The sequence below is a fragment of the Phenylobacterium sp. genome, assembly GCF_046290725.1.
In the GTDB taxonomy this organism is placed as follows: Bacteria; Pseudomonadota; Alphaproteobacteria; order Caulobacterales; family Caulobacteraceae; genus Phenylobacterium.
Genome location: NZ_JBKBUH010000003.1, coordinates 1 through 230,686, shown reverse-complemented (window position 1 = coordinate 230,686; position 230,686 = coordinate 1). Strand labels below are relative to the sequence as shown.

Annotated in this window: 188 protein-coding genes (1 of these 188 cut by a window edge); 71 read left to right on the top strand and 117 right to left on the bottom strand. The window is 68.8% G+C overall.

Translation table 11 applies throughout. The features are described from left to right. Positions 1-514: the 3' portion of a DUF6134 family protein gene (locus ACK41C_RS18005; protein ID WP_409657159.1), read on the top strand. 98 nt of this gene lie to the left of the window's left edge; 514 of the gene's 612 nt are visible here — the last part of the coding sequence; its start codon lies off the left edge, out of view; it ends in the stop codon at positions 512-514. Here the strand turns inward: ACK41C_RS18005 and ACK41C_RS18000 are convergent. The 5 genes from ACK41C_RS18000 to ACK41C_RS17980 are packed head-to-tail and all read right to left on the bottom strand — an operon-like array spanning position 499 to position 4,837. Next, a complete protein-coding gene (locus ACK41C_RS18000; RefSeq protein WP_409657156.1) occupies positions 499-918 on the bottom strand; it encodes a DUF2177 family protein in 420 nt (139 codons plus the stop codon). The genes ACK41C_RS18005 and ACK41C_RS18000 overlap by 16 nt on opposite strands. Positions 919-925: 7 nt before the next feature. Then, positions 926-1,951: an SAM-dependent methyltransferase gene (locus ACK41C_RS17995; RefSeq protein WP_409657153.1), complete on the bottom strand. Its 1,026-nt coding sequence runs from the start codon at positions 1,949-1,951 to the stop codon at positions 926-928. After that, positions 1,948-2,760, bottom strand: coding sequence for a DUF1295 domain-containing protein (locus ACK41C_RS17990; RefSeq protein ID WP_409657150.1), 813 nt, complete (start codon positions 2,758-2,760; stop codon positions 1,948-1,950). The genes ACK41C_RS17995 and ACK41C_RS17990 overlap by 4 nt, the downstream gene beginning before the upstream one ends. Continuing rightward, complete coding sequence (locus ACK41C_RS17985) at positions 2,757-3,512, bottom strand: DUF1365 domain-containing protein (RefSeq protein WP_409657443.1); 756 nt, start codon at positions 3,510-3,512, stop codon at positions 2,757-2,759. Before ACK41C_RS17985 ends, ACK41C_RS17990 begins: the two co-directional genes overlap by 4 nt. Further along, a complete protein-coding gene (locus tag ACK41C_RS17980; protein ID WP_409657147.1) occupies positions 3,512-4,837 on the bottom strand; it encodes an NAD(P)/FAD-dependent oxidoreductase in 1,326 nt (441 codons plus the stop codon). Before ACK41C_RS17980 ends, ACK41C_RS17985 begins: the two co-directional genes overlap by 1 nt. A gap of 113 nt (positions 4,838-4,950) precedes the next feature. On the opposite strand from ACK41C_RS17980, the gene ACK41C_RS17975 reads away from it, so the two are divergent. Then, positions 4,951-5,886, top strand: coding sequence for a MerR family transcriptional regulator (locus ACK41C_RS17975; RefSeq protein ID WP_409657144.1), 936 nt, complete (start codon positions 4,951-4,953; stop codon positions 5,884-5,886). Between the two features lie 28 nt (positions 5,887-5,914). On the opposite strand, the gene ACK41C_RS17970 is transcribed toward ACK41C_RS17975, so the two are convergent. The 9 genes from ACK41C_RS17970 to ACK41C_RS17930 form a co-directional block, all read right to left on the bottom strand. Beyond that, complete coding sequence (locus ACK41C_RS17970; protein WP_409657141.1) at positions 5,915-6,109, bottom strand: hypothetical protein; 195 nt, start codon at positions 6,107-6,109, stop codon at positions 5,915-5,917. Positions 6,110-6,210: 101 nt separating this feature from the next. Beyond that, positions 6,211-7,239, bottom strand: a complete 1,029-nt coding sequence (locus ACK41C_RS17965; protein WP_409657138.1) for an ABC transporter ATP-binding protein — start codon at positions 7,237-7,239, stop codon at positions 6,211-6,213. Continuing rightward, positions 7,236-8,678 carry an ABC transporter permease gene (locus ACK41C_RS17960; RefSeq protein ID WP_409657135.1) on the bottom strand — a complete coding sequence of 481 codons (1,443 nt, stop codon included), beginning with the start codon at positions 8,676-8,678 and terminating at the stop codon, positions 7,236-7,238. Before ACK41C_RS17960 ends, ACK41C_RS17965 begins: the two co-directional genes overlap by 4 nt. Before the next feature lie 167 nt (positions 8,679-8,845). After that, on the bottom strand, positions 8,846-9,901 hold the full coding sequence (locus tag ACK41C_RS17955) for an extracellular solute-binding protein (RefSeq protein WP_409657132.1): 1,056 nt from the start codon (positions 9,899-9,901) through the stop codon (positions 8,846-8,848). A gap of 103 nt (positions 9,902-10,004) precedes the next feature. Next, positions 10,005-10,487 carry a CAP domain-containing protein gene (locus ACK41C_RS17950; RefSeq protein ID WP_409657129.1) on the bottom strand — a complete coding sequence of 161 codons (483 nt, stop codon included), beginning with the start codon at positions 10,485-10,487 and terminating at the stop codon, positions 10,005-10,007. A 207-nt stretch (positions 10,488-10,694) separates the two neighbouring features. Beyond that, a complete protein-coding gene (locus ACK41C_RS17945) occupies positions 10,695-11,327 on the bottom strand; it encodes a L,D-transpeptidase family protein (RefSeq protein ID WP_409657126.1) in 633 nt (210 codons plus the stop codon). 9 nt (positions 11,328-11,336) lie between these two features. Beyond that, positions 11,337-11,900 carry a hypothetical protein gene (locus ACK41C_RS17940; RefSeq protein ID WP_409657123.1) on the bottom strand — a complete coding sequence of 188 codons (564 nt, stop codon included), beginning with the start codon at positions 11,898-11,900 and terminating at the stop codon, positions 11,337-11,339. A gap of 227 nt (positions 11,901-12,127) precedes the next feature. Next, positions 12,128-13,273 (bottom strand): zinc-binding dehydrogenase, encoded by a 1,146-nt coding sequence (locus ACK41C_RS17935; protein WP_409657120.1) that lies wholly within the window; start codon positions 13,271-13,273, stop codon positions 12,128-12,130. Between the two features lie 102 nt (positions 13,274-13,375). Further along, entirely contained in the window at positions 13,376-14,443 is a 1,068-nt protein-coding gene (locus ACK41C_RS17930; protein WP_409657117.1) for an AI-2E family transporter, read from the bottom strand. Between the two features lie 113 nt (positions 14,444-14,556). Here ACK41C_RS17930 and ACK41C_RS17925 point away from each other — a divergent pair, with 113 nt between their 5' ends. The 3 genes from ACK41C_RS17925 (at position 14,557) to ACK41C_RS17915 (ending at position 18,365) form a co-directional block, all read left to right on the top strand. Further along, on the top strand, positions 14,557-16,578 hold the full coding sequence (locus ACK41C_RS17925) for a TonB-dependent receptor domain-containing protein (protein WP_409657114.1): 2,022 nt from the start codon (positions 14,557-14,559) through the stop codon (positions 16,576-16,578). 22 nt (positions 16,579-16,600) lie between these two features. Then, positions 16,601-16,981 (top strand): MerC domain-containing protein, encoded by a 381-nt coding sequence (locus ACK41C_RS17920; RefSeq protein ID WP_409657111.1) that lies wholly within the window; start codon positions 16,601-16,603, stop codon positions 16,979-16,981. A gap of 85 nt (positions 16,982-17,066) precedes the next feature. After that, positions 17,067-18,365, top strand: a complete 1,299-nt coding sequence (locus ACK41C_RS17915) for a mechanosensitive ion channel (RefSeq protein ID WP_409657108.1) — start codon at positions 17,067-17,069, stop codon at positions 18,363-18,365. Positions 18,366-18,402: 37 nt separating this feature from the next. Here the strand turns inward: ACK41C_RS17915 and ACK41C_RS17910 are convergent, their stop codons facing one another. Next, a complete protein-coding gene (locus tag ACK41C_RS17910) occupies positions 18,403-18,732 on the bottom strand; it encodes a serine hydrolase domain-containing protein (RefSeq protein WP_409657439.1) in 330 nt (109 codons plus the stop codon). 8 nt (positions 18,733-18,740) lie between these two features. On the opposite strand from ACK41C_RS17910, the gene ACK41C_RS17905 reads away from it, so the two are divergent. Next, positions 18,741-19,418, top strand: coding sequence for a TetR/AcrR family transcriptional regulator (locus ACK41C_RS17905; RefSeq protein ID WP_409657105.1), 678 nt, complete (start codon positions 18,741-18,743; stop codon positions 19,416-19,418). Positions 19,419-19,583: 165 nt separating this feature from the next. On the opposite strand, the gene ACK41C_RS17900 is transcribed toward ACK41C_RS17905, so the two are convergent. From ACK41C_RS17900 to ACK41C_RS17890, 3 genes are read right to left on the bottom strand one after another with little or no spacing between them, the layout of a single operon-like run. After that, on the bottom strand, positions 19,584-19,787 hold the full coding sequence (locus ACK41C_RS17900; protein WP_409657102.1) for a DUF2892 domain-containing protein: 204 nt from the start codon (positions 19,785-19,787) through the stop codon (positions 19,584-19,586). A gap of 28 nt (positions 19,788-19,815) precedes the next feature. Continuing rightward, positions 19,816-20,253 (bottom strand): thioredoxin domain-containing protein, encoded by a 438-nt coding sequence (locus ACK41C_RS17895; RefSeq protein ID WP_409657099.1) that lies wholly within the window; start codon positions 20,251-20,253, stop codon positions 19,816-19,818. 9 nt (positions 20,254-20,262) lie between these two features. Then, the gene (locus tag ACK41C_RS17890; RefSeq protein WP_409657096.1) at positions 20,263-21,543 is read right to left on the bottom strand and encodes an NAD(P)/FAD-dependent oxidoreductase; all 1,281 of its coding nucleotides are present in this window, start codon (positions 21,541-21,543) and stop codon (positions 20,263-20,265) included. A 174-nt stretch (positions 21,544-21,717) separates the two neighbouring features. Here ACK41C_RS17890 and ACK41C_RS17885 point away from each other — a divergent pair, with 174 nt between their 5' ends. The 5 genes from ACK41C_RS17885 to ACK41C_RS17865 are packed head-to-tail and all read left to right on the top strand — an operon-like array spanning position 21,718 to position 26,989. Next, entirely contained in the window at positions 21,718-22,020 is a 303-nt protein-coding gene (locus tag ACK41C_RS17885) for an ArsR/SmtB family transcription factor (protein ID WP_409657093.1), read from the top strand. Positions 22,021-22,022: 2 nt separating this feature from the next. Next, a complete protein-coding gene (locus ACK41C_RS17880; RefSeq protein WP_409657090.1) occupies positions 22,023-22,385 on the top strand; it encodes a rhodanese-like domain-containing protein in 363 nt (120 codons plus the stop codon). Positions 22,386-22,409: 24 nt separating this feature from the next. Further along, complete coding sequence (locus ACK41C_RS17875; RefSeq protein ID WP_409657087.1) at positions 22,410-23,435, top strand: efflux RND transporter periplasmic adaptor subunit; 1,026 nt, start codon at positions 22,410-22,412, stop codon at positions 23,433-23,435. Beyond that, positions 23,432-26,632, top strand: a complete 3,201-nt coding sequence (locus tag ACK41C_RS17870; protein ID WP_409657084.1) for an efflux RND transporter permease subunit — start codon at positions 23,432-23,434, stop codon at positions 26,630-26,632. Before ACK41C_RS17875 ends, ACK41C_RS17870 begins: the two co-directional genes overlap by 4 nt. 30 nt (positions 26,633-26,662) lie before the next feature. Beyond that, positions 26,663-26,989 (top strand): ArsR/SmtB family transcription factor, encoded by a 327-nt coding sequence (locus ACK41C_RS17865; protein ID WP_409657081.1) that lies wholly within the window; start codon positions 26,663-26,665, stop codon positions 26,987-26,989. Between the two features lie 6 nt (positions 26,990-26,995). Here the strand turns inward: ACK41C_RS17865 and ACK41C_RS17860 are convergent, their stop codons facing one another. After that, entirely contained in the window at positions 26,996-27,778 is a 783-nt protein-coding gene (locus ACK41C_RS17860) for a sulfite exporter TauE/SafE family protein (RefSeq protein ID WP_409657078.1), read from the bottom strand. 73 nt (positions 27,779-27,851) lie between these two features. Here ACK41C_RS17860 and ACK41C_RS17855 point away from each other — a divergent pair, with 73 nt between their 5' ends. From ACK41C_RS17855 to ACK41C_RS17845, 3 genes are all read left to right on the top strand, one after another. Next, on the top strand, positions 27,852-28,796 hold the full coding sequence (locus tag ACK41C_RS17855) for an MBL fold metallo-hydrolase (RefSeq protein WP_409657076.1): 945 nt from the start codon (positions 27,852-27,854) through the stop codon (positions 28,794-28,796). A gap of 89 nt (positions 28,797-28,885) precedes the next feature. Beyond that, a complete protein-coding gene (locus ACK41C_RS17850; protein WP_409657073.1) occupies positions 28,886-29,083 on the top strand; it encodes a hypothetical protein in 198 nt (65 codons plus the stop codon). 219 nt (positions 29,084-29,302) lie between these two features. Then, positions 29,303-30,178, top strand: coding sequence for a helix-turn-helix domain-containing protein (locus ACK41C_RS17845; protein WP_409657070.1), 876 nt, complete (start codon positions 29,303-29,305; stop codon positions 30,176-30,178). A gap of 37 nt (positions 30,179-30,215) precedes the next feature. On the opposite strand, the gene ACK41C_RS17840 is transcribed toward ACK41C_RS17845, so the two are convergent. Together ACK41C_RS17840 and ACK41C_RS17835 are read right to left on the bottom strand one after the other, a co-directional pair. Beyond that, positions 30,216-30,803, bottom strand: coding sequence for a hypothetical protein (locus tag ACK41C_RS17840; RefSeq protein WP_409657067.1), 588 nt, complete (start codon positions 30,801-30,803; stop codon positions 30,216-30,218). 76 nt (positions 30,804-30,879) lie between these two features. Then, positions 30,880-34,002, bottom strand: coding sequence for a TonB-dependent receptor domain-containing protein (locus ACK41C_RS17835; protein ID WP_409657064.1), 3,123 nt, complete (start codon positions 34,000-34,002; stop codon positions 30,880-30,882). Between the two features lie 352 nt (positions 34,003-34,354). Here ACK41C_RS17835 and ACK41C_RS17830 point away from each other — a divergent pair, with 352 nt between their 5' ends. Next, positions 34,355-34,873 (top strand): hypothetical protein, encoded by a 519-nt coding sequence (locus tag ACK41C_RS17830; RefSeq protein ID WP_409657061.1) that lies wholly within the window; start codon positions 34,355-34,357, stop codon positions 34,871-34,873. A 34-nt stretch (positions 34,874-34,907) separates the two neighbouring features. Here ACK41C_RS17830 and ACK41C_RS17825 read toward each other — a convergent pair whose 3' ends face one another. The 3 genes from ACK41C_RS17825 to ACK41C_RS17815 form a co-directional block, all read right to left on the bottom strand. Then, on the bottom strand, positions 34,908-35,585 hold the full coding sequence (locus tag ACK41C_RS17825; RefSeq protein ID WP_409657058.1) for a nitroreductase: 678 nt from the start codon (positions 35,583-35,585) through the stop codon (positions 34,908-34,910). A 110-nt stretch (positions 35,586-35,695) separates the two neighbouring features. Further along, positions 35,696-36,184 (bottom strand): hypothetical protein, encoded by a 489-nt coding sequence (locus ACK41C_RS17820; RefSeq protein ID WP_409657055.1) that lies wholly within the window; start codon positions 36,182-36,184, stop codon positions 35,696-35,698. A 233-nt stretch (positions 36,185-36,417) separates the two neighbouring features. Beyond that, complete coding sequence (locus ACK41C_RS17815) at positions 36,418-37,080, bottom strand: hypothetical protein (RefSeq protein WP_409657052.1); 663 nt, start codon at positions 37,078-37,080, stop codon at positions 36,418-36,420. 222 nt (positions 37,081-37,302) lie between these two features. On the opposite strand from ACK41C_RS17815, the gene ACK41C_RS17810 reads away from it, so the two are divergent. The 5 genes from ACK41C_RS17810 (at position 37,303) to ACK41C_RS17790 (ending at position 44,099) form a co-directional block, all read left to right on the top strand. Continuing rightward, positions 37,303-38,037 carry an IclR family transcriptional regulator gene (locus ACK41C_RS17810; RefSeq protein ID WP_409657048.1) on the top strand — a complete coding sequence of 245 codons (735 nt, stop codon included), beginning with the start codon at positions 37,303-37,305 and terminating at the stop codon, positions 38,035-38,037. Then, positions 38,034-39,425, top strand: a complete 1,392-nt coding sequence (locus tag ACK41C_RS17805) for an MmgE/PrpD family protein (protein WP_409657045.1) — start codon at positions 38,034-38,036, stop codon at positions 39,423-39,425. The genes ACK41C_RS17810 and ACK41C_RS17805 overlap by 4 nt, the downstream gene beginning before the upstream one ends. Positions 39,426-39,438: 13 nt before the next feature. Further along, positions 39,439-40,971 (top strand): carboxylesterase/lipase family protein, encoded by a 1,533-nt coding sequence (locus ACK41C_RS17800; RefSeq protein ID WP_409657043.1) that lies wholly within the window; start codon positions 39,439-39,441, stop codon positions 40,969-40,971. 13 nt (positions 40,972-40,984) lie between these two features. Next, entirely contained in the window at positions 40,985-42,592 is a 1,608-nt protein-coding gene (locus ACK41C_RS17795) for a carboxylesterase/lipase family protein (RefSeq protein WP_409657040.1), read from the top strand. A 241-nt stretch (positions 42,593-42,833) separates the two neighbouring features. After that, positions 42,834-44,099 carry a serine hydrolase domain-containing protein gene (locus ACK41C_RS17790; RefSeq protein ID WP_409657037.1) on the top strand — a complete coding sequence of 422 codons (1,266 nt, stop codon included), beginning with the start codon at positions 42,834-42,836 and terminating at the stop codon, positions 44,097-44,099. A gap of 138 nt (positions 44,100-44,237) precedes the next feature. Here ACK41C_RS17790 and ACK41C_RS17785 read toward each other — a convergent pair whose 3' ends face one another. Further along, positions 44,238-46,274, bottom strand: a complete 2,037-nt coding sequence (locus ACK41C_RS17785; protein ID WP_409657034.1) for a TonB-dependent receptor plug domain-containing protein — start codon at positions 46,272-46,274, stop codon at positions 44,238-44,240. A 304-nt stretch (positions 46,275-46,578) separates the two neighbouring features. On the opposite strand from ACK41C_RS17785, the gene ACK41C_RS17780 reads away from it, so the two are divergent. Next, positions 46,579-47,190 carry a PEPxxWA-CTERM sorting domain-containing protein gene (locus ACK41C_RS17780; protein ID WP_409657031.1) on the top strand — a complete coding sequence of 204 codons (612 nt, stop codon included), beginning with the start codon at positions 46,579-46,581 and terminating at the stop codon, positions 47,188-47,190. Positions 47,191-47,234: 44 nt separating this feature from the next. On the opposite strand, the gene ACK41C_RS17775 is transcribed toward ACK41C_RS17780, so the two are convergent. The 7 genes from ACK41C_RS17775 to ACK41C_RS17745 all read right to left on the bottom strand — a co-directional run bounded on the left by ACK41C_RS17775 (position 47,235) and on the right by ACK41C_RS17745 (position 53,021). Then, positions 47,235-48,314, bottom strand: a complete 1,080-nt coding sequence (locus ACK41C_RS17775; protein ID WP_409657028.1) for a right-handed parallel beta-helix repeat-containing protein — start codon at positions 48,312-48,314, stop codon at positions 47,235-47,237. A 62-nt stretch (positions 48,315-48,376) separates the two neighbouring features. Then, on the bottom strand, positions 48,377-49,069 hold the full coding sequence (locus ACK41C_RS17770) for an SDR family NAD(P)-dependent oxidoreductase (protein ID WP_409657025.1): 693 nt from the start codon (positions 49,067-49,069) through the stop codon (positions 48,377-48,379). Positions 49,070-49,086: 17 nt separating this feature from the next. After that, positions 49,087-50,259: an acetyl-CoA C-acetyltransferase gene (locus tag ACK41C_RS17765; RefSeq protein WP_409657022.1), complete on the bottom strand. Its 1,173-nt coding sequence runs from the start codon at positions 50,257-50,259 to the stop codon at positions 49,087-49,089. Between the two features lie 101 nt (positions 50,260-50,360). Continuing rightward, positions 50,361-51,299 carry a glycosyltransferase family 2 protein gene (locus tag ACK41C_RS17760; RefSeq protein ID WP_409657019.1) on the bottom strand — a complete coding sequence of 313 codons (939 nt, stop codon included), beginning with the start codon at positions 51,297-51,299 and terminating at the stop codon, positions 50,361-50,363. 24 nt (positions 51,300-51,323) lie between these two features. Then, positions 51,324-51,845 (bottom strand): GAF domain-containing protein, encoded by a 522-nt coding sequence (locus ACK41C_RS17755; protein ID WP_409657016.1) that lies wholly within the window; start codon positions 51,843-51,845, stop codon positions 51,324-51,326. Between the two features lie 23 nt (positions 51,846-51,868). After that, on the bottom strand, positions 51,869-52,798 hold the full coding sequence (locus ACK41C_RS17750; protein ID WP_409657013.1) for a response regulator: 930 nt from the start codon (positions 52,796-52,798) through the stop codon (positions 51,869-51,871). 58 nt (positions 52,799-52,856) lie between these two features. Further along, positions 52,857-53,021, bottom strand: coding sequence for a hypothetical protein (locus ACK41C_RS17745; protein WP_409657010.1), 165 nt, complete (start codon positions 53,019-53,021; stop codon positions 52,857-52,859). Between the two features lie 506 nt (positions 53,022-53,527). Between ACK41C_RS17745 and ACK41C_RS17740 the strand changes: the two genes are divergently transcribed. Further along, positions 53,528-54,172, top strand: coding sequence for a PEPxxWA-CTERM sorting domain-containing protein (locus ACK41C_RS17740; protein ID WP_409657007.1), 645 nt, complete (start codon positions 53,528-53,530; stop codon positions 54,170-54,172). A 74-nt stretch (positions 54,173-54,246) separates the two neighbouring features. On the opposite strand, the gene ACK41C_RS17735 is transcribed toward ACK41C_RS17740, so the two are convergent. Further along, entirely contained in the window at positions 54,247-54,558 is a 312-nt protein-coding gene (locus ACK41C_RS17735) for an acyltransferase (protein WP_409657004.1), read from the bottom strand. 192 nt (positions 54,559-54,750) lie between these two features. Here ACK41C_RS17735 and ACK41C_RS17730 point away from each other — a divergent pair, with 192 nt between their 5' ends. Beyond that, positions 54,751-55,161, top strand: coding sequence for an acyltransferase (locus ACK41C_RS17730; protein ID WP_409657001.1), 411 nt, complete (start codon positions 54,751-54,753; stop codon positions 55,159-55,161). A gap of 2 nt (positions 55,162-55,163) precedes the next feature. On the opposite strand, the gene epsI is transcribed toward ACK41C_RS17730, so the two are convergent. From epsI to ACK41C_RS17685, 9 genes are all read right to left on the bottom strand, one after another. Then, a complete protein-coding gene (gene epsI / locus ACK41C_RS17725) occupies positions 55,164-55,865 on the bottom strand; it encodes an exosortase-associated protein EpsI, V-type (protein WP_409656997.1) in 702 nt (233 codons plus the stop codon). Next, positions 55,862-56,749, bottom strand: a complete 888-nt coding sequence (gene xrtV / locus ACK41C_RS17720; RefSeq protein WP_409656994.1) for an exosortase V — start codon at positions 56,747-56,749, stop codon at positions 55,862-55,864. The genes epsI and xrtV overlap by 4 nt, the downstream gene beginning before the upstream one ends. Then, the gene (locus ACK41C_RS17715) at positions 56,746-57,462 is read right to left on the bottom strand and encodes a CpsD/CapB family tyrosine-protein kinase (protein ID WP_409656991.1); all 717 of its coding nucleotides are present in this window, start codon (positions 57,460-57,462) and stop codon (positions 56,746-56,748) included. The genes xrtV and ACK41C_RS17715 overlap by 4 nt, the downstream gene beginning before the upstream one ends. Further along, entirely contained in the window at positions 57,459-58,808 is a 1,350-nt protein-coding gene (locus tag ACK41C_RS17710; protein ID WP_409656988.1) for a Wzz/FepE/Etk N-terminal domain-containing protein, read from the bottom strand. Before ACK41C_RS17710 ends, ACK41C_RS17715 begins: the two co-directional genes overlap by 4 nt. Positions 58,809-58,828: 20 nt before the next feature. Further along, positions 58,829-59,755, bottom strand: coding sequence for an SLBB domain-containing protein (locus tag ACK41C_RS17705; RefSeq protein ID WP_409656985.1), 927 nt, complete (start codon positions 59,753-59,755; stop codon positions 58,829-58,831). Then, positions 59,694-60,890: an outer membrane beta-barrel protein gene (locus ACK41C_RS17700; protein ID WP_409656982.1), complete on the bottom strand. Its 1,197-nt coding sequence runs from the start codon at positions 60,888-60,890 to the stop codon at positions 59,694-59,696. Before ACK41C_RS17700 ends, ACK41C_RS17705 begins: the two co-directional genes overlap by 62 nt. Positions 60,891-60,988: 98 nt before the next feature. After that, positions 60,989-62,212: a Coenzyme F420 hydrogenase/dehydrogenase, beta subunit C-terminal domain gene (locus ACK41C_RS17695; RefSeq protein ID WP_409656979.1), complete on the bottom strand. Its 1,224-nt coding sequence runs from the start codon at positions 62,210-62,212 to the stop codon at positions 60,989-60,991. Continuing rightward, positions 62,209-63,399, bottom strand: coding sequence for a polysaccharide pyruvyl transferase family protein (locus ACK41C_RS17690; protein WP_409656976.1), 1,191 nt, complete (start codon positions 63,397-63,399; stop codon positions 62,209-62,211). Before ACK41C_RS17690 ends, ACK41C_RS17695 begins: the two co-directional genes overlap by 4 nt. A gap of 7 nt (positions 63,400-63,406) precedes the next feature. Then, entirely contained in the window at positions 63,407-64,315 is a 909-nt protein-coding gene (locus tag ACK41C_RS17685) for an EpsD family peptidyl-prolyl cis-trans isomerase (RefSeq protein ID WP_409656973.1), read from the bottom strand. 270 nt (positions 64,316-64,585) lie between these two features. On the opposite strand from ACK41C_RS17685, the gene welK reads away from it, so the two are divergent. Continuing rightward, a complete protein-coding gene (gene welK, locus ACK41C_RS17680) occupies positions 64,586-65,629 on the top strand; it encodes a beta-1,4-glucuronosyltransferase WelK (RefSeq protein ID WP_409656971.1) in 1,044 nt (347 codons plus the stop codon). Positions 65,630-65,655: 26 nt separating this feature from the next. Here welK and ACK41C_RS17675 read toward each other — a convergent pair whose 3' ends face one another. Together ACK41C_RS17675 and ACK41C_RS17670 are read right to left on the bottom strand one after the other, a co-directional pair. Next, positions 65,656-66,498: a hypothetical protein gene (locus ACK41C_RS17675; protein ID WP_409656968.1), complete on the bottom strand. Its 843-nt coding sequence runs from the start codon at positions 66,496-66,498 to the stop codon at positions 65,656-65,658. A gap of 81 nt (positions 66,499-66,579) precedes the next feature. Further along, positions 66,580-68,415, bottom strand: a complete 1,836-nt coding sequence (locus ACK41C_RS17670; RefSeq protein WP_409656965.1) for a right-handed parallel beta-helix repeat-containing protein — start codon at positions 68,413-68,415, stop codon at positions 66,580-66,582. A gap of 533 nt (positions 68,416-68,948) precedes the next feature. On the opposite strand from ACK41C_RS17670, the gene ACK41C_RS17665 reads away from it, so the two are divergent. The 3 genes from ACK41C_RS17665 (at position 68,949) to ACK41C_RS17655 (ending at position 73,303) form a co-directional block, all read left to right on the top strand. Continuing rightward, entirely contained in the window at positions 68,949-70,043 is a 1,095-nt protein-coding gene (locus ACK41C_RS17665) for a hypothetical protein (protein WP_409656962.1), read from the top strand. A 90-nt stretch (positions 70,044-70,133) separates the two neighbouring features. Continuing rightward, the gene (locus ACK41C_RS17660) at positions 70,134-71,600 is read left to right on the top strand and encodes an oligosaccharide flippase family protein (protein ID WP_409656959.1); all 1,467 of its coding nucleotides are present in this window, start codon (positions 70,134-70,136) and stop codon (positions 71,598-71,600) included. A gap of 2 nt (positions 71,601-71,602) precedes the next feature. Then, the gene (locus ACK41C_RS17655; protein ID WP_409656956.1) at positions 71,603-73,303 is read left to right on the top strand and encodes an O-antigen ligase family protein; all 1,701 of its coding nucleotides are present in this window, start codon (positions 71,603-71,605) and stop codon (positions 73,301-73,303) included. Between the two features lie 16 nt (positions 73,304-73,319). Here the strand turns inward: ACK41C_RS17655 and ACK41C_RS17650 are convergent, their stop codons facing one another. Both ACK41C_RS17650 and ACK41C_RS17645 read right to left on the bottom strand, forming a co-directional pair. Continuing rightward, the gene (locus tag ACK41C_RS17650) at positions 73,320-74,261 is read right to left on the bottom strand and encodes a glycosyltransferase family 2 protein (protein WP_409656953.1); all 942 of its coding nucleotides are present in this window, start codon (positions 74,259-74,261) and stop codon (positions 73,320-73,322) included. Between the two features lie 3 nt (positions 74,262-74,264). Then, complete coding sequence (locus tag ACK41C_RS17645; protein ID WP_409656950.1) at positions 74,265-75,140, bottom strand: glycosyltransferase; 876 nt, start codon at positions 75,138-75,140, stop codon at positions 74,265-74,267. Between the two features lie 218 nt (positions 75,141-75,358). Here ACK41C_RS17645 and ACK41C_RS17640 point away from each other — a divergent pair, with 218 nt between their 5' ends. The 4 genes from ACK41C_RS17640 to ACK41C_RS17625 all read left to right on the top strand — a co-directional run bounded on the left by ACK41C_RS17640 (position 75,359) and on the right by ACK41C_RS17625 (position 79,648). Next, positions 75,359-75,604 (top strand): XrtV sorting system accessory protein, encoded by a 246-nt coding sequence (locus ACK41C_RS17640; RefSeq protein ID WP_409656948.1) that lies wholly within the window; start codon positions 75,359-75,361, stop codon positions 75,602-75,604. 118 nt (positions 75,605-75,722) lie between these two features. Next, positions 75,723-77,066, top strand: a complete 1,344-nt coding sequence (locus ACK41C_RS17635) for a nucleotide sugar dehydrogenase (protein ID WP_409656945.1) — start codon at positions 75,723-75,725, stop codon at positions 77,064-77,066. 141 nt (positions 77,067-77,207) lie between these two features. Continuing rightward, the gene (locus ACK41C_RS17630) at positions 77,208-78,620 is read left to right on the top strand and encodes an ATP-binding protein (protein WP_409656942.1); all 1,413 of its coding nucleotides are present in this window, start codon (positions 77,208-77,210) and stop codon (positions 78,618-78,620) included. Further along, positions 78,617-79,648, top strand: coding sequence for an alpha/beta fold hydrolase (locus tag ACK41C_RS17625; RefSeq protein WP_409656939.1), 1,032 nt, complete (start codon positions 78,617-78,619; stop codon positions 79,646-79,648). Before ACK41C_RS17630 ends, ACK41C_RS17625 begins: the two co-directional genes overlap by 4 nt. A 38-nt stretch (positions 79,649-79,686) precedes the next feature. Here the strand turns inward: ACK41C_RS17625 and ACK41C_RS17620 are convergent, their stop codons facing one another. The 5 genes from ACK41C_RS17620 to ACK41C_RS17600 form a co-directional block, all read right to left on the bottom strand. Continuing rightward, a complete protein-coding gene (locus ACK41C_RS17620; protein WP_409656936.1) occupies positions 79,687-79,992 on the bottom strand; it encodes a DUF2149 domain-containing protein in 306 nt (101 codons plus the stop codon). After that, complete coding sequence (locus tag ACK41C_RS17615; RefSeq protein WP_409656933.1) at positions 79,992-80,468, bottom strand: MotA/TolQ/ExbB proton channel family protein; 477 nt, start codon at positions 80,466-80,468, stop codon at positions 79,992-79,994. Before ACK41C_RS17615 ends, ACK41C_RS17620 begins: the two co-directional genes overlap by 1 nt. Next, positions 80,465-84,379 carry a cobaltochelatase subunit CobN gene (gene cobN / locus ACK41C_RS17610; RefSeq protein ID WP_409656930.1) on the bottom strand — a complete coding sequence of 1,305 codons (3,915 nt, stop codon included), beginning with the start codon at positions 84,377-84,379 and terminating at the stop codon, positions 80,465-80,467. Before cobN ends, ACK41C_RS17615 begins: the two co-directional genes overlap by 4 nt. Next, positions 84,380-86,326, bottom strand: a complete 1,947-nt coding sequence (locus ACK41C_RS17605; RefSeq protein WP_409656927.1) for a TonB-dependent receptor domain-containing protein — start codon at positions 86,324-86,326, stop codon at positions 84,380-84,382. A gap of 156 nt (positions 86,327-86,482) precedes the next feature. Continuing rightward, a complete protein-coding gene (locus tag ACK41C_RS17600) occupies positions 86,483-88,765 on the bottom strand; it encodes an NADP-dependent malic enzyme (protein ID WP_409656924.1) in 2,283 nt (760 codons plus the stop codon). A 258-nt stretch (positions 88,766-89,023) separates the two neighbouring features. Between ACK41C_RS17600 and ACK41C_RS17595 the strand changes: the two genes are divergently transcribed. The 5 genes from ACK41C_RS17595 to ACK41C_RS17575 are packed head-to-tail and all read left to right on the top strand — an operon-like array spanning position 89,024 to position 91,515. Beyond that, entirely contained in the window at positions 89,024-89,773 is a 750-nt protein-coding gene (locus tag ACK41C_RS17595; RefSeq protein WP_409656921.1) for a DUF899 domain-containing protein, read from the top strand. Further along, positions 89,770-90,015, top strand: coding sequence for a hypothetical protein (locus ACK41C_RS17590; protein ID WP_409656918.1), 246 nt, complete (start codon positions 89,770-89,772; stop codon positions 90,013-90,015). The genes ACK41C_RS17595 and ACK41C_RS17590 overlap by 4 nt, the downstream gene beginning before the upstream one ends. Beyond that, positions 90,016-90,369, top strand: a complete 354-nt coding sequence (locus tag ACK41C_RS17585; protein WP_409656915.1) for an ArsR/SmtB family transcription factor — start codon at positions 90,016-90,018, stop codon at positions 90,367-90,369. Further along, a complete protein-coding gene (locus ACK41C_RS17580; protein WP_409656912.1) occupies positions 90,353-90,859 on the top strand; it encodes an SRPBCC family protein in 507 nt (168 codons plus the stop codon). The genes ACK41C_RS17585 and ACK41C_RS17580 overlap by 17 nt, the downstream gene beginning before the upstream one ends. Continuing rightward, a complete protein-coding gene (locus tag ACK41C_RS17575; RefSeq protein WP_409656909.1) occupies positions 90,856-91,515 on the top strand; it encodes a glutathione S-transferase family protein in 660 nt (219 codons plus the stop codon). The genes ACK41C_RS17580 and ACK41C_RS17575 overlap by 4 nt, the downstream gene beginning before the upstream one ends. A 70-nt stretch (positions 91,516-91,585) precedes the next feature. Here ACK41C_RS17575 and ACK41C_RS17570 read toward each other — a convergent pair whose 3' ends face one another. Together ACK41C_RS17570 and ACK41C_RS17565 are read right to left on the bottom strand one after the other, a co-directional pair. Continuing rightward, positions 91,586-92,242, bottom strand: a complete 657-nt coding sequence (locus ACK41C_RS17570; protein ID WP_409656906.1) for a glutathione S-transferase family protein — start codon at positions 92,240-92,242, stop codon at positions 91,586-91,588. A gap of 125 nt (positions 92,243-92,367) precedes the next feature. Next, positions 92,368-93,996, bottom strand: coding sequence for an ABC-F family ATP-binding cassette domain-containing protein (locus ACK41C_RS17565; RefSeq protein WP_409656904.1), 1,629 nt, complete (start codon positions 93,994-93,996; stop codon positions 92,368-92,370). A gap of 373 nt (positions 93,997-94,369) precedes the next feature. On the opposite strand from ACK41C_RS17565, the gene ACK41C_RS17560 reads away from it, so the two are divergent. Together ACK41C_RS17560 and ACK41C_RS17555 are read left to right on the top strand one after the other, a co-directional pair. Continuing rightward, positions 94,370-94,699, top strand: coding sequence for a hypothetical protein (locus tag ACK41C_RS17560; RefSeq protein WP_409656901.1), 330 nt, complete (start codon positions 94,370-94,372; stop codon positions 94,697-94,699). Beyond that, positions 94,620-96,302: a methyl-accepting chemotaxis protein gene (locus ACK41C_RS17555; RefSeq protein WP_409656898.1), complete on the top strand. Its 1,683-nt coding sequence runs from the start codon at positions 94,620-94,622 to the stop codon at positions 96,300-96,302. Before ACK41C_RS17560 ends, ACK41C_RS17555 begins: the two co-directional genes overlap by 80 nt. A gap of 151 nt (positions 96,303-96,453) precedes the next feature. On the opposite strand, the gene ACK41C_RS17550 is transcribed toward ACK41C_RS17555, so the two are convergent. The 7 genes from ACK41C_RS17550 to ACK41C_RS17520 all read right to left on the bottom strand — a co-directional run bounded on the left by ACK41C_RS17550 (position 96,454) and on the right by ACK41C_RS17520 (position 106,235). Continuing rightward, positions 96,454-97,086, bottom strand: coding sequence for a TetR/AcrR family transcriptional regulator (locus ACK41C_RS17550; RefSeq protein WP_409656895.1), 633 nt, complete (start codon positions 97,084-97,086; stop codon positions 96,454-96,456). A gap of 91 nt (positions 97,087-97,177) precedes the next feature. After that, positions 97,178-98,749, bottom strand: a complete 1,572-nt coding sequence (locus ACK41C_RS17545; protein ID WP_409656892.1) for an AMP-binding protein — start codon at positions 98,747-98,749, stop codon at positions 97,178-97,180. 11 nt (positions 98,750-98,760) lie between these two features. After that, entirely contained in the window at positions 98,761-100,377 is a 1,617-nt protein-coding gene (locus ACK41C_RS17540; RefSeq protein ID WP_409656889.1) for a carboxylesterase/lipase family protein, read from the bottom strand. Beyond that, positions 100,374-101,702 (bottom strand): spinster family MFS transporter, encoded by a 1,329-nt coding sequence (locus tag ACK41C_RS17535; RefSeq protein ID WP_409656886.1) that lies wholly within the window; start codon positions 101,700-101,702, stop codon positions 100,374-100,376. Before ACK41C_RS17535 ends, ACK41C_RS17540 begins: the two co-directional genes overlap by 4 nt. A 3-nt stretch (positions 101,703-101,705) precedes the next feature. Further along, positions 101,706-103,964 carry a TonB-dependent receptor gene (locus ACK41C_RS17530; protein WP_409656883.1) on the bottom strand — a complete coding sequence of 753 codons (2,259 nt, stop codon included), beginning with the start codon at positions 103,962-103,964 and terminating at the stop codon, positions 101,706-101,708. A 201-nt stretch (positions 103,965-104,165) separates the two neighbouring features. Then, positions 104,166-104,783 carry a DUF882 domain-containing protein gene (locus ACK41C_RS17525; RefSeq protein WP_409656881.1) on the bottom strand — a complete coding sequence of 206 codons (618 nt, stop codon included), beginning with the start codon at positions 104,781-104,783 and terminating at the stop codon, positions 104,166-104,168. Positions 104,784-104,852: 69 nt separating this feature from the next. Further along, entirely contained in the window at positions 104,853-106,235 is a 1,383-nt protein-coding gene (locus ACK41C_RS17520) for a murein L,D-transpeptidase (RefSeq protein WP_409656879.1), read from the bottom strand. A gap of 232 nt (positions 106,236-106,467) precedes the next feature. On the opposite strand from ACK41C_RS17520, the gene ACK41C_RS17515 reads away from it, so the two are divergent. After that, complete coding sequence (locus ACK41C_RS17515) at positions 106,468-107,016, top strand: PEPxxWA-CTERM sorting domain-containing protein (RefSeq protein WP_409656878.1); 549 nt, start codon at positions 106,468-106,470, stop codon at positions 107,014-107,016. Between the two features lie 64 nt (positions 107,017-107,080). Here the strand turns inward: ACK41C_RS17515 and ACK41C_RS17510 are convergent, their stop codons facing one another. From ACK41C_RS17510 to ACK41C_RS17495, 4 genes are all read right to left on the bottom strand, one after another. Next, positions 107,081-109,528, bottom strand: coding sequence for a TonB-dependent receptor plug domain-containing protein (locus ACK41C_RS17510; protein WP_409656876.1), 2,448 nt, complete (start codon positions 109,526-109,528; stop codon positions 107,081-107,083). Positions 109,529-109,746: 218 nt separating this feature from the next. Beyond that, a complete protein-coding gene (locus ACK41C_RS17505) occupies positions 109,747-111,168 on the bottom strand; it encodes an amidohydrolase family protein (RefSeq protein ID WP_409656874.1) in 1,422 nt (473 codons plus the stop codon). A 30-nt stretch (positions 111,169-111,198) separates the two neighbouring features. Further along, on the bottom strand, positions 111,199-112,686 hold the full coding sequence (locus ACK41C_RS17500) for a CRTAC1 family protein (RefSeq protein ID WP_409656872.1): 1,488 nt from the start codon (positions 112,684-112,686) through the stop codon (positions 111,199-111,201). A 114-nt stretch (positions 112,687-112,800) separates the two neighbouring features. After that, the gene (locus ACK41C_RS17495; protein WP_409656870.1) at positions 112,801-113,868 is read right to left on the bottom strand and encodes a PLP-dependent cysteine synthase family protein; all 1,068 of its coding nucleotides are present in this window, start codon (positions 113,866-113,868) and stop codon (positions 112,801-112,803) included. Between the two features lie 292 nt (positions 113,869-114,160). Between ACK41C_RS17495 and ACK41C_RS17490 the strand changes: the two genes are divergently transcribed. The 3 genes from ACK41C_RS17490 to metC all read left to right on the top strand — a co-directional run bounded on the left by ACK41C_RS17490 (position 114,161) and on the right by metC (position 116,704). Continuing rightward, on the top strand, positions 114,161-114,649 hold the full coding sequence (locus ACK41C_RS17490) for an Lrp/AsnC family transcriptional regulator (protein WP_409656868.1): 489 nt from the start codon (positions 114,161-114,163) through the stop codon (positions 114,647-114,649). 302 nt (positions 114,650-114,951) lie between these two features. Beyond that, a complete protein-coding gene (locus ACK41C_RS17485; RefSeq protein WP_409656866.1) occupies positions 114,952-115,500 on the top strand; it encodes an RNA polymerase sigma factor in 549 nt (182 codons plus the stop codon). Positions 115,501-115,519: 19 nt separating this feature from the next. Beyond that, positions 115,520-116,704 carry a cystathionine beta-lyase gene (gene metC, locus ACK41C_RS17480; protein ID WP_409656864.1) on the top strand — a complete coding sequence of 395 codons (1,185 nt, stop codon included), beginning with the start codon at positions 115,520-115,522 and terminating at the stop codon, positions 116,702-116,704. Between the two features lie 280 nt (positions 116,705-116,984). On the opposite strand, the gene ACK41C_RS17475 is transcribed toward metC, so the two are convergent. The 9 genes from ACK41C_RS17475 to ACK41C_RS17435 form a co-directional block, all read right to left on the bottom strand. Further along, complete coding sequence (locus ACK41C_RS17475; RefSeq protein WP_409656862.1) at positions 116,985-117,728, bottom strand: amino acid ABC transporter ATP-binding protein; 744 nt, start codon at positions 117,726-117,728, stop codon at positions 116,985-116,987. Further along, on the bottom strand, positions 117,725-118,810 hold the full coding sequence (locus ACK41C_RS17470) for an amino acid ABC transporter permease (RefSeq protein WP_409656860.1): 1,086 nt from the start codon (positions 118,808-118,810) through the stop codon (positions 117,725-117,727). The genes ACK41C_RS17475 and ACK41C_RS17470 overlap by 4 nt, the downstream gene beginning before the upstream one ends. Further along, on the bottom strand, positions 118,807-119,931 hold the full coding sequence (locus tag ACK41C_RS17465) for an amino acid ABC transporter permease (RefSeq protein WP_409656858.1): 1,125 nt from the start codon (positions 119,929-119,931) through the stop codon (positions 118,807-118,809). Before ACK41C_RS17465 ends, ACK41C_RS17470 begins: the two co-directional genes overlap by 4 nt. Positions 119,932-119,933: 2 nt before the next feature. Then, a complete protein-coding gene (locus tag ACK41C_RS17460) occupies positions 119,934-121,049 on the bottom strand; it encodes an amino acid ABC transporter substrate-binding protein (protein WP_409656856.1) in 1,116 nt (371 codons plus the stop codon). Then, the gene (locus tag ACK41C_RS17455) at positions 121,033-122,322 is read right to left on the bottom strand and encodes an amidohydrolase family protein (protein WP_409657436.1); all 1,290 of its coding nucleotides are present in this window, start codon (positions 122,320-122,322) and stop codon (positions 121,033-121,035) included. Before ACK41C_RS17455 ends, ACK41C_RS17460 begins: the two co-directional genes overlap by 17 nt. Beyond that, the gene (locus tag ACK41C_RS17450; RefSeq protein WP_409656854.1) at positions 122,322-123,785 is read right to left on the bottom strand and encodes an amidohydrolase; all 1,464 of its coding nucleotides are present in this window, start codon (positions 123,783-123,785) and stop codon (positions 122,322-122,324) included. The genes ACK41C_RS17455 and ACK41C_RS17450 overlap by 1 nt, the downstream gene beginning before the upstream one ends. An 83-nt stretch (positions 123,786-123,868) precedes the next feature. Further along, the gene (locus ACK41C_RS17445) at positions 123,869-126,934 is read right to left on the bottom strand and encodes a TonB-dependent receptor domain-containing protein (RefSeq protein ID WP_409656852.1); all 3,066 of its coding nucleotides are present in this window, start codon (positions 126,932-126,934) and stop codon (positions 123,869-123,871) included. A 280-nt stretch (positions 126,935-127,214) separates the two neighbouring features. Beyond that, positions 127,215-129,941 carry a M14 metallopeptidase family protein gene (locus tag ACK41C_RS17440; RefSeq protein ID WP_409656850.1) on the bottom strand — a complete coding sequence of 909 codons (2,727 nt, stop codon included), beginning with the start codon at positions 129,939-129,941 and terminating at the stop codon, positions 127,215-127,217. A 56-nt stretch (positions 129,942-129,997) separates the two neighbouring features. Further along, positions 129,998-131,773, bottom strand: coding sequence for a CIA30 family protein (locus tag ACK41C_RS17435; RefSeq protein WP_409657433.1), 1,776 nt, complete (start codon positions 131,771-131,773; stop codon positions 129,998-130,000). A gap of 216 nt (positions 131,774-131,989) precedes the next feature. Between ACK41C_RS17435 and ACK41C_RS17430 the strand changes: the two genes are divergently transcribed. From ACK41C_RS17430 to ACK41C_RS17415, 4 genes are all read left to right on the top strand, one after another. Continuing rightward, complete coding sequence (locus ACK41C_RS17430) at positions 131,990-133,246, top strand: dicarboxylate/amino acid:cation symporter (protein WP_409656848.1); 1,257 nt, start codon at positions 131,990-131,992, stop codon at positions 133,244-133,246. Between the two features lie 19 nt (positions 133,247-133,265). After that, entirely contained in the window at positions 133,266-133,739 is a 474-nt protein-coding gene (locus tag ACK41C_RS17425; protein ID WP_409656846.1) for a RidA family protein, read from the top strand. Positions 133,740-133,813: 74 nt separating this feature from the next. Beyond that, positions 133,814-134,251 (top strand): hypothetical protein, encoded by a 438-nt coding sequence (locus tag ACK41C_RS17420; RefSeq protein ID WP_409656844.1) that lies wholly within the window; start codon positions 133,814-133,816, stop codon positions 134,249-134,251. 143 nt (positions 134,252-134,394) lie between these two features. Then, a complete protein-coding gene (locus tag ACK41C_RS17415) occupies positions 134,395-136,869 on the top strand; it encodes a hypothetical protein (protein ID WP_409656842.1) in 2,475 nt (824 codons plus the stop codon). 60 nt (positions 136,870-136,929) lie between these two features. Here ACK41C_RS17415 and ACK41C_RS17410 read toward each other — a convergent pair whose 3' ends face one another. From ACK41C_RS17410 to ACK41C_RS17400, 3 genes are all read right to left on the bottom strand, one after another. After that, a complete protein-coding gene (locus ACK41C_RS17410; RefSeq protein WP_409656840.1) occupies positions 136,930-137,745 on the bottom strand; it encodes a DUF2189 domain-containing protein in 816 nt (271 codons plus the stop codon). Positions 137,746-137,900: 155 nt separating this feature from the next. Then, positions 137,901-139,199 carry an APC family permease gene (locus ACK41C_RS17405; RefSeq protein ID WP_409656838.1) on the bottom strand — a complete coding sequence of 433 codons (1,299 nt, stop codon included), beginning with the start codon at positions 139,197-139,199 and terminating at the stop codon, positions 137,901-137,903. A 33-nt stretch (positions 139,200-139,232) separates the two neighbouring features. Then, positions 139,233-141,254: an amidohydrolase family protein gene (locus tag ACK41C_RS17400; RefSeq protein ID WP_409656835.1), complete on the bottom strand. Its 2,022-nt coding sequence runs from the start codon at positions 141,252-141,254 to the stop codon at positions 139,233-139,235. 217 nt (positions 141,255-141,471) lie between these two features. Between ACK41C_RS17400 and ACK41C_RS17395 the strand changes: the two genes are divergently transcribed. Together ACK41C_RS17395 and ACK41C_RS17390 are read left to right on the top strand one after the other, a co-directional pair. Further along, positions 141,472-142,953 carry a S10 family peptidase gene (locus ACK41C_RS17395; protein ID WP_409656833.1) on the top strand — a complete coding sequence of 494 codons (1,482 nt, stop codon included), beginning with the start codon at positions 141,472-141,474 and terminating at the stop codon, positions 142,951-142,953. Further along, positions 142,950-144,404 carry a S10 family serine carboxypeptidase-like protein gene (locus tag ACK41C_RS17390; protein ID WP_409656831.1) on the top strand — a complete coding sequence of 485 codons (1,455 nt, stop codon included), beginning with the start codon at positions 142,950-142,952 and terminating at the stop codon, positions 144,402-144,404. Before ACK41C_RS17395 ends, ACK41C_RS17390 begins: the two co-directional genes overlap by 4 nt. A gap of 38 nt (positions 144,405-144,442) precedes the next feature. Here ACK41C_RS17390 and ACK41C_RS17385 read toward each other — a convergent pair whose 3' ends face one another. From ACK41C_RS17385 to ACK41C_RS17370, 4 genes are all read right to left on the bottom strand, one after another. Then, positions 144,443-146,155 carry a hypothetical protein gene (locus ACK41C_RS17385; protein ID WP_409656829.1) on the bottom strand — a complete coding sequence of 571 codons (1,713 nt, stop codon included), beginning with the start codon at positions 146,153-146,155 and terminating at the stop codon, positions 144,443-144,445. Next, positions 146,152-147,093: an ornithine cyclodeaminase family protein gene (locus ACK41C_RS17380; protein ID WP_409656827.1), complete on the bottom strand. Its 942-nt coding sequence runs from the start codon at positions 147,091-147,093 to the stop codon at positions 146,152-146,154. Before ACK41C_RS17380 ends, ACK41C_RS17385 begins: the two co-directional genes overlap by 4 nt. Beyond that, positions 147,090-148,031 carry an ornithine cyclodeaminase family protein gene (locus ACK41C_RS17375; RefSeq protein WP_409656825.1) on the bottom strand — a complete coding sequence of 314 codons (942 nt, stop codon included), beginning with the start codon at positions 148,029-148,031 and terminating at the stop codon, positions 147,090-147,092. Before ACK41C_RS17375 ends, ACK41C_RS17380 begins: the two co-directional genes overlap by 4 nt. A gap of 86 nt (positions 148,032-148,117) precedes the next feature. Then, complete coding sequence (locus tag ACK41C_RS17370; protein WP_409656823.1) at positions 148,118-151,084, bottom strand: TonB-dependent receptor domain-containing protein; 2,967 nt, start codon at positions 151,082-151,084, stop codon at positions 148,118-148,120. Positions 151,085-151,354: 270 nt separating this feature from the next. On the opposite strand from ACK41C_RS17370, the gene ACK41C_RS17365 reads away from it, so the two are divergent. The 3 genes from ACK41C_RS17365 to ACK41C_RS17355 all read left to right on the top strand — a co-directional run bounded on the left by ACK41C_RS17365 (position 151,355) and on the right by ACK41C_RS17355 (position 154,736). Beyond that, on the top strand, positions 151,355-151,837 hold the full coding sequence (locus tag ACK41C_RS17365) for an Lrp/AsnC family transcriptional regulator (RefSeq protein ID WP_409656821.1): 483 nt from the start codon (positions 151,355-151,357) through the stop codon (positions 151,835-151,837). Positions 151,838-151,938: 101 nt separating this feature from the next. Continuing rightward, positions 151,939-153,174 (top strand): aminotransferase class V-fold PLP-dependent enzyme, encoded by a 1,236-nt coding sequence (locus ACK41C_RS17360; RefSeq protein ID WP_409656819.1) that lies wholly within the window; start codon positions 151,939-151,941, stop codon positions 153,172-153,174. Further along, positions 153,171-154,736, top strand: a complete 1,566-nt coding sequence (locus ACK41C_RS17355; protein WP_409656817.1) for a S10 family peptidase — start codon at positions 153,171-153,173, stop codon at positions 154,734-154,736. Before ACK41C_RS17360 ends, ACK41C_RS17355 begins: the two co-directional genes overlap by 4 nt. 67 nt (positions 154,737-154,803) lie before the next feature. On the opposite strand, the gene ACK41C_RS17350 is transcribed toward ACK41C_RS17355, so the two are convergent. Next, on the bottom strand, positions 154,804-156,321 hold the full coding sequence (locus ACK41C_RS17350; protein WP_409656815.1) for a S10 family serine carboxypeptidase-like protein: 1,518 nt from the start codon (positions 156,319-156,321) through the stop codon (positions 154,804-154,806). A gap of 275 nt (positions 156,322-156,596) precedes the next feature. On the opposite strand from ACK41C_RS17350, the gene ACK41C_RS17345 reads away from it, so the two are divergent. Continuing rightward, on the top strand, positions 156,597-157,760 hold the full coding sequence (locus ACK41C_RS17345) for a pyridoxal phosphate-dependent aminotransferase (protein WP_409656813.1): 1,164 nt from the start codon (positions 156,597-156,599) through the stop codon (positions 157,758-157,760). Here ACK41C_RS17345 and ACK41C_RS17340 read toward each other — a convergent pair. The 9 genes from ACK41C_RS17340 to ACK41C_RS17300 all read right to left on the bottom strand — a co-directional run bounded on the left by ACK41C_RS17340 (position 157,757) and on the right by ACK41C_RS17300 (position 165,231). Then, the gene (locus ACK41C_RS17340) at positions 157,757-158,362 is read right to left on the bottom strand and encodes a retropepsin-like aspartic protease (RefSeq protein WP_409656811.1); all 606 of its coding nucleotides are present in this window, start codon (positions 158,360-158,362) and stop codon (positions 157,757-157,759) included. The two genes, ACK41C_RS17345 and ACK41C_RS17340, sit on opposite strands and share 4 nt — an antisense overlap. Positions 158,363-158,415: 53 nt before the next feature. Then, positions 158,416-158,808, bottom strand: coding sequence for a hypothetical protein (locus ACK41C_RS17335; protein ID WP_409656809.1), 393 nt, complete (start codon positions 158,806-158,808; stop codon positions 158,416-158,418). 61 nt (positions 158,809-158,869) lie between these two features. Beyond that, positions 158,870-159,139: a PepSY domain-containing protein gene (locus ACK41C_RS17330; RefSeq protein WP_409656807.1), complete on the bottom strand. Its 270-nt coding sequence runs from the start codon at positions 159,137-159,139 to the stop codon at positions 158,870-158,872. A 24-nt stretch (positions 159,140-159,163) separates the two neighbouring features. After that, the gene (locus ACK41C_RS17325; protein WP_409656805.1) at positions 159,164-159,610 is read right to left on the bottom strand and encodes an ExbD/TolR family protein; all 447 of its coding nucleotides are present in this window, start codon (positions 159,608-159,610) and stop codon (positions 159,164-159,166) included. A 2-nt stretch (positions 159,611-159,612) separates the two neighbouring features. Beyond that, a complete protein-coding gene (locus ACK41C_RS17320) occupies positions 159,613-160,350 on the bottom strand; it encodes a MotA/TolQ/ExbB proton channel family protein (protein ID WP_409656803.1) in 738 nt (245 codons plus the stop codon). Positions 160,351-160,358: 8 nt separating this feature from the next. Continuing rightward, positions 160,359-161,030 carry an energy transducer TonB gene (locus tag ACK41C_RS17315; protein WP_409656801.1) on the bottom strand — a complete coding sequence of 224 codons (672 nt, stop codon included), beginning with the start codon at positions 161,028-161,030 and terminating at the stop codon, positions 160,359-160,361. Positions 161,031-161,065: 35 nt separating this feature from the next. Continuing rightward, positions 161,066-161,749 carry a Fe2+-dependent dioxygenase gene (locus ACK41C_RS17310; protein ID WP_409656799.1) on the bottom strand — a complete coding sequence of 228 codons (684 nt, stop codon included), beginning with the start codon at positions 161,747-161,749 and terminating at the stop codon, positions 161,066-161,068. Next, positions 161,743-162,906 carry an alpha-hydroxy-acid oxidizing protein gene (locus ACK41C_RS17305; protein ID WP_409656797.1) on the bottom strand — a complete coding sequence of 388 codons (1,164 nt, stop codon included), beginning with the start codon at positions 162,904-162,906 and terminating at the stop codon, positions 161,743-161,745. The genes ACK41C_RS17310 and ACK41C_RS17305 overlap by 7 nt, the downstream gene beginning before the upstream one ends. A 15-nt stretch (positions 162,907-162,921) precedes the next feature. Continuing rightward, positions 162,922-165,231, bottom strand: coding sequence for a TonB-dependent receptor (locus ACK41C_RS17300; RefSeq protein ID WP_409656795.1), 2,310 nt, complete (start codon positions 165,229-165,231; stop codon positions 162,922-162,924). Between the two features lie 212 nt (positions 165,232-165,443). On the opposite strand from ACK41C_RS17300, the gene ACK41C_RS17295 reads away from it, so the two are divergent. Further along, positions 165,444-166,286 carry an SDR family oxidoreductase gene (locus ACK41C_RS17295; protein ID WP_409656794.1) on the top strand — a complete coding sequence of 281 codons (843 nt, stop codon included), beginning with the start codon at positions 165,444-165,446 and terminating at the stop codon, positions 166,284-166,286. 25 nt (positions 166,287-166,311) lie between these two features. Here ACK41C_RS17295 and treY read toward each other — a convergent pair whose 3' ends face one another. From treY to ACK41C_RS17260, 7 genes are all read right to left on the bottom strand, one after another. Beyond that, complete coding sequence (gene treY / locus ACK41C_RS17290; protein ID WP_409656792.1) at positions 166,312-168,900, bottom strand: malto-oligosyltrehalose synthase; 2,589 nt, start codon at positions 168,898-168,900, stop codon at positions 166,312-166,314. Beyond that, complete coding sequence (gene malQ, locus ACK41C_RS17285; RefSeq protein ID WP_409656790.1) at positions 168,897-170,900, bottom strand: 4-alpha-glucanotransferase; 2,004 nt, start codon at positions 170,898-170,900, stop codon at positions 168,897-168,899. Before malQ ends, treY begins: the two co-directional genes overlap by 4 nt. Then, on the bottom strand, positions 170,897-174,757 hold the full coding sequence (gene glgX, locus ACK41C_RS17280) for a glycogen debranching protein GlgX (protein WP_409656788.1): 3,861 nt from the start codon (positions 174,755-174,757) through the stop codon (positions 170,897-170,899). The genes malQ and glgX overlap by 4 nt, the downstream gene beginning before the upstream one ends. Then, entirely contained in the window at positions 174,754-176,946 is a 2,193-nt protein-coding gene (gene glgB / locus ACK41C_RS17275; RefSeq protein ID WP_409656786.1) for a 1,4-alpha-glucan branching protein GlgB, read from the bottom strand. Before glgB ends, glgX begins: the two co-directional genes overlap by 4 nt. Further along, complete coding sequence (gene treS, locus ACK41C_RS17270; RefSeq protein WP_409656784.1) at positions 176,943-180,170, bottom strand: maltose alpha-D-glucosyltransferase; 3,228 nt, start codon at positions 180,168-180,170, stop codon at positions 176,943-176,945. The genes glgB and treS overlap by 4 nt, the downstream gene beginning before the upstream one ends. Then, a complete protein-coding gene (locus tag ACK41C_RS17265; protein ID WP_409656782.1) occupies positions 180,170-183,469 on the bottom strand; it encodes a maltotransferase domain-containing protein in 3,300 nt (1,099 codons plus the stop codon). The genes treS and ACK41C_RS17265 overlap by 1 nt, the downstream gene beginning before the upstream one ends. A 411-nt stretch (positions 183,470-183,880) precedes the next feature. Next, positions 183,881-185,569: an ABC transporter ATP-binding protein gene (locus ACK41C_RS17260; RefSeq protein ID WP_409656780.1), complete on the bottom strand. Its 1,689-nt coding sequence runs from the start codon at positions 185,567-185,569 to the stop codon at positions 183,881-183,883. A 508-nt stretch (positions 185,570-186,077) separates the two neighbouring features. On the opposite strand from ACK41C_RS17260, the gene ACK41C_RS17255 reads away from it, so the two are divergent. Continuing rightward, entirely contained in the window at positions 186,078-186,794 is a 717-nt protein-coding gene (locus ACK41C_RS17255) for an HPF/RaiA family ribosome-associated protein (RefSeq protein WP_409656778.1), read from the top strand. A 19-nt stretch (positions 186,795-186,813) separates the two neighbouring features. Here ACK41C_RS17255 and ACK41C_RS17250 read toward each other — a convergent pair whose 3' ends face one another. Both ACK41C_RS17250 and ACK41C_RS17245 read right to left on the bottom strand, forming a co-directional pair. Next, the gene (locus ACK41C_RS17250; RefSeq protein ID WP_409656776.1) at positions 186,814-187,476 is read right to left on the bottom strand and encodes a sugar transferase; all 663 of its coding nucleotides are present in this window, start codon (positions 187,474-187,476) and stop codon (positions 186,814-186,816) included. A gap of 496 nt (positions 187,477-187,972) precedes the next feature. After that, a complete protein-coding gene (locus tag ACK41C_RS17245; RefSeq protein WP_409656774.1) occupies positions 187,973-190,384 on the bottom strand; it encodes a membrane-bound PQQ-dependent dehydrogenase, glucose/quinate/shikimate family in 2,412 nt (803 codons plus the stop codon). A gap of 164 nt (positions 190,385-190,548) precedes the next feature. On the opposite strand from ACK41C_RS17245, the gene ACK41C_RS17240 reads away from it, so the two are divergent. Next, complete coding sequence (locus ACK41C_RS17240; protein ID WP_409656772.1) at positions 190,549-191,499, top strand: amidohydrolase family protein; 951 nt, start codon at positions 190,549-190,551, stop codon at positions 191,497-191,499. A 12-nt stretch (positions 191,500-191,511) separates the two neighbouring features. Here the strand turns inward: ACK41C_RS17240 and ACK41C_RS17235 are convergent, their stop codons facing one another. The 4 genes from ACK41C_RS17235 to ACK41C_RS17220 form a co-directional block, all read right to left on the bottom strand. Further along, on the bottom strand, positions 191,512-191,955 hold the full coding sequence (locus ACK41C_RS17235; RefSeq protein ID WP_409656770.1) for a PIN domain-containing protein: 444 nt from the start codon (positions 191,953-191,955) through the stop codon (positions 191,512-191,514). Continuing rightward, positions 191,952-192,197, bottom strand: coding sequence for a type II toxin-antitoxin system Phd/YefM family antitoxin (locus tag ACK41C_RS17230; protein ID WP_409656768.1), 246 nt, complete (start codon positions 192,195-192,197; stop codon positions 191,952-191,954). The genes ACK41C_RS17235 and ACK41C_RS17230 overlap by 4 nt, the downstream gene beginning before the upstream one ends. 73 nt (positions 192,198-192,270) lie before the next feature. Beyond that, the gene (locus ACK41C_RS17225) at positions 192,271-192,744 is read right to left on the bottom strand and encodes a hypothetical protein (protein WP_409656766.1); all 474 of its coding nucleotides are present in this window, start codon (positions 192,742-192,744) and stop codon (positions 192,271-192,273) included. A gap of 8 nt (positions 192,745-192,752) precedes the next feature. After that, positions 192,753-193,550 carry a DUF4198 domain-containing protein gene (locus tag ACK41C_RS17220; protein WP_409656764.1) on the bottom strand — a complete coding sequence of 266 codons (798 nt, stop codon included), beginning with the start codon at positions 193,548-193,550 and terminating at the stop codon, positions 192,753-192,755. 165 nt (positions 193,551-193,715) lie between these two features. Here ACK41C_RS17220 and ACK41C_RS17215 point away from each other — a divergent pair, with 165 nt between their 5' ends. The 3 genes from ACK41C_RS17215 to ACK41C_RS17205 are packed head-to-tail and all read left to right on the top strand — an operon-like array spanning position 193,716 to position 197,104. Then, on the top strand, positions 193,716-195,773 hold the full coding sequence (locus tag ACK41C_RS17215) for a TonB-dependent receptor domain-containing protein (RefSeq protein WP_409656762.1): 2,058 nt from the start codon (positions 193,716-193,718) through the stop codon (positions 195,771-195,773). A 2-nt stretch (positions 195,774-195,775) separates the two neighbouring features. Further along, positions 195,776-196,456 (top strand): TonB family protein, encoded by a 681-nt coding sequence (locus ACK41C_RS17210; RefSeq protein WP_409656760.1) that lies wholly within the window; start codon positions 195,776-195,778, stop codon positions 196,454-196,456. Positions 196,457-196,510: 54 nt separating this feature from the next. Continuing rightward, positions 196,511-197,104: an exopolysaccharide biosynthesis protein gene (locus ACK41C_RS17205; protein WP_409656758.1), complete on the top strand. Its 594-nt coding sequence runs from the start codon at positions 196,511-196,513 to the stop codon at positions 197,102-197,104. Positions 197,105-197,169: 65 nt separating this feature from the next. Here the strand turns inward: ACK41C_RS17205 and ACK41C_RS17200 are convergent, their stop codons facing one another. Further along, positions 197,170-198,747, bottom strand: a complete 1,578-nt coding sequence (locus tag ACK41C_RS17200; protein WP_409656756.1) for a winged helix-turn-helix domain-containing protein — start codon at positions 198,745-198,747, stop codon at positions 197,170-197,172. Between the two features lie 130 nt (positions 198,748-198,877). Here ACK41C_RS17200 and ACK41C_RS17195 point away from each other — a divergent pair, with 130 nt between their 5' ends. Further along, the gene (locus ACK41C_RS17195; protein WP_409656754.1) at positions 198,878-199,519 is read left to right on the top strand and encodes a PEPxxWA-CTERM sorting domain-containing protein; all 642 of its coding nucleotides are present in this window, start codon (positions 198,878-198,880) and stop codon (positions 199,517-199,519) included. On the opposite strand, the gene ACK41C_RS17190 is transcribed toward ACK41C_RS17195, so the two are convergent. From ACK41C_RS17190 to ACK41C_RS17170, 5 genes are all read right to left on the bottom strand, one after another. Then, the gene (locus ACK41C_RS17190; protein ID WP_409656752.1) at positions 199,494-200,222 is read right to left on the bottom strand and encodes a hypothetical protein; all 729 of its coding nucleotides are present in this window, start codon (positions 200,220-200,222) and stop codon (positions 199,494-199,496) included. The two genes, ACK41C_RS17195 and ACK41C_RS17190, sit on opposite strands and share 26 nt — an antisense overlap. Before the next feature lie 75 nt (positions 200,223-200,297). Beyond that, the gene (locus tag ACK41C_RS17185; RefSeq protein ID WP_409656750.1) at positions 200,298-201,218 is read right to left on the bottom strand and encodes a LysR substrate-binding domain-containing protein; all 921 of its coding nucleotides are present in this window, start codon (positions 201,216-201,218) and stop codon (positions 200,298-200,300) included. Further along, a complete protein-coding gene (locus ACK41C_RS17180) occupies positions 201,219-203,096 on the bottom strand; it encodes a CocE/NonD family hydrolase (RefSeq protein WP_409656748.1) in 1,878 nt (625 codons plus the stop codon). A gap of 4 nt (positions 203,097-203,100) precedes the next feature. Next, positions 203,101-204,678 carry an AbgT family transporter gene (locus ACK41C_RS17175; RefSeq protein WP_409656746.1) on the bottom strand — a complete coding sequence of 526 codons (1,578 nt, stop codon included), beginning with the start codon at positions 204,676-204,678 and terminating at the stop codon, positions 203,101-203,103. A gap of 16 nt (positions 204,679-204,694) precedes the next feature. Continuing rightward, complete coding sequence (locus ACK41C_RS17170) at positions 204,695-207,562, bottom strand: TonB-dependent receptor (protein ID WP_409656744.1); 2,868 nt, start codon at positions 207,560-207,562, stop codon at positions 204,695-204,697. Between the two features lie 203 nt (positions 207,563-207,765). On the opposite strand from ACK41C_RS17170, the gene ACK41C_RS17165 reads away from it, so the two are divergent. The 3 genes from ACK41C_RS17165 (at position 207,766) to ACK41C_RS17155 (ending at position 210,974) form a co-directional block, all read left to right on the top strand. Then, positions 207,766-208,878 carry a CapA family protein gene (locus ACK41C_RS17165; protein WP_409656742.1) on the top strand — a complete coding sequence of 371 codons (1,113 nt, stop codon included), beginning with the start codon at positions 207,766-207,768 and terminating at the stop codon, positions 208,876-208,878. A gap of 66 nt (positions 208,879-208,944) precedes the next feature. Further along, a complete protein-coding gene (locus tag ACK41C_RS17160; protein ID WP_409656740.1) occupies positions 208,945-210,183 on the top strand; it encodes an acetyl-CoA C-acetyltransferase in 1,239 nt (412 codons plus the stop codon). A gap of 5 nt (positions 210,184-210,188) precedes the next feature. Next, on the top strand, positions 210,189-210,974 hold the full coding sequence (locus tag ACK41C_RS17155) for an SDR family NAD(P)-dependent oxidoreductase (protein WP_409656738.1): 786 nt from the start codon (positions 210,189-210,191) through the stop codon (positions 210,972-210,974). Between the two features lie 15 nt (positions 210,975-210,989). Here the strand turns inward: ACK41C_RS17155 and ACK41C_RS17150 are convergent, their stop codons facing one another. The 3 genes from ACK41C_RS17150 to ACK41C_RS17140 form a co-directional block, all read right to left on the bottom strand. Continuing rightward, entirely contained in the window at positions 210,990-211,982 is a 993-nt protein-coding gene (locus ACK41C_RS17150) for a fatty acid desaturase family protein (protein ID WP_409656736.1), read from the bottom strand. Beyond that, positions 211,982-212,560 carry a TetR/AcrR family transcriptional regulator C-terminal domain-containing protein gene (locus tag ACK41C_RS17145; protein WP_409656734.1) on the bottom strand — a complete coding sequence of 193 codons (579 nt, stop codon included), beginning with the start codon at positions 212,558-212,560 and terminating at the stop codon, positions 211,982-211,984. The genes ACK41C_RS17150 and ACK41C_RS17145 overlap by 1 nt, the downstream gene beginning before the upstream one ends. Before the next feature lie 147 nt (positions 212,561-212,707). Continuing rightward, positions 212,708-214,522, bottom strand: coding sequence for an SLC13 family permease (locus ACK41C_RS17140; RefSeq protein WP_409656732.1), 1,815 nt, complete (start codon positions 214,520-214,522; stop codon positions 212,708-212,710). Positions 214,523-214,712: 190 nt separating this feature from the next. Here ACK41C_RS17140 and ACK41C_RS17135 point away from each other — a divergent pair, with 190 nt between their 5' ends. The 6 genes from ACK41C_RS17135 (at position 214,713) to ACK41C_RS17110 (ending at position 220,634) form a co-directional block, all read left to right on the top strand. Further along, positions 214,713-216,554, top strand: a complete 1,842-nt coding sequence (locus ACK41C_RS17135; protein ID WP_409656730.1) for a monovalent cation:proton antiporter-2 (CPA2) family protein — start codon at positions 214,713-214,715, stop codon at positions 216,552-216,554. 77 nt (positions 216,555-216,631) lie between these two features. Continuing rightward, the gene (locus ACK41C_RS17130) at positions 216,632-217,255 is read left to right on the top strand and encodes a DUF6655 family protein (protein WP_409656728.1); all 624 of its coding nucleotides are present in this window, start codon (positions 216,632-216,634) and stop codon (positions 217,253-217,255) included. Positions 217,256-217,288: 33 nt separating this feature from the next. Next, complete coding sequence (locus tag ACK41C_RS17125) at positions 217,289-218,230, top strand: mechanosensitive ion channel family protein (protein WP_409656726.1); 942 nt, start codon at positions 217,289-217,291, stop codon at positions 218,228-218,230. A 56-nt stretch (positions 218,231-218,286) separates the two neighbouring features. Then, positions 218,287-219,675 (top strand): murein L,D-transpeptidase, encoded by a 1,389-nt coding sequence (locus ACK41C_RS17120; RefSeq protein WP_409656724.1) that lies wholly within the window; start codon positions 218,287-218,289, stop codon positions 219,673-219,675. Between the two features lie 50 nt (positions 219,676-219,725). Continuing rightward, complete coding sequence (locus ACK41C_RS17115; RefSeq protein WP_409656722.1) at positions 219,726-220,262, top strand: DUF882 domain-containing protein; 537 nt, start codon at positions 219,726-219,728, stop codon at positions 220,260-220,262. Positions 220,263-220,373: 111 nt separating this feature from the next. Continuing rightward, a complete protein-coding gene (locus ACK41C_RS17110; protein ID WP_409656720.1) occupies positions 220,374-220,634 on the top strand; it encodes a hypothetical protein in 261 nt (86 codons plus the stop codon). A 7-nt stretch (positions 220,635-220,641) separates the two neighbouring features. Here the strand turns inward: ACK41C_RS17110 and ACK41C_RS17105 are convergent, their stop codons facing one another. From ACK41C_RS17105 to ACK41C_RS17085, 5 genes are all read right to left on the bottom strand, one after another. Next, positions 220,642-221,748: a patatin-like phospholipase family protein gene (locus tag ACK41C_RS17105; protein ID WP_409656718.1), complete on the bottom strand. Its 1,107-nt coding sequence runs from the start codon at positions 221,746-221,748 to the stop codon at positions 220,642-220,644. A gap of 40 nt (positions 221,749-221,788) precedes the next feature. Then, positions 221,789-222,172, bottom strand: a complete 384-nt coding sequence (locus tag ACK41C_RS17100) for a type II toxin-antitoxin system VapC family toxin (protein WP_409656716.1) — start codon at positions 222,170-222,172, stop codon at positions 221,789-221,791. After that, a complete protein-coding gene (locus ACK41C_RS17095; protein ID WP_409656715.1) occupies positions 222,169-222,426 on the bottom strand; it encodes a type II toxin-antitoxin system Phd/YefM family antitoxin in 258 nt (85 codons plus the stop codon). The genes ACK41C_RS17100 and ACK41C_RS17095 overlap by 4 nt, the downstream gene beginning before the upstream one ends. Positions 222,427-222,536: 110 nt before the next feature. Next, positions 222,537-225,587, bottom strand: coding sequence for a TonB-dependent receptor domain-containing protein (locus tag ACK41C_RS17090; protein ID WP_409656713.1), 3,051 nt, complete (start codon positions 225,585-225,587; stop codon positions 222,537-222,539). Between the two features lie 69 nt (positions 225,588-225,656). Next, entirely contained in the window at positions 225,657-227,459 is a 1,803-nt protein-coding gene (locus tag ACK41C_RS17085) for an amidohydrolase family protein (protein WP_409656711.1), read from the bottom strand. Between the two features lie 562 nt (positions 227,460-228,021). Here ACK41C_RS17085 and ACK41C_RS17080 point away from each other — a divergent pair. From ACK41C_RS17080 to ACK41C_RS17070, 3 genes are all read left to right on the top strand, one after another. Further along, positions 228,022-228,654, top strand: a complete 633-nt coding sequence (locus ACK41C_RS17080) for a PEPxxWA-CTERM sorting domain-containing protein (RefSeq protein WP_409656709.1) — start codon at positions 228,022-228,024, stop codon at positions 228,652-228,654. A 425-nt stretch (positions 228,655-229,079) separates the two neighbouring features. Then, positions 229,080-229,703, top strand: coding sequence for a PEPxxWA-CTERM sorting domain-containing protein (locus tag ACK41C_RS17075; RefSeq protein ID WP_409656707.1), 624 nt, complete (start codon positions 229,080-229,082; stop codon positions 229,701-229,703). A gap of 342 nt (positions 229,704-230,045) precedes the next feature. After that, positions 230,046-230,555, top strand: coding sequence for a hypothetical protein (locus ACK41C_RS17070; protein WP_409656705.1), 510 nt, complete (start codon positions 230,046-230,048; stop codon positions 230,553-230,555). The last annotated feature ends 131 nt before the right edge of the window (positions 230,556-230,686 follow it).

Genomic DNA, 230,686 nt, shown 5'->3' with positions numbered 1-230,686 from the left:
CGTTTTCGACGTCACCCGCAACGAAGCCCGCATCGGCCGCCACGAACTCCGGATCGTGCGCTCCGGCGACGCCCTGACCGCAAGCTCCGAGGTCGAAATGACCATCCGGGTCGGCCCGGCGCCGATCCTCCGCTATCGGCACAGTGCGGTCGAGCGATGGGAAGGAGGCCGCTTTGCGAGCCTCGAGACGCGGACTGTCACGAACGGGCGAACCGAATGGGTCGCAGCCCAGTCCTCGACGGGCGGCGTACGGATCGAGGCCCACGCCGGCGCGCGCACGATCGCCGCCGCCGCCGCCCCCCTCACCCACTGGAACCAGCAGGTGCTCACCGGCCCGCTGTTCAATCCCCAGAACGGAAAGCCCCTGAAGATCCAGGCCCGGCGCGTCGCGCCCGACCGGTGGGAGCTCCGCGGCGAGACCGAGATCGACAACTGGTACGACGCGGCGGGCGACTGGGCGGCGCTGAGGGGCAAGCTACCCGACGGCTCCACCGTCCGTTACCGGCGGGCCTGAACCCGCTCCAGCTTCAGGACCGCCCAGCTGGCGACGAAGGCGGCCGCGCCGGTCAGAGCCGCGCCCCAGGCCATGTCGATGAGGGTTACGCGCCAGGACCAGACCGCCAGCACCGCATGGCTGGTGAGGTCGTATGTGCCATAGGCCAGCAGGCCAAGCCCGGCCCCACGGACAAGACCGCCACGAGCCGACCGGCGCTGGAGGGCCGGGGCGATCGCAAACGCGACAATCCCGCTGATGTAGAGAACATAGAACAGCACGGCCGGCCCCATGCGCGGTTCGGCGGCCAGCAAGGCGCCGATTTCCGGTTGGTACAGCCGCGGCGTCATCACCATCAGCCAAGGGGCGTCGAGGGCCAGGAATGCGGCGGCGGCGATAGGCCAGGCCAGGACGAGGCGCTTCATGGATGTCTCACAATGGACGGAGGCGATAGTGGCTTACGCCCCATTCCTGCCCGCCGGCGTGACCGAAGAGGCCTTCCGTGGCGAGGAAGAATAGCCGCCAGCGACGGCGCCAGAGTTCGGCGTTGGGGCCATAGACGTCTTCGAGGATCGGGCGAATGGCGGCCGCGTTCGCATCGAAGCGCGAAAGCCAGGCCCGCGCCGTCCGCGCATAGTGTTCGCCGCTCCAGCGCCAGTCCGCCTCCACCGCGAAGTCGTCGCTGAAGCGGCGCATGAGACCGTGGCTGGGCATGATCCCGCCGGAGAAGAAGTGTCGACCGATCCAGTCGGCGGGATCGTCGGCGTCGAAACGGTAGGGCGTGACGAGGTGGCTGAAGACGTGAACGAACATCCGGCCGTCGTCCTTGAGCCAGCCGCGCGCCCGCCGGAGCAGCTCGGCCCAGTTGGCCATGTGCTCGAACATCTCCACCGACACGATGCGGTCGAAGCGCACCTCGATGTCGAAGTCGTTCATGTCGGCCGTCAGCACCGCGATGTTCCGGAGCCCTCGGGCTGCGGCTCGCGCCTCGATGAACTGCTTCTGGGTCCTGGAGTTGGAGACGCTGACCACCCGGCTCGACGGAAACTGCTCGGCCAGCCAAAGGCCTAGCGACCCCCAGCCGCAGCCGAGTTCGAGGATCATCTGCCCGTCCGCGATCTCGGCATGGGCGGCGGTGGCGGCGAGCGCCGCCTCCTCTGCGCCGTCGAGGTCGGTGACGCCCGGCCCGTAAAGGCAGCAGGAATATTTGAGCCGCGCGCCCAGCACCTGCTCGAAGAACGCCGGCGGGAGCTCGTAATGCTGGGTGTTCGCCGCGTCGGTATGGGTGGCGACGGGATAGCGGCTCATCTCGTCGGCGAACCGCACCTCCACCAGGGGATCGGCCCGGGTAAGCTTCTCACGCGCGGACCTGACCAGAAGGTCGACGGCCGCCCGGCGGGCGAAGTCGGGCGCAGGAAGGCCTTCGAAGGCGTGAATCGCCAGGGCGAGCGCACTCATCGGGAATGTCTCTTCATTGGAATGGGGAAGAAGATCGGGGTGCGGGCCTGGTAGGTCCGGTAGGCCTCGCCGCGAGAGGCGAGCATCGACCGCTCCAGAGGCGGAACGCCGCTGACGTGGCGCAGCAGCAGGTACATGAGCGCAGGCGCCGTCAGGCTCGCCCAGAACCACGGCGAGGCCGGGCCGTGCCCCAGCGCTGCGACAGGAAACGCACACCAGCCCAGCCATTCGAACACATAGTTCGGGTGTCGCGACAGCCGCCACAGGCCGCGGTCGCACACCTTCCCGCGATTGCGCGGATCGGCCTTGAAGCCGGCGAGCTGGGCGTCGGCGACCCCTGCCCCGACGATGGCGGCGGCGAGCGTCAGGGCCGCTGCAAGATCCGTCCAGCCGAGCGGCCCGGGCGCGTGCGCTGCAAGGCCGACGGGGATGACGAGCAGCGCGCCTGCCGGAGCCTGGGCCATGGCGGCGCCGAAAAGCGCGCCCTGCGGCCGCGGCCCGGCGTTGCGGCGGATGGCGGCGTAGCGAGCATCCTCCGGCGCGCCGGCGGTCCGGCGGAAGAGGTAGGTGCCAAGCCGGAGCGACCAGAGGGCGATGAGCACCGCAAACGCCAGCCGACGCTCGAGAGGCGCCGGCAGCGCCTCCAGCGGGGCGAAGGCCAGCGCGGCGGCGACCGCGCCCACTCCGAACGTCCAGAAGACATCCAGCCAGCCGCCGTTCCGCGTCGCCGCCTGGACCGCCCAGGCCGCCGCCATGACGCAGGCGAGCATCGCAAGCACCATGAACGCGGCGAGGATCAGGCCGGTCATCGAACCGCCTCGGCGGCGCGCGGCTGAAGCCGCATGCCCTTCAGCCAGATCTTCAGGGCTTCCCAATGGATCGCCGTGAGGACGCCGAGCTTGGGCATGGGGGCCGCAAGCGCCATGGCGAGGAGCGCGCGGTCGGTCAGCGGCCGGGCGCGGCCGACGAAGCTGGCGGCGAGCACGACCCCTTCGGCGTCTCGTGCTTCGATGGCGACCACCAGGTCGTCCCCGGGCGCGGTCACGCGGATCCGATACTCCAGATCCATGGGCAGAAAGGGAGAAACGAAGAACCGCTTGGCGAACTTGAGCTCCAACGGCGCGCCTGCCGGCGCCTCGGCGGGCGTGCGCAGGACATAGGCGTGACGCTCCCCGAAGGTGTTATTGACCTCCAGCAGCAGGGCCTCCAGCCGCCCCGAGACGGCGTCCTGGCAGAAATAGACGCTCAAGGGATTGAAGGCCCCTCCGAGTACGGCGGGCGCACAAAGCAAGGCGATGCGCAGGTGCTTGGGATCCAAGCCTTCCGCGGCGAGGCGCTCGCGGACCTGTTGGGCGAGCGGTCGATCCGAACCTTCCAGGTGGTCGCACGCGCGAAGCCGCACCAACCCGGCGCCATCGGTCGAGAAGAGCCTCAGGCGCGCCTGGAGGCGCGGCAATTCGTCGAGGTCCACCAGGAGCTGGGCGAGACGATAGCGGAGCACGTGCCGACGCGGGCGCGTCCGGGCATGAACCACCACGCCCCGATAGACCGCTCCCCCCATCACGCCGTGCGCCTCATCGGAAACTCCGCAGGCTCCGGCGGCAAATGGATACGCCCGGACTCGTCGGCGACCGACCACGGCCGGCGGGGCGCTCCCATGGCCTCGGCCGCTGCGAGGCCCGCCTGCAGCCCATCCTCGTGAAAGCCCGATCCGAAGTGCGCACCGCTAAACCAGACGCCGCCGCGTCCCTGGAGACTCCAGAGCTCGCTCTGCGCCGCCAGGGCGCGGGCATCGAACAAAGGATGCTCGTAGGCCTCTTCGCGCAGCACCTTGGCCGGATCCGGCGGGGTGTGGGGATTGAGGGAGACGAAGAGCGGTTCGGCGGTCTTCAGCCCCTGCAGGCGGTTCATCCAGTAGGTGACGCAGCGTCCTTCCGCATCGCCGCGCCGGCCGATGTAGTTCCAGCTCGACCATGCGGCCCGGCGCTGGGGCATCAGGCTCGTATCGGTGTGCAGGACGGCGGTGTTGGCGCTGTAGCGGAACGCCCCCAGCAGCCGGACCTCTTCGGCTGAAGGCTCCGAGAGCATGGCGAGCGCGTGGTTGGCGTGTGTCGCCACCAGAACGCGGTCGAACCGCTCGAGCCGTCCCGTGGCGTCCTCCACTATGACCCCGGAGGGATTGCGCACGATCCTGCGCACGGCGCATCCCAGGCGGACATCGGCCTTTGTCGCCGCGGACAACGTCTCGACATAGCGGCGTGAGCCGCCCTCCACCGTGCGCCATTGCGGCCGGCCGGAAAGCTTCAAAAGGCCGTGGTTGTCGAAGAACCGCACGAGGGCCGCGGCCGGGTAATCGCGGATCTGGCCCACTGAGGCCGACCAAATCGCGGCGGCCTGCGGCAGAAGGTGATCCTCCATGAAGGCCGCGCAGTAGCCGCCGCCCTGCAGGTACTCGCCGATCGAGAGCTGAACCTCCCGGACCAGGGCCTGGTCGGCCGGCGCTTCCCGATAGAAGCGCACAAGATCGCGCAGCATCGCCCAGAAGCGCGGGCTGATCACGTTGCGGCGTTGGGCGAACAGGGCTGTGGGGCGGGCGCTGCCGTATTCGAGCTTGCCCCTGTCCAGCGAGACGGCGAAGTCCATCTCCGCCGGCTTCGTCGGGACTCCAAGGTGACGAAAGAGCGCCGTCAGGTTCGGGTAGTTCTCTTCATTGTAGACGATGAACCCGGTATCGACGGACGTCCGCCCGCCCTCCCGATCCTGAACCTCCACGGTGTTGGCGTGGCCGCCGAGGCGGTCCGCCGCCTCGTAGAGGGTCACGGCGTAACGCCGCGACAGAAGCCAAGCCGCCGAAAGCCCCGAGACGCCCGACCCGACGACCGCCACCTTTTGGGCGCCGAGTCCTGGAGGCGGCTTAAATGTTATGGACAAATCCGCGCTCCAAGGTGAGATGAGGAGGCGCAACGCCTCTTTGTCTAGGACAAATATGGGAAGTCGATGTGAGTAGTCAAGCCGCCGAAAGGGACAGCGAGCCGCCGCTGACGATCGCGGACGTCGAACGGGCGTGCGGCCTGCCGAAGGACACGCTGCGGGTCTGGGAGCGTCGATACGGCTTTCCCGCACCCCTGCGCGACGCCAACAACGAGCGGGTCTATCCTTCAGACCAGGTCGCGAAGCTGCGCTTGCTCAGCCGCCTGATCGACGCCGGACACCGGCCAGGGCGCATCGTCGCCCTGCCGGTCGAGCGGCTGACGGAACTTGCGCGAGAGACGGCCTCGGCCACATCGCGGCTCGCCTCGCCGGACCCGAGGCTCGCGCGGCTTCTGGAGATGTTGCGGGCGCACGATGTGGAGCGGCTGCGGGACGCCTTCGCCGCCGATCTCCTGGCGCTCGGGCTCGAGCGATTTGTCATGGACATCGTCGCGCCGCTCACCTCCGCGGTGGGCGACTCATGGGCGGCGGGCGACCTCCAGGTCTTCCACGAGCATCTCTACACCGAGCAGGTCAGCCGCACGCTCCGCAGCGCCATGAGCGCCGCCCCGCTCGGCCCGGGCGATCGACGACCCCGAGTGCTGCTCACCACCCTGCCAGGCGAATCCCACGGCCTGGGGCTCCTGATGGTCGAGGCGCTGCTCTCCGTCCGCGGCTGCGCCTGCGTGTCGCTGGGGGTGGAGACGCCGCTCGAGGAAGTGGCCCTCGCCGCACCCGCGCACGGCGTCGACATCGTGGCCCTCTCGTTCTCCGCCTTCGCGCCGGCCAGGCTTGTGCAAACCGGCCTGGAACAGTTGCGGCGGCGTCTCCCGGAACCGATCGAGCTCTGGGCGGGGGGCTCAGCGCCAAGTCTCAAACGCGCCGCACCGGCGGGCGTAGTGGTCGTGCGCGACCTCGGGGAACTCGACGACACCCTGGCGCACTGGCGTAGGCGGGCGGGATGATGGGCATTCGGCGGCATTGCGCCGAACGTCAGGAGGCGGACGCGGCGCCCGCTTCGAGGGTGAACAGCTTTCGCCCGAACTGGTGGACCTCGCAGGCGCGCGCGCCACTGCGATCGAGCACGCGCCGCACGCCCTCGACCAGCTGGTTAGGCAGGGTCGTCAAGGCTTCGAAACGCCGCTCGCCGTTGGAGTCCAGCAGGTAGAGTTCGTAGGTCTCGTGCATATCTTGCTCGCCCTCGGCGAAGCGCGAACACATATCCCCGCCGGCGCTTGGCGCACCTCCGGGATTCTACGTAGCCACGTTCCGTCGCGGCCTCGCCATCCTCAGGACGCCGACGGGAACACCTTCGCCAGACCGGGCTCAAGCTCGACTTCGACCTCGGACCCAGGCTCGGGGACAGGACCGGGTAGGTGCAGGCGAGCCAGCTCGCCTCCCGCCTCCAAGGTCACCTCATAGAACCCGCCGCCGAACCGCGCGTCGGCCACCCGTGCGGGCGCGCCGGCAAGCGCCAGGTGTATCCCCTCCGGCCGGATCATGGCGCGGGCTTCACCATCGGCGAGGCCGGGCGCGGGAAGCATGCCAAACGCGGTCCTGGCGACCCCGTCGCGCACCGAGGCCCTCACCAGGTTCATCTCGCCGAGCAGGCGCGCGGCGGCAGGCGAGGCCGGCGCGAGATAGCAGTCCTGCGGCGTTCCCGACTGCAGGATCTCGCCGCCCGTCATCAGCAACAGCTTGTCGGCCATCAGCAGCGCCTCGCGCGCATCGTGAGTCACGATCAGCACCGCCGCGTTCACCGCGCGCAGGGTCTCCAGGAGGGATAGTCGAACTTCAGCCTTCAGGTGGGCGTCGAGGCCGGAAAAGGGCTCGTCGAGGAGGAGGATCGCCGGGCGGGGCGCAAGGGCGCGGGCGATCGCAATCCGCTGCTGTTCTCCGCCCGAGAGCATGTGGGGCCAGGCCTCGGCGCGCGTCTCCAGATGGACGAGGCGCAGCATGGCCTCGGCCCGGGCGCGGCGCTCGGCGGCGGAAAAGCCCTTCAGCCCGAACTCAACGTTCCGGCGCACCGTCATGTGCGGGAACAGGGCGTAGTCTTGGAAGACCAGGCCCACGCCCCGGCGCTCCGGCGGAACCGACAGACCCGGCCCCAGCAGCATCCGTTCGCCGGACCAGATCTCGCCGGCGTCCGGCGTTTCCAGGCCGGCGACGAGCCGCAGAAGCGTGCTCTTGCCGCAGCCGGAGGGACCCAGCAGGCACGTGATCTCGCCCGACCTCAGCTCAAGGTTCACGCCCGCGACGGCGAGATGCCCCCCATGGGACTTTGCGAGATCGCGGACCCGAAGCGCAGGCGCAGTCACGCCGGGGCTCCGGGCCTGGAAGCGGCGACCTTATGCGTCAGCCAGGCGACGGCCGGGAGGGCGATCAGCACGATCAGCAGCGAGGGCCAGCCGGCGTTGGCCAGGCGTTCGTCTCGAGCATAGTTGTCGGCGATCACCGCCAGGGTGTCGAAATTGAACGGCCGCAGGATCAGCGTCGCCGGCAGTTCCTTCAGCACGTCGATGAACACCACGAGGCCCGCCGTGAACAGGGCGCCCCTGGCCATGGGCAGCTGGACGGCGCCGGCCGCGCCGAGCTCGCCCCGCCCGAGGCTGCGGGCGGCCTGGACCATCGAGGGCGTCACCTTCGACAGACCGGCGTCGATCGGCTCCAGCGCAGCCGCCATCAGACGGGCCGCATAGGCATAGATCAGCATCAGCAAACCCGCCCCAAAACCCTGCGCCGCGCCCGGGGCCATCCGCCAGACGAGTGCGGCGGGACCCAGCAGGCCGATCGCCATCACCGCCCCCGGCGTCGCATAGCCGAGGCTGGCCAGCCTGGCGAGCATCGGCCGGCGAGCCGCGCCCAAGGCGAGCGCCGAAGCCAGAGCGACGGTGACCACCGCGCCGGCGAGCCCCAGGGTCAGCGAGTTCCTGGCCGCGGTCAGCAACCTCGGCCAGTCCGGCGTCACCTTCAGGAAGGCAGCGGCGAGCCATCCCACGGGCAGCAGCAGGGCGACCAACAGGAGCGTCAGGCAGAAGCCGGTCGCGGCCCAAGCGCGCCAGCCGGTAAGGGCGGTCACCGGCAGCGGGCGCCAGCGGGCGTTCGGGCTTTCGAACCCCCGTTCGGCCCGCCCCCACCGTTCGATCCACAGCAACAGCGCCGCCGTGGCCATGAGCGGCAGGGCGAACTGGGCCGCCGAGGCCAGCGATCCGAAGACGAACCATGCGCGCACCACGCCGGTGGTCAGGGTCTGGACGGCCAGGAACTGAACCGCTCCGTAGTCGGCAAGCGTCTCCATGACCGCGAGGGCGACGCCGGCGGCCAAGGCGGGTCTGGCGAGCGGCAGGGCGATCCGGAAGAACGCCTCGGCCTGCGAGCAGCCCAGCAGGCGCGCAGCTTCGACGGCGTGGACCGGCTGGTTCACGAAGGCCGCGCGCATCGCCAGATAGACGTAAGGATAGAAGGCGCAGGTCAGAACGAAGGCCGCGCCCGGCAGGCTGCGCATCTGGAACGGAAGATCGAAACCTGCGACGGAGCGCATCCATATCCGCAAGCTTCCCGCGACGTCGAAGAGATCCGCATAAGCGTAGGCCAGTGCGAAGGCCGGCGCCGCCAACGGCAGGGCCAGGGCCCAGGCGAAGACGTCGCGACCCGGAAAGCGATGCATGACCACAAGCCAGGCCGCCAACGAGCCCACGGCGGCGGTCGCAGCGCCGACCAGAAGCGCCAGGAGCGCCGATGCGCCGGCGTAACGCACGATCTCGCTTGCCGGGATCGGCGCGCGCTCCCCGGCCCCCGCGGCGGCGAAGACGCCGATCAGCGGCGCGACGGCGACGACGGCGGCCAGGACGCCCAGCCAGCCGAGCGGCCCCGGCGTGCGAAAACCCAGCCAGGCGCCCGCCGGTCGGGATCGTGCCGGAGCGCCTATCGCCAGCCTGCCGCGGTCATGATCGCCTGGGCCTCGGCCTGGCGAGGGCCGTAGGCCGATACAGGCATGGGATGCGCCTGGAAGCTCGCATAGGCGCTGACCGGCGCGGGCGCGACGACGCCGGGGCTCGCCGGGAACTCGCCGTTCTCGCGGGAGACCAGGGTCTGCGCCTCGGCTGACGAGAGGAACTCCAGGAGCCGGACCGCACCGGCCCGGTTGGGGGCGTTGGCGGTCACGCCCGCGCCGGAGATGTTCACGTGCACGCCCTGGCCGTCCAGCGACGGGAACGCCAGCTTCACCCGCTCGGCGACCGCCCGGTCGGCCGCATCGTCGCCGCTGGCCATGCGGATGTAATAGTAGCTGTTGGTGAGGGCGATCTCGCAGAGCCCGGCGCCGACGGCGCGTATCTGGTCGCGGTCCCCGCCTTCCGGGGGGCGGGCCATGTTGGCGACGATCCCTTGCGCCCACGTGCGGGCCTTCTCCGGCCCCCAGGCCTCGATCAGGGCGCCCATGAGGGAGAGGTTGTAGATGTTGTCGGAGGCGCGGACGCAGAGCTTGCCGCGGAAGCGCGGCGAGGCCAGCTTCTCGTAGGTGTCGACCTCCTCCGGCTTCACCTTCTGGGCGTCGTAGGCGACCACCCGGGCCCGGCGCTGGAAGCCGTACCAGCGGCCTTGGGGATCGCGCAGGTTCGCCGGGATGGCCGCGTTCAGCGTCTCGGACGAGACGGGCTGCAGAAGCCCAGCCTGTTCGGCGCGCCACAGCGCGCCTGCGTCGGCCGCCACGAAGACGTCGGCGGGGCTCGCCTGCCCCTCGCTTTGCATTCGGGCGATGAGTTGAGGCGCGGCCCCCTCCACCGTGTTCACCCGGATCCCGGTGGCTTGCGTGAACATCTCGTAGAGCCGCTTGTCGGCGTCGTAGTGGCGGGCGCTGTAGACGTTGACCACGCCTCCCTCGCCGGAAGGCGCGGCCTTATCGGCCTCGGATGGACGCGGGCTGCAGGCGGCGACCGCCAGGGCCGCAAGCGAAAGACAGGCCAGAAGCGTGCGGCGCAAGATCGTGCTCCCTTCGGAAGGTGTCCGAAGGACCTATCGGGATTGCGATCTATTCGCAAGAACATCCGCCGGACGGCGATCCGCCACGGGACGGCCTATTCGGTCAGAAAGGCCGCTCGCCGCGGTAGTTGCCGGCTTCGGCGTAGCGGCAGACGAGGACGTCCTCGCGCCGGCCGCTGGCCATGGCGCATCCCACCTCCCGCGTGTCGCGCCAGACGACCTGAGTGTAGTGCCCCACATCCTCGACCCGGCCGGTCGTGCTGTTGTGGGGAAACGGTCCCGGCTGGAAGTGCTGCTTCTCGCGAATCCAGGCGGCGGTCATGGCTTCCGGGGAGAATCGCCCCTTCGTGCCGGCCCAGAGGTTCTCGCCTTCCGGCGCCTGGGGATCCTCCGGCGCATGCTCGAACTTGCCGGTGGCGGCGAGATATTCCGCCCATTCCGCCGCCGAGCCGGCGAGCGCGGGATTCCAGCGCAGCGGCGGAACGCCAACCCGGGCGCGTTCCTGGTTGTGCGTGGCGAGGACGCGCTGGTCGAAGTCGGTCGCAAGGTCGTGCGCGCCCATCAGCCATGGGGCGAGGCAGAGCACCAATAGGCTCGTGCGTCGTATGCTTGGACGACCGCGAGACATGCCGCAATCCTCTCCCGAAATTCGGGAAAGGTTGGACGCACCGCGGTAATATCGAAGTTTACAGGTTAGGTTATTGCGCGCTTAAGCCGCACCGATTCCGGATGAACAAACATCCTGAATCATATCTTACCAAGCTTCGCCGTTCGTTGACTGAAGCGACTGGCGTCAGGCCTCGATGAATACCGTATCGCCCAGCTTCATCTCCGCGAAGAGACGTTGTGCGAACGCCTCCGGCACCCCAATGCAGCCGTGCGTGGCCCAGCCTTTGCGCACGTTGCTGGCGTGGATGGCCACGCCGTCGTCAGTCAGCCGCAGCATGAAGGGCATGGGCGCATCGTAGGTGCGCGAGTGGTAATCCCTGGCCTTCTGGAGCACGGTGAAGGCTCCGGAGGGCGTCGGCTTGCTCTCCGCGCCGTAGAGGATGACGGCCGACCCAATCTCGTGGCCGTCACGGAAGACCGAAATCAGTTGCTTCGAGACGTCGACGCGAACCCAGACGCGCCCGGCCGGCACATCCCGGTCTTCCCACACATAGCTGCCGAACTGCATGGGATAGTCGATGTTGAGGACGCTGCGGATCGTCTCCTGCCGCCCTTCGGGCAGGCTCATGCGCGGTCGCCGGTCCTCCGGATAGAGGACGCGTAGGGCGTTCTCGGTCGCGCCCTCTGCAACCTCCACGGCCGGCGGCGGGGGGGCGCTCTGGGTGGAAAACCGATCCGTCGCCAAGGCGGCGAGCCCTGCGACCGCGCCGGTCATGGCGAGGACCACCACGGCGCGCCAGGCTGTCGTCGCCCCCATGGCCGCCGCTCAGGCTTGCGATCGCGCCCGGCGGGCGTTCGCGCGCCGCAGCAGGGCGCCGACCCCGAAGACGCCGAGGATCATCATGAGCCAGACGTCGGGCTCGGGCACAGGACTGGGCGGCGAGGGCGTGAGAACGCCGCCGCCGCCGCCCGAAGGGCCGGGACTCCACCAGGGCGACCGCCAGCCTGGCGAACCTTCGTCGTTCAACGCGTCGACCGGCACGAATTCGGCGCCGGGCGGCAGGATGTCGAATACCGCCGGCAGAGGTTCGATGACCGGGGCCGCCGCCTCCAGCGGCTCGATGGCCGCCGGCCGTTCGCGGACGGTGGAAAGCACGCGCTCGACAGGCGCGGGTTCGGCCTTGGCTCGCGGAGGCTTGCTGTTCAGCAGCGCGCCGGGGCCGCGCTCGCCGGGCGAACGCATGGCCAGAAGCGCCAGGGGGTCGCGTAGCATGGCCGTCAGCGGCGCCCCGCTCTCTTCGTCCTCGACGCTCCGTCCGACGGCGACCGCCGAGATCGAAGCGACGGCGAGAATTCCGGCGACGGCCGCCGCCCCCCACCTAGACTTCATGTTCCACCTTGACCACACAGTGGACGGACCCTGCAAGACCCTGGCCATAGCCTAGACCATCTCACGCGCCAAGGCCCGCACATCTTGTGAGCCAAGCCGGAGGAAGCCGCGCCGCTTCGTCGTAAAACCTGGCGGAATCGGCCGCTCGGCTTTGTAGCCAATGGTAAATCCTCACAGCCGGCCGCGGTTGCGGCGCTCGGGAGCATTTTCCGCGAAGGGTGCTCGCCTCAGCCGGAGGCGAGCCCCTTCTGCGGCGCGATCAGGTATTTCTCACCCGTGGCGCGGCGGTTGTAGGCGGCGAGGCTCTCCGGCCGGAGCGCCTCGACGAGAGAGAGCTCCCCCGTGTAGCGCGAGGCGAAGGTCGTCTTGATCTCGGCGGCCACCCGCGCCTGCAGTTGGGCCGCCCGCTCAGGCCCGGCCTTCTGGAGGAAAGGCGTCAGCAGCCACCCGCCGACGCCCCAGGCGAAGCCGTAGCCGCGGGTGAGCTCGGTCGGGCCGGTGTCGAGCCCGCCATAGATGTAGACCTGCTTGTGGGTGGTCGAGCCGTAGCGGCTGTATTCGCCGCCGGCCCGATTGGCGACCGCCTCCATGGCCGTGAGGATCTGGCTGGCCAGCTTGCCGCCGCCGATGGCGTCGAAGGCGATGGTGGCGCCGGTGGCCGCCAGGGCCTCCACGAGATCGCCCATGAAGCCTGGTTCGCTGGAGACGCAGACGTGCCGGGCGCCCTGGCTGCGCAGCAGCTCGGCCTGCTCGGGCTTGCGCACGATGTTGACCAGGGGCACGCCGTCGGCCTGACAGAGCCGGTTCAGCATCTGGCCCAGGTTGGAGGCGGCGGCGGTGTGGACAAGCGCCTTGTGCCCCTCCGATCGCATGGTCTCCACCATGCCCAGCGCCGTCAGCGGATTGACGAAGGCCGAGGCGCCCTCGGCCGCCGTCACGCCCTCGTCCAGGACCAGGCAGTCGGCGGACCGGGCGCAGAAGTACTGGGCGTACATCGCCCGCCCGAGCGTGGCGACCGTCTTGCCGAGCAGGGCTTCGGCGCCCGCCCCAGCCGCCACGACCACGCCGGCGCCCTCGTTTCCGACCGGCAGCGCCTGCCCCACCCGCGCTTGAAGCGCCGGCATGAAGCGCTCGGGGACCTTGAGGCGGACGACCGGCCGCTCCGCCGTTCCCGAGACCGCGGCGCTGGAGACGTCCGCCGGTCCCAGCAGCAGGCCGAGGTCGGAGGGATTGATCGGCGCGGCCTCCACCCGGATCAGCACCTCGCCGGGGCCGGGCGACGGAACCGGAACCTCCTGGAGGGAAAGCTCGATCTCGCCCGCCGCCGTGAGCTGCGTGCGCATCGCAAGCCCGGTCTTCGCCAATTCCGCCATTCCAGCCTCCCTGTCCTATTCGTCCACCGATATGGCGAAGCCGCCGCGTGGGGCCAAGAGGCGAACGGCCTTTTCAGTCTAGCGGCCTGGCCGACAGCGCTCTCACTCGCTTGTCCCGCGCGGCGCGCCGGGAAGGGTAACCGATTTCCCCAAGGTGTTGCGCACATAGAGCATCTTCGTGAGCACGAGCCCGACCACAAGCAGCGGGGTGGCGAACAGCACGCCCAAAGGTCCGAAGAGCAACCCGAAGGTCAGGACGGCGAAGAGCGTCAGGATCGGCGGCAGGTTCACCGCCTTCCTCTGGATGATGGGGTAGAACAGGATGCTCTCGATCTGCTGGACCAGGAAATAGACCCCGATCGTCCAGAGCACCATTTCGGGGCCCTGCTGCAGAGCCAGGATCACCGCCGGGACCGCCGAGACGATCGGCCCGACGATCGGCACGAAGGAGACGATGGCGGCGAAGAGGCCGAGCGCCACCGGCGAGGGCAGGCCCAGCAATGCGGTCCCCAAGCCGGTCAGGACGCCGACCACCGCCATGTCGGCGAATGTGCCGAGAAGCCAAAGACGGAGCGCAGCGCCGCTCGCATCCAGAGCTTCGCGGAGGGGCTGGGTCATGCCCTTCGGAAAGAGCAGCAGCAGGCCGTCGCGCGCGGCGCGCGGCCGCAGCGCCAGATAACCGCCGGCGACGAAGACGATCAGCAGGTTCGCGGCCGCGCCGATGAGGGTCATGGCCCAGCCCCCAAGCCGTCCGGCGAAACCCTCGATGCGGGAGGCGACAGCGTCGGCCCGGCCGATCTCGTCAGCGAGCGCCTGGCCGAACGGCAGCCGCGAGACGAGCGTCGCCAGCTCCTCGCGCGAGCGCGGCATGCGATCGGAGAGCTCGCCGACCTGATCGGCGATGGTCGATCCGAAGAGCCATCCGGCGCCCCCGAGGCATCCGAGGATGGCCAAGGTGGCGACGAACAGCGATGCGACGTCGTTCAGCGGCGTGCGGTCGCGGATCGGATCGGCGACGCTGCGCAGGACAACCGCGACGATGACCGCCCCGAAGGCGAGCAGGAAGACGTCCACGATCTGCCAGGCGACGAGCAGCGCGGCGGCCAGCGCGAAGACGAAGGCGACGCGCTTGACGAAATCCGGGCCAAAGGTCGCTGAACGGTCCGCCACGAGGGCAGAACACGCCAGGGCCTAACCCGTTCGCCGGCCCGCCGCCTTCACGCCCCTGTTGAAGTTTAAAATGTTATAATATAACACTCAAATCCTCCACGAAGAGGACTTTGATGATGCTGAGGCGCCTGCTGCTGACGACCGCCGGTTCGGCCGCGCTTTCGCTTCCGCACCCGGCCGCGGCCTTCGACGCGCCGCCGGCCGAACTGGACGAACTGGTTGTGACGGCTGATCCGCTCGGCCGCGACGCCGATCAGGTGGCCTCCAGTGTCGCCGTTATGGCCGGCGACGAACTGACCCAGCGTCGGCAGTCGACCCTGGGCGAGACCCTGAACGGCCTTCCGGGCGTCAGCTCCGACACCTTCGGCGGCGGCGCGAGCCGTCCCGTCATCCGCGGCCAGACCGCGCCGCGGGTGAAGGCGCTGAGCGACGGCGGCTCGCTGATGGATGCGTCGGAAGTCTCGCCAGACCACGCCATTTCCGCTGAGCCGCTGCTTTTGGAGGCGATCGAGATCCTCCGGGGCCCCAGCGCCCTGCTCTATGGCGGGGGCGCGATCGGGGGTGCGGTGAACCTCTTGGACCTGAAGGTCCCCAGACGCCTGCCCGCCGAGGGCTATGAGGGTGCGGTGGAGATCCGGGGCGGCACGGCCGACGACGAAGCCGCCGGGGTCGCCGGCCTCACGGCGGGCGCAGGCCCGCTGGCGTTCCGCATCGAGGGGGCGCGGCGGCGGACTTCCGACTATGCGGTTCCCGACTGGAGCGAGACGCGCCTGGACGGTTCCTACAACCGCAGCTGGACCGCGGCGGGCGGCGTCTCCTGGATCGGCGAGCGGGGCTATCTGGGCGCGGCCTATACCGAGCAGCGCAGCACCTACGGCCTGCCCGGCCACACCCATGAGTACGAAGACTGCCACCCGCACGGAACCCACCTTCACTGCGGCGGCCACGACGATCATGACCATGACGATCACGAAGGCCACGGTCCGCCGCTCATCGAGCTGAGGAGCCGCAGGTTCGATCTTAGAGGCGAGCTGGCCCAGCCCTTCACAGGCGTCGAGCGCCTGCGCTTCCGCGGCGGCTATACCGACTATGCTCACGACGAGGTGGACGACGGCGAGGTGGGCACCACCTTCTCGAACAGGGGCCACGAGCTGCGCCTCGAGGCCCAGCACGTGACCCTTGGAGCCTTGCGCGGCGTGGTCGGGGTTCAGACCTCCTTCACCGACTTCGCAGCCATCGGGGAAGAGTCCTTCATTCCCAAGAGCCGCACGCGCAACACGGCGATCTTCCTGCTGGAAGAGTATGTGGCGGGCCCCTGGCGCCTGGAAGGCGCCCTTCGCCAGGAGTGGCAGGAGGTGCGCGCCGAAAACCGCCCGGAGACCGACCACCGGCCCCTCTCCGCCTCGGCGGCGGCCACCCTGACCTTCGCCCCCGGCTTTTCGGCTTCGCTCTCGCTCTCGCGCTCGCAGCGTGCGCCGGCGGCCCAGGAGCTCCACGCCGACGGCGTCCACCTGGCGACCAACACCTACGAGATCGGCGACCCAGGCCTCGACGTGGAGACCGCCAGGGCGATCGAGCTGACGGTGCGCAAGACGGAGGGTGCGACGACCTTTTCGGTCAGCGCCTACCGCTACGCCTACGAGGGCTATGTCTATGCCCGTACGCTCGACCAGTTCGGCGACTTCCGGCTGATCCGCTACAGCCAGGACGACGCCGCCTTCACCGGCGTCGAGGGCGAGCTGGTCCACGCGCTGAGGCCCTGGCTGTCGGCGGCGGTGTTCGGCGACCATGTCCGGGGCAAGCTGGCCGACGGCGGCGGGAACCTGCCGCGCATCCCGGCGGGACGCCTCGGGGCGCGTCTGGACCTGTCCGGCGACAACTGGTCGGGCGACCTCGAATACGCCCGTGTCTTCGACCAGGAGAAGATCGCCGACTTCGAGACGGCGACGCCAGGACACCACATGCTGAACGCCAGCCTGGCCTACGACCTGCCGCTAGGGGGCGCAAAAGGGCAGGTGTTCGTTCGAGGAACCAATCTGCTCGATGAACTGGCCCTCAACCACGCCTCCCTCCTGAGCCGCCTGGCGCCGCTGCGGGGCCGGAACGTCGTGGTCGGGCTGCGGGCGAACTTCTGATGCGGCGCAGGAGCCAAGACGCATGAAGGGGCTTTCACCGTCCGCCCTCGATGGCTCGGCCGTGGGGCTCTCCGCCCTCTGCCTGGTCCATTGCCTGCTGCTTCCCGTCGGCGCGGCGTTCCTGCCCGTGCTCGGCGCCTGGGCGGAGGCCGAATGGGCGCACCTGCTCTTCGTCGGCCTGGCCGCCCCGATCGCCGGCCTCGCCATCTTCCGCAGGTCAGGCGCCCCGCCCCGCCCGGCCGTCCTGGGGGCCCTCGCCGGGCTGGGCCTGGTTCTCCTGCTGGCGGGCGCCGTGGGGCCTCACGAATGGGAGACGCCGGTGACCGTCGCCGGCGGCCTCTGCCTCGCCTGCGCCCATATCTGGAACTGGCGTCATCGCGCCGGCGCCTGCAGCGGGGTTTGAATGGCTCCAGCGCCTCCGCCCGCGGCGGCAACCATGCTCGGCCCTTGGGTGTTCTCAGCCCAAAGGCAAAGGCTGGGAGCGCCCGATGTACCCCTACGACCAGATCACCGCCCCGATCATCGAGTGGGCGCCGCGCGTGCTGGGCGCGGTCGTCGTCCTCATCGCCGCCCATTTCGTCGGCAAGGCCGTGCAATGGGGCCTGGCCAGGCTGATCAACAGCTTCCCGGGCGCCAAGACCCATAACCGCGACGCCCCGCCCAAGGAGACGGTGGGGTTCCAGCTCGGCCAGCTCGGCTACTGGCTGGTGATCCTGATCGGCCTCATCGCCGCCCTCACCATTCTGGGCCTCCAGGGGGTGGTCACGCCGCTCAATACCCTGACCATCGGCGTGCTCGCCTTCGTGCCAAACCTGGTGGGCGCGGCGGTCATCTTCTTCGTGGGCCTGGTGCTGGCCACCATCGCCCGGCGGGTGGTGGAGGCGGCCCTGGGCGCCGCCCATGTCGACGCCTGGCTGGAGAAGGCGGGGTTGTCGCGGGTCACCGGTTCGGCCGGGCTTTCCCGTACGCTCGGCCTGCTGGTCTTCGTGCTCATCGTCATCCCCGTGACCATCGCAGCCTTGGAGCAACTGCGGATCGCGGCGATCAGCGAGCCGGCCGTGGCGGTGCTGGATACGGTGTTGAGCGCCCTCCCCCGCCTGATTGCGGCGGCGATCATCCTGGCGCTCGCCTTCTTCATCGGCCGCTGGGTGGCGAGCGTCATCGAGCAGGTCCTGCCCTCATTCGGCTTCGACCGCGCCTTGCAGGGCATGATGGGCCAGGGCGCGGCCGCCCCGCCGCCCTCCGTCGCCGAGCCGGTCGCCCCTGCCGTCACCGAAGCCGAGCTCTCCGCCCCGCCCGCGCCCTCCGGCGTCACCCCGTCCAAGGTGGTGGCCCAGCTCGCCCTGGTGGCGATTATGCTGTTCTCCGCCGTCGAGGCCGCCCGCCTGCTGGAGTTCGCGGCCATGGCCCTGATGCTCGAGCAGATCCTGGAGCTCGCCGCCCAGGTGGTGTTCGGGGGCGTGATCATCACCGTCGGCGTGCTTCTGGCGAACTTCCTGGCCCGGCTGATCGACACCTCGACGAACGGCGCCGATGGATTCGCCTCCACCCTGGTGCGCTGGGCGACCATCGCGCTGGCCACCGCCATGGGGCTGCGGTTCATGGGCATCGCCGACGAGATCGTGATCCTGGCCTTCGGCCTGATCCTCGGCTCGGCCGCCGTGGCTGCGGCGCTCGCCTTCGGCATCGGCGGGCGGGAGACGGCCCACCGGCTGCTGGAACGCTGGACCCGCAAGGCCGAGGCGCAGCAGCGCGCCGGCGAGCCGCCGACCGGGCCGATCGCTTGAGGCGGACGTTGTGCGATAGGCCGAGCCCCGGCTCGCCCTATCGCGACAGCCCCTCATAGGCGGCGGCGATCAGGGCCACGTCGCGGGGATCTCCGACGAGATCGGTCCCCATGCGGTTCATCGCGTAGGCGAGCGCCAAGCGCCGGTCAGGATCGACCAGCACGAAGGAGCCGCCCCAGCCCGAATGGCCGAAGGCCTCCGGCGAGGGGCCGTAGAGCCCGTCGGTGTTGAGCAGGAAGCCCGCCGCCCAGCGGGCCGGGACGTCCAGCACCTCATCCACGCCCTCGATCCGCTGCGCCGTGGCGGCGGCGAGTGTTTCAGGCGCCACGAGGTCGCCGCGCGCATAGGCGCCGAACAGCCGCGCCAGGGAGGCTGATGCTGGACGGGTTTGCTAGCGGGCCGCGCAGCGTTCCGCTCTGCACGCTGGATATGGAGGCCCTGACCGCGCGATCCTACAATCCGTTCGACCGTCAGCAGACCAATGAGGTCAAGATCGCCCAGCTGATCGCGGCGGCCTCGCGCCTCTTCAATCAGCGCGGCATCAACGGCGCCTCGCTCGACGACATCGGGGCCGAAGTGGGAGCGACCAAGGGCGCAGTCTATCACTATTTCGACGACAAGGCGGATCTGGTGACCCGCTGCTACCGCCGGGCCTTCGAGCTGTTCGACCTGATCATGGACACGGCCGTGACCCAGGGGCGCGACGGGTTCGACAAGGCGCTGATCGTCCTGCACCTGAACGTCCAGGCCCAGGCCGGACCCGCCTCGCCGCTGATGCTGCAGCCCGGCCGGCTGGCGCTGGCGGAAGCCGACCGCGCGGCGTTCGAGCGCGCCGCCCAGCGCCTGCGCATAACCTCCAACCGCAACCTGCGCCAGGGGACCGCCGACGGTTCGGTGCGGCCGTGCGACACGGCGTTCGTGAGCCCCGTCGCGGCCGGGATCTTCCTGTGGCTGCCCAAATGGCTGCCACGCAACGGCGCCCTGTCGCCCCGCCAGATCGCCGAGGCGGTGTGCGACCTCATCGCCTACGGCCTGCGGCCGCGCCCGGCCTGATAGGTCGGACGGCCAGCGAGGCGATTGGCCTCGCCGCCATCATGATGGACGTTCCAGATTGCGAACCCTCCCGAGCCGCCCCTTACGCCTGTTCCTGCCCATGGCGACCATGAAGGCGTCCATCGACGAAGGCCCACAGGCCGGCTGACCGCCGGCTCCCGGCGGTCAGCGGAACGCGACGCCGGGCTTCACGCCGAGCTTCTTGAACAGCATGGCCGCCGGACAGAAGCCGGTGAAGGCCGCCTGGAGCATGTTGAGCCCGGCGAAGACCGCCAGCGCAATCCACCAGGGATGGACGAAATAGGCGAGCGCCACGCTCGCAAGCACGACGCATCCGGCGAACGCCAGAACCGCACGGTCTACGGTCATGTCTCAACCTCCCGAAGGGGCGCGGGCCTCAAGCCCGGGCCAGAGCCTGGCGCGTCCAGGCGACGATCTGGTCGGCGCTCATCAAGCCGGCCTTGCGGTCGATGAGAGCGCCGTCGCGGAACAGCAGCAGGGCCGGGATGCCGCTGACGCCGAGTTCGGCGGCGGCCTGCGGCTCCGCCTGAGAGTCGAGCTTCAGGAGCCGCACCTGGGGCTCGAGCTGGGCTGCGGCCGCCTGGAACTGCGGCGCCATGGCCCGGCAGGGTCCGCACCAGGGCGCCCAGACGTCGAGCAGCAGCGCTGTTCCGCGGGTCTTTGCGCGATGGGCGCCGAGCGCCGCCCCCGTCACATCCAGGGGGCCCGCGGGAAACGCGGCCTGAGCGCACCGCCCGCACCGGGCCGCACGCGCATCGCGGCCTGGTGGAATGCGGTTGGCCGCGCCGCATGAAGGGCAGACGATCTGGGCCATGGCGCGCCTTCAGGCCTTCAGCTTGCGCACGCCCATGACGTCGAGGGCGAGCTTTTCGTAGAATGGCTCGCTTTCGCCGCGACGAACCTTGCCGATGAAATATTTCTCGAAGCCGACCTTGGCGAGGTGGACCCACTTGCCGCTGGCGGACCAGTTGACGTTCCGCGGCGGGATCTGGGGCTGGGCGACGAAGGCCACGCCGCCGTCACCGAAGTCGGCGAGGCAGATGGCGTTCCAGGTGGCTTCGGCGCTCGCCGGCTTGCCGGCGATCAGGTCGCGCAGGTTGTGTGCAATGGCCGTGACCATGCTCTCGATCATGAAGCCGGTCTTGGGCACGCCCACCGGCACCGGCGTCTTGCCGGTGGGGGCGATGGCGACGCAGACGCCCAGAGCGAAGACATTGGGATAGGCCGGGTTGCGCTGGTTCTTGTCGACCACGACGAAGCCGCGGGGATTGGTGAGGCCCTCCAGCCCCCGAACCGCCTCCACCCCGCGGAATGCCGGCAGCATCATGGCGTAGGCGAACGGCAGGTCGTGGGCGGCCTTGGTCGCGCCGTCCTCCCCCACCTCTTCCACATGCATGAGACCGGCCTCCACCGAGGCGACCTTGGCGTTGACGATCCATTTGATGTGCCGGGCGCGCAGCTCGCTCTCCAGCAGGCCCTTGGTGTCGCCCACCCCGTCGAGGCCGAGGTGACCGACATAGGGTTCGGAGGTGACGAAGGTCATCGGCACCCGGTCGCGAACCTTCCGCCGCCGAAGCTCGGTGTCGAGGATCATGGCGAACTCGTAGGCCGGCCCGAAGCAGGAGGCGCCCTGCACCGCGCCCACAACGATAGGACCCGGATCGCGCACGAACCGCTCGAAGGCTTCGGCGGCCGCTTCGGCGTGATCCACGTGGCAGATCGATTGGGTGAAGCCGCCATGGGGACCGAGCCCAGCGATCTCGTCGAAGGCGAGCTCAGGGCCGGTGGCGACCACCAGATAGTCGTAGGCCAGGTCGGAGCCGTCGTTCAACTCCAGCCGGTTTTCCTGCGGATGGACGCGCCGGGCGCCGACGGGGGTGAATCCGACACCGCGGCGCTTGAAGACCGGCGCCAGCGGAACCTCGATGTCCCTGCGGGCGCGCCAACGCACCGCGACCCACGGGTTCGACGGCACGAAATGGAAGGTGTCGCCCTTCGACACCACCGTCACGTCCGCCGCCTCGCCAAGCGCCTGCTTGATCTCGAAGGCGGCGACGGCGCCGCCAAGGCCGGCGCCCAGAACAACAATATGCGGCTTCGTCATGGGTCATCTCCTCCTCGGGCCGCGTCCTTTGACGACTTTCCGTCGCGCCGCCTCACCCGACCTTGACCAAAATCACGGCCCGCAGCGTCGGGCGGCGGTAGCGATCCTGGTCGCGCCTTGACTAAATATCCTTTTCTGCGCATATACGCAATTATGAATTTTGATCTTCCAGCGATGAAGGCTTCCGCCGACGACGCCTGCGCCTTGCTGAAGGCGCTGGCCAATCCGCATCGGCTGATGATCGTCTGCGCCCTCGTCGACGGCGAGAAATCCGTGGGCGCCCTGGCCCAGTTGCTCGGCGTGCGCGAGACGCTCGCCTCCCAGCACCTGGCGCTGCTGCGGCGGGAAGGCGTGCTGTCGGCCCGCCGTCAGGGGCAGACCATCTTCTACGACCTGCAGAGCGGCCAGGCCCGCGCCCTGGTGGAAACCCTCTCCCGCCTCTTCTGCACCCTCCCCAATCGGCCTGAAGGAGCTTAGACATGTTCGGCGCCCCCAAGATCCGCGACCTGACCCCCGATGAGGTCAAGGCCTCTCTCGATGAGCACAAGATCCTGCTGGTCGACGTGCGCGAACCCGCAGAGTTCGCCGCCGAACGCATCCACGGCGCGCTCAACTTCCCGCTCTCGACCTTCGATCCGAACGCCCTGCCCGAGGCCGGCGACCGGCTGATCGTCTTCCAATGCGGGTCCGGTAAGCGCTCGGCCATGGCGGTGGAGCGGTGCCAGAAGGCCGGCCACGCCATCCGGTCCCACCTCAGCGGCGGCATCCAGGCCTGGAAGGGCGCGGGACTTCCCACCGTGACCCTCGACGTCGCCACCGGCGGCCTGCGCGACCCGCGCTGATCCCAAGACCTGCGGAGGCGAACCATGGCGGCGCGGATTTACCTGATCGGAGCCCTGGCGGCGGCCCTGGGCCTCGCCGGCTGCGGCGGGCGCGAGCCCGAGCTGCGCAAGGTCGAGACCGCGCCGGCCGCAGGAAGGCTGACGATCCAGCCGCAAGCCGTCGCCGAAATGAAGCCCGCCCCGGCGACCTTGACCACCCGCGACATGGCCGAGGCCCGGGCGCGAATCCCGGGAACCCTGGTTACCCTCGCGGTCAAGGAAGGCGACGTGGTGCGCCCAGGTCAGCCAATCGGGCGGGTCCGCGACGACCGCCTCGCCCTTCAGACCGGAGCGTTCGAGGCTCAGGCCGCCGCCGCGGCCGCGGAAGCCGCGCGAGCCGAGGCGGACCTGGCGCGCACGCGTACGCTTTACGCGCAAGGCGTCTACGCCAAGGCCCGGCTCGACCAGGTCGAGGCCCAGGCGAAGGCGGCGAACGCCCAACTGGCCGCAGCAAGAGCCCAACGGGGCGCCAGCGCCGAGCTGGACGCCCAGGGCGTCATCCTCGCCCCGGCCGCCGGCCGGGTCCTCCGAGCCGACACCCCGGTCGGTTCGGTGGTGATGGCGGGCCAGAGCATCGCCACCATCACAGCGGGGCCGGTGGTCGTGCGCCTCGAACTTCCCGAAGCCGGGGCCGGCGCCCTGAAGGTCGGCGATCCGGTGCGCCTCGACCCAAGGGACCTGCCGGGGGCGGGGGAAGGAACGATCGCTGAGATCTATCCAGCGGTCCGCGGCGGCCAGGTGATCGCCGACGTGACCGCGCCGGGCCTGCCCCGCGACCGCATCGGCCAGCGGGTGCGCGTGGCGGTGAAGGTCGGCGAACGCCAAGCCATCGTCGTTCCGCGCGCCTACGTCCAGACGAGATTCGGCGTCGACTATGTGCGGCTCGTGCGGACCGACGGCTCGACGGCCGAGGTCTCCGTCCAGACGGCGCCGGGACCGGATGAGAAGACGGTCGAAATCCTCTCCGGTCTGCGGGCCGGCGACGTGCTGGTCCCGGCGGTGCGGCGATGAACCTCGGCCTGTCCGGTCGCCTGACGAAGGCGACGATCGGCTCGCCGCTGACGCCGCTGTTCCTGCTGGCGGCCATTGCGGTCGGCCTGCTCGCCCTCTTCTCGATCCCGCGCGAGGAGGAGCCGCAGATCAGCGTGCCCATGGTCGACATCATGGTGGCCGCGCCGGGCCTGCGCGCGGCTGACGCGGTGGAACTGGTGGGCAAGCCGCTGGAGACCATCGTCAAGAGCGTGTCCCAGGTCGAGCACGTCTACACCTTCGCCGAGGACAACCAGGTGATGGTGACCGCCCGCTTCGAGGTCGGCGTCGACCCCGACGCCGCCGCCGTGCGGATCCATGAGAAGGTCCGCGCCAATTACGACCGGATTCCCGCCGGAATTCCCGAGCCGCTGATCCAGACGCGCGGCATCAACGACGTGCCGAGCCTGGTCCTGACCCTTTCGCCCAAGCCGGGCGCCGCCGGGGCCTGGAGCGATCAGGCGCTGTTCGAGCTCGCCGGCAAGCTGCGCACGGAGGTGGCCAAGGTCGAGAACGTCGGCCTCACCTTCATCGTCGGGGGCCGCCCGCAGGAGATCCGCATCGAGCCCGATCCGGCTCGGCTGGCCATGCACGGCGTCTCGCTGGGCGTATTGATGGACACCGTGCGCCAAGCCAACCGCGCCTTCCCGGCCGGCCAGATCCGCAGCGGCGGCCGCGCGGTGGACGTGATGTCGGGCCAGACCCTGGCGAGCGCCGACGAGATCGGCTTTCTCGCCCTGCCCTCCGCCTCCGGTCAGCCGGTCTATGTGCGCGACGTGGCCACCGTGAGCGTCGCCCCGCGCGAGGACCAGGCGCGTGTGTGGCGCGCCGTCCGCCAGGGCGAGCGGTGGACCGAGGCGCCGGCCGTCAGCCTGGCGATCGCCAAGCGCAAGGGCGCCAACGCCGTGGTGGTCTCTCACGCCGTGCTCGAGCGCGTCGAGAGCCTGAAGGGTCCCCTGCTGCCCGAAGGCGTCGATGTGGCGGTGACCCGCGACTATGGCGAGACGGCTAACGAGAAGGCCAACGAACTCCTGTTCCACCTGGGTCTCGCAACCGTCTCCATCGTTGTCCTGATCGGCTTCGCCATCGGCTGGCGCGAGGCGGCGGTGACCGCCGTCGTCATTCCCACGACCATCCTTCTGACCCTCTTCGCCTCGAACCTGATGGGCTACACCATCAACCGGGTCAGCCTCTTCGCCCTGATCTTCTCCATCGGCATCCTGGTCGACGACGCGATCGTCATGATCGAGAACATCGCCCGGCACTGGGCGAGGAACGACGGCCGCAGCCGCGTACAGGCCGCGGTCGAGGCAGTGGCGGAGGTGGGCAACCCCACCGTCGTAGCGACCCTCACCGTGGTGGCGGCCCTACTGCCCATGCTGTTCGTGAGCGGCTTGATGGGCCCCTACATGGCGCCGATCCCGATCAACGCCTCGGCGGCCATGGTGTTTTCGTTCTTCGTCGCCGTGGTGATCGCGCCCTGGCTGATGATCCGCTTCGCGCGCCGGACGCTGGCCGCCGGCGGCCACGGCGACCACGAGGAGGGCAAGATCGGCCGGCTCTATCGCCGGGTGGCCGGTCGGGTGATCGCCAGCCGCCGCTCGGCCTGGCGTTTCCTGATCGGCGTGGGCGTGGCCACCCTGGTCGCCTGCGCGATGTTCGCCACCAAGACGGTGACGGTGAAGCTGCTGCCGTTCGACAACAAATCCGAGTTGCAGGTGGTGCTCGACCTGCCGGAAGGGACCTCGCTGGAGGAGACGGAGCGCACGCTCGCCGAAGCCGCCGCCATCGCCCGCACCCTGCCCGAGGTCTCCGCCATCGACGCCTATGCGGGGACCGCCTCCCCCTTCAACTTCAACGGCCTGGTCCGCCACTACTACCTGCGCAATCGGCCCGAAATGGGCGATCTGGCCGTGGCCCTGGCGCCCAAGGGCGAGCGCAAGCGCAACAGCCACGAGATCGCGCTCGACCTGCGCCGGCGACTGGCGCGGCTGGAACTCCCTGCCGGCGGCGCCGTCAAGGTCGTGGAAGCCCCGCCCGGCCCGCCGGTCATGGCCACCTTGCTGGCGGAGGTCTACGGCCCGGACGCGGCGACACGGCGCGCGGTGGCCGAGCGGGTGAAGGCCATGTTCCGCGACGTCCCCTATATCGTCGATGTGGACGACAGCTACGGCCTGCCGCGGCCCAACCTGCAACTGACGCCCGACCGGGCGCGACTGGAGGCGCTCGGCGTCAGCGAAGGGGAAGTCCAGAACTCCATCGCCGCCGCGCTGGGCGGCCAGGTGGTGGGCTACGCCCATCGTGGCGCGGGGCGCGACCCGCTGGAGATCGCCGTGCGCCTGCCGCAGTCGGCCCGCACCTGGGGCGAAGGCCTGGCGACGCTTCCCGTGGCGCGCGCCAAGGACGGGCGGCTGGTCGAGCTCGGCGAGGTGGTCGAAGCTTCCGAAGAGCCCGGCTCCACTCAGGTCTTCCGGCGCGACGGCCGCGACGTGGACATGGTGATGGCCGAATTGGCCGGCGCGTACGAAGCCCCGATCTACGGCATGCTCGAGGTCAACAAGGCCATTAAGAACGCCGACTGGGGCGCATTGCAGGAACCGCAGGTGCGCCTGCATGGCCAACCGCCGACAGAACACGGCCCCACCGTGCTCTGGGACGGCGAATGGGAGATCACCTGGGTGACCTTCCGCGACATGGGTGCGGCCTTCGGCGTCGCCTTGCTCGGGATCTACGTCCTGGTGGTGGCCCAGTTCAAAAGCTTCCGGCTTCCGCTGGTCATCCTGACCCCCATTCCCCTAACCCTGGTGGGCATCGTGATCGGCCACATCCTGTTCCAGGCGCCGTTCACCGCCACCTCGATGATCGGCTTCATCGCCCTAGCCGGCATAATCGTGCGCAATTCGATCCTGCTGGTGGACTTCATCCGCCACGCCCAGGGCGCGGACCGGCCGTTGCGCGACGTACTGCTGGAGGCCGGGGCTATCCGGTTCAAGCCGATCCTGCTGACCGCCCTTGCGGCGATGATCGGGGCGGCCGTGATCCTGACCGACCCGATCTTCCAGGGCCTGGCGATCTCGCTGCTGTTCGGCCTGGCCTCCTCCACCCTGCTGACGGTGCTGGTGATCCCGGCCATCTACGTGGTGCTGCGCGACGATGGGCGGCCGGCGACGGCGGCTTGAACCTGCCTGCGAATATTCTACATCGAGCAGATGACTGACGCCGCCCACGACATCTCGGCGCTCCGCGACTGCGCAAATCAAGCCGCGCGGCTGCTTAAGCTGTTGGCGAGCGAGCAGCGCCTGGCGATTCTCTGCCGGCTGGTGGAGGGCGAGGCCTCCGTTGGCGTTCTGGCCGAGCATGCGGGCCTGGCCCAGTCGGCCACGTCGCAGCACTTGGCCAAGATGCGCGCCGAGGGGCTGGTGGAGACGCGTCGCGAAGCCCAGACCATCTATTACCGCCTGGAAGATCCGGCGGCGTCGAAGGTGCTTGCGACCCTGGCGGAAATCTATCGGGGCGAGGCCCCGATGACGGGCTAACCCCGATCAGCCGGCGACGGCGCGCCAGGCCACATAGGCCGCGACCAGCAGCACGAGGCCCGCGAACAGGCGCCGCGCCGCAAGGGCGTGGCTTGCGAGACGGCCGGCGGCGCGCACGCCGAGGATCCCACCGACCAGGCCGCCCAGGATGAACAGGCCGGCCACCGGCCAATCCACCAGACCCGACTGGGCGAAGTTCAGCGAGGTCGCCGAGCCGAACAGCGCCACCGAAACCAGCGACGAAGCCGAGGCGTTGGCGAGCGTCATGCCGGTGGCCGCCATCAGGCCCGGCACGATCAGGAAGCCGCCGCCAATGCCGAAGAAGCCGGCGGCGAGCCCCGTCAGCACGCCCATGGGCGCAAGCTTCAGGGTCAGGCGCCAGTTGATCCGAACGCCGGGATCGCCCTCCGACTTCGGGCGCCGGAGCATGGACAGCGCGATCGCCGCCATGGCGAGGGCGAAGAAGAACAGCAGGCGCTGGCCGTCGACCATCTTGGCCAGGCTGGAGCCCAGAATGGAACCGATGAGCCCGGCCCCGGCGAAGACGCTGGCGCAGGACCACTTCACCCGCCCGCCCCTGGCGTGGCCGACAAGGTTCAACGCCGCACTGACCGCCACCGCCGCGGCCGAGGTCCCGATCGCCACGTGGGGATCACGCACGCCCACCACATAGAGCAGGAGCGGCGTGGCGAGCACCGAACCGCCGCCGCCGAACAGGCCGAGCAGCAGCCCGACCAGGGCTCCGCTCGCCAGGGCCGCGGCGATGGTCGTGGTTGTGAGGGTGAGCATCGCGTCCATCTTGTATATTCGTATATGCGAATATATATTGTGTCCAGCGAACGCAAGACAAGGGATTTCCGCCATGCCAGCCCAGACGCCGGGCTCCGACCCGGCCCGCCTCGCCGCGACGCAGATCGTTCAGGCGGCGTTGCAGGATCCGGCCAAGCGGCCGGTGGTGAAGGCCTTCTTCGACGAAGCCACCTTCACAGTGAGCTATGTGGTGCGCGATCCGGGCTCGCAGGCCGCCGCGGTGATCGACAGCGTGCTCGATTACGATCCCGCCGCCGGACGCACCGGCCGCAGCTCGGCCGACGCCGTCGCCGCCTACATCCGCGAAGAAGGTCTCGAGGTCGTTTGGCAGCTGGAGACCCACGCCCACGCCGACCACTTTTCCGCCGCGCCCTATCTGCAGGCGGAGGTCGGGGGCCAGCTCGCCATCGGCGAGCGGATCGTCCAGGTGCAGGAGGTGTTCGGCAAGCTCTTCAACGCCGGCACCGAGTTCGCCCGCGACGGCCGCCAGTTCGACCGGCTGTTCCGGGACGGCGACCGTTTCGCCATTGGCGGGCTCCAGGCGATCGCGCTGCACACGCCCGGCCACACGCCCGCCTGCATGAGCTATGTGATCGGGGACGCGGCCTTTGTCGGCGACACGCTGTTCATGCCCGACTACGGCACCGCCCGCTGCGACTTTCCGGGCGGAGACGCAGCGACCCTCTACCATTCGGTCCGGCGCCTGCTGCAGCTGCCGGGCGAGACGCGCATGTTCCTGTGCCACGACTACAAGGCGCCGGGCCGGGAAACCTATGCCTGGGAAACGACGGTGGCCGATCAGCGCGAGGCGAACGTGCACGTGCGGGAAGGCGTGAGCGAAGCGGAGTTCGTGGCCCTGCGCGAGGCCCGCGACAAGACGCTCGACATGCCCCGCCTGATCCTCCCCTCGATCCAGGTCAACATGCGCGCAGGCCGCCTGCCCGAGCCGGAGGACAACGGCGTCCGCTACCTCAAGATCCCGTTGGACGTGCTGTAGGCCAGGCGCCTGGCCCAGGACTGAATGCGGGCTAGTTCTCGACTCCGCGCTCGGAACGGGTAATCTGCAACCTACGGGAGGCGTCAGCGATGGCCAGCGTCAGCGACCGCGACAAGCGCTACCAACTGGAGCAAAACATCGCGCGCTACCAGGCGCAATTGGCCCAGTCCCCCGATGCGCAGAAGCAGGCCATGCTGCTTCAGCTGCTCTCCGAGGCCGAGGCGGAACTACGCGGTCTGGAAGGCGGCGGACCCGGATCGGCGCCAGGCCATCCGACCTCGACCTGAACCACGGCTCAGGCAGCTCCCTGATAGTCCGTGCGCGCGACACGCTGTCAGGATTCTGCGCGCCAGGTTCCCGATGGCGCTGTTTGCACCTGTTTTGATGATTTGCGCCGAAATCGAGGATACGTGCGCCTCGGCCGCTCGCCCGAGCTTGTTTCCGGGGTAAGAATATCGCCGCCCGAGCCGCGATGAGCCGCCGGCCCCCGTTATGCGAGGCGAAGCATGAACCTGGCGATCTCCCGGCCGACCGCTCGCGGGCCGGCGCGCAAGCCGCCGCATCCCACCTTCACGAACGGGCCAAGCCGCGACTGGGGAAGTTTCGGCGCCCGCCGGCTCTCGGTGACGCCTGGTCGGTACGAGGCGCAGGCCGCGCCCGAACATCGCCTGATCTTCTATCTCGGCTCACCGGTGCCAACCCTTTGCGCCTGCGCGGACCTTTCGGGGCGCCGGTTGCAGACAGCTGGAGACTTCGATCTGCTGCCGGCGGGGGCCGAGGGGTTCTGGGAAGACGCCGCGCCAGCGGAGATGGTCTCCATCCGGCTCACGCCGCGCCTTCTTCTCGATGCGGCCGACGCCATGGGCGCGCCGGCGGGCGCGGCCGATCCGGCGCCGCTGCTCGGCGGCCGCGACGGCCGGATCGAGCACGTCGTGCGGGCGCTCCTGGCCGAGCTGGAGTGCGATACGCCCGGCGGCCGGCTGTTCGCCGACAGCCTCGCCAATGCGCTCGCCCTGCGCCTGGTCAAGGATTTCCATCGCCGCGGGCTCTCCGGCTCGCATGCGATGTCGCGCCCGCAGCTGCGGCGGGTGATCGAGCATATTGAGGCCCACCTCGCGGAAGACCTGCCGCTCGCCGACATCGCCAGGGCCGCGGGGCTCAGCGTGCCGCACCTGAGCGCCCTGTTCCGCCGCACCATGGGCCGGTCTGTTCACGCCTATGTCATGGAGCGCCGCGTCGCCCGGGCGCGGGACCTGCTTCTGGCGGGCCGGTCGGGACAGGCCGAGATCGCGCTGGCCTGCGGCTTCGCCCATCAGAGTCATATGGCGCGGTGGACGCGGCGGATCCTGGGCCTGACGCCGGCCCAGCTGCGGCGCGCCTGAGGAGGCCTGGACCGCCGCTATCGGCGGACGGGCGCCTCTAAGCCGTGGGCGTGACCTGGATCGACGTCGACGCCTCGCTCCGGACGTGGATCGGCCGCGATTTCGCGCGTGCAAGATGCGCTCTTGCGACGGCGGCCTCGATCTCCCGAAGCTCCGCATGAGCCACGGCGTCGCCCTGTTCGGATCGCGCCAGCAGTCTGCGGACCGCATCGAGGGCCTTTCTCCGCCCCGTCCTGGGCCGCCCGCCCTTTCGGCCGGCCAGGGCCTGAGCTCTCTGGCGCCTGGCCTCGGCGAGGCTGATGTCGGCCACGATTGTGGCGACGGCGGCCAGGTCCTGGCCCGTCGCTCCTGCGCAGCGGGCGTGGGCGAGGACGGCGCGGGCCTCCGAAAGGTGCTTCTTCAGGCTGGCGGCCGAATAGCCGTTGCCGAGCCGGTCGACGGCCGCCGCCGCGACCGGCGCAAGGGCCGCCGGCGCGACACCCAGTTCGGCCGCCCCCAGGCAGGCGACGGCGGCGATCCGGCGGGACGCAGCGAGTGGGGCCCCTGAAGACTCGGCCGTGCGCCAGTAGTCTTCGAGGGCCTGGGCGTGGCGGCGGGCTACGGCTGCAGCGAGGTCCAGGTCCATGCCTCCTCCTTTTCCGATGTCTCGAAAGATGCGGGCGGCCGCGTGGGGTGCGGCCGCCCGCGAGGCTGCGGGGGGATCAGAACCGCAGCCGGACCTGGCCGAAGAGGCGTCGGCCGACGACGTCGTAGGTGGAGGGCTCGGTGCCCGACTGCATGTTTGGCCCGTAGAGGCGGGGCTGCTGGTCGGTGAGATTGTTGACCCCGATGGTCAGTTCGACGTTGTCGGTAAGCCCCAGCTTGGCGTCGAGGTCGATGTACCAGGTGGCCGGCACGTTGGAGGCGACGCCGGCGGTGCCGAGGAAGGGCTCCCCCGGATACTGCCGGAACTGGCGGTTCTCCATGGCGTCGATGTAGCGGACACGGGTCCCGAGGCTGAAGGTCTGGGCCTCCCAGCCGAAGGCGCCCACGGCATCCAGCATCCAGCGGGCGCTGAGCGTGGCCTTCCAGTCGGGGAAGCTGGTGCCCAGCCCGGCCCCGAAATAGGTGATGGTGCCGGTGTAGTCGATCTCCGGCAGCCCCTGGCGGTCTGACTGCTTGTACTCCAGCACGTGGGTGAGCAGCAGGTTGACGTCCACACGCCCCATCCAGTCCGGCGCGCCAAACCAGGCCCAGTCGAAGCCGTAGGCGAACTGGAAGTCGAGGCCCGAGGTCTTGATGAGACCGCCGTTCTCCAGCGGCCACTCGCCGTTGGCGGGATTGTCGGGGTTGGAGATATTCGCGCCCGTCAGCGATCCGCCGGTGCGGCGCACCCCGCGGCAGTAGAAGTAGTCCGGCGAATAGGTCGGGTTGGTGCCGAGATAGTTGTAGCAGGCCGCAAGCGCGGTGTTGGTGTCAAACAGAAGGATCGGGTCCTTGATCTCGATGCTGTAGTAATCGATCGAGACCCGTGCGCGGTCGAGCCATTGGTTCCGCCAGGGCGAGCTCAGCACCAGGCCGGCGGTGAAGGTATCGCCCTTCTCGGGGCCGAGAGTCTCATTGCCCGAGAGGAATATGCTAGCCTGGGAGCCCGGCGCGGTGGGAGCGCCGTTCGGCCCCACCCCTTGGGCGATGCAGAGCGCCCGCAGCTGGGCGTTGGTCTGCCACCCCTGGGTGAAGGGCGAACAGGGGTCGAGGATCTGGGGCGCTGCGGCGGTGCCCACGAAGAGTTCGGCGAAACTCGGCTCGCGCACAGCCCGCTGGTAGGACGCCCGGAGCCTGGCCCAATCGGTGGCCGCCCAATTGAGTTCGGCCTTATAGGCGGCCGAGCCGCGGGCGTCGCTGCCGCCGCCCGTGAGGGTATTCTCGAACTGGGCCCAGGAGTAGCGGGCGCCGAGGCCGAGCTCGAGCTTGTCCACATAGGGCATGTCGGCCAGCAGCGGGACCAGCGCTTCGGCGAAGATGTCGTTGAAGTTCGACGAGCCCGCCTCGGGGCTGCCGACGTTGAAGCCGGAGAACGGCCCCGGATTGGAGGCGAAGCGCAGGGTGTAGTCGATCTCCCGGTGTTCGGCGCCCAGCACCACCGAGACCGGACCAGCCGGGATCTCGAATAGGTTTCCCCCGATGAAGGCCTGGGCGATGGTCTGCTCATAGCGCTCCACGCGGGTGACGAAGGTGGCGAGATAGTCGCGGCAGGAGGCGCTCATCGGCCGATCGCCGAAGAAGTTCTGGGTGCGGCAGGCGCCGTTGGAGCCGGCCGGGTTCTGGTCGGGGTGGCCGAGCACGTCGGTCAGGCGCTGGGTGTCGATGTTGCCGCCCTGGACGCGGGTGATGTCGGTCGTGCCGCGGCTGACATAGGCCTCGACTTTGAAAGTATCGCCGACTGGGAAGCTTACGCCCGCCAGATAGTTGACCACCCGGTTGTCGAAGGTCGCCGTCCGCGCCCCGAAACCGAGCGGCCGGAAGGCGAAAAGGAAGGGCTCGTTCGCGCCCGAGCCGACCAGCAGCGGGTCATCGCCGGTCCGAGCCGCCAGCAGGGTGCGCAGGTCCTGAGGGATGAACGGGTTAGTGACCGGGACCACCAGGTTGCTGCCGATGGATTGGCCCGGCGTGACGAGCGGCGAGGAAACCTGCAGCGAAGTCGCCCGCCCGGGCGCCGCGGTCTGTACGGTGGGGATGGGCGTCGGAGCCAGCGAGGTGACGGCGGTGTATTCGGTGTAGCCGACCTGGGCGAAGGCCCTCACCCGGTTCTCGAACTCGTAGTCGAGCTTGGAAAGGAACGAATAGCGCTCCAGCGGCAGGACCAGCGCGTTGGGAGCGTCGAAGTTGTAGGAATAGAAATCCGGGTAGAAGCGCGTATTGACGTTGACGTCGATGGGATACTTGAAGTTCTGGACGTTCAAGGCCGGATTGTTGGCGACCCCGGTGTAGTAGAGGCTTCCGTCGAGATTGAAGCCCAGGAGGCCCGAGCCGCTGGTGACAGCGCCGGGTCCCACGCCGTACCCGGCGAACAGGTTCTGCACCGCCACAAGGGGGATGGGATTGGAGCTGTTGAACCGAATCGCGCCGGCCGGCGGGGTGCCGGTTGTGGAGGTGGCGAGCGCCGCGAACGGCCGCTGACCCTTGGTGATCTCCTCGCGCACCGAACGGTCAAAACCGAGAATGGCGTTGCCCCTGCCGTCGGCGAAGTTGCCGCCGAGCACGAAGGACACCTGGTATTCCTTGGCGTCGTGGTACTCGGTGGAGTCGGAATAGGCCGCGCGGAAGTCGAGGCCTTCGAAGTTGCGCTTCAGCTTCAGGTTCACCACGCCCGAGACAGCGTCGGCGCCATAGGTGGCCCCCGCCCCGCCGGTGATGATCTCGACGTTTTCGATCATCGCCTGGGGAATGGTGTTGACGTCGACCGTCAGCGTATTGCCCGAGAACATCGGCCGGCGCCCGTCGACGAGCACGAGGTTGCGGATGGCGCCCAAGCCGCGCAGATCGATATTGGCCTGGCCGGCGTTCCCCGGATTGTTGGAGGTCGACGTGCCCGCGGGGTTCACCTGCGGCAGGGTGTTCAGATAGGTGTCGAGCGTCACGTCGGCGTTGGCGACCACCTGCTCGCCCGTGACCGTGGCGATCGGGCTTGCGGCCACGAAGTCCTGGCGCGCGATGCGCGAACCGGTGACCACCACCTCCTCGACCGCGGCCTCCTGGGCGAAGGCGGGAACGGCGCCGGCGAAGGCTGCGCTGCAAATGATGGACGACGCCAGGAGGCGCGCCCGAGAGACTTGGGTTTTCACTCTTCTTCTCCTGCGGCCGTGCCGGGCGGCGGCCGCGCCCCTCCAGATCCGGATCCCGGCGATCGACCCGCCGGGCGCTGCGATCCGCTGGCGGCCGCGGCGCGAAGCCTCGGGCCGCCGAGCCGGAGGGCGCCGGTCGGGTGTTGTGTCACGAAGCTGTCGCGGGAGAGGGAGAGTCGTCGCGCACGCTCCGATGACGCTGCGCCTGGATCGATGATGCGGCGTGAGCCCTGGAAGCGCCGGGCGAGCCGGCGATCGGAACCCGCCCATCGCCTGGAACGACGGCGGCGACCGCCCGTTGTCCCCCGACGAATGGGGACCAAGCCCTGCCCGACGACGACAAGGGAGAGCGATGAGCATCAACCGGAAACAGGAAGCCCGAGCCCTCGACGCCGACGAACGAGAACTGGTGGCTGGAACCCATCACCCGGAACTCCAGGACCTGCCCGACGCCGAGCTGGCGCGGCTTACCAAGCTGGTCCGCGAGCGCCGGGATCGCGCCGCCGACCAGGCCCGCCAGCGTCGCCGGGAGATGCGGGGCAAATCGGAGCCCCGGGGTGCGACCCCTTCCCGGGCCGACGAGGGTTCGAAGCTCAAGCTGGCGGTGCTTTCCGCCGCGGTGCGGCGACTCAACAGCGAAGGCGAGCGGCGGCGGCGGATGGCCGGCAGTATTGCGATGGTTGAGAACGCCCAGCGCGCACTGGCGCTAAAACAGGCGAGCAAGGGTTCGGCGCCGCCGAACACGCGCCACGCCCATCGCGGGATGAAGCTCGCCGCCAGCGAGCGGCGGGAGAACCTGATCCGCCCCATGGAACGCGGACGGCAGCGCAAGGCCGGGGCGGTCGCCCAAGCGGCCCGGGACGCCCGCTGAGCCAAGCACGCCCGACACCGGGGCGCCAGATTTCCTAGTCGTCGAAACCGACGAACACCGCCGCCTCGGCGACCGGCTTGCGTTCGGAGACCACCGCATTGGCTGGGAAGCTGTCGTCGGGCCAGCCAAGCGCAATGGCCTTCATGATCACCTGATCCTCGGCGATGCCGGCATGTTCGCGCACGACCGGCGACTGCATAATGCCTTGGCTGTTGATCACCGCGCCGAGTCCGCGGGACCATGCGGCGTTCACCAGCGCGTTGGTCACCGCGCCGCAATCGAAGGGCGTGTCGTCGCTGCCGTCCAGGACCCGGTCATAGGTCACGATGATGCAGACTGGCGCGTCGAACTGGCGGAAGCCGCGCAGCACCCAGTCCTGGCGCTTTTCCTTGTCGTCCCGCGCGATCCCCATGGCGCCGAACAGCTGCTTGGCGACGCCGATCTGCCGCTCGCGATGCAGGCCTTCGAAGGGTTGGCCGGTGCGGAACTCGCGCGATTGCGGCACGCCCGCCACCATCCGCTCGGTGTTGCCGGCGCGGATGCGGTCCAGAGCGTCCCCCGTGACGACGTAGAAATTCCAGGGCTGGGTGTTCATCGAGGACGGCGCGCGCATCGCCAGGGCAAGGATCTCCTCGATGAGCGCCCGCGGCACCGGATCGGGCTTGTAGCCGCGGATGCTGCGGCGACCGAGGATCACATCGTCGAACTGCATGAAGGGCTCCCGAAGCCAGCCGGCGCGATTCCGTTCGGGAGAGAACTGTCAGCTTTCCGAAGCGTAAGCCAACGGTTGTTCGACCTGTGGCCCGGAGGGACGCTGAACCCTCAGCGGCTGGACGAAACGCGCCGAAAGACGGCGGCCAGGATCAAGCCGACGCCGATGTGCGCCAGCAGCTCCAGCACCGACCAGAGGCCGTTCCAGCGGGGAAAGACCTCCGGCCAGCGCAGCGGCAGGACAAGGCCGTTCATCACGCCGAACAGCGCGACGCCGTAAAGGGCGCCGCCCAGCAGCCTGCGGCGGCGAAGGAAGCCCGACCACCGGAGGAGGACGGCGTAGGTCGCGGCCATCGCCGCCATGATCCCGAAGTGGGTCGCCACGCCGAGCCAGACCGCGGCCGCGCCGGCCGCATAGGCCTCGGCCCCCAGCCAACCGCTCGCCACCGACTGCCACACCTTGGCGAAGGACCGCCCGTGAACCAGGCCGAGGCTGGAGGCCCAGACGAGATCGAACGTCCCGGCCAGCCCGGTCGCCACGGCCGCGGCTATGATCGAGGTGCGCGATCCCTCACGGCGCGGCGCGGCCGAAATCGACATGGATCCGTCTCCCCTCCCCTATGGACCGGGAAGGTTGACCGCCCCCGGGAGGAAGATCGCGCCTCGCCTGCTCGCCTCGCGCCTGAATCCATGGCGATCATGCGGGCCTGGCTCAATAAGTCGAAACTACAGCACGCTTGGGACGCGATCGCCCGGCGGAAGTCACCTCCTGGCTTCGGCGCCCGCAATCGCACCTTGTCGTCCTGTCGCACCCGGGAAGGGGCGAGCGCGGCTCACGCCAGCTCGGCTGATGCGGCTTGCGGCTCAAGGTGACGGCGCCAGAAGGCCAGCCACGCGTCCCGCTCGTGGGCGGGTATTGCGAGGTGGCCGCCTGGATTGACGTGCATCGTCTTCTCAGGCGAGCCGAAGGCGTCGAACAGCGCCAGGCCCTGGTCGCGCGACATCAGCTCATCGTCCCACTGATAGACGAACATGACCGGGATCCGGATCTTCTCGGCAGCGGCCTTGTGGTCTTCGAGGCCCGGGAAGACGCCGAACAGGCCAAAGACCGCGCAGGCGATCCGCGGCTCTTCGGCCACGAAGGGCACGCCAAACCGGGTTCCCATGGAGACGCCCCAGTAGCCGACCGGTCCGCCTGCGCCGACCATGTCGAGCGCCTGCACCGCGTCCAGCACCGCCTTCCACTCCGCCACCGCCTTGGGCGCGTTGCCAGGGATGCGGGATGCTCGCGGGCGGTCGCCTTGGCGGGCGCGCTGGCCAGCGGCCAGCGCCGCCGCCCGCGCCTTCTCGGCCTCTTCGCGCGTCACGCGGTCGCCATGGCCCGGGGCGTCGATGGCCACGGTCGCATAGCCAAGTTCTCGGGCGTGGGACTGCGCCGCCGCCTCGATATTGGCGACCTTCTTATGCTGCGAGCCGCCATGCCCCATGAGGATCAAGGGACGCGGTCCTCGTGCGCCCTCCGGAGCCCAAATGCAGCCGGGCACAACATCGCCTTGGACTATGAGCCGAAATTCCCGCCGGGTGACGCCGTCTCGGGTTCGTTCCCCAATGAACTCCATCGCTCCCTCCCCTCACTTTTGTTCCGTCAGGCGGAATAGAATTCTACGTCTTGGAATGCCGCGTTAGCCTATGCCAGTATGGCGCCTCAAATCTAGGGGATGGTCCGAGCGATCATGGATCGGGCGGTGGCGCGCAGTTTTCAGCTTTTGGAGGCCATGGCCGGCGCGCCCGACGGCGCGCGGCTCTCGGACCTTGCTGCGGCGACCGGTCTGCAGAAGAGCACGGCGCATCGGATCATCGGCACGCTGTGCGCGCTGGGCTATGCCGAGCAAATCCCCTCCTCCCGCTACCGCGCGAGCCTGAAGGCTTGGGAGCTTGGCGCAGGGGTGGTGGCCGAGCTTCCGATCCGGCGAGCGGCCGCAGGCTTCCTGCATGGCCTGCAGCGCGCCACAGGCGAGACGGTCAGCCTGACGATCCTTTCGGGCGAGGACGTGGTCTATCTGGAGAAGCTGGTCGCCCCCCGGCCGGTAAAGTTCAGGACGCGCGTGGGCAGCCGCGTCCCAGCGCCTCTGACGGCGAGCGGCAAGGCCCTGCTCGCGGCGCGTACCGACGCCGCCGAGATCCTTGATCGGCTGAACGCCCGTCGCCCCATCGATATCCCCGCCATCCTGGCCGAGCTCGACGAGGCCAGGCGGCGGGGATACGCGCTCTCCGGTTACAGCCCTGGCGTCACGAGCATCGGCGCTGCGGTCGTAACCGGAGGCGCACCCCCAACCGCAGCCCTTTCCATCTCCGCGCCCAGCGATCGCCTGGCGGGCGGCAAGCGGGAAGCCGCCGCCGAAGCGCTGCTGGAGGCCTGCGCGCGCATGGCCGAAGCCCTCGACCGCCCATGAAGGCTCCAGACGCGGCGATGCTGGTCGAGCCTGCGCTTGGCGCCTATGTGGCCGGCGCGCTCGCCGCCGACCCGCCGCAAGACCACTGCGAGCTTGGCCGCCTCCACATCCTCGATACGCTCGCCTCGATCGTCGCCTGCCGCGACCTTGAGCCTGCGAGGCTCGCTCAAGACTACGCCGTCGCGCTTAGCGGCGATGCGTCCGCCGCGGCCGCCACCATCCTGGGCACAGGCTTGCGCGCCAGCCTGGTGGACGCAGCTTTTGCAAGCGCCATGACGGCCCACGGCGCGGAGATCAACGACTTCATTCCCTCGGCCTTCGTGCAGCCTGGGCCCGCTGTCGTCGGCGTCGCCTTCGCCGTGGCGGAGCGCCATGGCGCAAGCGGCGCGGACCTGCTGCGCGCTGTGATCGCCGGCTACGAGATCGCCGGCCGCATGCCCAAGGCGCTCGGGGTCGAGAACCTCCGCAAGGCGGGTCTCGCCAATCACGGGATCGGGCCGATCTTCGGGGCGGCGACGGCCGCGGCGATCCTCCTGCGGCTGCCGCAGGCGCGGATGGGCGATGTCTGGACCTATTGCGCCCAGCAGGCGGCCGGCTCCTGGCAGTGGCTGCTGGACGTCGAGCACATCGAAAAGTCCTTTGTCTTCGCAGGGCTCGGCGCGCGGGCCGGCCTTCATGCGGCGCTGATGGCGCACGCCGGCTTCCGCGGCGTGCGCGGGGCGCTGGACCATCCCTCAGGCTGGATGCGGGGGCAGCTCTTCTCCGGCGGCGACGCCGACAGGGCCTATCTGGTGGAAGGTCTTGGCGAGCGCTCGGAACTGCCGCTGACGGCTTTCAAGCGCTATCCGGTCGGCGGGCCGACCCAGCCGGCCGTCGAGGCCCTGCTCGGCCTCCTGCCTTCGATCGGCCAGACACCCGTCCAGTCGGTCCTCATCGAGATGCCCGGGCGCTGGCAGGCCTTCCGCGACGCCGCCATGCCGGCGCTGAACCTCCGCTATCTGACCGCGATCATCCTCATCGACGGACGCTTGGACTTCGTCTCCGCACAAAGCCTTGAGCGGATGGCCGATGACGAGGCTGCGCGCGCGCTGATGGCGCGTGTGGAGATCCGCCACGATCCGGCTCAGGAAGCGCCTCCGCCCGCGCCTCGCCCGGAATCGGCGCGCGTGACGGTGCGGCTGGCCGATGGCCGGCAGGAGAGCGCTTTTGTGCCCCACGTACTCGGCTACCCCACCCACCCCATGGGCAGGGCGGATGTCGAGGCCAAGGCGCTGGACCTGATGGGGCCAAGCCTTGGGCCCAAACGCGCCCAGACGGTGGTGGACGCGGTTGCGCACCTGGAAGCGGCTGAAAGCCCGCTCCCCCTCATTCAACTGATCGCCCGATAGGACGAGGTTCCTGATGAGCTCGACCGAAACGCTCGACGAAACCCAGGTCGTGGACACCGCGCAAGGCAAGATCCGCGGCCGGCGGACGGGCGGCGTGTTCGTGTTCAAGGGCATGCGCTATGGCGCCGACACCGGCGGCGCCAACCGCTTCCGTCCGCCGCAACCGGTCGAGCCCTGGGCCGGCGTCCAGGACGCCTTCGAATACGGTCATCAGTCCCCCCAGATGCGCAGCATGCTCGCCGACAAGGGGCCGATGAGCGAAGATTGCCTTCGGGTGAACGTCTGGACGCCCGGCCTCGACGCGCCCAGCCGACCCGTCATGCTCTGGTTCCACGGCGGCGGCTTCGAGGCGGGCTCCGCCTCGCAGAAGGTCTATGACGGAACAAGGCTCGCCCTGCGCGGCGATGTGGTGATGGTCTCGATCAATCACCGCCTAAACGTCTTTGGCCACTGTTTCCTGGGCGACCGCCTCGGCGAGGCCTACGCAGGTGCAGGCAATGTCGGATATCTCGATCTGGTCGCGGCCCTGAAGTGGGTGCGCGAAAACATCGGCGCTTTCGGCGGCGATCCCGACAATGTCACCATCTTCGGCCAATCCGGCGGCGGCCGGAAGGTCAGCCTCTGCTACGCAGGTCACGATGCGCAGGGTCTCTTCCAGCGCGGCATCGTCCAGAGCGGCTCGCATCTGCGGGTGCAGTCGCCCGAGCACGCCGCCCGCCTGACCGACGCCCTCTTGGCCAAGCTGGAGATCGCCCCAGGCGATCCGGCCAAGCTCCTCGAGGTCCCGACGGACGTCCTCACCTCGGCCCAGATCAAGGTGATGCGGGAAACCCGCTCCCGGTTCTCGCCGGTGCTGGACGGGCTCGCCTTCCAGGCCCACCCCTTCGTTCCCGACGCGCCGAAGATCTCGGCCCACCTGCCGATGATGGTGGGCACGACCCGCACCGAGCTTTCCAACCAGCTTGGCTATGAGGAAGGCGCGTTCGAGCTCGACATGACGGAGCTTCGCCGGCGCCTGGCGCGCTATGTGGGCGAGGAGGCGGTGGAAGAGGCGATCGCGGTTTTCCAAAGCGAGTCGCCCGGCGCCTCGCCCTCGGAGCTCTACTTCGTCATCGCCTCGGCGCGGGGCTACGTCCTTGACCAGACGATCATGGCCGAGAACCGGGTGCATGCGGGCTCCGCGCCCACCTGGTCCTACCAGCTTGTCTGGCGCTCGCCGGCCGAAGACGGTCGCCGCTTCAGCCAGCATACGCTCGACCTGCCCTTCGTCTTCGACAACGTCGCCAAGGCTCCGCACCTCACCGGGCCCGAGAGCGAGGAGACGCGGGCGCTGGCGCAAGCCATGTCCGAAACCTGGATCAGCTTTGCGCGCACCGGCGATCCGAATAATGCCGCCATCCCCGAATGGCGGCCCTACGACCTGACCGACCGGCCCGTCATGCTGTTCGATGCATCCTCGCGGCTGGCGCAAGACCCCTTCGCCGCCGAGCGGCGCTTCATGAGCCGGTTTCCGACCCAACAGATGGGCAAGACCCTGCACCGCTAGACTGGAGAGACCCATGACCCCTGATCGCCGCAAGGTGCTCGCTGCGGCGGGCGCCGCCCTGACCCTGGCCGCCGGCCCCGCCCGAGGCCAGGAATCTCGGCTCTTTCCGATCGTAGAGACGGCCGAGGGCAAGGTTCGGGGCCTGAGGTCTGGCCGCATCTGTGTCTTCAAGGGCCTGCGCTATGGCGCCGACACATCCGGCGCCAACCGCTTCCTGCCGCCACAGCCGGTCAAGCCGTGGGCCGGCGTCCGCGACGCGCTCGACTATGGGAACATCGCCCCGCAGATCCCCGGCGACCGGCGCCACGTCTATGCCGACCTGATCCTGAACGACGTGCAGCCTGGCGGCATGGGTGAAGACTGTCTGGTGCTGAACCTCTGGACGCCGGACCCCAACCCGTCGGCCAAGAAGCCGGTGATCGTGCGCTTCCACGGCGGCGGCTTCTACGGCGGATCGAGCAACAATCCCGGCGGCGACGGAGAGATGCTGGCGCGGTTTGGCGACTGCGTGGTCGTGACCGTCAATCATCGCCTGAGCGCGCTCGGCTACCTCTATCTGGGCGAAGACGGCCCCCTGGCCGATTCCGGCGCGGCTGGGATGGAGGACCTGCGCGCTTCCCTGCAGTGGGTGGCGCGCAACATCGAGGCCTTTGGCGGCGATCCGACCCGCGTGCTGATCGTCGGCCAATCCGGCGGTGGGGCCAAGGTCAGCCATCTGATGGCCATGCCGGAGGCCAAGGGCCTCTTCTCCAGCGCAGGCGTCATGAGCGGCTCGCAACTGGCCGCCATGAGCCGAGAACAGGCCGCCAAGGCGTCTGACGCGCTGCTGCGCCGGCTGGGTCTGCGCATGGATCAGATCAAGGAATTGCGCGCCGTCCCCTTCACCACCCTGCTGGCGGCCCAGGCCGAGGTCGAGGCCGAGGAGCGGGCGCGGGGCGAGGCGCCGCGATCCTTCGCTCCGGTGCTGGGCCGGGCGATCCCGCGCCATCCCTTCACGCCTGGCGCGCCGGCGGAGTCGCTCCACATCCCGCTGGTGGTCTCAACGACGCTCGATGAGCGGACCTATCGCGAGACCAGGTTCGACATGGGCTGGGAGGAGGTGCGCGAGCGCCTGACCACGCGCGTGGGCGCCGAGGCCGACAACTTGCTGACCGCCTACCGCGACGAGGATTCGGCCGCCACGCCCTTCATCATCAATGCCCGGATCAACTCCGACGCCACCTTCCGGCGAAGCGCCAACACCATGCTGGAGCGGAGATTGGCGGCGGGCGCCGCGCCCACCTGGTCCTATCTCTGGGCGAGCCCCAGCCCCGCTTTCGGCGGCCGCTATGGCGCAACCCACGGGATCGACGTCGCCTACGCCATGCACGACATCCGGTTTCCGCTGGCCGGTCCTACGGCGAACAACCTGCGGCTCGCCGACGAACTGGCCGCAGCCTGGGTTGCGATGGCCGCGAGCGGACGCCCCGACAACCCGAAGACCCCGGCCTGGGCGCCCTATGACCTCAAGGACCGCAACACCCTGGTGTTCGGCGATCCCACTCGATCAGTCAGCGATCCTCGCCGCTATTTCCGGGAGTTCTGGGAACGCGAGGCCGCCAGCCGGCGCGAGCGCGGCTAGCCGCCGGAGCAAAGGTCGCCTTCAGGAAGGCCTCCGCCGCCCGCAAGCGGCGTTCCCCCAGGAATCGCGGCGGCGAGGCTCGCCGCGCGCCACTCAAGGGTTGGAGGGCCGCGCGGCCGCGACAGGCCCCAAGTTTTCTTCGCCTCCGAGGCGCCGCTCATTGCGGGCGGCTGCTAGGGTTGGCTTGACTCGCCGCCTGACGCGGCGGGCCAAGTCTGTAGCGTAGAGGAGCCTGGGCGAGATGAAGATCGCTGTAAGAGCCGGTCTCGTCGCCGTTCTGGCGAGCATCGCCGTCTTTGGCGTGAGCCTGCTTCTCGGCCGTTCGGATGCGCGGCCCACAGCCTTGGCCTCCCCGCGCCTCGCCGTTCCGGCCGTGGCGGCTGAACCCGCCTGGCAGGGCTCCCTCGATTACGCGGCGCTCGATGAACGCCTGCAGGCGATGATGGGCGATCCCTCCATGACCGGTCTGGCCGTCGCGGTCGTGGAGGACGGCCGCATAGCCTTCGTGCGCGGCTATGGGGTGACGGCGGAGGCCGGCGGCGAGCCGATCGATGCGGCTACGTCGTTCCGCTGGGCCTCGGTTTCGAAGACGGTCGCCGGCGTTCTAAGCGCCCAGCTGGCCGCGGAAGGGGCGTTTTCCCTCTCCGAGCGCCTAAGCGCCTTTCCCACCAGTCTGCAATTGCCTGGCGGGGCCGAACGCCATCTCACCGTCGAGCAATTGCTTTCCCAGCAGACGGGTCTGCCGAAGAACGCCTATGACGGGCGGCTCGAAGGCGGCGAAGATCCCGTCGCGATCCGGACCTCCCTCGCGAGCGTCGCCACGGTTTGCCCGCCCGGCGCCTGCCACACTTATCAGAACATCGCCTTCGACGCCGTGTCCGAAGTCATCGCCGCCCGCACCGGCAAGGCTTACGAGCAGGTGGCGACCGAGCGCCTTTTCGCCCCTCTTGGCATGACGAGCGCGACGCTCGGGACGACGGGTCTGACCCAGGCTCGGCGCTGGGCCCAGCCACACCGGCACGGCCAGCGTCTTCCCTTCGGCGAAGCCTATTATCGGGTTCCCGCCGCCGCCGGCGTGAACTCCAACATCGTCGATCTGGCCAAATGGATGCAGGCGCTGATGGGGCTTCGCCCCGACGTCTTGTCGCCGGACGTCGTGAGCGCCGCCCAGCGCCCTCGCGTGGCGACGGGCCGGCCCTACGGCCGCATGGCCATGGCCCGCGAGATCACTGACGCCGGCTATGGCCTGGGCGTAAGAAGCTTCGCCTATCGGGGTCATCTTCTCGTGGGCCACAGCGGCGGCCTCTCCGGCTACCGCGCCACCTTGCTGTTCGATCCCGAACGGCGAACCGGGATCGCCATGCTGTGGAATAGCGACGCAGGCCTGCCGTTCAGGTTCCAGGGCGAGTTCTTCGACCACGTTTACGACCTGCCCTTCACCGATTTCCTGGAGCTGGAGGAGGGCGAAGCGTCCTCCATCGCCCTTGCAGGCTCGCCGAGAAGCTGACGACCCCAGCGGCAGGCGCCAAAGTGGCGACCTCCGCGGCGCGCCTTGCAGCCGACGGGATGCGCCAATCAGGCTGCACCGCCAAGGCGTTCCCACACCCGCAAACAAGCCGGCCAGGTTTCGCCGGCGGGGCGGCGGTCATCCAAAGATCCGCCGAAGTCTCAAGAAGAGCGCTTGGCCGTAGTCCAAGTCACGGACATCCACATAGGCGATCGGCGCGCTCGCCCGCGAACCGGCGTGCACCTCGCGGATGCGGGTGAAGCCGCGCTGAGTCAGGTTCTGCAGCTCGACGCGCAGCACCCACTCAGGTCTGGGCTTCATCTCGAGGAACGCCGTGACCCAGGGATCATACTTGCGGGTCTCCACCTCGGTGAGGCGGTAATAGCTCTCCCGGAACCCGCCGAAGAGGTCGAGCCCGACCGTCGCCTTCCACCGCGGCAGGTCCTGCGCATAGCGGACCTCCCATTCCAGTGGCCGAAGGCCGGAAATCTCACGGGTTTGGCCGGTGGTCGGATCGACCACTTCGGAATCGCGCATGGTCACGAGCGCCTTCACGGTCGCGCCCTTCACCTTGAGCCGCTCCAGCGGCAGGGCGAGGCTTAGGACGAGCTCGTCCTTGGTCCCCTCCCCGATGTTGGCGGGCCCATCGGCAAGCACCCCCGCCGCACCGATCGGAGCTCGGTCGATGACATCGGTCAGTTCGGCGTGGCGGAGCGTCAGGATCGCCGCGCCGTCGCCCCAGAAGCGGTGCTCGTAGGCGGTTTCGAAGATCCAGGCCTGTTGCGGCGAGAGATCGGGGTTGCCGGCCAGCACCACCCCTGTGCTGGCGACCGAGGAGGAGGCCACGAAGTCGTCGAAGTTGAGCTGGCTCACCTCGCGCTCAATCCGCGCCCGAAGCTGCTGATCGGCGGCCAGCGCCCAGGTGGCGGCCAGCCTCGGCTTGGTGAAGCTCAGTGATTTTTCGAGCACGACGTCGCCGCTCGAACTGATGGTCGAGGTCTCCTGGCGCAGACCGCCTTCCAGGGTGAGCGCCGCGGCCGGCCGCCAGGTGGCGAGGCCGAAGACCTCGGCGCGGGCCTCTTCGACGCGCACGTTAGCGGCCGGAACGGCGATGGCCGCGCCGTTCATGGTGAGCGCGGTCTTGGAGTCCAGCGTGTTGAACGCGCCCTCGACGCCCAGCTCAAGGGAGAGCGTCTCGCTCTGCCGACGCCGGAGATTGAGCCGGCCCACCGTTTCGGCGACCTGCTTGTCGGAAACGAAGAGCCGATTGACCGAGGCGGACTCAAACCGCGCAATGGTCTCGAGATTGTTCCATTGCTGGAAGGCCACCGCTTCCAGCGCGCCGATCGAGAAGCGACGGCTGAAGCGCGCGCCAGCTTCCGCCTGCAACCGGTCGGAGGTGATGTACTCATACTCGCCGCCCGCAGGCCGGATGAGGCGGTCGATGAGCTCGACGCTGGACCTTGTGTCCATATAGGCGCCGTTGACCCGCAGACGGCCGCGCGCGAGCGGCGTCTCGAAGGCGCCCAGCAGCCAGCGTCGCTCGCCTTGGGCGTCAGCGTCCACGTCGGAGGCGAGGATCTCCGCGCCCGTCGGTCCATAGCGACGACGGGGACCATCCCCCATGCTGTCGTCGGGACCCTTGCCATAGACGGTGGAGAGCTCGAGCAACCGCCCGTCCCAGCGCCACTGGCCTTCGGTGCGGAGCGCATTGAGGACGCGGCCGTCGCGCAAGGGATGGATGGAGTACCCGACGGCTCCGCGGGCGCCCGCCGCCTGCTTGCGCACGACATTGGCGATGACGGTTCGCCCCTGCATGTCGATGCCCGGCGCGCCCCCGCGGATCACCTCGATGCGGGCCACGGCGGCGAACGGGATCCGCTTGAGGATCTCTTCAAGCGTGTCGTTCTTCGAGACCGGCGGCTCGCCGTCGATCAGCACATTGCCGCCGGAGCCTGCGAGCCCACGCACCGCCGCGCCCTTGTCGAAGGAGAAGCCCGGCAGGCGCAGCACCATGTCGTGGGCGCTCGAAGGCGCCATCTCGGCGAAGAACTCCGGCGGATAGGCGATGAGACCGGACGAGTCGGCCTGAGCGGCCTGTGAAAGCGCGACGCCTGGAAGGCAACAAACGGCCGTCCAGGCCGCCGCAAAGGCGCTGACCATCCTCGTTTTCATGGAGCTCCCCATCCCCTGATGGAGAGCTTAGCGTCCCTGCCGTACTGGAATCCAGAACGAACGCCTCGGCGGATGCAAGAGCCGGGCAAGCGCGAGACGCGCCTCACGCGGAGTGGGGTCGACAATGTCGTGTCTGCAGCCGACTCGGGTTTCGCCGCCGAATTGTCGGGACGCGGCTGGTTAGGAGCTAGGCCTGCCGGTCGAAAAGGCGGACCGAGGCGAAGAGGTTGACGGCCATCAACCCTACCTTGACTTGCAACCTGAAAGTGCCACGCTTGCCATGCGGGGGTTGGAGGAGAGGATCGTGTTCAAGTTTCTTCGCGCGCTGTGCGCCGTCCCGTTGGCCGCCCTGCTCTGCGCAACGCCGGCCAACGCAGCTCAGATCGTTTCCCTCGACGTCTGGCCCCCCGACTCGAGCGGCGAGTTCCAGGTCTTCGGGGACTTCAACTGGCCTGGCGACGGTCAGAAGGCCTTGGCGAAGCTGGAGTTTGGAGGCCTCGAATTCCTCTACGGCGAGTATACCGGCTTGCTGGAGCAGCGCGTCACCTGGTGGGACGACGCGATGGGTGGGGTGACGGGCAACGAGTATCTGTACGCAGTCGACTGCTACCTCAGCGACGGCTGCATCAACATCGTGGCGCCCGGGCTAGCCTATGCGTGGCTGAAGACGCCGAGAGGCTTCAGCAAGCCATGCACGCCTGCCACGATCGGCGACTGCAGCGTCACCTATGAGCCGCAGTTCGGCAGCTTCTTCGGCGTCTTTCGCACGGCCAATGGCGACGACCCGATTCAGTTGAGCTTGACCATCGGCGACCCGATCGCCGTGCCGGAACCGGAGGCATGGGTCCTGCTCATCGCGGGCTTTGGCCTGATGGGTGCGGCGCTACGTCAGCGCCGTCGCGTGGGGCTCGCGTAGGATCTTGGCCGGCGAAGCCCCCCTTCGCCGGCCGCTCCTTCTGATCAGTCTGCGCCGCTGGCTTGTTTCCAGGCGGCATAGGCGGCGCGGCCGCCATCCCTTGCGGGCGGAATGATCCGGTTGCCGCGCTCGACGAGGCCGGCCACGCCGCCCTTCAAGTGCAGGAGCTGGACGGTATTGTCGGTGAGGACGGCGTTGCGGACGCTCTCCAGCCGAATCCATGACTTCTGATCTGGAAAGCCCACCACCAGGTTTCCCACGATCTCGATCTCGTCGCCGCCGTCGACCATGATCCCGTTGTAGAGCGTGCCCATAAGGGCGTTTCCGGCGATCCTCACCCGCTGATAGGGGAGCTTCTGCTGCTTTCCGTCCCGCAAGAAAACGCCCTGCATTGGCGCGCCTTGCCCGCGCGCGATCACATTGCCTTCGATGACGATGTCGCTTCCGGATCTGGTCGTATGGGTGGTCCATTGCTGGATGGCGTCCGGGTGATCGCCCGGCGCTGGGAAGAAGTCGCGGAAGTCGTTGCCGCGGATCACCAATCGCGCGTTTCCGCCGCCCCGCAGGCCATCGGTCTGGAGATTGTGGAAGCGGTTCTCGAGCACCTCCACGTCCGTGCAATCGAGGATCGTGAGCCCGTGCTGGGTCTGGTGGAAGGTCGAGCGCGACACGCCCACGCGCGTGCTCTCCCGGAGCATCAGGCCGCCCTTGCCTTTGAGGGGCGCTTCCGCCAGCGGGCCATGGACATTGAGACCGTGGAGCCGCACGTCCTGCGAGCGCATGACGACGAACTGGTTGGGCGTCCCTTCAGGCTGCACTTGGAAAGTGAGATCGCGGAAGGTCAGGCCGCGGGAGTTCCGGACGAGCAGATCGCGGAAGATCGCGCCCTGCCCCCGAATTTCGACGGGCCTGTCGAATTCGAACCCCTGAATCCTCACGCCCGTATAGACCCCCGGCGCCAGGACGATCACCTCGCCCGGCGAGGCGCGCTGCAGACGATCCAATAGCGCAGAGGTCGAGGCGACGCTGACCACGCCCGCCTGGGCGGCCTGCGGCCTGCCGCAACCCGGGGCGAGGCTGGCCGCCAAAATCGAAAGGACGATCACGAAGGCTCGGGCAGTCATGGGGCGAGGTTATCAGAGCCCCGGCGCCCAATCCAAATCCGATGCGGCCGCCGGGCGCCGCGTCAAGTCCGCCCCGTCACCGGCACGAGCGCCCCCGTCACGGCGCGCGCCTCTTCCGAGGCCAGGAACAGCATCACCTGCGCCAGGTCCTCCGGCGCCACCCAGGCGGAAAAGTCGGCCTTGGGCATGTCGGCCCGGTTGGCGGGCGTGTCGAGGATCGAGGGCAGGACGGCGTTGACGGTCACCCCGTCGGCCTTCAGCTCCTCGGCCAGGCTCTCGGTCAGCTTCTGCACGCCGGCCTTGGAGGCGGCATAGGGGCCCATGCCGAGCGAGGCCTTGAGCGCGCTGGCCGCGCCGACATTGACGATCCGGCCCGCGGCGCTGCGTTTCAGATGCGGGATTGCGGCGCGACAGGCGTTGGCCGCGGTCGCCACATTGATCCGGTACATGGCGTACCAGCTGTCGGCCGTGCTATCGGCGACGGTCTCCCATCGAAAGCCGCCGGCGATGTTCAGGAGAGCATCGAGTCCGCCGAAGCGGTCGACGACTGCATCGATCGCAGCGCCGGCGGCGACCGCGTCGGTCAGGTCGACCCCGCCCAACATGATCGCTTCGGGCCCGCAGTCGGCCAGGGCCTGGGCGTGCGGGGCGTGGTCGATCAGGGCGATGCGCGCGCCCTTGGCCGCCGCAGCCCGTGCGACGGCCGAGCCCAAGACGCCGGACGCGCCTGTGATGGCGAAGATGCGTCCGGCCATGGGTCTTCCCTAAGTCCTCAGAGTCGCTCGACGATGGTGACGTTGGCCATACCACCGCCTTCGCACATCGTCTGCAACCCGTAGCGGCCGCCGCGCGCCTCGAGCGCGTTGAGCAGGGTCGACATCAGCTTGGTGCCCGAGGCGCCCAGCGGGTGGCCGAGCGCGATGGCGCCGCCATTGACGTTGATCTTCTCCGGATCGACGCCCAGCGACTTGATGTAGGCCACGGGCACGGAAGCGAAGGCCTCGTTCACTTCGAAGAGGTCGATGTCGTCGACGCTCATGCCGGCCTTCTTCAAGGCCCGTTCGGTGGCCGGAAGCGGCGCCTCCAGCATGATCACCGGGTCGTGGCCCAGGATCGACAGGTGGTGGATCCGGGCGAGCGGCTTCAGGCCGTGCTCCTTCAGCGCCTTTTCGGACACGACCATGACGCCCGAGGCGCCGTCGCAGATCTGGCTGGAGGAAGCCGCGGTGATCTTGCCGCCTTCGCGCAGCAGCTTCACGCCCTTGATGCCTTCGAGGCTGGCGTCGAAGCGGATGCCCTCATCGACCGTGTGGAGGGTCTTGTTGCCCTCGGCGTCGGTGATCTCGACCCCGACGATCTCGTTCTTGAAGGCGCCGGCCTGGGTCGCGGCGATGGCGCGCTGATGGCTGCGGTAGCTGTACTCGTCCAGGTCGTCCTTGGTCAGGCCGTACTTCTCGGCGACCATTTCCGCGCCCATGAACTGCGAGAACTGGATTCCGGGATAGTGCTCCTCGGTCCAGGGGCTCTTGGGATGGCCGAAGCCGTTCTGGGCCGGCAGGGCGACCGACAGGCCCATCGGCACGCGGGTCATGCTCTCGACGCCGGCGGCGATCACCACGTCCATAGTCCCGCTCATCACGGCTTGAGCAGCGAACTGCAGGGCCTGCTGCGACGAACCGCACTGGCGGTCGACGCTGGTGCCGGGCACGCTTTCCGGAAGCTTGGAGGCCAGCACGGCGTTGCGGGCGATGTTGGTGGCGTGCTCGCCGACCTGCATGACGCAGCCCATCACCACGTCCTCGACCCCGGCCGGGTCGACGCCCGTGCGGTCGACGAGGTCGTTCAGCACCACCGCGCCCAGATCGACCGGGTGCCAGTCCTTCAGTTTGCCGCCCTTCCGACCGCCGGCCGTGCGGGTCGCCGCAACGATATAGGCTTCCGCCATGGTTCCGCTCCCTTTGCAGATGGCGCGAGATTTCGCGCGTCGGAACGGAGATTTAGGGACGCGACGCCACGTAAGCCAACGGGGTTTACGTGCGCGTGAAGTCAGGTGCGCGCCGGCAAGCCGTAGTACTTCAGCTTGAAGGGCCCGAACCAGAGCGTCTTGCCGAGCCCGCGCGCCGCCCGGTCGAGGGCGAAAGCGTAGTCGGGAGATCGCATCAGCCACTTCCCTCCGGCGACAAGGCCGAAGACCGCGGCCTGGACGACCCCCTGCCCCATCCAACCGACCATGCCAAGCCAGTCTCGAGGCTCGGCCGCGGCGCAGGCCGCCGACGGCCCCTGGCCATAGCCGAAGGCCCGGACGATGGCGTAGCGCAGCGACAGCCGCGAAGGGACCGGGTCCTCCCAGACCCAGGCCTCCGGCGCCCAGGCGAAACGGGCGCCGCGCGCCTGCATCTGGGCGAAGAGCAGATCGTCCTCCCCGCCGATGAAGTTGCGGTCGGCGGCGAACGGGCGGTCCGGATCGGGCAAGGCCGCCCGGCGCAGGAGGCTGTTGCCGCAGCCGTAATAGTGGTCGATCGGTCCCGCCGCTTCCGGCCCTTCGCGAGAGAAGAAGCGCTCCAGATAGGACCGGTGGCGCACGACCGATGCCGGCGCACGACCCCGCACCGGACCAAACACAACATCGGCCCCGCAATCGGCCTGAACCGCCAGCAGGGCGGCGAGCCATCCCTCCCCCGCCTCCTCGTCATCGTCCAGAAAGGCGATCAGCGGCGCTTGCGCCTTGGCGAGCGCGCTGTTGCGGGCGTTGGCGACGCCGGGCGAAGGCTCATGCACATATGCCACGGGGAACGGCGCTTCGGCCGCCAGTCCGGCGACGGTGTCGCGCGCGGACGCGGCCGGATCGTTGTCGACCACCACCAGTTCGAGCGCACCCGCCGAAACGCCGGTCTGCCGGAAGAGTGAGCGCACGGCGGTGACGAGCCCTTCCAGCCGGCGCTGGGTGGGCACGATGAGGCTCACATGAGGCGGGTTCCGGCTCATGCCGCAACCTTAAGCAGGCGCGGGTTAGGGAATGGTGGACCGGTCGCCGGTCCCGGCGAAGGCGTGGCGCAGGATCTCTTCCAGCCACCGGGCGTCGGTCTCGTCGAAGGCCTCGGGTTCCGTCGCATCCACGTCGAACACGGCGATCAGCGCGCCCTCGCCGTCGAACACCGGAACCACGATCTCGCTGGCCGAGCGGACGTCGCAGGCGATGTGGCCGGGGAAAGCGTGGACGTCCGGCACGAGCTGGGTCTGGCGGGTTTCCGCCGCCGCGCCACAGACCCCGCGGCCGAAGGCGATGCGCAGGCAGCCGAGCGTGCCCTGGTACGGGCCGACCACCAGTTCGCGATCGCGGTCCGGGTCGACCACGTAGAAGCCGGCCCAGAAATAGTGGTCGAACGCCGACGCCAGCATGGACGCGATGGTCGCCATCCGCGCCACGCGGTTCGGCTCGCCGTCGAGCACGGCGGCGATCTCCTGCGCCACCGCGGCGTAGCGCTCGGCCTTGGCGGCGGGCAAGCTCATGTCGTTGAAGGCTTCGGCCATGGGCGGCCGATATAGGGCGGTCTTCAGGCCGCCGCCACCCGCCGCAGCATGGTTTTCATCGCCACCATCCGCTCCAGGTCCTGGGCGAGCTTGGCCGCCGTGGCCTCGTCCAGCGCCTCGGTCTTCAGGAGGGCGCCAATGGTTTCGAAATGCGCCTCGATCACCTCAGGATCGCAGGCGTCGGGCCCGCCCATGGCGTCGACATAGGCGAGCATTGACAGCGAGGCGCGCTCCACCGCCCGGTCGCGCACCTGGCGAGCGCGGAACGTGGTGTGCTGCATCACGCGATAGATCATCTGCAGCGTGGCGCGGTCGACGCCGCCGCGGGCGGCCACCAGCCGGCGCATCGCCTCGAGCTCCACCCCGATGGTTTCGCGGGCCTGGTCGCGCTCGACCCCGTCGGCGACCTCGTCCGGATCGCTCGTGCGGCGAAGCGGACCGGAATAGTTGAGCTCCACCCGGCGGCGGCGGTCCGGACCCACATAGGCTTCGCTGATGATGAACGGCCGGGGCTTGGTCAGCACCAGCTGGATGCGCGAGAGCAGCGCCGCCGGCGTGAACGGCTTGATGACGAACTCGTTGACGCCGGCCAGCCTGGCGATGTGCACGTCGCGCACGCTGCGATCGGCGGTGACCATCACGATCGGCACCTGGGGATTGGGCACCCGCGGATCGGCATGGATCGCGGCCCGGCGGATCGAACGGGTGAACTCCAGCCCGTCCATGTGCGGCATCTTGGAGTCGGTGAAGATGATGTCCGGATGGATGGCGCTCAAGAGGTCGCGGGCGCGCAGCCCGTCGGAAGCGCCGTGGACGTGTTCGACGCCGGCCGCCCGCAGCACGTCGGTGACCAGGCGTACGGTCATGGCGTGGTCGTCCACCACCAGCACCTTCAGGCGCGAGACGTCGGCAGGCGTGAGATTGGAGCTGGGGAGTTGGCGGCGCGGGCTCATGCGCGAAACGTCCTTCGAGGCGTTCGCCGAACATGACTTCAGCGCATTGAAATAGGGTTTATGGGGGCCGCTGACGCCGGGGAGGCCGCGGATAGTCGTCGGGGAAATAGTCGGCGTAGAGCGCCCGACGCCGGCGGCGGCGCAGGCGGCGGGCGACCCGCCAGGCAGGCCCGGCCGCCAGCAGCGCCAGAAGCCCAGCCGCAAGCAAGAGGATGATTTCCAAGGCGACGACCTTAAAGACGGTGGCGTGACGACCCTACGACCCCTCGCCCAAACGGCGACGGCTGTTTCGGGTTCCAGGGGCAGCATAGGCGGGATTTGCGCCAGACTATGGCGCCGCGGGCGCCGGCGGCGCAGTGGGGCGACGAGGCCGAAGGCAAGGCCACGCTGGTGAATCTTCAGGGTTTACGAAGGCTTAATCGGACCGCCGAAGTAAGACCAGCGCCGCGACCGGCTGTCGCACTTCGAAGTGATAGAGCACTCGGGCCGGAAATGCTCACAATGCGCGAGCGTTCAACTTGGGGATCGACCGACGTCGATACCGTCGACAGATTCTTCTATTGGGCGAGTTTTTATCTTCCAGGACGCGAATTGCTTCTTGATTTAATCATGCCCAAAGCCGAGGCAAACCGGATTCCCGCCCCAATTTGCGCTTTTTTGCTTTGAGGTTCGGTGAACGCCGGTTAAGAATGCCGCCGTCTACGTCTTTCCACTTCAAGGGGCATCCGCATGAAGATGGTTACCAACAAGCTGGCGCTGACGGCGGCCGTCGCGGCGCTCGCCTTCTCGGCTGGCACGGCGGCGAACGCGGCCGTGACCTTCTCGTCCACCGCTTTCGACGCGCCCGTCGCACCGGGCGAAACGATCGTGATGGACTTCGACTTCCCGGCGGCGCCCGGCTACTCGATCTCGGGCGGCGCGGTCACCACCGGCAACATCCCGAACGTCGCCGCCGCTCCGGCCGGCGACGGCACGGCCTACTACTACGTCACGGCCGAGGCGAGCCCGGCGGAACTCAACTCCGCCAAGCTGCTGAAGTCGCTGAGCCTCTACATCGGCTCGATCGACGACTACAACACGATCGCCTTCTATAACGGCGCGAGCCTGGTCGGCAGCTTCTCCGGCATCGACTTCGGCCCGCCCGCCAATGGCGACCAAGGCGCCGCGGCCACCAACCGTCGCGTCTATTTCGACTTCGGCGGCGACTATGTGAACCGCGTGGTGTTCACCTCGACCCAGAACTCCTTCGAGTTCGACAACATCGCGGTGGCCGCCATCCCCGAGCCCGGCACCTGGGCTCTGATGATCTCCGGTTTCGGCCTGATGGGCGCCGCCCTTCGCCGCCGCCGGGCGACCGTGGGCGCCTTCGCCTAAGTCGCACCGACCATTGCTCTCTCTTTGAAGCCGGCGAGGCGACTCGCCGGCTTCCTTGTTTCGAGCGCCCGGGATTACCGCTTGGGTTTCCACATGCGACGGCTGTTGTCGTCCGCACCTTCCAAGCGCCCGTACTTGCCGACGACGATCCCGCTGCGGATCACCCGCGCCGGATTGCCGCCCACGATCGAACGCGGCGGAACGTCGTCCATCACCACCGCCCCTGCGGCTACGATGGACTCGTCGTGGATCGTGACCCCCGGCATGATCGTGCTGCCGCCGCCGATGAAACAATGACGGCCGATCCGGACCGGCTTGACCTCTCCCGTCACGTCGTCGCGCGTGTAGATGAAGGTCTTGAACGCGATCAGCGTCTCTTCGCCCACGGTGATGGATCCGCGGGCCGCCGGCGACATTCGAGCCGAGAGTGAGAGGGTCACACTGGGATGCAACTCGACACCCTGAATGGCGCCGAGAACACGCCGTCGGGCGCCGATGAGAAGCCTTCGAAACCTTCTTAGGCTATTCAATGAATTCAGTGGCATCTATGCCTGCGGGACGATGAACGAACCAAGCTGATGAGTAAGACTGCACCCCTTCATAACACCCTGCAGAAGAAAGCGCTCGCCTGGTTCCAGGGGCTTATCCGAAAGTATGTCTGGGGCATGGACATTCACCCCAGCACGCAGATCGCGACAACCGCGCTCATCGACAGGACGTGGCCACGAGGCATCCATATCGGCGCGGATTGCAGTATCGGGGAGCATGTCGTCGTCCTCACCCACGACATGACGCGCGGCGTCTATCTCGACACTCGCATCGGCGATCGCAGCGTTCTCGGCGCTCGAGCCATCATACTGCCGGGCCTGACTGTCGGCGCCGACAGCCTGGTCATGCCGGGCGCCGTCGTTACTCGGGACATGCCGCCGAACTCCATCGCGATCGGAAACCCGGCCACCGTGGAGCCGCGCCCGTCGGCGGCAGGCTGACGTCAAACCTGCTGGGCAAGCGCCCTGGCGCGCTTGCTGCCGATCAGGGCGTCGCGCCCCTCCGCCGGCGTTGAGAGCACCAGCGCCGGAACGAAGGCTTGCAACAGATCAAGTGTCGCGTCCGGGCTCGAACCGATGGCGGAAAAACGCGCCAGCAACCCGTCGGGCACATTTCCTTCCATGGCCGTACGCAGACGGTCGCGGCGCTGTTCGCCGGAGTTTATCGGCAAGTACTCGCCCAGGCGCGTCCAATAGACGATGCTTTCGCGCCGCCCAGGCGCATCCGCCACAAGCCTGCGCCCCGGAATCGAGACGTCCTGCGCAAGCGGGATGTCGGTCGGCTGATTGGACGAAAGCGTGAAGCCGAAAGCCGGATAGCAGCTCTCGGGGCGATGGAGCTGCAGGGCGTCGGTGTTCCGGTCCCCGTGGGCCATCAGAACCATGATCTGGGCGCCGGTTTCACCGTTCACGTAAACCCGCTCCACCATCTCGTTGTAGAGGCGGTCTGCGAGGCTGCCTTCGATTTTCGGCGCGACCAAGCCGCCGACGTCCTGGGATGTCCAATCGCCGAACGCCCGCGGAACGATCTCGTTGAGCGACCGATCACCCAACACCGAGATTTCATGGCGAGGCTTCAGGCCATATGCCGCCGCCGCAGCGACCAGGCAGCCGCCGCCAATCAGAAGCTCGCGGCGGCCGATCATGCTTCGCCCCTCCTTATTCGCCGCCATCCGGCGTGGATCGCCTTGTCCAGGGCGAAGACCAGGAGCAGCGCCGTCGCAAACAGGAACAGGCCCGCCAGCTCATGCGAAAAGCCCTGCGCGACGCCATCGCCAAAGAAATAGGTCAATAGGATCAGGACGATGATGCGGAGGATGTTGGCCAGAACCGCGATCGGCACCACCAGCAGCGCAAGCAGAGCGGCGTACGCAACCGACGTCCGGTGCATGAGGTAGATGTAGAGAAGGCTGATCGCCATGAGGCCGATGAGCGAATTGACCCCCGAGCACGCATCTTCGACGAGGAGCTGGTACTGCGCGACGAAGATCGTCACGCCCTCTCGCGCCAGCGGAATCCCCACCACTTCAAGCGGCCCCGTCGCCGCATAGGAGACGAAGTGCTTCAGCGGCGCCGTGATATCGTCGATCAGCCACTGCGGCGGGGGGATCGCAAAGGCCAGGTAGAAGAACGGAAACCAGTTCCGCAGCATCGACCGCAGGCCGACGAGGCTGTGCAGAATCGCCAGGCCGACGCCGTAGAGGCCGGCCGTCTCCAGGCTGATGAAGTCATAGGCGCGGCCGAAGACGTAGACGGCGATCGACGGCAGAAACAGCAGGGCCGTCACCGCCGGGTTGCCGCGGACGCCCTCCTTGCGGAACTCCTCGGTCTGGCGCCACAGCAGCCAGGCGCCCGTCGCCAGAACGATCGGACCATGGGCGCCGAACTCCCGGTTCCAAACTTCGTCGGCCAGAGCCAGAAAGGTCGGGACCGCAAGGACGGCGAAACCCAGCGCAAGGGGCCAGCCGCCTTTCAGAGTGAGATCGAACCGCCTCGTCCGTTCCGACACTGCCCCCGCCATCGGCGTCATGCTTCGTTCAGGACCGAGCCGACCACATGGACGTGGTCCCCCTCGAGCTCGCCGACCAAGGTCTTGACGTCATCGATCAGGCTGCGGTTCCGGCGGGCTACGACCAGGGCATAACCCGCGACATTGCCGATCCGCCGGGCGTCGGCGCAGAGATTGGCCGGCGGCGTATCGACGATGGTCATATCGTAGTCGCGCATGCAGACCTCCATGAGGTCTTCGAAACGCGAACTGGCCAGCAATTCCTGCGGATTGGAGGCCGGGCCGCCGGCGTGCAGCACTGAGAGATTGGGGGTCACCTCGGCCTCGATCGCCTCGCTTATGTCCATATCGGCGGACGCAAGGAACTGCTGCAGGCCGATCGAAGACCGCACGGGGCGTATGAGGCCATCCACCGCCGGCCGGCGCAAATCCCCGTCGATCAGCAGGGTCTTAAGGCCGATCTGCGAAAGCGCGACGGCGAGGTTGGCGGCCACGAAGGTGCAACCGACATCGATGCTCGCACCGCAGATGGCCAGGGCGCGCCGACCGCCCTGCACGTGCTGAGTCATGATGTAGGTGCGCAGAGCCCGTATCGCCTCGGCTCGCGCGCCGGCCGGCTCGGAGATCATGACGAGCTCGTTCGAGAGCGCCGGCGCGACGCTGGCCACGGCTACGAGGCTGCGGGCGGAGTCCGCCTGGCCTCGGCGTTTGATCGGTGCGACGGCGGCGGTCATGCGGCGCTCCTGGAGGCGTCGGGCGGGGCGAGACGTAGCCGTGAAGGCCCCGGAAGGCGGAAGAACGAGCGGCGCGAAGCCGGCGGCGCGATGACGGTGAGCACCGGGGCCCCGAGACCTTGAAGGTCCTCAACGCCGCGCACACGGCGTCCGAAGAGCTCCACCAGCAGCGCGACCAGCAAGCCCATGGCGCCGCCGAGGCCGACGGATCCGAAGATGATCAGCGGCTTGTTGGGGAAAACCGGGCTCTGTGGCATGACGGCGGCGCCCAGCGGCGTCAGGCCGGTCTCGGCGATGGCGGCTTCCTGCCGCAGGGCGGCGGCGCGGGCTGTCGTCTTGTTGAACTGGTCGCGAAGAATGTCGACCTCCGCCTGAAGCTGGCTCAGCCGCTCGACCTTGTCCCGCTGCGCGATCACGCGCGCCCGTTGCGCCGCCATAGCGCGGTCCATGGCCCCTGCGCTGGCCGCCGCCGCGCCCGCTTGAGCCCGTGCGGCCGCTTGTTCCTGAGCGGCCAGAGCCGCGACGGAGGCCCGTTGCGACCGCATTTGCTGCAGTTCCGGGTGGTTCGGCCCCAGCGTCTGGGACGCCTGGGCGATCATGGTGTCGAGCTGGGCCAGTTGCATCGAGGCGGCGGAGCTGGGCGGCGCCACCGTCACGATGGGCGGAATCGCCGATTGCCCAGCCAGCGCCGCCAGGCGCGCACTGTCGACATCGGTATTGTCGGCCTGAAGGACGATGCCGGTTTCCTTTTCGAAGGCGGTTTTTTCAGCTTCGGCCTTGGTGAGGGCTTCGCGCGCCTTGTCGGACTGTTCGTCGTACCACTCGGCGGTCCGGGCGGCGTCTTCGCGGCGGAAGGCGAGGCTCGCATCGATATAGGCCTTGCGAAGCGCGTCGGCGATGATCTGCGCATCCCGCGGCGAAGGCCCGCGGAAGGTGATCTCGAGGATATTGCTGCCTTCGACGACCTTCACGCTGGTGCCGTCGATGATCCGCTGCGCCACCCACCGACGGAAGTCGCGCGTATCGGTCGCGGGGCGGCTCTGATACTGAGCGATCAGGTTGGGATCGGACAGCCAGCCGAGCTCATCCACCACTTGCCCAGCGACGGAGTAGTCGCGGATCAGGCTTCGCTGGGTGGCGATATAGCCCCGGGCCGCCGCGTTGGCGATCACCTGTCCGGTCACCGGGTCTGGGCGGAGCAGGTTCAGCAGGATGCGGGAATTGGCTTCGTACCGCGGCGGCACCAGTTGGATGACGACGAGGGCGCCGAGGAAACAACTGATCGTCGCCGCGACGATGATCAGCCGTCGCGCCCAGAGGATCCGCAGGAATTGGATGATGCTCATGCTATGGATTCCAGGCGGCGCTAGAAGAGGCGTTCGCCGACGTTGATGATGTCGCCGGGCTGGACTTTACTGTCCAGGTCGACCCGTTTGAGCTTCTCTCCGCCGCGGGTGACCTGAACCCGGCGCTCCGAGCCCAGTTCTGTAATCCCGCCCGCCCGGGCGATCGCCATGCGGAAGGTCATGTCCGAGTTCATCGGAACGGCGCCCGGAGACCGGACCTGGCCGGAGAGGTAGATGATCTCGGCGGTCGGCGCGAAGATCTTGTCCCCGGCCGAGACATAGGGGTCATCCTCCGCGCCACCCATGGCCATCGTCTTCAGGTCGATCCGACGCTCGGCGCCGTTCTCAGGGCGGATGATCACGTGGTCCGCGCCGTCGGTCCGGACGCCGCCGACCCGGGCGATGATCTCCGAGATGCGATAGGCGCGATTGATCGGCACCAGGCCAGGATTGTTCACGGCCCCCAGCACGGTCACGTATCGGCTGGCGTAGCCGACGACCTCGACGCGCATCACTGGCCGATTGAAATAACCCCCGGCCTCGAGCGCGCGCGCGATCTGTTCACCGAGCTCCCGCGAGGTCCGGTTGGCGGCTTCGACATCGCCCAGGAACGGAAGCTGGATCTTGCCGTCTGCACCGATCCGGGCCCGCGTCCGGAAATCGGCGCGCCCGAGAACCTCCACCTCGACGACGTCGTCCGGCCCCAGGATATAGTTCTGTTCGGGGGCTGCCGCTTCGGTCTCCGCGGCCTGCGGCGCGATCGGGGGCGCAACTTGCCCGGCTGGCGTCTGCGCCCACGCCGAGCCGGCCGCCGCGATGGCGAGGCACAGCGGCATGACAACAGCTGCAATCGAGGATCGGAAACCCATTACCTTCTCCAGCACGTCAGAGCTTGGCGACCAATGAGAGCCCCACCCGGTTGGCCGTGTAGTCAAACCCAGGAACATTAGCATCGCGTTCCTCCTGGGTCGCATCCAGCTTCACGGCGAAACGCCGGCCGATATCGACGCCGACGGAACCGAAGACGCGCCTGATCTCCTCTTCGGTCACCGAAAAGGTCGGCGTGAGGGCCGCGCCTTCGTAATCCGCCTTGGAGTAAGACGCGCCGAGCCCGAGCTTGATGCGCGACCCCATCGCATACGTACCTTCAAGACGATAGCTATCCTCGACCGAATAAGCGGTTTCGATGCGGTTCGAAGGCGTCACTTCGCGGGCGAACGCCAGGGCCATCTGCAGGCGATCGGAGGATCGGAACGTGATATCGGCGCTGTAGTTCGCGCCCTGAAAGTCATCGACTGCGGGGCTTTCCGGTTCAACCGAGATATAGCTAGCCGAGACCGATCCCTGCAGCCGCGCGCCAAGCCTGCGCGTATAGCGAACGCCGGCGCCGTGGCGTTCGTACCCGTCACGGACGAATCCGGCGCCCGCCGGCACGAGGCGATTATCGTACTTGATCTTGCCGTAGCTGCCGAAAAGGTTGAGCTCACCGAAGGTCGGCCGCTGATAGACCACGCCCGCGACGGCCATGAAGTCGGTATAGTCGGCGGTGACGCGGGAGCTTGCGCTGTTGTCGGCCCACTTCTGGGTCGCTGAGGCCATGACGCCGAGGCCGGCCTGACGGCCGCACACCGCATCCACGCCTGCCGAAGTGATCGTTTCCATGTTCTCCACGGTGAGCAGGGTGAGATCGCGAAGGTCGCTCTGCTTGCGATCATAGCCGCCCACCAGACTTCCGCGGCAGGGGCCGAAGCCGGTCTGCAATCCGCCTTGAAGGCCGATCCGCTCGCGATTCAGCTGATCGTTCTTGTTGTAGAACTCGTATCCGACGGCGCCGTTCAGGAACACGGCCTGGCGACCAAACGGCTGCACGATGTTCGCCCGGACGCTGGGACTGAAGATCCAGTCCTCACGCTCCACCCCGCGCAGCGCCGCCACCGCGGCGTTGGATCGCGCGACATTGGTGTCGTAGACGCCACGCGCTTCGAGCTCGAGGTCGAACTGCCGCGTCGCCTGCGCATGGGCCGCGCCGGCGGCAAGCAGCATTGCGATGGTCGAGCAACCGAGAAGTCCGCCGTAACGCATCCTCATCCCCCAAGTTCGGCCCGTCGGCGGGCGATTTGCCAATCTGCGCGATATAACCATCTGCTTGCGGGCGAGAGAATGTCTCATCTTGGGCGACTTCACCGCCGCCCCTGCAAGATCCGTCGCACCGTACCCAGAAAGTCCTTCAAGGTCTCGCGGCCCTGCGCGCGTCGAGCCGCCTCGGCGACCGAGAGGTCCGCCATTTCCGGGCAGGGCTGCAGCATCGCCTTCACACCGGCGGTGCGCGCCTGGATCAGACGTTTGCGACGGGCCTGGGATGGCTGCATGGCGTCGATCTCGTCGACCGGCAGCGGCTCGACGGCCAGGGCGCCCGCCGAAACGGCCGCTTCCAGGTGGGCTTCCCCTCGCGCCGTGCGGGCGACGATGAGGCTGCGGCCGGCCTGCTCCTCGAAACTCGGATAGCCGGCTTCATCGCCGTACCAGGCGTCGGCGCAGGCGATGTCGGCGACGCCGCCGACCGCGTCGGGGCAGATCTTGCAGCGGAACTGCACCTCCTTGGAGAGGTGCCCGCCCCAGCTGTCGGCATAGCTCATCTGCGCCTGACGCCCGTCGCGCAGGGTGGCGGTCGCGAAACCGGGCCACCCCTCCCCCCGATACCGGAACGCGACAACCTCCTGCGGCGCGCAGCCCATGGCCGCCAGAACCCGGTCTGCGCCGTTGTGACTCGGCACCCCGGCGCAGAAGAAGGACAGCATCAGCGGCACGTGAGCTTCGACCCGGGGGTCGACGCGGCCGAGCCGGCGCAAGGCCGAAACGTCGCAAGGCTTGCCGATGAAGGCGAACCGGCCCCCGTCGGACAGGATTCCATTAATCTCGGCCAGCGGCGAGGAGGCGGCGTAGCGCGATCCGGCGCCGGCGATCACTTCGGCCTCGGACGTCGAGCAGACGACGATATTGCGGGTCGGGCGCTGCGGATCGGCCGCCACGTGAACCACGCGGTCCACAAGCCCGCTGCGCAGGGCGTGAAGAGCCAGGGCCGTGACCGCCCCGCCCGAGGACGCCCGGTGACGCAGCGCCTCGTCGGTCGAATGGCCGGTGGCGACGCGCCTCCAGGGACCCCAGTAGGGATGCAGGTTCGGAGCCTTGCCGGTCCAGGGTTCGACCCTGGATCCCGGGCAGGCCTCGGCCACCATCCGTTCGGCCGCCGGCGAGAGCGGACCGGGTCGGCTGGGGCGCGCATAGCCCGGGGCGACGGTGGTCATCTCGATCTCACCGCCCGAGAGCGAAGCGCAGAGGCCGCAGCCGGTGCAGAGCTGGCCGCGCAGGACCCGCGCGACAGTCGGGGACTCAGGCCCATTCACGGCGCGGCCTCCGCGAAGAGCGTGCGAAGTTCCCGGCGATAGGCCTCGAGCAGGCCGTCCACGCGGCTCATTCCCTGGGTCGCGGCGACGGCGAGCTCGGCCCGGCGCTCCAGGGCCTCGTTCAGGAACGCCAGGGCCCGGTCTGTGGACATACCGGTCACCGGCACCATCCAGGCATAGTCGAGCATGCCGAAGAGGCCTGCGAACTTCCGGCTGTAAGCCACAGGAACCACTGGCGTTCCCGCCGAATAGGCGGCGATGCAGGCGTGCATCCGCCCGGCCGTCAGGAAGTCGAGGCTCGAGATGTACGACTTGGCCGCCTGAGGGCTTTCGAAGTCCGGCACCCGGATCGCACGAGGGAATTCCCGCGCCAGCTCATCGGCCGCCCAGCCGTCGTCGTCGGCGCCGCTGGCTTTGCCGTTGGCGTGGGTCAGAAGGTGGATCTCGATGTCGGAGCGCCCGGATAGTCCGCCGATGAAGCGCCGCATCAGCTCGCCGTAGTCGGCCTCCAGGCCGAAACGGTTGCGGCCGGAGTGGGCCTCGCCCAACAGCAGGCCGGAGACATTGACGCCGACCCTGAGCTTGCCCGCCGCTCCTCGCTCGGAGCTACGGTCCTCGTAGGGCATGGCGAAGGCGACATCGACGGAGAGCACGCCCCGGGCCCGCGGCGCCAGCTTCCGGAGAAACTTGAGCGAGGTCTCGTCGCGCGCCACCACCGCGCGCGCGCGCTCCAGGGCCATGCGAGCGAGCTGAACGTATGGGGTCTTCGTGAACGGGCCGATCGTCTGGGGCGAGAGCGCCAGCGGCACGCCGCGGGCATAGGCGATCATCTTGGTCAGCCACAGAAAGCCAAAACGCTTGGGCCCATAGATGTCGGCGAAGCTGTCGCCGGCTCCGATGTCGAGGATGCAATCCTGGGCGCCCAGCACCCGCCAGCAGCCGGACGGCGAAAGCAGGGAGCGACCGTTCACGGAAAAGAGGCCCGCCTCGCCCTCTGTTACGTAGCGGGCGTCGGCGTCCTGCATCCCGACGATGGTGAACTGCGGCTCGAGGCCGAGTTCCGCCGCGACCTGGCGCGCCAGGGCCAGATTGGCGACCGTCAAGGCGCCGACGCCGAGGTTCCCGGAGTTCGGCGAATGCCAAAGCAGCCCGACCCGGATCGGCCGGGCTGTACGCAACTCGGTCACGCGATCCTCAGGCCTTCGGCGCCGGCGGCTGTTCGCCCTTGGACGGGGCCGCCTTCGGATCGGCGGCCTTGGGCGCCGGCCCCTTGGCGGGCGGAGCATAGGCCTTGTTGTAGCGGACCTCGCCCTCGGCCTGTTTCACCAGAGCGGCCATCTGCTTCATGACCGCCTCCTGGGTGCGCTGGTTCTTCAGGAGGTTGATGGCGTGCTGGACCGCCGCCTCGCCGGTGTACGGCTCGACCCGGGTCTCGCGCACGCGGTTGATCAGCACCACCTGACCGGTCGGCAGCACGAACACCTCGCCCGGCGGCAGGGCGACGATCGCCTGGACCAGCTGCGACGGGATCGTCGTGGCGTCTAGGGTGTCGACGCCCTTCTGATAGTTGATCCCCTTGGCGCGCAGCATGGCCTCGACCTCGTCGAGGGTCTTGAGCGGCTCGAAGTCCTTCAACTCAGCGGCGCTGCGCGGGCGGAGAATACGAATCTGGTCGATCTGGAAGATCTTCCGCTCGGCGTACATGTGCGGGTTTTCCGCCATGAAGCGCCGCGCCTCGTCGGGCGTCGGGGCCGGCACGGAGTCGGCGATCTTCTTCTGCAGCGCGTTGGCGCGCAGCGCCTCCATCGCCCGCTGCTCCTGCAGGGCGAAGTCGGGCGTCTTGTCCAGCTTCTGCTCCTTGGCGGCCGCGGCGATGATCTTGCGGTTGACGATCGCCTGCAGGGCCTGTTGCTCGGCGGCCTTGCGCGCCTCCGGCGTCGGCAGGTTCGCGCCCTGCAGCTCGGCCTGCAGCTCGCGCAGGGTGATCTCCTGGCCCTCGACCGTGGCCACCACCTGGCCGGTCGGCTCTTTGCCCTTGGAATTGCACGCGCCGAGCGCCAGGCAGGCCGCCAGCACCAGACCGTACCGATAGTCGAATTTCATCGTTCCCCCGCCTCGGATTGAAACGCGCCTTCGCGCCCGACACAGACATGAGCAGAAACGGCGCCAAGCGACCACCGGTCACGAAGCTGCGCTTTATTAATCGTCACCGCTTAGTCGAGTCGCACGCGCTCTAACCTAGAGCGCGAGTATAGAGGCCTGCGATGTCGCCGCCAAACAGTTGTGAAAGAGGCGGAAATCGGGCTAGGCGGGAGCCGGCTCGCCGCCCCCCGACCAGGGCCGCCGATTGCGCATGAACTCTCGGAGCGAACATTGAGCAGTCACGACGAGGCGAGCCTGGGGTCGACTTCGAGGTTGCGCATCTGCCTCGCCGGCTCGGGAGGCGGCCACGTGCGCCAGCTCCTGGACCTGGAACCGGCCTGGGCGCCGCACGACCACTTCTTCATCACCGAAGACACCGCTCTTGGCCGCAGCATTGGCGAAAAGCATCGGGCCCACTTCGTCGCCCATCTGGCGCTCGGCCAGGCCCGCCTGGGCTCGCCCCTGAAAATGCTGGGCGCCGCCGTCCGCAATTTTGTCCAGACCGGCAGGGTGATGCTGTCGGAACGGCCGGACATCGTGATCACGACCGGCGCCGGCGCCGTCTTCTTCTCCGTGGTTTGGGCGCGCCTGACGGGCGCGCGGGTGGTGACCATCGAATCCTTCGCGAGGTTCCACCGCCCATCCGTCTTCGGGCGCATGGCCGCGCCCCTCGCCCATCACAAGGTCGTCCAGTCGGCCGCGCTGGCAGGGGTCTGGCCCGACGCCTCGGTCTTCGACCCGCTGCGGCTGCTCGATACGCCGCGCCCCCCGAAACAGTCGCTTCTCTTCGCCACCGTCGGAGCGATCCTGCCGTTCGATCGCCTGGTGGAGATGGTGGCCGAACTGAAGGCGGCGGGCGAAATTCCCGAGCGGGTGGTGATCCAGACCGGCGCCGGAGGCGCCGCGCCCGAGGGGATCGAGACCCACGAAACCCTCGGCTTCGAGGAAATCCAGGCCCTGCTCCGCGACGCCGACATCGTGGTGTGCCACGGCGGGACGGGTTCGCTGATCACCGCACTCCGTCAGGGATGCCGCATCGTTGCGGTCCCTCGCCTCTTCGCCCACGGCGAGGTCTATGACGACCATCAGGCCGAGATCACCAAGGCGTTCGCCGAACGCGGCCTGATCGGGGTGGCCAACACGAAGGATGAGCTCTCCGCCGCACTGAAGACGGCGCGGGCGCGCGAGCCGGTATCGGCCACGAGCGATCCGAAGGAGCTGATCGCCTACCTGGAGGCGCTGATCTCGAGACAGACGCCGAGACGGCGCCGGTAGGGCCGGGTCGCAGCGTCCCGGCGCGATCAGGCGGGCGCCAGGTCCCCCAGCTTCACGAAGTCCTGCGCGCCCAAGCCGGCCATGCGGTCGGCGATCTTGGTCAGCGCGCCGCGCTCCTTGTCGTAGCAGGCGTGATGGAGCATGAAGCCGACGGCGTCGTTCTTGCGCCGGGCGCGTCGCACCTTGGCCTCGAGATCGTCCGGCTTGATCGAGATGGATCTGCCGTTGTCGACGGCGATCGAGATCGACCTCTCGAAAATCTCGGCCTCCGGCCGGACCGCGCCATTGTAGGAAATGCCCCGCCCCTGGATGCTGCTGAGCCCCACGCTTCGCCCCATCGAATAGACGAACTGATGGATGCCGGTGGCATAGTCGGCGGCGGAAAAGACGCGGTGACCGGCCTTCGCGGCGGCGGCGACCGTGTCGCGGTTGTACTTATGCTGCGGCGGCGTGAACACCTTCACCGGCGCGCCCTTCAGACGCTCGTCCAGAAGACGCTTCCCCTCCAGGATGTCCTCGAACTGCTGCTGCGCGCTCCGCTCCGGCCCGAACTCCCGCTTGACCATCCGGCCGCCGGGCAGCTCGAGACAGTGGCGCAGCCCATGCTGACCGAATTCGATCAGGTCCGGATGCGCCCGCTGCACGCCGAGAAGATACTCGGCGCATTCCTCCGTGAGGCGGGCCGGTATGATCTGGTAGCTGACCGGTATTCTTCGGGAGACGAACAGCTCGACGAAAAATACCAGCGCGTCGGTCAAGTCTCCGATGTCGTCGTCGCGAACGAAGTACACGCCGGAGTTCATCGATGTGCTCGCGGAAAGAGGGCGTTCGCCATGGCTCCAGGGACTTAGCGGCGCGGAAGGCGCCACCCCATATACCCGGAGCCCGGATCCGGACAACGTCCGAAGCCGAATGGCGAGCGCCTCAAGGGCGCGAGGCCGCGCCCCGCCTCAGCCGGCGACGATCCAGCCGGCCTTCAGGGCGGACATGTCCACACCCACCAGGACCATCTGGTCGCCGCCGCCCAGGTTGACCACCGTGTCGGCGCCGACCTGGCTGACGGTGTAGGACTTCACGCCGGTCAGGAGGATCTTGTCGCCCTCCTTCTGGGAGAAATCCATCACCCGGTTCACGCCGAAGCCGTTCTGCATGTTGAAGGTGTCGGCCCCGGCGCCGCCCCAGAGCACGTCATTGCCCAGGTCGCCGCTCAGGTAGTCGGCGCCGTCGCCGCCGTACAGCACGTCGTCGCCCTGGCCGCCCATGAGGATGTCCTTGCCGGCGCCGCCATGGATGGTGTCATTGCCGATATTGCCGGCGATGCGATCGTCGCCCTCGTCGCCGTAGAGCAGGTCATCGCCATCCTCGCCGAAGATGTTGTCGTGACCCTTGCCGCCCAGCGCGGTGTCGGCGCCGGCGCCGGCGTAGACGGTGTCGTTCCCGGCGTTGCCCTGCAGCATGTCGTCGCCCGCATCGCCGCGGACGAAGTCGTGGCCGTCGCCGCCGGCGATGGTGTCGTTCCCGTCGCCGCCGGAGAGCTGGTTGGCGGCCGAATTGCCCGTCAGGACATTGTCCAGGGCGTTGCCGAAGCCGTTGATCGGCTTGCTGCCGGTCAACTCCAGGTTCGCCTCATTGGTGCTCAGGGTGTAGGTGGCGCCGGAATAGATCGTGGCCGTCACCGGCGGCGGAGCCGGCGCGGGGGCCGGTTCGGGCGCGGGGGCCGGTTCGGGCGCGGGGACTGGTTCAGGCGCCGGCGCCGGCGCGGGAACGGGTTCGGGTTCGGGCGCGGGCGCAGGCGCAGTCGCGGGTTCCGAGGCGATCGGCTGCGTCACGACCGTGCCGGGCGCGACGGCCAGGTTCAGGACGTTCGAGCTCTCAATGAGGTTCGTCACGTCCTTATAGAGGTAGGTCAGGGCGGCGTTCGACTGAACGACGGCGCCGTCGACTTCTTCCAGACGGATCCAGGTCTTCATGTCCGTAAAGGACGTGAGGCTGTTGTTCACGATCGAGACGTTCTGGCCGCCCTGGATCATGATGCCGTTGTACATCGTCCCGACCAGGACGTTGTTCTCGATGGTCACATTGCGGAACGGCAGAGCCCCGGTCGCGTCGCGCAGGAAGATGCCCTGCATGTACGCGCCGTTCCCTCGCTCGATCACATTGCCGGACACCACGATGTTGGTGACCGAAACGGTCACGTTCGTCGTCCAGAACTGGATCGCGTCCGGGTGGTCTCCCGCCGCGGGATAGAAGTCGGTGAACTTGTTGTTCAGGATATAGACATTGGACGACCCGCCGCCGCGGATGCCGTCAGTCTGCAGATCGTGGAAGTAGTTCCCCTCGAAGACCAGGTTGTTGCTGTCGAGGTGATTGATCCCGTGCTGTTGCTCGTAGAACTCGCTGTTCTTGATCGTGATCCCGTCGCTTTCCCGGATCAGGAAGCCCAGCTTGTCGTCCGCCGGATTGCCATTCTTGGACCCGTGGACGTCGAGCTTGTTGAAACTGATGTCCGACGTGCGCGTCAGACGAAAGGGATAGAGGTCCGTACCCGCCTCGCTCGAGAACTCCAGCGTATCGAAGCGCAACCCGCTCACGTTGGTGAGATTGAGCCCGCTGATCGTGGCCGGGGTCGAGGGATCCATCGAGGTGATGGTCACGCCGCCGAAGGCGCCGGTCTTCAGCACCAGGGCGCCATAGTCGCCAGGCGCCAGGGCGATGACATCGCCCGGCTTGGCGAGTTTCAGCGCAGACGCCAGACCGGCCGCGCTGTCGGCAAAGATCGTGGACACGTTAGATACCTCCGACGCCCATGGGAGAGAAGACGAACGCCTCCTCGAACCCACCCCTTCACATGTTGGAGTTTTTACCCCAGCCGAACTAAGTCGCACTTAAGGGGTGTGGTTAATTGTTTAATACTACCACTGATTAATCGTAGATTTACTTGGCGACAATCGCGCAATACGTCGCACTTCCAAATTATTACCAAGCTTAACCATAATCGGTTGCCACTTGTAGTGGATGTCGCGCCGCCGCAATTCGCCGTTACGCTCCGCGGGGCTTCGCGCTCCTACGCGTCGTCGAAGAGAAAAAGGCGCGCGCGATTTCCGGGATCGCCCGGCGTCCACCGAGCCGCTCTATTCCGAGCCTTGCGCACCGAAAGCGCCGCAGGGATGATCCCGCACGAAGGCTGGATCGGCGTCAGGAAATGTGGGAGCGGCTTGCGGAGCCCTTGGGCTTCCGGTGCCGATCATGCATGGGATCGACGCCGTTCATCGGAGCGTCCCATCCGCTCCCTCCCCGAGGCTCGACGCACAGGTTGGACATGGCGTTCAAGATCGTACCCACCACCGAGGACGTTCTCCCAGCGATACGTGAGCTCAATCTGCGGATAGAGAGGGGGGGCGGGCGATGGCGGTTCTACGACACCGGCGTTCCGCTGTGGCTCCCCCCCGAGCCGGGCGCTTCGGTATGGCGCGAGTACTTCGCCCTTCTCGAAGAGGAAACCGGCGTCGTCCGCGGCGGGTTCGCCTTGAAACACGAGCAGTTCCTGCTCAACGGGCGCCAGATACAGCTGGGATGGCTGCAGGGTCCCGTCGCTGAGAGCGCGGTCCGGAAGGATCTGCGGGGCCTCGGCAAGATCATGGTGAGTGACGCCACGGCGCGTTATCCGATGCAGATCAGCTGGGGAGCGAATTCGATCGCAGCGCCGTCGGTCGGCGACTCCCCGATGCTTCTCCGCATCGTGCGTAAGGGGCGGTTTCTCCGGCGCGCACCCGTGGCTCATCAACGACGCGCACTGCGACCTTTCGTAAGTATCGCCACGGCCCTGGGCGTTGGGCAGGCAGCCATTGCTTTAGCTCAGGCTGGCGCAGCCCTGAGGCCAGCCAAGGTTCACCCGTTCACGGCGGCGGAGCATCGCGAGTTCGGCCCGTGGGCCGACGAGGTGTGGGAGAAGGCGCGCTCCGCCTACGCCTTGATCGCGGTTCGGGACGCCCACACCCTGAACCGCGTGATGCCGCCCGGCCAGTGGCCCGACGCAATTCCCCTGGAGGTTCGTGTGGACGGCCGCGTGGTCGGATGGGCGGCGCTGCGCGACCGCACGCTCGAGGGAGATCCGCTCTTCGGCGACCTCAGAGCCGGTTCGGTGATAGATGCCCTGGCGATTCCCGGCTTTGAAGCGACCGTCGCCGCCGCCGCGGTCCGTCGCCTCCAAGCGCGTGGCGTCGATCTCATCGGAGCTTGCTTCCTTCATCCTCGATGGATCTCAGCATTCCAGCGTGCGGGCTGCCTTGCGATCCCCAAGCGGCGCAACATCGGCTTCTCCAAAGAAATGATCGAAGCCGCGGGCGGCCTGGATGTCCTTATGAGCGGAACCCACCTGGCGCTGATCGATAGCGATGGACCCCGGCTGTTCTGAACGCTTGGAAGGCGCTTGCGCCACCCAGACGCCCCAGATACACGCCGCCATCTTCAGTATCCGCGGCGCCCGAGAAGGACTGCGAAGACCTTGACCGCCACCCCGCCCGATCCTCCACCCACGGGGAGACAGAAGGGCGCCAAGCTTTTCCTTCTCGGTTCGGCCCTGGCTCAAATCTGCGCCTTGGCGCGCTACGTGCTGCTGGCCCGAATCCTGGGGCCGGAACAACTGGGCTTTGCGGCGATCCTTATCCTGACCGCCCAACTGTTCGCCGCGAGCAGCGACGCCGGCGCCGACCGCTTCGTGATCCAGGATTCCCAGGGTGACGAACCGGAGGTGCAGCGCCTCGCCCAGCTGGTCGCCGTAGGACGGGGCTCGATCACCGCGTTAGGGCTCGCGGCGGTGGCCTATCCGATCTCACTGCACTACTCGAATCCGACCCTTGGCTGGGCGACGCTCTGCCTCGCCCTGTCGCCCTTCCTTCTCGGATTTCTGCACCTCGACATGCGGCGCCAGCAGCGGCGCCGCGACTTCCGCGCCGAAGGTCTTGGGATCATCACATCGGAACTGGCGGCGTTCGTCGTGATGGGGGTCGCCGCCTGGTTCTTGAAGAGCTTCATCGCCGTCGCGTTCGGTCTCATAGCGCGGTCGCTGGTGATGACGATCACGTCGCACCTGACCCGCGAACGCCGCTACGAGATCGGGTTTTCCAAGGCCCACTGGCCGCGCCTCGCACGCTTCTCGGCCCCGCTGATCGCGAACGGCATGCTCCTGTTCCTGGCGGGCCAGGGGGATCGCCTGGTGATGGCCACCACGCTGGGACCGGCCGACCTGGGCCGCTACGCGGCGGTCATGTTGCTGGCGCTCTATCCGACGAGCCTGGTGATGAGATATCTCAGCGCCACCCAGCTCCCGAAACTGGCGGGCGCAAAGGCCGACAGCGCGCGCCTTGGGGCGGAAGAAGGCTTGCTGGGCGGAGCCTGCCTAGCGTTTGCCGCGGCCATCATGACCGGATACACCTTAGTAGGGCCCTATGCCGTCGAACTCCTCTACGGGGCGGACTTTCGACTGCCGACTGCAGTCTTCGCTTTGATCGCCGCACTGCAAGCAGGTCGCATGCTCCGCCAATGGCCTACAACCGCCGCCCTCGCACTTGGCCGGAGCGGGATCGTGCTGACCAACAACGCTGTCCGCGCCGCTTCGCTTCCCGTCGCATTCGTGGTGGCGATACAGACCAAGAGTCTGGAGGGCGTTCTCGTCGCGCTCGTAGTAGGGGAAGTGGCCGCGACCATCGTCGCCCTTGTGATGCTGCGCCGAGCCTGCGCCGGCCCAGCCCTCTCCGACGCGACCCGCATCGCCGCATTTGTCGGCGTCGCCGTCCTCGCCTGGCTCTGGGGTGTTTTGCCCGCGCTTTCCGGCGCCTGGTGGGCGGCGGCGGTTGCGCTCGCAGTTTTCCTGGGCTGGATCGGACGCCAGGAGGCGCCTACGCTTCGCTTGGCGGCGGCAATCTTGCATAACGCCATCGGCCGCCGTCGGCGCACATCTCCGGGCAAGTAACAGTGCGAGCGTCAGAACTCTTCAAGAACGGCAAGATCACGTCTCAACTGCCTGCGGCGGGATGGCGGCTGCTTGTAAAATGGGGCGCGGCCCTCACGGCGCGTCGCCCGACAGCCGCTCTGCCACAATACAGGCACGAGAGAACCGGGCTTTCCAGGCACGCCATAGTTCTTTCAGCCGCGATCGCGGCGATCGCCTTCTGCTTTGTCTATGGCTTTTTCTTCGCCCTGTTCGCGCCTTATCTCATCGCATTGTTCGCCACTCCGGTCGTAGCGCTCGCCGTCATGGCCATCTGGGCGTTGCCTGATACAGACAAGGCGCCGACTTACCTTATCGAGATCTTCTTTTTCACGTTCTTCATATCGCTCATAATCTGGCCGAACTATCTCGCACTCTCATTACCCGGACTGCCGTGGATCACGATGATCCGGCTGACCGGCTTCCCGCTTCTTGCGGTCATGTTCTTGTGCGCATCAACATCTCCGAGATTTCGGAGCGAGATGGGCGAGGTGTTGAGATCCGCTCCTTGGGTTTGGAAGCTTCTTTGCGTCTTTGTCGTCATACAGCTCCTTTCGATAGGATTATCGAAAAGCATCCCGGTTTCTGTAAACAAGTTCATCGTCTACCAGATCACCTGGACAACGATCTTCTTCGCCTCCTGCTATGTGTTCAGCAAGGAAGGGCGGGCCGAACGCTGGGCGATCTTACTCTGCATTTGCACGGTCTTCATCGGTCTTCTCGGCCTATGGGAGCACCGGATCGGATATATCCCTTGGGCGGGACACATTCCCTCGTTCCTGAAAATCGAGGACGAGGCCGTCCAGCGTATTCTGGCGGGCACCGCTCGGGCCGCCATCGGCATTCACCGCGTTCAGAGCACGGCGACCACCAGCCTTGGCATGGCCGAAATGATCGCCATGTCGACGCCGTTCTTCATCCATATCTTAATCTACAAGAGGAATATCTTCATAAAGGCCGCCTGCGCCATCTCACTCTTGTTCCTGTTCAACATTCTCACCTATTCGCAGTCCCGCCTTGGCATGGTGGGCTTCTTCCTCTCCATTCTGTTCTCGCTGCTTTTCTGGGGCGCGACGAACTGGTGGAAGGATCGTCGGAGCCTGTTCGGCCCGGCGGTTGTCCTTTCCTACCCGCTCATGTTCTGCGGCTTCATCGTCGCGAGCTTCTTTGTCGGCCGACTCAGAAACATGGTCTGGGGAAATGCGGCGCACCAGCCGAGCAATGAGGGCCGCATGATGCAGTATGAGCTCGGCTTCTCGAAATTCCTCAAGAACCCCTTCGGATACGGCGTGGGGCAAGGCGCTGAAACGCTGGGCGTCTACAACCGCGCCGGCGTCATGACGATCGATACGTACTACATACTGATCCTACTTGAGTATGGCTTGATCGGCTTCCTGGCCTTCTACTTGATGTGGGTCATGGGGATTTTTCAGGGTGTGAAATCCCTACGCCAGCCGCAAGCCTATACCTCCAATAATTCCTATGCGGTGCCGGCGATCATATCCTTGATCAACTTCGTGATTATCAAGTCGATCTTCAGCAATCAGGACAATCACCCGATCGCCTACATGATGCTGGGACTGGTTGTCGCGATTTCAGCGCGAGTTGGTCAGGCCAATGCGGCTGCGCCTCAGAAGAGCACGGCGCTTGCACCCGCCTCGAGGCGAGTTCTCGCGACCCCCTAGACGAGGGCCCTGCCGGTCATGAGGCCCCTTCGCCGGCGCCGTCCGCTGACGGCGGCGGATGACCGCGGAGGTTTCGCACCCCTGCCCACCAGCCTGCGAGAGCGTAGGCCGCCTGTCGCCACGCGCGTCGCCGGCCGTACCGGACGAGCGTCGTCGCCAGGCATGCGAGGGCCACCACGGGCATCCGCATCGGAAAGCGATCCCGGGTCAGGTTCAGTCTGTTCCGCTCATTCAGATAGACCGGCATCCGGCCCTTGGCGCGAATGTCGACGGCGTTGCCCGTGCTCGTCCCCTGGTGGTGGAGAATGCGCGCGCCGGGCGCGTAGCCCAGCCGCATCCCCTTCGTCCGGGCCCGCAGGCACCACTCCACCTCCTCGCAATAGAGGAAATAATCCTCCCGCATGGGGCCAGCGGCTTCCACGAACCGGCGGCCGACCAGCATCGAGGCGCCGTTGAGATAGTTCTGCAGCCGTTCGACCGCGGATGGATCGGGGGCCGGCTCCAGCGCGGATCCGTGCCCCATCGACACCGCCCGGGCCAGCCAGCCGTTCCAGCGCCCCCCGTGCGATTGAACGCGGCCGTCAGGCAGGTGGATCGTGCAGCCGACGGCGTCGCAGTCGCCCGCCGCCAACCGCGCGACCTGTAGCTCGAGCGCATCGGCGTACGGCTCGGTGTCCGGGTTGAGGACCCACCAGGCGTCCGCCTTCGGCGTCTCCTCGATGCACAGATTGACGCCGCCGGCGTAGCCGAGATTGCTGGGCGCCTCGACCGCGCGGACAGTCTGGCCGCCGGCGAGTTCCGCGGGCAGCACCTTTGAAAGCGCCGTGAATGCCTCCGGCCCGCCATTCTCGACCACGATCACTTCGAAGTCGCGATAGGTCGAGCGGGCGAGCGCCGCCAGGCACCCCAGGACGTCCTCCGCATTGCGGAACGCCACGATGGCGACGGCGACGTGCAAGGCTTACGGCTCCCGGACCAGGATGCGAAGGGAATCGGCGAGGCGCCAGAACCTCAGCCGGTAGAGCGTTCCCAAGGCCCTGAGCCTCTGTCCGAAGGTGTGGAGCTCCCGGCTCGCAAGGACCTTCGGGCTGTGGACGACCGCCGAGGCCGGGAGGGCCAGATTGCGGAGGAGCCATCTCAGGCGCCGTCCCGACCGTCCCGCCGACAATCCCCAGGTCTCGGCGTTCACCCGGCGCCACTTGGCGCGCAGCTCTTCCCAGCTTCTGCGGGCCGGATGCCCGACCACGGCGAGAGGCGCATAGCCAAGGCGATAGCCGGCGGCCCGCGCCCGGTGGGACCACTCCAGATCCTCCGAGAGGCCGGTGCGGAAGCCGCCCACCTCCTCGAAGAGGCTTCTCGGGCAGAAGAGGTTTCCCGATCCGGTGAACCCCTTCTTGGTGATGTAGGTCTTGAAGTCGAAGGCGAAGACCCGCTCGAAGGCCTCCGCCCCAGTCATGCGCGCAGGATCGTCGACGAGCACCTTCACTCGCCCGCCGATAAAGTCGTAGTCGGCCAGGGCGGCGAGGCCCTGTTCCAGCCACTCCGGTTCGGCCTGGCAATCGGAGTCTATGAAGGCCAGCATCTCCCCGCGAGAGGCGGCCACGCCGCCGTTTCGCGCCGGCCCCGCCCCCTTCTCGCGCACGATCACCAGCCTCGCACGTCCAGCGATCACGCCGGCCACCGCGGCTTCCCCTTGAGGCGAGGCGTTGTCGGCGACGACGATCTCAAACTGATCCCGCGGCAGCGTCTGGCGCTCGAGCGTCTGCAGGCAAATCTCCAGGCCTGCGAGGTCGTTGTAATGGGGAACGATGACGCTGACCTTCGGCGCTGGATTCATTGGCTCCCTTCCCACGGAACGCTGCGCGGCTCCACCAGCGATCCGCCCCCTTGATACGCCCCTCCGCGCGACAGCCTCTATCCGCAGGAGATTGCGCAGAGCTGAACACCCCATGGGCGTTGGCCCAGGCTTTGCAATTTTTCGCAGCGACGCCCGTTCGACTAGCGCCAAACGAGTCGAACGGCTTAGAATGGGACGGTTTCCGGAGGGAACTCGAAGTGAGCACGATCTATGACTGGGCGTCGATGGCGATCTTCGCCGGCCTGGTCGTCCTCTTTCTGCACAGGTCGATGGCGCCTGGAGAGCCGCGCGACCGGATCATCCACTATCTCCCGCCCGCGATCGGCTGCGCGCTCGCCAACTATGTCGGCAACCAGGGCCTTGGGCTGCTGGCCGGCATCATCATGCTCGCCGTGGTGGCCTACATCTTCCATATCCTGAAGCCGTTCAGCCAGGAACATTGAGCCTTTCCGAGCGACCGCTCGCCTACAGGCGCCGACCCGCCGGTCGCCGCGCCGCCCGCCGTTGATTTCGAGCCTCAGGTTCCTCAGTAACAAAGGCTCCCCAGTGAAAGGATTGTCTGTGTCCCAGGACGCGTCGCACTTCGATGGCCTCCTCGCCCGCCTGGCCGGGCGCCAGGCCCTGATCGGCATCGTCGGGCTCGGCTATGTGGGCCTGCCGCTAGCGCTGGCCGGGCGTGAGGCCGGGTTCCGGGTCCTAGGCTTCGACATCAATCCCGCGCGCGTGGCTTCGATCAACGCCGGCGAGCAGGTGATCAGCTATATCGGCGCCGAGGTGATGCAGGCCGCCCTGAAGGACGGCGGGCTCGAGGCCACAGACGACTTCGCGCGCCTCTCCGAGCCCGACGTGATCCTGATCTGCGTGCCGACGCCGATCACCAAGAACCGCGATCCGGACCTGAGCTACGTCGCCGCCACGGCCGAAGCCATCGGCAAGACGCTGCGCCCGGGCCAGCTCGTCGTCCTGGAATCCACCACTTGGCCCGGCACCACGCGCGAGATCGTGCAGCCCGTGCTGGAGCGCACCGGGCTGAAGGTCGGCGCCGACATCTTCCTCGCCTTCTCGCCGGAGCGCGAGGATCCGGGCAACGCCAACTTCACCACCAAGACCATCCCGAAGGTCGTGGGGGCCGATGACCCGCACTCCCGGGATCTCGCCGTCAAGCTCTACGAGCAGATGATCTCCAAGGTCGTGGCCGTATCTAGCGCGGCCGCAGCGGAAGCGACGAAGCTGACCGAGAACATCTTCCGCTCGATCAACATCGCCCTCGTGAACGAACTGAAGCTCGTCTACGACGCTATGGGCGTGGATGTGTGGGAGGTGATCGATGCGGCCGCCACCAAGCCCTTCGGCTATCTGCCCTTCTATCCCGGGCCAGGCCTCGGCGGCCACTGCATTCCCATCGACCCCTTCTATCTCACCTGGAAGGCGCGCGAGTACGACATGGAGACGCGCTTCATCGAGCTGGCCGGCCAGATCAATACAGGCATGCCCAGGATCGTCGTCGACCGCCTGGCCGAGGCCCTGAACCAGGCCACCTCCAAGGGCCTGAAGGGCGCGCGTGTGCTGCTGATCGGCGCGGCCTACAAGAAAAACGTGGACGACACGCGTGAAAGCCCCTCCCTCGTGCTGATGGAGCTGATCGAACAGCGCGGCGCGGCCTGCGACTTCCACGACCCCCACATCGCCGAGATCCCCGAGACGCGCGAGCATGCGGCCCTGGCCGGCCGGCGCTCGGTCGCGCTCGACGCCGGCGCGGTGCAGGCCTACGACGCCGTGCTGATCTCCACCGACCACGACGCCGTGGACTATGGCCTGCTCGCCGACCACGCGCGCCTGATCGTCGATACCCGGAACGCTTTCGCCCGCCGCGGCCTGGCGCCGGCCATGCTGGTGAAGGCCTGATGCAAGATCGCGGAATTAACGCCGATTGAACTCTGTTATGCTCAAAAGCATTCCATTGCCGAGGTTATGGCGGGGAGCGACGACTTTTCGCCATGACCTTAGCCCTTCGTATTCTTGCGAAGCAGACCATCCGAGGATCTCGTGAGCTGGATCGACAAGCTTAAGCCGCGGTTCGGCGCACAGCGGGGCCTCAAACCCTCCGGCGCGGGCCTGAACATCACGCCGCCTGCGGCCGAGCCGCCGCCGCGGGAGACTGCGGGCTCGACCAAGCGGCGCCCGGCCCAGCCGGCCTTCCCCCGGTTCCAGTTCACGGCCGGCGACCAACTGGACCCGCGGCAGGCCGACCGGTTCGCGACGGTGCGGATGCGGCTGCGCAGCGCCTATACGCCGTCCCAGCCGATCACCGACCGCCGGATGTTCGCCGGCCGGACGGAGGTGCTGACCACCCTGATCCGCGCCATCGAGGACCAGCGCCTGCACACCGTGCTCTACGGCGAGCGCGGCATCGGCAAGACCTCGCTGCTGCACGTGCTGACCCAGGCCGCGCGCGAGGCGCGCTATCTCGTGGTCTATGTCTCCTGCGGGGCCGGCTCGAACTTCGACGAGATGTTCCGCACGGTCGCCGGCGCCATCCCGCTGCTCTACCACGCCGACTATGGGCCGACCCACGCGGACTCCGAGCGCGGGGCGACCATGGCCGACCTGCTGCCCTCCGAGCCCGTTTCCGTGCGGGTGGCCTCCAACATGCTGGCCAAGATCACCGGCACCCGCGTGCTGGTGGTGCTGGATGAGTTCGACCGCTGCGAATCCGCCGCCTTCCGGCGCAGCATCGCCGAACTCCTGAAGAACCTGTCGGACCGCTCGGTGCGCGTGCAGCTGGTGATCGCGGGCGTCGCGGCCAATCTCGCCGAGCTGGTCGAGCACATCCCCTCGATCCAGCGGAACGTCTTCGCCCTCCAGGTTCCGATCATGATGGCCGCCGAGGTGCGCCACCTGGTCAACAATGGCGCGGAAAGCTGCGGGCTTGCCTTCGACGACGCGGCGGCCCGGTTCGTGGTCTCGGTGGCCAACGGCCTGCCCTATCTCGCCAGCCTGCTCAGCCACCATGCCGGCCTCATCGCTCTGGACGACGGCCGTGTGACGGTGACGGTGGAGGACGTCTCGGCCGCCATCGCCGAGGCGCTCGGCGAACTGCGGGGCCGGATCTCCAAAAAGTCCCAGGTCCAGATCGCCAACAGCGTCAACGACCAGTCCCAGCGCTTCCTCGGCATCCTTGCCGGAGCCGCGCAGGCGGCCGGCGGCCAGTTCAACCTCGACGACATCTCCGCCCTCTGCCAGGGCGAGGACGTCGCCCGCTGCAAGGCGCTGGTCGAGCATCTGGCCGACTCCGGCCTGCTGATCGAGGCCGACGAGGACGAGTTCGGGCCCTGCTACCGGTTCATGGAGGAGAGCGTTCCCTCCTACCTGACCCTGCTCTCGGCCCAGTCCCGGTTCTTCGAGGCCAAGACCGCCGCCAAGCCGGCCCCGACGCCGCGGGCCGCCGCGGAGGGGTGATCCTCGGCCCGCACGCGCGAGGAAGGTGGCGGCCGGCGGCGTTCGCCGCCGCGCTGCTGGCCCTCGCCGCCTGTCGCCCGACCCCGATCGAGGCCCAGCCGCCCGCCCCGCCGGCGGCGGAGGCTTCGGCATATCCGGGCCTGCTCGCGCGCCTGCCCGACGGCCGCCGGATCAATCTCCGCTGCTCGGGCGTCGGCGCCCCTACGGTCATCCTGGAGAGCGGCCACGGCGCGACCTCCTTGGCCTGGAGCCGCGTCCAGCCCGAGCTCGCCAAAACCCACAGGGTCTGCGCCTACGACCGCGCCGGCTACGGCTTCAGCGATCCCGGCCCCACGCCGCGTGACGGCGCCGCCATCGCCCGCGACCTCGACCGCGCCTTGCGCGCCGCCCGGATCAACGGCCCTTTCATCCTGGTCGGACACTCCGCGGGCGGGCTCTATGTCCGCCTCTTCGCCAACCGCCGCCCGCGGGAAGTGGTCGGCATGGTGCTGGTGGAAACCTCCGTGGAGCATCAGGACCGCCGCTTCGCCGACCTGCTGGGCCCTGGGGCCGCAGACCTCTCGCCCATCCGCGCGCGGCTTGAGCGATGCCTGACCGCCGCCGAGCAGCGCGCCCTGCCCTCCACCGACCCGGCGCTGACCCGCTGCACGCCCGCCCCCAATCCCGACCGGCCGCCGGTCGTCCAGGCCGCCCGCCTGGCCGAAGCCCAGCGCCCCTCCACCTGGCGCGCCCAGATCTCCGAACTGGACAACCTCTGGACCCGCACCTCGGACCAGATCAGCCGAGGTCCGCAATCCTATGGAGACCTGCCGATCATCGTCCTGACCGCCGGCGACGCCTACGCCACGGCCCCGGAGCCAGGGCGGTCGGTGATACGACGGCGCTGGGCCGAACTGCACGCCGAAATCGCCGCGCGGTCCACGAGGGGCGAGGCTCGGGTGGTAGAAGGATCAGGGCACATGATGATCCTCGACAGGCCCGAGGCGATCATCGATGCGGTGAAGTATGTCACGCGCCGAGCTGGATAGTTGGAAGCCGGCTGGCGACGCGCGCACCCTGTGCAACCTCACTCCTCCGGCACATAGACGAGCTTGCCGTCGGCCAAGCGGTAGGTGACGCCGGCCTTCTCGCCCTGTCCTTCGCCGATGGCGCCGCTGGACTCGTAGCGCGTGAGCTCCTGGCCGTCCTTCACGATCATGCTCATGGTCTCTTCGCCGGGATTGCGCACCACCACGACCTTCTCGCTGCTGAACGGGTTGAGCGGATTCTGCACGATCAGAATCAGCAAGATCCCGATGATCACCACGAACAGATCCACGAGGTTGACGACCGATAGGATCGGATCGTCGTCGTCCTCTTCGAGGAAGCGCATCAAGCCGCCCCCAGTCGGCGCTCGACGAGGCGCAGCTCCTCGAGCAGCCACCGCCGCCGCACGGTCAGCACCGTATGCGCCACGCTGGCGGCGATCAGCGCCAGGATGACGCCGGAAAAGGCCACGACCAGGTTTTGGCCCACCGCGCCTGCATCGCCCTCCCCCAGCGCCAGAAGCGCTGGCCCCATGGGGATCATGGTGGCCACCAGGCCCAGCATGGGCGCGCTTCGCGAGACGATCCTCAGGGGCTCGAGCCGCTTCATCACCCAAAGTTCGAGATCGTCGCTCGCAGCCCCCGTTCGCGCATGATGGGCCGCCAGCACGGAGGCGTATCGCCCCGTGCGCCGCTGAAGGCTCTCGACCAAGAAGCCGCCCAACGCAAAGAGCGCGAAGGCGAGGGAAAGCAGGATCAGCCCCAGGGCGGGCAGCAGGAAGAGACGGGCGAGCTCGAACAGGCTCGCCTCCAGACCGTTCATTGGACGAACTCCACGCGTTGAAGTCTTTGGTTGGCCCGCATCCGCCAGAGTCCGCCGGCGAGGAGCAGCGCCGCCAGCGCGGCCAAGGCTCCCCAGAGGTCGTCGGGCGCCGCCGGCGCGGCTGGCGGTCTCACCTCCTGAAGCAGTTGACCGCGGACGGTCGGCGGCGGCGTTGCAGCGGGCGTATCGGATGTCGGGGACGGCGGCTCAGCAGGGGCCTTGGCCGGCGGCGGAGCGGCGGGCGCGGCGCGCCCGGAAAGGCCAAAGCCGCCGGCGAGCGTCTCCAGAAACTGCGCCGTCGCCATCGCGCCCTTGTCGGCGGCATGGCGCATGGTCAGCTCGGCCCAGCGTTCGGCGAGTTCGCGCTTCGTCGCCGCGTCGGGCGACCAGTATCCCTTGCGGATCGCCTCGGCCATCCGCTCGATCATCTGGGCCTGCGCCGTCGGATTATCCTGCTCGAACCAGCGGTTCACCCCAAGTCCGCGGATGTCGCGCACATAGGTATCGTGAACCGCCTGCCACTGATCGGGGCGCACCATCGCCGGATCGGTGACCTGCCAGCCGAAGAGGTTGTTGACCACGCCCACCAGCTCGACAGTCCCGGCATAGCCTTCGGCCTTCATCGCCCCGATCCAGTGCGGATTGAGATAGCGGACGCGCATCTCCTCGCTCAGCAGCCTGGCCGCGCCGGTGACCTTCCCTTCCGGGCGGCGCAGGTCGGTGACGTAGAGGCTGGGGCTCTCGCCGTTGATTGTGCGGATCGCCAGGGAAAGGCCGCCCAGGTACTCGAACGGGTGATCGGTCGAGAGCAGGCCATGCAGGTTGCTCGACCGCGACAGCACCGCCGCGTCGACCCCCTTGAGCTGACTGGCGAAGAGGTTGGCTCCCGGCGTCTCCGCCCCCCAGGCCTTGGCCCCGTAGGCGTACTGCAGGCGGGTCAGAAAGGTGTCGGCCAGGGGGGCTGTCTCCTCCCACTTGTCGGACGCCAGCACGGCGTCCGGCAGACCGCTGCCGTAGTCACCCGGCGCGTTGCTGAAGAGGCGCAGGGCCGAAAGCGAGGCCGCCTCCTGTGGGCTGCGGCCCTGAGCCACGAGTTCGGCGGCGAGCCTCCGGCTGTTCTCGGCCACCGCGTTGCCGGGCTCGTCGAGGGCGGCCAGCTGCTCGATCGCCTCGCCCAAGAGCCGCATGATCCCGTCGAACTGGTCGCGGTAGACGCTGGTGATCTGCAGCACCGCGTCGATCCGCGGACGCCCCAGCTCCGCGGCCGGAACGATCTCCAGGCGCTCGACGCGCCCGGCCCGATCCCAGACGGGCCGCAGACCCAGCGCGTGGAGGACCTGCCCCTCGACCACGCCCAGGGTGCGGATCGTCTCGGACGACCACATGGAAAACGCCAGTTTGCCCGGGGACTTCCCGCCGTGGTCGGCGCGATAGGCCTCCAGGAGCTGAGCGAAGGCCTTGCCGCCCGCTTCATAGGCCGCCTGGGTTGGGATCTTGTCCGGCTCGAAGGCGTAGATGTTGCGCCCGCTGGGCACGTCGGGATTGCGGACCGGATCTCCGCCCGCGCCGGGAGCCACGAAGCGCCCGGCCAGCCCGGCCAGCAGCGCCTCCACCTCGCCGGTCTCGGCGAGATGTGCGTCGAGTTCGCGGCCGCGCGCGATCATCGCCCGAAGTTGCGGGTCGGCGATCTCGTCCAGCGGCGCGCCGTCGCGCAGGTGGCGGTCCAGCAGCCGATAAGGCGCCGAGCGCTTCACCGCCTCGTGGTCTTCGGCGAACACTTCGAGCGGATCGAGCCCCAGCCGCCGGTAATAGGGCTCGCCCAGCTGCTGCATGACGGTCGTCAGGCGATGCTCGGGCGAGGCCGGCTCGCCGAAGGTGTGCAGCCCAAGCGGCGCGGCCGTTCGGGCCAGCTCGTGAAGATGGTCGTGGAGGGCCTGAAGGAAGCCCTCGAAGTCGGCCTGCGCCTGGGCCTGCGTCCAGCCGATGTCCCGGTCAAGGTCCGCCCTGGCTGCGGCCCCGCGAAGTCGATCGGCTGTCGCATCGCGCACCCCGCCCGGATCGAGCTGCTGATACTCGTGCACCAGGGCGTGCAGGTCACGCAGCTCGTCATAGAGCCCGGCCGGCGCGAAGGGCGGCGTCTGATGGCTGATGGTGACGGCGCGGCCCCGGCGGCGCGCCTGGATCGCCTCGCCGATATTGTCCTGGATGTAGGGATAGAACACGGGCAGGTCGCCGACCGCCAGGAAGGGATAGTCGTGCAGGGCCAGGCCGCGATCCTTGCCCGGCGTCCATTCCTGGGTTCCGTGCGTGCCGAAGTGCACCAGGGCCGACGGCTGGAAGCGCTCGCGGACATAGAGATAGGTGGCCAGATAAAGGTGGCCGGGCGGCTGCTTCACATCGTGATAGGCCTCCCCTACACGGTCCGCCCGCGGCGGCTGCGGCAGGATCATCAGCTTGCCGAGCTGCAGGCGAGGAATGACGAAGGCCGGCTCGCCGGCCACCGTGCGCACCGCCCAATGCCGGACCGGATCGCCCCAGCGCTCGAGCACCTCACGGCGGCGCGCCTCCGGAAGCTCCGCCAACCAGGCGCGATAGGCCTTAAGCGGGAAAGTGACGGCTAGGTCCTCCGCCAGCAGCCGGTCCAGGGTTTCCGGGCGGTAGTAGCCCGCCAGAAGCGCCTGCCCGGCGGCGACCAGATCCGCCTCCTCCGTCGTCGGCACGTCATATCCAGCCTCGCCCAGGCGCCGGGTGAGCGCCGCGAGGCTCCGGGGTATATTGAGGTTCGAGGCGCTGAGGTTCTTCTCGCCGCCCGGCGCGTTCCAGAACATCAGCGCTAGGCGCTTGTCCGCCGCGGCCGTCGTCTGCAGGGCGGCCAGGCGCCGCGCCTTTTCCAGGAGCGCGTCCAACTGGTCGGGGATCGGTTTCGGCTCTCCGTCCTCGATCGCCGCCACCACCATCGGATCGGACAGGCCCCAGGCTTCCGGCACGGCCAGGAAGGTGGCGGCGCTCTGGGTGGAGACGCCGCTGGGCGAGGCGCGCCAGGCCTCCGCCCCGCCCTCGCGATAGGTGATGGTCTGCAGGAACGGGATATCCAGGGCGAGGAACTCCGCGGCCCGCGCGGCCCCATTCTGCATGTGGGTCATGTTGACCAGCACCGCGGGGCGCAAGCCGCCGAGAGCCTTGCTTATCCCTTGCGGATCGGCCGCATCGAACCAGAAGACGACAGGAATCATCCCCTTGGCTTCGGCGCGCCGCGCCACGGCGTCCGCCAGCGCCGTCTGCATCCCGCTCAGCATCGACGAGGAGATCGCCGCGGCGACGACGGGCGCGCCCACGCCCCAACGCCCCTCCCCCCAAGCCAGATAGGCCTCGACGCTCGTAATAGGGCCCGGAGCGTCGGGGTGATAGACGCCGTGCGCCGGCAGAGCCATGGGCGGAGGCGCCGTCGCCAGATCTCCGCCGGATCGCCAGGTCCGGACATAGGCCATCAGGGCGCGAAAATTCTCCGCCCCGCCGCCGGCGTAATAGCCGATCATCCGGCGGGCGACCTCCGGCGGTAGTCCGCCGAAGCGGGGCGGGCCGCCGCCAACCTGGATCCAGGGCTTGCCCGATGCGGCCAGCGCCTCGTCCGCCCGAGTCTGGACCGCCGCCGCATCGTTCGCGCGGGGGGTGTCCAGGATGACGAGGTCGGCGCCCTCCAGCCACTGGGCCGGATCACCGGTTTCGACATAGGCGGCCGTCACCCCGACGCCTTCGCCCGCGCCCAGCTCGGCGATGCGGGCGATCTTGCCCGGCAGCACGAAGTCGGTGGCGAGGACGCGCACCATCGGCGCACGGCCTTGCGCCGAGGCCGGACCGACCGCCAGCAGGAGGTGCGCTGCGAGCGCAATGAGGACGCCGGCGAGCCGCATCTAGAAGCTGACGTTGAGGCCCATGTGGAAGCGCCGGCCGGGCTCGACATAGGTGAACCGGCTGTTCTTCTCCGCCAGGCGCTGGTCGGTCAGGTTCTCCACCCCGGCCCGCACGGTCAGGTTCGAGGTCAGGCGCTGGCTGAAGTCGACCGAGACGAGCGTGTAGTTCGGCAGGCGATATCGCACCCCGCTAGCCACCGCCGTCTGCTCGCCGACGTATTCGATCCGGCCCTGGGCGCGGAAGCCGCCGGCGGTCCAGTTCACCCGAGCATTGGCGCTGTGCTCGGGGCGTTCGGCCAGCTCAAGACCCGTTCCCCGATCCTCGGTCTCAAGGCGGGTATAGTTGGCGCCGACATTGAACCCGTGCGGCAGGTCGGCCTCGCCGGAGAGCTCGACGCCACGGATGCGCGCCTCGGCGATATTCCGATAGTTGCGGATCTCGCGGCCGCGGATGCCGCACGAGGAGACGCAATAGGTCTCGATCAGGTCCGTGACATCATTCTGGAACACCGTCAGGCGAAGCAAGGCGCCGCCCGTGCGGTATTCCGCGCCGGCCTCGTAGGCCGTGGCGATCTCGGGCTCCAGGGTCGGCGTGCCGAAGATGGTGAAGAGGCCGCCGCCGCCGACGGCGGAATATTCCGGCGACAGCTGCTTGAGGGTGGGCGATTTGAAGCCCCGCCCGACGCCGCCCTTGAGGGTCAGGGCGTCCGTGACGTGGAAGACGGTGTAGGCCCGCGGGCTCGTCTGCCAGCCGTACTTCGGATGGTGATCGAACCGCGCGCCGGCGACCAACGACCAGCGGTCCGTGAGCTGCGCCTCGTCCTGCAGGAAGAGGGCGTAGCGCTTGGCCTCGATGCTGCCAGATCGGCTGGCGGAGGCGTCGTCCAGGCGCTCCCAGCGGTGCTCGCCTCCGAAGGTCAGGCGGTGACGGGCCAGCGGCTCTATCGAAACGCGCCCGTCCACGATCTTGTCCACAAGCCGCGTCGGACGGGTGGGCGTGCCGGTCGTGACGGCGTTTTCGCGTTCGAGCTCGGAGCGATAAGCCTTGAAGGCCGTCTCGCCCCAGGCCCAGGCGCCGGAATGGGAAAGGGAGACGTGATCGCGGCGGATGTCGTCCTCATAGACGTAGTAGGCAGGGCGCGCGCCCGAGGTCACGGTGTCGCGCCGACGCGCCTCCTTGCCGCGCAGGTAGGAAAGATCGATCCGCTGCGCCGCGTCGGGCGTCCAGCTCAGGGTGGCGCTGAGCGTGCGCGCCTCTCGCGCTTCGAGGGCGGAGATCTTCGGATCGGCCCCGGTCGGGACATCGTCGCGGCCGCGGGCTTCGGCGACCAGGCTCAGGCCCAGGCGGTCGCGCACGACGGGCCCGCCGGCATAGGCGCCGAGCTGATAGGTGTCCCCGCCATGGCCCGCGTCCAGGGTCTGGCCGGACAGGATGGCGCTCCCCTTCCAGGCGTCGGTGGCCTTGCGGGTGATGATGTTGACCACACCGCCCAGAGCGTCGGACCCATAGAGCGACGACAGCGGCCCCCGGACCACTTCGATCCGCTCGACGGCCTCGACCGGCGTCCAGCCGAGGTCGAAGTCCGCATGCGCCACCGCGTCGGCCGAGGCGTTCACCCGCCGCCCGTCGATGAGGACAAGGGTGTGCTCCTCCTGCATGCCGCGGAAGCTGATCCCCCGCCGCGTCATGCCCACGCCGGTGATCGCAAGCCCCGTGGAGCCCCGAAGCGCGTCGCTCAGATCCTGGACCGGCCGGGCCAGCAGGTCTTCGCGACGGATGACCGAAACCGAGGCCGGCGTGTCCGCAACCGTACGCGCCGTGGCGGTGGCGGTGACCACCAGCTCCGCCACGTCGGGAGTGCGCTCCTGCATCGCATCGGCATGAGCCTGCCCGCACAACCCGCTCCACCCGAGGGCCGCGGCCCCGGCCATCCAGAAACGTCTCACCTTGCCATCCCCGACTGCGATTAGCGGGATGATCTGAAATGTTATAACGTTTCGGTCGTCAAGGGGGCTTGTGCATTGCGCGGCAGGTTTGCGGGCCCCTGGAAGCTTGGCGTCGCCGCGCGCAACTCAACCGCCTATGCGGCGGCCCAGGATACTCTAGAGGCCCTCCCCCTCCCCCAGCGCGCTCTGCGAAACGGCGAGCGCGGTCATGTTGACGACGCCGCGGGCGGTCGCGCTGGGCGCCAGCACGTGCAGCGGCTTGGAAAGGCCCAGCAGGATAGGGCCGACCAACAGAGCATCGGCCGCCGCATTCAACAGGGTGAGCGCGATGTTCGCCGCATCGAGCGAGGGCATCACCAAAAGGTTGGCCGACCCCGTCAGGGGGCTGTCGGTCACCAGCCGCGCCCGAAGCGCCTGACTGAGCGCGGCGTCGGCGTGCATCTCCCCGTCCACCTCCAGCTCCGGCGCCTGGGCCCGCACCAGCGCGAGCGCCTCGCGCATTTTCCGCGCCGAAGGCGAATTGCTGGCGCCGAAGTTGGAGTGCGACAGGAGCGCGGCCTTGGGCGCCACGCCGAAGCGGCGCACCTGCTCGGCGGCGAGCTGGGTCATCTCCGCCACCTGCGCGGCGGTGGGCTCGACGTTCACGTGCGTGTCGCAGAGGAAGAGCGGCCCCGACTGCAGAATGACCGCCGAGAGGGCGTAGACGCGGCTGACGCCCGCACGCCGCGGCACGATGGGCAGCGCGTAGGTGAAGTGCCGCCACCAGTCGCCGCCGCCGCCGACCAGGGCCGCATCGACCCGTCCGGCATGGAGCAGCATGGCCGCAGCCACGGTCGGCCTCGTCGCCAGCCTGCGCTCGGCGGCCTGGGGCGAGACCCCCCTGCGACCCACCAGGGCGTGATAGCTCGCCGCCAGGGGCGCCATCGCGGCCTCATCCGCCGGGTCGACCACCTCGACGTCCCCGCCAACCTTGAGCCTTAGGCCCAGAGCGCCGATCTTCTGGGCGATGACGTCGGGGCGGCCGATCAGGACCGGCTTGGCCAGCCGCTCGTCGAGCACCGTTTGCACCGCGCGCAGCACCCGCTCGTCCTCGCCCTCGGCATAGGCGACCCGGCAAGCGCTCTCGCGCGCACGGGCGAAGACCGGACGCATCAACTGACCGGACCGATAGGCGAAGCGCTCAAGCTCGCGGCGGTAGGCGTCGAAGTCGGCGATCGGCCGCGCGGCGACCCCGGATTCCATCGCAGCCTTCGCCACCGCGGGCGCGACCACCAGGATCAGGCGAGGATCGAACGGCTTGGGGATGATGTACTCGGGGCCGAACAGAGGCGCCGCGCCGCCATAGGCCGAGGCCACCACGTCGCTCGCCTCGGCGCGGGCGAGTTCGGCGATGGCTTCCGCCGCGGCCCGCTTCATCGGCTCGTTGATCTGGCGCGCGCCCACGTCCAGCGCGCCGCGGAAGATGAAAGGAAAGCAGAGGACGTTGTTGACCTGGTTGGGATAGTCCGAGCGACCGGTCGCCACGATGGCGTCCGGCCGCGCGGCCGCCACCAGTTCGGGCAGGATCTCCGGCTCCGGATTGGCCAGCGCCAGGATGAGCGGCCGTTCGGCCAGCAGGGACAGCCACTCGGCCTTGAGCACCCGCGGCGCAGAAAGGCCCAGGAAGACGTCGGCGCCCGACAGCACCTCGGGCAGGCTGCGCGCGTCGGTGGCCCGCGCATAGCGGGCCATGTTCGGGGCCATGTCGGGATCGCGGCCCGCATGGACCACGCCCTTGATGTCGGTCAGCGTGACGTTCTCCGCCGGCAAGCCCATGGCGACCAGGAGGTCCACGCAGGCCAGCGCCGCGGCGCCGGCGCCCGAGGTCACCAGCTTGACGTTCTTCAGGTCCTTGCCCTGCAGCAGCAGCCCGTTGCGCACCGCCGCGGCGCAGACGATGGCCGTGCCGTGCTGGTCGTCGTGGAAGACGGGAATGCCCATGCGCTCGCGCAGCGCCTTCTCGATGGCGAAGCACTCCGGGGCCTTGATGTCCTCCAGATTGACGCCGCCGAAGGTGGGCTCCAGCGCCGCCACCACCTCGATGAAGCGGTCAGGATCGGAGGCGTCCACCTCCAGGTCGAACACGTCGATGCCGGCGAATTTCTTGAAGAGGACGGCCTTGCCCTCCATCACCGGCTTGCCGGCCAAGGGTCCGATATCGCCCAGGCCCAGGACCGCCGTGCCGTTCGAGATCACCGCCACCAGGTTGCCCCGCGCGGTCAGGTCGCGGGCGGCCTCCGGATCGGCGACGATGGCCTCGCAGGCAGCCGCCACCCCAGGGGAATAGGCCAGCGCCAGGTCGCGCTGGTTGGCCATGCGCTTGGTGGCCTCGATGGCCAGTTTCCCGGGCCTGGGAAGGCGGTGGTACTCGAGCGCGTCGCGCCGGAAATCTTCGTCCATCGTGCGTCCTTGGGTCAGGCCGCGCGCCCGAAAAGGGCGGCGGGATCGACTCCCAGCGCCCTGCATAGCAGGTAGAAGTCCTGCATCTCCATCGGCGGCTTGCCTATGCCAAGGCGTGCTCAGGCGGACGGAGGTTCGCCTCCCTGGAGCGGCCACTTAGGCTCCCACCTCCCGCGCGCTGTCGGCTTGACACCTACTCGCCCCTAGTATTTAACGATTACGCTAATTAACACGACACTTAAATAAGGATCAGCCGCCATGCAGACGCCGCCGATCGTGACGCAGGAGGAATGGGAAGCCGCCCGCCTCCGTCTGCTCCGCCAGGAAAAGGCCCTTACCCGCGCGCGAGACGCACTCGCCGCCGAGCGTCGGCGCATGCCCTGGATGGCGGTGGACAAGGCCTACGCCTTCGAAGGGCCGGACGGCCGCGCGACCCTGCTCGACCTGTTTGAAGGCCGGCGGCAGTTGATCCTCTATCGCGCCTTCTTCGAGCCGGGGGTGCACGGCTGGCCCGATCACGCCTGCCGCGGATGCTCGATGCTGGCCGACCAGGTGTCGCGGCTGGAGCACCTGAACGCCCGCGACACGACGCTGGTGTTCGCCTCCCGCGCTCCACAGGCCGACATCTTCCGGCTGAAGGCGAAGATGGGCTGGAAGATGCCCTGGTACACGACCACCGACAGCTTCGACGCAGACTTCGGCGTGGACGAATGGCACGGCCACAACGTCTTCATCCGCGACGGCGAGCAGGTGTTCCGCACCTACTTCATCAACAACCGCGGCGATGAGGCGGTGGGGACGGTCTGGAGCTATCTCGACCTCACCGCACTGGGTCGGCAGGAGACCTGGGAGGACTCCCCCGAGGGCTATCCCCAGACCCCGCCTTACCAATGGTGGAACTGGCGCGATCAATATCAACCCGACGCGGCGCCCGACGCGAAATGGGTCGAGGTGTCGGGCGCCGGCGAAGCGGCGATGCGGGCGGCGAGCGCCGCGGCCAGGTCATGAGCCGGGCTGCGGAATATCTTGGCCTGGCCGCCGCTCCCGCCTTCGCCGCCATGGCGGCGCTGACCGCGGCGGGCGGCGGTGGACCAGCGGACCTTCTGTGCCAGGCGCCGGCCGGCGCGCCGCTCGACGGAATGACCGCCATGTACCTGCTGATGAGCCTGTTCCATGCGGGGCCGTGGTTGCGAAGACTCGAGCGGCCGCGCCGGACGGCCGCGCCGACACCCCATCAAGGAGGCGCCTGAATGCAGGCCCCAACCGATCCCTTGAGCACGACGCTCTCGGCGCTCGCCGATCCCACCCGGCGCGCGATCCTGGCGCGGCTCGCCGAGGGCGAGGCGACCGTGAACGAGCTCGCCGAGCCGTTCGACATCAGTCTTCCCGCCGTGTCGCGGCACTTGAAGGTGCTGGAACAGGCCGGGCTGATCTCGCGCGGCCGCGAAGCCCAATGGCGGCCCGCCCGCCTGGAGGCCGGCCCGCTGAAAGACCTGGACGGCTGGCTCGCCCGCTACCGCCGGTTCTGGGAAGGCAGCTTCGACAAGATGGACGCCTATCTGGCGACGCTCACGAAAGGAAACCCCGATGGACGCAAGAACTGAGGCCCGCCCCGGCGTCGCCGATCCGGGCATGCCGCTGCGGGACGACGAACTGCTGATCGTCCGCCATTTCGACGCGCCGCTGCCGCTGGTCTTCCGCATGTGGGAGGACGCGGTCCACCGGGCCAACTGGTGGGCGCCCCGGGACTGCCGCTGCACCCATTTCAGCCACGAGTTCCGGGAGGGCGGCGCCTGGCGGGCCTGCTTCGTCTCCGAGAACTACGGCGAGAACTGGCAAGGCGGCGTCTATCAGGAGATCGAGCGCGACCGCCGCATCGTCTTCACCTTCACCTGGGACTCCGGGCCAGCCGGCGGCGTGGAGACCATCGTCACCGTGACCTTCGCCGAGGCGCATGGCGGGACCATCCAGACCTTCCACCAGACCCCGTTCACCGAGGTGGAGCGGCGCGACAGCCACATCGCGGGCTGGAGCGGGCTGCTCGACCGCCAGCAGGCCTACGTCGAGGCCAAGACGCAAGGAGCTTCATCATGATCACCGTCACTGCGTTCAAGTGGGTGCCCGACTTCGCGCAGGGGCTGGTCCGCGACCTGCGGGTCCGCTGGGCGCTGGAAGAGGCCGGCATCCCCTACGAGGCGCGCCTGCTCGGCGAAGGCGATCCCGAAACCCCCGAGTACCGGGCGATCCAGCCCTGGGGCCAGGTTCCGGTTCTGGAGGAAGACGGCCTGAAGCTGTTCGAAAGCGGCGCGATCCTGATCTACCTCGCCGATCGCTCCGAAGCGCTGGCGCCCAAGGACCCCGCCGGCCGCGCCAAGGCGATCCAATGGGTGCTGGCGGCGCTCAACTCCGTCGAACCGCACGTGCAGAACCTCGTGCTGATCGACATCTTCTACAAGGACGAGGACTGGGCCAAGGCGCGCCGCGAAGGCCAGGAAGCCTTCACCCGCATGAAGCTTTCCTCGCTCGCCAAGCGCCTCGCCGGCCGCGAATGGCTCGAGGACCGCTTCACCATCGGCGACCTGATGATGGCGACCGTGCTGCGGCTCTTGCGGCATACCGACATCGTCACCGCCGATCCGGTGCTTGGCCCCTATCTCGCCCGGTGCGAGGCAAGGCCCGCATTCCAGCGTGCGCTGGACGCGCAGCTGGCCCCGTTCGCCGATAACGCGCCGGCGTTCGAGGCGGCCTGACGCTCGCCCGCAGAGCGTGAAACCTCTTTGCCGAGGGGCGGCCCCAGGGGCTTCCCCTCGGCGATTTCGTTCATCGGCCGCCCGAGGCGGCGGTGAAGACCGCGAGCTGGTCGGCGAAGGCGCGCTGGTAGGCCGGCCGCGCCTCGGCCCGGGCCACATAGGCCAAGAGGTTCGGATAGTCCTCCAGGATCCCGGATCCGTGCAGACGGCGCAGCACCGTCACCATCAGAAGGTCGCCGGCGCTGAACTCGCTCTCGAGCCAGTCGGCCTCGCCGAGGCTCGCGGAAAGCTCGCCTAGCCGTTTGCGGATGTTCTCCTCCAGAGCCGCCAGGCGCCGCTCGAACCAGGGCTCGTCCCGCTCAAGGATGCGAACCATGTCGCGCTCGAAGATCGGCGGCTCCACCGTGTTGAGCGCGGCGAACATCCAGGCCACAGCCCGCGCCCGGGCGTCGGGATCGTCCGGCAACAACCCGGCGTGGCGCTCGGCGATGTGGAACACGATGGCGCCGGACTCGAACAGGACCAGGTCGCCCTCTTCATAGGTCGGGATCTGCCCGAAGGGATTGCGGGCCAGGTGCGCCGGCTTCTTCATCGCGTCGAACGAAAGAAGCCGCGCCTCATAGGGCTGGCCCACCTCCTCCAGCGCCCAGCGGACGCGCATGTCCCGGGCAAGTCCTTTGCCGCGATCAGGCGAGCGTTCGAAGGCGGTGATGGTGATGTTCGGCATGGTCACGCTCCAGGCTTTCCGTATCCCGAGGACGAACGGACGGCGGGCGCCGCGACACGGCGTTCGATTTTTTTCCCGAGCGGGCGAGGACGCTGCAATCGGCTCGATATGAGGAGCCTACAGCCCTACCCTTCTGGGTGCAGCCCCGGCGCTTCCTGGCCCGTGCGGGCGACATATTCGGAATAGCCGCCGCCGTACTGATGGACGCCCTCAGGCGTCAGCTCCAGCACGCGGTTCGACAGGGCCGCCAGGAAATGGCGGTCGTGCGAGACGAAGAGCATGGTCCCCTCGAAATCCGCCAGCGCCGCGATCAGCATCTCCTTGGTCGCCATGTCGAGATGGTTGGTCGGCTCGTCGAGGACCAGCAGGTTCGGCGGATCGAACAGCATCTTGGCCATGACCAGGCGCGCCTTCTCGCCGCCGGACAATACGCGGCAAGGCTTTTCGACATCGTCACCGGAGAAACCGAAGCACCCCGCCAGAGTGCGCAGCGCACCCTGGCCCGCCTGGGGGAACGAGCGGTCCAGAGACTCGAAGATCGTCTCTTCGCCGTCCAGCAGGTCCATCGAGTGCTGGGCGAAATAGCCCATCTTGACGCTGGCCCCGACGCTGACCGAGCCCTCGTCGGGCGCAGCGGCGCCCGCCACCAGTTTCAGCAGGGTCGACTTGCCGGCGCCGTTGGCGCCAAGCACGCACCAGCGTTCCTTGCGGCGCACCAGGAAATCCAGGCCTTCGTAGATCGACTGGGCGCCGTAGCCTTTGTGGACATTGCGCAGGCTGATCACGTCCTCGCCCGACCGCGGCGGGCTCTTGAACTCGAACTGGACCGACTGACGACGCCGCGGCGGCTCGACGCGTTCGATCTTGTCGAGCTTCTTCACCCGGCTCTGAACCTGGGCGGCGTGCGAGGCGCGCGCCTTGAACCGCTCGATGAACTTGATTTCCTTGGCCAGCATGGCCTGCTGGCGCTCGTACTGCGCCTGGCGCTGCTGTTCGCTGAGCGCGCGCTGCTGTTCGTAGAAATCGAGATCGCCCGAATAGGTGACGAGGTCGCCGGCGTCGATCTCCACCACCTTGCCGATGATGCGGTTCATGAAGGCGCGGTCGTGCGAGGTCATCAACAGAGCGCCGTCGTAGCTCTTGAGGAAAGCCTCAAGCCAGATCAGGCTTTCCAGGTCGAGGTGGTTGCTGGGTTCGTCCAGCAGCATGCCGTCGGGCCGCATCAGTAGGATGCGGGCCAGCGCCACGCGCATCTTCCAGCCTCCGGACAAGAGACCGACATCGCCGTCCATGCGCTCCTGGCTGAAGCTCAAGCCCGCCAGCACTTCCCGCGCGCGGGCTTCCAGCGCGTAGCCGTCCAGTTCCTCGAAGCGCGCCTGCACCTCGCCATAGCGTTCGATGATCGCGTCCAACCGGTCGGCCTGGTCCGGGTCGACCATGGCCGCCTCGAGACTGGCCATTTCCGTGGCCAGGGCGCTGACAGGACCGACGCCGTCCATCACCGCGGCGACCGCGCTCTGGCCCGACATCTCGCCGACGTCCTGGCTGAAATAGCCGATCGTCATTCCAGGATCGATCGCCACAACTCCGTCGTCGGGTTGCTCCTGACCCATGATCATGCGGAACAGCGTCGTCTTGCCGGCGCCGTTCGGGCCGACAAGCCCGACCTTTTCGCCCTTCTGGACGCCCATCGAAGCCTCGATGAACAGGATCTGGTGGCCGTTTTGCTTGGAGATGTTGTCGAGGCGGATCATCGGGCGGTCTGCTAACGCGGCGGCGAGGAGAACGCCAGCCTCGGCTCGTGGGACTTTTCGCCCTGGCTCTTCCGACGCCGCCGCGGGTCCTCGGCGAGGATCGTCCGGTGTTACGCACCCGTCATCCTGGGTCTCTTGGCCCCGAGCCGAGGTTCGGAAGTGCGACCGCAAAGTTCGCGCGGCCGCGCTTTACCCCGCGTCAGGCAAAGAAGGCGAGAATTGGCGATTCACATCCAAAGGCTTTTCTTTTGCGCTTCTGAATTGAAAACCACGACCTCAACGCAACTTCATGTTGATACCTCGCCTCCAGCCGAGATGACATGCCCCTACAGCAGTAACTCGAAATAAAGGATGGTCGGGCGAGGATGGTAATGTGAATGAGCTTTCCAAACCTCGCGATCCCAAGTCTTCGGCTTGGGCGCCGGCGATCAGCCTTGCCGTGCTGGGCGCGTTCGGGGTGGCGGGGCTTTCTTTCAACCCCGTCGACCCGGCGGAAGCTGCGGCGCTCTTTCCGCCCTGGTGGAGCGAAAGCCACGTGATCGCAGCGGCCGACGAGGCCGGCGACGTCGTGGCGACGGCCCGTTCCCCGCATGTCGTCATCGTACGCGCGCAGCAGGGCGATATTGGCGATCGACTGCGATCGGCCGGCGCTCTCCTCGTCTTTCGGCCCTTCGGGGCGCTCTCCTGTCGTCCTGCGGTCTAGGTTCACAGCCATGTTTTCAACCATCGAACAACAACGGCGATTTGCGGACAGACTGATGGTGGGGACGCTCTGGGTGCTCTGCCTCGTGGTCGTGGTCAGCGCCCTGGTCGCGAAAGCGCCATGGCTGGGGCTTGGGCTGGGCGCAGCAGGCTTCGCCACCGCCTCCACTCTGACCTGGCGCCTGCATGCGGCCCCCGAAGCGACCCGCCTGACCATCGCGGTGGCGTTGATGGGCGAGGTTTCCATGCTGGTCGCCGCTCTGGCCGGGCAGCCGTGGCAGATCGACATGCATATGGCCTACTTCGCCGCGCTCGCCGCCCTCGTGATCTACTGCGACTGGCGAGTGATCGCGCTGGGGACGGCCGTCGTCGCCGTTCACCATCTCCTCTTGAGCTTCATCCTGCCCGCCGCGGTGTTCCCCGGCGGCGGCGACCTGGGCCGGGTCGTGGTCCACGCCGTCATTCTGCTGTGCGAGGCCGGGGTTCTGATCTGGGCCTCCTCGAACATCGCCCAGATGTTTACGACGTCGGCCGCAAGTCTTCAGCGGGCTGATCTTGCCCTGAAGGAAGCCGAGAGCGCGCGCGCCGCCGCGGAGGCCGCACAAGCAGCTGAGCTTAGCGCCAGCGCCGACCGGCGCGCGATGCGGGAGGCCGTGGAGCGCGAGAACCAGGCCTTGATGTCAGGGCTGGCTGAGGCCCTCAAGCGGCTTCAGGCCGGCGACCTTTCCTATCGCATCCGCGAAGTCTTTCCCGTTCAGTTCGAACCGATGCGCGCCGATTTCAACACCGCTTTGGATGTGCTGTCGCAGGCGATGCAGGATGTGGTTGCCGCCTCCGATTCAATCGGCTCAGGCGCCCGGGAAATCTCGGCGGCGGCCTCTGACCTGTCCCGCCGCACCGAGACCCAGGCCGCAAGCCTGGAGGAGACGGCGGCCTCGCTCGATGAAATCACCGCCACCGTCAAGCGGTCGGCCCTGGGCGCCAAATCCGCTGCCGGCGTGGTCGGCGAGGCGCGGGGCGTCGCCGGCGCATCCGCCGAGGTCGTGGCGAAGGCTGTGGCGGCCATGGGACAAATCGAAGCCTCGGCCGGCCAGATTGGGCAGATCATCGGGGTCATCGATGAGATCGCCTTCCAGACGAACCTCTTGGCCCTCAACGCCGGAGTGGAGGCTGCGCGTGCAGGCGAAGCCGGGCGCGGCTTTGCGGTGGTCGCCTCCGAGGTGCGCGCGCTCGCCCAGCGATCAGCCGAGGCCGCGAAGGAAATCAAGGGCCTCATCATGGAGTCGAGCTCGCAGGTGGGGATCGGCGTCCAGCTGGTGGGACAAACCGGCAAGGCTCTCGACGCCATCGTGACGAAAGTCGCCGAAATCGACGAGCTGGTGGTGTCGATCTCGGCAAGTGCGGAAGAGCAATCTCTCGGCTTGGCTCAGATCAACACGGCGATCAATCAGATGGATCACGCCACCCAGCAGAACGCGGCCATGGTCGAGGAGTCGACCGCCGCCAGCCACCGACTGGCCGGAGAGGCCGCAAGGCTGGCCGAGGCCATTGGGCGATTTGAACTCGGCGCGCTCGCCGTGGGCACGCGAAAGGCGGCGGCTTAGGCGCATCGAGCGTTTCGCCGCGACGCTCGGCGAAGGCTTGAGCGTTCTGTGATCTTCGCGACCCCGATGGGCCTGAGGCCCCGCCCCACGCCTGGGGCTGGCCCGCTAAGGTCGAAGAAGCTGAATTATCGCGGGTCGCCCCCCGCCCCCGTCAGGTTCGCGACGCCGCCCGGGCGTTGCAGATCTCGAGGAACCCGGCGGCCATGAAGCGGGCCATGCGCTGCTTGATCGCGACGAAGTCCTCCGAACGGCACAGCCCCCCCGAGAGCTTGTCGATGCGGCCGGTTCGGGCGAGCGTCACCATCAGGGCGCCGGTGACGAAGTGATAGCCCCAGAAGATGTCTTCCTCGGAGCAGTCCGGCAGCGCCTTCTTCAATAGGCCGATCAGGCGCAGCACGACCGGGTCGAAGTGCTGGTCCATCAGCTCGGCGCCCCATTCGGGGGTGTTCGAGACGAGCGCGCCCAGGGCGCCATAGTTCTTCCAGCCCTCGCCGCCCTGAATGTAGAGATCAAGGTCTGTATCCAAGAAGGCGTGCAGAGCGCCCTCGACCGTGGGCTTGCCCCCGGTCGCCGCGTCGTACTCGTCCAGCGCCCTCATTCGCCGCTCGCTGGTCACCGCCGCTCGCCGGGCGAAAACGGCGTCGAAGAGCTTCTTCTTGTCCTCGAAATAGTAGTTCAGCAGCGTGTGGTGCACGCCCACGCGCTTGGCCACGTCCTTCAAGGTGACGCCATAGAGGCCGTGCTTGGAGAAGAGATACTCCGCCGCATCGAGGATCTGCTCCATCGACTCGGCGCGCTGTTCGGCTTTCTTGGAAGTCCGCCGGCTTTTGGAGGGTTCTGGCACTCAGGTTCTTTCGGTCGGGGCGCGGGGGGCGTCAAGTCGCGACGCCGCCGAACTCCGCCCGCAGCCGCAGCTTGTCGATCTTGCCCGTCGCGGCGAGCGGCATGGCGTCCAGCCGGACCACCTCGTCGGGGATCCACCAGCTCGCCACCTTGCCTTCGAGCGGCGCCAGCAGCGCCGCGTCGCTGGCGCCGGGTTCGCGCAGCTCCACCAGCAGGATCGGCCGCTCGCCCCATTTGGGATCCTGCCGCCCGATCACCGCCGCCAGCGAAACCTCGGGCAAGGCGCTCACCACCGCTTCGATCTCGGCCGGGTTGATCCACTCCCCTCCGGACTTGATCAGGTCCTTGGCGCGGCCGGTGATGGCGAGGTTGCCCGCCTCGTCGATGCGGGCCAGGTCGCCGGTGGCGAACCAGCCCTCGGCGTTGGTCGCAGGCTCCGCCTCGCCGAAATAGCGCTCCACCACGGCGGCGCCGCGGACATGGAGATGGCCTTCGATATTCCGTTGCTGGGCGAGCGGCCGTCCTTCGGCGTCGGCCACCATCAGGTCCACACCCACCGCCGGCCGTCCCGAAAGGCCGGCGGAGCGGACAGGATCGTGCGCCGAGGCCACGGTTCCGGAGGGCGAGAGCTCGGTCATGCCCCAGCTGGTCTGGACGATGACGCCGAGCCGACGCTCCAGCCGCTCCATCAGGGCCGGCGGCATGGGCGCGCCACCGACGACGATCCGCTTCAGGCTCGGAACCTCGCCGCCTTCGGCCTCGAGATGCTCCAGGAGGCCCAGCCAGACGGTCGGCACGCCGACCGCGATCGTCACGCCCTCTGCGCGGATCAGGCGCGCAAGGCTGGCCCCGTCGGCGTTTCGCCCCGGCAGCACCAGATTGGCGCCCGCCGCCGGCGTGGCGAACGGCAGCCCCCACGCGTTGGCGTGGAACATCGGCACCACCGCCAGCACCGTGTCAGCCCCCGTGATCGCCATGGAGTCGGCCTGCAGGGCCCGCAGGGTGTGCAGATAGCTGGCCCGATGGGTGTAGGTCACGCCTTTGGGTGCGCCGGTCGTGCCGGAGGTGAAGCAGAGGCCGCAGGGCGCGGTCTCCGGAAACTCACCCCAGGCGAAGCCGTCCGGCGCGTCGGCGATCAGCGGCTCCAGGGCCTCGGCGCCCTCCAGCGCCGGCCCATCGATCGCCAGCAGGCGGACCTCCTGCGGGACGAGCTGGGCGATCCGCCGCGCCAGATCCGCAAGATCGGCGCTGAAGATCAGCACCCGCGCGCCCGAACGCGCCGCCATCGCTCCGAGGTGCTCGGGCGTAAGCCTTGGATTGAGGGTGTGGCAAACCGAGCCCATGCCCATCACGGCGAACCACGCCTCCACGTGGGCCTGAGTGTTCCAGGCCAGCGTCGCCACCTTGTCGCCGAGGCTCACGCCAAGCCCGGCCAGCACCGCCGAGACCCGCCGGCTGCGCGCCATCAGTTCGCCATAGCCGATCTTCTCGACCCGCCCGTCGTCGCGCGCCGTCGCCACCCCGGCGTCGGGGCGCCACTTCGCAGCATGGGCCAGGAACTTGTCGAGCGTCAGCGCGAAGGGCTGCATGGCTCCGTCGATCATCGCAACTCCCGTTACTCAAGCGGCGGCGCGACGACGCCGACATTCCAATTCCAGGGGGTGTCGCCCTTGGCGCGGCGCCGGCGGACCACCTCCTCGTGCAGTTCGTACATGCCGGGCGCCAGGCGGCGTTTCGGGCGGGGCGTGTCTTCGAAGGCCATGTAGGCCCGACCCTCACCGTACGACGGCCAGGCCGGCTGGCCGGACGCCGTGGGGACCCCGCCCTTCACGAAGGCCGTCCAGTAGCCCTGGATCGCGTCGGTCAGCCGCCGTTCGGAGCTGGAGCCCGGCGGCTTGGGCCAGAGCGGCGGGGTTCTGGCGTGGGTTCCAAAGACGTAGGGAATCTCGGCGGCGTGGAAGGCGTGCAGGTCCGCCGCCTGGGCGGCCGGATAGCCATGGTCGAACAAGTAAAGGAACGCCGGCTGGTCCAGGGCCGTCTGGCTGACCGCCAGCCGCTCGGCGGTCCAACCGTAGAGCCCGTCGCGTGGCGCGGCCAATATGCTCTCGGCAAGGTCGCTGGCGGGGTAAAGGCGCAGATACTCCTCCGCCAGGTCGCCGTAGCGGCTGCGGATCGCCTGTTCGTAGGCGGCCGCACTGGCCGGTTTCGGCGGCGCCAGGATTCGCAGCGAGCGGATTTCGCCCTGATTGAAACCGGCCAGCACCGGCACAGGCGCCTGCTCGCCACGGTCGAACACCTCAACCAGCTGGCGCGGCAGCACCTTGCCGTCGATGGTCCCCCAGGGTTGGAAGCCGGCCTTCGGCGCGTGCTCGACCAGGCTTGCCGCATCCATGGATCGCAGGGCGGCGAGGCCATTCGCGCCCAGCCGCTCGGCCAGTTGCAGCCCCCGCGTCTCGGCCGGCGCCTCGCCGAACCGCCTCTCCTTCAGCTCCGGCGTCGAGACCATATAGGCGCTCTGCAAGATCGCCTTGTGGAAGAGGCCCTGCGCCGACGGCGAAGCCATCAGGTACATGATGCTGAGCGCGCCGGCGGATTCTCCCGCCACGGTGACGTTTCCAGGGTCGCCGCCGAAGGCCGCGATATTGCGCCGAACCCATTCGAGCGCGGCGACCTGGTCGAGCAGGCCGTAATTGCCGGAGACGCCGTCGGGCGACTCCGCGCTGAGCTCGGGATGGGCCAGCCAGCCCAACACGCCGAGCCGATAGTTGATCGACACCACGACGATCCCCCGCCGCGCCAGCGCCGCGCCGTCGTACATGGCCTCGCGGCTGGAGCCCCCCGTCAGCGAGCCGCCATGGATCCAGACCATCACCGGCGCGCCGTGGGCCTTGGCGGGCGTCCAGATGTTGAGGGTCAGGCAGTCCTCGCTCAGCTGAGGCAGCTCGCTGGCGTAGATGCTGGTCGCCGGCGTGCGCGGCTGCAGGCAGGCGGGCCCGAAGGCGGTCGCGTCCCGAACCCCCGCCCAGACCGCCGCCGTCGCCGGCGGCTTCCATCGGCGCTCGCCCGTCGGCGGCGCTGCGTAGGGGACGCCCCGGAAGGCGTTCACCTCGCCTAGGGCCTGCCCACGAACCGCTCCCGCCGGAGCCTCGACCACGGGCGCCGGGCGGGCCGACGCTGCGGCGGCGCTCAGCATCGCGACCAGCGCCAGCCCTGCCCCAAGCCAGAGCCTCATGCCCGCGCCCCCTGCCGCTGCAGCACGCGGGTCAGAGCCAGGAACAACCCTATGGCCACCGCATACACCGGCGTCAGGGCATAGAAGGCCAGCTGCAGCGAACTGCCCGGATGGCTGTCGCGGAAGGCGTCGCTGACGGCGCCCACGAAGGTCGGCCCGACCCCCATGCCGACGAGGTTCATCACCAGGAGCAGGAGCGCGCCCGACAGTACGCGCTGCCCCGGCGCAACCTCCTCCTGGACCAGCGCCACCGCCGAGGAGAGATAGAAGTAGTTGAGGAAAGTCGGACCCAGCAGGAAGGCGAGCGCCAGCGGCCAGCTCGGCGCCCAGACGAAGGCCAGATAAGGCAGGATCGCGAGCGAGAGGGAAAGGGCCGGGACGAAGGCGTAGGCCGCTTTGGTCCGGCGCGTGAACCTGTCGATCACCCGGCCGGAGACGAAGATCCCGCCGCCCATGCCGACGATGACCACCAGGGCGTACCAGAGCGAGACGTCTTCCAGCGTCATGCCCTTTTCGCGCATCAGGAACAGCACGGTGAAATTGCCCGCGCCGTAGGTGACGATCTGGGTCGCCGCGGCGGCCGAGGCGACCAGCGCGAGCGCCGGCGTCGAAAAGAACATCCGCACCGTCGCCCAGAAGCCTGCAGGTCCGCTCTCTTCCGCAGCAGATTTGCGCTCCGGCGCCGGGTCGAGGCCGCCGCGCACCGGCTCCTTGACCCCGAACATGACCACGAAGGCCGCGACGATCCCCACCGCCCCCAGCACCAGGAAGGCCATGCGCCAGCTATAGGCCGCCGCCAGGGCCGCGCCGAAGGCCACGCCCAGGGCCTGGCCGATCGGGGGGCCGAGATTGAACAGGCCCAGCGCAGTTCCCCGCCGGCCGGGCGGGAAATAGTCGGTGATGATGGCGTAGGACGGCGGCACGCCCCCGGCCTCGCCCACGCCCACGGTCATCCGGGCGACGACCAGCTGCGGATAGCTGGCCGCCAGGCCGCAGGCGACCGTGGCCGCGCTCCAGAGCCCGCAGGCGAAGGCCAGCACCCGCACCCGATTGGTCCGGTCGGCGAGCCACCCGACCGGGATCGAGATCAGGCAATAGAACAGCGCGAAATAAAGCCCGCTGATGAGGCCGAGTTGGCCGTCGGTGACGCCAAGCTCATCCTGGATCGGCTTGGCCAGGATCGAGAGCAGCTGCCGGTCCAGAAAATTCAGCACATAGACGAAGCAGAGGATCGAAAGCACCCACCAGGCGCCCTTGGCCGGCGGGGCGGCCGCAGCGGCGCCCGAAGGGCCCGCCGCGGCCAGCGCATGGGGAGGATGCGCCATGGCTTAGAAGTCGTAACCCAGGCGCACGCCGATCGTGCGCGGCCGCTGGACGGCGAACCGGCTGGCGAGGAACGCCTCGGGGTGGACGTAGGTGATCTTGCGGCTATCGAAGAGGTTCTCGACATAGGCGCCCACGGTCAGCCGGTCGTAGGCCACCGCGAACGTCGCATTGACGTTGGTGTAGGCCTCGGTGTGGGCGTAGGTCGGCATCGGGACGGTCGGACGGCCGGGCGTGTTGGGGAACAGGCCCGGGAAGCTGCCCACCCGCTGGACCGTGGCCGAGAGGTTCGCCCTCGCCTCCGGCGTCAGATCGAAGCCGTAGTTGACAAAGACCGCCCCCTGGAACCGTGGAGCCGCCAGCCGGGCGCCTTCCACGGCCCCAGAGATCGCCGCTTCGGTCGGCGAAAGCTTGGTCACCTTGGCCTCGATGATCGAGCCGTTCAGGCCCACCGTCAGCCCCTCGGCCGGCAGGGCCATGATCTCGAACTCGAGGCCCTTGGAGACCGCCTTGCCGATGTTGGTGGCGAACTGCACCGAGTCCGACACTCGGTTGGCCTGAACCTGGATGTTTTCCCAATCGATCCAGTAGGCCGCCAGGTTGGTGGTCAGGCGGCCGTTCAGCCAGCGGCCCTTGAGGCCGATCTCGTAGTTGGTCAGGTCGTCGGAGTCGGCCCCGAACGGAATGATGATGTCGTTGGGATCCACCACGCTGGCGCGGCCGGCGAAAGCGTTGACCACCGGCGTGCGGAAGCCGGTCGAGACGGTGGCGTAGGTCGTCACCGCCGGGGTCGGCTTGTAGGAGACGCTGACCTTGAACGAGGGGCCGGTCTCCTTGGCCTTCACGCCCGTGGCCGGCGCCACCTGGGTGACGACCAGGGGGCCGGGATAGAAGGGATTCAGCGCCGCGGCCAGATAGTTGCTGGTATAGCCGCCTTCGACGAAGGACTGGGCTTCGAAACCGCCGTAACGCATCCCGGCGGTCACCCAGAACTGCTCGTTGAAGCGATAGGTCAGCTCGCCGAAGCCGGCCAGTTCTCGCGAGTTCGTGTGGTTCTGCTGGCGCTGGTAATATTCGTCCGGCAGGCCGGTGAAGCCGCGGAGCGCCAGATAGTCCGGGCGGGAGCGGTAGTTGTAGTCCACGTCCCAGCGACGATCGAGGTAGAAGCCCCCGATCACCCAGTCCCACTTGCCGCCGGGATCGGAGGCCAGCCGCGCCTCCTGCACGAACGTATCCATATAGGCCAGCGCATCGAGGCCGAAGGCGATGCCCAGCGGGCCGAAGGTGCCCGCCAGGTCCACGAAGAACTTCTGGTCGAATTCAGACCAAGTCGAGGAGCTCAAGAGCTGAGCTCCGTTGAACTGGTACTCGACGGTGGCGTTGTAGCTGCGAAGCTTACCTTGGAAGAGGTCCGGCCGGTCGGACACCCGGATGTCGCGGCCAAGGTTGGGGCTGACGATCGAGGAGTCGCGCGGCCGGCTGTCCTCGTGCGAGGCCAGGAGCTTGATCGACAGACGATCGGTCGGCGTCCACAGCAGGCTGACCCGGGCGCCCCAGGCGTCGAGAGTGTTGGCGTTCGCCTGACCGGTGCCGATGTTGTCGATATAGCCTTCCTCGTCGCGCACGAAGCCGACGGCGCGGACGGCGAGCTTGTCGGCCACCAGCGGGATGTTGACCATCCCGTTGTAGCGCTGGCGCAGCGAGTCCGAGCCGGTCAGGCCGTAGTCGACCAGCACCGAGGCGTCGAAGGCGGTTGCGTCGGGCTTCTTGGTCAGGATGCGCAGCGCGCCCGACAGCGAGCCCGAGCCGAACAGCGTGCCCTGGGGTCCGCGCAGGAATTCCACCCGCTCCACATCGTAGAGGTTGGGATCGAGAACCGTCGTGTTGCCGATCGTCGAGATCGGCAGCTCGTCGATATAGACCGCCACCGTGCTCTGCAGGTTCGCGCCATAGCCGTTGGTGGCGATGCCGCGGGCGGTGAAGTTGTTGAAGTTGGCGCTGGGCCGGTTCAAGACCACGCCTGGGGTCTCCACCGCCAGGCCTTCATAGCCGACGATGCCCTTGGCGGTGAGCGTCTCCTGCGAATAGGCGGTGACGCTGAGCGGCACGTCCTGCAGCCGCTCGCTGCGGCGGGTGGCGGTGACGATCACCTCGCCGATCTCCACGGCTTGCGAGCCGCCCTCCCCGCCGGACGTCTGAGCCGCCGCCGGTGCAGCGACGGCGAGCGCGGCGGCGCACGCCGAACCCCATAGGAACGCCCTCATGTCTACCCTCCCTGACAACGCCGGTCGCTCGCCGGCCTGAGGGAAGGATGAAACGGACTCAGGCGCAGAGTCAATATTCACTCTCACGTGCGTGAATATCTTCACTGCGACGCAGACTTGACGGCTCGCCTATTGGCGGGAGCGCCTAAGGTGTGCGACTTCGGGTTTTTGGGAGGTGGCGCTTTTCGGGGATGCCGCCCGTCAGGCGCCGGTCCAGCGGCGCACACGACCCACGTCCACATGGACGAAATCCGACACCGGATAGAAGCCGACGCCGCCGGCGCCCAGGTCGAGCGCAGCCTTGTGGAGATGATGCAGATCGACGCCCTGGATCCGGATATCCAGCGCCTTGCCGTCCATGTGCAGGCTGCGCTTCGCCACCCCGGAGTTCTTCGCACTCAGCATGTCGTTGGTTCGAGGCGACCGATAACCCGAGATGATCTTGAAGGGTCGGCTCGCTTCGAGCCGAGTCCGAAGCCCATCGAGAATGTCGAAAAGGCCCGGGTCGATGGGATGCGTCTCGCCCGTGCGCCAATCGCGAAGAACCTCGTCGGCGGTCCTCAAGACCTCGGGCACATAGCCGCCGTTCTCGTAATAGGCCGCTTGAAGCCTCTCGCCCGTATGCAGGCTCTCGACGAAGAGAGTGCGCACGTCTGTCGCTGCGACCGGACCAGGGGCAGGCGCCGCCGCGGCGTGCAGGTCTGCGGACGCTCCATGCGAAGCGCCGCGATCCAACGCCGGTGAGAGCAGCTTCGGGGAAGCCGCCGCCAGCACGCCGGCGCCGGCTCCCAGTACAATTCGTCGTCTGGCGAAGTCCATCAGCCTGCTTATCGCTCATGCGCTCAGGCGCGCGCACGCCGCGCAAGCTGAGGCCGAGGCCGGCTCTGTTCAAGCTGGGCTAGGTGTTTTCGCGTCAAGTCGCCGCAGAACGGCTTCATCCCACCCATAGACGTCGGGCCGAAACGCCACCTGGCCGCCCGTCGTCGGAAACGCGGTCCAGTACATCAGAAGCACCTGCAGCGGCCGCTCAAGAGCCACGTTCCTGGTGTCTCCCTGGGCGAGCGCCTCGTCGACCCGACCAGGCGTCCAGCCGGCGTGCGCCTCGAGCACGACCTTGGCGAGATCGACCGCTCGTTCCAGGCGGACGCAGCCGTGGCTGACGGTGCGCTGCGGGCGTGAGAAGGCGGCTTTGGCCGGCGTGTCGTGGAGATAGACGGCGAACGGGTTGTCGAACTGGAATTTGACCCGGCCCAGAGCGTTCTTGGGCCCGGGCTTCTGCTGGAGGCGAAGGCCCAGGCCCGGGGGATCTAAGATGAAACCTTCCCGGGCGAGGTAGCCGGGGTTCTGCGCCTCCTTTGGGAGGAGCTCGGCCTCGGCGATGGAGTCGGGTACGTTCCAGGGCGGGTTCAGCACCACATGGTCGATGTCCGAAACCAGGATCGGCGTTTCGTCTCCGGGCTTTCCCGCCGCCGCCAGCATCCGCATCGACGCTTGGCCATTCTGATGGAGAACCATGAGGCCTGCTGCGGCGTTCACCTCCACCCGATCCGGCGAAGGCTCGCGCGGCGCCCAACGCCAGCGCTCCAGGTTCGCCCGAATCTGGGCTGCACGCGCCGCCGGAGAGACGTTGAGCGCCTTCAAGGTTTCGGCGTCCACCGCACCGGTGGCGCGAAGTCCGTGGCGGGCTTGGAAGGCCAGGACCGCTTGCCCCAGCGCCGGATCGAACGGCGCGTCCGGCTCGGACCAAGCCAGATCGCCCTCCGCCGCAAGCCGCTCACGAAGCGCCCGAACATGCGGGCCGCCGGCGCCGGCGCGGAACGACGCACCCGCCGGGACGCTTGGCCAACCGCCCGATTGGGCGATCTTCAGGTAGTCGCCATAGGCCACGCGCAAGGCTTCATATTCCGGCGCTTGCGGGGCCAGGCCCTGAAGCCAGGCGTCAACCCGCCGCTCCTGAACCGCGGCCCGGAACTCCGCCTCGGCGTCGAAAGGCGCCGGGCGCATCGCCCAGTCCTTGCGCCGCTGATCGCCCGTAAGGGCGTGGCCGCGCATCGCTCCGGCGTAAGCGAGGATCGCAGCGCGCAAGCCGGCGTCGGCCTCCGGCCCGCTGAGCTCGTCGATCCGCTGCTCGCCAAACGCGCCGGGCGCGAAGCCATGGCTGGGCGCTTCTGCAAGCGCGGTCCGCAGGGCCTTCCGATCGGAGCGGCGCAGCCGGGCTTGGCCGGTATCGGCGCCCTCCCCCGCACGCAGCGGGATATCGCACGCGCTCAAGGCGAGGGTCAGCGAAGAACTCGAAGCCGCAACGAGAAAGCGGCGGCGATGCAACATGGAATCTCGACTCGTCTCGGCAGATTGCGCCGTCCCTCACGTTTCAAGACGCAGCGTCGCCGAAAAGGTTGCCTGCCGCCCCGACGCTCCGCCTGAGCGTCCCGTTGGCGCGCCGGTTGCACGTGGCGTCGCAAGCCGGCGCCTCGCCGTCGCATTTTGAACCACGGGGAATGACATGAAGGTCTGGCTCAAATCGGCGCTCGCCGCCGCCGCCCTCCTCACCGCTTCGGCCGGCTCTGCATCGGCCGCGACCGTCGTCGGCGCCTGCAGCCCGGCCGACATCAGCCCCGATGCGGTCGCCTGCAGCGGCTGGTACCAGGGCAACCTGCTCAACGCCGCCAATATCCAAGCGCAGAAGGACGGGCTGGCGCTCATCGGCTTCACCTGGGACGGCGTCTGGTCGGTGGTCGACGCCACCAAGATCAATCCGGTGAACGGCGTCTACGACTTCGCCGCCCTGCTGAACGGCGACACCTGGATCGGCGTGCACAAGGGCAAGGGCGGCCAGGGCGGCTTCGAAGGCACGGCCTTCTTCAGGCTGACCGCCGACAATCTCGACACCTTCACCCTGGATCTGAAAGGCGGATCGTCCGCGGTGCTCTACTTCACCGGCGGCGGGGCGGTTCCCGAACCCTCCACCTGGGCGCTCCTGATCGCCGGCTTCGGCCTGGCCGGCGCGGCCCTGCGCCGCCAGCGGACCACGACGGCCGCGGCGATCGCTTAGCGCTCGAATCGAGGCTTCGGCGAAGCCGCCTCATCGGCTCCGCCGAACGCCTCTGGTCCTGGCGCTAGAAGTTCACCGTGACGCGGCCGTAGTAATAGCCTCCATAGACGCCGAACGGGGAATTGGCTCCGAAGGGCGCAAATCCGTTGGTGTCGGGCACGGTGTTGCGGTCCGGATAGATGTCGAACAAGTTGTTCGCACCCACCGCCAAGGCCACGCGTTCATTGACTTCGTAGCCCACCTCCAGATCGGTCACCCACTTGGCGCCGTAGTGCTGGTCGAAGGCCGGATTGTTGTTGATGTTGTCGAACTCGCCGTACCGGCTCTCGCGCAGGTTCACGCGCCAGCGGTCATAGGTCCATTCCGCGCCGAGCAGCAGCTTGGTGCGCGGGGTCGAGAGCGTCACGGCGCCCTGCTGCTGCCGGTCGAAAAGCGTAAGGCCAAGGCCAGCCAGTTCGGCGGGATTGGCGGCTATGCTGTCGATCCGCGTCTTGTTCCAGTTGAAGCCCAGAGTGAACCGAAGCCGGCCCCAGTCGTCGAGATTGTGGGCGTAGGACCCGACCACGTCGACGCCCGTCGTATTGGTGTCGATGGCGTTGGCGAAGTAGCGAACCGACAGGTTGGACGGCAGGCCGTTGCGGGTGAGGACGGCCGCCACGCCCGAGCCGGACAGCAGGCCGGTGAGCGCGATCCGGTCGCGCAGTTCGATCCGGTAGGCGTCGACCGTCACCGAGAGCCCGGCCAGGGGCGTGAGCGCCAGGCCGACGCTGTAGTTCGTGGAGGTTTCCGGTTCCAGCGGCCGGGCTCCCAGCGCCTGGCCGACTGGGGAGTCGGGCCGCACGGTCTTCGACTCCACGAAGGTGAAGACGCCGTTGACGATGTTGGCCTGGTTGGAGGTCTGGGCGTAGCCCTGCTGCGAGAGCGAAGGCGCGCGGAAGCCGTTGCTGACGGTCGCCCGCACCGCGATCGCGTCGTTGACTTCGTAGCGGGCCGAAATCTTGCCGCTCAGCACCTCTCCGGCTGAGTCGTCGTACTGTTCGTAGCGCCCGGCCGCAGCCAGGAAGAGCCTGTCGGTGACGTCGAGGCCGAAGTCCACATAGGCCGCATAGTTGGCGCGGGAGATGTCGGCCTCGTCGGCCGGGGTGAGCGTCACCGCCCCTTGCGCGCCGACGCTGGCGGCCCGCCCGGCTAGATTGCCGTAGCCGGCCGGATAGACATAGCCGCCAGCGGCGTAGGCCAGCGGGTCGCCGGCCTCGGTGCGATACCGCTCCCACCGGTACTCCGCGCCGGCGGCGACGGTCAGCGGCCGCTCGCCCAGCACCTGGACCATCCGGCTGACGTCGAGATTGGTGGTCCACTGCTCGAACCGGGAGGTGAAGGTGTGGAAGCTGGTGGGGCTCGTCGGACCCAGCGAGGCGTTGAGGGTGTTGGTCGAGCCGTGGTCCACCTCGTTGCGGCCGAAGGTGGTGCTGAGGTCCATGTCCCAGCCCCGCGATTCCCACCGAAGACCCGCCGTCGCCTGGAAGTCGGTCTCGTCCAGGGTGTAGTTGGGCGCAAAGCCGTCGGGATAGATCTGGATCAGGTTCTGGTTGCTGTTGGGCCGGCGGAAGCCCTGCCCCACCACCGCCTCGCGGAAGCCGATCGTGCCGGAGCCATAGAGGTCAAACCCGCCGAGCGGCTTGCCGGCGTTGAGCGACAGGGTGGCGGCCTTGGTCTTCGGCAGCCCTCCGCGATAGAGCTGGTAGCGGTTGGCCGCGGCCTCGCGCGGATCGGGCGAGCCGTTCGGCAGGTTGAAGTAGAGCTGGCCGGTCGTGTTCACGCCCCGCAGGGTGTCGTTCTGCCGCTTGGCTTCGAGCGCCACGGTCAGGAAGCCGTCGTCGCCCAGGGCCAGGCCGTGAAAGAGGTCGGCCTGCACGGTCTCGCCGTCGGTGACGCCGTTATAGGCGTAGCGCTGGCCAGCGTTGAGGTTGAATCGCCCGCCCTCGCTGTCCTTGCGCAGGATCACATTGATGACGCCGGCGATGGCGTCGGAGCCGTACTGGGCGGCCGCGCCGTCGCGCAGCACCTCGATGCGCGAGATGGCGCTGGCGGGGATCAGGTCGAGATCCACCGGATTGCCGCCGTTGGACAGGTTGCCGGTGTTGAGATTGATCAGCGAGCTGTTGTGGCGACGCTTGCCGTCCACCAGGACCAGGACGTGGACGCCGCCGAGCCCCCTCAGGCCCGCGGGGCGCGCGATGCTGTCCCAGGACGAGGATCCCACGGTCTGGGCCTGGAAGGAGGGGATAAGCTGGGTCAGCACGTCGCGCAGGGGTGTGGCGCCGCCCATCTTCTCGATCTGCTCGGCGCCGATCACGTCGATGGGCGCGGGGCTGGAGACGACGGTGCGCGCCTGGCCGCGGCTGCCGGTCACCACCACCTCGGCGACTTCGTCGGCGGGTTGGGCGAAGGCGGGCGCCGCCAGGGCCGCCCCAAGAAGAGTGGTGGACAGAAGCAGCGATCGGGAGGTCATGGCGGGGTTCGGGTCCAGAAGGATGTGACGGGACAGGGACGCTTGGCAGGTTGGGGAGGGACAACCCGGAGCCGAACTCGGTTTCCGCGAAGCGCCCCCGCCCGCACAGCCTTAAGAGACGGATAGCCGCGCGATCTCCACACCGCCCAATCGGGATTTCTCTTCGTGAACGGAGTTTTGCTCGCGCGACGGGGGATCGACGATGCTTCGCGGGCCGCTCACCGCGTCTCTTCGGGCGGCGACGGCTTGGCCAGCGGAGCCGAAACGTGGCGCGGGACGACCACCTGGCCGCCGGAAACCCACATCTGGCCGTCCTTGAAGACCTTGTCGATCCTGGCGAGATCGTCGAGCGACTCGTCGGGCCGACCGTCCACCACGATGAGGTCGGCGAGCTTCCCCGGCTCCAGCGTTCCCAGCTTGTCGCCCATCGCCAGGAGCCGCGCATTGGTGCGGGTGGCGGCGATCAGGGCCTCCGGCACCGTGTAGCCGCCCTTCACGAACCACTTCAGCTCGGCGATGTAGGGGTTCGGGATCATCTGATTGACCCGGCCGATGGTGTCGGTCCCCACCCCCATGGTCACGCCGGCCGCTTTCAGCTTCTTGAACATGTCGAAATTGGACTGGCTGGTCATGGTGAAGCGCCGCGAGGTCGAGCCGTAGAAGCCGCCGGCCGTGTCGAGCACGTTCTGATAGACCTGCAGCGTCGGCACCGAGGCGGTCTTCATCTTCGCCATCAGCGCCACGGCCCGGTCGGACCGAGGCAAGGGGTGCTCGATCATGTCGACGCCCGCCGCAACGGCGCGCTCGACATAGAGGGTCTCGCAGTCGCAGGTCACGGGCAGGCCGAGGGTATGCGCCTCGTCCACCGCCGCCTCGATCTCCGCCGGCGAGAAGTGGCTGGCCACCTTGATGACGCCGGCGCCTTGCTTGAAGGCCTCGCGAACCGCGGCGCGCCAGGCGTCCGCACCATTCCGCTCCCACTGATAGGCCGGCCCGTGATTGGGGGTGATGGGCCTTTCCGTCGCGTGGCCGCCAGTCCCGGTGATGATGTGGCCGGCCGCGAACACCCGCGGCGCCGGCAGGCGATTGGCGGCGCTCCAGCGGCTGAGCTGGAAGGGCGCGTCGAGAACGCCCCCAAGATCGCGCACCGAGGTGAAGCCCGACTCCAGGAACCAGCGCAGGTTCCGTGCGCCGCGCAGCACGCCGTCGCCTTCGGTGTCCTGCTCGTCGATGGGGGTGTCGGGATCGGGGTAGGTCATGTGCACGTGCATGTCGATCAGCCCCGGCATGACCGTCTTGCCGGAGACGTCGATGACGACCGCGTCGGGGGTCCATTCCACCCGGCCGGGCGGGAGGATCGCCTTGATCGTCCGCCCCTCCAGCACCACCGTCGCGGGATAGGCGGCCGTACTGACCGCGTCGAAGACCCGGCCGCCGGTCAGCACGGTCTGCGCGCCCGCGGCGGGACCGGGACGCCTGGGAATGCGCTGGGGATCGTCGGTGGTGGCGACGGTGCGCGGGAGCACGTCGTCACGCGTGTTCATCGGGGTTTGCGCCTGGGCCGCCGTGGCGGCCGCAAACGCCAGGGCCACAAGCGCGATGCGGGCCTGAGAGGAGGTTCGGAACTTGGGAGCGGGCATGGAAACCACCGGGTTCGAGTTGGGCGGGTGTCAGGGCGCTGGGGCGCGGATCTGGAGCACCGATCCGGCGAATTCCTGCGGGTCGATCGTCCGCCGCACCACCCGGCGGCCGGCCGCGGTCAGATAGGTCGCCTCCACGGTCACCGCAGAGGCGTCGCCGACGGCGAGGTGCACGGGCGAAGCGCTCTGGGAGTTGTAGCCGCCGCCGGTGTCGACGATCCGCGCGCCCAGCAGGCGCCCGTCGGCGCCGAACACCCGCACCTCCGCGCCCGGTGCAAGGCTGCGCCCCGAGGCGTCCAGGGGCGCGATGCGGAGCGAACGACGCTCGCGCGCGCCCGACGAGACGTTGCGGTAGATCCGGGCGCCGCCGACCTGGTTGTCGTTGTGGGTCAAGGCGAGGTCGAGCGCCCCGTCTCCGTCGAAGTCGGCCCACTGCACGCCGTGATCGGCGCCGGGCGCGGCGAGCGCCTCCGGCAGGGCGCTGTCGAACCGCCCGCCGAGATTCCGGTACAGCAGGTCCGCAAGCGCCGGATCCGGCGTACGGAAGGTCGTGACATAGAGATCCTGCCAGCCGTCGTGGTCGATGTCGGCGAAGGCCCCGGCGACGTGATGCTCGTCTCCCACGATGCCCGCGCCGCCGGCGACCTCTTCGAAGGTCCCGTCGCCCCGGTTCCGGTGCAGCCGGTTCGGCCCATAGGCGGCGACGAAGAGATCCAAGCGCCCGTCGTTGTCGTAATCGGCGACGGCGCAGCCGACGGAGCCCTCGGTCGCGGGGCGGTCCAGAGGCGTGAGGCCGAGTTCCTCCGCCACATCGACGAAGCGCTCGCCGTCGTTGCGGAAGAAGCCGTCGCGGTCGCCGGCCTGGTTGGCGACGAAGAGGTCGAGATCGCCGTCCTGGTCGAAGTCGAACCAGCAGGCGCCGACGCTCTTGCGCGGATCGGCGAGGCCCAGGCTGGGCGCGATGTCGACGAACCGGCCGCCGTCGTTGCGGAACAGCTGGTTGGCGCCGGCCCGCTGGGCGACGAAGAGGTCGAGGTCGCCATCGTTGTCGAAATCGATCCAGGCGACCTGCCGCGTGCTCGCCTCCGGCGGCGCGACGCCGAGTTCCTGGCCCACCTCGGCGAAGCGCCCTGCCCCCTCGTTGCGGAAGAGCCGGTTGCGATGGCGCGGATTGGCCGACGTGCCGACATAAAGGTCCAGGCGGCCGTCGCCGTCGTAGTCGCCCCAGGCGAGCGCGCGTGCGTCGGGCCCGCCGGCGTCAAGGATCGGCCCGGAAACGAACCGGCCGCCGAGGTTCCGCATCAGTATGACCTGGCCGTCCTTGAAGCCGACGGCTAGGTCCAACCACCCGTCGCCGTCATAGTCGCCCCAGGCGTTGGCCAGCGCGCCAGGCTTTTCCAGCTCGGGCGCGGGCTCGCGAACGAACGCGAAGTCCCGCGCGTAAGACGGGCCGGCGATCACGGCGGCCGCCGCCAGGACGGCGCCCGCCGTGCGCCTGAGATTCGTCTCGATGATCATTCGAAGCTCCCGACGCCGCGCCCGCCGCTCACCGGCGGCGTGGTTCCCGACCCAACAGTGACGGAACCTGCCCCGAAACCCTCATGTCCAACGAGACGAGAATCGCAGGCGGGCTCAGAAGACCTGCAGGTGCTCGAACTCTATGCCCGGGGCGAGATAGTCCGGACGCGCCGGCTCCTCGCGCGCCAGGTCCGTGGAGAGATAGCGGGCGCTGTTGTCGCAGAACACCGTCGCCACGACCGGCTCGCCGTCTCGCGCCAGGGCCACCTTCACGGCGGCCACGAGATTCGCGCCGCTGGAAATCCCGACGCCGAGACCCAGCGACGAGGCGAGCCGCTGCGCCATGAGGATGGCGTCGCCGTCGGGCACGGCCACGACCGACGCCAGTTCGTCCAGCTTGACGATATCCGGAATGAACTCGTCCGACACGCCCTGTATGCGGTGACGCCCTACCTTGAAGCCCGTCGACAGGGTCGGCGACTCGGCCGGCTCCACCGGATGGACGGCGACCGCCAGACCTTGATCCCGGAAGTAGCGGGCGTGACCCATGACCGTCCCTCCGGTTCCCACCCCGGCGACGAAGGCGTCCGGCGTCGCCCCGGCGACGGCCATCTGGGTCAGCAGTTCGGGCGCCGTCCCTTCGTAGTGGGCGCGCCAATTGTCCGGATTGGAGAACTGCCGCGAAAGAAACGCGCCGGCCTCGGCCGCGTGGCGCTCGGCGCGGGCGATCGATCCGAGAAAGCCCCCGTCCTCGTGGGACACCAGGCGGATCTGCGCGCCGTGGCTGGCCAGCAGCGCCCGCCGCTCGGCGCTCATCCAGTCGGGCATGAAGATGGTGACCGGATGGCCCAGCGCCCGCCCGATCGCCGCCAGGGCGATCCCGGCGTTGCCGCTGGTCGCCTCGACGATCTCCTGACCGGGAACCAGTTCGCCGCGGGCATAGGCGCGGGCGAGGATGTTCATCGCCATGCGGTCCTTGATGCTGCCGGTGAGGTTGTAGGCCTCGAGCTTGGCGTAGACCCTGATGCGCCGCCCCTTCGCACGCAGCGCCAGGGCGACGAGCGGCGTGCGGCCGATCAGGCGGGCCAACGCCGCGATGCGGTCGCCGCCTCGCGCTTCCTTCGAAACGCCGGAGAGCGCGGAAGGATGACGGGTCGGGACGGGCGGAAACGGGTGCAGCAAGAAGCGATCCTGGCAGGGGGCGGCGAGACGCGGGCGAACCGGCCGTCGCCGCCGAAGGGTTAGGGCTAAGACGGAGGCGCCGCCGATCCCCTCACCCCGCCGCGCCAAAATTGCTGCGAAATCGGGCGTCGAGCGCCCAATCGCGCAGCAGTCCGCCGCCCGCCATGGGCGATGCCCAAGCCTGCTCGCCGTAAGGGGCGCATGGACGACGGCGATCGGGACGGCCTATGAGGTGACGACGCCCCGGGCCGGCCGGCCAGCCCGCACGCGCCGATGAACAGGGAGAAATCGCATGAAGCGGCCGGCAGATCTCGACGCGGCGGACATCCGCATCCTGGCCGTGCTTCAGGACGACGGCTCGCTTTCGGTGGCGGCCGTGGCCGAGCGCGTGAACCTTTCCACGAACGCCTGCTGGCGGCGGATAAAGCGGCTCGAGGACGAAGGGGTCATCAAGCGCCGCGTCGCCCTGCTCGACGCCGAAGCCCTGGGCGTCGGCGTGACCGTCTTCGTCAGCGTCCGCGCCGCCGAGCACAGCGAGGCGTGGGCCGCTCAGTTCTCCGCAGCCGTCGACGCCATCCCCGAGGTCGTCGAATTCTATCGGATGAGTGGCGAGACCGACTATCTGCTGAAGGTGCAGGTCGCCAGCATCGCCGCCTATGACGGAGTCTATAAGCGCCTGGTTTCGAAGGTCCGGCTGACGGACGTGAGCTCCGCCTTCGCCATGCAGGAGCTCAAGCACACCACCGCCCTGCCGCTCCCCGATCCGAAGTCCGCCGATTGACGGGCGCGTCGACGCCGAGGACCTGATGGACTTGAGGTCGGGCGATACGAGCGCGCGCCGCCTCGCCGGCCGACCACCGGTCGATTAAATCACCAACCGGGCGAGATGTCGCTCATGAGGTTCGAGATTTTCCACTTTGTGTGGATGAACATCCCAAATAGAAGCGATTTTGGCCAAAATTCGGTGAGGATTCCCCACCCGCCTTCATGACAGATTGATGGCGGCAACGGGGAGCGCAGCGTGGGATTCGAAGCCGCATCAGACCTGAAGCAGGTCCAGCGCATCGGGGCGGAGTCTCGGCCATGACCGGGCTCACGCAGGCGGAGGAACCCGGGCGCGGCAACCAGGTCATCGCCATGCTCTGGCCCTACATGCCCGAGCTGCGCGGCTACCTTCGCAAGCGCCTGCCGCCGGCCGAAATCGACGACGTCGTGCAGGACATACTGGTCCGCCTGGTGCGCCGCGGCGACGCCGGCGCCGTGGAGTTCCCCCGCCGCTATCTCTACCAGGTCGCCCAGGCGACCCTGATCGACCGGCACCGTCAGGAACGCAGCCGTTGCGTCCCGTTCCACTGCGAACTGGGCGAAGCCCGCCTGCCCCACGACGAGCTTTCGCCCGACCGCTTCGTCCTCGCCCGCGACGAGATCCGGATGGCGCAGGAGGTGCTGGCCCGCCTGCCGGAACGCACCCGTCAGATCCTGCTGGCGGTCCGGATCGAGGGGGCGAGCCTGAAGGAAGCGGCCGCCCGCCACGGCATCTCCACAAGCGCCGTCGAAAAGCACCTGAGCCGGGCGCTTCGCGCGCTCTCCGAATCCGTCCGCGCCGCGCAACCGCCGGCGCTGGCCAGCTGACGCCCCTTTCGAGTCCCAGATGAACGATCTCTCCGGATTTTGCGAAACCACCCGCGCGCTGCACAACGGCGCGGCGCCCGCCGGGCTGCTTCGAACCCCCAGCCCGGTCGTCCAGCGTGGCTCGACCGTCCTGCTGCCCACAGCCGAGGCGCTCTACGACACCTCCCGCACGACCTACGGGCGCGGCGGGCTTGCGACCCATCAGGCGCTCTGCGAGGCCCTTTCGGATCTGGAGCACGCCGAGCGCACCTTCCTCTATCCTTCCGGGCTCTCGGCGATCACCGGCGTGCTGCAGGCGCTGACCGCCGCCGGCGACCACATCCTCGTCACCGACGCCGCCTACAATCCGACGCGCCGGTTCATCGAGGGGACCCTTCGGCGCTTCGGCGTCGGCGCCACCTATTACCCCGCCTGCGCCAGCGCCGAGGAGATCGCCCAGCTGATCCAGCCGAACACGCGGCTGGTCTACATGGAATCGCCCGCCTCCCTCACCTTCGAGATTCAGGACGTGCCGGCCATCGCCGCCATGGCCCAGGCCCACGATCTCGTCACCGTGGTGGACAACACCTGGGCCTCAGGCGTGCTCTTCAAGCCCCTGGACCACGGCGTCGACATCAGCATCCAGGCCCTGACAAAATACGTGTGCGGCCACTCCGACGTGTTCATGGGTTCCGCCGCGGTGCGGGGCCCGGCGGCCGAACTCCTGGCGCGCAGCAGCTACGAAGTCGGCTGGGCCGTCTCGCCGGATGACGCCTATCTGGCCCTGCGGGGGCTGCGCACCCTGCACTCGCGCCTGGCCCATCACGGCGCCTCGGCGCTGCAGGTGGCCCGTTGGCTGCAGGATCAGCCCGAGGTCGCGGAGGTCTTGTGCCCCGGCCTGCCCGGCGCGCGGGGTCACGAGCTCTGGAAGCGCGACTTCACCGGCATGTGCGGCCTGTTCGGCGTGATCCTCGAACCGGCGAGCGAGGGCGCGGTGAAGGCGATGGTCGAAGGGCTCATGCTTTTCGGCCTGGGCTATTCGTGGGGGGGCTTCGAGAGCCTGGCCCTGCCTTGCGATCCTCAGCTGGCGGCGCGGGTCTGCGACCCTGCGCGCGAGGGACCGCTCCTTCGCCTGCACATCGGGTTGGAGACGCCGGCGGACCTGATCCGGGATCTGCGCGGCGGCCTCGATCGCCTGGCGTCTCATGGGGGAGTTCGGGACTGAGCAGGGCGGCGGCGGCCAGGTCCCAGGCACGGATCGCCTCCTCCCACGCCTGGGCGCGGCCTTCCCCGCCGGAGCGCCAGGCCTCGAACGCCGCCATCGTCGTTTCGCTGCGGTCGTCGCGCAATCGGAGCAGCCAGGCGACGGCGGCCTCCAGGGCGTCGTCCGGCGTCGCGCTCTTACGGCCCATGCCGACCTCCCGGAATTGCGCCCCAGCGGGCGCGCATCCTGAGGTTGCCAGGGAAGCGGGAGGCCCGCCAGCGGATTGCTCGATCCATCGGAGTCACGCGCGAATGCGGCCGACGAAGGCGCGAGCGCGGGGCTCGCGCGGCGCGGTGAAGAAGGCCTCCGGGTCCGCCATCTCGACCACCTCGCCCTGGTCCATGAACACCACCCGGTCGGCCACGTCGCGCGCGAAGCCCATCTCGTGGGTCACCACCACCATGGTCATGCCAGTGTCGGCGAGCCCTGTCATGACGTCGAGCACCTCGCCGACCATCTCCGGATCCAGGGCCGAGGTCGGCTCGTCGAACAGCATGACCTCCGGGCGCATGGCCAGCGCGCGAGCGATCGCGGCCCGCTGCTGCTGGCCGCCGGACAGCTGGGCGGGGAACTTCCGCGCCTGATCGGCGATCCGCACCCGCTCCAGCAGCGCCATCGCCTCGGCTTCGGCCTCGGCCCGCGGCCGGCGCGCCACGTGCACCGGCGCCAGGGTGCAGTTGTCGAGCACGGTCAGGTGCGGGAACAGGTTGAAGGACTGGAACACCATGCCGGTGACCTGGCGCTCCGAACGCCCGCGCCGGCCGCGGGCGTCGACAGGCCGCCCGCAGACCACGAGTTCGCCCTCCTCGAAGGTCTCGAGCCCATTGACGCAGCGGATCAGGGTCGACTTGCCCGATCCCGAGGGCCCGAGGACCACCACGCGTTCGCCCGCCCGGACCTGGAGATCGACGTCGCGCAGCACGTGGTGCTGGCCGAACCACTTGTTCAGCTGGCGGATGTCGATGGCGATCGAGGACTCACTCACGGCGCAGGCTCCCGCTTGGGGGCGGCCGACCGGCGCTCCAGGCCGGCCGACCAGCGCGACAGGGAAAAGCAGACGATCCAGAAGAGGACGGCGACGAAGACGTACGCCTCGGTTTCCAGGCCCTGCCAGGCGAAGTCGGTGACGGCGTTCCGCAGGACGCCGGTCACATCGAGGATCCCGATCACATAGATGAGCGAGGTATCCTTGAAGAGGCCGATGAAGCTGTTGACCAGGGCGGGCGTGGCGATCCGCAGGGCCTGGGGCGCCACCACCAGCGCGAAGGCGCGGACGGGATCCAATCCCAGCGCGCGCGCGGCCTCCGCCTGCCCCGCCGGCACGCCCAGCAGGCCGCCGCGCACGGCTTCGGCCATGTAGGCCGCCTCGAACAGCGTGATCACGATCATCGCCCGCGTCAGCTTGTCGAAGGTGACGCCCTGCGGGGTGAACAGGGGCGCAACGACCGCCGCCGCAAACAGCAGGACGATCAACGGCGCGCCGCGGACAAGCTCGATGAAGGCGACCGACAGGCCCTTCACCACCGGCAACCGGGACAGCCGTCCGAGCGCGAGGGCGATGCCGATCGGCAGGGCGAACACCGAGGCCGCCACGCCGATCAGGAAGTTGAGGAAGAAGCCGCCCCAGTAGTCGCTCGGCGCCCGGGGAAGGAGGCCCGCCCCGCCCATCACGCCGAAGGCCGCGACCACGCCGAGGGGCGCGACCAGGGGGGTCAGAGCGATGGTGCGGCGGCTGAGCGCCGGCAGCAGCCCTGCAAAGAGGCAAAGCGCCGCCACCGCCACGCGCCACAGGTGGCCTTCCGGATAGAAGCCGGCGAGCACCTGCCGCCAGCGGGAGGTGACGATCGCCCAGCAGGCGCCGCCGCCCTGGCAGGCCGCCTTGCTCTCGCCGAAGAAGGTCGCGTCCAGCACCGCCCAGCGGAAGAGCGGCGGCAGGATCCAGGTGAGGAGCACGGCGAGAAGGACGGCGGCCGCCAGGTCGCCGGGCCGTTCGCGAACCAGCCGCCGAAGCCGTTCGCTCAAGGCCGGGCGGGGCGGCGGGCGGGGGGATGCGGAGCAGGCGCTCATCGGCTCGCCCAGCGCCCTTGGCGCCGGCTCCAGATATTGACCGCAGCGCTGAGCGAAACGCTCAAGGCGACGTAGAACAGCAGCACCAGGCCCAGCGTCTCGATGGCCTGGCCCGTCTGGTTGAGGCTGGTGCCGCCGAAGGTGGCGACCAGGTCGGGATAACCCACCACCACGGCCAGCGACGAGTTCTTCAGCAGGTTGAGATATTGGCTTACGAGCGGCGGAGCCATGATCCGCCAGGCCTGGGGCAAGGCGACCAGGCGGAACGCCTGAGCGTCGCTCAGACCCAGCGCCCTGGCCGCCTCGGACTGTCCGGCGCCGACCGCGTCGAGGCCGCCTCGAACCACCTCGGCGATGTAGCCGCCGGTATAGACCGTAAGCGCGACCAGCAGTGTGAACAGCGGCGGCGAGACCTCGAAACCGCCGGCGAAGCCGAAGCCCTCCGGGCGCGGCAGGCTGATCCCGGATACGAAGGCCGCCAGGAAGAGGGCTGCAGCGGCGGCGCCAGCCACTGGCGCGGCGACGGCGGGGACGGCGCCGCGCCGCCTGCGCAAGGCGAACCAGGCCCAGATGGCGGCGGCGGCGATGGCGGTGAGGCCGAGCATCGCCGCGGCGGCGGGAATCTCCCAGACCGGGGCGGGCAGATAGAGCCCGCGATTGCTCAGATAGCCGAAGCCGCCGAGCGAGATCGCCGCCCGCGGCGGCGGCGCGGCCGTCACCAGGCTGTACCAGACCAGCAGCTGGATCGGCAGGGGCGTGTTGCGCGCCGCCTCGACGTAGCCCGTCGCCACGGTGCGGACCGCCACCGATCGGGCGCGCCGACCCAGCCCGGCGATCAGGCCGACGAGGGTCGCCAGCACGATTCCGGCGCCGGCCACGGCCAGCGTGTTGAGCGCGCCCACCAGGAAGACGCGGGTGTGGGGATCGGTGGGCGCATAAGGGATCAAGGTCTGGGCGATGTCGAAGCCGGCGGGGCGGTGCAGGAAGGCGAAACCGCTCGCCAGGCCCCGCGCGCGCATGTTCCCCAGCGCCGTATCGGCCGCCAGCCAGACGAGGCCCGCGACCAGGGCGAGCAGCGCCACCTGCAGGGCGATCGGCTTCCAGCGAAGGGCGCGCGTCACGCTCACCGCACCGGCGCGGCGTAGAGGAGCCCCGGCGGCGAGGCGTTCCAGAGCGCGTTCTGGCCCCTCGGGAGCTTGAGCGGCGTCCCCTGCCCCAGGTTCCGCTCGAAGATTTCGCCATAGTTCCCGACGCCGGCGATCACCCGGACCGCCCAGTCGCCGGAAAGGCCGATCATCGGGCCGAAATCGCCCTCCTGCCCGAGCAGGCGGCGAATCTCGGGATTGGCGGCGCTGCGGCGCATCTCTTCCACGTTGGCGGACGTGATCCCCAGTTCCTCCGCCAGGATGGCGGCGTTCAGGGTCCAGCGGACCACGTCGGCCCATTGGTCGTCACCGTGACGCACCACCGGCCCGAGGGGCTCTTTAGAGATCACTTCCGGCAGCAGGACGTGGTCGTCGGGCCTGTCCATCGCCACCCGCGCCGCGGCGAGGTTGGAGATGTCGGCCGTCAGCGCGTCGCACTGCTCGCGGTCATAGGCCGACCGCGCCTTGTCTTCGGTGTCGAACACCACCGGCTGATAGCGGATCCGGTGGGCGCGGAAATAATCCGTGAGATTGAGTTCGTTGGTCGAGCCGGTCTGGATGCAGATCCGCGCGCCGTCGAGGTCGGCGGCCCTTGCGACGCCGGCGCTCCGGCGCACCAGAAAGCCTTGGCCGTCGTAATAGTTCACACCTGGGAAGTTCAGGGCGGCGTCGCGGGAGAAAGTGGCCGTGGTGTTGCGCCACAGGACGTCGATCTCGCCCGATTGAAGGACCGTCAGCCGGTCCGTCGACGAGGTGGGGACGAAACGCACCGCGTTCGGGTCGCCCAGCACGGCGGCCGCGGTCGCCCGGCAGAAGTCCACGTCGAAGCCGCGCCAGCGGCTGCGGTTGTCCGTATAGGCGAAGCCGAGAAGCCCCGGATGGACCCCGCAGAGCAGATAGCCGCGCGCCCGCACCGCCCGAAGGGTCGCCCCGCGCTGGGTTGGGCGCAGAGCCGCCTCCGAGGGGGCGCCCTCCACAGCCGCGGCCTGCGGCGGCGGCTCGTCCACGGCGCTGCCCGGATCGCCGCAGCCGCCCAAGGCCAGCAGGGCGGCCGTGGCGAGGATGGCGGGAACCAGGCTACTCGGGTCGCGCAAGGGCGGCTCCAGGACTGTAGCGGTCGCGCAGCAGCAGCGGCCGCGAAGTGAGCGGTTGCTCGACGCCGGCGATGAACACGGCCACGGGCTGGCTCGCCGGCTCCAGCGGATCTCCGCTCCATATGACCAGGTCGGCGGCCTTGCCAGGCTCCAGCGAGCCGAGCCGGTCGGCGACGCCGAATATCCGCGCCGGCCCCAGGGTCAGGGCGCGGAGCGCGTCTGCATAAGGCAGGCCCCGGGCGACCGCGATGCCGGCGTTGTAGCGCATCTCCCGCACGCGGTGGGTTCCGTCGCTGCCGAGGATGGCGATCTCGACGCCGGCCTGCCGCAGCCGCGCCGCGTTGCGGAAGCTGGCCGCCAGGGTCTCGAACCGGGTGGGCAGGTTCGACGTCGGATTGAGCAGGACCGGCGCGCCGGCGGCGGCGATCTCGTCGGCCAGCAGCCACCCCTCCTCCGCGCCCGACAGCACGATCTTCAGCCCGTAGTCCCGCGCCAGCTTCAGGGCCTGCCGGATGTCGGCCTCCCGGGAGGCCCCGACGATCAGGCGCCGGCGTCCTTCCAGGACCGGTATCAGGGCCTCCAAGTCTTCGCGGGGAAGCGAGAGTTCCCTGAGTTCGCCCCGCTCGTAGTCGGCCCTGCGGCGGGCGTAAAGCCGCACCTCGTCGAACGCCGCCCGCAGCGCCACGAACTCCGCACCACGGGCGCCTCCGGCGCGCGCCGCCCCGTCCTCGCCGAGGTCGAGCACCATTGCGAGCCCCGGGGCGACCTTCAGGTCGGGCGAACCGTCCAGGGCGATGAGCGCGGCCTGGCCGGCGAAGAGTCCGCCGCCGTCCTCGTCCGGCGCCCCATAGTCCGGCATGACCACCGCCCGCGTCACCCCGCCCAGCCGCGCCACCGGGATGAGGGTTGAGCGGGGATTGAGCCCGTAGCGCACATCGAAGGCGGCGCTGAGCTTCTTGCCGCCAACCCGATTGTCGACCGTGCCGCGGACGGTGTTCACCTCCACCGCGCCGAGCGCGGTGGATCCGGCGATGAGGCCCGGCGTGACGATGGCGCCGGCCGCGTCGATCACCCGCGCGCCGCGGGGCGGGGCGACGCCTGCGCCGGCCGCGAGGATGCGGCCGCCGTCGATCACCACCGCCCCGTTCGAAACCTCTCCGGCCGGACCCATGGTGAAGAGTCGCGCATTCACGATCGCCACCGGCTCGGCGAGCGCCGGCGTCGCGGCCAGGACGAGAGCGAGGGCCAGAAGCCCCTTCCGCAGGCGGCGCATCACGGCTGTCCTCCCGCCGGCTGGCCCAGTTCGAAATCGGAGCGGTGCTGACGGGCGGGATCGTCGTCGTCGTAGACCAGCGCCCCGTCGACGAACACCTTCTTGGCTACGGCGTAAACGCTGAAGGGATTGGCGCTCCAGAGCACGACGTCCGCCATCTTGCCCGGCTCCAGACTGCCGGTCCGGTCCGCCACCCCCAGGATGCGGGCCGGATTGAGAGTGAACCACTTCACCGCCTCGGCTTCGTCGATGTCGAGGCCGGCGCGCCGCGCCGCCGAGAGGGCCACCGACGATTCCAGATTGAGCCGCTGGATGATCCCGGCGTCGTCCGAATGGATCGCCACGCAGACACCTGCGGCCGCCAGCAGGCCTGCGTTCTCCTCGATGCCGTCGAGGGCCTCCATCTTGAAGCCCCAACGGCCCGCCCAGGTGGCCACGCAGACGTCGTTCTCCGCCAGCAGGCCGGCGATCTTGTAGGCCTCCACGGCATGGTGGAAGGCGGCGATGCGATAGCCGAACTCCTTGCCGACATCGACCATCAGCGCCATTTCGTCGGCCCTGTAGCAGTGGTTCTGAACGCTGAGCTCGCCGTTCAGGACCCCGCTGAGGGTGTCCAGGCCCAGGTCCCGCTTGGGCGGGTCCCCGCCCTCCCCGCGGCTGGAGCGGCGGGCGTAGGCGTCCCACCGCTTGGCGTAGTCCGCCGCTTCGATCCACTGGCGCCGCACGCCCGCCACGTTTCCCATGCGGGTCGCCGGCGCCCGGCCCCGACTCCCGTAGCGTCCCTTGGGGTTCTCGCCGCAGGCCATCTTCAGCCCGTAGGGCGCGCCCGGGAACTTCATCGCCTGCACCGTGACCGCCGGTACGTTCTTCAGCGTCACGCTGCGCCCGCCGAAGAGGTTCGCCGATCCCGGCAGGATCATCAGGGTGGTGACCCCGCCCGCCCGCGCCCGGTCGAAGGCGGGATCCTGCGGCCAAACCGAATGCTCGGCCCATACATGCGGGGTGACCGGGTCGATGTTCTCATTGCCGTCGGCGTGGCCGGCGACGCCGGGAGACGGGAAGACGCCGAGATGGGAGTGGGCGTCGATCACGCCCGGCGTGACCCACATGCCGTTCGCCTGGACGATCTCCGCCCCGGTCGGCGGGGCGACGTCGCGGCCCACGGCCAGGATCTTGCCTTCCGAAAGCACGACGGTTCCGCCCAGAATCTCCGGGCCGGCCGCCGTCAGGATGTTCGCGCCGACGATGGCGACGGGGCGCGCCGCGGCCGGGCGATAGGTGCTTGGGAAAGGATCGGCGCCCCGGGGATCGAGCCCCGGCCGCAGACTGGCCGCAGGTGCGGGCGCCGCGGCCGGCGGCGGCTTTGGCGCGCCGGTCGCGCACCCCGCCAGCGCCAGGGCGAACAGGCCCCCCAACGCAGTGTTCGAACACGCCCGAAGCCGGAACAGCGGAAGATTGAGCATCCAGAAGGCCTTGGAGAACGGAGCACGGGAGGGCGAGGCGTGCAGGCCCCGAAGGCTGGCGTCTTCGGGGCCAAGGCTTGTCCCTAGAAGGACTTGCGCACGCTCACGTACCAGTAGCGGCTGTAGGGCTGGTAGAGCGCGCCCAGGAAGCCGTTGGCGTTGGAGGCGAGCGGCGGCTCCTCGTTGGTGATGTTCCGCACGCCCAGCCGCAGCCGGGTGTTGGCCTTGATCCCCTCCTCGAAGGCGATCTCGCCGTAGAGGTTGGCGGTGATCTGGGAGTCGACGATCCAGCGCTGGCCGGCGGAGTCGGCGAGGCCGGTGTCCTCGACGTCCCCGACGTATTGGGTGAAGGCGCCGACGGTGAACTGCTCGTAGCGCCAGGTGAGCGAACCCGACCACTTCCATTCCGGGCGGCTGCCCTGGCGCAGGAGGTTGCCGCCGCCGGTGATCACCGTGCCGGCGTTGATCTGGCCGGCCTCTCGGGCCTCCAGCAGGGCGGCGATATCCGGCGAGGGCGCACGATAGTAGCGGATCAGGTGCGCAGCGTTGAAGTTGACGTCGAAGCTGCCGAACCGATCGGTCCGCAGCCGCCACATCATCCCGAGGTCCAGACCGCGCACGTCCTGCGGGAGCAGGTTCACGTACTGGTCCTGCACATAGATCACCTGGCCGGCCGGGGTCAGGCCGGTGCCGGCGAACACGGCTATGTCGTCGGCGGTGGGCGCGGCGCGGATCACCTTGGGGTTCGTCGTCCCCTGCACCCGGTTCAGGTAGTCGAGGATCAGGCCGTTGCCTTCGCCGAACAGCCCGACGATGCCGGTCTGCTTCACGTTCCAGAGGTCGGCGGTGAAGGTGAAGGATCCGAACTGCTCGGGAATGAAGCGGGGCTGGAACACCACGCCGGCGGTCCAGGTCTCCGATTCCTCGGGCTGAAGGTCCGGATTGCCGGCTCGCTGGGCGGTGGCCACCACGTTGCGCGAGCAGTTCGCGAACGAGGCGATGCGCCCGGCGCGCAGGTCGGCCTCGCAGAAGACGTAGTCCGTGCGGGTGTTGCCCCGCGTCACCAGCGAGGCGTTGACCTGTTCGAGGTTCGGCGCCCGGAAGCCCTGAGCCCAGGACCCGCGCAGCCGCAGGCCGTCGAAGACGTCCCAGGCCATGGCGACCTTGGGTTTCGCGACGCTGCCGAAGTCGCTGTAGTCCTCGTAGCGCCCGGCGATCTGCATCTCCAGGTTCCGGACGAACGGGATCGACATCTCCGGCGAGACCAGCGGAACGGCGAATTCCAGATAGGCGGCGGCCACCTTGCGCGACCCCTTGGTGTCCGGAGTGGGGCTGACGCCGAACAGGTCCGCGGTTTGGAACTGGCCTGTGACCATGTCGGTGAAGCCGATGGTCCCGTCCACGCGCGGATCGCGGTCGTCGAGCTGCGTCTCGCGGCGGAACTCGACGCCCGCGGCCACGCCGACATCGCCGCCGGGAAGGCTGAACAGATCCACCTTCGAGACCTTGAAGTCCCACAGCGCCAGCGAGCTCTTGCCACGCCGGACGGTCTTGATGCGGATCGCGTCGAGGGCGGCCTGGCTGGACGGCGTCGCATCCCCGCCGGCGGCCGGATTGGCGGGATTTCCGCCGTTGAAGGGGTTGTAGGCGTCAGGCGTCGACAGGGCGAGCTGCTGCTGCAGCAGGGTGGAGGATATGCCGTCCTGCGTGTCGGTGACCTCGGCCTCCGAATAGAGAAGCGCGCTGTCCCACTTGAAGCCGAACTTCTCGCCGCGCGCCCCGGCCAGCACGCGGATCTGGGAGGTCTCCACGTCGACCCGGGTCGGGCCCATGTCGACGAACCGATAATTGACCAGCGTCACCGGCAAGCCGGCGGCGGGAACGTTGAGATTGGCCAGCCGGTTCGGATTGACCTGGCCGTTGGCGAAGACCGTCGGGCCGAAGGGATTCCAGTAGTTCGAGGCCGGAATGGTCACCTTGGTCGAGCCGATGGTGAAGACCGGGTCCTGCTCGCTCTCGGTCTTGGCGAGGTAATAGCCCAGCTCCCCGTACACCTCGATGTCGTCGGTCAGCTCGTAGCGCGCGGTCGTGAAAGCGTTGTAGCGCTGGAGCTTGGGGATGATTGACGAGGGGAACGTACCGGAATCGTAGCGGGTGTTGCGGTCGGCCGCGGCGGTGGCGCGCGAGCCGTCGTCGATGCAGATTCCACCGGTCAGCACCACCTGGCATCCGCCGTTGGCGGTGGGCTGGATGTGGAACAGGCCGCCGGCGCTGGTGAGCGCCAGGGTTCCCTGCCGCACCGTCCCGAAGCTCGCCGGAGTCTGCAGGTCCGCCCAGCCGCTGAGCGTCGAGCGGCGGTCAAGGGTATTGCTGCCGGCGAAGCGGGTGCCCTCGAACAGCGGGCGCTTGTCGGACGAGGAGGTGTAGGTCTGGTCCGAGGACGAAAGGGCGCTGCGGTCGGTGTAGTTCAGGAACAGCGAGACGTTCCCCCGCCCGTCGGCGAAATTCTTGCCCAGGAAAGCGTTGGCCTCGAACTCGTGGAGGTTGGTGTCCTCCGCGCCGCCGTACTGGAGGTCCAGCGTCACGCCGTCGAAGTCGTTGCGCAGCACGTTGTTGACCACGCCGGCCACCGCGTCGGTGCCGTAGATCGCCGCCGCGCCGTCGCGCAGCACCTCGAGGCGCTGCAGGCCGCTCACCGGGATCGCATTGGTGTTGTAGGTCAGGACGGGCACCAGCTGGTCGTCGGCCTGGCTTCCGGGGTGGGCCACCACGCGCCGCCCGTTGAGCAGGACGAGGGTGTTGCCCACGCCCAGGTTTCTGAGGTTCACCGAACCCACGTCGCCCCGGGCGAAGTTGCTGCTGACGGCGCCGTTGGTGGAGTTGAACTGCACGTCCCCCATCTGCGGGATCGAGCGATAGAGTTCGTCGCCGGACACCGAGCCCGCGGCGGCGATCGCCTCCATGTTGACCACGGTCACGGGCAGCGCCGCGGTGACCTTCGAGCCTTCGATCTGCGTGCCGACGACGACGATCTCGTCGACGACAGTGTCGGCGCGGGCGGCCTGGGCGGCGGCGTGGCCGGCGGACATGGCGAACGCTGCGGTCGTCGCCAGAAGGGCGGCGCGCCTGCGAGACTTGGTGAATTGCATCAGATCCCCCTCCGCGCCTGGCTGGCGCATGTCGTTGTCCGCCCTCCGCAAGGGGACGAACTCCTCCTGTGACGGACGAAGCGGCCGAATCCTCATTTCAGCGGGGAGAAAAAGTGAGCCGGCGGACGCAAACCGGCCCCGCCTCGGGAGCGGAGGCGGGGCCGGTCCGGCGCCGATGCAAGGGCGGCGCTATGGTCCGCTGGCGCGACAGACGGCTGCGAAATGGGGATGCGCAGCCGCTGTAAGGGCCGGCGCGCCGGCGTCCCGTTCGGGTCTCAGGTCATTGCTGCGCCGCGGCGGGCCCGTACTGGATCCCGTTGAACAGGAACTTGAACGCGGCGTGCGACTGCGCCCGCTGCGCCACCTCCGGCCCCATCAGGAACAGGCGGCCGCGCCCCACCCGCTGTTCCACGACGGCCGCGGCGCCGGCGAGCTTCTCCTGTCCGACGGCCCACCCGCTTCGCAGCACGTCGCCCTCGGGATACCAGGCCGCGCGCTGCGGTCCGTCCGCCACAAAGGCCGGGCTGCGGTCGAAATAGACGTCCATGGCCGCCGGCGCGCCGTAGGCGATCGGCTGGGTATTGTCGACCGCGACCCGAAGCAGAGAGCCCGGGATGTAGAAGCTGGTCCGCGGGAGAGGCTTGCCCTCTCCATCGAGGAGGGCGTTCCCGACCGGCGCGCCGACCCATTCGGCCAGACGCGCGGAATTGCCGATCGTCACCACCGAACCGCCGTCCCGAAGGAAGGCCTGGAGGCCCGGCCCGGCCTTCTCCTGGGTGATTTCGCCCAGCCAGGCGTGGAACTCGGCGGGAATATCCTCGGGCTTCGGCTGCCGCGGGCCTTCCCCACCCTCGGACCCCAGGATTCCGTTGACGAAGATCAGGACGTCGAAGTCCTTGGCCAGGTCTCCGGCGTCCAGCCGCTGGGGATAGACGACCTGATAATCGAACTCGAACTGCTCCATCAGCCAGCGGGTCCAGCCCGACGGCATGGAGCCGCCGTAGCGGTCGACGAGCCCAACCCGCACCGGCTTCAGGGCGATGCTGTCTCCGGCTGGGGCCCGCGCCAGGGCGTGGGCGTCGAAGCCGAGCTCCCGCACGGCGGCCTGGACGATGGCGCGGCTCGCATCGCTCGCCGGAATCCAGAGGGCGCCCGGCGCGAAGGTCTTGCCGCCGACCCGGACCGAAGCCTTCTGCCAGCGCACCGTCGCTCCCGCCTTCAGCAGGCGGTTGGAGAGGATGAAGCTGTCGTTGATCTCATGGCTGACGAGATAGCCCGCCCCTCCGGTCCCCACGATCCGGCCCGGCGGCGGCGCCATGACGTCCGCGACTTGTTCGAACGGCCCGTCGAAGCCCTCGAGGACCCGGTCGAACTTCACCCCCATCTGATAGGCCAGCGTATAGCCGGTGGAGTCATAGGGCGGGATCGGCGGCCCGCCCGGATAGGCGAAGTCGTGGGGATGGTCCTGGGGTTCGAACATGTCGAGGACGTGCGGGCGATAGGCCTGGTCGGCCTTCACCACATAGGATCCGGCCGGATAGGTCTTGCCGCCGGCGGAGAACGGCCGCGTCGCCCGATGGACGTCGACGCCGGTCTTGATCAGGGCGTTCAGGAACTTCACCGCGGTCGGCAGGTCCGCCTGGTCGGCCGGAACGATGTAGCCGCGCGCGTCGCGATAGGCGGGGTCCTGCAGGACGGCCCCGTAGAGCTCCGGTTGCAGGCCCTGGGTGCGCCCGGACCCCACCAGCGGCTTGCCCTCGGCGGCGGCTTCCAGCGCTTCGATCCGCTTGGGCGTGATGGTCCAGCTGTCGCGGCGGCCCCGCTGGATGGAATTGTCGCCCATCCGCCAGATGTTCATCAGCAGGCGCTCGCGGTTGCGCGAGGCGTAGTCCAGGACCGCGCGGTTGATGCTGAGCGAATAGTCGATGGACTGGCGGAAGCGCCAGGTCTGGGGCGCCACCGGCGCCGGCAGGTCGTTGCGGGCGATCTGGTTGCGCGCGATCAGCGGAATGGTCATCGGCGTCGGGTGGCCGGTGATCTCCGTCAGCAGCCCCACGGCGTTGTGGAAATAGGTGATCGACCGCTCCATGCCGTTGTTCCAGGTGGAGTAGGTCGCGCCGCTGCGCATGGTCGAGCCCGGCTTGCCTTCGCTGACCAGCCGGCTGTGCATCGCCGCCCCGACCTCGCTCAAGGTGGTCATCACCAGCGGGTCGTAGTTGTAGTTGAACGGGTCCCGGAAGGGCGGCATGAACACCACGGTTCCGCCAGGCGCGGTCTGGTGGTGATTATAGATGATCTGCGGATACCACTCTCGGAAGAAGATGCGGTTGACGTTCGTCGTCTCCTTCATGGCCGACATGTAGTAGTCGCGATTATTATCGTGACCGATGTACTTCTGGTACAGCCGCGGAATGCTCCAGAACTCGCGCTTATCCGGATCGGAATTGCGCATGTACCAGTTGGACACCAGCTCCATCCCGTCCGGATTCACCTGGGCGAACAGGATGATCACGTCGTCGAGGATCCGCAGGGTTTCCGGATCGTCCCGGGTCAGCATGTCGTGCAGCGCTGCGATCAGCGCCTGCGGCGGCACGACCTCGGTGGCATGAAGCCCGCCGTCGATCCAGACCACAGCCTTGCCTTCCGCCGCCAGGCGGGCGGCTTCGGCCTCCGAGATCCCTTCGGCCTTGGCGAGCTTCCGCGCGATTTCACGGTAGCGGTCCAGCTTGGCCAGGTTCGCCGGAGAGGAGACGATGGCCATGTATTCCCGGCGGCCTTCCTCCGTCGGGCCGATATCGACCAGTTTCATGCGGTCCGACTGGCCCGCGAGGGTTTTGAAATAGGCCTCGAGCTGGGTGTAGTTGGCCAGGAAGTAGTCGTCGCCGATATCGTGCCCGAAGGCCTCCTTCGGCGAGGTCACCCGGGGCGGATCGGCGCCCGCCGGAGCGGCCAAGGCGACGCCAAGAGCTAGCGCCGCCGCTGCGATGAAATGCCTGTCGAACTTCATGAACTCCCCCTCCCCGGGGCCGGCCGCCAATAATCGATCAACTACCGCTGCTATCTTCAGTAGAAAGTCACGTTGTCGATTTCCATCCAGAGTTTCTCTCCGGCGGCGCGGCCGCCGGAAAAGCCGATGCTTAGGAGGTCCTCGCCGGTCCATGCCCGCCCCTCCTGGCCGCGACCGACCGGTCGGAGGGCGGCGAAGGGGGCTTCCACCGTCGTCCAGGCCTCCCCGGCGCGGATCGACGTGCGCCACCGGCCGCCCAGGGTATCGACGCTGAAGGCGTATTCGCCGCCGTCGCCCCGTACGTCGAAGCGCACGCCTCGATAGCCGCGCGCATCGACCGGCTCGACGGAGCCGCGGCTGAGCGGCAGCAGGACGCCGGCGCTCGGCGCGGCCTTGGTCGCCATCCGCGCCGCCAAGGAGAGGGCGTGGCCGCCGTCGGTGCGGGAAACGACCTGGCTCACCTGCACCGTGCGCTCCATCCCGCCGTCCATGTCGTCCAGGCGCAAGGTGTCGAGCCGGGTGCGTCCGTCCGGCCGCTCGAAGTCGTCGATCAGCGCGGCGGTCTTGATCGGCGGCATCGCCGTGCGGCCGTTGGTCGGCGAAACCTTGGCGCCGGGCCCGTGCGCCAGCACCCCGTCGAGGAACACCCGGTCGGTCTTGCGAACATCGGAAATTTCGTCCCAGGGCGCGCCCGAAATCAGCACCAGATCGGCCCGCTTGCCCTTCTCGATCGTCCCCCGGTCGGCGATCTGGCCCATCGCGCGCGCGCTGTTGGCCGTCGCCGCCATCAGGGCCTCGACTGGGGTCAGCCCGGCCTGGACCAGCAGCTCCATCTCCCGCAGCGTCGCCACGCCGTGCGGCGTGCCGGGCATGCCGGCGTCCGTGCCGAGCGCGATGGGCACGCCGGCGTCGTGCAGCGTTTTGACGTTGTGCAGCGCGTAGCCGAACTTCCGGAAGGACTGCTGGACGCGGGGATCGGCCCGGTCGGGCTCCGGCTGACCGGGTTTCACCGGCTCGTACACCGCCAGGGTCGGGGCATAGAACGTGCCGCTCTGCTTCAGGAGTTCGACCACCTCGGCGTCGACTTCCCGATCCTGCAGGCTGTGGGCGATGACGTCCACCTTGGCCTTGGCCGCGACCTTGCCCCGCTCCACCGTCACGGTGTGGGTCAAGACCTTCAGCTTGTTCTTGTGCGCCTCGTCGACCAGTGCGCTGAGCGTCCACAGGTCCATGCTGGTGTTGTCGGGCGAGGTCCCGTAGCGCCAGCCGTCGGCGAACGCCTTGATGGCGTCGGGCTTGTAGGGGATCAGGGCCTGGACCTCGGCCCGCGCGGCCTCGGGCGTGTTGACCCACTTGGTGGTCGCCCGGTCGGCCCAGTCGGCGCCGTGGCCGCCCGGCGTGCTCATCCGCGCGGTGAAGTTCACCCGCGGCGAAGTCAGGGATTGGAGCCAGCGACGGCGAGGTTCGTAGGCCTCAGGCGGCTGGTGGAAGTCGTTGATGGTGGTCACCCCGGCGGCCAGGTAGGCGCTGGCGATCTGGGGCGTGGTGTTCGGGTCTCCGCCGGGAGTCCAGTGGGTGTGCACGTCGTAGAAGCCGGGCAGGAGGGCTTTCCCCCTGCCGTCGATCACCACCGCGCCGCGGGGCGCCTTCAGGTCGGCCCCGATGTCGGCGATGCGACCGTCGCGCAGGATCACCGTGGCCACACGGGGCGGAGCCCCGGTAGCGTCGAACACCGTCGCCCCGACGATGGCCGTGGTCGGCCCGGCCGCCAGCGCGGCCCCCGACCACCCCAGGGCCGCCAGAAGTCCAAGAAATCCCGCCTTCGCCTTCATCGCCACCCCGCTCCCCTTCAGCGCCCCGGGCGCCGTCACTGCAAACCGTCCTAGCCTAGGACGCAGGCCGCGCCGGTTCCCACACCTCCAACGCCCCTGACCGGCGCCGCCGCGCCGGAAATCTCGGCGTGTGGATTTCGCCCACGGCTGCGTCTTCGGACAGACCCTCGCGCCGAAGCCGCGCCCGAAGCCTCCCCAAGGAGCATCCGCCCGCCGATGAACCGCCTGTTCGCCTATTTCGTGGTCGGCGCCATGATCCTCGGGATCGGCGTCGGCTGGATCCTGAACCGCACCCTGCCGCCCGACGAGATTCTCCAGGCCACCGAAACCCTCTCGATCCTCACCGAACTCTTCCTGCGCCTGATCAAGATGATCATCGCGCCCCTGGTCTTCACCACGCTGGTGGCGGGGATCGCGCACATGGAAGACGCCGGCGCCGTCGGCCGCGTGGGCCTGAAGACCATGGGCTGGTTCATCGGCGCCTCGCTGGTCAGCCTGCTGGTCGGCTTGGTCATGGTTCACCTGATCGCGCCCGGTTCGGGCCTGGCCCTGACGCCGCCGCCGACCGACGCGGCCTCCGGCGTGCAGGCCGCCGCCTTCAGCCTGAAGGGCTTCGTCACTCACCTGGTCCCGACCTCGATCGTCGCGGCCATGGCCCAGAACGAAATCCTGCAGATCGTGGTCTTCGCCCTGTTCGTGGGTACGGCCGTGGCCGCCGTCGACGACCGCGCGCCGGCGGTCCTGGCGGTCGTCGACCAGATCGCGGCGATCATGCTCAAGGTCACCGGCTATGTGATGAAGCTGGCCCCTCTGGCGATCTTCGCCGCCCTCGCCTCGACGATCGCCGAGCAGGGCCCCGGGGTCCTGGCGACCTATGCGAAGTTCGTCGGCGGCTTCTATCTGTCGCTCGGCGTGCTCTGGACGATCCTGTTCCTCGGCGCATTCCTCATCCTGGGAGGCCAGGCCGCCAATCTCTTCGCGGCCATCCGGACGCCGGTTCTACTGGCCTTCTCCACCGCCAGTTCCGAGGCGGCCTATCCGCGTACGATGGAAGCTCTGGAGAGGTTCGGGGTCAGCCGTCGGGTCGTCAGCTTTGTCCTGCCGCTCGGCTACTCGTTCAATCTGGACGGCTCGATGATGTACTGCACCTTCGCCGTGCTGTTCATCGCCCAGGTCTATGGGATCGACCTGACGCTGGCCCAGCAGATCACCATGCTGCTGTTGCTGATGGTGACGTCCAAGGGCATGGCCGGCGTCCCGCGGGCCTCGCTGGTCGTGATCGCCGCGACCCTGGCCCATTTCAATCTGCCGGAGTCGGGCCTGCTGCTGATCCTGGCCGTCGACCATCTCCTCGACATGGGCCGCTCCGGCACGAACGTCGTCGGCAATTCGGTCGCCGCCGCGGTGGTGGGGAAGTGGGAGCGGCAGTTCACGCCGAGGGCGCCGGCCCTGGCGCCGACGACCGTCGGATGAAGCGACAAAGGAACCTGGCATGACCGCAATCTCGATCGAAGCGCGCCTGAAGGCCCTGGGGGTGGATCTCCCGAGCCCGGCCGCACCCGTGGCCAACTACGTCCCCTTCGCGCCCGGCGGCGGACTCGTCTTCATCTCGGGCCAGGTCTCGTCCGCGCCGGACGGCGGCGTCAAAGGCGTGGTCGGAGGCGACCTGACGCTTCAGCAGGGGCAGGCGGCGGCCCGGCTCTGCGCCGTCAATCTCCTGGCCCAGATGCGCGCTGCGGCCGGCGGCGAACTTGCCCGCGTCGTCCGCGTGGTGAAGCTCGGCGGCTTCGTCCAGGCGAGCGCCGACTTCGTCGAGATCCCGGCGGTCATGAACGGCTGCTCCGATCTGATCGCCGACGCCCTGGGCGCCGCCGGACGCCATGCGAGATCCGCCGTGGGGGTCTACCGGCTTCCGCTCGGCTATGCGGTCGAGGTCGACGCGATCGTCGAGATCGCCGGCTCATGAGCGGTCCGGGGCCCGGGACGCGCCCTCGCGGCCGGCCCTCCCGCGCGGCCGTCAACGAGTTCGACCTTTGGCTTATGACGCGGCTGGAAGGGCGGGCGCCGCTGAAGGCCCGGGAGCTGGCGCAGATTCTCGGGGTGTCCCAGAGCTACGCCTGGCATCTCACCTGCGCCCTACGTCGCCGCGGCGTCGCCAAGGTCGTCGCCGCCGTGCGGCCGCTGACCGGCGATGTCGAGGTTCTCGCCTATCTGGACGGAGCCTGGGACCATGCCGAATGGCCGGGCGCCCTCGAAGCGAAGCTCAGATCCGACCCTTGCGTGGCCGACGCCGTACAGATCACCGGTCGGTCCGACGTCCGGGTCCGCGCCTTCCATGCCGACGCCGCGGCGGCCGACGCCTGGTTCCGCGACCTGCTTGCGACGCCCGGCGTCCAGGATGGGCGAATGCAGTTCACCCGCACGCTGTTCGAGCGCCCTTGCTACGCCGCCGCCCTCTTGAGCGGGTCGAAACCGTGAGGGAAGGCGATGTGCGGATGGGCCTACGTTTCCGCCGCCGCGCCGGCCAGACACCCAACTGCAACACGGCCGCAATTCTCGCCGATTAGCTGAGCACGAGATCGGGTTCACGCGTTGGTGCTCGATTGGAATGAGGTGTCGGCGTGGTCTCCAGATCGAAGCGCAGTCTGTTCGGCTTTTCCTGCGGCGCGGCCCTGGCCGCAGCCTTCACCACCGGCGCCGTCGCCCAGACCGCCACGCCGCAGTCCGCCCTTGATGAAACCTACGAAGTCGAGGAGCTCGTCGTTACGCCCGCAGGGCAGCTTGCCCTGCGCGGCTCCGTGGTCGGCGAGGCGACGCCGGAGCTCACCCTCGACCCGAGCGAGATCCGCGCCCTGGGCGTAACCTCGGTGACCGAATTGCTCGCCGCCCTCGAACCCCAGCTCGCCAGCGGCCGCGGGCGCGGCTCCGGTCGTCCGGTCATGCTGGTCAACGGCATGCGCATCTCCAGCTTCTCCGAAATCCGCGACCTGCCGCCCGAGGCGATCCTGCGCCTGGAGATCCTGCCCGAGGAGGTGGCGCTCCGATATGGCTACCGCGCCGACCAGCGGGTGGTGAATTTCGTCCTGCGCCGTCGCTTCCAGGCGCTGACCGTGGAAGGGCGCGCGGTCCTGCCGACCGCCGGCGACCGCACCGCCTTGGAGGCCAGCGCCAACACCCTTCGCATCCGCGACGACCTGCGCACTCAGCTGAGCGTGCAGCTCGGCCGCAGCGACGCCCTCCTGGAAAGCGATCGGAACGTGATCCGCACCGGGGGCGAAAACGGCGCCCTGCGCACCCTGCTGCCGCAGACCGAGACCCTGTCTCTGAACGGCGTTCTCGCGCGCCCGCTCGGCGAGGGCGTGGCCGCCAGTCTGAACGGCCGGCTGGATTTCTCGGATTCGACCGCCAGGCTCGGCGCCTCGGGCGATCCCTTCGTGACGGCCGGCCAGCTCGACCCGCTCCGCCGTCTGAGCGACACCAGCGAGGCGCACCTCGGCCTGGCGGTCAACGGCGCGCGATCCGGCTGGCGCTGGTCGTTCACGAGCAATCTCGACCGTACGAGCCGGCGCACGCTCACCGAAGTCGCCTACGATCCGGCCCTGCAGGCCTTCCCCGCGCCGAACACCGCACGGTCCACGGTGACGTCGGCCGATGCGGAGCTGCTCGTGAACGGCACGCTCTTCCAGCTGCCGGCGGGCGGCGTGAACGCAGCCCTCACCGTCGGCGGGCGGGCGCTCGATCTCGAAAGCGAGTCCCGCCGCTTCGGCGCCTTCCAGAGCGTCGACCTCGACCGCCAGACGGGCCGCCTGCAGGCCAATCTCGATGCGCCGCTGGCCAGCCGCACGCGCGGCGGGATCGAAGGCCTGGGCGACCTGTCGATCAATTTCAACGCCGAGCTCGAGCACCTCTCCGACTTCGGCGACCTGGTCACGCTTGGCGGCGGCGTCACCTGGTCCCCGATCAAGCCCGTGCGCCTGATCGCCTCCTTCACCGCCGAGGACGGCGCACCCACGGTCCAGCAGCTGGGCGACCCGATCACGGCGACCCCAGGCGTGCGGGTGTTCGACTTCACCCGCGGCGAGACCGTGGAGGTGCTGCGCATCGAAGGCGGCAACCCGGCGCTGCTGGCCGACAACCGCCAGGTCCTGAAGCTCGGCCTGATGCTTCGCCCTTGGGACGAAACCGACTTCGTGGTGCGCGCCGACTATACCAAGACGCGGATCGAGGACGAGATCGCCTCCTTCCCGGCCGCGACGCCGGAGATCGAGGCCGCCTTCCCCGAACGCTTCGTCCGCGACGCTTCGGGCCGGCTGGTGCAGGTCGATGTCAGCCCCGTCAACTTCGCCCGGCGCGACCGGGAGGAGCTGCGCTGGGGCTTCAACTACAGCCGCCCCCTGCGCAACACCCGCCCGCCGCCGTGGATGGTGCTGCGCGCCGCCGGCGATCCGCCGCCCTCGGGCGAGGGGCCGGCTGAAGGTCCGCCGGCCGAAGCGGTCCGCCGGCAATCCGGCGGCGGCGGGCCGGGCGGATTCGGCGGAGGCGGCCCAGGCTTCGGCGGGCGCAGCGGCATGGCCGGGGGCAATCTGCAGTTCGCCGTCTTCCACACCTGGCGGCTGAAGGACGAGGTTCTGGTCCGCGTGGGAACGCCGGTCATCGACCTGCTCGACGGCTCGACGCTCGGCGGCGGTTCGCCGACGGCGAAGCACCAGGTGGACGTTCAGGCCGGCGTCGCCCGCAACGGCCTGGGCGCACGGCTCAACGCCCGCTGGAGCGAAGGCGGAACGGTGGACTCGGGGCTCGCGGGCGACGGCCTGGAGTTCTCCTCGCTCACCACCGTCAATCTGCGCCTGTTCGCCGATCTCGGCATGCAGCCCATGGCGCGGGACAATCCCTGGATGCGAGGCGCGCGGGTGAGCCTGTCGGTCGACAACCTGTTCGATGAGCGCGTCAGGGTGCGCGACGCCAGCGGCGCGACGCCGATCAGCTATCAGCCCGATCTGATGGACCCGCTCGGGCGCACGGTGAGCATAAGCTTCCGCAAGATCTTCCTGCCCCTGCGCGCGGTCCCGCCGGTGTCGCGACGGCCCTCGACCTAGAGCATTTTCCGCCGAAGCGGATGCCGGTTCGGCGAAGAAAATGCTCTATCGGATCTCGCTCTAGGCGTCCGCCGCTCCCTTCCGGAGCATCTCGGACCCTGCCAAGACGGCATGCGGCGCGGCGACGAGGTCCCGATAGGCCCGCCAGCTTGCCAGGCCCAACCAGGGGAAGACAAGGATCAGGGCCAGGAAGCAGGTGGCCGCCGATAGAACCAGCAGAGCCACGATAATGAACGCCCACAGGGTCATGGGACCCGGATTGAGCGCCACGCTGCGAACGCTGGTCGCTACGGCGACGAATACATTGGCTTCGGGATCGAGAAGCATGGGCGTGGAGACGACCACGATGGCGAAGGTGAGATAGGCGATCACGCCGCCGACGACGGTCCCGACGACCAGCATATTGCGCCCTTCCGGGGTGGTCAGCGCGAAGGTGAGCAAAGCATCGACCGAGTCGTGGAGCTGGAACGTCGAAAGGCCGTAGACGATCTGGGCCATCCGCCCCCAGAAGAAGTAGATGATTAGAAGGCCGACCGCGAGATAGGCGACGTCCTGGCGAAAGGCGGGGCGGACGAAAACGACCTTTCGAAGGCTGGGCCGCTCGCCAGCCTCGAGCAATCGCCCGGACTCATAAGCCCCCATGGCCAGAATAGGGGCGACGAGCACGAAACCGCAGCTCAGCACCAGCATCCAGAACGCGCCGTTGGTGACATAGAGGCCGTAGCAGAGCGCAAGGCTCATCGCCGCGACCGCCAGGCCATAGGCCAGCATCGGAAGCGGCGCCCGCCAGAGGTCGCGCCACCCTTGGGCGAGCCACCGGAACGGCGCGCCATAGCCAAGGCTGCGAACTTGCGGCAATGCGGACGAAGTCGTCATAAGCCTCCCCGACCTGACGCTCCTGCGGCCCGGGGGTTCTTGGCGCCCGGCCAAGCCATCCGCCCCACGCAATTTGTCTGCAGCCGGTATCGATTCGCGCCACCGACGCCTTGCGACTTGTCAAAAGCTCGGCCGTTTCGGGTCACCGCCCCGATTCAGGCCTTCGGCGCGCCCCGGCGAATGCGGATCGCATAATAGCCCAGTCCCAGCGCCAGCCAGGCGGCGAGCAGCGCGTACGGTCGCCAGTCCGACGCCAGGCCCAGGAGCGCGATGACCACGGCGGCGAGCCCTCCCAGCACCGCAAGAGTCTTCACGAGCCCCGGAGAGAAGCGCAGGCGCGCCGCCTGAACGATGTCGGGACGGCGGGCGGCCACGTTCCAAGCCGCCAGGCACGAGCCGAGATACTTCATCATCGTCGGGATGTTCACCGCGATCAGCAGGAAGAGCAGGCTCGACGGCAGGAAGAGGCCCAGTACGCAAGCGGCGAAGGCCACGACGGTGGCGACATGCGGCGTGCCGAACCTTGGGTGAATGCGGCCAAACGCCGACGGCAGCACGCCTGCGCGGCCCATGGCGAACAGGAACCTAGAGAACACCAAGAACACGGCGTTCAGGGAGTTGACCAGCGCCAGCGCCGCCCCCGCCACGATCAGTGGCGTGGCGATCGGGCCGAGCGCGACGGTCGCCGCATCCAGCAAAGGCGCCTGGCTGGCCGCCAGGGCCTGCGGCCCCACCAGGCTCAGCGCCGTGAAGGTGATCGAGAGATAGACCACCACCGTCAGCGCCAACGCCAGGGCCAGGCCCAGGGGTATGACCGTCCTGGCGTTCTCGACTTCCTCGCCCACCTCCGTGGCCGTCTCGATGCCGAGGAAGAGCTGGATCATCAGAGGCAGGGCCGCGACGATCGGGAGCCAGCCGCCACCCGCCGCCTCGACGAAGAGCGCCGGCTCCAGCCGCGGCGCTCCGCCCGCCACGAACACGGCGAACACCGCCAGCAAGCCGAGCATCAGCACGGTCTGGGCCCGCGCCGCGACCGCCACCCCCACGTAGTTGAGCACGAACACCGCCAGGAAGAACCCTGCGACCGCCAGCGCCCCCGGCAGCGGCACGACCATGCCCAGATAGTTCACCAGCACCCGGCCGAGGATCACCATCACCACGGCGTTGGAGAGCACCCGCATCCAGACGATGGCGAAGGCGAGCAGCGGATGGGTGAACTCCCGCTGCCACTCGAAGGAAGCCGCCGTGCGCGGAACGGCCGAAGTCATCCAGGCGTAGACGAGGCCGAACACCACCATGGGAAGCGCCGCAATGGCCACGGCGATCAGGATTCCCGCGCCGCCGACCTGCGCCGCCGGCCCCAGCACCGAGAAGATGGCCGCGCCGATCGCCGTACCGGCTCCCAGCATCACGAGGTCGATCAGCTTCACGCCATGTTTGAGCTCTGCGCTCATGCGGTCTCCTTGGAGCGGGCGCCCGGCGCGCCGCTACTGCGGCCGGGTCACCGGAGGCGGCGGCGCGAAGGGCCGGACCGCCAGGTGCTCGTAGATCTCGGCCGGGAAATAGGCCACCCCGCCCACCACCGTCATGCGGTTGCGGCGGATGGCCGAGATGTCGGCGACGGGATCGCCCTCGACCAGGATGAAGTCGGCGAGCTTGCCCCGCTCGATGGAGCCGAGCTCCCGTTCGCGGCCGAAATAGCGTTCGGCATCCAGGGTTGCGAGCCGCAGCGCTTTCCCTGAGTGGATGCCCGCCTGCACATAGAGCTCCAGCTCCCGCAGGTTGGAGAAGCCCGTGCCGTCGTCGGTGCCGGGCAGGAGTTGGATTCCCTCGTCGTCCAGCAGCTTGAGCACCTCCAGCACCTTGCCGAAGCCAGCCTGGTAATCGGCGTCGTCCTGGGCGGTCGCGATGGTGACGAAGCTGCGCTTGCGATAGCGCTGATAGGCGATGGGGACGTGATCCAGATAGGGCGCGTCGCCCGCCTGCACCTCGCCGGCGCGCGACAGCATCAGCCGCTCCAGGATCATCGCCGTGGTGTCGAGCGCAGCCCCGCGCTCCTTCATCAGGGCGACCGTCGCCCGCACCCGGGACGAGGCGAGGTCGAGGTCCTTACCGCGGGCCATGGCGGTCAACCGAAGCGGCGTGCGGGTATCCTCGCCGGGATCGAGGATCCAGCCCAGCATCAGCTGATTGATGTGAGCGATGTCGTCATAGCCGCCGGCGATCACCCGATCTGGGGATGAGAAGGCGGGAACATGACCCGTCACCCCCATGCCCAGCCGCTTGGCCTCGGCGGCCACCGGGGCCACCCAGTCGGGGTTGAAGGAGTTGTAGATCTTCACCTGCCAATAGCCGCGCCGGGCGTACCACCGCACGTAACCCAGCGCCTCTTCCAGGCTATCGGCGATAAAGCCGGTGCGCGCCGAGTGCGGGCTGCGGCCCTCCAGGAACCCGTTGCGGACGATCCGCGGCCCGGCCAACCGCCCGGCCTTCAGCCCCTCCATCATGGCGAGCAGGGCCTCGTTGTCGTTACCCTGGTCGCGCGTGGCGGTCACTCCGGCGGCGAGGTTGAAGAGGTTGGACGAGAAGCTGGAGTGGGAATGCATGTCATGCAGGCCGGGGACCAGGGTTCCGCCCTGCCCTTCGATCACCGTCTCGTCCGCCTCGCCCGCCGCGTCGGCCGCCTCGACGGCCGTGATCCGGTCGCCGAAGACCACCACCGAAGCCAGTTCGCCCACGCGCATCGAATGGGGGTCGTAGATTCGCACGTTGCGGATCCGAACCGGCCCGTCGAACCGGTGGGCGAGCTTGGCCTGCGCGGCCTCCGCGCGGGCGAGCGCGATCTCGCGGCCTAGCGCCTGAAGCTGCGGATAGTGGACTTCATAGCCCTCGCGGATCAGGCCGCCGCCGCCGGTCCCGAACAGCTCGCCCCGGGCGTCGATCAGCACATAGTCGGGATTGAGGTCGATGCCGGAGAGCTCATAGACCGTGAGCGGGACGGCAGCCCTGCCCTCGCCCAATGTGATCTTGCGAACCTCGGCGAGCTTGAGGGTTCCCGAGGGCAGCACCGGCAAGGCCCGTCCCGGCGTCTTCAGGAGCTGCTTCACATAGACGCCCAGCATCCAGGGGCTGACGTCGTTGCCGATGTAGAGCAGCGGCTTCTCAGCCTGCGCCGAGCCCTTGTCGGCCTGGCTGACCCACTCGGCGGTCCCCGCCCGCCACGCATAACGTTCGGCCACGGGACTCCCGAAGAGCGAGGCCCCCTCGATGCTCCAGATGATCGGCCGGCCAGCCGGGTCGAATTCGATCATCTCGCGCAGCTTGGGCCCGCGGCCGTTATTCGAGACGAAATAGTCTATCTCCGCCGACCGCCCCTTGGCCTCGGCGACGAGGTGGCCGACCTTCTCGCCATTGGCCATGACGGTGAAGCGCTGGGCCTGCGCGGAGGCCGGGCTGGCCAGGCAAATCGCCGCCAGGGCGCCAAGCAGCGCTGCAGCCCGCTTCAACATGGAGACCCCCTACCCACGGTTCGCATCATCCTACCCCGCGGCCCGGGATTTTCTATTCGAACTGGTCGGGAGGCCCACTTGCAGCGACAAGATCGATGCAGCGCCGATCCGGCGCTCACATAGGCTATGCCCCCGCGCAGGCCGCCGGGCGGCAGAAGGAAAGGAATATCCGCCGACCCAAGGCTAGGCTCGCGAGAAACGCTTCCCGGGGGAGAGGATGCCGCAGATCACCAAGCGGACTTTGCTGGCGGCGGGCCTCCTGGCCGCAGCCGGCGGCGCAAAGGCCCAGGACCTGGCCGGAGGCCCCTTCGTCACCCGCCATTCCGGCGTCTTCAATGGACGGCGCGTCGACTATGCGGCGAGTGTCGGCGAAACCCTGATTCCCTCGCCCGGCGGGGCGCCGGCCGCCCGCTTCGTCTCCACCTCCTACGTCGCCCGCGGCGCCTCGGCGAAGCGGCCGGTGCTGTTCGCCTTCAACGGCGGGCCGAGTTCATCCTCGCAGTACCTGCACATGATGGCGCTGGGGCCCAGGCGCATCGCCGCGCCGCAGGACCCGGCGGCGCCGATCGGCGACCTCCCGACGGTGGACAACGCCGCCGCCGTGCTCGACGTCGCCGACCTCGTCCTTATCGATCCGGCCGAGACCGGCTTCTCCCGCATCCTCCCCGGCGGGCGGAGGGAGGGCTTCTATTCCGTGGAGGGCGACGCCCGCTCGGTCTCCGACTTCGTCCTGGCCTGGCTGAAGGCCAACGGGCGGGAGGCCTCGCCGAAATACGTGCTGGGCGAAAGCTACGGGACCCTCCGCGCAGCCCTGATGGCGGGCCAGCTGGCCGCCGTCTCGCCGCTCGACGGGGTCTTCCTGTTCGGCCAGGCGGTCAACATGATCGAGACCAGCCAGCGGGCGAAGAACGTGCTGGCCTATGCGACGAACCTCCCGGCCCTGGCCGCCATCGCCGCCTATCACGGCCGGGCCGACACCGGGAAGCCGATGGGCGCATTCATCGACGAGACCTACGCCTGGGGCATGGGGGAATATCTGCAGGCGCTCGTCCAGGGCCATGACCTGCCGCGTTCCGAACGCGAACGGATCGCCGCCCGGCTGCAGGCCTATACCGGCATAGCTGCGGCCTACTACCTCGCCAACGACCTCGTCATCACCAAGATCGCTTTCGCGCGGGAGCTTCTGAAAGATCAAGGTCTCATTCTTGGAACCTACGACGCGCGCTACGTCGGCCCCGCCCCTCCGCCCGGCGCACGGCCCGCCGACCCCTACGGCAAGGTGGTCGAGGCGGTGCGCCCGGCCATGCTCGCGCACCTCTCGGGCTTCCTGAAGGTCCCGTGGCCGGCCGAGGCCTACCGCACCTCGGCGCCCGACACCCAGAGCTGGAACTGGAACGGGACGCTCGGCCCCGGCGGGCCGTTCCTGGATTACGACTACCAGGCCCGGGTCGGCCCGGCCTTCCAGGCCAACCCCGACTTCCGGCTGATGATCGGCACGGGAATCTATGACCTGACCACCACGGTAGGACCGGCCCGCTACCTCGTCTCCAAGAGCGACTGGCCGCGCGAGCGCGTGATCCAGCGCCAGTATGTGGGCGGGCACATGGCCTACACTCACGAGCCGTCCCTGAGGGCCTTCACCGACGACATCCGGGCTTTTGTCACCGGCAAGCCCCTGGCCGATGGAGGAAATGCGTGAGGCAGGCTCTCCTGATCGCCGGCATCACCGCGGCTCTCGCGACGGCGGTTCCTTCGCCTTCGCAAGCTCAGCCCGCCGCCGAGCCGTCCGTGGTCAGCCGTCACGAGATCCGCCTGGCCGGCCGCACGCTGGGCTACGAAGCCGAGGCCGGCCGCATCGCCATCCGCGACGTAGCGACGGGCGAGCCGCGCGGCTTCATGTTCTACACCGCCTATCGGGTCCCCTCGCCCGGCCGGCCGCGGCCGGTGACCTTCGTCTGGAACGGTGGGCCGGGCGCGGCCTCCACCCTGCTGCACTTCGAGGTGGCGGGACCGAAACGGGTCGAGGACGGGCGGTTGGTCGACAATGCCGACACCTGGCTGACGCATTCGGACCTGGTCTTCGTCGACCCTATCGGGACGGGTTTCAGCCGGCCAGCTCGACGGGAGTACGCCGAAGAGTTCTACGGAACTCTTGGCGACGTGGCCTCGGTGACGGAGTTCGTGCGCGCCTGGCGCATCCTCCACGGCGCGCAAGACGCCCCCACATTCCTTGCCGGCGAGAGCTGGGGCGCCGGGCGCGCGGCCAATGTCGGCCACGCTCTCCTGAAGCGGGGCGTGCGGGTCGACGGCCTGGCGCTGATCTCCGGCGGCGCAGGGCTGCGGCCGCCGCCGGCAGCCGCGGCCGACATCGAGGCCCAGCGGGTGGTCAATCTGGCCGCCGTCGCCGCCCACCACGGCCGCGGCGGCGGCGATCCGCAGGCGATCGCCCGATGGGCGCGCGAGACCTATGCGCCTGCGCTGCGAGCCGGCGCCTCGCTGGCCGACGCTGAGCGCGCGGCGATCGCCGCCAAGCTCGCGGAATTCACCGGCCTTCCCCCCGAAAGGATCGACCGCGACAGTCTGGTCGTCACGCCGCGCCAGTTCCGCACGGGGCTGATCGAAGGCCGCACCCTCGACGTCTTCGACATGCGCCTGAGCGAGGCGGGGGAGTCGCTCCCGACCGACCGGCTTCTGGCCTACTTCCGTAGCGATCTCGGCTATCGCACCGACTTGCCCTATGTCGGGCTGGAGGCCGTTGAGAGGGGCTATGCGCCGGGCGGCGACTATCCCGCTTCGGTCGGTGCGCGATGGAACTACGCCACCGGCCCGGTGACGCCCGAGGAGGTGCAGGCCGCCATGGCCGAGGCGATGCGCACCGCCGCCGGCCCGCCACAACTCGGCCCGCCGCTGCCCGGCACGGTGGAAGCCGTGGCGTTGAACCCCCGCCTGAAGGTGCTGGTCGCGAGCGGCCTCTACGACTCGCTGGCCAACTGCGCCGGCGCCGACGAGATCGCCCGCCGGCTCGCCCCGGACGTGCGCGCGGCCATGAGCTTCCGCTGCTACGAAGGCGGTCACATGATGTACCGCGACCCCGCGGCCCGGACGCAGCTCAGCCGGGATGTCAGGGAGATGATCGGCGGTTCCAGGTGAAGGACCACGAGCAAGGAGGTGCGCACCCTGCTGGGTGCTCAACCGCCTGAGCCGAACCGCCCGCAGGCGCTGTCCGGCACGCCGGCCACGCGCCGCCACTGCCAGGCCTCCACCGTCTCGCCGCGCGGCAGGTAGGTGAGCGGGAAGGTCCGTCCCCCACGAGTGACCTGCAGGGTGAGCTTTCGGCCCTGGTCGCCCTGGACGCCGTCGAGCGCCACGGCGTAGGACACCACGTCTCCGTCACGCAGGCCCGCGCGCGCGGCCTCGGAGTCGGGCTGCAGACCCCGGATCACCTTCGGCGATCCCACCAGCGACTTCGGGTCGAAGCCCAGTTCGAAGCGGCGGAACTTGCCGGTGGTGCGGGCGAAACAGGGACCGAAGTCGCCCGAATCCGGCGTCATCACCTTGCCCGCCAACATGTTGGCGTGCAGCCGAAGACCCGCCTCGCCCAGCTCCTGTTTGAGGAACGACAGCCAGGTCTGCTCGGACGCCTCTTCGCCGCTGCGCTGACGGCGAGCCATCTCCACCACCAGGTCGTCCACCGACCGGCGCCCTTGGGAGACCCGGCGGATCTTGCCGTCGAGAACGGCGAAGTACATGGCGCCGCGATCATAGGGTAGCGTACGGATGCGGGTGTCTTCCCAGAACCGCGGCGCGATCTCGGCGTCGGGGGTCCCGTTGAGCGCATTGGTGTAGTAGCGCCGCGCCGTGTCGTTGACGTCCTCCAGATAATCCTCGGGCGAGATGAGGCCCGCGCGCAAGGGCAGCAGCGCCTGGTAGTAGACCGCCACGCCCTCCCCGTACCACTGACCGCCCAGGCCGGAGGTCGTCCAGGTATGGATCATCTCGTGGGCCAGCGTGCCCTTTAGCCTCTCCGGATCCTTGGCCGTTTCGCCCCAGGTCAGCAGGAAGGAATTGTGCAGGGCCGCCCCGCCGCCGGCGTTGATCGGGTTGTAGCGCAGGATCACCCGATAGGGCGGCTCGGCGGGATCCTGGAAGAAGCCGCTCATCCAGCCGTGCAGCTCGTTGGCCCAGGACATCAGCGGCCGCGGATCGAAGGGGGGATCACCCAGCCAGGCGGCCGAGAAGCCATGAGGCGTTACGGCCTCGGGCACGCGGCGCAGAGGACCGGCCATGAACAGCGACCGGTGCAGCCGGGCGGCGGGGCCTGCAGCCAGGCGCACGTCTCCCTCGCCGAAGCTCGACATGGCGGTGGAGCCCGGCGCCAGGCGGCTCAGGTCCCAGTTGATCGCGATGCGATACGCCCGATCACCTTCGGGCAGCAGGATGAAAGTGTTGCCCACGCCTGAGATCCCGCCGCCTTCGGTACGCAGGGCGTAGGGCGGGCCCGAGCCGCGGGCCGGCGGCGTGTTGTCCACCGGCGCCCGATAGCGGACGCTCAGCGTCCCACTCACCGCCCGCCCCGCGCGCCAGTGGCGGGAATAGGCGATGGCGACCGGATCGTCCTCGACGCTCAGCGGAATCTCCCCCTGGGCGTCGCTCGCGGTCAGGCCCGTCAGGGTTTCAGCGATCGTGTCCGTGTTGGCGATGACGATAGGCAGGGTGAGCAGCCGCGCGCCGGCCTCCGCCTCGACCTCGGGGATCGTCAGCGCGACATCCACGAAGCCGGCGCTCGCCTCCGGTTCGAACGGCCCAGGCGCCAGCCGGACCTGCATCTCGGGGGCCGTCCCGGCTTCAACCGCAAAGGCTGCAGCCATGGCCGCCAGGACAAGTCCGAACCTGAACATCATTCCGCCTCGTAGAGCGCCTGCGCCGACGCCAGGTCCTGGACCACATGGCCAAGCGACTTGTAGGCGGTGATCTCGTCCGCCGTCCGCCGACCTTCGAGGTCGCCTGCGAACACCTGACCGATCTCGCCGACCACGTGCGTATCGTCCACCATCCCCTTCGCCTTGGCGCTCAGGAACTCGGCCCCTTGCGCCAGCACGCCCTCGCGACTGTCGGCGATGAAACGCGAACGGACGACGACCGCGTCGTCCACCTCCACCGGGCCGGCATAGCTAGAGCCCACGATGTTGACGTGGGTTCCGGGCGCAAGCCACGCGCCTTCCAGGATCGGCGCCTTCGCGGCGGTCACGGTGCAGACGATGTCGGCGCCAGCCACGGCCTGGCTTGCGGAAGGTGCGGCGAAAACGGGAACGGCGAGCTCGGCTTCCACGGACTTGGCGAAAGCCCTGGCGCGCCCGGCGTCCCGCCCCCAGACAGCGATCGCCTCCAGCTTGCGCACGCACGAGATGGCGCGGGCGTGGGTGGCCGCCTGTTCCCCATAGCCCAGGATCGCAAGCCGCGTCGCATCGGCCCGGGCGAGTGCGTCGGTGGCCGCGGCGCTCGCTGCGGCCGTGCGGATGGCGGTGATCTCGCCAGCGTGGGCCACGCAGACCGGCGCGCCGCTCTCTCCGTCGAACAGGACCACCACGCCCTGGTGGGACTGGAGACCCTTGGCGAAGTTCTCTGGAAAGACGCTGACCAGCTTGGCGCCGAACACCGCCCGTTCGCCGAGCGCGCCCGGCATGATCCCGAACATCCGCCCCTCGCCCAGCGGGATGATGGATCGCAGAAGCTGACGGGTCTCGCCCCTGGAAAAGGCGATCATGGCGCGCCGCAACAGCGGGATGCAGGCCTCGTAGGTCAGGCGCGCGCGCACCTCGTCGCGGTCTATGATCCTCATGTTCGGCTGCGCTCATACAGCCACGCCGCCGCGGCCAGGTCCTGCGCCGCATGGCCGAGCGACTTGTAGACGGTCACTTCGTCGGGAGTGCGCCGGCCCGGGACGCGCCCGACCAGCACCTCGCCGATCTCGCCGGCGATGTGGTCGTCGCCGACGGCGCCGACGGCCCTGGCGCGCAGGAACTCCCCGCCGTGGGCCAGCACATGCTCGCGATGGTCGACGATGAAGCGCGCCTTGGCGACCAGATCGGCGTCGATTTCCGCCTGGCCCGGCCCGCTCGAACCCACCACGTTCACGTGCACGCCGGGCGCGACGAGTGCGCCGGGCAGGATCGGATCGGCCGCAGCGGTCGTCGTGCAGACGATGTCGGCGCCTTCGACCGCGGCGTAGAGGCAGGCCGCGATCGCTCCGACCCGCTCGGCCAGGGCCTGGGCCTGCTGCGGGTTGCGCCCCCAGACCCGCACCTCCTTCAGCGGCCGGACCTTCGAGATGGCGCGAATGTGAGCCTCCGCCTGGCGGCCGGTTCCGAGCACGGCCAGGACGTGGGCGTCGGGCCGGGCCAGCGCGTCGGTCGCAACCGCGCTGGCCGCCGCCGTGCGGATCGCCGTCACCTCGGTGGCGTCGGCCAGGCAGACCGGCGCGCCGGTCTCGCCCTCGAAGAGGACCACAAGGCCCTCATGCGCCTTGCGGCCGCGGCCATCGTGGAAGACGCTGACCAGCTTCGCGCCGAAGGCGCCGCCCTCCGACAACGCCGCCGGCATGATCGCGAAGGTGCGCCCTTCGCCCAAACCGATGAAACTGCGCAACTGCTGGCGCACCCGGCCGTCCGACAGGGCGATCATCGCATCTCGCACCACGGGGATGGCGGCCTCGTAAGTCAGGACCTCGCGGACCGCCGCGGCGTCGAAGATCCTCAAACCAGCGAAGGGTTCGACCATGGGGCGAGCTTCTCCAAAATGGGTGCGGCGGCGACGTGGGGCGCCGCCGCCGCTCCGACGCGGTCCTGGAGGACGGACCTCGCCGATCAGAATCTGGCGTTCAGGCCGACGAAATACCGCCGCCCCAGGATGTCGCCATAGTTGCGGGTCGGGAAGGAGGGCTCCTCGTCGGTGAAGTTGGTCACCCCGCCGCGCACGGTGAACCGGCCGAAGTCGTAGGAGGCCGAGGCGCTGTGGCGGATGTTCTCGTCGATCTCCGGGGTCGGCGTGGTCTCGATGGTGGCGTTGAACACCTGCTTCACTGGCGAGAGGTAGTTCAGGGTGTAGGTCGCCCGGAACGGGCCGTTGCGGTAGCGCAGGTCGAACCTGGCCGCGAAGTCGGGAGACGGGCCGTAGCCGGTGGTGCTGGAGGTGTTGTCGACGCGAGTGACGTCGAGGCCGGTCACCGAGACTTCCAGCTTCTCGATCCGGGTCGCCTCGAGGTTCAGCTCCAGCTCGCCGAGCGCACGGTCGTCGAAGAACCGCCCCACCTGGAAGACGTAGTTGGCGTTGTAGACCTCGCCTCGGAAGGTGATGCGGCCGGCGTTGAAGGTGGTCTGGCGCGCCGTGGCGATGTGCCCTTGCGCGTTGCGGGTGACGGTGGCGCAGATATCGGCCGGCTGCGGGCTGGAGTCGAAGCAGGTCTCCAGGAACTGCTGCGGCGTGAAGGCCGAGAGCCCGTCGGTGAGGTCGACCTCGACCCTGTCGGCGATGAGCGTCAGGCCCGGCGCGAAACCGGGCTGAAGGACGAAGCCGTAGGTCCAGGTCTTGGAGACTTCGTTGCGCAGGTCGGGATTGCCGCCGGTGGTGATGAGCGCCTGAGAGAAGTTCTCCGACGGGTCCTGAAAGCCGGCCAGCGGCCCATAGCCCGGGTTGGCGGCGAACAGCGCCTGGCAGTTGGCCAGCCGCGTGGCCGGCGCCGGGCCTGCGGCGATGCGGTCGGCGTCGCACGGATTGACGGCGATGGAGCCCAGCGCCGTACGCGAGGGCGCGAAGAGCTGGTCGAGCGTGGGGGCGCGGAAGTTGCGGCTGCGCGAGGCGCGCAGGACGAGACCGTCGACCACCTGCCAGCGCACACCCAGGCCCCAGACGTCCTCCTGGCCCGCCACGGAATTGTCGACGAAACGATAGGCGCCGTTCAGCTCCACGGACTGGGCGAATGGCAGGGCGAAGTCGCCCCCGAGCAGCGGGACCAGCAGCTCGCCGGAGAACTCGTTGGTCTTGTACTGGCCGCCGGTGGCGACCGTCGGCACCTGGGAGCCGACGATCCCCTGCTGGTTGGCCGCGAGCGGGACGAACTTCGCCTTCTCCTCCCGATGCTCATAGGCCAGGCTGAACTTCACCGGGCCGGCCGGCAGCGAGAAGAGGTCGCCCGCCAGGGTGGCCAGAAAATCGTCCTGAGTGTTCAGGTAATCCTGGCCGATCGGCGCGGTGACGTAGAGCCGGGCCTCCTGGCTGACATTGCCGACGCCGAACGGGTTTAGCGGCGCGCAGGCCGGGTCGTCGTTCGCGCTCGTCGCATCGGCGTTGATGGCGCAGACGATCTGGCCCTGGGCGTTGCGCACGGCGTTGACGGCGTTGTTGAACCGGTTGGTGACCACGCCATAGCCGCGCAGGGCGCCGTCGGTCTCCGCGTGGCTGAAGGAGACGCTCCAGTAGAAGTTCCGGCCGGCGAGATCGAAGTCCCCCTCGGCGCCGAGCATGGCGTAGACCGTGTCGGTCGTAAGCGTGTTCTCCCGCGTGGGCAGGAGATCCGACCACCACTTGGAGAGGAAGAGCGGCGGGCCGCCCGGCCCGCCGAGCTGGGCCAGGGTCTGGGGGGTGAGGTAGGGGTTGGCGCGCGAGATCGCGATCGGCCCAGCGCCGGAGGCGGCGCTGTTCAGCACCGTATTGCTGGCCTGGTTGCCGTAGGGGTCGCGGCTCTCCACGCGGGCGACGACCAGTTCGCCGGTCAGCTTGATGCGGTCGGTGACGTCGTAATGGCCGATGAGCGCGCCGCTCCACCGCTCCACGCCGGCGTAGAGTGCGGCCAGCTCCTGGTACGGATGCCCGTCGCCGCCGCTGGAGAACGGGATCGCCCCGACCACGCCGAGATCGTAAGGGACGAGCGCCGTGCCGACGCTGTTGAACTGCTGGGGCACGCCGCCGATGCGGTAGATGAAGTTCGCGGGCGGCGCGGGCGCCGGGCTGAAGATGATCCCGTTGGCGTTGAAGCTGGTGAACCGGGTGTTGAGGTTCTCGCGCACCGCCGGGACGCCGTCGCTGGTCGAGGTGTTGGCCTCGTTGGAGATCGTCACCCGACCGAGATTGCTGCGCGGACGGTCGTAGTCGTAGAGCGGCCGCGACTGCGACCATTCCAGGTTCACCGCCACATTGGCCCGGTTGTCGAGGAAGTTCCGCCCCGCCGTGGCCCGCAGGTTCTGGGTGGGATAGTCGTCGCGCGAGGAGATCCCGTACTGGGCGTCGAGCTCCAGCCCCTCGAAGTCGTCCTTAAGGACATAGTTTACGACGCCGGCGATGGCGTCGGACCCATAGACGGCCGCCCCGCCGCCCTGAACGATGTCGATGCGCTGGATCAGGCCGGTCGGGATGATGTTGGTGTCGACAACCCGGTCGCCGAGCCCCGAGGAGGAGGTGACGAAGCGCCGGCCATTGACCAGGGTCAGAGTGCGCCCGGGGCCGAGACCGAAGAGGTTCGGGAACTGCTGGCCGTTGCCCGCGGCGGCGCCGTTGCCGGGCGCCATGGCGAACTGCGGCATCGAGGCGGTGAGCTGGTTCAGCGCCTCGCCGGCCTGGACGAAGCCGCGGTCGACGATGGTCTGGGCGTCGAGCACCGCGACCGGCGCCTCCGTCGTGGTTTCGGACCGCCGGATCCGCGAACCGGTGACCACAACCTCTTCCAGGCTCGCCACATCGTCGCCGCTCTGAGCCGCGGCGGGATGCGCCGCTGCGAGCGCCAAACCGCCCATCACGGTGGAGGCGAAAAGCCGCCTGCGCGCCGAAATCCCGATCATCCTATCCCCCGCGGTTCCGGCTCCGGCGAAGCCTTGCGACGCCGGAGCTCTGCCTGAAAAGACGGTAGGTTCCGGGACACGGATTTTCTTTTCGTTCTTCGAACCATCGCCGGTTCGTCACAGATGGATAATGCGCAGGCTCTTGCAGCTGCGCATGACCAATGCACCGGTGAAGCTAAGCCTGGAGAGAGGGCGGATGCACGCCCCAGCCTTGACACGTCGAAATCGCGCATCTGCTATGCGCACAACCTCGCCGTTCAGGACAATTCTATGCCGCAACCCCTCGACGCCATCGACATCAAGATCCTGGAGGTGATGCAGAAGGACGCCTCGCTTTCCACCGGCGAGATCGCCGAGCGGGTGGGACTTTCGCAGTCGCCCTGCTGGCGGCGCATCCAGCGCCTGCGCGAGGAGGGCTATATCAAGGCGGTGGTCGCCCTCGTCGACCACGAGAAGCTGGGCTACAAGATGCAGATCTTCGCCCAGGTCAAGATGACCACCCTCTCCGAGGCGGAGCGGGCGAATTTCTACCGCGCGATCAACAGCATCCCGGAGATCCAGGACTGCTGGACCGTGTTCGGCGAGATGGACGCCATGATGAAGATCCTGGCCCCGGACGTCGCCTGGTATCAGGACTTCATCTTCTCGGTGCTCTTGAAGCTGCCAGGGGTCGTCGACGTCCGGTCCATCGTGACGCTCGGCGCCCAGAAGAGCAGCCACGCCGTGCCGATGGTGGCCCGCCAGTTCCGGTGAGGCTTGGATAAATCATTCCTCGCCGACCACCGCCGCGGGTCAGATCGAATGAATAATCCCACCTGCGGGAGCATAGACTTGGCCGCAAGGCAGGAGAGATGATGGACCTCACCCGCAGAGCCCTGGTCGCCGGCGCAGCCATAGCCCCAACCTTGACGGCGGCCGCAGCCGCCGGCGCGGCCCCGCCGGCCAAGAGCGCCTTTGCGCCCATGCCCTACGTCTATCTGGATTCAGGCTCCACCCATCCCATGCCGCTGGGCGCCAAGGCCGCGCTCGAGGAATACCTGCGCTTCAAGGCCCGCGACGGACTATGGCCAGGCTACAGCATGGACGCCAAGGAGAAGGCGGTCTTCGGTCTCTACGGCGGCCTGGTCGGCGCCGCGCCCGACGAGCTTACATTCGTCCAGTCCACCACCATGGGCGAGAACCTGGTCCTGAGGGCGCTGGGCGTACCGGAGAGCGGGGGCCGGATCGTCACGGACGCCCTGCACTTCTTCGGCTCCTTCTACACCTATGGCGAGCTCGCCAAGGCGGGCATGGAGGTGGTCACCCTGCCGATGACCGAGGACGGCCGCATCGACATGGCCGCCATGGCGGCGGCCGTGAACGACCGCACCCGGCTGGTGGTGCTGAGCCATGTCTCCACCGTCAACGGCTTCGAGCACGACCTGAAGCGCGTGGCGGACGTCGCCCATGCGCACGGCGCCCTCCTCTACGCCGACATCGTCCATGGCGCAGGGGCCGTCCCACTCGACCTGCGGGCCAGCGGCGTCGATTTCGCCGCCGGGTCTTCCTACAAGTGGCTGATGGGGGATTTCGGCCTGGGCTTCCTCTATGCCCGCCGCGAGGCTCAGGCCAAGGTGAAGCGGCCCTGGTGGGGTTATCACCAGGTCGGCGGCGGCTTCCGCACCCACCTCTATCCCTTCGATCCCCCCGGAGAGACGCCGGCCACCTACGGCTATGCGCCCGGCGCATCAGGCCTGTTCGCCATGGGGACCACCTCCTGGACGGGCGTCGTCCAGCTGGAACACAGCCTCGGCTTCATCACCGGCCTGGGGGTCGAGCACATCCAGGCCTGGCGCCAGCCGATGATCGACGCGATCCAGGGCGAACTTCGGCGGCGCGGCTACCGCCCGCTGACGCCGCAGGACAGCCGCACGCCGCTCGTGGCCTTCGCCCTGAAGAATGCGCGCGCCAAGCTCGCCGAGCCCCTGGCCAAGGCGGATATCCGTCTGACGCTCGCCGCCAACCGCTTCCGCGTCTCGCTTTCGGTGTTCAACGACATGAACGACGTCGACCGCCTGCTTGAGGCCCTGCCCAAAGCCCCGCCGGCATGAGGCCTCTCGCACTCCTCGCCGCAGCCGCCCTGGTCGCGGGGCCCGCGCTCGCCCAACAACCGCCCCCGGCGGCGGCCGGCCCCTTCGCCATCCCGATGTCGCGCCCGACCGAACCCGGGCCGGTCGACCCCCTGCCCGCGCCCAAGCGGTTCGTGACGCAGCGCGCGACGACCATCGGAGGCCAGCGCATCGCCTATACGGCCATCGCCGGCGAGACCTACCTCTACAACCGCGCAGGCGAACCGATAGGCTCGATCTTTTCCTTCACCTATCTGAAGGATGGGCCGCGCGATCCGCATCGGCCGGTGCTGTTCGTCTTCAACGGCGGGCCGGGCTCCGCCTCGCTCTGGCTGCACATGGGCGTAGTCGGCCCACGCCGGGTGGTGCTCGATCGAGAGGTCAATCCCTCCAACGTCCCGCCCTTCGGCGTCGCCGACAATCCCCACAGCCTGCTGGATGCAGCCGACCTGGTCTTCATCGATCCGGTGGGAACCGGCTGGTCCAAGCCGATCGGCAAGGGCGTCCCCGCCGACTTCTGGGGCGTCGACGAAGATGCAGATTCCGTGGCCCAGTTCATCGAGCTGTGGCTCACCGAGCACGGCCGCTGGAACGCCCCCAAGTACGTGATGGGCGAAAGCTACGGATCGATCCGCGCGGCCGTCCTGCCGCGCGCCCTGATGGGCGGGCCGCTCTATGTGGGCCTGATGCGGGGGATCACGCTGAATGGCGTCATCCTGCTGGGCGCCACTCTGGACGCCCGGCCGGGGCAAGGCGGCGCCGCCGACGCCGAGATGCGCCAGGCCCTGCAGTTGCCGGCGCTTGCCGACACCGCGTGGGCCCACGAAAAAATTGACCGCGGCGGCCGCTCGCTGGAGGCCTTCCACGAGGAGGCGCTCGCCTTCGCCAAGGGCGACTATCTGCAGGCGCTGCGCCGGGAGAAGGCCGGCGAGCTCTCGGCCGACGAGCGCGGGCGCGTCGCTTCCCGCCTCGCGGGCTATACCGGCCTTCCCGCCGAAGCCTGGGCGCGGAACCTCAAGCTCTCCGACCAGGAATTCTCCCGCCGGCTGCTCGCCGATCGGGGGCTGCAGGTGGGCGTCTACGACAGCCGCTACACTCTGCCTTTGGCCGGCAGCGGGCACGATCCGGTGGGCGACGATCCGGCCATGGGCCGCTACGTGCCGGGCTTCGTCGCCGCCTTCCACCAGATGGTTCGCGACGACCTGAAGGTGCGGATGGACCGCCCCTACGGCGCCATCGTCTGGAAGGACCTCCTGCCCGCCTGGAACTGGAACCGCACCGGCGTGCCGCCGGGCCAGAGCTTCGCCGTCGACCTGGCCGTCGCCATGCGGCGCAACGAAGCGCTGAATGTGCTCGTCGCCTCGGGCTATTACGACCTGGCGACCCACGCCGCACCCGCCGAACAGGCGCTGGAAGACGCCGGCCTGCCGCGCGAGCGCCTGATGGTGCGCCGCTACGCCTCCGGCCACATGCTCTATATCGGCGACACCGCCGAAGCGTTCGCCGCCGACGTCCGCACCCTGATCGCCCGATCACGCCGCTAGCGAGGACGATGCGGAGCCATCCTTCCAGCGCCCCTCACCCGCTCGCCCAGCCTAGGCCGCAGCGCCCCTACGGCTTCCCCCTCACGAAAGCTCTGACGGCGGCTGCGAACCGGGCCAGGTTCTCCTCGCCGTCATAGACGCCGTGAGGGCCTGGAAAATAGGCCGCAGTCAGTTGCCCGGCCGGGACACCGGCCTGGTCGAGGGTGTAGCGGGCGGCGTAGGCGGGCGTGGTCAGGTCGTAATAGCCGGCCGCCCAGAAGAGCCGCAGGTTCGGATCGTCCCGCATCGCCTCACCGAGCGCCTCGATGGGCTGCTGGTCGCGCTCGTGCCGCCAGGCGGCGTTCACCGAGAAATTCACCCCGTAATAGGGATCTGCGCTGGGGTGCTTCAGCACCTCGGTCAGGTAGCGGCCGACCACCGGCGAGGGTACGGGGCCGATCTCCGCCGGCGTCGGCGGGCGCGCTGCGGGCGCCCCAGGCGCCCGCTTCGGCGCCACGCCCAGGGCCGGGTCGTCGATGGCGCCGTCCTGGCCAGGCTCCAGGGGCGCGGTGACGCGCACGTCCAGCAGGCCGGTGCGCAGGCCCTCCGTCTTCAGGATGTTGAACATCCAGTCGTTCTTCGACAGGCGCAGGCCCTTCTCTTCGATCAGCTCGGCCGGCAGGCCGACCAGGGCGGACATGCGCTCGGCGATCCGTCGCCTCTCCGCCGCCGGCAGGCTCGCGCCCTGGATCAGAGCTTCCACATAGTCGCCGCGCGCGAACCGCACGGCCTCGTCGAACACTTGGTCGACCGTGCGCCCTGCGCGGTCGATCTTGCCGTGGAACCAGGCGCCGGCCGCCATGGTGGGAAGGCTCGCCACATGCGGCATCTCCCGCCCGGGCGTATCGCCGACCAGAGCGACCAGCATGACCCCGTCGAAGGGCAGGTCCTTGGCGAGCTTCACGATCATCGCCGCCCGGGTCGTGCCGTAGCTCTCGCCCATTAGATAGCGCGGCGAGGCCTGGCGGTCGTTGGCTTTCAGCCAATCCTCGATCACCGCCTTCACCGCCAGGGCGTCGCCGGTGGTGGAGAAAAACTCGCCGGCGTCGCCGCCGTCCAGAGGCCGCGAGAAGCCCGTGCCGACCGGATCGATGAAGACCAGATCGGCGGCGTCCAGCGGGCTTTCCGGATTGACGACCCATCCGCCGGCGGCGCGGTCGCCCGGCGCCGTCTTCGTCCGCCTGTAGGGTCCCATGGCCTCCATGTGCAGGGGGGAGGAAGACGCGCCCGGCCCCCCGTTGAAGAGGAAGATCACGGGCCGCGCGGAGGCCGGCCCCGCATCCTCGCGGACATAGGCGATTGTGGTGGCGAGCCCCGCCGGCCGCCCCGCGGAGTCTTTCAGCAGGGTTTCGGCCGCCGTCGCCACATAGCGGACCGGGCGGCCGCCGAACACGCCCCGATGGCGCGTCACGGCCTTGCGCGGCGCGACCGCGTCGGCCTGAACCTCCCCCGACCGCGGCGCCTTCGCCTGCGCCGGCGCAGCGAGGCCGAGCGCGACCGCAGCGATCGCTGCGGTCGAAAGGATGCGGCTTGCCGGTCGGCTCATCGGACGTCCCTCCCCCTCGGATATCCCAAACTTAGGGGCGATCGGCCGGATTGTTCTTCCAATCTGAGGCGGCGGCGCCGGCTGGGCGGCGGGGTCGATCCGCGTTCCGCGACCCGGCCGCATGACTTATGCACCGCAGCGCAAGCGGGCGCATAGCCGCTCACAGAATAGGCGGGGCGACGGGGTAAAATGCAAAGAAACTCCGCAGCCGGCGCCTAAGCTTAGACCCGTCCCATCCATCGGCGGGACGTGCGGGGGCGGACGCCTTGAATTCAGTGCAATCGAGTGGCCTCGCCGCGACCGCGGACCGTTCGGCCGACCCGTTCCAGGCCGCCTCCTACGCCGAGTGGACGCGGCGGGCCTTGCGCGTCCGCGCCGCCGATCCCGACATCGCCGTGCTGTTCGACAGCACTATCGGCGAGCCTGCGGCGGAACTGGCCGCCTTGGTGCGCCAGGCCTTCGCCGATCCGGTGAGCTCCCGCTATGTCAGCGTCTTCGCCGACGGAAACCGGTTTGCGCTGGCCGCGCTCGCACGCCGCTACGGCCTTAAGCCGGACCAGCTCATCGCCACCACCGGCGCGACGGCGGCGCTGTCGCTGGTCCTCCGGAGCCTGCTTCAGCCGGGCGACGAAGTGCTCGCCGAGCAGCCGGGCTTCGACATCCACTCCCGGATGATCGCCGAGGTAGGCTGCCGGCTTAAGACCTTCCCGCGCCCCTCCCCCGCCTTCGGCGTCGACATAGAGGCCGTGCTCGGCCGCATGACGCCGCAGACCAGGGTGGTGCTGATCACCAACCTGCACAATCCGAGCGGCGCCTATCTGGAGCCGGAGGCCATCGTCGCCCTGGCCCAGGCGCTGGCCCCCTCCGGCGCCGTCCTGGTGGTCGACGAGGTCTATGCCGACTTCGCCGCCGACCGGCGGGCGCCGCCCGCAGCCAAGCTGGGCGCCAACGTGATCACGATCTCCAGCCTGACCAAGGTGTTCGGGCTGTTTTCGCTGAAGTTCGGCTGGCTCGCCGCCGACCCGGCCCTGGTCGCGAAGGTCCGCCAAGCCGCGCCCGACGGCGACATCGGCGTCTCCAAGCTTTCGCATGCGGTCGCCGCTCATGTCCTGGAGGCCCCGGAAGCCTTCGAGGCCCACTGGCGCCGCACGCTCTCCGCCACCCGGCCGGCGGTGGTCGCCGCCGCCGAGGCGCTGCGCCGGGAGGGCGTGATCGAGGGCGAGGTCCCGCCCTTCGGCTGCATGTACTTCCCCCGCGTGGTCGGAGTGGAGGACACGATCGGCCTCGCGCGGGAGCTCTTCGAACGCCATCGCGTGCTGGTGGCGCCGGGCGAGTATTTCGGCGCGCCGGGGCATGTCCGGATCGGCTTCGGCGCCGATCCGCCGATGATCGCCCAGGGGCTCGAGCGTTTCGCCGAGGGCCTGCGCGCGCGCCGCTAACCGCCCGCGCCTTCGCCCTGGCAGCGCTCGGCGGGAACGGGGGCCGGCGCGGAATTCTCCTGGCGCAGGTAGAGCATCGGCCGGGAGACGTCGATCACCGCGCGATGCGCCCGCAGGACGTCCTGGCCGACGATGCCGTGGATCGGCGAACGGGTCAGCCGGCCCAGGGATGATTCCAGCTGGGAGAGATCGGCGACCATCACGTGCCGCTGGCGGAGGTCGACCTCGCCGATGCGCAGGCCTTCCACGCCGGCGCGCGTGGCCTGGAGCGCTCCGCCGAGCCCGACCGCGGCCCCGGTTATCCCGCGCTGGGGCGTCAATCCGAATTCCTCGGCATGCGAGCCGTGGACCACGCTGACATTGGCGCCGGTGTCCAGCACGAAGCTGGCGGGCCGACCGTTGAGCTCTCCGTCCACGAGCTGATGGCCGGTGACCAGCTGGCGCACCGGCACGGCGGAGAAGCCCAGGAGGCACATGGCATGGTCCACCGTCCCGGCCTGCTCGGGCCGGTATTCCACGCCGGCGGTCGGCACGGCCAGGCCGTCGCAAGCCGATGCGGCGAAGAGCGCAAGCAGCGCGGCGAGGGCGGAAGGTCTTCTCATGACCTTGGCAATTCCCCCCGCCGCCGGAGGGTTCCGGCCGGGCGACAGGCTGGCTAGCAGGAGGGCTCCCGCCCACGGCGGAGCGGAGCCGCCCGGGCGCGGGTGGCGACCATCACGCCGCGGATCTGAGCGGCCCGCTCGGCCTCGGTGAAGGCCGCCGCGTTCAGGGTGTTGCGCCGCCAGTCGCGGAAGGCCTGCCGCGTCGTCTCGGCCACGGTCTCGGCGTCCAGGCGCACGCGCCAGGCCTCGGCCTCCAGCCGGGCGTGGAGACGGGCGTCCTCGGGACCAAGCCTCGCCGCCTTGGGCGGCGTTCGGCGCAGGGGCTTCACGCCCAGCCGGCCGAGCCCCGGACCGGCCATCCCCTGCGACTCGCCGAACGCCGGGGCCTCGCCTTGCCGGACAAGGCGGGAAGCCAGGGCGCGAAGGATCTGAGGCAGAGGTCGCATGGCCGATAACGCCGATACTCTACCTCGACTGGCGCCGCCCGTCGCTGCGGCGAAGTCGCCCTCAGTTCTCGCGCAGGCGCTCGAAGGTCTTGGGGTGGAAGAAGGCTTCGACGCGATTGCCGTTGGCGTCGTAGCCGTAGACCTCGTAGCAGCCGTTCATCATCTGCAGCTTACGGACGGTCCAGCCCTGCTTCTTCAGCTCCTTCTGCAGCTCCACCATGGGCCGGCGTTCGGCGCGTGGGACCTCGCAGGCGATGTTCCCATGGGCCGCAGCAGCGTCGGCGAGGGCCAGGCCGCCCAGCAGACAGCCAAGGGTAAGAATCTTGCGCATGGCGGGCACCTTGTCTGGAACGGTTCAGGGCGTCGCGGCGGCGACCGGCGCGATCGGCTGGGACGGGTCGGTGACGAAGCCGATCTTGGTGAGGCCCGCCTTGGCCGCCTCGCTCATGACGTCGGCGATCGTTTCGTAGCGCGCCTGGCGGTCGATGCGCAGGTGCAGTTCCGGCGCCGAGTCGCGCGCGCCGGCCGCCGTCATCCGTTCGACCATCTGCGCCCGGTCAATGGGTTCGCCGTCCCAGTACATCTGGCCCGAGCCGTCCAGAGCGAACTGGACATTGGCCGCCTGGGTGGCGTTGGGCGCGCTCTCAGCCTTCGGCAGGTCGACCTTCACCGAGTGGGTGAGCAGCGGCGCAGTGACGATGAAGATCACCAGCAGCACCAGCATGATGTCGACCAGCGGGATGACGTTGATATCGGCCATGGGCGTGCTGTTGCGCCCGCCGCCGAAGCCTCCGAAAGCCACGTTCAGGCCCTCCGCGCGCTGAGTTCGGTCGAAAGCGGCGTCACCGAGGCCTTGGTCTCCTCGACTTTCGAGCCGGTGGCCAGGAAGGCGAAGAGATCGTGGGCGAAGCCGTCGAGCCGGGCCAGGGTCACGCGGTTGGCGCGGACCAGGAAGTTGTAGCCCAGCACGGCGGGGATCGCGACGGCGAGGCCGATGGCGGTCATGATCAGGGCCTCGCCCACGGGGCCTGCCACCTTGTCGAGGGTGCCCGAGCCTGAGATCCCGATGGCCAGCAGGGCGTGATAGATGCCCCAGACCGTGCCAAGCAGGCCCACGAAGGGCGCCGTGGCCCCGATCGAGGCCAGCAGCGTCAGGCCGGATTCCATCTCGGCGGTCTCCTCGTCGATGGTGCGGCGGATGGCGCGGGTGACGAACTCGCCCGCTCCGCCGGCCTCGAACAGCCGCCCGCCGGCGTGGCGCTCGTGGTGGCGGCTGGCGAGGATCGCCTGATGGGCGAGGTTGGAGAACGGCTCGTCCGGCGGCGTCGCCTCCAGCCGCGCGGCCACCTGGTCCAGGGAGGCTGCGTTCCAGAAGAACTTCAGGAAATCGTCGGCGCGGCGACGGGCGCGGCGGCCGGCCACCGTCTTGGTGACGATGATGCCCCAGCTGGCGATGGAGGCGGCCGCCATCAGGACCAGAATCGCCTTGGCGACCAGGTCTGCCTGGGAGAGGAAGTGGCCAAAGCCGAGGGAGGGTTCCATGGCGGGACTCAGCGATCCTTGAGCGAAAATTGCATGGGAACGGCGACCCAGGCCGCCACCGGCCGGTCGCCTTGGGTCGCCGGCGCGAACCGCCAGCGTTTCCTGACGATGTCGAGGGCGGCCGCGTCGAGGTTCGGAAAGCCGCTGGTCTTGTCGAGCAGCACCTGCTCGGGCCGACCATCGGCGCCGACGAGCACTTTCAATTGCACGATCCCCTGCTCGCGCTTGCGACGGGATTCGTAGGGGTATTGCGGCCCGGGATTGTTCAGATAAGCGGCCGTGAAGTTCGGCGGGGTGACGGACGGCGGCCCGGCGGCGGGCGCGCTGGCGGCCGCGGCGCTGGGGCTCGGCGGGGCCGTCGGCTGCGGCGGCGCGGGCCGGACCTGTTCCTCCGGCGGCGGCGCGGTCATGGGCGAGGTCGTCGGGCGCGTCGAAGCGGTCATCCGCACCGGCGGCTCGGGCGGGCGCGGCTGGGGCGGCGGCGGCTCCGCCGGCTGCGGCGCAGGCGCCGGCGTTTCGGAGATCAGCGAGACCATCAGGGCGGGCGCGGGCTCCGGCGTCGCCTGATGGTTGCGGGCGATCAGCAGACCGGCGAGCGCAAGCCCGTGCGCGCCGGCGACCAGCCCCCAGACCGCCAGGCGATGGGGGGCGCGGAGCCGGCTCGCTCGCCGATAGTCCATCGCGCCGGGCGCCGGAAGGGGTGGGCTCCAGGCCGTCATGTCCGCGCCCAACGCCGAAGCAGGTTGTGATAGACGTGGGTGAGCTTCAGGAGGTCGGCGTCCTCCACACCTACGGCGGGGGTCAGCCCCTGCACGGCCTGATCCAGGTCGAACAGCAGGGTGCGTGCGCCCTCGTCGGCGACAAGGCTCTCGATCCAGAAGAACGAGGCGATCCGCGCCCCCCGCGTGACCGGCGTCACTCGATGCAGGCTGCTGGAAGGATAGAGCACCATGTCCCCGGCCGGCAGCTTCACCCGCTGGACGCCGAAGGCGCCTTCGATCTCCAGCTCGCCGCCATCGTACTCTTCCGGCTCGGAGAGGAAGAGGGTCGCCGAAAGGTCGCTGCGGACGGTGAAGTCGCCCGACGGCGCGCGCATCAGGGCGCTGTCCACGTGCGCGCCATAGGTTCCGCCGCCTTCGTAGCGGTTGAACTTCGGCGGGAAGATCTTCCGCGGCAAGGCGGCGGAGATGAACAGCGGATGGGCCTGCACCTTCGCCAGCACGAGCGCGCCGAGGCTCAGCGCCGGCTCCGCCCGGTCGTCGAGCTGCAGGTTGCGCTTCTGGCGACGGGCCACGGCGCCCGCCGTGGCTGCGCCGTCCTGCCAATCGGCGCCGTCCAACCGGGCGCGGAACTGCGCCACCTCGTCCTTGGTGAGGACGGCCGGGATTGCGATCAGCATGAGCGCGCTCCATCGCTTAGGATCTCGGCGGCGCGTATGTCCGCGAGCGTCGCGCAGCCGGCCAGCGCCATGCAGAGCTCCAGCTCCTCGCGCAGCAGCTTGATCATGTGGCCGACCCCCAACGCGCCGGCGACCGCGAGGGCGTAGGCCTGGGGGCGGCCCACCAGCACCGCATCGGCGCCCAGGGCCAAGGCCTTGAAGATGTCGGCGCCGGACCGGATCCCGCCGTCGAACAGCACGCCCGCCCCCTCCCCCACTGCGGCGCGGATGCGTGGCAAGGCTTCCAGGCTCGCCGGCGCGCCGTCCAGCGCCCGCCCACCGTGGTTGGAGACGATGACGCCGGCGGCGCCGCGCCGGAACGCTTCGGCCGCGTCGTCGGGATGCATCACACCCTTGATCCAGACGGGTAAGCCGACGGCGGCGATCAGGCGCTCCACCTCGTCCCAGTCCGGCGCCTGCGCCATCAGCCCCTGCAGGATTCGGCTCTGACCGCCCGCGGGCGTCGGCGGCCGGCGATAGGGCGCAAGATTGGCGGACTCGCAGGCCTCGGGCCGGAAGCCGGCCTGCAGCGCGCGCAGGCTCGGCGCCTGCAGCGGCGTGTCCACGGTGACGACGAGTGCGGCGTACCCCGCGGCCTTGGCGCGGCGGGCGAGGTCCAGCGTCGCCCGGGGCTCGGGCTGGACATAGAGCTGGAACCAGCGATCCGGCCCCGCGGCCGCGGCGATCTGCTCCAGGCTGCAGGACGACAGGGTGCTGACGACGAACCCCGTCTCCGTCGCGCCGGCCCCGCGCGCGGTCTCGATCTCGCCGCGGGGGTGGTAGAGCTTCTGGTGGGCGAGCGGCGCCAGCAGGATCGGATGCGGCCGGACGCGGTCGGGCAGCGAGACTTGGGTATGCCCCCCGTCCACGCGCCTCAGCATCCGGGGCGTGATCGCAACCGCCTCGAAGGCGGCGCGGCTGCGGCGCAGGGTCAGTTCCTCGCCCGAGCCGCCGGCCAGGTGGGCGAAGACCTCCGGCGGCAGCGCCTGTTCGGCCAGGCGCTCATAGTCCAGGGCGCATCGCACCTCGGCGGGGATCCGCCCGGCCTCGACGGGCGCAGGCCCCGGCCCGTTCACGACACGCAGACAGGCCGGGGGCGCCCCCGGCCTGCTCCGCATCCGCGATGGGCGGGATCAGAACTCATAGGTGAAGGTCAACCGGGCGTTCCGCCCGTCGCCCTTGTAGAGGAAGGCCCCCGACCGGTACGCGGCGATGTAGTACTCCTTGTCGGTGACGTTGCCGATGTTCAGCCGCGCCTCCAGGTCCCGGTTGATCCGATACGCCGCGAAGAGGTCGAGCACCGTGTAGGCCGGGATCGGCTGGGTGTAGCCCGAGGCGTTGAACCCTGCGGCGCTGTCGGGCTGACCGGCGTAGCGCTTGCTCTCGTACTTCACCGCGCCGCCGAAGTAGAAGTCTTCGGTCGCCTGGTAGCGCGCCTGCAGCGAGGCCGACTGGTCGGCGAAGTTGCTGAGCACCTTGCCGACGTTGGCCGGGGTGGCGGAGGCGAGGATCTCGCTTTCCATGAAGGTGACGCCGCCCTCGAGCGTCAGCTTCTCGGTCACCTCGCCGACGATCCCGAGCTCGATCCCCCGCACGCGGTTCTTGCCGGTGTTGAAGGTGCCCACGGCGCTGTAATCGGCGCCCTCCATCACGTCGGACTTGGTGGTCTGGAAGAGGGCTGCGGTCAGCAGCAGGCGCTCGTCGAAGACGTTCCACTTCGTGCCGATCTCGAAGTTCTGCGACCGCTCGGGCTTCGCGCCGGCCACGCGGCCGTTGAAGATCACCGTGCCGCCATAGCCGCTGCTGGTCCCCACGTCGGATTCGCCGCCGTTGATGTCGGCCGCGGTCGACCAGCTGGCGTAGATCATGCCGGCCTCGGTTAGCTTGTAGGTCACGCCGAACAGGCCGTTCCACAGGGTGTCGGAATAGTCGTAGCGGGCCTGGGCCAGCGTATTGGTGTTCTGGGTCCCCAGATCGAAGTCGAACCATTCGGCCCGGACGCCGGCGAAGACGGTCAGCCGGTCGGTCAGGTCGAAGGTGTCCATCACATAGGCCGAGGTGGTCTTCACCGCCCAGTCGATGTCCCACGGCCCCTTGACGATCTGGCGGTTCATCAGGGTGTTCAGGCCGTTGACCACCGCGCCGGAAGCCGTGTGGGCGCAGAAGCTGTTATACGCCGTCGCGTTGTTGCCGGTGGCGCAGTTGAAGGCGCCGGCGTTGGTCACGCGAAAGACGCCGTTCAGGACCTGATGGTCGGTGTATTCCAGGCCGATCACCAACTCATGGGTCCGGCCGAACAGCTCGGCGTCCCAGAAGAGGTTGGTCTGGTTGGCGAAGTACTCGACCTCCTGCCAGCCCTGGTGGGTGGAGAGGCTCGCAGCCGGATAGGACCCACCGGGCCCGCCCGCCGCGGTGGTGATCTGGCGCGCGCCGGTCACCACGTAGCGGTTGTCGGATTCGCCGTAGCGCATGAGGTTGGAGATGCGCAGGTTGGGCGCGAACTCGTACTTCAGGCGGGCCGTGAAGGTGTCGACATCGGACTTCAGGAAGTCCTGGGCCTGGGCGTAGACCGGTACGTGGCTGGCGGGGCGTCCGGCCACCAGGTAGCCGCCGAGGTCGGGCAGGTCCGAAGCGCGCAGGCCGTAATAGTCGAGCGTCAGGCTGAACTGGTCGGTCGGCGAATAGAGAGCCGAGAGCGCCAGGCCCGTGCGCTCGCGGTCGGCCGGGGCGCGGTCCGGAACTTCCTCATAGGCGTAGAGGGCGTTGGCGCGAACGGCGAAGCTGTCGCCGAACGAGCGGTTCACGTCGAGCGTCGCGCGCAGGTGCTGATCGGTTCCGACGCCCAGCGTCGCCTTGCCGAAGTTGAAGGCGGTGTTGGCCTGCTTGGTGATGGCGTTGATCGCCCCGCCCGCCGTGCCGCGGCCGGCGAAGGTGGAGTTCGGACCCTTGGAGATCTCCAGCTGCTCGATGGCGAAGCTCTCGCGCGTGGTCATGCCGGGGTCGCGCATCCCATCGACGAAGACGTCGCTCCGGGCCTCCTGGCCACGGATGATGTAGCGGTCGCCGAAGGCGTTGCCGTTCTCTCCGGTGCCGATGGTGATCCCAGGCTGGGCGTCGAGGATGCGGGCGAGGTCGGTGTAGCCGGAATCGGCGATCTGGGCGCCGGTCAGCACCTGGATCGTCTGGGGCGTCTCGGCGAGCGGCCGGGTGCGGCGCTCGTCGCCGGACGTGCGGGCCTTGTAGGGCACGCCGACCTCGGCGTTGGGATTGGGGTCGATGGCGGTGTCTTCCACCTTCACCGTCGCCAGCTGGGCGGCGTCCTGAGCCTGCACCGCGCCGGGCATCAGCATGGCGGCCGACAGGCCGAGCACGGCGGCGCCCGCGGCGCGCGGCGGCGCGCTCGCCCGGGACGTGCGAAGGCTGGGCAGGCTCGAAACACTCATATGGTCATCCCCCTGTTCGGCCGGTCGCGGCCACGGCAGGTGGAGGTGCTATTGCGAGTTATCCGCAGTTGCAACGGATAATTTGAGCCTAATTCTCATTTGCTCGCGAGGGTGGCGCCTGAAGGCGGTGACCGACCGCTCAAAGAGGCGCCCGCGCAGAACCCTTCCACACGGGAGCCGTTGAGCCGCAGCCAGACAGGAGCAACCGCCCAATGCCCGACGCCCCCCGCCAAGATCCCCCCGGCTCCGACCGCCGGCTGGAGCCCGCCGCCGATCATGGAGAGGAGACCTATCGCGGCTCCGGCAGGCTCGCTGGCCGCGCGGCTGTGATCACCGGCGGCGACAGTGGAATCGGCCGTGCGGTGGCCATCGCCTACGCCCGGGAAGGCGCAGACGTGCTCATCGCCTATCTGGACGAGCAGGAAGACGCCGACGCCCAGGACACCGCACGGCGGGTCGAGGAGGCCGGCCGAACGTGCGTCTTGATGCGGGGCGATCTGGCCGACCCTGCGCACTGCCGCGCGGTAATCGCCCGCGCCGTCCAGGCCTTCGGCCGCATCGACATCCTCGTCAACAACGCCGCGTTCCAACGCACCTACGAGACGCTCGAGGACATTCCCGACGAGGAGTGGGACTACACCTTCCGCACAAATATCGGCGCGATGTTCCACCTGTGCAAAGCCGCCGTGCCGCACATTCCGCCCGGCGGCTCGATCATCAACACCAGCTCGATCCAGTCGGACAACCCCAGTCCGATGCTGCTCGCCTACGCGGCGACCAAGGGCGCCATATCGAACTTCACGGCGGGTCTCGCCCAGCTCCTCGGGGAAAAGCAGATCCGCGTGAACGCCGTCGCGCCGGGACCGATCTGGACGCCGCTGATCCCCTCGACCATGCCGGAAGAGAAGGTGAAGTCGTTCGGGAAGGACACGCCCCTTGGCCGGCCGGGACAGCCGAAGGAGCTTGCCGGGATCTTCGTGCTGCTCGCCTCCGAGGAGGGCGCCTACATGAATGGCGGCGTCTATCCGGTGACCGGAGGCCGGCCGATGCTTTGAGCCGAAGCTGCCGGATCGCGCCGCCTCAGTTCGAAAGCAGGGCGACGGGAAACTGGGCGAAGAGGCGAGCCGCCTTGACGGCCCCGTCCCCTATTTCCTCCGTGGCGCCGAGCCGATCCCGCCACCGGCCCCGCCCAGACTCCGGCGTCAGGATCTCGGTGTCGCCCCACCAGTCGGCCGAGGGGGTCGGACGTTCTCTGCCGATTGCGCCGTCCGCGCACCGCAGCGCCGCCGCTGCGAGGACGAGATCGTCTCCGCGTCGCCGGGCGAAGGCGATCACCGAGCCGGCGCGCGCGCCTCGCACCGTGAGCGGGCGATAGTCGCCGCTCGCGAAGAGAGCCGGCTTCTCGGCCCGCAACCGCAGGGCCGCCGCAATCACGGCCTGTTTGACCGCGCCGCTCATCCAGTCGGCCATGAGCGCGTCCGGCGCGGCGCGGCGCGACAGGGCGGCGTCGCGGCTCGAAAAGTCGACCGGGCGACGGTTGTCGGGATCTACGAGGCTGAAGTCCCAGAACTCCGCGCCTTGGTAGGTGTCGGGGACACCTGGCGCAACGCACCGCAGGAACGCCTGGCTGAGCCCGTTGAGCGCCCCGGCCGGCGCGATCTTCCGCACGAAGGCGATCAGTTCGGCCCGGAATGTGGAGCCCGGCGCAAGGATCGCATGTACGAAGCTGCGGCAAAGCTGCTCATAGGCCTGGTCGGGCGAGACCCAGGAGGAGCGCAGCTTGGCCTCCCGCAGCGCCTTCTCCAGCCAGCCGCAGATCCGGTCGCGGAACGCCGCCAGCCCCCCCTCCCGGTCCGCAGCAAGATCGAGCGGCAGGGCGCCGGTCAGCATCTGATAGATGGCGTACTCGTCCGCCGGGTCGATCCCGTCGCTGAAGCGCTTGTTCAGCGCCGACCAGCGCCTGGCGTGGGCGATCCAGTCCTCCGGGATCTCGCTTAGGACCGCCAGGCGGGCGCGGACGTCTTCGCCGCGCTTATGGTCGTGGGTGGCGGTGGCGAGCATTGCGGCGGGATAGGCCTTTGCCCGTTCTAGAGAGGCCGCATGGAAGTCGCCCAGATCTGCGGCCAGCCTGCCTGGGTCGAACCCCACGTCATTCCGCGAAAGCAGCCGGCTGTACCGATAGAAGGCGGTGTCCTCCACCGCCTTGGCCGAGACCGGCGCGCTCAGCTGCTGGAACCGCCGAACCGCCTCGAGGCGCGCCTCGGCCGTTCCGGGCCCCTCCCCTGCCAACCAGGCGATGAGCTGGTCCAGAACAGGCCCTTCGCCGGCCCCCGCCACGGCCTTGGCCCTGTCGGCGGCGGCGCTCAGCAGCGCGCGGTCGGACAGAGCAGCCCCGTCGCCCGCGCCATAGGTTCGATAGGCCGGAAAGACGCTGAGCAGGGTGACGAGACCGCGCCGCAGCGCCGCGAGGCTGAAGTCGCGGGTGGCGATGTCCGCGCGGGCAAGCCGGTGGAAGGCCGCGCTTACGGCGTCCAGCTGCCCGGCGAATGCGCCGTTGACAACCTCGTGGCGCGCGGTCCGCTCTTCGGCCTCGAAGTCCTCCGAACGGCGCCCGACCTCCGCCCAGTAGCGGGTCAGCGGCTCACCGCCTCGCGGGTCGTGCAGCAGGGCGGCGACCTCGTTCATGAAGTCGTAGCCGGTCGTCCCGTCGCAGAGCCAGTCGGGCGGCAGCCGCTCGCCAGGCGCCAGGATCTTCTCCACGACGAAATAGGCGGGACCGGCAGGCGACCCTGCCGGCCGCTGCGGCTCCAGCGCCTCAAGGCGTGCGCGAACCTCGCGGCAATAGCGCCCGGGGTCGGCCAGGCCGTCGACGTGGTCGACCCGCAGCCCGTCGATCAGACCCTCGGCATAGAGGCGCAGCGGCAAGGCGTGCAGGGCCTCGAAAACTTCGGGGCGGTCGGTGCGCAGGCCGGCCAGTTCGGTGATGTCGAAGAAGCGTCGCCAGTTGATCTCGTCACCCGCTGTCCGCCACCACGCCAGCCGGAAGTTCTGGCGCTCCAGAAGATCGTGCAGACGCGCGCGTCCGGGCTCCGTGGCGGGGTCGAACCGCCGTATGCCCTCGGCCAAGACCGCTTGGCGGTCCTGCGGTCGGATCGGGAAGCGGTGGCGGCCGTAGGCGACGGCGGCCAACTGGCCATCGGGACCGGACTCCAGCCGGATATCGCCAGCCGCGAGCGCCTGGCCGTAGGGCGCGCCCAGGAACGGCGCCAGCACCTTGCCGTGCAGCGCCGCATCGGCCGGACGCCAGTCGATGTCGAAGAAGGCGGCGTAGGCGCTGGCCTCGCCATTCTCCAGCACGTCGAGCCACCACCGATTGTCGTCGCCGCCGACGGCCATGTGGTTGGGCACGATGTCGAGAATGACGCCGAGCCCTTCGGCCCGAAAAGCCCGGGCCAGCTCGCGGAACGCCTCCTCCCCGCCGAGTTCCGGATTGACCATCGTCGGGTCGACCACGTCATAGCCATGGGTGGAGCCTGACCGCGCCTTGGCGATGGGCGAGGCGTACAGGTGACTGATCCCGAGACGGGCGAGATAAGGCGCCAGCGGAACCGCATCGGCGAAGGTGAAGCCGGCGTGGAACTGCAGGCGATAGGCGGCTCGCGGGATCACGACGCCCGCCGTTCGTTGAGCGCGACGCTGCGCGCTTCACCCTCTGGCGTCGCGAACAGCGCCTCCGGCTCGGCGGGCAACCGCCGCCGCCAGTTCGGATGCTCGTCAAGTGTGCCGGGCAGGTTTGGCTGCTCCTCCAGGCCAAGCAGATCCTCCACGGGCAGGATCGCCAGCTTCGACGGCGACGAGGCGACGAACGCAAGGCCAGCTTCAACCGCCGGCGCGGCGTCGCTTTCGGGCGGCTCGCTCCCGGAGGCGCAGCCCGCGGCGACGCAAGCCTGCCAAAGCTTGCGCCGGTCGGCCGCGCGGCCACGGCGCGCCTCCGCCTCGCTTTCGAACTCACCTTTGCGGCCGAGTTTCACCTGCCAGTCGATGTCGCGCCCGCGCCACCAGCCCGCCAAGGTGGGCAGGTCGTGCGTGGAGGTCAGCGCCGCGGCTTCGGCGCTCCAGCTCTCGGGAGGGGTGAAGCCTCCCGTCTCCGTCCGTTCGAACCAAAGCACGCGCATGCCCATGACGCCCCGGTCGTCGAGCGCGTCGCGGAAGCCGTCGGGAACGGTGCCGAGATCTTCGCCCACCACGACCGCCCGAGCGCGAACGGATTCGAGCGCGATCAAACGCAGCAGGTCCTCGAACGGGTAAGTCAGATAGGCGCCTTCGGTGGGACCGGCCCCATGCGGCGTCAGCCACAGGCGCCGCAGACCCATGACGTGGTCGATCCTCACGCCGCCCGCATGGCGCATGGCGGCCCGCAGGACGGCCAGGAACGCTTCATAGCCGCTGTGCATCAGGGCATGGGGCGAGAAAGCCGCGATCCCCCAGTCCTGGCCTTCGGCCTGGAAGAAGTCTGGCGGCGCGCCGATGCTCACGCCCGGCAGCAGGTCCTGCGGACGCGACCAGGCGTGGCTGCCGCCGGCGTCCATTCCCACAGCGATGTCGGTGATCAGGCCAAGCGCCATACCAGCGGCTTTCGCCCGGCGCTGAGCGGCGGCGAGGCTGCGGTCGGCGAGCCACTGTAGAAAGATGTGGAACTCGACCTCGGCGGCGTTTTCACGCGCAAAAGCCGTAACCTTCGGGCTGCGCGCGTCTCGAAACGGCTCTGGCCAGGCCGGCCATCCGCCCCCGCCGGTTTCTTCGAAGAACTTCCCATGCAGAGCCTCGAACCGTGCATGCCCCTCCAGGTCGTCGCCGCCTGCGGCGCGAAACGCCTCGAAGTCGCCGCGACGGCCATCGGCGGTGGCGCGGAAGCGCTCGTAGAAGGCCCGCAGAGCCGCGAGGCGCTCCGGGATCGCTTCACGCCACTCGATGAGGTCCCCGCCCGAGGCGCCAGGCGCCAATCCCTCGACGAAAACGGCGGAAGGGTCGGCATAGAGAACGTTCAAAAAGAGGCGTGTGGACGGCGCGTAGGGCCCAAACCGCTTCGCATCGGCGGCGAACAGCGCATGGACAGGACTGATCGCTACGGCGTCGGCGCCCCGCTGGGCTGCGACTTCCGCAAACTCTCCGAGCACGCCGAAATCGCCGAACGGCTGCGGCGTCCGGCCCCGCAGAGCATAGACCTGAACGGCCGGCGCCCATATGCGCCGCCCCGGCGCGGCGTCATCGACAGCGAAGGCCCGCCTCGGCGCGATGGCCAGCGTGATCTCCCGCCCGCCGATCTCCAGCCGATGATAGCCGGCCTCGTCGATCGAGAGCGACGCGCCCTCGACCATCAGGTCCCGCACCTCCCCGCTTTCGAGAGAGAGCCGCGCAGGCCCTTGCAGGCCAAGGTCGATTGGCCGCCCGACATCGCCCGTGACGAAGGCGCGGAGGGCGCGGGCCCGTTCGGCCAGGCGCCTCCGGCTCTCGGCGATCTCCTTAAGGCTCCCAGCGGGGAGCCCCAGGGCGGCCAGGATCGCCCGAAGGCTTTCCGCCGCGACGGTCTGGGGCTGGCCGGAGGCGTCTTCCCATTCCACCAGGACGCCCGCTTCGACCGCCAGGGCCTGAAGTTCCCGGTCGCTCACGTGCCGGTCTCCAGCCAGGCGACAAGGGTCGCCGGCGCAAGCTCGCGGGCGGGCCCCTGGGCGCCGACAACCGCCAGCGGCTTCGCCTCCGGCCGCCGGACGAGGCGCACGGGCGCGGAGCCGAGATTGAGCGCCAAGGTCAGCCGCGCGCCGTCTTCCGCCCGCCATCGCGCGATGACGGCGGCCGGGCCGATGGCCTCCGCCCGTTCGATCCGCAGGCCGCTCAGGCGCGGCGCGATCTCGGCGGCTCGAATGTGAAGCAGGTCGCGGTACAGCCGCCGCCAGTCGGCCGCGTCCGGGCCGGGCTCAGGTCTGGAGCGCTCGAACGTCTCCGGGGCGTTCGGATCCGGGATCTGCTCGCGCATGGCCGGATCTGCAAACTGCGGGAAACTGGCGAACTCCGAGCGCCGGCCTTCCCGCACCGCCTGTCCGAGTTCCGGGTTGTGATCGGTGAAATAGAGGAAGGGCGTCTGACTGCCCGTCTCCTCGCCCATGAAGATCATCGGGATCTGAGGCGCCAACAGCGTGAGCGCGACGGCGGCCCGCAGAGCCTTCGGATCGGCGAGCGTCGTCAATCGCTCGCCCAGGGCGCGGTTGCCGATCTGATCATGGTTCTGGACGAAGTTGACGAAGGCTGTCGGCGGCAAGTGCTTGCTGGGCGTGCCGCGGGGTTCGCCCTTTCGGTGTCTGGACGGCTCGCCCTGATAGATGAAGCCTTCGGCGAGCGCCCGCGCCAGCCGTTCAGCCGGCTTGTCGGCATAGTCGCGGTAGTAGCCCCCGTCCTCTCCGGTCAGCATCACGTGCAGCACGTGATGGACGTCGTCGTTCCACTGCGCGTCGAAGTCGCCGGCCAGGTGGTCGGCGAGGTTGTCGTCGTTTTCCAGGATGAGATGCACGTGGCGGTCGGGTCCCGCGGCGGCGCGTACGGCCGCGCCCATCTCGTCGATCCAGTCGCGTTCCGAAATGGCGTGGACCGCGTCGAAACGCAGGCCGTCGAAGCGGTACTCCTGAATCCAGTAGAGGGCGTTCTCGATGAAGAACCGCCGAACCTCCGGACGCCGGAAGTCGATGGCCTCCCCCCAGGGCGTTTTCAGGTCGCTGCGGAAGACGTCCGGGGCGTAGGCGCTCAGATAATTCCCGTCTGGACCGAAGTGATTGTAGACCACGTCCAGGAAGACCATCAGCTCCAGTTCGTGGGCGCGGTCCACGAGAGCCTTCAGGTCCTCGGGTGTTCCATAGGCGCAGTCGGGGGCGAAGGGCAGCACGCCGTCATAGCCCCAGTTGCGGCCGCCGGGGAACTCGGCGATCGGCATCAGCTCTACGGCCGTAATCCCAAGCTCCTTCAGGGCGGGCAGCTGCTCGGCGAGACCCTGGAACCCGCCCATGAGGCCAGGGTGAAGCTCGTAGATCACGGCCTCTTCCCAAGGTCGGCCGCTCCAGCCGGGCGTGCGCCATTCATAGGCCCGGGGGTCGATCACCACGCTCGCCTCGTGGGCGTCGCCCGCCTGACGCCGAGAGGCCGGATCGGGAACGGCCAGGCCGCTGTCGAGGCGATAACGATAGCGCGCGCCGGCTCCACAAGGCGCTTCGGCTTCGAACCAGCCGCCCGCGAGGCTGCGCATCGGGATGCGCTCCAGGCCCTCCACCTCGAGCATCACGGCGCGGCGCGCCGGCGCCCAGAAGCGGAACCGCGTGCGTGCATCCTCCAGCACCGTGGCCCCGAACGGCAGCTCGTGGGCGAAGCGCTCGGTCTGGTGCGCAGGCTCCGGCGAGCTGGCGAGCAGGATCGCGCTCTGGGCGGGAACTTCGAGATGATCGGTGCTGAGCGCACTCTCCGGGGTGTCTGGACGACTGCTGTCGGCCAGGATGCGGGTTCCGACCAACGGATGCGGCAGGGTGAAGACCAGCGGATCGGGCGAGGCGTTGAGCACGAGCATCACCAGATCGGTTCGCCCGTCTTCGCGCGTGGCGGCCCGACGCATGACAAGGGCGTGCGCTTCCGGGTTCTGCCAGTCCTCCGGCGAAAGCCGGCGCCCGCGCTCATCGAACCAGTCCAGGTCCAGCACGCCGGGCGCCAGCTCCTCGCGTCCGTGGAGAAATTGCGGAGGCCTTAGCGCCGGGTGTTCCTTGCGCAGGGCGATCAGGCGGGAGACGAAGCGGATCAAGGCCTCGCCTTCCGGACTGCGGGCCTGTTCCCAATCCAGCCAGGAAATCTCGTTGTCCTGGCAGTAGGCGTTGTTGTTTCCCTGCTGGGTGCGCCCGAACTCATCGCCGGCCAGCAGCATCGGGGTGCCCATGGCGGCGAACACGGTCATGAGCATCGAGCGCTGCACACGACCGCGAACCGCCAGGATCTCGGGATCGTCGGTCCCGCCCTCTACGCCCCAGTTGCAGGTGTAGTTTTCGCCGTGCCCGTCGCGATTGTCCTCGCCGTTGGCCTCATTGCGCCGCTCTTCGTAGGCCGTGACGTCCGCCAGCGTGAAACCGTCGTGGGAGGCGGCGTAGTTGATTGAGGCCCAAGGCCTGCGTGCGCGCCTGTCGAACAAGTCGCCTGAGCCTGAAAGCCGTGCGGCCATATCGGGCCGCATCCCCGGATCGCCGCGCCAGAAGCGGCGGACCCCATCGCGGAAACGGTCGTTCCACTCGGCGAAGCTCGGAGGATGATGACCGAGCTGATAACCGCCGGGGCCGATATCCCACGGCTCGGAGATGAGCTTCAGCCTCTGCAGGACGGGGTCCTGCCGCAAGACGTCGAAGAAGCCGGCTTCCGGATCGAAACCATACCGTTCCCGCCCCAGGGTGACCCCAAGATCGAACCGGAAACCGTCAATGCCGAAGGATGTCGCCCAGTACCGCAGGGAGTCGGCGACCAGTTGCAGCACCCGCGCGTGCGACAGGTCCACAGTATTGCCGGTGCCGGTGTCGTTGACGCAGTAGCGGGGCTCGTCGTCGACCAGGCGGTAGTAGGTGGCGTTGTCCAGCCCGCGGAAGGAAAGGGTGGGGCCGCGTTCGCTCCCCTCTGCGGTATGGTTGTAGACGACGTCTAGGATCACCTCGATGCCGGCGGCGTGCAGCCGGCGCACCGCCATCCGCAGCTCGTTATGGTCGCCCGTGGAGAGGTAACGCCCCTCCGGGGCGAAGAAGCTCAAGGTGTTGTATCCCCAATAGTTGGAGAGCCCCTTCTCCTGCAGCACGCGGTCCTGCACGTAGGCGTGGATCGGCAGGAGCTCGACGGCGGTGACGCCGAGCCGCTGCAGATATTCGATGGTTTTCGGGTGCGAGAGCGCGGCGAAAGTCCCTCGCTCCGGCGGCAGGACCTCGTCGAAAAGCTTGGTCAAACCGCGCACGTGGCACTCGTAGATCACCGTCTCCGACCAGGGCGTGTTCGGCCGCTTGTCGCCGCTCCAGTCGAAGGTGTTGGCCATCACCACGCCCTTGGGCATGGCGGGCGCGCTGTCGCGGCGGTCGAAGGTCAGGTCGGCCCGAGCCGAATTGACGCGATAGCCGAACAGCGCGTCGGTCCACCGAAGTTCGCCCGCCACACCCTTCGCATAGGGGTCGAGAAGCAGCTTGTTGGGATTGAACCGATGGCCTTCCAGGGGGGCGTAGCGGCCGTAGGCGCGATAGCCGTAGAGTAGGCCCGGCTTGGCTTCGGGGAGATAGCCGTGCCAGACCTCGTCGGTGCATTCGGGCAGTTCGTAGCGGGAGATCTCCCGCCGGCCCGTCCGCTCGAAGACACAAAGCTCGATCTTCTCGGCATGGGCGGAGAACACGGCGAAGTTCACGCCCAGGCCGTCGAACGTCGCTCCGAGGGGATAGGGAGAACCGCCCTCGAGACGATCAGGCAAGATGATCAAGCAACAGTCCCTTCATAGCGCAGGACGATCGCGCCGAGGGGTGGAAGGACCAGGCTCAGCGAGTTCGGCTGACCCTGACAGGGGGCCGGCTCGGCATGAACTTCTCCGCCGTTGCCGACGTTCCCGCCGCCGTAGTCGGCGGAGTCGGTATTTAGAACCTCCCGCCAAAGACCAGCCTTTGGCGCACCGATCCGGTAGGCGTGGCGCGGCTCGGGCGTCATGTTCGCCACGAAGATCAGCGGGGGCGAGGCGTCCGCCGCCTGCCGAAGATAGGCCAGGACGCTGGCGGTCGGATCGTTGGCAAGCCACTGGAAGCCCTCCGGCCGGGCGTCCGTCCGGTGGAGCGCGCGTTCCTCGCCATAGAGACGGTTGAGGTCGCGGACCAAGCGCTGAACGCCCGCATGGTCGCCTTGGGCCAGCAGATCCCAGGGAATCTCGGCGTCGTGGTTCCACTCCGACTCCTGGCCAAGTTCGCCGCCCATGAAGAGCAGCTTCTTGCCCGGATGGGTCCACATGAACGCCAGGTAGGCGCGAAGATTGGCGAACTTCCGCCAGCGGTCGCCGGGCATTTTGCCCAGCAGCGAGCCTTTGCCGTGCACCACCTCGTCGTGGGAGATCGGCAGGACGAAGTTCTCGGTGAAGGCGTAGACGAGGCCAAAGGTCATCTGGCCGTGGTGCCAGGATCGATAGACCGGATCCCGCTCCATGTAGGACAGGGTGTCGTGCATCCACCCCATGTTCCACTTGTAGGAAAAGCCCAGTCCGCCTTCTGAGACAGGCGCCGAAACGCCCGGCCAGGCCGTCGACTCCTCGGCGATGGTGACCGCGCCCGGACACCGCTCGGCGATCACGCCGTTCAAGCGGCGTAGGAACTCGATGGACTCGAGATTTTCCCGCCCGCCGTAACGATTGGGCACCCACTGACCCGCCTCGCGGCTGTAGTCGCGGTAGAGCATCGAGGCGACCGCATCGACGCGTAAGCCGTCGATGTGGAAGGTCTCCAGCCAATAGAGGGCGCTGGCGATCAGGAACCCGGAAACCTCGCGCCGACCGAGATTGTAGATCAGCGTGTTCCAATCCTGGTGGAAGCCTTCCCGCGGGTCGGCGTGCTCGTAGAGGGCGGTCCCATCGAACTCCGCCAGGCCATGCGGATCGGTCGGAAAGTGCGCCGGCACCCAGTCGAGGATCACGCCGAGTCCCGACCTGTGGCAGGCGTCGACGAAACGGGCGAAGCCCTCGGGCGCTCCGAACCGGGCGCTGGGGGCGAACTGCGACAGCGGCTGATACCCCCACGATCCGCCGAAGGGGTGCTCCATGATCGGCAGCAGCTCGACGTGGGTGAAGCCGAGTTCGCTGGCATAGGGGATCAGCCGCTCGGCCAAGGCGTCCCAGTCGATCACGCCGTCGGGCCGCCCCTGCGGCCGAAGCCAGGATGCGGCGTGCACCTCATAGATCGCCATCGGGGCGTCCGGGCGTTGCCGAGCGCCCCTCTCGGCCATCCAGTCGGCGTCGGTCCAGTTGAAGCGCCAACTCGGCGCGACAATCGACGCCGTGGCCGGGGGCGCTTCGGTCATTCGGGCCAGCGGGTCGGCCTTGGCCGGCAGCGTCTGCCCGCCCGCCCCGACGATCTCGAACTTGTAGCGCTCCCCAGGCCGAAGACGCGGCACGAACAGTTCCCACACGCCCGCCGGATGGCGCAGCCGCATGGGATGCCGGCGGCCGTCCCAGGCGTTGAAGTCGCCGACAACGGAGACGCGCCGGGCGTTCGGAGCCCAGACCGAGAACCCCACGCCCTCGACGCCCTCATGGGTCAGGGGCTGAGCGCCCATGCGCTCGGCAAGCTTCCAGTGCGCGCCTTCCAGGAAGAGATGGAGGTCCAGATCACCGAGCAGGAGGCCGAAGGCGTAGGGATCCTCGGTTTCCTGCACGCCGTCCGGCCAGTGGATACGCAGCACGTAGGCCCCCTCGCCGGCGATACGGCCGGCAAACAGGCCAGGCGCCTCTTCGCGCAGTTCGATGGCGTCATGTCCGAGCGCCGCCACTTCGACCCGTCCCGCGCCCGGCTGGAAGGTCCGGACAAGTCGCCCCTCCGCGTCGCGGTGAGGCCCCAGGAAGGCGAAGGGATCGGTGATCCGCCCCTCCATCAGGGCCGCGGTCAGGGCGTTGAAATCGGAGGTCCAGGCGTTCATGCGGACGATCCTCCCGTCAGTCGGGCGGCGACGGCGGCCAGGCCCCGGGCGGGCACGCCGATCCAGCCAGGGCGGTTGGCCGCCTCATAGGCGACCTCGTAGGACGCTTTCTCCAGAAGGAAGAGGTCGAGCAAACCCGGGGGAATGGCGCCGCCGCCCTCTTGATAGCCCTCCAGGAAGGCGTCGGCCGCAAGCGCCCGGAACTGCTCGAGCACGGCGGAGGCGCGCTCTGCCACCTCCGACCCCATGGCTTCGATGGTCTTCTCGGCCATCGCCGCGGCGTAGTCGAAAGACCGCAGAATCCCCGCCACATCGCGCATGGGGCTCGTCTTGGCGCGCCGCGCCTCCAGGCTTTTGGCCGGTTCGCCCTCGAAGTCGATGAACCGGACCTCGCCGCCGGCCACGAGGATCTGGCCAAGGTGGAGGTCTCCATGCACCCGGGTCACCGGCGTTCCCAAGCCTCCCCGCGCAAGCTCGTCGACCTTCGCCCGCAAGGCCTCCTGGGCGGCGAGGAGCGGCTCAATGACGGCTCGCAACTCGCCCAGGCGTTCGTTCTGGGCGAGCACGCCCAGCGCCGCCGACAGCTCGTGCGAGACCTGGGCGCGCCACCCCTCCACCACCGCCTCGTCGGCAGCCTGTGGGGCGAAGGCGGGGTCGTCGGTGGGGAGCGCCAGGGTCGCGTGCATTTCGGCCAGGCTCTGGCCCAAAGTCCGCGCGAAGGCGGCGTAGGAGGCGAACGCCGTCTCCCCGCCAGACGCCACCGCGTGGTCGTCGATCGCCCGGTGCAGATATTCGAGGGTCCAGCCCCAGCCGTCGCCCTGATTGTAGACGAAGCCCTGCACGACCATCAGCGTATGGGGCGTTCCCTCCGGCCCCAGACGCCGCACCTCGCCCATCAGCGGCGGGATGTGAGGGAAGCCGCGTTCGGTGAGAACCCGAGTCATCTCCGCTTCCGGATGGACGCCTGGCGTCACCTTGCGCAGCAGCTTCAGAACCGCCTTGCGGTCGACGATCACCGAGCTGTTGCTCTGCTCGGCGCCCGACCATTCGATCTGAGGGTCTTCGCCAAGATCGAATGCGGCCGTCGCGTCGAACTGCAGCTCCCCATGCGGGGTCAGAAGGCGTGCATGGTTGCGCAGGCCCTCCAGGACGGCCCGAACGAACTCGGAGGTCATGAAGGCGTCGGTCAGGTCCCCGACCCGCGGGCCGCGACGAACCCGCGCCAAGGCGAGGTTGTGCGCAAAGGGATCGTTCAGGTCGTCTTCCCACACCACACCCAAGGGCAGGGTGTAGATGGCCGAACCCGCCGTCGTGGCGAGCTCGACCTCGGCCAGAACCTGGTCGACGCCCCCCGGCAGCGGCGAGAAGTGGAGCATCTTGGCGGATGCGAAAGCCGCATCCTTGCCCTGGAACCACCGGCGCGCCGGCGCCCAGGCCGGCAGGATCTCTTGCTCCAGGACATGCCGATGAGGGGCCGTCAGAAGGGACGCGACGCCGCCTCGCAGCACGAAGGTATGCTGCTCCGGCGAAGCGCCGGCCGGGGCCGTGCTCCAGTTTGGCCCCTCAGCGTCCTCGCAGAGCTCGAACCAGTAGAAGCCGTAAGGCGGCAGGGTCAGCAGATAGGTCAGCTGCCCGATCGCGGGAAAGGGCGTCTGGCCGCTCATCTCGATCGGCACGCGGCCGGCGAACTCGGAGAGGTCGAGCTCCACCGCCTGGGCGGTTCGGGAGACATTGGCCACGCAAAGAATGGTTTCCCCGCCGTGGTCGCGCAGATAGGCCAGCACCTTTCGGTTCTGAGGGCGCAGAAAGCGCAGGCTTCCGCGCCCGAACGCCTGATGCCGGCGACGCACGGCCAACATTCGGCGCAGCCAGTTGAGCAGGGAGTGGCTATCCCGGGACTGCGCCTCGACATTTACGGCTTCGTATCCGTAAAGCGGGTCCATGATCGCCGGGAGGGTGAGGCCCGCCGGATCGGCCTTCGAGAAGCCGCCGTTGCGGTCGGGCGACCACTGCATCGGCGTGCGCACGCCGTCGCGGTCGCCCAGATAGATGTTGTCGCCCATGCCGATCTCGTCGCCGTAATAGATCACCGGCGTGCCCGGCATGGTCAGCAGCAGGCAGTTCATCAGCTCGATGCGCCGCCGATCGCGCTCCATCAGCGGCGCCAGCCTGCGGCGGATGCCGAGGTTGATCCGCGCCCGCCGGTCGGCGGCGTAGACGCTCCAGAGGTAGTCCCGCTCCTTGTTGGTGACCATTTCGAGCGTCAGCTCGTCGTGGTTGCGCAGGAAGATCGCCCACTGGCAGGTCTCCGGAATATCCGGGGTCTGCCGCATGATGTCGGTGATCGGAAACCGGTCCTCCTGGGCGATGGCCATGTACATCCGCGGCATCAGCGGGAAGTGGAAGGCCATGTGGCATTCGTCGCCGTCGCCGAAATACTGCTGGGTGTCCTCCGGCCATTGGTTGGCTTCGGCCAGAAGCATCCGGTTCTTGTAACTGGCGTCGAGCGCCGCCCGGATCTTCTTCAGGACCTCGTGGGTCTCGGGCAGGTTCTCGTTGTTGGTGCCCTCGCGCTCGATCAGATAGGGGATCGCATCCAGGCGCAGGCCGTCGATCCCCGCGTCCAGCCAGAAGCGCATGACGTCCAGCACCTCTTCGAGAACCTTGGGGTTGTCGAAGTTCAGATCGGGCTGGTGGGAATAGAAGCGGTGCCAGAAATAGGCGCCGGCCACCGGATCCCATGTCCAGTTGGAGTGCTCGGTGTCGAGGAAGATGATCCGGGTTTCCGGAAACGTCGTATCGGTGTCCGACCACACGTAGTAGTCGCGTTCCGGCGAGCCGGGCGGCGCACGCCTGGCGGCCTGAAACCATGGGTGCTGGTCGGAGGTGTGATTGATCACCAGCTCGGTGATCACCCGCATCCCGCGGGCATGGGCCTCGTCGATGAAGCGCTTGGCGTCCTCGAAGGTGCCGTATTCCGGATGAACGCCCTGGTAGTCGGCGATATCGTACCCGTCGTCCCGACGAGGTGAGGGGTAGAAGGGCAGGAGCCAGATCGCCGTGACGCCCAGGCTGGCGATGTAGTCGAGCTTGGCGATCAGACCCGGGAAGTCGCCGACGCCGTCGTCATTGGCGTCAAAGAACGATTTGATGTGCAGCTGGTAGATGACCGCGTCCTTGTACCAGAGCGGATCGTCGGGCGGCGCGCTGGCGTCGTCGGCCATCACGCCCTCCCCTGCGGCTGAACGCGCCAGATCGCGTAGGGCTGGCCCGGGTCGAGCCGCACGCGCTGCCACTTGCCGCGCCAGACGAAGCGGTGGTCGCCGACCAGGTCTTCCACCTCCAAGGCCCCGTCGTCGGGAAGGCCGAAGGTCCAGAGCGGCAGCTCGATTTCGCTCTCGTGGACACCGTGCGGATCGAGATTGATCGCCACCAGGATCACATCCCCGCCGCCCGGGCTCGGCTTGGCGAAGTAAAGGACGTTCTCGTTCGAAGATGCGTGGAAGACGACGTTCAGGTGGCTCTGCAGAGCCGGATGGCCCTTACGCAGGCGATTGAGCCGCGTGATCTCGGCGATGATGTTGCCTGGCGCGTTCCAATCGCGCGGGCGGATCTCGAACTTCTCGGAGTCCTTGTACTCCTCCTTGCCCGGCAGGGGTTCGTATTCGCACAGCTCGAAGCCGGAATAGACCCCCCAGAGGCCCGACAAGGTGGCGGCCAGCGCCGCGCGGATCAGGAAGCCGGCGCGGCCCGACGTCTGCAGGAAATACGGGTTGATGTCGGGCGTGTTGACGAAGAAGTGGGGCCGGAAAAATTCCTTCGGCGCCGTGGTGGTCAGCTCCGTCAGATAGTCTGTGAACTCCTGCTTGGTGTGGCGCCAGGTGAAGTAGGTGTAGGACTGCGAGAAGCCGAGCTTGGCGAGCCGGTACATCACCTTTGGCCGCGTGAAGGCTTCCGACAGGAAGATCACGTCGGGATGCGCCGAGCGGACCTCGCGGATCATCCACTCCCAGAACGGGAACGGCTTGGTGTGCGGGTTGTCGACCCGGAAAGTCCGGACGCCTTCCTTCACCCATAGCAAGACGATGTCGCGCAGGGCGAGCCACAGGTCCGGGACCGCCGCGTCCTTGTAGAAGTCGACATTGACGATGTCCTGGTACTTCTTGGGCGGGTTCTCGGCGTATTTGATGGTCCCGTCCGGCCGCCAGTCGAACCAGTCCGGATGCTCCTTCAGCCAAGGATGGTCCGGCGAGCATTGGATGGCGAAGTCCAGGGCGATCTCCAGGCCATGTTCCCGGGCCGCGGCCACCAGCCGGCGGAAATCCTCGAACGTGCCGAGTTGGGGGTGAATGGCCTCGTGGCCGCCCTCCTCCGCCCCGATCGCATAGGGGCTGCCCGGATCGCCCGGCTCGGCGGTGAGCGTGTTGTTTCGTCCCTTGCGGTGCTTGCGCCCGATCGGGTGGATCGGCGGGAAGTAGAGGACGTCGAACCCCATGGCCCGGATCGCCGGCAGGCGGGCGATGACGTCGTCGAAGGTCCCATGCCGGTTCGGATCATCGGTCTGGGAGCGTGGGAAAAGCTCGTACCAACTGGCGAAGCGGGCGGCGAGGCGCTCGGCGTCGACCAGCTGTCCCGGCTCGTAGCAGAGGCGGAACGGCCGCTCGTCGGCCCGGTTCATCAGCTCGGCGGTTTCAGCGTCCAGCAGGACCTCGGCCCGATCCGTCTCGGATGCGGCCGCCAGGGCCGCCAGCCTTGCCTCCAGCGCGGCCTGGAGCTCGCCGGACGTGCGGGCGGCCGCCGCGGCGATCAGCTGGCGCCCTTCGTCCAGGTCCACCGCCTGAGCTACGCCGGCCTCGAGCTTCTTGGAGAGGTCGCGCCGATAGCCGCCATAGACGTCGAGCCAGGCCTCGACCGTGAACTGATGGCGCCCGAGGCGCTCGAGCGGGAAGCTCGCCCGCCACCGATCGTTGCCCAGCGGCTCCATTCGCGTGGTGCGCCAGTCCGGCTCGTCCAGGGCCCGCCAGCGAAGCTCGGCGGCGAGCTGCTCGTGTCCGTCGCCATAGACGTCGGCCTCGACGCTCACCCAGTCGCCGACGACGCGCTTGACCGCGAAAACTCCGCCATCCACCCGCGGACGAATGTCCTCGACCACCAGGCGTGGCGCACGGCCGGCGTTCTTCGCCCCCTGTTTGGCGAAGCGCGAGGGCAGCACCACCGGCTTGCCTCGCCGGGCGCCCAAGAGCCGCACCTCGCCGGGGGCCAGTTGGGCGAAGGGGTCGCCGCCGCCGTCGAGCCGACGGAACGGTTCGAAGACCCCGCCCGCGGCTGGCAAGATCTCGCCGGGCGCGACCTGAGCCTCCTCGGTCAGGCTCGGATTGATCAGCACAAGCAAGGCGCCCTCGGCGGTGCGCACATCCGGACCCGTGGCCCGCAGCAGCGCCGTCGCCGGCGCGCCGGGGCCTGAGAGCAGGCGCATCTCGCCGTCGAACTGGGCCACCTCACCGCAGAGGCGATTGGCGGCGCGGATCTCATCGTCGAGATCGACGAGGCCGTGGCCGCACGCCTGCGCCAAGCCGTCCGCGGGCGGCGCGGCCGGATCGAGCGCCAGGCGGGCGGCGCGCTCGAAGCCCATGGGCAGCAGCAGGCCGGCCGAGGTGGCTACGGCCACCGACAGCGCGCGACGATAGGCCGTCGAGAGATCGCCGTCGGTTTGAGCCGCCAGTCTGGGCCCGAAGGGCGCCTCCGGTGCGGCGATCAAGGGAGCGACCCGGCGCAGGTCCTCGTGCTCCTCCACCAGCCACCGCGCGCGCGTGTCCCACCATGCGATCGAGGAGATCAGGTGATCGAAGCCGCAGCCTTCCAAGGCAAGCGCCGCGCCGCGGTCCATGCCTGGCGTGTCGGCGATCGCCGTCAGATCGGGGCGTTCGGCTCGGAGCCGCGACAGCAGATCGCGCCAGAACCCCGGCTCGGCCTGATCGGTTCGCAGCACGCGGAAGCCCCCAAGCCCCGCCGCGAGCCACGCCCGCCCCTGCGACGCGAACCAGTCGAGGAACTCCGAAGCGGCGGCGGGATCGCGCAGTCGAGCGAGCGCCACCCCCCGCGGCGGGCCGGGCCGGCGGGGATCTACCGGCCCATCGCCGGCGCCGCGCCGACGGTAGGCGAACAGCTCCGGCCGCGCTGCGACGAGAGCGTGTTCGGCGTCGAACCGCTGCACATCCAGATCCATGAGGAGCCGCAGCCCTCGCCCGCGGCAGGCTTCTGCGATCTTGGCGATCGCGTCGGGCGCACCCAGGGTTTCGCCCCAAAGCTGCGCACGCTCGTGGTCGCGCGGGTGAAAGACGCCGCCGTCGGCGCCCGGTTCGAACAGGGGCGAGACGAGGACTTGGTCGAAGCCCAGGTCGCGAGCATGGTCGAGAAGCCGTTCCATCCCTTCGCGGCCGCCGACCAGACGGTGATGGACGTAGTATATGCGAGGCGCGGCCCCTTCCTTCGGGGCGCCCTCATAGGCGGTCGCAATGGTCATCAAGCACTGGCCCTTGGTAGCCGCACTGAGCGGCCGCCGACGCTCCCGAAACGGCGCGCAAGGGTTGATCGTTCCTGGCGCTCAAAGCCGCGCGGAGGTCGCTTGGGGAAAAAAGTCGCTGCGGGCCGATCTTTTCGCGGGAAAGCCGCCGCGGCCCTCGGCCGACCGCAACGCACTTGCGACTTGAAGCCGGGCCGCCGGCCAAGTCTAACCGCTGGGCGCCACCCTAGGGAGGGTCGAAGCGCATCGGCTCTGCCAAATGGCGACAACGCCACCGCAGCACAGAATCAAGCTTAGCCGAAGCTTGAGCTTTCCGCGCGCGACAAACTGCCTCGCCACGCTCACGCTTCGGCGCGCATACCCCTAAGGTCGGCTGGCGCTTCCCGGCGCGCCGCCGGGAAGCGCCCCCGTTCAGATCCTGGCCTGGGTGCGATAGAGGCCGGCATAGACGCCGCCGGCGGCGAGCAGGTCGTCGTGGGTTCCTTCCTCGGCGATCCCCTCGTCCGTCAGCACCAGGATGCGGTCGGCGTTGCGCACCGTAGAGAGGCGGTGGGCGATTACGAGGGTGGTCCGATCCCGGGCCAAGTCCGCCAGCGCCGCCTGCACGGCGCGTTCGCTTTCGTTGTCCAGCGCGCTCGTCGCCTCGTCGAAGATCAGCACCGCCGGGTCCTTCAGAAAGGCCCGTGCGATGGTCAGCCGCTGCTTCTGGCCGCCCGAGAGCTTCACGCCCCGCTGGCCGATCTCGCTGTCGTAGGCGTTCGGAAGGGCCATGATGAAATCATGGGCGTGCGCCGCCCTGGCCGCGGCCACGAGTTCGGCGTCGCTGGCCTCGGGTCGGCCGTAACGCAGGTTCTCCGCCACCGTGCCGGCGAACAGATAGACGTCCTGCTGAACCACGCCCACGTGCCGGCGAAGGCAGGCGAGCTGGATGTCGCGCACGTCGAGCCCGTCCAGCAGGACCCGTCCGACGCTCGCCTCGTAGAAGCGGGGGATGAGGGCGCAGAGCGTGCTCTTGCCCACGCCCGAGGCGCCGACCAGGGCCACGAATTCGCCGGGCCGGACCTGGAGCGAGAGGTTGCGCAGCACCTCGCGCCCGCCCGGTTCGTAGCGGAAGCTCACGTCCTCGAATGCGATGGCGCCGCGCGGTCTTCCGATGGCGACCGCGCCGGGTCGGTCGCGGATGTCCGGCTCCACCTCCAGGACCTCCATCATCCGCGCGAAGCCGGTGAAGCCCTGCTGCCAGAGCCGCAGGAAATTGGCGACCCTCTGCACCGGGTCCACCAGCACCGCCACGCAGAGGAGGAAGGTCAGCATCTCGGCGACCGCCAGCTGCGCCTGGGCCACCCGCACGGCGCCGACCACGATCACCAGCACGGTGATGATCTGGGCGAAGGCCGTCGTGCCGGTCGAGAAGAACGCCTCGCTGCGATACCCCGCCCGGCGGCTTTCCAGGAAGCGGGCGTTCTCCGCCTCGAACCGGCGGTTCTCCAGGTCCTCGTTGGCGAAGGACTGCACCACCCGGATGCCGGAGAGCGAGTCTTCCACCCGCTCGTTGATCGCCCCGATGCGTTGCCGGCTGAGCTTCAAGGCGGCGCTCATCCGGGCGTTGAAATGCAGCGTATAGGCCGTGGCGAAGGGCAGGACCGCCAGCATGACGAGCGTCAGCGGCAGGTCGATCCAGGAGAGGATCAGAACCACGCCGACGAGCTTCAGGGCCGCGATCGCGAGGTCTTCCGGACCATGATGGTAGAGCTCGCCCAGATTGAACAGGTCATGGGTGATGCGGCTCATCAGTTGGCCGACGCGCTGGCGGTCGTAGAAGCTGAAGGAGAGCTTCTGGCAGTGCTCGAAGAGCTCCTTGCGAAGCGCGCTCTCCATCTTCGCGCCCATCACATGGCCCTGATAGTCGACGAAGAGCATGGCCAACGCCTGGACCGCCAGCAGGGCGGCCATCACCCCGCCGATCGCATAGATCTGGCCGAGCACCTCGGGCGCGTGCTCGACCGCCCCCAGCCGCCGGGCGACGTAGTTGGCGCAGAGCGGCAGGGCCAGCGCCGTGGCCGAGACCAGCGCCGCACAGGCGAGGTCGGCCGCCAGCAACGGCAGATGCGGCCGGTAATAGGAGAGGAACTTTGCGAGCCGCGCCCGCGTCAGATCCGGGGCGCGGGCGATGTCGCCGGCGCCGGAACCCGCTCGAAGCGGAAGTCTGGGGGATCTAAGGCCGCGGTCGCGTCGAGCCGGCCTCCCCCGAGTGAGCATAAGCATAGAGCTTCATGTCCTGGTGATTGACGGAGTCTCCTTTCGGTTCGGACATGAAGGTTCTCATCGGGCGCTCCCAAGGCTGGATGGACTCCGGCGCGGAGGATGGCCCAGCCCCCTTCCCCGCACAACGCCGTTACGGAAGATCGCGCAAAGGTGAGGCTTTCGCGCAACCGCGTCCTACCCAGAGAGAGGCCGATGAAACGAAAGCGCCGTTCGGCCGCTTCCCCGCATATCAACGTCGGCAAGCCCGAGTAGCGATCCGGAGCGTGATTCCGGAAAGAGGCGTTTGCGCCCACGCTCCCCCACGGCGACGTCGACGTTCGCATAGTTAGCCAAGGAGCGTCCCATGCCTGAAAAGCACCCCAACACCGCCCGCTGGGGAGGCCCCGGGGCCAGCCACGAAGACGCCTCGAAACCAATGCCCGAACCCGGCCCGGTCCACCCGCCCGGCGCCGTCAGCACCAACCCTCGGGTAAGCCAGGTTTCCGGCGGCGGCGGTGAACGGGACGAGAAGCACACTCACATCGACCACATGCGTAGCGCCAAGTCCCACGCCACCGACAGCCCGAGCCCCACGACCACGCGGGAGTGGCGCAAGAACCGCTCCCGCCGCGACAAGGAGGGCGACCGGGAAGCCATGGAAACGGCGGATGAGCCCCGCAGCTTCGCCGAAGAACAAACCGGCGCGTCGGACACGGAACGCCAGTTCCTCGTCCAGCTCAACACCGACGACCATGTGCCGGGGACCGAAAGCGTCGCGCGCCAGGTCGAAGACAGTCTCCGCCATGCGCTTCGACGCTTCTCACGCCGCCTCACCCGTGTGGAGGTGTTCGTCACCGACGACAACGCCGGCAAATCCGGCCCCAGCGACAAGCGCTGCTCCATCGAGGCGAGGCCCAAGGGTGGCGACCCGGTGGCCGCCAGCCACACGGCCAGCACGATCGACGAAGCCGTCGCCGGCGCGGCCGGCAAGCTGACGCGCGCCCTGGAGACCGAACTTGGACGCAAGCAGAACCATAAGGGCGCGGAGTCGATCCGGGGCGGCGTAGAGGATCTGCCCTGAGCGTCGGTGGGGGCGCCGCTCAGTAGGCCGAGGGGTCGAAGGGCCCCATCCAGAGGGTGCGCAGGAGAATCCTCAGGTCGAGCCAGATCGACCAGGTGCGGATATATTCCAGATCGCGATCCACCCGCGCCGCCATCAGCGCCACATCCTCGGTCCCGCCTCGGAATCCGGAGACCTGGGCGAGGCCGGTCAGGCCGGGCTTGGCCTCGAACCTCAAGGTGTAGGCGGGAATCTGGCCGCCGTAGAAGCGGTCGTGGGCTATGGCGTGGGGCCTTGGCCCCACCAGCGACATGTCGCCCCGGAGCACGTTCACCAGTTGCGGCAACTCGTCGATGCTCGAGCGGCGCAGGAAGCTGCCCAGCGGGGTGATCCGACTGTCGCCGCGCCTGGCCTGCACCACCTCCTCGCCGTCCTCGGCGACGGTCATGGTGCGGAACTTGTAGATCACGAAGGTCTTGCCGTCGCAGCCCGTGCGGCGCTGGCGGAAGATTGGGCCGCCGCGACTCTCCAGGCAGATCAGCACGGTCACCAGCGCCAGCATCGGCGCCAGGAAGATCAGGCCGAACAGCGCGCCGAAGATGTCGATCAGCCGCTTGATCCGGGAGCCGCGCAGCCGGCGAGCGGCGGCCTCCAGATCCGGATGGGCCTCCAGGGCGCTCAAGACGGCGTACTCACTCGGCATCGCTCATCGCCCGGCTGGACGGGAGGGCCGCTGGGCCCGCGCCGCCGCTGGCGCCTTCCTGTTCGGGGGGCTGGGCGCCTTTCCGGCGCCGCATGGGCCTGGAGGCTGCACGCAAGCCGCTGATAGCCTCCGCTTGCGCCATCCCACCGCACCCGATCACCCAACCCGCCACGCGTATCAAAATTCAAGCCGCTCCGGCCCGACGTGCCATCCTGGAACAGGATCCCGGCGGCCGCCGCGCTGAAAGCACAGCCGAAGCTCGACCAGCAACGCCCATGCCAGGACGCTCCGCCCCCTCGCGGATCGAACCGGAACAGCCACGGCCATTAACCCTACTGCAGGACATTTTCGCGCGGCGGAGCGACTGATTACAACAGCAAAGTCCGATTTCCCGCCTGTCTGACAATGTTTTACCTCGGCGGCCGGACCGGTTCGCCGCAGCTTACAACTCAACGGAGACTGGCGGCCAATTCGGAGCCGGCGGTCGGAGCCGGGCCTACTCGGGCAAGGCGTAGGCGATCACCTCGTCGCCAACCGGCGTTTCCATGAAGTGATGCCCCCCGGTCATGATCACCAGGTATTGGCGCCCTTCCACCTCGTAGGTCATGGGAGTGGCCTGGCCGCCCGCCGGCAGTACGTCCTGCCAGAGCACCTTGCCGGTATCGAGGTCGATGGCGCGGATCAGGTTGTCGGTGGCCGCGGCGATGAAGACGAGGCCGCCGGCCGTCACCACCGCCCCGCCGTTGTTGGGCGTCCCGATCATCAGCGGCAGCATGGACGGGATGTTGAACGGGCCGTTTCGGCGGGCCGTGCCCAGCGGCCGATCCCAGACCGTCTGGCCGGTGCGAAGGTCGATGGCCCGGATGCCGCCATAGGGCGGCGTCTTGCAGAGCAGGTTGGTGACCGGCATCCGCCAGCCGGCGTTCACCTGGACGCCGTAAGGCGCGCCCACCTGCGGGTCGCCGCCGCCTTCGGGCCCGCCCAGGTCGCCGCCGCGCGCCTCGTCCCGCGGCGACCAGCCCCGGCGGTCCACCTCCTCGCGGGGCACCAGACGGTTGTAGTTGGGCATGTCGTTGTAGTTGGCGACGATCACCCCCCGCACCGGATCGACCGCCACCCCGCCCCAATCAGAGCCGCCATTGTAGCCGGGATACTGAATCCACCGCCTGCGGGTCGTCGGCGGCGTGTAGATCCCGTGATACTCGGCCATCCGGAACTGGATGCGGCAGATCATCTGGTCGATGGGCGACATGCCCCACATGTCCCGCTCGGTCAGGTCGCGCTTTCGCAAGGTGTGATAGAGCGAGAACGGCTGGGTCTGGGTGCGCTGCTCCGGCTCCACCCCGCCCTGCGGGACCGGCCGGTTCTCCACCGGCGTCAACGGGCGGCCGGTACGCCGGTCGAGGATGTAGATATCCCCCTGCTTGCTGGGCAGAACCAGCGCCGGAACCAGACCGCCGGCGCCTGGAAAGTCGATCAGCGTCGCCTGGGAGCCGAGGTCGTAGTCCCAGACGTCCATGTGCACGGTTTGGAAGGACCAGGCCGGCCGACCGGTGGTCACATCCAGCGCCACGAGGGCGGTCGCATAGCGGTTCTCTTCTTCGGAACGGCTGGAACTCCAGTAGTCCACCGCCGAATTGCCCATGGGCAGGTAGACGTGGCCCAGCGCCTCGTCGCCGGAGGCGATGGTCCACATGTTGGGCGTGCCGCGGGTGTAGGTCTCATGCGGCTCGGGGGGGCCGGTCCGGTCGGGGCGTCCCAGGTCCCAGGCCCAGCGCAGAGCCCCCGTCACCGCATCGAAGCCTTGGATCACGCCGGACGGCGCGTCGCGCTTCTGCCCGTCGAGCACCTGGTGGCCGGTCACCACCACCCCGCGCACGATGGTCGGCGGCGAGGTGATCGACACCATGCCCGGCGCGACCTCGCCCATGCCCTGTTTCATATCGACCTGGCCGTTGCGCCCGAAGCCGGAGCAGGGGCGGCCGGTGCGGGCGTCGACAGCGATCAACCGGCCGTCCAGCGTGCCTTCGATCACCCGGGCGGCGCACTCGTCGGCCGCCTCCAGTTCCGGCGCCACGTAATAGGCCACGCCCCGGCAGGCGGCGGTGTAGGGGATCCAGTCGTCGGAAACCTTGGGATCGTAGCGCCAGCGCTCCTCGCCCGTCGCCGCGTCCAGCGAGATCAGGATGTTCTTGGCCGAGCAGAGGTAGAGCGCGTCGCCGATCTTCAGGGGCGTCGTCTCAGCGCCATACTTGTTCTTGGCGCGTTCGCTGGGTAGGTCGCCGGTGTGGGCCAGCCACACCCGCTCCAGCCGTCCCACGTTCTGCGGCGTGATCTGGGACAGCGGCGAGTAGCGGCGGGAGGCGTAGGTTCCGCCATAGGCCGGCCAGTCGGCCCCGGCCTGGAACAGGGACGGATCGTTCATGGCGAAGGCCGGCGCCGGCAGCGGCTGGTTCACACCTGGCCGATTGACCGCGCTCACGGCGAGGATCAGGCCGACGGCGAAAACGGCGACGGCGGCGATCCCGCCGAGGGCCACACGTCGGATCGGGCGCGCCGGCGCAAGCAGCGGCGCGATCGCCAGAACCAGGACCATAAGGACGAGCGGGCCCGCCAACCGCGGCACGAGCGGCCAGCCGGCCAGGCCGACCTCCCAGAACGCCCACAGGACGGTGGCGAGGAAGACCGCGGCGTAGATCCACACGCCCAGAAGCTGGCCGCGGAACAGCAAGGCGCCCGAGCCGGCGAGTCCCAGGCCCGCCAGCAGGTAGTAAAGCGACCCGCCCACGGCGGCGAGCCAGCCCCCGCCCACGATGAGGACGAGGCCGATCAGCCCGATCAGAACGCCCAGGATCCGCCCGGCCCAGACGCCGGCCGGTCCGGGCGCGCGGCTCGCCAGAAGCGCCATGTCTCGTCCGCCCTGCTGATTTCGCAATTGAGACCTAAAGAAGGCGCAGCCCGCGGCGCGGTTCCGCGACGGCGGCGGCGTCCCCCTTTTCCTTCGGCGAACCGCGGCTAGGCTGGCGCGCCATTGGGGCGTTCCGCCCGCCGATTCATTTGCACGGACCTGTCATGACCATCATCGATTTCGAATGCGACACCCCCACCCGCGAAGCCGTGGAGGACACGGTGCGCCTGATCCGGTCCGGGCGCGGCTTCGACAAGGAGGGCTACGCCCAGATGATGGCGCCTGGCTGGGCCGCCCAGCTCGGCATGAGCCTGGCGGAATTCAACGAGGCCAAGGCCGAGCGCGGACTGACCGCCCTGGCGCTGGAGCTGTGCGAGGTCGACCTGGCCAAGGCCATGAGCCACGCCGACGTGATCGCCATGCTCGATGCGGCGGGCGTGACGCACGCCTGCATCGGCAACGCCGGCCGCCGGGCCAGCAACGAGGACGTGGCCAGGTTCGCCGCCGAATACCCCGACCGACTGATCCCCTGGTTCCGCATCTGGGGCGACGAGGGCGAGGCCGGCGTGGCCGCTCTCGAGCACGGGGTGAAGGCGCTGGGCTGCCGCGGCTTCGAGATCTCGTCCTATCGCGAGGGCCGCTACATCAATGATCCCGCCTATTGGCCCTTCCTGGCCAAGTGCGTGGAGCTTGATATCCCGGTGCGGATCACGGCAGGCCTGCACCTGCTTTCCGACCGTCCTTACGACTACGCCCATCCCAAGCACTTGGACGAAGTGGCGATCCGGTTCCCCGATCTGCGGATCGTCGCCGGCCTCACCGGATGGCCCTGGGTGGCGGAGACCTGCGCCATCGCCTCGCGCCACAGCAACCTCTACATCGACTTCGCCTGCAAGCGGGTGAAGCACATGCTGGCGCCCGGCGCCGGCTACGAGGCCCTGATCTACTACGGAGCCCGCAACCTGCAGGACAAGATCATCTTCGCCACCGGCTGGGGCACGCTGGCCGTTCCCCTGGCGCAACTGGTCGCCGAGACCGACGAACTGCCCCTGAAGCCTAGCGTGCGGGAGAAGTGGATGGGCGCCAACGCCGCGCGCGTGCTGAAGCTGGACTGACGATGTCCGGCCTTAGGCCAGGAAGGCGGTCAGAAGCTCGTTGCGATCGGAGCGGAACGGGTCGGCGATGCTGACGCCGCCCCAGGTGAAGCCCTCGGCCATGTCTTCCGACAACAGCAGCCGGCACCCGGCCCGAGAGGCGCACGCCACCATCACCGCATCCCAGATCCCGAGCCGATGGTCGCTCGCCAGATCGGCGGCGGCGAGCATGACTTCTGGCGAAGTGTCGATGAGCGGATAGGCGTCGCGCCAGCTCAACAGCGCAAGGCGCGCCTCGGCCTTGGATCGCCCCGCCTTGCGGGTCAGCACGTTGAAGAGCTCGCCCAGCGCCTGGACGGGGATCAGCACCGTATCCTCAGGCGCGCGCCGAAGCAGGTCGAGGACCACGTCCCGCCGCCCGGCGTCGTTCACCCCTTCGGCATAGGCGAGGATGTTTGTGTCGAGGGCGATCTTCACCCCTCGTCCTCATAGAGTTCGTCGCGCGTCCAGGGGCTCACCCGAACCGCTTCCTGGCGCGACAGGCGGTCCAGCAACGTCTGGCGTGCGCCCGTCGCGACGCGGTCCCGCACGCCCGGAGGCACGAGGCGCGCCACGGGCCGCCCATGGCTGGTGACGAGAAAGCTGCGCCCGGCGCGAACGCCGCGCAGCAGCAGTGAGAAGCGACGGTTCGCCTCGGCCGCCGAGACAGACTCTTCCATGGGCGACTCCAGGGTTGTAGGCAAAATCACTATAATTTGGAAGCCGCCCGGGCGCAACGCTCCAAGCCCGCCCCTATCGCGAGGCGGTGACGCGGGCCTGTTGCTCGCCGGCGGTGATTGTCCCGTCCTTATCGCCGTCCTGTTCGGCGAAGGCGCGAAGGCCGGAGGCGGCGAACTCCTCGGCGTCGATCCTGCCGTCCTTGTTCTTGTCGAGGACGCCGAAGCGCACGTGGGCTTGGCGGATCTGGCGCACCCGCTCCTCGGCCTTGCGTTCGGCGGTCTCGTCGGAGGCCGCCAGCTGGGTCTCCAGGCGGGCCTGATACTCGCCGACATATTCCGCCTCGGTCAGGCCGCCATCCTTGTCGAGGTCGGTGGCGGCGAAGCGCTGGTTGCGGACGGTGCGGAACTCCGCGGCGGTCACCTTGCCGTCGCCGTCCAGGTCGTAATCGGCGATGAAGGCGGCCTGTCCGTGCGGAGCGGCCTGGGCGGAGGCGGCGAGCGCCAGCAGGGCGGCGGTGGCGGCGAGCGGAAGACGCAGGCTGGTCATGACGTGTCCTATTCGGTGGCTTCGAAGGTGAGGGTGTAGGAGTAGCTGCGGTAGGGCGTCTCGGCCCCGGCCGGCGCGGCCGTGCGGTGCCGGATCAGCGCCAGATAGGTCCCGCCGTCGGGCGGTACGATCGAGAAGCGGCCGGCCGCGTCGGTCACGATCCTGTCGGCGATCTTCTTGCGCCCGTCATAAAGGCCGGCGCTGCGATAGACTTCGACCTCTGCGCCGGCCACAGGCGCGCCGTCGAACAGCAGCTCGAACGCCGCGGGCTGGGCGGCGAAGATCTCGCTCGGATGGGTGATAGGGCGCACTTCGAGCCCCTTGCCGGTGACGGCCAGGGCCTCTCGCGTCGGCGCCCCGCGGCTCACATAGACTTCCGCAAGCGTCAGGCTCTGGACGTCGACGAGTTCCGCGCCGGCGGGCCGCTCGCCCCCCTCTCCGGTCATCACCCAGCGACCGGCGGCGTCCCGATACATCTTGCCCTTGCGGCCGAAGCGCTCGCCCGAGGAAATGCGGTAGGTCCCGTTCGCGGGGACCGCCGCCTCGAACACCGTCAGGTCGCGCAGATAGACGACGTCCTTGATCGGAAGCGCGGCGCCGTCGGGGCCACGGGTATGGAAGGCCTCCGACCTCATCGCCACCTCCGGCACGAAGGCGTCCTCGGCGAAGCTGGCCTGCACCGTCACGTGGCCGCGCTCGGTCAGGTCGAACATGTTGGGCAACATGTAGGGCATGTGCGCCTGCGCAGCGCCCGCCGCCGACAGCGCGCCGACGCCCGCAAGCGCCGCCCACCCGATCCTTTTCATGACGTCCCTCCGGTCCGATCCAATGCTGCTGCGAATAATGCAATTGCGAGTCACTTGCAATACGACCCCGAATGCGCCATTGACCTCTCCTCGGCCGCCCGCGGGGGGCGTCCGCGAGTCTTATGCGAATGACTCGCACTTGCATAGTGGCAGGAGGTTTTTGAGATGGGCTTAGGCGTTCGGCTGACCCGGTGCGGATTGTTGGCGGGCGCCTCGGCCCTGCTGCTGGCGGGCGCGGCCCAGGCGCAGGACCATGGCGGCGGAACGGGGACGGCGCAGCTCTCGCTCGACCGCATCGTGATCTCGGCGGGCGCCGACAAGGTCGCCATGGACACGCCCCAGGCCGTGACCGTGCTCGACCAGGCGGACATCGACGACGCGCAGGCCTCCACCGTCGGCGATCTCCTCGAGGCCATGCCGGGGGTCAGCGTCGTGGGCGGGGTCTCGGCGCTCGGCCAGGGCTACAATATCCGGGGCATGGGCACGGGCCTGGCGGACTCCGACAGCCGCATCCTCGTCCAGATCGACGGGACGGCGAAGTTCTTCGAGCAGTACCGGATGGGAGCCCTGTTCACCGAGCCCGAGCTCTACAAGCGCGTCGAGGTGCTGCGCGGCCCCGCCTCCTCCACCCTCTACGGCGCCGGCGCGCTTGCAGGCGTGGTGAACCTGACCACCAAGGACGCCTCCGACTTCCTCAAGGGCGACGATCGCTTCGTCCTGCGCCTGCGCGGCGGCTACGAGACCAATTCGGAAGGCGCCTTCGGCAGCGCGATCATAGCGGGCCGGCCCGTGGAGAACCTCGACCTCCTCGCCGCCTACACCCGGCGCGAAGCCGATCACTACGAAAGCGGCGACGGGACCACGGTCATCCCGTCGAACATCGTCTCCAGCTCCTACCTGCTGAAGGGCCGCTACTATTTCAGCGGCGACAAGGGCCACAATCTCTGGGCCTCCTACCAGAACTGGCGCTCCGACAGCGCCCAGGTCTACGACCAGGCGGAAGGCTTCGGGACCACGCCCGTGCGACGCAAGGTCGACGACGTCACCGCGGTCGTCGCCTACGAGAACGACTTCGGCGGAAGCAAGATCTTCGACCTCGAAGCCCAGGTCTCCTACGCCAACTCCAAGGTGGAGCAGCGCGAGACCACCTTCCTGCCCGGCGTCGTCTATTCGGAGTTCTCCTACGAGACCTGGCAGAGCCGGGTGCAGAACACCTCGCGCTTCGACTGGGGCGCGGATTGGACGGGCTTCCTGTTCCTCGGAGCCCAGGCCTACCGCCAGGAGCGGCGCAATCCGCGCCTGACGGCGGCCGGAACCGTCACGCCCGGCGCGGCCACCCACCCGGAAGGCGACATGGACAAGTACGGCCTCTACGCCCAGGCCGAGCTGATCTGGTCCGACAGGCTGACCCTCATTCCCGGCGTCCGGGTCGACTGGACGCGACTCAAACCCGGCGCCGGCGTGCCGACGCGCGAGGAGGTGGAGGACACCGGCGTCTCCCCGAAGCTGGCGGCGCTCTACGCCTTCAACGACAACTTCGCCGTGTTCGGCTCCGTCGCCCGGACGGTGCGCATGCCGGTGCTCGACGAGATCTACAGCCGCACCAGCGCCACGGCGGCCAATCTCAACCTGAACCTGAAGCCCGAGGAGTCCGACAATATCGAAGGCGGCGCCACGCTTTCCTTCGACGGCTTGCTCGCGCCCGGCGACGCCCTGCGGGTCAAAGCGACGGCGTTCCGCAACGACGTCTCCAACCTGATCACCCGCGGCACGGCCGGCGCGCCCTACTTCATCAATGTCGGCAAGTCGCGGTTCACCGGCGTGGAGGTCGAGGCCGAATACGCAACCCGCCGCATGTTCGTCCGGGCCGGCTATTCGGCCGTCGAAGGCGAGAACCGCCTGACCGGCCAGCCGCTCAACACCGTCCCCGCCGACGAGCTGGACCTGACGGTCGGCTACCGGTTCCTGGAGCGCAGCCTCGTCGCCGGCTGGCGCGGCGAGTTCGCCGCCGACCAGGAGGATATCGGCCCCGGCGGCCGCCGCACCGGCGGCTACGGCGTCCACAACCTTTTCCTCACCTGGACGCCGCAGGACGGCGCCTTCGAGGGGCTGGAGGTCCGGGCGGCGGTCGACAACCTGTTCGACAAGCAGTTCCGCCGGCATCTCTCCTCGCTCGACGCCGAGGGGCGGACCTTCAAGCTGACGCTGGCGCGGACCTTCTGATCGTGAAGCTCTCGCGCACCCGGGCGGCCGCGGCGGCCTTCTCCACCGCCCTGAACCTCGGCCTCATCGCCCTGGTCCTGCGCGCCGGTGCGGACGCGCCGCCAGTCTGGCGGGAGAACGTCATGGTCGCAGAACTCGTCCAAGTCCGGGGCGGCAGGGTCGACGCCCCGGCCCCGTCGGCGCAGGCTCCCTCCTCCCCCTCGCAGGAGCCTGCGCCGGCGGCCATCCCGACGGAGCCGACGCCCGTGGCGGAATCCGCTCCCGTCCCCGCAATGGCCGCCCCGTCAGCGCAGCTGGTGCGAGCGGCTGCGGCCGAACCAGCGCCGCCTTCCGCGCCGCCGGCGGAACGCCAGGGAACTCGGCAAGGCCTGGACATCGACGCCCGCAACGGCGCCAGCCTCGACTACGCCGCCCGGCTCCGCGCCTGGCTGGAAGCGCACAAGACCTATCCCCGCCGCGCGCGCCTGCGCCGGGAGGAAGGGGTCGTCCACCTGCAGTTCGCCGTCGACCGCCAAGGGCGGCTGCTGGAAGGCGACATCGTCCGCAGCTCCGGCCACGCCAGCCTGGACGCCGAGGCGATGGCCATGCTGGACCGCTCCAACCCCTTCCCCGGCGCGCCCCACGCCGTCCGCGGCGAGCGCATCGAGGTCTCCACGCCGGTGGAGTTCCACCTGGCGCGCTGAGGGACCTGCACGGCCGTTCGGCGTTTAGCCTGGGCACTCGAAAGGAGCAGGCCGATGCCGGACGCGCCCGCGCGTGATCTCGCCGAACTGATGGATACCCTCGCCGAGCGGGCGAAATTCGCCGACCCGAAGATCTCGCTTGGAGAAATCCACGAGGCGGTCGGGGTCCGCGCGTTCGGGCCGCTGCTGTTCGTGGCGGGCCTTCTCACCATGACGCCGGTCAGCGGGATTCCCGGAGTTCCAAGCGTGCTTGGCCTGACGGTGGTCCTGATCGCCGGCCAGATGTTGATTGGACGGGACCGCATCTGGCTGCCGGGCAAGCTTCTCCGGCTCAAGGTGGGCGCTTCGAAGGTCGAAAAGAGCGCCAACTTCGCCCGAAAGCCGGCTCGGTTTCTCGATCGACTGGTCAGGCCCCGGCTGACCGTACTGACGGAAGGCGTTCCGCGCCGGATGGTGGCGCTCGCCTGCGTCTGCGTCGGCGCCGTCACGCCGCCACTGGAGTTGATCCCCTTCTCCACCGCCGCCCCCGCGACGGCGATCACCGCCTTCGGCCTAGGCCTGACCGCGCGGGACGGCGTCGTCATCCTGATCGCGCTCGCCGCCACCGCCGGTACGGCGGGTCTGGTGATCTGGCGTTTCGTCGGCTGAATGCGTCCTGGTTTCCGGGAAGTCCCTGAAAGCGAGAGCGCCGTCGACCGTCCTCACAGGCCGCTTCACCTCGCAACTTCGCCGGGCATGGACTTCGCACCCCGCAGGTAACCGAACTCCGCGGGCATGTCGCGCCACAGCGCCGGCGAGACGACTCCTGGCCCGAAACGCCGGACAAGATGGGTCAGCGGCCCGCGGAGGAGGTTGGCCGAATGCTCCGGATTTCGGAATTGCCGGGCCACCCTGATGTGCAGATAGGCGATCATCCGCTTGGCTGCGGCCTCGCTGATACGGTCGAGATAAGGCGCAAGCCGGCGGGCCATGCCTGCATCATCGGCCGGCAGGAACAGCAGGGCGAACTTCTCGACTTCAGCGGGCGAGATCGCGACGAGCCGGTCGTAGACCGTCTCCACGGCCTCGTGGTCCTCCGCGGCGATCAGGGCGGTCGCTCTCAATATCTGGATATAGAGTTCGAACGCCGACCCTGGCTCGCAGAGCCGCAAGCCTTCGTCATAGTGGCGCAACGCCTCTCCAAGCTCGCCGCGACAGGCCTTGATCTGGCCAAGCATCGGAAATGACGCCGCAAACGCCGCGCTGCTGGCGAAAGCGGTCATCGCAAGCCGTTCGGCCAGATCCTCATGTCCGCGGTTCACGCCCAGCAGGAGCTTGGCGGCCGCCAAGGCCAGGATCGGATCCTCGGCGGCGGCGCCCTGGCTCGCAAAGACCAGTCCTTCGATTTCCGCAGCCCAAGCTTTGTTGCTCTCGAGGCTGAGCGGCTCAGGTCCCGGATCGATCGTCAGCCGCCCGAAGAGATGCATGGCCCAGAGGATCGCGAGCACCGAATCGTCCGGATTCTCGGCTCTCAGCGTCCGAATCTGCTCGCCGTTCTGCACCCAGACCGCGCCGGGCGGGTCCAGCAGGATCGAAGCTGCGTGAAGGCGCAGGTGCAGCGGCGGATCGGTGGGCGCGGCGCCCCCGCGACCGCCCAGGGCCAGATCCCGCCACGCCGCCTGCAAGACCGCCCTTGCGAGCGACTTGAGCGAGCCTTGGCTTGGCGGGTCCGCAAGACGTTCTCGAAATGTCGTCGCGGTCCCGCCGGACCGGTTGCGCTTGAGCGCCAGTCCCGCATGCGCCACGCCGCCCATCCAATGGAGGCTGACCTCGAGGGCGAAAACATGAGGACTAGCGGCCACCTTATCCTTGACCTGGAGGATGCGGTTGCGCGAGCCGACCTCCGCCTGAAGCGCCGTCTTGAGCGCCTCGATGACGGCCTCGTCCTGCGGCCCGCCCTGCCCGGTCGTTTGAAGAAGAGCGATAAACGCCTCGCGGGGCTCGCCGGCCGAACGCGGCGCCACCCACACATAGCCTTCGCCGTACTGTGTCGAGATGAACCGACGCTGGGGGCCGTCGTCGCCCAGCTTTCCACGCAGGCGATTGACCACAAAATCGACGCTGCGGTCGGACCCGCGCGACCCCAGTGCGTTCCAAAGCTCGTCGCGGGTGAACAGCCGCCCTGGCTGCGGCGCCATGAGCGACAGGAGCGCACGCTCCTGGCGGGTGAAGTTCAGTGGCGTTCCGTCGGCCCGGCGCCCGGTCAGGAAGCCCTCGTCTAGAGCGACGTCGTGGAAATACGCCGTCGACATTGAGCCGCCCTCTCCCGCCAAGTCTCCAGCGAACGTCGAGAAGACACCCGCCGCGAGAATCTAGCAAATACTGGCGCAAGAATCCGGCTGCAGGTTTCCCGCTATACCTTCATGCACGTGGGAAATCGTCATGCCGCCGCCTTCAAAGCTCCGAACCGCCGTCGTAGCGGGAGCCTTAGCCGCGGCTGCAAGCTTCAGCGCCTGGCCGAGCTTTGCGGCGACCCTGATCGCAACCTACACAGGCTCGGTCACCTCATTTACCGACCATGACGGTCTCTTCGGCGCACCGGGGGAGGTGCTCGATGGCCAGGCGTTCGTCGCCAAGTATGTCTATGATCCCGCCGACGGCGCGATCAGTGAGTTCAAGATGGATGGAGGGCCATATTGGGGTCTTCCGCCGCTGATGACCGTCACCCTGACGATCAACAACGTCTCCCTGAACTTCAGCGAATATGAGTCGCGGGTCGAGGTGGGCGCCGGCCGCGTCGCTCACTACGTTTCCGGGGCGGCTGGGTGGATGGGCTTCGTGGCTTTCACCCCAACGCCGCCCCCCGACTACTTTTCCGGGTTTGGCCCATTCTACGGCCAAATAAACTCCCAGGCCGTGCTTTGGACCACCGAGGGCTTCGTGGGCATGGGCCTAAGTGCGGAGAGCGCTCGCATTGCCTCCGCGGTGCCCGAAACCGCGACCTGGGCGCTCCTGATCCTCGGCGTGGGCCTGACCGGCGCCGCGCTCCGGCGCCGTTCTATGATCCCGGTGGCGGCAGGCTGAAGAGGTTCCGGTCGGCCGTCGGGAAGACGATCCTCTCGAGGACCCGCTCCTCGCCCCGGGGCCGGCCGCCGCCGTGCGCCACGGCGCGGAACGGGATCAGGACCTGCCCGACGCGGCGATAGTCCATAAGTTCCGTGCGCCCCTGCTTCGGGCCCGTCTCATCGATGACGAAGCCCAGCAGGCCGGTGCCGCGGTCGAACCACAGGTCCCGCGGCTCGCCGCCGGCCGGTTGCACCCTCAGGACGTCGAAGGACCGGCCGCCGGCTTGGCGGACGCCCTCATGGGTGCTGCGCAGGTCGAAGCGGCTGGGAAAGAAATAGCCATAAGCCCCGAAAAAGGCGTCGGAACGAACCTCGGCCATGACCTCCCGCTCGACCGAGCCGGTGACGATCCCGTCCGGCAGGATCCGCCATTCGCCGGCCCCGTTGTAGGCCTCGACGAAAAGGCCCTCGGGGAGGTGCGTCTCGGTGCGGATTCCATAACGCAGCGGGTCCACCCAGCGGTGGTAGGGTCGCCCGGCGACCTTTCCTGTCTCGTGCAGGCCGCGGAGCGCGTTCCACGCGGCCGGTCCGCCCATCGCCAATCGGGCGCGGTCGAACACGCGCTGGGCTTCGGGGGAGTTCTGCGCGTGCGCCGGGCTGCCCAGCAGGAGGCCCAGTCCGAGAATGGCGACGACGGTGCGTCGAAGGCGGCGAATCCACATGCCGCCCTTGTAGTCGGAATCACGGTGTCGACATTGCGGCGATCGCTCTGCGGCATCCAATCCGAGACTTTGCCCCTATACCGCCCCCAGCCGCTCCCGCGTCAGGGCCAGGAAGGCGGCGGCCAGGCGCGTGGGGGCCGCCCCCGCCGAGGTCACGAAGGCGTATTCGTGGACGATGCTTGGGGTGAAGCGGCGCATCACCGCCCCGTCGCGCAGGTAGCCCCGCGCCAGATCCTCGTTGACGATGGCCACCCCGACGCCGCGGGCGGCCAGCGCGCAGGCGGACGCGACGGTGTGGGTCTCGACCCGCACCCGCGGCCGCACCCCCACGGCGTCGAACGCCGCCTCAACCCTGGCCCGCGAACTGCGACCCAGGCCCAGCAGCACCAGCGGCGCGCCGCGCAGGCGAGCCGGATCGATCTCCTCGCACGCCGCCAGCGGGTCGTCGCCGCGCAGGACGCAGGCGGTCTCGCTGACCATCACCGTCTCGGCGCGCAGGTCCGGCCGATTGAGCGGCAGCTTCACGAAGCCCGCATCGACGCTGCGCGAGGCGATCAGCGCCTTGGCCGCCTCCACCGAATGGGAGTCGATGGTCAGATGCACCTTCGGATACTGCGCCAGGAACGCCGCGGCGATATCCGGCAGAAGGCCCTCCAGGAAACTCGGCGGCGCCACCAGCTTCAGCTGCCCGACCCGAAACTCCGCGATGTCGCGCGCCAGGTCGTAAACCCGATCGACATTGTCCAGCGCCCGCTCGACCTCTTCGAACAAAAGCAGTCCGTCGGGCGTCGGCGCGAGCCGGCCGCGATCGCGATAGAAGAGCTCGAAGCCCACATGCCGCTCCAGCTGGGCGAGCAGGCGGCTAGCGGCCGGCTGGGTCAGGCCCACCTCCGCGGCTGCGGCCGTCACCGACCCCAGACGGATGATGGCCTCGAAGGTGCGCAGGGCGCGTAGGCCCACGCCGTCGGCGGCCGCCGGGCGCGCCGGCCGGCTCATCTAAACCCGCCCGATCGGGACCACCGGCAGGACGACGCAGGAGGGCGTCGCAGGCCCCAGATGCACCCGGTTCTCCGCCACCACAGGGTCGCTCGCCTCGCCGGCCGGGGCGCCGGTGTTCGGATTGACGTCGAAATGCGGGAAGTTGCTGCTGGCGATGTCCAGCCGGATCCGATGGCCTTTGGCGAACCGGTTGGCGGTAGGAAACCCGGCGACGGCGACCTCATAGATTTCCCCAGGCGACATCGGGACCGGCGTCTCGAAGGACTCCCGGAACCGTAGGCGCAGCACGCCGTGGGTCAAGTTCATGGCGAAGCCTTCCGGCCAATCCTCGCTGGGCGGATAGACGTCGATCAGCTTGAACATGATGTCGGTGTCCACCGCCGAGGAGGAGACGAAGAGCCGCGCGGAGATCGGGCCGATCACCTCCACGTCCGCCTCCAGCGGTTCGGTCTGGAAGACCAGCACGTCCTCGCGGTCCGCTAGAGGCCGGCCCGGGACCTTGGCCCCAAACACCCGCTCGCTCTCCCGCTGATCAAAGGCGCCGGCCTCCATTAGCGGCGCGCCCGAGGCGATGGCCCCGCCGATGGTGGGCACGGGATCGTGCGGATCGTGCCGCCAGGCGCGCAAGCCCGCCTCATTCGGCGCCTCGACCCGCAAGCCGCCGTCGGCGCAGAGATGGAAGGCCGTCGGAACCGCTTCGGGCAGGGGCCAGTCGGACGCGTCGCGCCAGGCGCCGCCGTGGTCCAGCCGCCCTTCCAGCGTGCGCCGTCCAGATCCGCCGCCCATGACGAACAGCTTCACCGGCGCGGACAGATAGTCGGGCGCCTCGCGCCCCTTCAGATGCCGGTCGAACCAGGCCCGCCGCAGGGCCAGATAGTCGGGCGCAAGCGCGCCGTCGAGCACGGCGGCGGGGCTGAAATCCACGTCGCCGGCGTAGGAGACCGAACGCTGGCCGTGGGTCCAGGGCCCCAGGACCAGCTTCACCGGGCCGCGCTTGATTTTGGAGAGCCCCTGGTAGTTCTCCGTCGCCGTGAGAGCGTAGGGGTCGTACCAGCTGCTCATGTGGACCTGGGGCGCATCGACGAAGGCCGCATAGGCGCCGGCCGCGTAGAGGCCTGGCCGGCGCCAGAACGCGCCGAAGGTCTCATTGACCCACTGTTCGAGGACATAGTCCTCGTATTCCGGGGCGGCGCTGACGGGTGAGGCGCCGCGCCGCCACGGATTGACGCCGATCCAGCGGCGGATGTCCTCCCTCTCGAGCGCCTCGCGCCGCGCCGGATCCCGGGCGGTCTTGGGCGAAAGCCGGGCGTGCTTGACCGCCCAGGTGAGTTGCTTGAGCTCGAAGGCCCCGCCCTGGCGGATGCCGCTGTGATAGGCGCTGGAGAAACCCCCGGAATCCAGGAACATCGCCTTAAGGCCCGGCGGATCGTAGGCCGCCATGGCCGCCTGCACGTGAGCGCCGTAGGAGAGGCCCAGCGTGCCGACGGCGCCATCGCACCAGGGCTGGGCGAGGATCCAGGCCAAGGTGTCGACGCCGTCCTCCCCCTCGTTGACGTACTTGGCGAACTCGCCTTCGGAGGCGAAGCGCCCGCGGCAGTCCTGCAGGACGTAGACATAGCCCGCGCGTGCGAAAGCCGCCGCGATCTCGGGCTTCGGCTTCGGCGTCGGATCGGCGGCCGTGCGGTCGGCGTGATTGGTCTCCCGCTTGCCGTAGGGCGTGCGCTCCAGCAGCACCGGCAAAGGGCCGGTCGCGCCGGCGGGACGGTAGATGTCGGCGGCCAGCCGCACGCCGTCGCGCATCGGGACCATGACATCGCGCTGCACGTCCACGCCTTCGAAAATGCGCAACGGCGCCGATGTATCGGGGGGCGTCATGCCGCTAGCGTCCGGCCGCCGCGGCCGGCGGCGCATAGGCGGCCGGCGCGCCAGGTCCCACCGGCAATTCCAGGGCCGTCCAGGTTCCGAGCAGAAGGAAGCCGCCGAGGAGGAAGGCGGCGCTGTAGGGCGCCATCAGGGCGATCATCGAGCCGACCCCGAACTCCGGGATCCATCGCCTGCACATCACCAAGACCAAGGGGAAGTTGGAGGCGAGCGGGGTGACCACGTTGAAGATCGAGTCGCCCATCCGGTAGGCCGCGGTGGTCATTTCGGGGGAGACGCCCAGCAGCATCAGCATCGGCACCACCACCGGCGCCATGGCCGCCCACTTGGCCGAAGCCGAGCCGATCACGAGGTCGAGTCCCGCCGACATCGACAGCAGCGACAGCAGCAGGAGCGGGGTCGGCAGGTTCAGCGCCTGCAGCGTCTCGGCCCCACGGACCGCCATCACCGGCCCCAGGTTCGACCAGGCGAACAGGGTCACGAAATGGGCCGCGAAGAAGACCAGGACCAGATAGGGCGCCATCGCGCGCATCCCATCGCCCATCATCGCCACCACCTCGCGATGGTTGCGCACCGTGCCTGCCGCCGCGCCATAGGCCCAGCCGGTGGCCAGGAACAGCAGCATGAAGGCCGCGATCAACGCCCTATAGAAGGGCGTCATTCGCTGCGGCCCTGTCGCGCTTTCGTCGATCAGGGGCGTGAAGCCCGGCCAGAGGGTCAGCGCCGCAAAGAGGCCGATCACCACCAGGGCCGCGAGACCTGCACGGACGAGGCCGCGCCGCTGGGCCGCGGTCAGCTCTCCGAGCGCGATCGCCGGCTCGTCCACGGGGCTGGCAGGTCCGCGCCAGGCGCCGAGCCTGGGCTCGACGATCCGGTCGGTCACGAACCAGGCGATAGGCGCAAAGAGCACTCCGATGGCGAGGGTGAACCACCAGTTGCCGAGGGGATTCATCGTGAAGGCGGGATCGATCAGCCGCGCGGCGGGCTCGGTGATGCCCAGGATCAGCACGTCGAACTGGCCAGGGATCACATTGCCGGCGAAGGCGCCGGAGATGCCGGCGTAGGCGACGGCGATGCCGGTCAGCGGATGACGCCCCGCTTCCGCATAAATCAGCGCCGCCAGTGGGATCAGCACCACATAGGCCGCATCGGAGGCGTGGTGCGACAGGAGGCCGACGATGAACAGCGACGGCGTCAAGGCTTTGGACGGCAGGCGCCGCACGGCGCCGCCCAGCAAGGCGTGGAAAAGGCCCGACCGTTCGGCCACACCCGCCCCCAGCATCACCACCAGCACCAGGCCCAGTGGCGGGAAAGCCGCCATGGTCGCCGGCATCTGGGTGAGCAGCCGCCCGAGATTGGCCTCGGTCAGCAGGCTTTCCACCCTCAGGGCCTCTCCGGTGACCGGATTGACCGCCGACCAGCCGGCGGCGGCGGCCGATCCGATCATCACCAGCCCGATGCAGGCCAGGAAGATGAAGACCGGATCGGGCAAGGCGTCACCGATCGCCGCGATCCGGTCGAGCACGCCCCGGCGCGCACGGGGCGCGCCGTCCTTCGGATCGAGGGTGGTGGTCATCGACGCCTTCTAGGGCTCAGAACTGCATGCCCAGACGAACATAGAAGGACCGGCCGCGCACGTCGTAGGTGTAGATGTCGAAGTTGATCGGCGCGTTGGCGTAGGAGGCTGGCGGCATCTTGTCGAAGATGTTGTTCACGCCCAGCGTGACGCTGGTGTCGTACCAGTCGAACCGGTAGGTCGCCTCCACGTCCTGGTAGAAGACAGCCTTGGTGGTGGCGTCCTTGACCGGATTTACCACGTCGGTGGTCTTGCCGATGTAGCGCCCGCGCCAGACCGCCGACATCGGCCCCTCGTTCCAGCGCAGGGAGGTCTGGCCCTTCCATCGCGGATAGGTCGACCGGGGCTGATCCCCCTTCCCGGCCCGCTCGTCTACGATGGGCGGGCCGCCCGCCGGGTTGGGGCTCGTGGTGGTGAAGTGATCCAGGTAAGAAGCGTCCAGCACCGCGGCGAAGCGGCCGATCTGGGTGGAGAAATCGTAGCGGAGGGTGGTGTCCACGCCCGCCGTCGAGATCTCGTTCAGGTTCTGGGCGCCCTGCAGCAGGTTCAGGACCGCGCCGGTGCCGGGATCGCGGGTGATCAGCGAGCAGAACACCCCACCCTGGCTGGCGCAGAGGTTCATGATCTGGGTCGCCGACTGCGAGGCGATGGCGTCCTTGATGGTGATCTCGTACCAGTCGACCGTCAGCGACAGGCCCGGCGCGAAACTCGGCTTGATCGCCACGCCCACGCTGTAGGTGTCGGCCGTCTCCGGCTTCAGGTCGGTGTTGCCCGAAATGGTGCCGGGGATCAGGCCGTTTAGGTTGAAGTTGGCCTGGTTGTAGCCGGCCGGAACGCCGGCGCAGCCCGGTCGGCCCGGATTGGCCGCCGCCCCGCCGTTGCAGGGATCCATACCCTGGAAGCTTGTCTCGCGAGCGCCTTGATAAAGCTCGAGAATCGACGGCGCGCGGAAGCCCTGCGAGTAGGTGGCGCGGACCAGGATGTCCTCGATGGGTCGCCAGCCGAGGCCGACCTTGACCGTCGTGGCGTCGCCGACCGTGTCGTAGTTCGAATAGCGGCCGGCCAGGCTGAGATCGAGGCTATGAGCGAAGGCGACTTCCTTCAGCAGTGGCGCCGCCAGTTCGACATAGGCTTCGTGCAGGCTGTACTGGCCGGAGGTGGGGGTCCGCGTCTGGGCCGAGGTGGTGGTGTATTGGGCCGGGATGTTGACCGGCGTCTGGTTCACATAGGGGTCTGGGGAGTCCGAAGCCTTGTTCTGGCGGTACTCGTAACCCGCGGCGATGGCGAGCGGCCCGGCCGGCAGTTCGAACAGGTCGCCCGTGACGTTGAAGGTCAGGTCATAGAGCTCGGTCTGGTTGGATTCGCGGGTGGTGTAGCGGATGTAGGCCGCCATCTCCGGCGTCATCGGCGCGAACAGATTGACCGGCGTGCAGCCTGGGCTGGCGGCGCAGGCCGCCGGAGAGCCGAGGGCCAGAGCCAGGCGGTCGTAATTGACGCCGTTCAGCGCTTTCGACTGCATGTCGTTCTTCGAATAGCTGCCGAACAGGTCCCAGCGCCATTCGCGGCCGAACAGCTCCAACTCGCCATCGAAGCCCGCAGCAAAGCGGTAGGTCTTCACGTCCTGGATGTTGTCGCGATTGCCCACATCGGTCATCACCCGGCGGATCCGCCAGGCCTGGGTGGCCGCAAAGCCCAGGGCGTTGGCCGCGGGCACGCCGTTGGCCGTGCCGAACGGGTTGTAGGGATGGTTGTTCGGGATCGCGAAGCCGCGGATCGTCCCGGCCGTGCCGCCGACGTCCAGCAGCACCGGGGAGAACAGCTGGTCGGAAATGCGCCGGTTGAACAGCGCCTCGGCCTGGAAGCGCACATTGTCCGAGAGATCGCCGCGATAGCGGCCATAGAAGCCGTACCGCTCGCTCGGGCCCACCGAATAGATGCCCTGGGCCTGGATGTTGTAGAAGTCGCCCGGCAGAGCCGCGGTGTGGAAGCTGTTGTCTGCCTGGGCGCCCGCCCCGTAGGGACCCTGCCCGTTCGCCGCGATGGGCGAGGCCGAGGTGGCGAAGCCGGCGGGGGTTCCGAAGTAAGCGTTCGAAGCCAGGCCTGGCAGGATGTAGAGGCCGTTCGGGCTATTCGGCGGACTGGTCACCGGAACCATCGTCAACCGGGTCAGGTCGCGCGCGTCGGTGCGGATCGGCCGGTCCTTTACATAGCTGGCCGAGAAGATCAGCGAGCCGTTGTCGAACCGCTTGCCCCAGGTGACGACGCTGGAGAACGACTGGCCGTCCCCTTCGGACGTGACGCCGGCCTTGGTCGAGAGGCGCAGCCCGTCGAAATCGCGCACCGTCTGGATGTTCACCACGCCCGCGATGGCGTCAGCGCCGTAAATCGCCGACGCGCCGTCCTTCAGCACCTCGATGCCCTCGATCATGCCGAGCGGCATGGTGTTGAGGTCTACGAAGTCGCGGAAGCCGCGCTGGCCTACGCCGTCCACCCAGCGGTGGCCGTCGACCAGCACCAGCACGCGGTTGCCGCTGCCCTCGGCCCCGCCCAGATAGCGCAGGTTGATGGAGCTGGCGCCATAGGAGGTGCCCTGGGTTCCGTTGGTGTTCAGGCTGACCCCGGCCGACGGCAACTTCTGCAGGATCTCGCCCACCGAGCTGGCCCCCGAGGCCTGAATCTCTTCGGCGGTGATAGTGGTCACAGGCCCAACGGAATCGGCGTCGCGGCGCTGGATGCGCGAGCCGGTGACGACGATCTCCTCGACGCTCGCAACCTCCTGGGCCTGAGCCGAAGAAGTCGTCCCTGTCAGCACGCCGGCCGCCGCCAAGGCGCCCAGAGCCGCACCGTACCGAAGCCGCGCCGTGGCCTTTTGTTCGCTCGCCATGTCCTGCCCCCTTCTCCCGTTCTGCCTTTGCATCCTCGCGACATAAGGGCCGCGGGTCGTTTGGCGATGGCGAACCTCGCTGGGGGCGTTTCAGGGCACAACCTTATTGCAGTTTCGTATCGACCCATGCGCCAGGGGCATGATCTACCCCGCTCGGGCACTCTGCATTTATGGTCCCGTTCGCCAAACAGGGGGCCATGCAAATGAACCGCCGCCAGCTTCTGGCCCTGGCCGGAGCCAGCTTCGCAACGGCCGCCGGCGCTCAGGCGACGGACCTGCGGGTGACCCTGCTCGGTCAGGCCCTGCTCGAACACGCCTTCGGCCCTGCTGAATGGCCCGGCCGGACCGCTGTGCGCGAACGGTTGGCGCAAGCTCATGCGGTCTTCACCAACCTTGAAACGGTGATCGAGGGGCCCCGCGCCGGCGCGCCGACGCGCGAGCTTCTCACCCTGCACGCCGCGGGCCCGGAGATCCTGGACGTCCTCAGGGACCTTCGGATCAACCTCGTCGCCACCGCCAACAATCACGCCTTCGACCTGGGCTCGGGCGGAATTCTCGACACGGCAGAGGCTCTCCGGGCGGCGAACCTGCCCTCCGCCGGCAGCGGCGCGGATCTGGCCGCCGCCTCGGCGCCCGCCTTCGTAGCGATTCCAGCCGGGACCGTCGCCCTGGTCGCCTTCGCCACCGGCAAGGTCCGTGAAGGAGGCGCAGCGACGCCCGACCGGCCCGGCGTCAACGAGGTCAGGCGCAGCGACGACGGCGAGATCCTGGCGGAGGACCGCGAGCGCGTCCTTGCCGCCCTTCGCTCGGCTAAGGCGAGGGCTGACGTCGTGATCGCCTATCACCACAACCACGACTGGGAACCCGACAATACCCAGGTTCCCGAGTGGCAGCGCCGCTTCGCCAAGGCCTGCGCCGCCGCCGGCGCTTCGGTCTTCGTCGGCCATGGCGCGCCGGTGCTGCAGGGTGTCGAGGTGTTCGAGGGCGTCCCGCTCTTCTATGGGCTCGGCAACTTCTTCTTCCAGACCGAGAAGGCGCCCGGCGCCTATCCGCGGGAATCCTGGGAGGGCGCCATCGTCGAATGCGGCTTCCGCAATGGGCGCTGCCGCAGCGCGCGGCTGATCCCTCTCGAACTGAACGAGATCGGCTTGGGCGGGGCCGACGACATGGCGACCCGCGGCGCGCCCTCGCTCGCCAGCCCCGAGACGAGCCGCCGGATCCTCGAGCGCCTGGCCGGGCGCTCCGCGCCGTTTGGGACCGTCATACGCACGGCGGGGCCGGAATGCGAACTCGTCCTGCCAGCCTCTAGCGATTGAAGCTGGACTGACGCGGCGTCGGGCGCCGCAGCCTCTCGCCAAGCTCAATACCGACGAGGATCCGCCATGCCCGAAGCCCTGATCATCGACGCCTGCCGCACCCCCCGCGGCATCGGAAAGGTCGGCAAGGGCGCTCTCGCCGACTTCCACCCACAGCACCTGGCCGCGTCCGTGCTGAGGGCGATCGCCGAGCGCAACCACCTGAAGACCCAGGAGGTGGACGACGTGATCTGGGGCACCTCCTCCCAACGCGGCAAGCAGGGCGGCGACATGGGCCGGATGGCGGCGCTCGACGCCGGCTTCGACACCCGGGCCTCGGGCGTCACCCTGGACCGCTTCTGCGGCTCGGGCATCACGGCCGTGAACATGGCCGCCGCCCAGATCATGGCTGGCATGGAGGACCTGGTCATCGCCGGCGGCACGGAGATGATGTCCTACACCGCCTCCACCGCCGATCCCTCAAACCCGCCGATGATGGACAACGGCAACCTGCGCCTGCGCGCCCGCCATCCCCAGAGCCACCAGGGCGTCTGCGCCGACGCCATCGCCACCCTGGAGAACATCCCGCGCGAGGCGCTGGACGAGCTCGCCTATGTCAGCCAGCAGCGCGCCGACCACGCGATCCGCAACGGCCATTTCGACCGCGCCCTGGTTCCGGTCTATCGCGAAGACGGCTCGCTTGCCCTCGACCGCGAGGAGTTCCCCCGCCCGCAAACCACCCGCGAGGGTCTGGCCGCCCTGAAAGCCTCGTTCGAGGCCATGGCCAACGTGCCGCTGAACGCCGACGGCGTCACCTATGCCGGTCTGATCCAGCAGGTCTATCCGGACCTGGCGATCAAGCACGTGCACCATGCCGGCAACTCCTCGGGCGTGGTCGACGGGGCGGCCGCCGTACTGCTCGCCTCGCCCGACTACGCGGCCAGGAACGGCCTCAAGGCTCGCGCCCGGGTGGTGGCGATGGCCAATGTCGGCGACAGCCCGACCCTGATGCTGAACGCGCCGGTTCCGGCCGCCCAGAAGGTGCTGAAGAAAGCCGGCCTGACGCCCGACGACATCGACCTCTGGGAGATTAACGAGGCCTTCGCCGTCGTGGCCGAGAAGTTCATCCGCGACCTGAAGCTTGATCGCGAGAAGGTCAATGTGAACGGCGGGGCGATGGCGCTCGGCCATCCCATCGGCGCCACCGGCTCGATCCTGATCGGTACCATCGTCGACGAGCTGGAGCGCCGGGACCTGAAGCGCGGCCTCGTCACCATGTGCGCCGCCGGCGGCATGGCCCCGGCCATCATCGTCGAACGGGTCTAGACGCCATGGTCGATCTCACCAACGCCTCTGCGCTCGTCACAGGAGGGGCCGGCGGCTTCGGCGGCGCCACCGCCCGGCGGCTCGCCCAGCTTGGGGCCCGGGTGGTCATCGCCGATGTCGCCGAAGAGCGCGGCCGCGCGCTTGCCGACGAGCTCGGCAACGGCTCGGTCTTCGTCAAGACCGACATCCTGGACGAGCACTCCATAGCCGAAGCCGTGCAGACCGCCGTCGGCCTGGGGCCGCTGCGCGCTGCCGTCGTCGTCCACGGCGGCCCCCCGGCGCCGGGCGCGACCGGCCCCGCCCGGGTGGTGAACAAGGAAGGCAAGCGCATCCCGCTGGCCAACTTCGCCCACACCGTGAACGTCTATCTGGTCAGCGCCTTCGCCGTGACGAGCCAGGCCGCGGAGGCCATGGCCAAGAACGAGCCTCTGGCTTCCAACCAGCGTGGCGTGATCATCAACACCGCCTCCATCGCCGGCTACGAGGGCCAGACCGGGCAATCGGCCTATTCCGCGGCCAAAGGCGGGATCATCGGCATGACCCTGACCATTGCTCGCGACCTCGCCCCACTCGGCATCCGCTGCATGGCCATCGCCCCAGGCACCTTCCTGACCTTCGCCTATTCCTCGCGCATGACCGACGAACAGGCCCAGGCCCACTGGGGGCCGACCGTGCCCAATCCCAAGCGCATGGGCGATCCGGACGAATACGCCAGGTTGGCGGCCCACATTGTCGAGAACGACTTCCTCAACGGCACGACGATCCGCCTGGATGGGGCGCAGAGGTTCTAGCCAGGCGGCTCCGGCCTACTGCACCGCCACTTGAACGACGCCGCGCTCTTCGGGCGTGGCGTTCCCGCCGCGGTCGTCCCGCGCCGGCTTCGAAGAGGCCATGCGCAGCACGTCGATATAGCCGGGCGCGGTCAGCATCTGCGCCATCACGCCCTTCGCCTTCAGGAGGCGATGGGTGCGGGGAAGATTGTAGCAGGGCACATGCATGAACATGTGGTGCTCGCAGTGGTAGTTCACCCAGTAGGGGGCCAGGAACATCCGCTCCAGGAGATTGGCGTGGGTGGTCCGCGCATGGCGCAGCGGATCGGGCTCGTCCTTGGCCACACAGGCGTGTTCGGCGATGTTGCGCAGACGGGTGACCAGCGGCAGCCAGGTCGCCGAAGGCAGCCACCAAAGCACGAACCAGGCCCACCAGTAGCCGAACGGCGCTGTCGCCGCGATGGTGACGGCCGCGCCGAGAAAGAACCGCGGCCGGTTCTTCACGAACCGCCACAGGACGTCCGCCGCGCTCTCGCCCGGCTTGCGCTCGGCGATGCGACGGAACAGCGGCGCCCAGCGCTGCTTGAAGTGGGTCTGGCCCGTCAGGTCGCGGACGATCTTGCGCCTCAGCGACTGCCGCGTGATGGGGAAAGGCGCGGAGAGGCCAAGGTCCGGATCCTCGGCCTGCTGGGCGTACTTGTGATGCCCCAGATGATAGGCCCGGTATTGGGCAAGCCCGCCGGGCGTCAGCTTGTCGCCCAGGAAATCGTTGACCTTCAGGTTGGGGTGCAGCGCGCCGTGGGCGGCGTCGTGCATCAGGATCGCCAAGCCCAGCTGGCGTGCGCCGATGATCATCACCGCCAGCGGAATGGTGATCGGGAAGGCCATCGCCATGGCCGCGGCCAGGCCGATGACGATCCAGGCGTGCGCGATCAGGGCCGGTCCCTTCCAGGCCGACCGCCGGGCGAGCGGCGCCCACTCCTCCGGCGAGAAATAGTCCTTGGGGGCGACTCGGGCGGCTGCGGCCATCAGGCGTCTCCGGCTTCAGTGGGGCGCGCCCTCGCCACGGGCTCTTGCCGCAGCAGCGCGATCATCTCTTCGACGGCCTCGGCGAGCGGGGCGTCCGTCGCGCCCTCGCGCAGGGCCACGCCGAGCGCCAGGGTCCAGAACCGTCGGGCGACCGTCGCCGTGGACTCCGGCCCGGTCCAGCCTCGACGCTCCCGGGCCTGGGCGTAGGCTCGGTCGCCCTCGGCGTGCAGCCGCTCGAAGGTGCGTTCGACCAAGGGGGCCAGATCCTGCCGCCGACGGGCCAGCGACAAGGCTTCGACGAAAAGGGCGAGACCCGGCGACCCGACCACCGTCTCCACCAGGCGCCGGTTGTAGTCCGCGCCCGTCGGGGCGCCCGCAGCGGCGGCCTCCGCCTGGGCGGCGACGTAAAGCACTTCGCGGCAGGCCGCCTCGACGAACAGCGCCTCCTTGGTGCGGAAATAGTAGGTGACCTGGCTCGGGTAGGCGCCCGCCGCCGCGGCGATCTCAGCCACCGACACCCCGGCGAGTCCCCGCGCCTTGAACAGCTCCACGGCGGCATCCAGCAAGCGGGAGCGCATTCGCTTCCCGGGCTCGCGCATCGGGCGTGCTTCGGCGAGGGATCGCACGTCGGCCATACGTTATTTGTATGTCATACAATCGGCGAAGTAAACCGTGGGGTCGCCCCCGGCGCGGACTGGAAACCCTTCGCGCCCGACGCTCCCGTCCTACAGCGGCCAGACCACAAGGATGGTCGGCACAGCGACGGCGATCACGATGACCTCCAGCGGCAGTCCCAGCCGCCAATAGTCCCCGAACCGGAAGCCGCCGGGGCCGAGGATCAGGGTGTTGTTCTGGTGGCCGATGGGGGTGAGGAATGCGCAGGAGGCGCCCACCGCGACGGCCATCAAGAATGGATCGGCGCTGACGCCCAGCCCGGCGGCGGCGCCCAGCGCCACGGGGCACATCACCGCCGCGGTGGCCGCATTGTTCATGAAATCCGAAAGCGTCATGGTCACGACCAGGATCAGGGCGAGCACGATGGCCGGATTGCCCTGAGCCACGCCCTCGAGCAGCAGGCGGGCGATTTGGTTGGCGGCGCCGGTCGTCTCCATGGCGCCCGCGACGGGGATCAGGGCGCCGAGCAGCACGATCACCGGCCAGTCGACCGCCTCATAGACCCTGCGCGGCGGAACCACGCCGAAGACCATGCTGGCCAGCACCCCGCCGGCGAAGGCGACCGCCGCCGGCACCAGGCCGAACGCGGCCCCTGCCACCGCCACGCCCAGGATCGCCGTCGCCCTCAGCGCCTGGCCGGGATCGGGCAGCCGCAAGGTGCGCTCGGCCAGCGGCACGCAACCGAACTGGGCGGCGAATTCGGCGACGGCCTCGGCCGGCCCCTGCAACAGGAGAACGTCGCCGGACTGGACCTTGGCAGTGCGGAGGCGAGCCAGGGTTCGACGGCCTTCTCGAGAGATGGCGAGGAGGTTGATGCCGAAGCTGGCGCGCAGGCGGATGTCGGTCGCCGAGCGCCCCACCAGGGCCGAGTTCGGCAGGACGGCGATCTCCATGAGCACCTCGTCCCGGACGGGCGGCCGAGCCGGCTCGGCCTCTTCGCCCGCGGCGGGATCGAGCGCCTCGGTCTTCAGGACTTCCTCAGAAGACACCGCCTCCTCGAGCTTCAATCCCAGGGCCGATAGCGAGGCGCTCAGGGCCTTGGGGTCGGCTTCGATGACCAGGATGTCGTCCTCGCGCACCCGGCGCAGGGGATGGGGCGCGGAAATCCGCACCTCGTTGCGGACAAAGCCCACCACCTGGGCGTCGGCGTCGTCCAGCACCCGCTCCACCTCGCGCAGGGTCATGCCGGCGGCCTTGGCGCCCTGCGGCACGCGCGCTTCGGTGAGATAGGGCGCGATGTTGAATTCCTCGGCGCCCAGCCGCTCGCGCGCCGGCACCAGCCTGCGCGCCGCCAGCACCACGAAGACCGCGCCGCAAGCCGCCACGGCAAGACCCACGGGGGCGAAGTCGAACATGGCGAAGCCGCCTCCGCCGCGGAAGCCTGAGACGATCAGGTTGGGCGGGGTTCCGATCAGGGTGGTCATGCCGCCGAGGATCGAGCCGAACGACACCGGCATCAGGATCTGGCCGGGCGGCAGGCCCTGCTTGGCGGCGGCCTGCAGGGCGATCGGCATGAGCAGGGCCAGCGCTCCGACATTGTTCATGAAGGCCGAGAGCACCGCGGCCAGCGCCGTCAGCGCCGCCAGCATGACCAACGGGCTTCCGCTCCTGGGAAGGAACCGCCGCGCGAGCACGTCGACCGCCCCGGAGGTCTGTAGGCCCTGGCTCAGGATCAGCACGCAGGCGACGGTGATCACCGCCGGATGGCCGAAACCGGCGAAGGCCGCTTCCGCCGGCGTCAGCCCAGCGACCACGCAGGCCAGCAGGGCGGCGACCGCCACCATGTCGTGCCGCCACCGCCCCCAAAGGAACAGCAGGATCGTGACCGCCAGTATGCCGAGGACGATCCCCTGCGACGCCGTCATCGATCCCCCATAGCTTCCTCAACCCCGCCGAGCGCGGCGCGTGTGCGGAAACGGCCAAGGTCCGACCGCGATCCCGCGCCCATTCAAATTTCTTCTAACGCCCCGACGGCGGAGCCGCGGTTGCGCGCCGCCCCCATTCCAGCCCAGATGGGCGCGGCGGGCCGATCCGCCGGCGAAGGGGCGAAGCGCCATGGCGGAAGCGACCTCCGGGGTGGATCTGGGCCATGCGGTGGCCCTGCTGACGGCGGGCGTCGTCGCCGTGCCGGTGTTTCGAAAGCTCGGCCTGGGTTCGGTGCTGGGCTACCTGGCCGCCGGGCTGGCCATCGGCCCCTTCGGCCTGCGTCTCTTCACCGATCCGGAGGCCATCCTGCACGTGGCCGAGCTCGGCGTTGTGATGTTCCTGTTCATCATCGGGCTGGAGATGCGGCCGGCCAAGCTGTGGCTGCTGCGCAAGGAGATCTTCGGCCTGGGCGCCGCCCAGGTGCTGGTCTGCTGCGCCCTGCTCACCGGCGTCGCGGTCCTGGCCGGCCTGCCGCTGCCGGCGGCGATCATCGGGGCCAGCGGCTTCGTGCTCTCCTCCACCGCGGTCATCATGAAGATGCTGGACGAACGCGGCGAAACCGCGACCCCCGCCGGCCAGCGCTCGATCTCCATCCTGCTGCTGGAGGACTTGGCCGTCATCCCGCTCCTGGCCCTGGTGGCGGTGTTCGCCTCTCTGGCCGGCTCGGGCGCGGAGGACGCTCGGCCGATCCCCCTCGCCATCGGGCTTGGCCTCGCCTCCCTGCTGGCGCTGCTGGCGGCGGGGCGCTGGCTGCTCAACCCGTTCTTCGCCATCCTGGCCCGCTCCGGCGCGCGCGAGGTGATGACGGCCGCGGCCCTGCTGGTGGTGCTGGGCGCCGCCCTCTTCATGCAGTGGGGCGGGCTTTCCATGGCCATGGGCGCCTTCCTGGCCGGCGTGCTGCTCTCGGAGTCCACGTTCCGGCATCAGCTGGAGGCCGACATCGAGCCCTTCCGCGGAATCCTTCTCGGCCTCTTCTTCCTGAGCGTCGGCATGTCCCTCGACGTCTCGGTGGTGCTGGCCGAATGGCGCCTGATCCTGGCGGGCGTGCTCGCCTTCATGGCGGTCAAGGCGCTCGGGATATATGGTGTGGCCCGCCTCCTGCGCGCCGACAATCGCGAGGCGATCCAGCGCGCCGCCCTCTTCGCCCAAGGGGGCGAGTTCGCCTTCGTGCTCTACGCCGCAGCCCTGTCGGGCGGGGTTTTCGACGCCCGCATCGCGGCTGGCATGACGGCCATCGTCATCCTCTCCATGGCGCTCACCCCGCTGGTGGTCATGGCGCTGAACCGCCTCTTGCCGCCGCCGAAGGAATCCATGGACGGCATCGAGCTGGCCGAAGGGCTGGAGGGCCGCGTGCTGATGATCGGCTTCGGCCGCTTCGCCCAGCTGGTCAGCCAGCCGCTGCTGGCCCGCGGCGTGGAGATCTCGCTGATCGAGACCGACGTGGAGATGATCCGCGTCGCCGCCGATTTCGGCTTCAAGGTCTATTACGGCGACGGCACGCGGCTGGACGTGCTGCACGCCTCCGGCGCCGGCCGCGCCGAGGCGGTCCTCGTCTGCGTCGACAAGCCGGAAGCCGCCGACCGCATCGTGGAGCTGGTGAAGTCGGAGTTCCCCCACGCCAAGCTGTTCGTCCGGGCCTACGACCGCGGCCATTCCATGCGGCTGATCCAGGCCGGCGTCGACTTCCAGATCCGCGAGACTTTCGAGTCGGCGCTCGCCTTCGGCAAGAAGGTGCTGATCGAGCTCGGCGTCGACGAGGTGGAGGTCGCCGAAGCGATCCGCGATGTCCGCCGCCGCGACGCCGAGCGGCTGGAGCTGCAGTTGGCCGGCGGCCTGACGGCCGGCCAATATCTCATGCGCAACAACGTCCAGACGCCCAAGCCTGAGCCCTTCGCCAAGCCGCGCCGCGAGCCCGAGGCCCTGAACCCCGAGGCCGCCGGCCTGATCGCCGAGCGCGAGCCTGCGGAGTGACGGCCAAGAGGCCGCCGCATTAAGCGCCGATTAACCCTGGCGGCGCCCATTGCGGGCGCCTCCCAGGGGAACAGACCTTGAAGACGTCCGCGTACCTGGCCGTGGGCTCGGCTTGCCTTCTGCTGGCGGCCTGCGCCACAGCCACGGAAACCCATCCGAGCCGCACGGCCACCGAGCAGCTCCTGATCTCACGCGCCGCCGAGCGGGCGGCCCAGCAGTTCGCGCTGGCGCTCGATCCGGACGCCCGCGTGTTCGTGGACACCAGCACCTTCCGCGGCGAAGGCGCCGACTACGCCTCCAGCGCCATCCGCGAGGCCCTGCTGGCCCGCGGGAACCGCATCACCCTCGCCCGCTCGGAAGCCGACGTGATCGTCGAATTGCGCCTGGGCGCCCTTTCCATCGACAAGATGCAGCGGGTGGTCGGCATTCCGCGCCTGACCTTGCCGGTCACACAGACGCTCAGCACCGTCACGATTCCCGAGCTCTCGGTCTATTCGCGGCGCGACCGCACGGGTGTCGCGGAGTTCTCCGCCTTCGCCTACGAGGCCGCCACCGGCCGCCCCATCGCTTTGGGCGGCCGCATGTCGGGCACGGCCAAGATCCGCAGCCACACCATGCTGATGATCTTCTCCTGGGGGAAACAGGAGGTGCGGCCTGGCGACGCCGACGTCAGCGCCGACGAATGGTGGAAGGTCTGGTAGAGCAGCGGCCTGAGTTGCTTTGAAGAAGGCCCCATGAGCTTCGACACATCGGATCCCGCAGCTTCGGTCACCGCCATGGTGAACACCGCCATGTCCGGCGACCCGGCCGTGGTCCGCGACCTTATGGGAACCTTGGGCGCGTTCTCCGTTCGGATCGTCGTGGCCGGCCTCATCCTGGCCGCCACCTTCTGGGCGTCGCGCCGGCTCTCCCGTCTCGTGCAACGGGCGCTGGAGCGCGTGCACAAGCATCATCCGGCCGACCGCACCTTGAGCATCTTCGTCGGCGCCCTGGTCCGCTATCTGGTCGTGGCGATCGGCCTGATCGCCGTTCTGCAGCAGCTGGGCATCCAGGCGACTTCGATCCTGGCGGTGCTGGGGGCGGCGTCGCTGGCGATCGGCTTGGCGCTGCAGGGCGCGCTCAGCAATGTCGCGGCCGGGGTCATGCTGCTGATCCTGCGTCCCTATCGCGTCGGCGACATGGTCGAGCTGAACGGTCGTCAGGGCACGGTCCAGAGCATGGACCTCTTCAACACCAAGTTGCTCGATTTCGACGGCCTGACCGTCTACCTGCCGAACGGCAAGATCTTCGGCGACATGATTGTCAACCTCACCGAAACCGGGCGGCGTCGCATCGAACTCACCTTCACGGTGGACTACGAGGACGACCTCGATCTGGCCTTGAGCCTGCTCTTGGAGATCGCCCGCGCCGATCCGCGCGTGCGCGGGGAGCCGGAGCCCTGGGCCAAGGTGACCGGCCTGGCCGACAGCGGCGTCAATGTCGCCCTGCGATGCTGGGCCGACGCCCCCGACTGGCTGAACACCCGCTTCAATCTGGTCAAGGCGGTCAAGGAGCGCTTCCAGGCCTCGGGTCTCAACTTCCCCTATCCGCACCAGGTCCATATCGACCGGTCCGAGCGCAAGGTGACGGCCCAGGTGGAGCTGGTCCCGGCGGGCGGCGCCCGCGCGGAAGACTGACGCCGGGTTTTGAGCTGCATCAAGGCGCCCGCCGCGCGGAGGCGTCAGATATATGCATGGGTCTTCGATCTCCTGGCCGGGCGCTTCGGCGCGCCGGCCGTCTTTTTGGCTTCCTGATCGCCCTGCAGCTCGCCTGCGCCGGGACGGCGTTCGCCGCTGCGGCGCTGACGCCTCAGGAGCGGCAGGCGATCCGCAGCGTCCTGCCTCAGGTCCCCGCCGAAGCCGACGAGGCCCTCGTCGCCCGCCTTCTCGCCCACGCCGCCGTCGAGACCGGCCAGCGCCTCGATCCGCCGCGGATCAACCGCCTATGGGGGCTGACGCCCGCCCGGCGGAACCTGGCGGCGGAGTTCGAAGCCGCCCGCGCCGGCGGCCGCCTCGCCGCCTGGCTCGCAGCACTCGCGCCGCAGCATCCGGATTACGCCGCCCTGCAGGAGGCCCGCCGCGCCTACGCCCTCCTCGTCGCCCGCGGCGGGTGGGAAACAGTTCCCGCCGGTCCGCCCCTGCGGCCTGGCGAGGATCATGCCGACGTCCCGGCCCTGCGCCGCCGCCTGGCCGCGGAAGGGTTCCTGCCCGCCGTCCAGGCCGACGGAACCGGCTACGACGAGGCCCTGCAGGCCGCCGTCCTAAGGTTCCAGACCTTGCGGGGCCTGGAGGTGGACGGGATCGTCGGACCTGCAACCCGCGGGGCCCTGAACATTCCCGCCGCCACGCGCCTGGCCCAGATCGAGGCCAATCTCGAGCGGCTGCGCTGGCTCCCTCGCCCGCTCGCCCCCGACCGCCTGGAGGTCAATTCCGCAGCCGCCGTCGCCGTGCTGTTCGAAGCCGGCAAGCCGGTCCTTTCCATGCGCATCGCCGTGGGCGACCTGCAAAACAATACGCCGATGTTCGCCTCCGACCTTCGAACCGTGGTCGTCAATCCGCCGTGGAACGTGCCGACGTCCATCGCCAACGCCGAAATCCTTCCCAAGGCGGCCCGCGACCCAGGGTACCTGGCCCGCAACGGCTTCCGGTTCGTGGACGGGCGCCTACAGCAGCAGCCCGGTCCCGGCAATTCCCTGGGCCGCATCAAGTTCGACTTCCCCAGCCCCTACGGCGTCTATCTGCACGACACGCCGGGCAAGGCGGTGTTCGCCCGCCGCATCCGCACCGTCAGTCATGGTTGCATGCGCCTGGAGAAGCCCAAGGAGCTCGCCCTGCGCCTCCTGGCGCCTCAGGGCTGGACGGCCGAGCGCCTCGAGGCGGCGATCGACGCCGGCCAGACCCAGCGCATCGACCTGCGAACCTCCACGCCGCTGGCGGTCGTCTACCGCACGGCCTTCATGGACGAGAACGGCCTGAACCTGTGGCCGGACCCCTACGGATGGGACCGCCAGTTGAGCGCCGCACTGGCTTCCCTTTCGCCCCGCACCTCAGGCGCCGCCGCAGCTGCGACCGATTGCGCCTAGCCAGGGCCGGGGCCCCATCGACTATAGTGCCGCTCCGAATGGAGAGGCCCATGATGCTTGATCGTCGGCGTTTGATCGCGGGCGGGATTTCCGCGGCCGGCGCCTCGGCGCTGACCGGCGGGGCACGCGCCGCGCCGGCGTTCCGCGCCCTGTCGCTGCTCAACCTGCATACGGGCGAGGCCCTGAAGGCCACCTATTGGGAAGCGGGCGGCTATGTTCCCGAGGCGCTGGCGGCGCTGAACAGGGTGCTGCGCGACCATCGCACCGGCGAGGTCCACGCGATCTCGCCCGCCCTCCTCGACCTCGTGGCGAACCTGACCGCGAAGCTGGAGACCCGCGAGACGGTGCAGATCATCTCCGGCTACCGCTCGCCGAAAACCAACGCCGCCCTGCACAAGGCCAGCAGCGGCGTGGCCTCCCGCAGCCTGCACATGGACGGCCTTGCGATGGACATCCGCATTCGCGGCGTACCGCTCGCCAACCTGCGGGACGCGGCCTGGGGGATGCAGGCCGGCGGGGTGGGTTTCTATCCGGGTTCGGATTTCGTGCACGTCGACGTCGGGCGCGTGCGCCGCTGGGCCGGTTGACGCAGGCCGCGGCCGCACCAGAATCCCCCCCAGAGGGCGCGCGATTTGATCCTGCGCAAGGCCGGCGCCTCCGGCTTGGGATTGGATCGCTCGGACGCCATGGAGGCCGCCATGCCTATGCTCGAAACCGCCGGAGACCTGCCCGCCGGCGGCGCCGTCGAACACCTCGCCAAGGAAATGACCGCCCTGTGCCAGTGCGGCTACGACCTTTACGCCGACTATATTTCGGCCCTCGCCCAGGCTCGATCGCCCGAGGCGGTGCTGATCGCCAACACCCGCTTCATGACCGAGAGCTTCGGCCTGGCGGCCCGCTCCGCCGGCCTGATGTTCCAGGGCGAAGGCCTGCGCGCGCCGCTGCTCTGCGACGCCTGAGGTCGTTTCAGGCGCCCTCGGGCGCCAGCAGGGTGGTCCACAGCCCGCCGCTCTCGCCTAGCTCCGCGCCATGTTCGAATAGGGCGCGCATAGTCGCTTCCTCGAAGCGCAGCATGCTGACGCCGGCATAGCTCTGCGGCACGGCGGCGGTGCGCAGGCCAAAGCCGTTGATCTCGCAGAACGCCGCCACCGAGCGCAGCGCGCTCCGGTAGGACGAGCGCAGCATGAGTTCGAACGACCGCATCAGGATCGGCGCCGCGCCCATGGGCGTGGCCCGCGCATCGCCCTCCAGCGTGGTGTTCACCAGGGCGTAGACCTCCACGCCCCGGTCAGCCAGCGGTAGGGCCCGGCGCAGGACCAGCGGCTCGGGCACCACGAAGAGCGGGGTGATGGCGCCCCCGTCAACGTGCATCTCCTCGAATTCTCGCCCCTCCCCCGCGACGCGGATCAGCCTCGGCGGAAACAGGCCCGGCAGGCTGGCCGAGGCGGTCAGTACGTCGGCGAACAGGCGCAAGGCCGCCTCCCCGCCCACGCCGGCGATGGCGCCCATGTCCCAGATCGAGGTGGATTGCGCGTCGAGATTGGAAGTCGCCACGAAGAGTCGGCGGCCTTGGCGGTGGGCGGCCGCCACGGCCACGAGCAGCGCCTCGTCCACATAACGCCCCACGAGGTGAGCAAGCGGCTCGCCGGCATAGAGACTGGGGCCGGGTCGCAGGCCCTTCAGCGCCAGGAGGTCCGACGCCGCGCCGCCGGCATAGGCTTCGGTCAGCCGATGGTCCCAGTCGGCGCCCAGAAAGGCCAGCGGGGCGATCAGCGCGCCCGTGCTGACGCCGGTGACCATGTCGAAGGCCGGGCGGCGGCCAGCCCGGGACAGGCCGACCAGGGCTCCGGCCCCGAAAGCGCCGCCCGCCCCGCCCCCGGAGAGCGCCAGCACCCGCAGCGGCTGGCCCGCCGCGGCCATGGCCGGGGCCGGCATGTCCTCGAAGAAGGCGTTGACCGCCGCCTCGTCGTCGATCGCGGAGAACCGCACGCCGGAAAAGCCCGGCGGTTCGGCCCGCACGCCCGCAGGTGGCGGCTCGGCGCGGCCGAGGCGCGGAGGGCGCGGGGATTTCATTCGGGCCGCTCGGCTAGCGTCTTTAAGAATGTCCACACGGTCACCGGGCCGCCGCCACGTCCGTCCGGACGAAATCCTCCCCGACATAGAGCAAAGGCCAGGATCTCAGCCTGGCTAGCGCATAGGGGAAGCAGTCGCCGAAATTCAGGCCGGCCGGATCGCGGCCCTTTCCCCATCTGCGATAGGCGGCTGCAGCTTGCCGTGCCGTGGCCGCCGTGACGACCTCGACCTCCAGGTCGAGTTCGTCGAACAGCCGCATCATTTCCTCGCCGACGCCCCGGCGTTGGGCGATGATCAGAGCCTCGGCCATGGTCACGGCCGAGACAGTGACGATTTCGGCTTCGGAAACCGCCTCGATGCAGCCCTCGGCCTCCGGCTCCCCGAGCACGATGGCCATCAAGGCGGAGGTATCCGCGACGATCAAACCGGAAGCCCCGCGTCGTCGTAGAGATCGTCCTGGCTGCGAGCGGCGCTCGCCCCGGGACGCGCCTTCGCGGCGCCTGAAGCGCTTATCGCCAACAACAGCGCGCGGCGCCCCTCGCGGCCCTTCACGGGCTGAACAGCGACGATGCGCGCAGCGGGACGACCGTGCCGCGTCAACACCACGTCCTCGCCGCCTTCGGCGCGGCGGACCAAGTCCGTCAGTTGGCTCTTCGCCTCGGAAACCGGAATGCGCATCGGGCCGCGCCTTTGATCGAAACCCCATAATGGTCCATCGTTTGGCCCAAATCAACGCGCAGCCAGGAACCGGCCGGCTCCCACCAAGGAGCCGGCCGTTCCGGCAAGCCTTAGAAGGACTTGCGGACGCTCACATACCAGTAGCGGCTATAGGGCTGGTAGAGTTCGCCCAGATATCCCGACGAGTGCAGCGGCGGCTTTTCGTCGGTGATGTTCCGCACGCCCACCCGCAGGCGGGTGTCGGCGGCCAGGCCCTCGGTGAACTCGTACTGGCCGTAGAGGTTGGCGGTCAGCTGGCTGTCCACCACCCAGGGCACGCCGGCGGAGTCGCGCAGGCCGGTGTCCTCCACGTCGCCGATGTACTGGGTGAAGGCGCCCAGCGTGAACTGCTCATAGCGCCAGGTGGCCGAGGCGGACCACTTCCATTCTGGGCGCCCGTTCTGCCGGATCAGGTCGCCGCCGCCGGTGATGGTGGTCCCGGCGTTGATCTGCCCGGCCTCCCGCGCCGCCAACAGGGCGGCGATGGCGGGCGAGGGCTGGCGGTAGAACTTGATCAGGTGAGCGGCGTTGAAATTGACCGTGAAGTCGCCGTACCGCGTGCCGTTCAGACTCCACATGACGCCGAAGTCGACGCCGCGGGCCTCCTGCGGCAGCAGGTTCTGGTACTGGTCGTTGACGTAGAGCACCTGTCCGACGGGCGTCAGGCCAGTGCCGGCGAAGGCGGCGATGTCGTCGGCGGTCGGGGCGGCGCGAACCACGTCCGGATTGGAGGAGCCGTTCACCCGGGCCAGATAGTCGGCGATCAGGGCGTTGCCCTCCCCGAACAGGCCGACGATCCCCTCCTGCTTCACGCGCCAGTAGTCGACGGTGAAGGTGAAGCGGCCGAAGTCCGACGGGATGAAGTGCGGCTGGAAGACCACGCCGCCCGCCCAGGTTTCCGATTCCTCCGGCTTCAGGTCCGGATTGCCCGAACGCCGGGCCGTGGTGGAGCCGGAACGTGCGCAATTGGAGAAGCTGGTGATGCGGCCGGCCCGCAGGTCGGCCTCGCAGCGGACCCAATCGGTGCGGGTGTTGGAGCGCGTCACCAGGGTGGCGTTCACCTGCTCCAGGTTCGGAGCCTTGAACCCTTGGGCCCAGGAGCCGCGGATCCGCAGGCCGTCGAACAGATCCCAGGCCATGGCGACCTTGGGCTTGGCCACCTCGCCCGCATCGCTGAAGCTCTCGTAGCGGCCGGCCAGCTGCATCTCGAGCTTATGGACGAAGGGGATCTCCATGTCCGGCGAGACCAGCGGGACGGCGAACTCCAGATAGGCCGAAGAGACCGTGCGCGAGCCCTTGGTGTCCGGCGACGGGCTGGTGCCGATCAGGTCGCCCACATAGGCTTGGCCGGTCACGGCGTCGGTGAAGTTGATCGTGCCGTCGACGCGGGGGTCGCGATCGTCCTTCTGGGTCTCGCGCCGGAATTCAACGCCTGCGGCCATGCCGAGGTCCCCGCCCGGCAGGGCGAAGAGGTCGGCCTTGGAGACCTTGAAATCGGCGAGGGTCAGGGAGCTGGTGTTCTTGCGCAGCGTCTTGATGCGGATGGCGTCGAGCGCAGCCTGCGAGCTGGGCGTGGCGTCGCCCAGGCTGGGATTGGTGAGGCTGCCGCCGTTGAACGGGTTGTAGGCGTCGGCCGTCGAGAGCGCGAGGTTCTGCTGCAGCAGGGTGGCGCTGATCCCGTCGGAGACGTCCTCCACCTCGGCCTTCGAGTAGAGCAGCGCGCTCTCCCAGTTGAAGCCGTAGGCCTTCCCCTTCAGGCCGGCCAGGAAACGCCACTGATTGTTCTCGACATCGACCACGTTGGGGCCGGCGTCGACGAAGTTGTAGGTGCGGATCGTCACCGGAAGGCCGGCGGCGGGGACGTTCAGGTTCGCCAGCCGGTTTGGATTGGCCTGGCCGTTGGCGAAGACCGTCGGGCCGAAGGGGTTCCAGTAGTTGGACGCCGGGATGGTGATCGGCATCGAGGAAAGCGTGCCGGTGGAGGCCTGTACGCTCTGGGTGGTGGCCGTGTAGTAGCCGAGCTCGCCAAAGGCGGTGATGGTGTCGGTCAGGTCGTAGCGGCCGGTCAGGAAGACGTTCACCCGCTCCAGCTTCGGCATGACCGTAGTGTTGAAAGTGGCCGGCGCGTCGAAGCGCAGGTCGCGGTCGGCCCCGGCCGTGGCCGGCGTGCCGTCATCGAGGCAATAGCCGGTTGCGAACGGAACCTGGCAGCCGGCGAAGGTCGAGGGCTGCGGGTGGAAGGCGCCGGCCGAGCTGGTGATCGCCGTCGTCCCTTGGCGGACCGTACCGAAGGAGGCCGGCGTCTGCAGCGAGGCCCAGGGCGTGACCGTATTGCGGCCGTCCAGGGTGGCTGCGCCTTCGAACCGCGTGCCGACGAACAGCGGGCGGCGGTCGGCGGAAGCCGTGTAGTCCTGGTCCTGCGCGTCCAGCGAGCTGCGGTTGGTGTAGTTGACGAAGGCGCTGATATTACCGCGACCCTCGGCGAAGTTGCGGCCCAGCATGGCGTTGAGCTCGTATTCGCGAAGGCCCGTGCCCTCGGCGGCGCCGTACTGGGCGTCCAGCGTCACGCCCTGGAAGTCGTCCTGCAGCACAGTGTTGACGACGCCGGCCACGGCGTCCGAGCCATAGAGCGCCGCGGCGCCGTCGCGCAGCACTTCCAGGCGCTTGAGCCCGCTCACCGGAATGGCGTTGGTGTTGTAGGTCAACACCGGCACCAGGTTCTCGTCGGCCCGGCTGGTGGGGTGAGCCACGACCCGGCGGCCGTTCAGCAGCACCAGGGTGTTGCCGACGCCGAGGTTGCGCAGGTTGACCGAGCCCACGTCGCCGCGGGCGCTGTTGGAGGAGTTGGGCAGGTAGCTGGAGTTGAAGCTCACGTCGCCCATCTGCGGGATCGACCGGAAGAGATCGTCGCCCGAGGTCGCCGCCACCGCCTGGATCTGCTCCTGGCTGACCACCGTCACCGGCACGGCGGCCGTCACGCTGGAGCCCTGGATCTGCGATCCGACCACCACGATCTCTTCGACCGTGGACGCCTCCTGGGCCATGGCCTGACCGGCCCAGCCCACGGCGCAGATGGCGCTCGTCGCCAGCATGGCGTGGCGCAGAGAAGTTACGTTTTTCAAGAGATTACCCCCTTAGTCTGAAATGTCGCTCGAAGTGGGCGCACTTGTCGGCGCCTTGGATCTCCACCCCTAAAAGAAAGTTATGTCGTCGATTTCCAGCCACATGGCCGTCCGCGCCGGGCGCCCTCCGCCAACGACCACCTGGATCAGCTCGGCGCCGGTCAGGGCGCCGCTCGCCGTCTGCCGCCCCGGCGCAGGCGTGAAGGCGGAGAACGGGACCTCCACCGTGCGCCATTCGGGACCGGCCGCGATCTCGGCGCGCCAACGCCCCTGCAGGCCCACCACCTCCACCAGATACGGGCCGCCGTCGCCGCGGGCCTCCAACCGGAGCCCCTGGAACGCCGTGGCGTCCACCGGCCGGACGGAGCCGCGGCTTAACGGGATCACGACCGCGGCGCCCGGCTCGTCCTTGTCGGACATGCGAGCCGCGATGGACAGCGCCCGCCCGCCGCCCGGCCGGTCGATCGTCTGGGCGACCTCGACCGTCCGGTCCATACCGCCGTCGAAGTCTTGGGTGCGCAAGGTGTCCAGGCTGGAGCGGCCGTCGGCCCGCTCGAAATCGTCGATCAGGGCCTGAACGGGGACCGCCGCCATGGCGGTGCGGCCATTGGCGGCCGGAGGCCTCACGCCCGGCCCGTAGGCGGCCTTTCCGTCGACGAACACCATCCGCGTACGCCGCACGTCGGAAATCTCGCGCCAGGGCTCGCCCTCCACCAGCACCAGATCGGCGCGTTTGCCCGGCTCGATGGTGCCGCGGTCGGCGATCTGACCCAGCACCCGCGCGCTGTTGGCGGTGCCGGCCATCAGCGCCTCGAAGGGCGTCAGCCCCGCCCGCACCAGCAGCTCCATCTCCCGCAGGGTCGAGACGCCGTGCGGCGTGCCCGGCATGCCGGCGTCGGTGCCGAGCGCGATGGTCACGCCGCCGTCGTGCAGCGCCTTCACATTGGCGAGCGCGTAGCCGAACTTGCGCACCGACTGGCGCCGCGCCGGCGTGTCGGCCGGCGGCGGGGCTCCGGGCGCAAGGCTCTTGTCAGGGTCGTAGACGGCCAGGGTCGGAGCATAGGCCGTGCCGTTCGCCTTCATGAGGGCGATCGTCTCCTCGTCCACCGGCCGGTCCTGCAGACTGTGGGCGATCACGTCGACCTTGGCTCGCGCCGCGACCTTGCCGCGATCGACGGTGACGGTGTGGGTCAAGACCTTCAGGTCGTTCCTGTGCGCCTCGTCCACCAGGGCCGAGAGCGTGGCCTCGTCCATGCTGGTGTTGTCCGCCGCCGTCCCGTAGCGCCAGCCGTCGGCGAAGGCCTTGATCATGTCGGGCTTATAGGGAACCAGCGCCTGCACTTCGGAGCGGGCGGCGCGGGGCGTATTCACCCACTTGGTGGTCGCCTGGTCGGCCCAGTCGGCGCCGTGGCCGCCCGGCGTGCTCATGCGGGCGACGAAATTCACGTGCGGCGCGGCGAGCTCGCCCAGCCACTCGCGGCGCGGCGCGAAGGATTCCGGCTGCTGATGGAAGTCGTTCACCGTCGTCACGCCGGCCGCCAGATAGGCGTTGGCGATGGCTGGGGTGACCGCCGGCGCCCCGCCTGGCGTCCAGTGGGTGTGCACGTCGAAGAAACCCGGCAGCAGCGCCTGGCCCTTGGCCTCGATCACCGTGGCGCCGCGAGGAACCTTCACCGCGGGCCCGACCGCGGCGATGCGGCCGTCGCGGATCAGCACCGTGGCGGGGCGCGGCGCAGCCCCCGTCGCGTCGAACACCGTCGCGCCGACGATGGCGAGATCCTTCGCCGCCGCCGCGACGGGCAGGGCGGAAAACGCCAGTATCGCGGCCACGGCGCCCGCAGCCCGCGCCCATTCCAACGCACAGAAACGCACTTCGCCCCGCTCCCTAGCCGCCGCATCCGCGACGCCGCTCGCAAACCGCTCCGGAACCTTGGGGGCGGCGGTTGCAACTTATCAATGTTCACGATCGCGGCTGGAGCAATTTTCTCCCCTGGTGCGGCCCCAGGGTCACGCAGACCAAGCCTTGGGCGCCGGCGCCCAAGGCTTGGCCGAACCCGACAGCTGGCTTCGGCGCTATGGATCGAGGGCCTTCCCGCCACGGACCTTGAGGGCGAGTGAGGAAGAGGCGCCGGGCCTTCGCCCAGATTCGCTGCAGCACAAGCTTGGCTTTGTGGCGGAAAGCGGCCACCGAAACCGCCCCTTCTGACAGCATTCGCGCCCCTACATTCCAGTTCAGAGTGCGCACCCCATGCCAACCACCGAAAAATCTTAATGAGTTTTAACCAAACAATACTCCAGGTGGAGGATTTTACTCTGACTTCCCGCGGATGAAATGCTTATCCTTAATGCCGTTTTATTCCCGCGACCATTTGCCGCTGCTAGGGTCGAGTAGCCGGGGAAGGTGATGCCGACGCCCGGAGAGAGTCCAATAGGGATGTCCACCATGTTGAAAACATTAGTTGCGGCGGCTGCGGCGTTAGCCCTCTCCGCCGGGGCGGCCTCCGCGGCCGTCACCATCACGGATGCGAATGTTCCGGGGAATCCGGAAGAGAACATCCAGCTGACGCAGGATACGCCCGGCACCACCATCCTGGGCGTGACGAACCAGACCAATACGTCGGTCAGCTTCGTGGGCGACGAGATGCTGAATGCTCCGGCCCAGGGGCAGGCGCGGATCGTGGCGGTCGATGGGGGCTTCAGCTACCTCGAGATCTTCCTGACCAACCCGAACCTCGGCTTCACGGCCCTTGAGCTCAACATCAACGCCCTGGCCGACGGCATGGCGAACTTCTACGCCTACAGCCTGTCCAATGTGCTCCTGGCCAGCACCTCTTTGGCCATCGGCGCGAACGGTGAGAACCGCATCAACATCTTCACCGATGGCGAGCTTCTCGGCCGGGTGGCGTTCGACACCACGGTGGACGTCGTCGCCGACGTGCGCCAGATCCGGATCGGCGGGGTTTCGGCGATCCCCGAGCCCGGCACCTGGGCGCTGATGATCGCGGGCTTCGGCCTGATGGGCGCGGCGGTCCGCCAGGCCCGTCGCCAACGGCTGCTCGCCGCCTAGTACGACCTTAACGGCCCTTGCGGGCCGAGCAAGCGTCGCAAGACGCGTCGGGGGACATCTTCAAGGATCGGGGCGCCGTTCGGAAACGGCTCTCCGATCCTTTATCTTTTGCGGCGAGCACGCCCATCTGGCAGGAATTCGAAAAATTTTTTTGCGGAAGCCTTAATTCACCTTAACCACCCTATTGCGCGGTCGGAGAGCGCCAATTTCGCCTCACGCGGGATAATTCACCATAAGGTTGTTCCGCTCCGGCACAGGCTGGATCGGCCGCAATCCCTTATGTCGACAGGGCGACAGCCCGGCCTTAGTGAGCGGTGAGAAAACCTTAACCGTTCCTTATTCCCTAGTTCTGGTTGCGATTGATAAGTCGCCCACCTTCCGAAGGGTCGGCCTGCGCCGCCCGCTAAAGGTGGAGAGTGCTTGTAATGATGAAGACCTTCCTCGCCGCCGCCGCGGCGCTCACCCTCTCGGCCGGCACGGCTTCGGCCGCGGTCGTGATCAATTCGGGCGACGGCCTCGGCCCGACCGCCGTCCACACCCAAGGTTCGCAGACGAGCACCATCGTCTATGGCGAAGTGAACAGCTACCAGGTCGCCTTCGAGAGCTCGACCCTGCTCACCGCCAATGGCTCGGGCGTGGCCAAGGTCGACGGCGCCGACAGCGACGATATGTTCACCGATCTCGCCATCTATTTCACCGACTACGCCTACGGCATCGACAGCCTGAACTTCAGCTTCTTCACCAAGGAAGCCAAGCCGGTTAACGTGGGCGTGGAGATCTTCTACGTCGGCGGCGGCTCGTCCACCGGCTCCTTCCAGCTGCTCAGCAATCTGACGAAGTGGAACATCTTCGACGACGGCGGCAAGGCCTTCGAGAAGATCGTCTTCACCTCCAACAAGGGCATCGAGGACATTCGCCAGGTGGCTATCGCCCCCGGCGTGGCCGGCGCGGTGCCGGAGCCCGGCGCCTGGGCGCTGATGATCGTCGGCTTCGGCCTGGCCGGCGCGGCCCTGCGCCGCCAGCGCCAGCCGCTGGCCTTGGCCGCCTGAACGGCCCGATAGCGCCCGCGCCCCTGCGAGGGGCGCAAGCGACCTAGAATGCGACGGCCCGGCGGTGATCCGCCGGGCCGTTTCAGTTGGGCGCTAGCCCCCTTCGAAACCAAGCGCCTATGTCGGGGAAACGACATATTATACAACATCTTGGAGTATCAGTTCTCCATAACGGAAGATAACGTGGCTAAATTCTACTCAATAGGATTTAATATCTAGAGTTGTCTGACGGCTAATTCCTTAATTCATGTCATTCCACCTGAATTGTTGGCACGCCGATTGCTTGGTAATCTTTAATTAAGGACACCCATTGGGGGCCTGTCCGAAATTGGGGTGCTTGTCATGAATTGGAAGATCGGTCTCGCGGCCGTCAGCGCCGCGCTCATCTCGTCCGCCGCCCTCGCCGCGGTCACCTTCGACCCGGCCACCGGCACGGGCTTCGTCGGCAAGGGCGACGTTCAACTCGTTTACGGCTGGAACAACAAGGCGCTGCAGGACAACGCCGGCAGCGTTCAGTTCCGGGCGAACGCGACGACCGTGACCGAGGTCAGCTGGATCTGCACGAACTCCAACAATGAACAGACCCAGGAGCGTGCGCGCACCACGACCACTGAAGTCCAAGGGGTCGTGACGTCGGTCGCCCGCGAACGCAACCAAATCACGGGCTTCAATCTGAACGGCTATTCCGGGACCCCGACCCAGTCCTCCGAGACGGAAGGCCCGCCCCTGAACAGCTGCCCGAGCGGCCCATGGACCCTGACCACCCCGGCCGGCGCGCCCGAGGTCGTGGGCGGGGGCGCCGATGGTCTCGAAGTGTCCACGGATGGGACCACCTGGTATCCGGTCGGCTGATCTGCGAACGCGCAGCAGCGCTGCACGGCGCTGCTGCGCCCCATCGCGGGGGGGGGGGGGGGGGGGGGAGGGGGGGGGGTTGGGAGGGGGGGGGGGGGGGGGGGGGTGGGGGAGGGGGGGAGAGGGGGAAG

Excerpts from the sequence above, each read along its gene's own strand:
- ACK41C_RS17265 (WP_409656782.1), bottom strand. The coding sequence starts at position 183,469 with ATGACCATTGCGACCGCCTATGAGGGCGCCCCGAAGGAAGGGGCCGCG.
- ACK41C_RS17755 (WP_409657016.1), bottom strand. The coding sequence starts at position 51,845 with ATGGCCGAAGCCTTCAACGACATGAGCTTGCCCGCCGCCAAGGCCGAG.
- ACK41C_RS17340 (WP_409656811.1), bottom strand. The coding sequence starts at position 158,362 with ATGAGAAGACCTTCCGCCCTCGCCGCGCTGCTTGCGCTCTTCGCCGCA.
- ACK41C_RS17515 (WP_409656878.1), top strand. The coding sequence starts at position 106,468 with ATGAAGGTCTGGCTCAAATCGGCGCTCGCCGCCGCCGCCCTCCTCACC.
- ACK41C_RS17395 (WP_409656833.1), top strand. The coding sequence starts at position 141,472 with ATGCCGCAGATCACCAAGCGGACTTTGCTGGCGGCGGGCCTCCTGGCC.
- ACK41C_RS17880 (WP_409657090.1), top strand. The coding sequence starts at position 22,023 with ATGTTCGGCGCCCCCAAGATCCGCGACCTGACCCCCGATGAGGTCAAG.
- ACK41C_RS17715 (WP_409656991.1), bottom strand. The coding sequence starts at position 57,462 with ATGACCGCCGCCGTCGCACCGATCAAACGCCGAGGCCAGGCGGACTCC.
- ACK41C_RS17080 (WP_409656709.1), top strand. The coding sequence starts at position 228,022 with ATGTCCACCATGTTGAAAACATTAGTTGCGGCGGCTGCGGCGTTAGCC.
- ACK41C_RS17165 (WP_409656742.1), top strand. The coding sequence starts at position 207,766 with ATGAACCGCCGCCAGCTTCTGGCCCTGGCCGGAGCCAGCTTCGCAACG.
- ACK41C_RS17705 (WP_409656985.1), bottom strand. The coding sequence starts at position 59,755 with ATGTTCCTGGGTTTGACTACACGGCCAACCGGGTGGGGCTCTCATTGG.
- ACK41C_RS17485 (WP_409656866.1), top strand. The coding sequence starts at position 114,952 with ATGACCGGGCTCACGCAGGCGGAGGAACCCGGGCGCGGCAACCAGGTC.
- ACK41C_RS17225 (WP_409656766.1), bottom strand. The coding sequence starts at position 192,744 with ATGACCAGCCTGCGTCTTCCGCTCGCCGCCACCGCCGCCCTGCTGGCG.
- ACK41C_RS17795 (WP_409657040.1), top strand. The coding sequence starts at position 40,985 with ATGACCCCTGATCGCCGCAAGGTGCTCGCTGCGGCGGGCGCCGCCCTG.
- ACK41C_RS17645 (WP_409656950.1), bottom strand. The coding sequence starts at position 75,140 with ATGAATCCAGCGCCGAAGGTCAGCGTCATCGTTCCCCATTACAACGAC.
- ACK41C_RS17550 (WP_409656895.1), bottom strand. The coding sequence starts at position 97,086 with ATGGAGCAGATCCTCGATGCGGCGGAGTATCTCTTCTCCAAGCACGGC.
- ACK41C_RS17500 (WP_409656872.1), bottom strand. The coding sequence starts at position 112,686 with ATGATCATCGAGACGAATCTCAGGCGCACGGCGGGCGCCGTCCTGGCG.
- ACK41C_RS17575 (WP_409656909.1), top strand. The coding sequence starts at position 90,856 with ATGATCACCGTCACTGCGTTCAAGTGGGTGCCCGACTTCGCGCAGGGG.
- ACK41C_RS17770 (WP_409657025.1), bottom strand. The coding sequence starts at position 49,069 with ATGGCCGGACGCATCTTCGCCATCACAGGCGCGTCCGGCGTCTTGGGC.
- ACK41C_RS17375 (WP_409656825.1), bottom strand. The coding sequence starts at position 148,031 with ATGGTCGAACCCTTCGCTGGTTTGAGGATCTTCGACGCCGCGGCGGTC.
- ACK41C_RS17120 (WP_409656724.1), top strand. The coding sequence starts at position 218,287 with ATGGGTCTTCGATCTCCTGGCCGGGCGCTTCGGCGCGCCGGCCGTCTT.
- ACK41C_RS17845 (WP_409657070.1), top strand. The coding sequence starts at position 29,303 with ATGAACCTGGCGATCTCCCGGCCGACCGCTCGCGGGCCGGCGCGCAAG.
- ACK41C_RS17435 (WP_409657433.1), bottom strand. The coding sequence starts at position 131,773 with ATGAAGGCGAAGGCGGGATTTCTTGGACTTCTGGCGGCCCTGGGGTGG.
- ACK41C_RS17570 (WP_409656906.1), bottom strand. The coding sequence starts at position 92,242 with ATGCCGAACATCACCATCACCGCCTTCGAACGCTCGCCTGATCGCGGC.
- ACK41C_RS17740 (WP_409657007.1), top strand. The coding sequence starts at position 53,528 with ATGAAGATGGTTACCAACAAGCTGGCGCTGACGGCGGCCGTCGCGGCG.
- ACK41C_RS17075 (WP_409656707.1), top strand. The coding sequence starts at position 229,080 with ATGATGAAGACCTTCCTCGCCGCCGCCGCGGCGCTCACCCTCTCGGCC.
- ACK41C_RS17945 (WP_409657126.1), bottom strand. The coding sequence starts at position 11,327 with ATGGGGGCGACGACAGCCTGGCGCGCCGTGGTGGTCCTCGCCATGACC.
- ACK41C_RS17140 (WP_409656732.1), bottom strand. The coding sequence starts at position 214,522 with ATGACGGCGTCGCAGGGGATCGTCCTCGGCATACTGGCGGTCACGATC.
- ACK41C_RS17525 (WP_409656881.1), bottom strand. The coding sequence starts at position 104,783 with ATGGACTTCGCCAGACGACGAATTGTACTGGGAGCCGGCGCCGGCGTG.
- ACK41C_RS17255 (WP_409656778.1), top strand. The coding sequence starts at position 186,078 with ATGCCTGAAAAGCACCCCAACACCGCCCGCTGGGGAGGCCCCGGGGCC.
- ACK41C_RS17800 (WP_409657043.1), top strand. The coding sequence starts at position 39,439 with ATGAGCTCGACCGAAACGCTCGACGAAACCCAGGTCGTGGACACCGCG.
- ACK41C_RS17330 (WP_409656807.1), bottom strand. The coding sequence starts at position 159,139 with ATGCGCAAGATTCTTACCCTTGGCTGTCTGCTGGGCGGCCTGGCCCTC.
- ACK41C_RS17760 (WP_409657019.1), bottom strand. The coding sequence starts at position 51,299 with ATGAGCCGGAACCCGCCTCATGTGAGCCTCATCGTGCCCACCCAGCGC.
- ACK41C_RS17825 (WP_409657058.1), bottom strand. The coding sequence starts at position 35,585 with ATGCAGTTCGACGATGTGATCCTCGGTCGCCGCAGCATCCGCGGCTAC.
- ACK41C_RS17860 (WP_409657078.1), bottom strand. The coding sequence starts at position 27,778 with ATGCTCACCCTCACAACCACGACCATCGCCGCGGCCCTGGCGAGCGGA.
- ACK41C_RS17915 (WP_409657108.1), top strand. The coding sequence starts at position 17,067 with ATGTACCCCTACGACCAGATCACCGCCCCGATCATCGAGTGGGCGCCG.
- ACK41C_RS17870 (WP_409657084.1), top strand. The coding sequence starts at position 23,432 with ATGAACCTCGGCCTGTCCGGTCGCCTGACGAAGGCGACGATCGGCTCG.
- ACK41C_RS17170 (WP_409656744.1), bottom strand. The coding sequence starts at position 207,562 with ATGGCGAGCGAACAAAAGGCCACGGCGCGGCTTCGGTACGGTGCGGCT.
- ACK41C_RS17775 (WP_409657028.1), bottom strand. The coding sequence starts at position 48,314 with ATGACTGCCCGAGCCTTCGTGATCGTCCTTTCGATTTTGGCGGCCAGC.
- ACK41C_RS17895 (WP_409657099.1), bottom strand. The coding sequence starts at position 20,253 with ATGGCCCAGATCGTCTGCCCTTCATGCGGCGCGGCCAACCGCATTCCA.
- ACK41C_RS17245 (WP_409656774.1), bottom strand. The coding sequence starts at position 190,384 with ATGGCGCTTCTGGCGAGCCGCGCGCCCGGACCGGCCGGCGTCTGGGCC.
- ACK41C_RS18000 (WP_409657156.1), bottom strand. The coding sequence starts at position 918 with ATGAAGCGCCTCGTCCTGGCCTGGCCTATCGCCGCCGCCGCATTCCTG.
- ACK41C_RS17920 (WP_409657111.1), top strand. The coding sequence starts at position 16,601 with ATGAAGGGGCTTTCACCGTCCGCCCTCGATGGCTCGGCCGTGGGGCTC.
- ACK41C_RS17935 (WP_409657120.1), bottom strand. The coding sequence starts at position 13,273 with ATGGCGGAATTGGCGAAGACCGGGCTTGCGATGCGCACGCAGCTCACG.
- ACK41C_RS17565 (WP_409656904.1), bottom strand. The coding sequence starts at position 93,996 with ATGATCCGCCTCGACAACATCTCCAAGCAAAACGGCCACCAGATCCTG.
- ACK41C_RS17305 (WP_409656797.1), bottom strand. The coding sequence starts at position 162,906 with ATGCGGAGCAGGCCGGGGGCGCCCCCGGCCTGTCTGCGTGTCGTGAAC.
- ACK41C_RS17710 (WP_409656988.1), bottom strand. The coding sequence starts at position 58,808 with ATGAGCATCATCCAATTCCTGCGGATCCTCTGGGCGCGACGGCTGATC.
- ACK41C_RS17505 (WP_409656874.1), bottom strand. The coding sequence starts at position 111,168 with ATGCCCGCTCCCAAGTTCCGAACCTCCTCTCAGGCCCGCATCGCGCTT.
- ACK41C_RS17590 (WP_409656918.1), top strand. The coding sequence starts at position 89,770 with ATGAGCCGGGCTGCGGAATATCTTGGCCTGGCCGCCGCTCCCGCCTTC.
- ACK41C_RS17440 (WP_409656850.1), bottom strand. The coding sequence starts at position 129,941 with ATGAAGTTCGACAGGCATTTCATCGCAGCGGCGGCGCTAGCTCTTGGC.
- ACK41C_RS17350 (WP_409656815.1), bottom strand. The coding sequence starts at position 156,321 with ATGAGCCGACCGGCAAGCCGCATCCTTTCGACCGCAGCGATCGCTGCG.
- ACK41C_RS17180 (WP_409656748.1), bottom strand. The coding sequence starts at position 203,096 with ATGACGCCCCCCGATACATCGGCGCCGTTGCGCATTTTCGAAGGCGTG.
- ACK41C_RS17240 (WP_409656772.1), top strand. The coding sequence starts at position 190,549 with ATGACCATCATCGATTTCGAATGCGACACCCCCACCCGCGAAGCCGTG.
- ACK41C_RS17355 (WP_409656817.1), top strand. The coding sequence starts at position 153,171 with ATGAGGCCTCTCGCACTCCTCGCCGCAGCCGCCCTGGTCGCGGGGCCC.
- ACK41C_RS17360 (WP_409656819.1), top strand. The coding sequence starts at position 151,939 with ATGGACCTCACCCGCAGAGCCCTGGTCGCCGGCGCAGCCATAGCCCCA.
- metC (WP_409656864.1), top strand. The coding sequence starts at position 115,520 with ATGAACGATCTCTCCGGATTTTGCGAAACCACCCGCGCGCTGCACAAC.
- ACK41C_RS17230 (WP_409656768.1), bottom strand. The coding sequence starts at position 192,197 with ATGGAAGAGTCTGTCTCGGCGGCCGAGGCGAACCGTCGCTTCTCACTG.
- ACK41C_RS17425 (WP_409656846.1), top strand. The coding sequence starts at position 133,266 with ATGACCGCAATCTCGATCGAAGCGCGCCTGAAGGCCCTGGGGGTGGAT.
- ACK41C_RS17450 (WP_409656854.1), bottom strand. The coding sequence starts at position 123,785 with ATGCTCAATCTTCCGCTGTTCCGGCTTCGGGCGTGTTCGAACACTGCG.
- ACK41C_RS17385 (WP_409656829.1), bottom strand. The coding sequence starts at position 146,155 with ATGATGTTCAGGTTCGGACTTGTCCTGGCGGCCATGGCTGCAGCCTTT.
- ACK41C_RS17890 (WP_409657096.1), bottom strand. The coding sequence starts at position 21,543 with ATGACGAAGCCGCATATTGTTGTTCTGGGCGCCGGCCTTGGCGGCGCC.
- ACK41C_RS17855 (WP_409657076.1), top strand. The coding sequence starts at position 27,852 with ATGCCAGCCCAGACGCCGGGCTCCGACCCGGCCCGCCTCGCCGCGACG.
- ACK41C_RS17400 (WP_409656835.1), bottom strand. The coding sequence starts at position 141,254 with ATGTTGAAGCGGGCTGCAGCGCTGCTTGGCGCCCTGGCGGCGATTTGC.
- ACK41C_RS17470 (WP_409656860.1), bottom strand. The coding sequence starts at position 118,810 with ATGAGCGCCTGCTCCGCATCCCCCCGCCCGCCGCCCCGCCCGGCCTTG.
- ACK41C_RS17185 (WP_409656750.1), bottom strand. The coding sequence starts at position 201,218 with ATGAGCCGGCCGGCGCGCCCGGCGGCCGCCGACGGCGTGGGCCTACGC.
- ACK41C_RS17430 (WP_409656848.1), top strand. The coding sequence starts at position 131,990 with ATGAACCGCCTGTTCGCCTATTTCGTGGTCGGCGCCATGATCCTCGGG.
- cobN (WP_409656930.1), bottom strand. The coding sequence starts at position 84,379 with ATGCGGCTCGCCGGCGTCCTCATTGCGCTCGCAGCGCACCTCCTGCTG.
- ACK41C_RS17370 (WP_409656823.1), bottom strand. The coding sequence starts at position 151,084 with ATGATCGGGATTTCGGCGCGCAGGCGGCTTTTCGCCTCCACCGTGATG.
- ACK41C_RS17805 (WP_409657045.1), top strand. The coding sequence starts at position 38,034 with ATGAAGGCTCCAGACGCGGCGATGCTGGTCGAGCCTGCGCTTGGCGCC.
- ACK41C_RS17205 (WP_409656758.1), top strand. The coding sequence starts at position 196,511 with ATGCCGGACGCGCCCGCGCGTGATCTCGCCGAACTGATGGATACCCTC.
- ACK41C_RS17405 (WP_409656838.1), bottom strand. The coding sequence starts at position 139,199 with ATGAGCGCAGAGCTCAAACATGGCGTGAAGCTGATCGACCTCGTGATG.
- ACK41C_RS17615 (WP_409656933.1), bottom strand. The coding sequence starts at position 80,468 with ATGAACGGTCTGGAGGCGAGCCTGTTCGAGCTCGCCCGTCTCTTCCTG.
- ACK41C_RS17790 (WP_409657037.1), top strand. The coding sequence starts at position 42,834 with ATGAAGATCGCTGTAAGAGCCGGTCTCGTCGCCGTTCTGGCGAGCATC.
- ACK41C_RS17135 (WP_409656730.1), top strand. The coding sequence starts at position 214,713 with ATGGCGGAAGCGACCTCCGGGGTGGATCTGGGCCATGCGGTGGCCCTG.
- ACK41C_RS17220 (WP_409656764.1), bottom strand. The coding sequence starts at position 193,550 with ATGAAAAGGATCGGGTGGGCGGCGCTTGCGGGCGTCGGCGCGCTGTCG.
- ACK41C_RS17865 (WP_409657081.1), top strand. The coding sequence starts at position 26,663 with ATGACTGACGCCGCCCACGACATCTCGGCGCTCCGCGACTGCGCAAAT.
- ACK41C_RS17215 (WP_409656762.1), top strand. The coding sequence starts at position 193,716 with ATGGGCTTAGGCGTTCGGCTGACCCGGTGCGGATTGTTGGCGGGCGCC.
- xrtV (WP_409656994.1), bottom strand. The coding sequence starts at position 56,749 with ATGACGCCGATGGCGGGGGCAGTGTCGGAACGGACGAGGCGGTTCGAT.
- ACK41C_RS17545 (WP_409656892.1), bottom strand. The coding sequence starts at position 98,749 with ATGATCGACGGAGCCATGCAGCCCTTCGCGCTGACGCTCGACAAGTTC.
- ACK41C_RS17115 (WP_409656722.1), top strand. The coding sequence starts at position 219,726 with ATGATGCTTGATCGTCGGCGTTTGATCGCGGGCGGGATTTCCGCGGCC.
- ACK41C_RS17200 (WP_409656756.1), bottom strand. The coding sequence starts at position 198,747 with ATGTCGACGGCGTATTTCCACGACGTCGCTCTAGACGAGGGCTTCCTG.
- ACK41C_RS17940 (WP_409657123.1), bottom strand. The coding sequence starts at position 11,900 with ATGAAGTCTAGGTGGGGGGCGGCGGCCGTCGCCGGAATTCTCGCCGTC.
- ACK41C_RS17850 (WP_409657073.1), top strand. The coding sequence starts at position 28,886 with ATGGCCAGCGTCAGCGACCGCGACAAGCGCTACCAACTGGAGCAAAAC.
- ACK41C_RS17145 (WP_409656734.1), bottom strand. The coding sequence starts at position 212,560 with ATGCGCTCCCGCTTGCTGGATGCCGCCGTGGAGCTGTTCAAGGCGCGG.
- ACK41C_RS17510 (WP_409656876.1), bottom strand. The coding sequence starts at position 109,528 with ATGACCTCCCGATCGCTGCTTCTGTCCACCACTCTTCTTGGGGCGGCC.
- ACK41C_RS17900 (WP_409657102.1), bottom strand. The coding sequence starts at position 19,787 with ATGACCGTAGACCGTGCGGTTCTGGCGTTCGCCGGATGCGTCGTGCTT.
- ACK41C_RS17155 (WP_409656738.1), top strand. The coding sequence starts at position 210,189 with ATGGTCGATCTCACCAACGCCTCTGCGCTCGTCACAGGAGGGGCCGGC.
- ACK41C_RS17820 (WP_409657055.1), bottom strand. The coding sequence starts at position 36,184 with ATGTCGATTTCGGCCGCGCCGCGCCGTGAGGGATCGCGCACCTCGATC.
- ACK41C_RS17995 (WP_409657153.1), bottom strand. The coding sequence starts at position 1,951 with ATGAGTGCGCTCGCCCTGGCGATTCACGCCTTCGAAGGCCTTCCTGCG.
- ACK41C_RS17885 (WP_409657093.1), top strand. The coding sequence starts at position 21,718 with ATGAAGGCTTCCGCCGACGACGCCTGCGCCTTGCTGAAGGCGCTGGCC.
- ACK41C_RS17175 (WP_409656746.1), bottom strand. The coding sequence starts at position 204,678 with ATGACCACCACCCTCGATCCGAAGGACGGCGCGCCCCGTGCGCGCCGG.
- ACK41C_RS17535 (WP_409656886.1), bottom strand. The coding sequence starts at position 101,702 with ATGGCGCATCCTCCCCATGCGCTGGCCGCGGCGGGCCCTTCGGGCGCC.
- treS (WP_409656784.1), bottom strand. The coding sequence starts at position 180,170 with ATGGCCGACGACGCCAGCGCGCCGCCCGACGATCCGCTCTGGTACAAG.
- ACK41C_RS17730 (WP_409657001.1), top strand. The coding sequence starts at position 54,751 with ATGAGTAAGACTGCACCCCTTCATAACACCCTGCAGAAGAAAGCGCTC.
- ACK41C_RS17665 (WP_409656962.1), top strand. The coding sequence starts at position 68,949 with ATGGCGTTCAAGATCGTACCCACCACCGAGGACGTTCTCCCAGCGATA.
- ACK41C_RS17095 (WP_409656715.1), bottom strand. The coding sequence starts at position 222,426 with ATGCGCATTCCGGTTTCCGAGGCGAAGAGCCAACTGACGGACTTGGTC.
- ACK41C_RS17110 (WP_409656720.1), top strand. The coding sequence starts at position 220,374 with ATGCCTATGCTCGAAACCGCCGGAGACCTGCCCGCCGGCGGCGCCGTC.
- ACK41C_RS17810 (WP_409657048.1), top strand. The coding sequence starts at position 37,303 with ATGGTCCGAGCGATCATGGATCGGGCGGTGGCGCGCAGTTTTCAGCTT.
- ACK41C_RS17315 (WP_409656801.1), bottom strand. The coding sequence starts at position 161,030 with ATGGACTATCGGCGAGCGAGCCGGCTCCGCGCCCCCCATCGCCTGGCG.
- ACK41C_RS17985 (WP_409657443.1), bottom strand. The coding sequence starts at position 3,512 with ATGGGGGGAGCGGTCTATCGGGGCGTGGTGGTTCATGCCCGGACGCGC.
- ACK41C_RS17620 (WP_409656936.1), bottom strand. The coding sequence starts at position 79,992 with ATGCGCTTCCTCGAAGAGGACGACGACGATCCGATCCTATCGGTCGTC.
- ACK41C_RS17685 (WP_409656973.1), bottom strand. The coding sequence starts at position 64,315 with ATGAAATTCGACTATCGGTACGGTCTGGTGCTGGCGGCCTGCCTGGCG.
- ACK41C_RS17875 (WP_409657087.1), top strand. The coding sequence starts at position 22,410 with ATGGCGGCGCGGATTTACCTGATCGGAGCCCTGGCGGCGGCCCTGGGC.
- ACK41C_RS17925 (WP_409657114.1), top strand. The coding sequence starts at position 14,557 with ATGATGCTGAGGCGCCTGCTGCTGACGACCGCCGGTTCGGCCGCGCTT.
- ACK41C_RS17190 (WP_409656752.1), bottom strand. The coding sequence starts at position 200,222 with ATGTGGATTCGCCGCCTTCGACGCACCGTCGTCGCCATTCTCGGACTG.
- ACK41C_RS17490 (WP_409656868.1), top strand. The coding sequence starts at position 114,161 with ATGAAGCGGCCGGCAGATCTCGACGCGGCGGACATCCGCATCCTGGCC.
- ACK41C_RS17905 (WP_409657105.1), top strand. The coding sequence starts at position 18,741 with ATGCTGGACGGGTTTGCTAGCGGGCCGCGCAGCGTTCCGCTCTGCACG.
- ACK41C_RS17830 (WP_409657061.1), top strand. The coding sequence starts at position 34,355 with ATGAGCATCAACCGGAAACAGGAAGCCCGAGCCCTCGACGCCGACGAA.
- ACK41C_RS17750 (WP_409657013.1), bottom strand. The coding sequence starts at position 52,798 with ATGAGCCCGCGCCGCCAACTCCCCAGCTCCAATCTCACGCCTGCCGAC.
- ACK41C_RS17455 (WP_409657436.1), bottom strand. The coding sequence starts at position 122,322 with ATGCGCCGCCTGCGGAAGGGGCTTCTGGCCCTCGCTCTCGTCCTGGCC.
- ACK41C_RS17295 (WP_409656794.1), top strand. The coding sequence starts at position 165,444 with ATGCCCGACGCCCCCCGCCAAGATCCCCCCGGCTCCGACCGCCGGCTG.
- ACK41C_RS17105 (WP_409656718.1), bottom strand. The coding sequence starts at position 221,748 with ATGAAATCCCCGCGCCCTCCGCGCCTCGGCCGCGCCGAGCCGCCACCT.
- ACK41C_RS17700 (WP_409656982.1), bottom strand. The coding sequence starts at position 60,890 with ATGCGTTACGGCGGACTTCTCGGTTGCTCGACCATCGCAATGCTGCTT.
- epsI (WP_409656997.1), bottom strand. The coding sequence starts at position 55,865 with ATGATCGGCCGCCGCGAGCTTCTGATTGGCGGCGGCTGCCTGGTCGCT.
- ACK41C_RS17070 (WP_409656705.1), top strand. The coding sequence starts at position 230,046 with ATGAATTGGAAGATCGGTCTCGCGGCCGTCAGCGCCGCGCTCATCTCG.
- ACK41C_RS17300 (WP_409656795.1), bottom strand. The coding sequence starts at position 165,231 with ATGAGTGTTTCGAGCCTGCCCAGCCTTCGCACGTCCCGGGCGAGCGCG.
- ACK41C_RS17595 (WP_409656921.1), top strand. The coding sequence starts at position 89,024 with ATGCAGACGCCGCCGATCGTGACGCAGGAGGAATGGGAAGCCGCCCGC.
- ACK41C_RS17840 (WP_409657067.1), bottom strand. The coding sequence starts at position 30,803 with ATGGACCTGGACCTCGCTGCAGCCGTAGCCCGCCGCCACGCCCAGGCC.
- ACK41C_RS17160 (WP_409656740.1), top strand. The coding sequence starts at position 208,945 with ATGCCCGAAGCCCTGATCATCGACGCCTGCCGCACCCCCCGCGGCATC.
- ACK41C_RS17765 (WP_409657022.1), bottom strand. The coding sequence starts at position 50,259 with ATGGCGGAAGCCTATATCGTTGCGGCGACCCGCACGGCCGGCGGTCGG.
- ACK41C_RS17310 (WP_409656799.1), bottom strand. The coding sequence starts at position 161,749 with ATGCTGATCGCAATCCCGGCCGTCCTCACCAAGGACGAGGTGGCGCAG.
- ACK41C_RS17150 (WP_409656736.1), bottom strand. The coding sequence starts at position 211,982 with ATGGCCGCAGCCGCCCGAGTCGCCCCCAAGGACTATTTCTCGCCGGAG.
- ACK41C_RS17420 (WP_409656844.1), top strand. The coding sequence starts at position 133,814 with ATGACGCGGCTGGAAGGGCGGGCGCCGCTGAAGGCCCGGGAGCTGGCG.
- ACK41C_RS17540 (WP_409656889.1), bottom strand. The coding sequence starts at position 100,377 with ATGAGGCTCTGGCTTGGGGCAGGGCTGGCGCTGGTCGCGATGCTGAGC.
- ACK41C_RS17585 (WP_409656915.1), top strand. The coding sequence starts at position 90,016 with ATGCAGGCCCCAACCGATCCCTTGAGCACGACGCTCTCGGCGCTCGCC.
- ACK41C_RS17530 (WP_409656883.1), bottom strand. The coding sequence starts at position 103,964 with ATGAGGGCGTTCCTATGGGGTTCGGCGTGCGCCGCCGCGCTCGCCGTC.
- ACK41C_RS17195 (WP_409656754.1), top strand. The coding sequence starts at position 198,878 with ATGCCGCCGCCTTCAAAGCTCCGAACCGCCGTCGTAGCGGGAGCCTTA.
- ACK41C_RS17125 (WP_409656726.1), top strand. The coding sequence starts at position 217,289 with ATGAGCTTCGACACATCGGATCCCGCAGCTTCGGTCACCGCCATGGTG.
- ACK41C_RS17785 (WP_409657034.1), bottom strand. The coding sequence starts at position 46,274 with ATGAAAACGAGGATGGTCAGCGCCTTTGCGGCGGCCTGGACGGCCGTT.
- ACK41C_RS17380 (WP_409656827.1), bottom strand. The coding sequence starts at position 147,093 with ATGAGGATCATAGACCGCGACGAGGTGCGCGCGCGCCTGACCTACGAG.
- ACK41C_RS17410 (WP_409656840.1), bottom strand. The coding sequence starts at position 137,745 with ATGACGACTTCGTCCGCATTGCCGCAAGTTCGCAGCCTTGGCTATGGC.
- ACK41C_RS17320 (WP_409656803.1), bottom strand. The coding sequence starts at position 160,350 with ATGGAACCCTCCCTCGGCTTTGGCCACTTCCTCTCCCAGGCAGACCTG.
- ACK41C_RS17580 (WP_409656912.1), top strand. The coding sequence starts at position 90,353 with ATGGACGCAAGAACTGAGGCCCGCCCCGGCGTCGCCGATCCGGGCATG.
- ACK41C_RS17250 (WP_409656776.1), bottom strand. The coding sequence starts at position 187,476 with ATGCCGAGTGAGTACGCCGTCTTGAGCGCCCTGGAGGCCCATCCGGAT.
- ACK41C_RS17335 (WP_409656809.1), bottom strand. The coding sequence starts at position 158,808 with ATGCGACCTCTGCCTCAGATCCTTCGCGCCCTGGCTTCCCGCCTTGTC.
- ACK41C_RS17600 (WP_409656924.1), bottom strand. The coding sequence starts at position 88,765 with ATGGACGAAGATTTCCGGCGCGACGCGCTCGAGTACCACCGCCTTCCC.
- ACK41C_RS17445 (WP_409656852.1), bottom strand. The coding sequence starts at position 126,934 with ATGCAATTCACCAAGTCTCGCAGGCGCGCCGCCCTTCTGGCGACGACC.
- glgB (WP_409656786.1), bottom strand. The coding sequence starts at position 176,946 with ATGAACGCCTGGACCTCCGATTTCAACGCCCTGACCGCGGCCCTGATG.
- ACK41C_RS17365 (WP_409656821.1), top strand. The coding sequence starts at position 151,355 with ATGCCGCAACCCCTCGACGCCATCGACATCAAGATCCTGGAGGTGATG.
- ACK41C_RS17990 (WP_409657150.1), bottom strand. The coding sequence starts at position 2,760 with ATGACCGGCCTGATCCTCGCCGCGTTCATGGTGCTTGCGATGCTCGCC.
- ACK41C_RS17970 (WP_409657141.1), bottom strand. The coding sequence starts at position 6,109 with ATGCACGAGACCTACGAACTCTACCTGCTGGACTCCAACGGCGAGCGG.